The organism is Kribbella sp. VKM Ac-2569 (assembly GCF_004216905.1).
Taxonomy (GTDB): Bacteria; Actinomycetota; Actinomycetes; order Propionibacteriales; family Kribbellaceae; genus Kribbella.
On the sequence record NZ_SGXJ01000001.1, the window covers coordinates 1,711,077 to 1,937,487 of the forward strand.

General features: G+C 68.3%; 226 protein-coding genes and 1 other RNA gene (2 of these 227 only partly in view). 86 read left to right on the top strand and 141 right to left on the bottom strand.

Features of this window, described 5'->3' with window-relative positions; translation table 11 throughout:
• From EV649_RS07985 to EV649_RS07995, 3 genes are all read left to right on the top strand, one after another.
• Positions 1–1,277, top strand: the final stretch of a protein-coding gene (locus tag EV649_RS07985) for a hypothetical protein (RefSeq protein ID WP_130381974.1). 2,368 nt of this gene lie to the left of the window's left edge; the window shows 1,277 of its 3,645 coding nt (coding positions 2,369–3,645); its start codon lies off the left edge, out of view; its stop codon occupies positions 1,275–1,277.
• Positions 1,278–1,350: 73 nt separating this feature from the next.
• On the top strand, positions 1,351–2,130 hold the full coding sequence (locus tag EV649_RS07990; RefSeq protein ID WP_130381976.1) for an SDR family NAD(P)-dependent oxidoreductase: 780 nt from the start codon (positions 1,351–1,353) through the stop codon (positions 2,128–2,130).
• 65 nt (positions 2,131–2,195) lie between these two features.
• Positions 2,196–2,774 carry a nicotinamidase gene (locus EV649_RS07995; protein ID WP_130381978.1) on the top strand — a complete coding sequence of 193 codons (579 nt, stop codon included), beginning with the start codon at positions 2,196–2,198 and terminating at the stop codon, positions 2,772–2,774.
• 28 nt (positions 2,775–2,802) lie between these two features.
• Here EV649_RS07995 and EV649_RS08000 read toward each other — a convergent pair whose 3' ends face one another.
• Positions 2,803–3,483, bottom strand: coding sequence for an SDR family NAD(P)-dependent oxidoreductase (locus EV649_RS08000; protein WP_130381980.1), 681 nt, complete (start codon positions 3,481–3,483; stop codon positions 2,803–2,805).
• An 82-nt stretch (positions 3,484–3,565) separates the two neighbouring features.
• Between EV649_RS08000 and EV649_RS08005 the strand changes: the two genes are divergently transcribed.
• Positions 3,566–4,006 (top strand): helix-turn-helix domain-containing protein, encoded by a 441-nt coding sequence (locus EV649_RS08005; protein ID WP_130381982.1) that lies wholly within the window; start codon positions 3,566–3,568, stop codon positions 4,004–4,006.
• A 71-nt stretch (positions 4,007–4,077) separates the two neighbouring features.
• Here the strand turns inward: EV649_RS08005 and EV649_RS08010 are convergent, their stop codons facing one another.
• The 5 genes from EV649_RS08010 to EV649_RS08030 all read right to left on the bottom strand — a co-directional run bounded on the left by EV649_RS08010 (position 4,078) and on the right by EV649_RS08030 (position 10,039).
• Positions 4,078–5,610, bottom strand: coding sequence for an AbgT family transporter (locus EV649_RS08010; protein WP_130381983.1), 1,533 nt, complete (start codon positions 5,608–5,610; stop codon positions 4,078–4,080).
• A complete protein-coding gene (locus EV649_RS08015; RefSeq protein WP_130381985.1) occupies positions 5,607–6,542 on the bottom strand; it encodes a prolyl oligopeptidase family serine peptidase in 936 nt (311 codons plus the stop codon). The genes EV649_RS08010 and EV649_RS08015 overlap by 4 nt, the downstream gene beginning before the upstream one ends.
• A 105-nt stretch (positions 6,543–6,647) precedes the next feature.
• Entirely contained in the window at positions 6,648–7,376 is a 729-nt protein-coding gene (locus tag EV649_RS08020; protein ID WP_130381987.1) for a creatininase family protein, read from the bottom strand.
• Between the two features lie 11 nt (positions 7,377–7,387).
• A complete protein-coding gene (locus EV649_RS08025; RefSeq protein ID WP_241997839.1) occupies positions 7,388–8,077 on the bottom strand; it encodes a GntR family transcriptional regulator in 690 nt (229 codons plus the stop codon).
• 111 nt (positions 8,078–8,188) lie between these two features.
• Entirely contained in the window at positions 8,189–10,039 is a 1,851-nt protein-coding gene (locus EV649_RS08030) for a 5'-nucleotidase C-terminal domain-containing protein (protein ID WP_130381989.1), read from the bottom strand.
• 234 nt (positions 10,040–10,273) lie between these two features.
• Between EV649_RS08030 and EV649_RS08035 the strand changes: the two genes are divergently transcribed.
• Positions 10,274–11,065 (top strand): polysaccharide deacetylase family protein, encoded by a 792-nt coding sequence (locus EV649_RS08035; protein ID WP_241997842.1) that lies wholly within the window; start codon positions 10,274–10,276, stop codon positions 11,063–11,065.
• On the opposite strand, the gene EV649_RS08040 is transcribed toward EV649_RS08035, so the two are convergent.
• The 3 genes from EV649_RS08040 to EV649_RS08050 are packed head-to-tail and all read right to left on the bottom strand — an operon-like array spanning position 11,062 to position 13,608.
• Positions 11,062–11,667: a hypothetical protein gene (locus EV649_RS08040; protein ID WP_130381993.1), complete on the bottom strand. Its 606-nt coding sequence runs from the start codon at positions 11,665–11,667 to the stop codon at positions 11,062–11,064. The genes EV649_RS08035 and EV649_RS08040 overlap by 4 nt on opposite strands.
• Positions 11,668–11,692: 25 nt before the next feature.
• Positions 11,693–12,391 carry a hypothetical protein gene (locus tag EV649_RS08045; protein WP_241997852.1) on the bottom strand — a complete coding sequence of 233 codons (699 nt, stop codon included), beginning with the start codon at positions 12,389–12,391 and terminating at the stop codon, positions 11,693–11,695.
• A 23-nt stretch (positions 12,392–12,414) separates the two neighbouring features.
• On the bottom strand, positions 12,415–13,608 hold the full coding sequence (locus EV649_RS08050; RefSeq protein WP_130381995.1) for a homogentisate 1,2-dioxygenase domain-containing protein: 1,194 nt from the start codon (positions 13,606–13,608) through the stop codon (positions 12,415–12,417).
• A gap of 73 nt (positions 13,609–13,681) precedes the next feature.
• Here EV649_RS08050 and EV649_RS08055 point away from each other — a divergent pair, with 73 nt between their 5' ends.
• The 3 genes from EV649_RS08055 (at position 13,682) to EV649_RS08065 (ending at position 19,547) form a co-directional block, all read left to right on the top strand.
• Positions 13,682–14,533: a hypothetical protein gene (locus EV649_RS08055; RefSeq protein WP_130381997.1), complete on the top strand. Its 852-nt coding sequence runs from the start codon at positions 13,682–13,684 to the stop codon at positions 14,531–14,533.
• Positions 14,534–15,733, top strand: a complete 1,200-nt coding sequence (gene fahA / locus EV649_RS08060; RefSeq protein ID WP_130381999.1) for a fumarylacetoacetase — start codon at positions 14,534–14,536, stop codon at positions 15,731–15,733.
• A gap of 61 nt (positions 15,734–15,794) precedes the next feature.
• Positions 15,795–19,547, top strand: coding sequence for an endo-alpha-N-acetylgalactosaminidase family protein (locus tag EV649_RS08065; RefSeq protein WP_130382001.1), 3,753 nt, complete (start codon positions 15,795–15,797; stop codon positions 19,545–19,547).
• On the opposite strand, the gene EV649_RS08070 is transcribed toward EV649_RS08065, so the two are convergent.
• From EV649_RS08070 to hppD, 6 genes are all read right to left on the bottom strand, one after another.
• Positions 19,544–20,788: a HAMP domain-containing sensor histidine kinase gene (locus tag EV649_RS08070; protein WP_130382003.1), complete on the bottom strand. Its 1,245-nt coding sequence runs from the start codon at positions 20,786–20,788 to the stop codon at positions 19,544–19,546. The genes EV649_RS08065 and EV649_RS08070 overlap by 4 nt on opposite strands.
• 3 nt (positions 20,789–20,791) lie before the next feature.
• Positions 20,792–21,457, bottom strand: coding sequence for a two-component system response regulator CseB (cseB, locus tag EV649_RS08075; protein ID WP_198682356.1), 666 nt, complete (start codon positions 21,455–21,457; stop codon positions 20,792–20,794).
• Between the two features lie 47 nt (positions 21,458–21,504).
• Positions 21,505–22,104, bottom strand: a complete 600-nt coding sequence (locus EV649_RS08080; RefSeq protein WP_241997854.1) for a hypothetical protein — start codon at positions 22,102–22,104, stop codon at positions 21,505–21,507.
• 138 nt (positions 22,105–22,242) lie between these two features.
• Positions 22,243–23,619 (bottom strand): FAD-linked oxidase C-terminal domain-containing protein, encoded by a 1,377-nt coding sequence (locus tag EV649_RS08085; RefSeq protein ID WP_130382007.1) that lies wholly within the window; start codon positions 23,617–23,619, stop codon positions 22,243–22,245.
• A gap of 44 nt (positions 23,620–23,663) precedes the next feature.
• The gene (locus tag EV649_RS08090; protein WP_130382009.1) at positions 23,664–24,137 is read right to left on the bottom strand and encodes a DUF2690 domain-containing protein; all 474 of its coding nucleotides are present in this window, start codon (positions 24,135–24,137) and stop codon (positions 23,664–23,666) included.
• A gap of 161 nt (positions 24,138–24,298) precedes the next feature.
• Positions 24,299–25,501, bottom strand: a complete 1,203-nt coding sequence (gene hppD / locus EV649_RS08095; protein ID WP_130382011.1) for a 4-hydroxyphenylpyruvate dioxygenase — start codon at positions 25,499–25,501, stop codon at positions 24,299–24,301.
• 149 nt (positions 25,502–25,650) lie between these two features.
• Between hppD and EV649_RS08100 the strand changes: the two genes are divergently transcribed.
• Positions 25,651–26,118 carry an Lrp/AsnC family transcriptional regulator gene (locus EV649_RS08100; protein ID WP_130382013.1) on the top strand — a complete coding sequence of 156 codons (468 nt, stop codon included), beginning with the start codon at positions 25,651–25,653 and terminating at the stop codon, positions 26,116–26,118.
• On the opposite strand, the gene EV649_RS08105 is transcribed toward EV649_RS08100, so the two are convergent.
• Complete coding sequence (locus tag EV649_RS08105; protein ID WP_130382015.1) at positions 26,115–26,759, bottom strand: helix-turn-helix domain-containing protein; 645 nt, start codon at positions 26,757–26,759, stop codon at positions 26,115–26,117. The genes EV649_RS08100 and EV649_RS08105 overlap by 4 nt on opposite strands.
• A 55-nt stretch (positions 26,760–26,814) precedes the next feature.
• Here EV649_RS08105 and EV649_RS08110 point away from each other — a divergent pair, with 55 nt between their 5' ends.
• Positions 26,815–27,564, top strand: a complete 750-nt coding sequence (locus EV649_RS08110; protein ID WP_241997856.1) for a hypothetical protein — start codon at positions 26,815–26,817, stop codon at positions 27,562–27,564.
• Here the strand turns inward: EV649_RS08110 and EV649_RS08115 are convergent, their stop codons facing one another.
• Together EV649_RS08115 and EV649_RS08120 are read right to left on the bottom strand one after the other, a co-directional pair.
• Entirely contained in the window at positions 27,565–28,797 is a 1,233-nt protein-coding gene (locus EV649_RS08115; RefSeq protein ID WP_130382020.1) for an MFS transporter, read from the bottom strand. It lies immediately after the preceding gene.
• A 29-nt stretch (positions 28,798–28,826) separates the two neighbouring features.
• Positions 28,827–29,588 (bottom strand): phytanoyl-CoA dioxygenase family protein, encoded by a 762-nt coding sequence (locus EV649_RS08120; protein WP_130382022.1) that lies wholly within the window; start codon positions 29,586–29,588, stop codon positions 28,827–28,829.
• A gap of 119 nt (positions 29,589–29,707) precedes the next feature.
• On the opposite strand from EV649_RS08120, the gene EV649_RS08125 reads away from it, so the two are divergent.
• Both EV649_RS08125 and EV649_RS08130 read left to right on the top strand, forming a co-directional pair.
• Positions 29,708–30,349 carry an AraC family transcriptional regulator gene (locus EV649_RS08125; RefSeq protein ID WP_130382024.1) on the top strand — a complete coding sequence of 214 codons (642 nt, stop codon included), beginning with the start codon at positions 29,708–29,710 and terminating at the stop codon, positions 30,347–30,349.
• Positions 30,350–30,364: 15 nt separating this feature from the next.
• Complete coding sequence (locus tag EV649_RS08130) at positions 30,365–30,916, top strand: NUDIX hydrolase family protein (RefSeq protein WP_198682357.1); 552 nt, start codon at positions 30,365–30,367, stop codon at positions 30,914–30,916.
• A gap of 102 nt (positions 30,917–31,018) precedes the next feature.
• On the opposite strand, the gene EV649_RS08135 is transcribed toward EV649_RS08130, so the two are convergent.
• Positions 31,019–31,747 (bottom strand): SDR family oxidoreductase, encoded by a 729-nt coding sequence (locus tag EV649_RS08135; protein ID WP_130382028.1) that lies wholly within the window; start codon positions 31,745–31,747, stop codon positions 31,019–31,021.
• Between the two features lie 101 nt (positions 31,748–31,848).
• On the opposite strand from EV649_RS08135, the gene EV649_RS08140 reads away from it, so the two are divergent.
• Positions 31,849–32,691, top strand: coding sequence for a helix-turn-helix transcriptional regulator (locus tag EV649_RS08140; protein WP_130382030.1), 843 nt, complete (start codon positions 31,849–31,851; stop codon positions 32,689–32,691).
• Between the two features lie 47 nt (positions 32,692–32,738).
• Positions 32,739–32,978, top strand: coding sequence for a hypothetical protein (locus tag EV649_RS08145; RefSeq protein ID WP_198682358.1), 240 nt, complete (start codon positions 32,739–32,741; stop codon positions 32,976–32,978).
• 99 nt (positions 32,979–33,077) lie between these two features.
• Here the strand turns inward: EV649_RS08145 and EV649_RS08150 are convergent, their stop codons facing one another.
• The 4 genes from EV649_RS08150 to EV649_RS08165 all read right to left on the bottom strand — a co-directional run bounded on the left by EV649_RS08150 (position 33,078) and on the right by EV649_RS08165 (position 38,973).
• A complete protein-coding gene (locus tag EV649_RS08150; RefSeq protein WP_130382032.1) occupies positions 33,078–33,416 on the bottom strand; it encodes a hypothetical protein in 339 nt (112 codons plus the stop codon).
• Positions 33,417–33,435: 19 nt separating this feature from the next.
• A complete protein-coding gene (locus tag EV649_RS08155; RefSeq protein ID WP_130382034.1) occupies positions 33,436–36,768 on the bottom strand; it encodes a CARDB domain-containing protein in 3,333 nt (1,110 codons plus the stop codon).
• Positions 36,769–36,977: 209 nt separating this feature from the next.
• Complete coding sequence (locus tag EV649_RS08160) at positions 36,978–38,768, bottom strand: DEAD/DEAH box helicase (RefSeq protein ID WP_130382036.1); 1,791 nt, start codon at positions 38,766–38,768, stop codon at positions 36,978–36,980.
• A 58-nt stretch (positions 38,769–38,826) separates the two neighbouring features.
• Positions 38,827–38,973, bottom strand: a complete 147-nt coding sequence (locus tag EV649_RS08165; protein WP_241997858.1) for a hypothetical protein — start codon at positions 38,971–38,973, stop codon at positions 38,827–38,829.
• 99 nt (positions 38,974–39,072) lie between these two features.
• Between EV649_RS08165 and EV649_RS08170 the strand changes: the two genes are divergently transcribed.
• Entirely contained in the window at positions 39,073–39,339 is a 267-nt protein-coding gene (locus EV649_RS08170; RefSeq protein WP_130382038.1) for a DUF3039 domain-containing protein, read from the top strand.
• Positions 39,340–39,346: 7 nt separating this feature from the next.
• On the opposite strand, the gene EV649_RS08175 is transcribed toward EV649_RS08170, so the two are convergent.
• From EV649_RS08175 to EV649_RS08185, 3 genes are read right to left on the bottom strand one after another with little or no spacing between them, the layout of a single operon-like run.
• On the bottom strand, positions 39,347–39,904 hold the full coding sequence (locus EV649_RS08175; RefSeq protein WP_130382040.1) for a YqgE/AlgH family protein: 558 nt from the start codon (positions 39,902–39,904) through the stop codon (positions 39,347–39,349).
• Positions 39,905–39,911: 7 nt separating this feature from the next.
• Positions 39,912–40,301 carry a VanZ family protein gene (locus EV649_RS08180; RefSeq protein WP_241997859.1) on the bottom strand — a complete coding sequence of 130 codons (390 nt, stop codon included), beginning with the start codon at positions 40,299–40,301 and terminating at the stop codon, positions 39,912–39,914.
• A gap of 20 nt (positions 40,302–40,321) precedes the next feature.
• Positions 40,322–41,752: an NAD-dependent malic enzyme gene (locus EV649_RS08185; protein ID WP_130382042.1), complete on the bottom strand. Its 1,431-nt coding sequence runs from the start codon at positions 41,750–41,752 to the stop codon at positions 40,322–40,324.
• Positions 41,753–41,870: 118 nt separating this feature from the next.
• Here EV649_RS08185 and EV649_RS08190 point away from each other — a divergent pair, with 118 nt between their 5' ends.
• Positions 41,871–42,863, top strand: a complete 993-nt coding sequence (locus EV649_RS08190; protein ID WP_130382044.1) for a LacI family DNA-binding transcriptional regulator — start codon at positions 41,871–41,873, stop codon at positions 42,861–42,863.
• A 189-nt stretch (positions 42,864–43,052) separates the two neighbouring features.
• On the opposite strand, the gene EV649_RS08195 is transcribed toward EV649_RS08190, so the two are convergent.
• The 11 genes from EV649_RS08195 to EV649_RS08245 all read right to left on the bottom strand — a co-directional run bounded on the left by EV649_RS08195 (position 43,053) and on the right by EV649_RS08245 (position 54,106).
• Positions 43,053–44,060 carry a substrate-binding domain-containing protein gene (locus EV649_RS08195; RefSeq protein ID WP_130382046.1) on the bottom strand — a complete coding sequence of 336 codons (1,008 nt, stop codon included), beginning with the start codon at positions 44,058–44,060 and terminating at the stop codon, positions 43,053–43,055.
• Between the two features lie 13 nt (positions 44,061–44,073).
• Positions 44,074–45,090: an ABC transporter permease gene (locus EV649_RS08200; RefSeq protein ID WP_241997867.1), complete on the bottom strand. Its 1,017-nt coding sequence runs from the start codon at positions 45,088–45,090 to the stop codon at positions 44,074–44,076.
• Positions 45,090–46,616, bottom strand: a complete 1,527-nt coding sequence (locus EV649_RS08205; protein ID WP_241997868.1) for a sugar ABC transporter ATP-binding protein — start codon at positions 46,614–46,616, stop codon at positions 45,090–45,092. The genes EV649_RS08200 and EV649_RS08205 overlap by 1 nt, the downstream gene beginning before the upstream one ends.
• A gap of 172 nt (positions 46,617–46,788) precedes the next feature.
• On the bottom strand, positions 46,789–48,288 hold the full coding sequence (locus tag EV649_RS08210; RefSeq protein WP_130382050.1) for an ABC transporter substrate-binding protein: 1,500 nt from the start codon (positions 48,286–48,288) through the stop codon (positions 46,789–46,791).
• Between the two features lie 11 nt (positions 48,289–48,299).
• The gene (locus EV649_RS08215) at positions 48,300–49,061 is read right to left on the bottom strand and encodes an endonuclease/exonuclease/phosphatase family protein (protein WP_130382052.1); all 762 of its coding nucleotides are present in this window, start codon (positions 49,059–49,061) and stop codon (positions 48,300–48,302) included.
• Positions 49,058–49,660, bottom strand: coding sequence for a histidine phosphatase family protein (locus EV649_RS08220; RefSeq protein WP_130382054.1), 603 nt, complete (start codon positions 49,658–49,660; stop codon positions 49,058–49,060). Before EV649_RS08220 ends, EV649_RS08215 begins: the two co-directional genes overlap by 4 nt.
• On the bottom strand, positions 49,657–50,661 hold the full coding sequence (locus EV649_RS08225) for an oligopeptide/dipeptide ABC transporter ATP-binding protein (RefSeq protein ID WP_130382056.1): 1,005 nt from the start codon (positions 50,659–50,661) through the stop codon (positions 49,657–49,659). Before EV649_RS08225 ends, EV649_RS08220 begins: the two co-directional genes overlap by 4 nt.
• Complete coding sequence (locus tag EV649_RS08230) at positions 50,651–51,637, bottom strand: ABC transporter ATP-binding protein (RefSeq protein ID WP_130382058.1); 987 nt, start codon at positions 51,635–51,637, stop codon at positions 50,651–50,653. Before EV649_RS08230 ends, EV649_RS08225 begins: the two co-directional genes overlap by 11 nt.
• Positions 51,637–52,518: an ABC transporter permease gene (locus tag EV649_RS08235; RefSeq protein WP_198682359.1), complete on the bottom strand. Its 882-nt coding sequence runs from the start codon at positions 52,516–52,518 to the stop codon at positions 51,637–51,639. Before EV649_RS08235 ends, EV649_RS08230 begins: the two co-directional genes overlap by 1 nt.
• A 2-nt stretch (positions 52,519–52,520) precedes the next feature.
• The gene (nikB, locus tag EV649_RS08240) at positions 52,521–53,447 is read right to left on the bottom strand and encodes a nickel ABC transporter permease (protein WP_130382060.1); all 927 of its coding nucleotides are present in this window, start codon (positions 53,445–53,447) and stop codon (positions 52,521–52,523) included.
• Positions 53,447–54,106, bottom strand: coding sequence for a helix-turn-helix domain-containing protein (locus EV649_RS08245; protein ID WP_130382062.1), 660 nt, complete (start codon positions 54,104–54,106; stop codon positions 53,447–53,449). Before EV649_RS08245 ends, nikB begins: the two co-directional genes overlap by 1 nt.
• Positions 54,107–54,259: 153 nt before the next feature.
• Here EV649_RS08245 and EV649_RS08250 point away from each other — a divergent pair, with 153 nt between their 5' ends.
• The 3 genes from EV649_RS08250 to EV649_RS08260 are packed head-to-tail and all read left to right on the top strand — an operon-like array spanning position 54,260 to position 56,603.
• Positions 54,260–55,207 carry a DUF6772 family protein gene (locus EV649_RS08250; RefSeq protein WP_130382064.1) on the top strand — a complete coding sequence of 316 codons (948 nt, stop codon included), beginning with the start codon at positions 54,260–54,262 and terminating at the stop codon, positions 55,205–55,207.
• A 4-nt stretch (positions 55,208–55,211) separates the two neighbouring features.
• Positions 55,212–55,529, top strand: coding sequence for a hypothetical protein (locus tag EV649_RS08255; protein ID WP_130382066.1), 318 nt, complete (start codon positions 55,212–55,214; stop codon positions 55,527–55,529).
• 18 nt (positions 55,530–55,547) lie between these two features.
• Positions 55,548–56,603, top strand: coding sequence for a LacI family DNA-binding transcriptional regulator (locus tag EV649_RS08260; RefSeq protein WP_130382068.1), 1,056 nt, complete (start codon positions 55,548–55,550; stop codon positions 56,601–56,603).
• On the opposite strand, the gene EV649_RS08265 is transcribed toward EV649_RS08260, so the two are convergent.
• From EV649_RS08265 to EV649_RS08280, 4 genes are read right to left on the bottom strand one after another with little or no spacing between them, the layout of a single operon-like run.
• Positions 56,578–57,726: a CoA transferase gene (locus EV649_RS08265; protein ID WP_130382070.1), complete on the bottom strand. Its 1,149-nt coding sequence runs from the start codon at positions 57,724–57,726 to the stop codon at positions 56,578–56,580. The two genes, EV649_RS08260 and EV649_RS08265, sit on opposite strands and share 26 nt — an antisense overlap.
• Before the next feature lie 47 nt (positions 57,727–57,773).
• The gene (locus EV649_RS08270) at positions 57,774–58,373 is read right to left on the bottom strand and encodes a TetR family transcriptional regulator (RefSeq protein ID WP_130382072.1); all 600 of its coding nucleotides are present in this window, start codon (positions 58,371–58,373) and stop codon (positions 57,774–57,776) included.
• Positions 58,374–58,395: 22 nt separating this feature from the next.
• Positions 58,396–59,235 carry an NAD(P)-dependent oxidoreductase gene (locus EV649_RS08275; protein WP_130382074.1) on the bottom strand — a complete coding sequence of 280 codons (840 nt, stop codon included), beginning with the start codon at positions 59,233–59,235 and terminating at the stop codon, positions 58,396–58,398.
• A gap of 10 nt (positions 59,236–59,245) precedes the next feature.
• On the bottom strand, positions 59,246–59,953 hold the full coding sequence (locus EV649_RS08280) for an SDR family NAD(P)-dependent oxidoreductase (RefSeq protein WP_130382076.1): 708 nt from the start codon (positions 59,951–59,953) through the stop codon (positions 59,246–59,248).
• 176 nt (positions 59,954–60,129) lie between these two features.
• Between EV649_RS08280 and EV649_RS08285 the strand changes: the two genes are divergently transcribed.
• On the top strand, positions 60,130–60,543 hold the full coding sequence (locus EV649_RS08285) for a CHRD domain-containing protein (protein WP_157996204.1): 414 nt from the start codon (positions 60,130–60,132) through the stop codon (positions 60,541–60,543).
• Position 60,544: 1 nt separating this feature from the next.
• Here the strand turns inward: EV649_RS08285 and EV649_RS08290 are convergent, their stop codons facing one another.
• Both EV649_RS08290 and EV649_RS08295 read right to left on the bottom strand, forming a co-directional pair.
• The gene (locus EV649_RS08290) at positions 60,545–61,537 is read right to left on the bottom strand and encodes an alpha/beta hydrolase (protein ID WP_241997870.1); all 993 of its coding nucleotides are present in this window, start codon (positions 61,535–61,537) and stop codon (positions 60,545–60,547) included.
• Entirely contained in the window at positions 61,534–63,366 is a 1,833-nt protein-coding gene (locus EV649_RS08295; RefSeq protein WP_130382080.1) for a hypothetical protein, read from the bottom strand. Before EV649_RS08295 ends, EV649_RS08290 begins: the two co-directional genes overlap by 4 nt.
• Positions 63,367–63,471: 105 nt before the next feature.
• Here EV649_RS08295 and EV649_RS08300 point away from each other — a divergent pair, with 105 nt between their 5' ends.
• Positions 63,472–64,221, top strand: coding sequence for a MerR family transcriptional regulator (locus EV649_RS08300; protein ID WP_241997872.1), 750 nt, complete (start codon positions 63,472–63,474; stop codon positions 64,219–64,221).
• A gap of 113 nt (positions 64,222–64,334) precedes the next feature.
• Here EV649_RS08300 and EV649_RS40755 read toward each other — a convergent pair whose 3' ends face one another.
• The gene (locus tag EV649_RS40755; RefSeq protein WP_157996205.1) at positions 64,335–64,496 is read right to left on the bottom strand and encodes a hypothetical protein; all 162 of its coding nucleotides are present in this window, start codon (positions 64,494–64,496) and stop codon (positions 64,335–64,337) included.
• A 254-nt stretch (positions 64,497–64,750) separates the two neighbouring features.
• Between EV649_RS40755 and EV649_RS08305 the strand changes: the two genes are divergently transcribed.
• Complete coding sequence (locus tag EV649_RS08305; RefSeq protein WP_130382084.1) at positions 64,751–64,972, top strand: hypothetical protein; 222 nt, start codon at positions 64,751–64,753, stop codon at positions 64,970–64,972.
• Between the two features lie 53 nt (positions 64,973–65,025).
• Here the strand turns inward: EV649_RS08305 and EV649_RS08310 are convergent, their stop codons facing one another.
• Genes EV649_RS08310 through EV649_RS08320 form a run of 3 tightly spaced genes read right to left on the bottom strand, consistent with a single transcriptional unit; the run spans position 65,026 to position 68,006 of the window.
• A complete protein-coding gene (locus tag EV649_RS08310) occupies positions 65,026–65,205 on the bottom strand; it encodes a hypothetical protein (protein WP_130382086.1) in 180 nt (59 codons plus the stop codon).
• Entirely contained in the window at positions 65,202–66,497 is a 1,296-nt protein-coding gene (locus EV649_RS08315) for a hypothetical protein (protein ID WP_130382088.1), read from the bottom strand. The genes EV649_RS08310 and EV649_RS08315 overlap by 4 nt, the downstream gene beginning before the upstream one ends.
• Before the next feature lie 54 nt (positions 66,498–66,551).
• Entirely contained in the window at positions 66,552–68,006 is a 1,455-nt protein-coding gene (locus EV649_RS08320) for an NAD(P)/FAD-dependent oxidoreductase (RefSeq protein WP_130382090.1), read from the bottom strand.
• An 89-nt stretch (positions 68,007–68,095) separates the two neighbouring features.
• Here EV649_RS08320 and EV649_RS08325 point away from each other — a divergent pair, with 89 nt between their 5' ends.
• Both EV649_RS08325 and EV649_RS08330 read left to right on the top strand, forming a co-directional pair.
• Positions 68,096–68,728 carry a TetR/AcrR family transcriptional regulator gene (locus EV649_RS08325; RefSeq protein WP_130382092.1) on the top strand — a complete coding sequence of 211 codons (633 nt, stop codon included), beginning with the start codon at positions 68,096–68,098 and terminating at the stop codon, positions 68,726–68,728.
• Between the two features lie 136 nt (positions 68,729–68,864).
• Complete coding sequence (locus EV649_RS08330) at positions 68,865–69,440, top strand: dihydrofolate reductase family protein (protein WP_130382094.1); 576 nt, start codon at positions 68,865–68,867, stop codon at positions 69,438–69,440.
• 498 nt (positions 69,441–69,938) lie between these two features.
• On the opposite strand, the gene EV649_RS08335 is transcribed toward EV649_RS08330, so the two are convergent.
• Positions 69,939–71,852 (bottom strand): HNH endonuclease signature motif containing protein, encoded by a 1,914-nt coding sequence (locus EV649_RS08335; RefSeq protein WP_130382096.1) that lies wholly within the window; start codon positions 71,850–71,852, stop codon positions 69,939–69,941.
• A gap of 107 nt (positions 71,853–71,959) precedes the next feature.
• On the bottom strand, positions 71,960–72,871 hold the full coding sequence (locus EV649_RS08340; RefSeq protein WP_241997874.1) for an aminoglycoside phosphotransferase family protein: 912 nt from the start codon (positions 72,869–72,871) through the stop codon (positions 71,960–71,962).
• Between the two features lie 72 nt (positions 72,872–72,943).
• Here EV649_RS08340 and EV649_RS08345 point away from each other — a divergent pair, with 72 nt between their 5' ends.
• Positions 72,944–73,906 carry a hypothetical protein gene (locus EV649_RS08345; protein WP_130382100.1) on the top strand — a complete coding sequence of 321 codons (963 nt, stop codon included), beginning with the start codon at positions 72,944–72,946 and terminating at the stop codon, positions 73,904–73,906.
• 7 nt (positions 73,907–73,913) lie between these two features.
• Here the strand turns inward: EV649_RS08345 and EV649_RS08350 are convergent, their stop codons facing one another.
• The gene (locus EV649_RS08350) at positions 73,914–74,567 is read right to left on the bottom strand and encodes a DUF1269 domain-containing protein (protein WP_241997876.1); all 654 of its coding nucleotides are present in this window, start codon (positions 74,565–74,567) and stop codon (positions 73,914–73,916) included.
• 208 nt (positions 74,568–74,775) lie between these two features.
• Here EV649_RS08350 and EV649_RS08355 point away from each other — a divergent pair, with 208 nt between their 5' ends.
• The 6 genes from EV649_RS08355 (at position 74,776) to EV649_RS08380 (ending at position 79,691) form a co-directional block, all read left to right on the top strand.
• Positions 74,776–75,684, top strand: coding sequence for an ABC transporter ATP-binding protein (locus EV649_RS08355; RefSeq protein ID WP_130382102.1), 909 nt, complete (start codon positions 74,776–74,778; stop codon positions 75,682–75,684).
• A complete protein-coding gene (locus EV649_RS08360; protein ID WP_130382104.1) occupies positions 75,681–76,415 on the top strand; it encodes an ABC transporter permease in 735 nt (244 codons plus the stop codon). The genes EV649_RS08355 and EV649_RS08360 overlap by 4 nt, the downstream gene beginning before the upstream one ends.
• Before the next feature lie 78 nt (positions 76,416–76,493).
• Positions 76,494–77,627: a sensor histidine kinase gene (locus EV649_RS08365; protein ID WP_198682360.1), complete on the top strand. Its 1,134-nt coding sequence runs from the start codon at positions 76,494–76,496 to the stop codon at positions 77,625–77,627.
• A gap of 10 nt (positions 77,628–77,637) precedes the next feature.
• Entirely contained in the window at positions 77,638–78,246 is a 609-nt protein-coding gene (locus EV649_RS08370) for a response regulator transcription factor (RefSeq protein ID WP_130382106.1), read from the top strand.
• Positions 78,247–78,288: 42 nt separating this feature from the next.
• Complete coding sequence (locus EV649_RS08375; RefSeq protein ID WP_130382108.1) at positions 78,289–79,389, top strand: sulfite oxidase; 1,101 nt, start codon at positions 78,289–78,291, stop codon at positions 79,387–79,389.
• An 80-nt stretch (positions 79,390–79,469) separates the two neighbouring features.
• Positions 79,470–79,691 (top strand): hypothetical protein, encoded by a 222-nt coding sequence (locus EV649_RS08380; protein WP_130382110.1) that lies wholly within the window; start codon positions 79,470–79,472, stop codon positions 79,689–79,691.
• A gap of 2 nt (positions 79,692–79,693) precedes the next feature.
• Here EV649_RS08380 and EV649_RS08385 read toward each other — a convergent pair whose 3' ends face one another.
• The 8 genes from EV649_RS08385 to EV649_RS08420 form a co-directional block, all read right to left on the bottom strand.
• The gene (locus tag EV649_RS08385) at positions 79,694–80,461 is read right to left on the bottom strand and encodes a hypothetical protein (RefSeq protein WP_130382112.1); all 768 of its coding nucleotides are present in this window, start codon (positions 80,459–80,461) and stop codon (positions 79,694–79,696) included.
• A gap of 43 nt (positions 80,462–80,504) precedes the next feature.
• A complete protein-coding gene (locus EV649_RS08390) occupies positions 80,505–81,959 on the bottom strand; it encodes a multicopper oxidase family protein (RefSeq protein WP_241997878.1) in 1,455 nt (484 codons plus the stop codon).
• The gene (locus EV649_RS08395) at positions 81,952–82,365 is read right to left on the bottom strand and encodes a hypothetical protein (RefSeq protein WP_130382114.1); all 414 of its coding nucleotides are present in this window, start codon (positions 82,363–82,365) and stop codon (positions 81,952–81,954) included. Before EV649_RS08395 ends, EV649_RS08390 begins: the two co-directional genes overlap by 8 nt.
• Positions 82,362–82,850 (bottom strand): DUF1707 domain-containing protein, encoded by a 489-nt coding sequence (locus EV649_RS08400; protein WP_130382116.1) that lies wholly within the window; start codon positions 82,848–82,850, stop codon positions 82,362–82,364. The genes EV649_RS08395 and EV649_RS08400 overlap by 4 nt, the downstream gene beginning before the upstream one ends.
• Positions 82,851–83,020: 170 nt before the next feature.
• The gene (locus tag EV649_RS08405; protein WP_130382118.1) at positions 83,021–84,376 is read right to left on the bottom strand and encodes a sugar ABC transporter substrate-binding protein; all 1,356 of its coding nucleotides are present in this window, start codon (positions 84,374–84,376) and stop codon (positions 83,021–83,023) included.
• Positions 84,376–85,257, bottom strand: coding sequence for a carbohydrate ABC transporter permease (locus EV649_RS08410; protein ID WP_130382120.1), 882 nt, complete (start codon positions 85,255–85,257; stop codon positions 84,376–84,378). Before EV649_RS08410 ends, EV649_RS08405 begins: the two co-directional genes overlap by 1 nt.
• Positions 85,254–86,195: a sugar ABC transporter permease gene (locus tag EV649_RS08415; protein WP_130382122.1), complete on the bottom strand. Its 942-nt coding sequence runs from the start codon at positions 86,193–86,195 to the stop codon at positions 85,254–85,256. The genes EV649_RS08410 and EV649_RS08415 overlap by 4 nt, the downstream gene beginning before the upstream one ends.
• Positions 86,196–86,230: 35 nt before the next feature.
• A complete protein-coding gene (locus EV649_RS08420; protein ID WP_130382124.1) occupies positions 86,231–88,348 on the bottom strand; it encodes an alpha-galactosidase in 2,118 nt (705 codons plus the stop codon).
• Between the two features lie 316 nt (positions 88,349–88,664).
• On the opposite strand from EV649_RS08420, the gene EV649_RS08425 reads away from it, so the two are divergent.
• The 3 genes from EV649_RS08425 (at position 88,665) to EV649_RS08435 (ending at position 91,206) form a co-directional block, all read left to right on the top strand.
• Positions 88,665–89,234, top strand: a complete 570-nt coding sequence (locus EV649_RS08425; RefSeq protein WP_130382126.1) for a helix-turn-helix domain-containing protein — start codon at positions 88,665–88,667, stop codon at positions 89,232–89,234.
• Positions 89,231–89,887 carry a hypothetical protein gene (locus EV649_RS08430; protein WP_130382128.1) on the top strand — a complete coding sequence of 219 codons (657 nt, stop codon included), beginning with the start codon at positions 89,231–89,233 and terminating at the stop codon, positions 89,885–89,887. Before EV649_RS08425 ends, EV649_RS08430 begins: the two co-directional genes overlap by 4 nt.
• 140 nt (positions 89,888–90,027) lie before the next feature.
• Complete coding sequence (locus EV649_RS08435; protein WP_130382130.1) at positions 90,028–91,206, top strand: hypothetical protein; 1,179 nt, start codon at positions 90,028–90,030, stop codon at positions 91,204–91,206.
• Positions 91,207–91,268: 62 nt separating this feature from the next.
• On the opposite strand, the gene EV649_RS08440 is transcribed toward EV649_RS08435, so the two are convergent.
• Positions 91,269–93,578 carry a M4 family metallopeptidase gene (locus EV649_RS08440; protein WP_130382132.1) on the bottom strand — a complete coding sequence of 770 codons (2,310 nt, stop codon included), beginning with the start codon at positions 93,576–93,578 and terminating at the stop codon, positions 91,269–91,271.
• 436 nt (positions 93,579–94,014) lie between these two features.
• On the opposite strand from EV649_RS08440, the gene EV649_RS41980 reads away from it, so the two are divergent.
• The 4 genes from EV649_RS41980 (at position 94,015) to EV649_RS08460 (ending at position 98,292) form a co-directional block, all read left to right on the top strand.
• Positions 94,015–95,775, top strand: a complete 1,761-nt coding sequence (locus tag EV649_RS41980; protein ID WP_130382134.1) for an FHA domain-containing protein — start codon at positions 94,015–94,017, stop codon at positions 95,773–95,775.
• Between the two features lie 81 nt (positions 95,776–95,856).
• Positions 95,857–96,282: a MarR family transcriptional regulator gene (locus tag EV649_RS08450; RefSeq protein WP_130382136.1), complete on the top strand. Its 426-nt coding sequence runs from the start codon at positions 95,857–95,859 to the stop codon at positions 96,280–96,282.
• Entirely contained in the window at positions 96,279–97,469 is a 1,191-nt protein-coding gene (locus EV649_RS08455) for an epoxide hydrolase family protein (protein ID WP_130382138.1), read from the top strand. The genes EV649_RS08450 and EV649_RS08455 overlap by 4 nt, the downstream gene beginning before the upstream one ends.
• Positions 97,470–97,506: 37 nt before the next feature.
• Positions 97,507–98,292: an SDR family NAD(P)-dependent oxidoreductase gene (locus EV649_RS08460; RefSeq protein ID WP_241997880.1), complete on the top strand. Its 786-nt coding sequence runs from the start codon at positions 97,507–97,509 to the stop codon at positions 98,290–98,292.
• Between the two features lie 3 nt (positions 98,293–98,295).
• Here EV649_RS08460 and EV649_RS08465 read toward each other — a convergent pair whose 3' ends face one another.
• Positions 98,296–99,063 (bottom strand): helix-turn-helix transcriptional regulator, encoded by a 768-nt coding sequence (locus EV649_RS08465; RefSeq protein ID WP_241997882.1) that lies wholly within the window; start codon positions 99,061–99,063, stop codon positions 98,296–98,298.
• A gap of 78 nt (positions 99,064–99,141) precedes the next feature.
• Here EV649_RS08465 and EV649_RS08470 point away from each other — a divergent pair, with 78 nt between their 5' ends.
• On the top strand, positions 99,142–99,462 hold the full coding sequence (locus EV649_RS08470; RefSeq protein WP_130382142.1) for a nuclear transport factor 2 family protein: 321 nt from the start codon (positions 99,142–99,144) through the stop codon (positions 99,460–99,462).
• Between the two features lie 248 nt (positions 99,463–99,710).
• On the opposite strand, the gene ssrA is transcribed toward EV649_RS08470, so the two are convergent.
• The 8 genes from ssrA to EV649_RS08505 all read right to left on the bottom strand — a co-directional run bounded on the left by ssrA (position 99,711) and on the right by EV649_RS08505 (position 105,179).
• Positions 99,711–100,088: a transfer-messenger RNA gene (gene ssrA / locus EV649_RS08475) on the bottom strand.
• A gap of 84 nt (positions 100,089–100,172) precedes the next feature.
• Positions 100,173–100,733, bottom strand: coding sequence for a DUF1707 and DUF4870 domain-containing protein (locus EV649_RS08480; RefSeq protein ID WP_130382144.1), 561 nt, complete (start codon positions 100,731–100,733; stop codon positions 100,173–100,175).
• Positions 100,734–100,817: 84 nt separating this feature from the next.
• The gene (smpB, locus tag EV649_RS08485) at positions 100,818–101,291 is read right to left on the bottom strand and encodes an SsrA-binding protein SmpB (RefSeq protein WP_130382146.1); all 474 of its coding nucleotides are present in this window, start codon (positions 101,289–101,291) and stop codon (positions 100,818–100,820) included.
• Between the two features lie 21 nt (positions 101,292–101,312).
• On the bottom strand, positions 101,313–102,758 hold the full coding sequence (locus tag EV649_RS08490) for a M23 family metallopeptidase (RefSeq protein WP_130382148.1): 1,446 nt from the start codon (positions 102,756–102,758) through the stop codon (positions 101,313–101,315).
• Positions 102,759–102,842: 84 nt separating this feature from the next.
• A complete protein-coding gene (ftsX, locus tag EV649_RS08495) occupies positions 102,843–103,754 on the bottom strand; it encodes a permease-like cell division protein FtsX (protein WP_130382150.1) in 912 nt (303 codons plus the stop codon).
• 19 nt (positions 103,755–103,773) lie between these two features.
• Positions 103,774–104,463 carry a cell division ATP-binding protein FtsE gene (gene ftsE, locus EV649_RS08500; protein ID WP_130382152.1) on the bottom strand — a complete coding sequence of 230 codons (690 nt, stop codon included), beginning with the start codon at positions 104,461–104,463 and terminating at the stop codon, positions 103,774–103,776.
• A gap of 175 nt (positions 104,464–104,638) precedes the next feature.
• Positions 104,639–104,806, bottom strand: coding sequence for a hypothetical protein (locus EV649_RS40760; protein WP_157996207.1), 168 nt, complete (start codon positions 104,804–104,806; stop codon positions 104,639–104,641).
• Positions 104,799–105,179: a hypothetical protein gene (locus EV649_RS08505; RefSeq protein WP_241997884.1), complete on the bottom strand. Its 381-nt coding sequence runs from the start codon at positions 105,177–105,179 to the stop codon at positions 104,799–104,801. The genes EV649_RS40760 and EV649_RS08505 overlap by 8 nt, the downstream gene beginning before the upstream one ends.
• A gap of 120 nt (positions 105,180–105,299) precedes the next feature.
• Between EV649_RS08505 and EV649_RS08510 the strand changes: the two genes are divergently transcribed.
• Positions 105,300–106,349 (top strand): PfkB family carbohydrate kinase, encoded by a 1,050-nt coding sequence (locus EV649_RS08510; RefSeq protein ID WP_241997886.1) that lies wholly within the window; start codon positions 105,300–105,302, stop codon positions 106,347–106,349.
• On the opposite strand, the gene EV649_RS08515 is transcribed toward EV649_RS08510, so the two are convergent.
• Positions 106,317–107,507 (bottom strand): MFS transporter, encoded by a 1,191-nt coding sequence (locus tag EV649_RS08515; RefSeq protein ID WP_130382158.1) that lies wholly within the window; start codon positions 107,505–107,507, stop codon positions 106,317–106,319. The genes EV649_RS08510 and EV649_RS08515 overlap by 33 nt on opposite strands.
• A gap of 200 nt (positions 107,508–107,707) precedes the next feature.
• On the opposite strand from EV649_RS08515, the gene EV649_RS08520 reads away from it, so the two are divergent.
• Positions 107,708–108,976, top strand: coding sequence for a sugar ABC transporter substrate-binding protein (locus EV649_RS08520; RefSeq protein ID WP_130382160.1), 1,269 nt, complete (start codon positions 107,708–107,710; stop codon positions 108,974–108,976).
• A 57-nt stretch (positions 108,977–109,033) separates the two neighbouring features.
• On the opposite strand, the gene EV649_RS08525 is transcribed toward EV649_RS08520, so the two are convergent.
• Positions 109,034–109,237, bottom strand: a complete 204-nt coding sequence (locus EV649_RS08525) for a cold-shock protein (RefSeq protein WP_130382162.1) — start codon at positions 109,235–109,237, stop codon at positions 109,034–109,036.
• A 194-nt stretch (positions 109,238–109,431) separates the two neighbouring features.
• Between EV649_RS08525 and EV649_RS08530 the strand changes: the two genes are divergently transcribed.
• Entirely contained in the window at positions 109,432–109,839 is a 408-nt protein-coding gene (locus tag EV649_RS08530; protein ID WP_130382164.1) for a cytidine deaminase, read from the top strand.
• Here the strand turns inward: EV649_RS08530 and EV649_RS08535 are convergent.
• The 5 genes from EV649_RS08535 to EV649_RS08555 all read right to left on the bottom strand — a co-directional run bounded on the left by EV649_RS08535 (position 109,836) and on the right by EV649_RS08555 (position 114,047).
• Positions 109,836–110,828 (bottom strand): TIGR03842 family LLM class F420-dependent oxidoreductase, encoded by a 993-nt coding sequence (locus EV649_RS08535; protein ID WP_130382166.1) that lies wholly within the window; start codon positions 110,826–110,828, stop codon positions 109,836–109,838. The two genes, EV649_RS08530 and EV649_RS08535, sit on opposite strands and share 4 nt — an antisense overlap.
• A 9-nt stretch (positions 110,829–110,837) precedes the next feature.
• Positions 110,838–112,244, bottom strand: coding sequence for a dihydropyrimidinase (gene hydA, locus EV649_RS08540; RefSeq protein WP_130382168.1), 1,407 nt, complete (start codon positions 112,242–112,244; stop codon positions 110,838–110,840).
• Positions 112,245–112,257: 13 nt separating this feature from the next.
• Positions 112,258–113,100 carry a nitrilase-related carbon-nitrogen hydrolase gene (locus EV649_RS08545; protein WP_130382170.1) on the bottom strand — a complete coding sequence of 281 codons (843 nt, stop codon included), beginning with the start codon at positions 113,098–113,100 and terminating at the stop codon, positions 112,258–112,260.
• 73 nt (positions 113,101–113,173) lie between these two features.
• A complete protein-coding gene (locus tag EV649_RS08550) occupies positions 113,174–113,851 on the bottom strand; it encodes a PhzF family phenazine biosynthesis protein (protein ID WP_130382172.1) in 678 nt (225 codons plus the stop codon).
• Position 113,852: 1 nt separating this feature from the next.
• Positions 113,853–114,047, bottom strand: coding sequence for a hypothetical protein (locus EV649_RS08555; RefSeq protein ID WP_130382174.1), 195 nt, complete (start codon positions 114,045–114,047; stop codon positions 113,853–113,855).
• A gap of 84 nt (positions 114,048–114,131) precedes the next feature.
• On the opposite strand from EV649_RS08555, the gene EV649_RS08560 reads away from it, so the two are divergent.
• Together EV649_RS08560 and EV649_RS08565 are read left to right on the top strand one after the other, a co-directional pair.
• Entirely contained in the window at positions 114,132–114,563 is a 432-nt protein-coding gene (locus EV649_RS08560; protein ID WP_130382176.1) for an SRPBCC family protein, read from the top strand.
• Positions 114,538–115,086, top strand: coding sequence for a TetR family transcriptional regulator (locus EV649_RS08565; RefSeq protein WP_130382178.1), 549 nt, complete (start codon positions 114,538–114,540; stop codon positions 115,084–115,086). The genes EV649_RS08560 and EV649_RS08565 overlap by 26 nt, the downstream gene beginning before the upstream one ends.
• Here the strand turns inward: EV649_RS08565 and EV649_RS08570 are convergent.
• Positions 115,067–116,212 carry a serpin family protein gene (locus EV649_RS08570; RefSeq protein WP_130382180.1) on the bottom strand — a complete coding sequence of 382 codons (1,146 nt, stop codon included), beginning with the start codon at positions 116,210–116,212 and terminating at the stop codon, positions 115,067–115,069. The two genes, EV649_RS08565 and EV649_RS08570, sit on opposite strands and share 20 nt — an antisense overlap.
• Positions 116,213–116,320: 108 nt before the next feature.
• Here EV649_RS08570 and EV649_RS08575 point away from each other — a divergent pair, with 108 nt between their 5' ends.
• Positions 116,321–117,331 carry a permease gene (locus EV649_RS08575; RefSeq protein WP_241997888.1) on the top strand — a complete coding sequence of 337 codons (1,011 nt, stop codon included), beginning with the start codon at positions 116,321–116,323 and terminating at the stop codon, positions 117,329–117,331.
• Entirely contained in the window at positions 117,328–118,014 is a 687-nt protein-coding gene (locus EV649_RS08580; RefSeq protein ID WP_241997890.1) for a TIGR03943 family protein, read from the top strand. Before EV649_RS08575 ends, EV649_RS08580 begins: the two co-directional genes overlap by 4 nt.
• Here EV649_RS08580 and EV649_RS08585 read toward each other — a convergent pair.
• On the bottom strand, positions 118,005–119,048 hold the full coding sequence (locus tag EV649_RS08585; protein ID WP_241997892.1) for a serpin family protein: 1,044 nt from the start codon (positions 119,046–119,048) through the stop codon (positions 118,005–118,007). The genes EV649_RS08580 and EV649_RS08585 overlap by 10 nt on opposite strands.
• 33 nt (positions 119,049–119,081) lie before the next feature.
• Between EV649_RS08585 and EV649_RS08590 the strand changes: the two genes are divergently transcribed.
• Complete coding sequence (locus EV649_RS08590; protein ID WP_130382184.1) at positions 119,082–119,735, top strand: flavin reductase family protein; 654 nt, start codon at positions 119,082–119,084, stop codon at positions 119,733–119,735.
• Here EV649_RS08590 and EV649_RS08595 read toward each other — a convergent pair.
• Positions 119,701–120,600, bottom strand: a complete 900-nt coding sequence (locus tag EV649_RS08595; RefSeq protein WP_130382186.1) for an EamA family transporter — start codon at positions 120,598–120,600, stop codon at positions 119,701–119,703. The genes EV649_RS08590 and EV649_RS08595 overlap by 35 nt on opposite strands.
• 73 nt (positions 120,601–120,673) lie before the next feature.
• On the opposite strand from EV649_RS08595, the gene EV649_RS08600 reads away from it, so the two are divergent.
• Together EV649_RS08600 and EV649_RS08605 are read left to right on the top strand one after the other, a co-directional pair.
• The gene (locus EV649_RS08600; protein WP_130382188.1) at positions 120,674–121,582 is read left to right on the top strand and encodes a LysR family transcriptional regulator; all 909 of its coding nucleotides are present in this window, start codon (positions 120,674–120,676) and stop codon (positions 121,580–121,582) included.
• 141 nt (positions 121,583–121,723) lie between these two features.
• Positions 121,724–123,607, top strand: a complete 1,884-nt coding sequence (locus EV649_RS08605; RefSeq protein WP_130382190.1) for a cellulase family glycosylhydrolase — start codon at positions 121,724–121,726, stop codon at positions 123,605–123,607.
• On the opposite strand, the gene EV649_RS08610 is transcribed toward EV649_RS08605, so the two are convergent.
• A complete protein-coding gene (locus EV649_RS08610) occupies positions 123,600–124,472 on the bottom strand; it encodes a helix-turn-helix transcriptional regulator (RefSeq protein WP_130382192.1) in 873 nt (290 codons plus the stop codon). The genes EV649_RS08605 and EV649_RS08610 overlap by 8 nt on opposite strands.
• Before the next feature lie 101 nt (positions 124,473–124,573).
• Here EV649_RS08610 and EV649_RS08615 point away from each other — a divergent pair, with 101 nt between their 5' ends.
• Positions 124,574–126,022 carry an MFS transporter gene (locus EV649_RS08615; RefSeq protein ID WP_130382194.1) on the top strand — a complete coding sequence of 483 codons (1,449 nt, stop codon included), beginning with the start codon at positions 124,574–124,576 and terminating at the stop codon, positions 126,020–126,022.
• Here EV649_RS08615 and EV649_RS08620 read toward each other — a convergent pair.
• The 3 genes from EV649_RS08620 to EV649_RS08630 are packed head-to-tail and all read right to left on the bottom strand — an operon-like array spanning position 125,985 to position 128,482.
• Positions 125,985–126,749, bottom strand: coding sequence for a pentapeptide repeat-containing protein (locus tag EV649_RS08620; RefSeq protein WP_130382196.1), 765 nt, complete (start codon positions 126,747–126,749; stop codon positions 125,985–125,987). The genes EV649_RS08615 and EV649_RS08620 overlap by 38 nt on opposite strands.
• Positions 126,733–127,854: a peptide chain release factor 2 gene (gene prfB, locus EV649_RS08625; RefSeq protein WP_130382198.1), complete on the bottom strand. Its 1,122-nt coding sequence runs from the start codon at positions 127,852–127,854 to the stop codon at positions 126,733–126,735. Before prfB ends, EV649_RS08620 begins: the two co-directional genes overlap by 17 nt.
• A gap of 16 nt (positions 127,855–127,870) precedes the next feature.
• A complete protein-coding gene (locus EV649_RS08630; protein WP_130382200.1) occupies positions 127,871–128,482 on the bottom strand; it encodes a TetR/AcrR family transcriptional regulator in 612 nt (203 codons plus the stop codon).
• A gap of 69 nt (positions 128,483–128,551) precedes the next feature.
• Between EV649_RS08630 and EV649_RS08635 the strand changes: the two genes are divergently transcribed.
• Positions 128,552–129,352 (top strand): NAD(P)H-binding protein, encoded by an 801-nt coding sequence (locus EV649_RS08635; RefSeq protein WP_130382202.1) that lies wholly within the window; start codon positions 128,552–128,554, stop codon positions 129,350–129,352.
• A gap of 3 nt (positions 129,353–129,355) precedes the next feature.
• On the opposite strand, the gene EV649_RS08640 is transcribed toward EV649_RS08635, so the two are convergent.
• The 8 genes from EV649_RS08640 to EV649_RS08675 all read right to left on the bottom strand — a co-directional run bounded on the left by EV649_RS08640 (position 129,356) and on the right by EV649_RS08675 (position 134,839).
• Positions 129,356–129,754 (bottom strand): pilus assembly protein TadG-related protein, encoded by a 399-nt coding sequence (locus tag EV649_RS08640; RefSeq protein WP_130382204.1) that lies wholly within the window; start codon positions 129,752–129,754, stop codon positions 129,356–129,358.
• 29 nt (positions 129,755–129,783) lie between these two features.
• A complete protein-coding gene (locus EV649_RS08645; RefSeq protein ID WP_130382206.1) occupies positions 129,784–130,233 on the bottom strand; it encodes a hypothetical protein in 450 nt (149 codons plus the stop codon).
• A complete protein-coding gene (locus EV649_RS08650; RefSeq protein WP_130382208.1) occupies positions 130,230–130,613 on the bottom strand; it encodes a TadE/TadG family type IV pilus assembly protein in 384 nt (127 codons plus the stop codon). The genes EV649_RS08645 and EV649_RS08650 overlap by 4 nt, the downstream gene beginning before the upstream one ends.
• Positions 130,613–130,810, bottom strand: coding sequence for a hypothetical protein (locus EV649_RS08655; protein WP_130382210.1), 198 nt, complete (start codon positions 130,808–130,810; stop codon positions 130,613–130,615). Before EV649_RS08655 ends, EV649_RS08650 begins: the two co-directional genes overlap by 1 nt.
• 14 nt (positions 130,811–130,824) lie before the next feature.
• Complete coding sequence (locus tag EV649_RS08660; protein WP_130382212.1) at positions 130,825–131,763, bottom strand: type II secretion system F family protein; 939 nt, start codon at positions 131,761–131,763, stop codon at positions 130,825–130,827.
• The gene (locus tag EV649_RS08665) at positions 131,760–132,620 is read right to left on the bottom strand and encodes a type II secretion system F family protein (RefSeq protein ID WP_130382214.1); all 861 of its coding nucleotides are present in this window, start codon (positions 132,618–132,620) and stop codon (positions 131,760–131,762) included. Before EV649_RS08665 ends, EV649_RS08660 begins: the two co-directional genes overlap by 4 nt.
• Entirely contained in the window at positions 132,620–133,900 is a 1,281-nt protein-coding gene (locus EV649_RS08670) for an ATPase, T2SS/T4P/T4SS family (RefSeq protein ID WP_130382216.1), read from the bottom strand. The genes EV649_RS08665 and EV649_RS08670 overlap by 1 nt, the downstream gene beginning before the upstream one ends.
• 195 nt (positions 133,901–134,095) lie before the next feature.
• Positions 134,096–134,839, bottom strand: coding sequence for a GntR family transcriptional regulator (locus EV649_RS08675; protein WP_130382218.1), 744 nt, complete (start codon positions 134,837–134,839; stop codon positions 134,096–134,098).
• A 278-nt stretch (positions 134,840–135,117) separates the two neighbouring features.
• On the opposite strand from EV649_RS08675, the gene EV649_RS08680 reads away from it, so the two are divergent.
• Positions 135,118–136,119 (top strand): Gfo/Idh/MocA family oxidoreductase, encoded by a 1,002-nt coding sequence (locus tag EV649_RS08680; RefSeq protein ID WP_130382220.1) that lies wholly within the window; start codon positions 135,118–135,120, stop codon positions 136,117–136,119.
• Here EV649_RS08680 and EV649_RS08685 read toward each other — a convergent pair.
• The gene (locus tag EV649_RS08685; protein ID WP_130382222.1) at positions 136,074–136,817 is read right to left on the bottom strand and encodes a hypothetical protein; all 744 of its coding nucleotides are present in this window, start codon (positions 136,815–136,817) and stop codon (positions 136,074–136,076) included. The genes EV649_RS08680 and EV649_RS08685 overlap by 46 nt on opposite strands.
• A gap of 75 nt (positions 136,818–136,892) precedes the next feature.
• On the opposite strand from EV649_RS08685, the gene EV649_RS08690 reads away from it, so the two are divergent.
• Entirely contained in the window at positions 136,893–137,774 is an 882-nt protein-coding gene (locus EV649_RS08690; RefSeq protein WP_198682362.1) for a LysR family transcriptional regulator, read from the top strand.
• On the opposite strand, the gene EV649_RS08695 is transcribed toward EV649_RS08690, so the two are convergent.
• From EV649_RS08695 to EV649_RS08740, 10 genes are all read right to left on the bottom strand, one after another.
• Entirely contained in the window at positions 137,760–138,908 is a 1,149-nt protein-coding gene (locus EV649_RS08695; RefSeq protein WP_130382226.1) for a glyoxalase superfamily protein, read from the bottom strand. The two genes, EV649_RS08690 and EV649_RS08695, sit on opposite strands and share 15 nt — an antisense overlap.
• 431 nt (positions 138,909–139,339) lie before the next feature.
• Entirely contained in the window at positions 139,340–140,842 is a 1,503-nt protein-coding gene (locus EV649_RS08700; protein WP_130382228.1) for a CoA-acylating methylmalonate-semialdehyde dehydrogenase, read from the bottom strand.
• Positions 140,843–140,887: 45 nt separating this feature from the next.
• Positions 140,888–141,973, bottom strand: a complete 1,086-nt coding sequence (locus EV649_RS08705; protein ID WP_130382230.1) for a Gfo/Idh/MocA family oxidoreductase — start codon at positions 141,971–141,973, stop codon at positions 140,888–140,890.
• The gene (locus EV649_RS08710) at positions 141,970–142,830 is read right to left on the bottom strand and encodes an ATP-binding cassette domain-containing protein (RefSeq protein ID WP_130382232.1); all 861 of its coding nucleotides are present in this window, start codon (positions 142,828–142,830) and stop codon (positions 141,970–141,972) included. The genes EV649_RS08705 and EV649_RS08710 overlap by 4 nt, the downstream gene beginning before the upstream one ends.
• Positions 142,827–143,873 (bottom strand): ABC transporter permease, encoded by a 1,047-nt coding sequence (locus EV649_RS08715; protein WP_130382234.1) that lies wholly within the window; start codon positions 143,871–143,873, stop codon positions 142,827–142,829. Before EV649_RS08715 ends, EV649_RS08710 begins: the two co-directional genes overlap by 4 nt.
• Positions 143,874–143,882: 9 nt before the next feature.
• Positions 143,883–144,881 carry a sugar ABC transporter substrate-binding protein gene (locus EV649_RS08720; protein ID WP_130382236.1) on the bottom strand — a complete coding sequence of 333 codons (999 nt, stop codon included), beginning with the start codon at positions 144,879–144,881 and terminating at the stop codon, positions 143,883–143,885.
• Between the two features lie 81 nt (positions 144,882–144,962).
• Complete coding sequence (locus tag EV649_RS08725; RefSeq protein WP_130382238.1) at positions 144,963–145,856, bottom strand: TIM barrel protein; 894 nt, start codon at positions 145,854–145,856, stop codon at positions 144,963–144,965.
• The gene (gene iolD / locus EV649_RS08730) at positions 145,856–147,769 is read right to left on the bottom strand and encodes a 3D-(3,5/4)-trihydroxycyclohexane-1,2-dione acylhydrolase (decyclizing) (RefSeq protein ID WP_130382240.1); all 1,914 of its coding nucleotides are present in this window, start codon (positions 147,767–147,769) and stop codon (positions 145,856–145,858) included. The genes EV649_RS08725 and iolD overlap by 1 nt, the downstream gene beginning before the upstream one ends.
• Entirely contained in the window at positions 147,766–148,665 is a 900-nt protein-coding gene (iolB, locus tag EV649_RS08735) for a 5-deoxy-glucuronate isomerase (RefSeq protein ID WP_130382242.1), read from the bottom strand. The genes iolD and iolB overlap by 4 nt, the downstream gene beginning before the upstream one ends.
• 36 nt (positions 148,666–148,701) lie before the next feature.
• A complete protein-coding gene (locus EV649_RS08740; RefSeq protein ID WP_241998104.1) occupies positions 148,702–149,571 on the bottom strand; it encodes a deoxyribose-phosphate aldolase in 870 nt (289 codons plus the stop codon).
• Between EV649_RS08740 and EV649_RS41495 the strand changes: the two genes are divergently transcribed.
• The gene (locus EV649_RS41495) at positions 149,458–150,084 is read left to right on the top strand and encodes a hypothetical protein (RefSeq protein ID WP_241998123.1); all 627 of its coding nucleotides are present in this window, start codon (positions 149,458–149,460) and stop codon (positions 150,082–150,084) included. The genes EV649_RS08740 and EV649_RS41495 overlap by 114 nt on opposite strands.
• Positions 150,085–150,764: 680 nt before the next feature.
• On the opposite strand, the gene iolC is transcribed toward EV649_RS41495, so the two are convergent.
• From iolC to EV649_RS08755, 3 genes are read right to left on the bottom strand one after another with little or no spacing between them, the layout of a single operon-like run.
• Positions 150,765–151,706: a 5-dehydro-2-deoxygluconokinase gene (gene iolC, locus EV649_RS08745; RefSeq protein ID WP_130382244.1), complete on the bottom strand. Its 942-nt coding sequence runs from the start codon at positions 151,704–151,706 to the stop codon at positions 150,765–150,767.
• The gene (locus tag EV649_RS08750) at positions 151,706–152,617 is read right to left on the bottom strand and encodes a sugar phosphate isomerase/epimerase (protein WP_130382246.1); all 912 of its coding nucleotides are present in this window, start codon (positions 152,615–152,617) and stop codon (positions 151,706–151,708) included. The genes iolC and EV649_RS08750 overlap by 1 nt, the downstream gene beginning before the upstream one ends.
• 14 nt (positions 152,618–152,631) lie before the next feature.
• On the bottom strand, positions 152,632–153,618 hold the full coding sequence (locus EV649_RS08755; RefSeq protein ID WP_130382248.1) for a Gfo/Idh/MocA family oxidoreductase: 987 nt from the start codon (positions 153,616–153,618) through the stop codon (positions 152,632–152,634).
• Between the two features lie 143 nt (positions 153,619–153,761).
• Between EV649_RS08755 and EV649_RS08760 the strand changes: the two genes are divergently transcribed.
• The gene (locus tag EV649_RS08760) at positions 153,762–154,502 is read left to right on the top strand and encodes a GntR family transcriptional regulator (protein ID WP_130382250.1); all 741 of its coding nucleotides are present in this window, start codon (positions 153,762–153,764) and stop codon (positions 154,500–154,502) included.
• Here EV649_RS08760 and EV649_RS08765 read toward each other — a convergent pair.
• The 7 genes from EV649_RS08765 to EV649_RS08795 form a co-directional block, all read right to left on the bottom strand.
• Positions 154,499–159,361, bottom strand: coding sequence for an NAD-glutamate dehydrogenase (locus EV649_RS08765; protein ID WP_130382252.1), 4,863 nt, complete (start codon positions 159,359–159,361; stop codon positions 154,499–154,501). The genes EV649_RS08760 and EV649_RS08765 overlap by 4 nt on opposite strands.
• Positions 159,362–159,476: 115 nt before the next feature.
• Complete coding sequence (locus tag EV649_RS08770; RefSeq protein ID WP_130382254.1) at positions 159,477–159,674, bottom strand: ferredoxin; 198 nt, start codon at positions 159,672–159,674, stop codon at positions 159,477–159,479.
• A complete protein-coding gene (locus tag EV649_RS08775; RefSeq protein WP_130382256.1) occupies positions 159,671–160,867 on the bottom strand; it encodes an NADH-ubiquinone oxidoreductase-F iron-sulfur binding region domain-containing protein in 1,197 nt (398 codons plus the stop codon). The genes EV649_RS08770 and EV649_RS08775 overlap by 4 nt, the downstream gene beginning before the upstream one ends.
• Positions 160,864–161,442 carry a hypothetical protein gene (locus tag EV649_RS08780; protein ID WP_130382258.1) on the bottom strand — a complete coding sequence of 193 codons (579 nt, stop codon included), beginning with the start codon at positions 161,440–161,442 and terminating at the stop codon, positions 160,864–160,866. Before EV649_RS08780 ends, EV649_RS08775 begins: the two co-directional genes overlap by 4 nt.
• Positions 161,415–162,323 (bottom strand): FAD:protein FMN transferase, encoded by a 909-nt coding sequence (locus EV649_RS08785; protein WP_130382260.1) that lies wholly within the window; start codon positions 162,321–162,323, stop codon positions 161,415–161,417. Before EV649_RS08785 ends, EV649_RS08780 begins: the two co-directional genes overlap by 28 nt.
• Positions 162,320–162,598: a hypothetical protein gene (locus EV649_RS08790; protein ID WP_130382262.1), complete on the bottom strand. Its 279-nt coding sequence runs from the start codon at positions 162,596–162,598 to the stop codon at positions 162,320–162,322. The genes EV649_RS08785 and EV649_RS08790 overlap by 4 nt, the downstream gene beginning before the upstream one ends.
• Positions 162,599–162,689: 91 nt before the next feature.
• Entirely contained in the window at positions 162,690–163,175 is a 486-nt protein-coding gene (locus EV649_RS08795; protein WP_130382264.1) for a MarR family winged helix-turn-helix transcriptional regulator, read from the bottom strand.
• A gap of 95 nt (positions 163,176–163,270) precedes the next feature.
• On the opposite strand from EV649_RS08795, the gene EV649_RS08800 reads away from it, so the two are divergent.
• A complete protein-coding gene (locus EV649_RS08800; RefSeq protein WP_130382266.1) occupies positions 163,271–164,242 on the top strand; it encodes an NmrA/HSCARG family protein in 972 nt (323 codons plus the stop codon).
• Positions 164,243–164,251: 9 nt separating this feature from the next.
• Here the strand turns inward: EV649_RS08800 and EV649_RS08805 are convergent, their stop codons facing one another.
• Positions 164,252–165,127 carry an aminoglycoside phosphotransferase family protein gene (locus EV649_RS08805; protein ID WP_241997894.1) on the bottom strand — a complete coding sequence of 292 codons (876 nt, stop codon included), beginning with the start codon at positions 165,125–165,127 and terminating at the stop codon, positions 164,252–164,254.
• Between the two features lie 92 nt (positions 165,128–165,219).
• Between EV649_RS08805 and EV649_RS08810 the strand changes: the two genes are divergently transcribed.
• Positions 165,220–166,446, top strand: coding sequence for an MFS transporter (locus EV649_RS08810; RefSeq protein ID WP_130382270.1), 1,227 nt, complete (start codon positions 165,220–165,222; stop codon positions 166,444–166,446).
• Between the two features lie 7 nt (positions 166,447–166,453).
• Here EV649_RS08810 and EV649_RS08815 read toward each other — a convergent pair whose 3' ends face one another.
• Entirely contained in the window at positions 166,454–167,341 is an 888-nt protein-coding gene (locus tag EV649_RS08815) for a hypothetical protein (RefSeq protein ID WP_130382272.1), read from the bottom strand.
• Positions 167,338–167,832: a SigE family RNA polymerase sigma factor gene (locus EV649_RS08820; protein WP_130382274.1), complete on the bottom strand. Its 495-nt coding sequence runs from the start codon at positions 167,830–167,832 to the stop codon at positions 167,338–167,340. Before EV649_RS08820 ends, EV649_RS08815 begins: the two co-directional genes overlap by 4 nt.
• 97 nt (positions 167,833–167,929) lie before the next feature.
• On the opposite strand from EV649_RS08820, the gene EV649_RS08825 reads away from it, so the two are divergent.
• From EV649_RS08825 to EV649_RS08840, 4 genes are all read left to right on the top strand, one after another.
• Positions 167,930–169,366 carry a PASTA domain-containing protein gene (locus tag EV649_RS08825; protein WP_130382276.1) on the top strand — a complete coding sequence of 479 codons (1,437 nt, stop codon included), beginning with the start codon at positions 167,930–167,932 and terminating at the stop codon, positions 169,364–169,366.
• On the top strand, positions 169,353–169,946 hold the full coding sequence (locus EV649_RS08830; protein ID WP_130382278.1) for a hypothetical protein: 594 nt from the start codon (positions 169,353–169,355) through the stop codon (positions 169,944–169,946). The genes EV649_RS08825 and EV649_RS08830 overlap by 14 nt, the downstream gene beginning before the upstream one ends.
• 77 nt (positions 169,947–170,023) lie before the next feature.
• Positions 170,024–170,650, top strand: coding sequence for a sigma-70 family RNA polymerase sigma factor (locus EV649_RS08835; RefSeq protein ID WP_130382280.1), 627 nt, complete (start codon positions 170,024–170,026; stop codon positions 170,648–170,650).
• Positions 170,628–171,086, top strand: a complete 459-nt coding sequence (locus tag EV649_RS08840; RefSeq protein WP_130382282.1) for a hypothetical protein — start codon at positions 170,628–170,630, stop codon at positions 171,084–171,086. Before EV649_RS08835 ends, EV649_RS08840 begins: the two co-directional genes overlap by 23 nt.
• A gap of 1 nt (position 171,087) precedes the next feature.
• On the opposite strand, the gene EV649_RS08845 is transcribed toward EV649_RS08840, so the two are convergent.
• Positions 171,088–173,670, bottom strand: coding sequence for a CHAT domain-containing protein (locus EV649_RS08845; RefSeq protein ID WP_130382284.1), 2,583 nt, complete (start codon positions 173,668–173,670; stop codon positions 171,088–171,090).
• 89 nt (positions 173,671–173,759) lie between these two features.
• Here EV649_RS08845 and EV649_RS08850 point away from each other — a divergent pair, with 89 nt between their 5' ends.
• Together EV649_RS08850 and EV649_RS08855 are read left to right on the top strand one after the other, a co-directional pair.
• On the top strand, positions 173,760–175,223 hold the full coding sequence (locus EV649_RS08850) for a S8/S53 family peptidase (RefSeq protein ID WP_130382286.1): 1,464 nt from the start codon (positions 173,760–173,762) through the stop codon (positions 175,221–175,223).
• Positions 175,224–175,247: 24 nt separating this feature from the next.
• Positions 175,248–176,036 carry an alpha/beta hydrolase gene (locus EV649_RS08855; protein WP_130382288.1) on the top strand — a complete coding sequence of 263 codons (789 nt, stop codon included), beginning with the start codon at positions 175,248–175,250 and terminating at the stop codon, positions 176,034–176,036.
• On the opposite strand, the gene EV649_RS08860 is transcribed toward EV649_RS08855, so the two are convergent.
• Entirely contained in the window at positions 176,033–176,803 is a 771-nt protein-coding gene (locus tag EV649_RS08860) for a glucose 1-dehydrogenase (RefSeq protein WP_130382290.1), read from the bottom strand. The genes EV649_RS08855 and EV649_RS08860 overlap by 4 nt on opposite strands.
• Before the next feature lie 170 nt (positions 176,804–176,973).
• Here EV649_RS08860 and EV649_RS08865 point away from each other — a divergent pair, with 170 nt between their 5' ends.
• Positions 176,974–179,766, top strand: coding sequence for a LuxR family transcriptional regulator (locus EV649_RS08865; protein WP_198682364.1), 2,793 nt, complete (start codon positions 176,974–176,976; stop codon positions 179,764–179,766).
• Here the strand turns inward: EV649_RS08865 and EV649_RS08870 are convergent.
• Both EV649_RS08870 and EV649_RS08875 read right to left on the bottom strand, forming a co-directional pair.
• Positions 179,763–180,491 (bottom strand): SDR family oxidoreductase, encoded by a 729-nt coding sequence (locus EV649_RS08870; protein WP_130382292.1) that lies wholly within the window; start codon positions 180,489–180,491, stop codon positions 179,763–179,765. The two genes, EV649_RS08865 and EV649_RS08870, sit on opposite strands and share 4 nt — an antisense overlap.
• 21 nt (positions 180,492–180,512) lie before the next feature.
• Positions 180,513–181,985, bottom strand: coding sequence for an MFS transporter (locus tag EV649_RS08875; RefSeq protein WP_130382294.1), 1,473 nt, complete (start codon positions 181,983–181,985; stop codon positions 180,513–180,515).
• Positions 181,986–182,133: 148 nt separating this feature from the next.
• On the opposite strand from EV649_RS08875, the gene EV649_RS08880 reads away from it, so the two are divergent.
• The 4 genes from EV649_RS08880 to EV649_RS08895 all read left to right on the top strand — a co-directional run bounded on the left by EV649_RS08880 (position 182,134) and on the right by EV649_RS08895 (position 186,000).
• Entirely contained in the window at positions 182,134–183,489 is a 1,356-nt protein-coding gene (locus tag EV649_RS08880; protein ID WP_130382296.1) for an NAD(P)/FAD-dependent oxidoreductase, read from the top strand.
• Positions 183,490–183,657: 168 nt separating this feature from the next.
• Positions 183,658–184,452, top strand: coding sequence for a GAF and ANTAR domain-containing protein (locus EV649_RS08885; RefSeq protein WP_130382298.1), 795 nt, complete (start codon positions 183,658–183,660; stop codon positions 184,450–184,452).
• A 51-nt stretch (positions 184,453–184,503) separates the two neighbouring features.
• A complete protein-coding gene (locus EV649_RS08890; RefSeq protein WP_130382300.1) occupies positions 184,504–185,220 on the top strand; it encodes an ANTAR domain-containing protein in 717 nt (238 codons plus the stop codon).
• Between the two features lie 45 nt (positions 185,221–185,265).
• The gene (locus EV649_RS08895; protein WP_130382302.1) at positions 185,266–186,000 is read left to right on the top strand and encodes a GAF and ANTAR domain-containing protein; all 735 of its coding nucleotides are present in this window, start codon (positions 185,266–185,268) and stop codon (positions 185,998–186,000) included.
• Here EV649_RS08895 and EV649_RS08900 read toward each other — a convergent pair whose 3' ends face one another.
• The 4 genes from EV649_RS08900 to EV649_RS08915 all read right to left on the bottom strand — a co-directional run bounded on the left by EV649_RS08900 (position 186,001) and on the right by EV649_RS08915 (position 190,691).
• Complete coding sequence (locus EV649_RS08900; RefSeq protein WP_130382304.1) at positions 186,001–186,699, bottom strand: hypothetical protein; 699 nt, start codon at positions 186,697–186,699, stop codon at positions 186,001–186,003.
• Positions 186,700–186,883: 184 nt separating this feature from the next.
• Positions 186,884–187,846 (bottom strand): family 43 glycosylhydrolase, encoded by a 963-nt coding sequence (locus tag EV649_RS08905; RefSeq protein ID WP_130382306.1) that lies wholly within the window; start codon positions 187,844–187,846, stop codon positions 186,884–186,886.
• Positions 187,847–188,232: 386 nt separating this feature from the next.
• Complete coding sequence (locus EV649_RS08910; RefSeq protein ID WP_130382308.1) at positions 188,233–189,636, bottom strand: glycoside hydrolase family 32 protein; 1,404 nt, start codon at positions 189,634–189,636, stop codon at positions 188,233–188,235.
• Positions 189,633–190,691 carry a LacI family DNA-binding transcriptional regulator gene (locus EV649_RS08915; RefSeq protein WP_130382310.1) on the bottom strand — a complete coding sequence of 353 codons (1,059 nt, stop codon included), beginning with the start codon at positions 190,689–190,691 and terminating at the stop codon, positions 189,633–189,635. The genes EV649_RS08910 and EV649_RS08915 overlap by 4 nt, the downstream gene beginning before the upstream one ends.
• 160 nt (positions 190,692–190,851) lie before the next feature.
• On the opposite strand from EV649_RS08915, the gene EV649_RS08920 reads away from it, so the two are divergent.
• The 4 genes from EV649_RS08920 to EV649_RS41080 are packed head-to-tail and all read left to right on the top strand — an operon-like array spanning position 190,852 to position 195,354.
• Entirely contained in the window at positions 190,852–192,255 is a 1,404-nt protein-coding gene (locus EV649_RS08920) for a sugar ABC transporter substrate-binding protein (protein WP_130382312.1), read from the top strand.
• Positions 192,255–193,187 (top strand): sugar ABC transporter permease, encoded by a 933-nt coding sequence (locus EV649_RS08925; protein WP_241997896.1) that lies wholly within the window; start codon positions 192,255–192,257, stop codon positions 193,185–193,187. The genes EV649_RS08920 and EV649_RS08925 overlap by 1 nt, the downstream gene beginning before the upstream one ends.
• A complete protein-coding gene (locus EV649_RS08930; RefSeq protein WP_198682365.1) occupies positions 193,184–194,023 on the top strand; it encodes a carbohydrate ABC transporter permease in 840 nt (279 codons plus the stop codon). The genes EV649_RS08925 and EV649_RS08930 overlap by 4 nt, the downstream gene beginning before the upstream one ends.
• The gene (locus EV649_RS41080; RefSeq protein WP_198682366.1) at positions 194,020–195,354 is read left to right on the top strand and encodes a glycoside hydrolase family 32 protein; all 1,335 of its coding nucleotides are present in this window, start codon (positions 194,020–194,022) and stop codon (positions 195,352–195,354) included. The genes EV649_RS08930 and EV649_RS41080 overlap by 4 nt, the downstream gene beginning before the upstream one ends.
• Positions 195,355–195,402: 48 nt before the next feature.
• Here EV649_RS41080 and EV649_RS08940 read toward each other — a convergent pair whose 3' ends face one another.
• The 5 genes from EV649_RS08940 to EV649_RS08960 all read right to left on the bottom strand — a co-directional run bounded on the left by EV649_RS08940 (position 195,403) and on the right by EV649_RS08960 (position 199,487).
• Entirely contained in the window at positions 195,403–196,359 is a 957-nt protein-coding gene (locus EV649_RS08940; RefSeq protein WP_130382314.1) for a hypothetical protein, read from the bottom strand.
• A 297-nt stretch (positions 196,360–196,656) separates the two neighbouring features.
• Positions 196,657–197,022: a DUF2255 family protein gene (locus tag EV649_RS08945; protein WP_157996210.1), complete on the bottom strand. Its 366-nt coding sequence runs from the start codon at positions 197,020–197,022 to the stop codon at positions 196,657–196,659.
• A 92-nt stretch (positions 197,023–197,114) separates the two neighbouring features.
• Positions 197,115–197,525: a CoA-transferase gene (locus tag EV649_RS08950; RefSeq protein ID WP_130382318.1), complete on the bottom strand. Its 411-nt coding sequence runs from the start codon at positions 197,523–197,525 to the stop codon at positions 197,115–197,117.
• Position 197,526: 1 nt separating this feature from the next.
• Positions 197,527–198,291 carry a CoA transferase subunit A gene (locus tag EV649_RS08955; protein WP_130382320.1) on the bottom strand — a complete coding sequence of 255 codons (765 nt, stop codon included), beginning with the start codon at positions 198,289–198,291 and terminating at the stop codon, positions 197,527–197,529.
• Positions 198,288–199,487 (bottom strand): acetyl-CoA C-acetyltransferase, encoded by a 1,200-nt coding sequence (locus EV649_RS08960; RefSeq protein ID WP_130382322.1) that lies wholly within the window; start codon positions 199,485–199,487, stop codon positions 198,288–198,290. The genes EV649_RS08955 and EV649_RS08960 overlap by 4 nt, the downstream gene beginning before the upstream one ends.
• Before the next feature lie 79 nt (positions 199,488–199,566).
• Here EV649_RS08960 and EV649_RS08965 point away from each other — a divergent pair, with 79 nt between their 5' ends.
• Together EV649_RS08965 and EV649_RS08970 are read left to right on the top strand one after the other, a co-directional pair.
• Entirely contained in the window at positions 199,567–200,445 is an 879-nt protein-coding gene (locus EV649_RS08965) for a LysR family transcriptional regulator (RefSeq protein ID WP_130382324.1), read from the top strand.
• A 95-nt stretch (positions 200,446–200,540) separates the two neighbouring features.
• Positions 200,541–201,194, top strand: coding sequence for a hypothetical protein (locus EV649_RS08970; RefSeq protein ID WP_130382326.1), 654 nt, complete (start codon positions 200,541–200,543; stop codon positions 201,192–201,194).
• A gap of 1 nt (position 201,195) precedes the next feature.
• On the opposite strand, the gene EV649_RS08975 is transcribed toward EV649_RS08970, so the two are convergent.
• From EV649_RS08975 to EV649_RS08990, 4 genes are all read right to left on the bottom strand, one after another.
• Positions 201,196–202,509, bottom strand: coding sequence for a HAMP domain-containing sensor histidine kinase (locus EV649_RS08975; RefSeq protein ID WP_130382328.1), 1,314 nt, complete (start codon positions 202,507–202,509; stop codon positions 201,196–201,198).
• Positions 202,510–202,511: 2 nt separating this feature from the next.
• On the bottom strand, positions 202,512–203,195 hold the full coding sequence (locus EV649_RS08980) for a response regulator transcription factor (protein WP_130382330.1): 684 nt from the start codon (positions 203,193–203,195) through the stop codon (positions 202,512–202,514).
• A gap of 113 nt (positions 203,196–203,308) precedes the next feature.
• On the bottom strand, positions 203,309–203,950 hold the full coding sequence (locus tag EV649_RS08985; protein ID WP_130382332.1) for a hypothetical protein: 642 nt from the start codon (positions 203,948–203,950) through the stop codon (positions 203,309–203,311).
• A gap of 55 nt (positions 203,951–204,005) precedes the next feature.
• Entirely contained in the window at positions 204,006–204,827 is an 822-nt protein-coding gene (locus tag EV649_RS08990; protein WP_130382334.1) for a tryptophan 2,3-dioxygenase family protein, read from the bottom strand.
• Positions 204,828–205,027: 200 nt separating this feature from the next.
• On the opposite strand from EV649_RS08990, the gene EV649_RS08995 reads away from it, so the two are divergent.
• From EV649_RS08995 to EV649_RS09030, 8 genes are all read left to right on the top strand, one after another.
• On the top strand, positions 205,028–205,543 hold the full coding sequence (locus EV649_RS08995; protein WP_130382336.1) for a hypothetical protein: 516 nt from the start codon (positions 205,028–205,030) through the stop codon (positions 205,541–205,543).
• A gap of 75 nt (positions 205,544–205,618) precedes the next feature.
• Entirely contained in the window at positions 205,619–207,076 is a 1,458-nt protein-coding gene (locus EV649_RS09000; protein ID WP_130382338.1) for a glycoside hydrolase family 76 protein, read from the top strand.
• Positions 207,077–207,226: 150 nt separating this feature from the next.
• Positions 207,227–209,302 (top strand): hypothetical protein, encoded by a 2,076-nt coding sequence (locus EV649_RS09005; protein ID WP_130382340.1) that lies wholly within the window; start codon positions 207,227–207,229, stop codon positions 209,300–209,302.
• Positions 209,299–209,802: a hypothetical protein gene (locus tag EV649_RS09010; RefSeq protein ID WP_130382342.1), complete on the top strand. Its 504-nt coding sequence runs from the start codon at positions 209,299–209,301 to the stop codon at positions 209,800–209,802. The genes EV649_RS09005 and EV649_RS09010 overlap by 4 nt, the downstream gene beginning before the upstream one ends.
• Positions 209,795–212,269, top strand: coding sequence for an Hsp70 family protein (locus EV649_RS09015; protein WP_130382344.1), 2,475 nt, complete (start codon positions 209,795–209,797; stop codon positions 212,267–212,269). Before EV649_RS09010 ends, EV649_RS09015 begins: the two co-directional genes overlap by 8 nt.
• Entirely contained in the window at positions 212,266–213,183 is a 918-nt protein-coding gene (locus EV649_RS09020) for a hypothetical protein (RefSeq protein ID WP_130382346.1), read from the top strand. Before EV649_RS09015 ends, EV649_RS09020 begins: the two co-directional genes overlap by 4 nt.
• A gap of 17 nt (positions 213,184–213,200) precedes the next feature.
• Positions 213,201–213,692 (top strand): DUF2505 domain-containing protein, encoded by a 492-nt coding sequence (locus EV649_RS09025; RefSeq protein ID WP_130382348.1) that lies wholly within the window; start codon positions 213,201–213,203, stop codon positions 213,690–213,692.
• Positions 213,693–213,788: 96 nt separating this feature from the next.
• The gene (locus EV649_RS09030; protein WP_130382350.1) at positions 213,789–213,998 is read left to right on the top strand and encodes a hypothetical protein; all 210 of its coding nucleotides are present in this window, start codon (positions 213,789–213,791) and stop codon (positions 213,996–213,998) included.
• Between the two features lie 82 nt (positions 213,999–214,080).
• On the opposite strand, the gene EV649_RS09035 is transcribed toward EV649_RS09030, so the two are convergent.
• A complete protein-coding gene (locus tag EV649_RS09035) occupies positions 214,081–214,761 on the bottom strand; it encodes a hypothetical protein (protein ID WP_130382352.1) in 681 nt (226 codons plus the stop codon).
• Between the two features lie 47 nt (positions 214,762–214,808).
• Positions 214,809–215,690: an alpha/beta fold hydrolase gene (locus tag EV649_RS09040; protein ID WP_130382354.1), complete on the bottom strand. Its 882-nt coding sequence runs from the start codon at positions 215,688–215,690 to the stop codon at positions 214,809–214,811.
• Positions 215,691–215,829: 139 nt separating this feature from the next.
• On the opposite strand from EV649_RS09040, the gene EV649_RS09045 reads away from it, so the two are divergent.
• Positions 215,830–216,462, top strand: coding sequence for a TetR/AcrR family transcriptional regulator (locus EV649_RS09045; protein ID WP_130382356.1), 633 nt, complete (start codon positions 215,830–215,832; stop codon positions 216,460–216,462).
• A 3-nt stretch (positions 216,463–216,465) separates the two neighbouring features.
• Here the strand turns inward: EV649_RS09045 and EV649_RS09050 are convergent, their stop codons facing one another.
• From EV649_RS09050 to EV649_RS09060, 3 genes are all read right to left on the bottom strand, one after another.
• Positions 216,466–217,518, bottom strand: coding sequence for a hypothetical protein (locus EV649_RS09050; protein ID WP_130382358.1), 1,053 nt, complete (start codon positions 217,516–217,518; stop codon positions 216,466–216,468).
• 65 nt (positions 217,519–217,583) lie between these two features.
• Positions 217,584–219,212: an L-glutamate gamma-semialdehyde dehydrogenase gene (pruA, locus tag EV649_RS09055; protein WP_130382360.1), complete on the bottom strand. Its 1,629-nt coding sequence runs from the start codon at positions 219,210–219,212 to the stop codon at positions 217,584–217,586.
• A gap of 123 nt (positions 219,213–219,335) precedes the next feature.
• Positions 219,336–219,881 (bottom strand): TetR/AcrR family transcriptional regulator, encoded by a 546-nt coding sequence (locus EV649_RS09060; RefSeq protein ID WP_130382362.1) that lies wholly within the window; start codon positions 219,879–219,881, stop codon positions 219,336–219,338.
• Positions 219,882–219,930: 49 nt separating this feature from the next.
• Here EV649_RS09060 and EV649_RS09065 point away from each other — a divergent pair, with 49 nt between their 5' ends.
• Positions 219,931–220,320 (top strand): nuclear transport factor 2 family protein, encoded by a 390-nt coding sequence (locus EV649_RS09065; RefSeq protein ID WP_130382364.1) that lies wholly within the window; start codon positions 219,931–219,933, stop codon positions 220,318–220,320.
• Positions 220,321–220,339: 19 nt separating this feature from the next.
• Here EV649_RS09065 and EV649_RS09070 read toward each other — a convergent pair whose 3' ends face one another.
• From EV649_RS09070 to EV649_RS09085, 4 genes are read right to left on the bottom strand one after another with little or no spacing between them, the layout of a single operon-like run.
• Positions 220,340–220,792: a VOC family protein gene (locus EV649_RS09070; RefSeq protein WP_130382366.1), complete on the bottom strand. Its 453-nt coding sequence runs from the start codon at positions 220,790–220,792 to the stop codon at positions 220,340–220,342.
• A complete protein-coding gene (locus EV649_RS09075) occupies positions 220,789–221,715 on the bottom strand; it encodes a Ku protein (protein ID WP_130382368.1) in 927 nt (308 codons plus the stop codon). The genes EV649_RS09070 and EV649_RS09075 overlap by 4 nt, the downstream gene beginning before the upstream one ends.
• A 13-nt stretch (positions 221,716–221,728) precedes the next feature.
• Positions 221,729–222,253, bottom strand: a complete 525-nt coding sequence (locus EV649_RS09080; RefSeq protein WP_130382370.1) for a hypothetical protein — start codon at positions 222,251–222,253, stop codon at positions 221,729–221,731.
• The gene (locus EV649_RS09085; RefSeq protein ID WP_130382372.1) at positions 222,250–223,707 is read right to left on the bottom strand and encodes a wax ester/triacylglycerol synthase family O-acyltransferase; all 1,458 of its coding nucleotides are present in this window, start codon (positions 223,705–223,707) and stop codon (positions 222,250–222,252) included. The genes EV649_RS09080 and EV649_RS09085 overlap by 4 nt, the downstream gene beginning before the upstream one ends.
• 169 nt (positions 223,708–223,876) lie before the next feature.
• Between EV649_RS09085 and EV649_RS09090 the strand changes: the two genes are divergently transcribed.
• Together EV649_RS09090 and EV649_RS09095 are read left to right on the top strand one after the other, a co-directional pair.
• Entirely contained in the window at positions 223,877–224,362 is a 486-nt protein-coding gene (locus tag EV649_RS09090) for a cupredoxin domain-containing protein (protein ID WP_130382373.1), read from the top strand.
• Positions 224,362–225,678 carry a hypothetical protein gene (locus EV649_RS09095; RefSeq protein WP_130382375.1) on the top strand — a complete coding sequence of 439 codons (1,317 nt, stop codon included), beginning with the start codon at positions 224,362–224,364 and terminating at the stop codon, positions 225,676–225,678. The genes EV649_RS09090 and EV649_RS09095 overlap by 1 nt, the downstream gene beginning before the upstream one ends.
• On the opposite strand, the gene EV649_RS09100 is transcribed toward EV649_RS09095, so the two are convergent.
• Positions 225,639–226,411, bottom strand: the 3' portion of a protein-coding gene (locus EV649_RS09100) for a glycosyltransferase 87 family protein (protein ID WP_241997898.1). The gene runs 472 nt beyond the window's last position; only the last 773 of its 1,245 coding nucleotides appear in the window; the start codon falls outside the window, past its right edge; it ends in the stop codon at positions 225,639–225,641. The two genes, EV649_RS09095 and EV649_RS09100, sit on opposite strands and share 40 nt — an antisense overlap.

Here is a 226,411-nt window from a genome sequence, read left to right on the forward strand (position 1 = left end):
ACGTCACCCTGCCCAAGGGATCGACGGACATCCACCTGTTCACCGTGACCACGCTGTCCACGTCAGGCATCGAGTCGGCCTGGCCCGGCGGCGCGCCCGCTCACGCAAGCCTGCAGGCCGTCGCGGCACCGCGACTGCGTCGTCCCGCGGCACCTGTCGTCAGTTCGGTCATCGGAGTCGCGGGCACCGTCGCCCTGACCATGACCTCGGCGAGCCGAGTGCCGGTCCGCGAGTTCCGGCTGTTCCGGACGCGGTCCGAGGTCGCCGCGCGATCCTTCGAGTCGATGAGCCCAGCGTTCGCTGTCGTACCGGCTGTTCCGCCTGGCGCAGGGCAGCCACCCGACCCGGTCACCGGCGAGTTGACCTACACGGCCAACTGGACGGGTGCGTTCGGTCCGTCGTGGGACGACTGGTTCGTGCGGGCGGTCGCAGTACCGGTTGATGCCGTGCCGGTCGCGGCTGTGCGTGGTCTGCCGTCGACTGCCTGCGAACCAGTGGTCGTGACAGTCCTTCCAGGAACGGCGCCCGACCTGGCTCCGCTCGTCGCCACGCCGATCGGCACGGGCGAACTGATCCTGGTGACGACGTCGACCTCGGCACCTCCCCGAGAGGTTGCTCTGGGGAACCACCGCATCTCGGTCGAGGTACAGGGCGCTGCCGGGGTGGTCGACGTCGATCCGCTCCCACTTCAAGAGGTAGCGGAAGGGCCGGTCTCCGGACCGTCGCCGGCCAACGCCGACCCAGGTGCAGCCGCAGTCCGCGGACCGCGAGCGGCCGGCCGAACGCCACTCGGCGTATGGCTCACCCGGCCCGACAGCGGCCAGCCGGTCGACGTCTTCGTCCGGCTGGTCGATCCGCTCGGCCGGCTCGCCGAACAGCAAGTCACCGTACCGGCGTTCGTTGCCGAACCGCCCAGTCTCGATCTCATCGACATCTTCACGATCGTCGGCCGCGGTGTGGTGGCACGGCTCCGCTCGGATGCCGATGTCGCAGCTCAACCCCCTTACGTTCTTGGGGTTCAAGCCCAGCGGACCCGCCGTCCGTTCCCGATCGGTCCGCTACCACCACCGGTCCGGGCTCGCTTCGAGCTCGACGACATCCCGACCCGCCCGGGCCCCTTCCCGAGCGCCGATCCCATCCAAGCCGTCCGAGTGACCGACGACCCGCCGCACGAGTACCAGATCCTCATCCGGCTGACACCCCCGATGGTCGTCACCTTCGTACTGCGCGCCCCCAACGGCGCCCAGACCCAAGTAGTCGCCGAGGTGACCGCCTAAATCTTGCATCTGTTTTGTTAGTCGGCTAAGTTTTCTGATTAGCCGACTAACAATGTATGCAGGAGGACGGGTCATGGACCTGGGTTTGAAGGATGCCGCGGTGCTGGTGACGGGTGGGTCGTCGGGGATCGGGCGGGCGACCGCGATCGCGTACGGGCGGGAAGGTGCCCGGGTCGCGATCACCTACAACTCCCAGAAGGACGCGGCCGAGGCGGTCGCGGAGGAGATCGACGCGGCCGGCGGTACGGCGTACGTCGTCCAGCTGGACCTCGGTGCGCCCGAGACGATCGCGGCCGCCGTCGCGTCGACGGTCGAGCATTGGGGCGGGCTGGACGCCGTGGTCGCGAACGCGGTCAGCTGGGGAACTCTCGGGTACGACGACCGACCGGAGCGGATTGAGGACTCCCGGGTCGAGTGGTGGACCGAGATCATCCGCGCCAACCTCGAGGGCAACTTCCACCTTGTCCAGCAGGTCGCGCCGGCACTCCGCGCCTCCGAACACGGGCGGCTGGTGCTGATCTCGACGGACATCGCCGAGCGCGGCATGCGCGGCACCTGGGCGTACGGCGCAGCGAAGGCAGGACTGCACGGCCTGGCGGCGAGCCTGCAGCACGATCTCGGCGCGGACGGCGTACTGGTCAACGTCGTACTCCCGGGCATCACGCTGGAGAACGGGGCGCACCGGGTCATCCCCCGCCAGGCGCTGGACCGGATCGCGGCCGGATTCACCGCCCGGCACCTGCCGGACGCGTCCGAGCTCGCCGACGCGATCCTGTTCCTGACCTCGCCTCGGACCAAGGCGATCCAGGGCCAGCTGCTGCACGTGACCGGCGGCGATCTGATCCCTGCGTAATGCAGCCTTGACGGCGTCGGCGCTTGTACGGTGGGCTCAGAAGCACTCCGGAAAGGAGCGTCGCGATGGCCCGGGCACTGATCGTGGTTGATGTGCAGAACGACTTCTGCGAGGGCGGCAGCCTGGCCGTCGCCGGTGGCGCCGACGTCGCGTTCCGGATCGGCGAGCTACTGCACAAATGGCACGAGGCCGAGCCGGACGAGCGGCAGTACGCGTACGTCGTGGCCACCCGGGACCACCACATCGACCCGGGTGACCACTTCTCCAAGGAACCCGACTTCGTGCACTCCTGGCCGCGGCACTGCGTGGCCGGCACCGACGGCGTCAGCTTCCACCCGAACCTGGACCCGCAGCCGTTCGACGCGATCTTCGACAAGGGCGAGTACGCGGCCGCGTACTCCGGCTTCGAGGGCAAGTCGCACGAGGGCGGTCACACGCTCGCCGACTGGTTACGCGGTAAGGGCGTCACCGACGTCGACGTCTGCGGTATCGCGACCGACTACTGCGTCCGCGCGACCGCCCTCGACGCCCGCCAGGAAGGCTTCGGTACGACGGTTCTCACCGGCCTGACCGCAGGCGTCGCCGAGGCCAGCACCGACCAGGCCCTGACCGACCTCCGCAACGCAGGCGTAGCTCTCACCTGACCGCTTCGCGCTGAGGGGAAGCGTCCTGTTACAGGGCGACGTAGGGCTGCTCGGCTCCGTCGCGCTTGGTGTGGGTTGTCCAGTAGTGCTGAGCGATGGTGTCGGGCTGGGTTTCGGGCCCGCCGGCGCCGATCCAGGCGAAGAGCGGGACGTGCGCGACGTACACGCCGGTGTCCGCGGTCGCCTGGTGCAGCTTCAACGCGTAGCTGCGCAGCGCACCGCTGCCGATGGTGGTCGTGGTGAACTCGGCGGGCCCGGCCAGCGGGTCCTTGGAAGTGCCGCCGGTGGTGTAGAGGATGGTGCCGCTGCCGCGCTTGATCATGGTGGGCAGCACCTGCTCGGTGGCCGCGATCCCGCCGTAGAGGTAGTAGTCGATCTGCGGCTGGATGTTGGCTCTGCTCGCCTCCAGCGGGCCTGGGTTGCTCAGGCCGGGGACGTGGCTGTGCGGGGCAGGCGAGTACTCGAGGACGTCTACGTCTCCGAAGCGCTCCTTGATCCGGTCGAAGGCGACGGCGACCGACGCCGGGTCCATGACGTCGGCAGCGAAGCCGGCAGCCTCGATCCCGGCCTCCTTCAGCTCAGCGGCGAGGGTGTCGAGTTTCTCCTGGGTGCGCGCGACAAGCGCGACGGAGAATCCGTTGTCCCCGAAGGCCTTGGCGATGGACAGGCCGAGGCCGGATCCGGCTCCGACGATGGCGATGGTGGGCACGGTGAGTTTCCTTTCGGTGATGAATGGGACTGCTACTTACTGGTCGTGTGGTAACAGACTGAGAGGTCTGTATTGTGGTGAGATGGCGACACCGACGAGGATCAGCGGGCCGTGTCAGGCATGGCCCGAAGACAGCGCGTTCATCCGCGAGGTGCTCGACCGGATCGGCGACAAGTGGACCGTGCTGATCATCAGCACGCTCGGCGGAGGGCGGCTGCGCTACTCCGAACTACTGGCGAGCATTCCCGGGATCTCGCAGCGGATGCTGACCCAGACACTCAAGAACCTCGAGCGTGACGGTCTGATCACGCGGACCGCGTACGCCGAGGTCCCGCCGCGAGTGGAGTACGAGCTGACGGATCTCGGTCGATCCCTGATGAATGCGGTGATGGCGATGGCCGGCTGGGCCGCCACCCACCACAGCGAGATCGCCACCAACCGTGCGGCCAGCGAACTCACAGGAGTAGGCCGCGGCAAGACCCCGGTCAACAACCATCTTCCTCACCTCACTAGTAGTGCGTAACACCATCATGAGTGAGTAAGAGAGGGCTTACAAAAGGCACTTTGAAGTGCGTACAGCGGCGCGCAGTTCTCTTATCTGACGGGGGCTCCTGGGCCGAGGGGGATGCCGAGGGCCCACCAGGCGAGGAAGAGGAGGGTCCAGGCGATCGTCATCGAGACGGCGAGCGGAACCGTGTACGACGCGAGTGTGCCGACGCCGGCGTCCTTGCGGTAGCGCTGCAGGAAGCCGAGTGCCATCACGAAGTACGGGCTCATCGGCGTGATCGCCGTCGACCCCGAGTCCGCGATTCGGAACAGCGCCTGCGTGGTCTCGGCCGGAACGCTCAGCAGCAGCATCATCGGCACCAGGATCGGCGCGGTCAGCGACCACATCGCGGAGCCGCTCGTCACCAGCACGTTGATCACCGTCAGCAGCGCGAGGATGCCGAGGAAGATCACCACCTTCGGCGCCCCGAGATCACCGAGCACCCGGGCCGATTCCGCGGACAGCAGGTCCCCGATGTTGCTCCAGTCGAAGTACGCGAGGAACTGCGCGATCGCGAAGAACAGCACCAGCACCGGCGCCATCTGCTTGATACCCTCGGCCATCAGCTTCGGTACGTCGGCCGCGCGCTCGATCGCCTTCACAGTCACGCCGTACGTGATGCCGACCAGGCCGAAGAGGACGGCGACCACCAGCGCGATGCCGTCCAGGAACGGCGAGTCGACGATGCTGCCGTCCTTGCCGCGCAACGGCGAGCCGTGCGGCAGCAGCATCGCGACGATCGCCGCGGCCGCGACCAGGAACACGATCCCGGCCCGGCGCAGACCCTTGCGCTCGGCAACCGACACGGCCAGCTGATCCGCGTCGTCACCAGGCGCGTCCGGGTCGGCGTCGAGGTCGGTCCGCTTGCTCAGCACCAACCGGGTGACCAGCGTGATCACCAGCGCGAGCAGGACCGACGACGCGATGTTGAAGAACCAGTTCGACAGCACCGAGACATGGGCGTTCGGGTCGATCGTCTTGGCGGCCGCGGTGGTGATGCCGGCGAAGATCGCGTCGTTCGGGGTCGGGATCGGGCTGGCGTCGTACCCGGAGGCGATCGCGGTGTACGCGACCACGATGCCGAGGATGGGCGACCGGCCGACCGCGCGGAACGCGAGCCCGCCGAGCGGCACCAGGATGATGTACGCCGCGGCCGACGCGACATGCGCCATCGTGCCGGCGAACGCGACCGCGAACACCACCATCGACTGCGGCACCCGGGACACACTGACCCGCATCAGCACCTGCAGGAACCCGGTCCGCTCGGCCAGCGCGACGCCCATGATCACGACCACGATCGTGGCCATCGGCGGGAACTCGGCGAAGTTCGAGATCGCCGTCGACACCGCCATCTGCAGGCCGTCACCGGACAGCAGGTTCTGGACGGCGACCTCCTTGCCGTCCTTCGGCGAGAGTACGGAGACGTCCAGCGCGGACAGGATCGCGCTCACCACGGCCAGGATCGCCGACAGGATCCAGAACAGCCAGAACGGGTGCGGCAGCGCGTTCCCGATCCGCTCGATGACGGCCATCGCCCTGACCAGGCGCGGCAGCTCCCTCGTGTCGGTCGCCGTACTCATAATGTATGCGCCTCGAAGAACGCGCCGATCAGCTCGTGCGCTTCGAACGTCTGCGTCACGTAGCCCGGGCCGGACGTCGCATCCGATCCCGGCCAGCTGTGTCCGCCGTCGGTGACCGCGACGTGCACGACGTCGGCCTTGCAGCCCTTGTAGGTGAACTTCAGTACGTCGTCACCGATCCGGCTCGTCTTCGGATCCGGGTCGCAGTGGTCGCGGACGGTCCAGTCCCGGACCCACGTCTGTACGTCGGGCAGGTCGCGCTGACCGTCACCGCCGTACGGGATCGTGGTGTCGCCGGTGCCGTGGATGTCGAGCACCGGGACCGGGCGGCTCGGCGCGCAGTGCGTGCCCTCGATGTAGAACGCGCCGGAGACCGGGGCGATCGCCGCGATCCGATCGGCGAGCCGGCAGGCGAGGATCCCGGTGAAGCCGGCGCCGTTGGACTTGCCGGTCGCGTAGACGGCGTCCGTGTCGACGCAGTACGACGCCTCCAGCCGGTCGAGCAGATCCTCGGTGAACTTCACGTCGTCGACGCCCTCGGCGGAGTACGGCGCGCCCTGCCAGGCCTGCTTGTTCTCGTCACCGATCACACCGTTGGGGTAGGCAACGATCGCGTCGAGCTTCGACAGGTCGGAGAACGCCTCGGTCTGCGCGCCGGTCTTGCCGCGGCCGTGGTACACAAGGATGAGTCGCTTGGCCTTGGAGCTCTGGTAGTTGTCCGGCACGTGCAGGCGATAGGTGCGCGTGAGACCGCCGCTGGTGACGGTGTAGTCGCCGCTCGGTGCGGCCTGCTTGCCGCAACCGGCACTGTTGGTGCCGGCCGCAGTTGCCGTGGGCAACGTGGTGGCGGCGGTCACCAGAGCCGCCGCTCCTAGCAGCGCACCGACTCGGCGGGCGGTACGACGGGGGATTTTGGGGCGTGCGAGGTTCATCAGGGGCCTCCTCGGGGGCATGCGGCCTGCAGGCGGGCAGGCTCGCGCCTGGACCTCCCTGAGCGAAGGTCCAGTGTTCGGGGGTGCAGCGTCAGGCTCTCGCGATCAGGCTGAGAGCAAGTCGTCGGCGAAGGCGGCGATCCGGTCGGCGGCGGTCTCCACGAGGAGCCGGCCGTCCTCGGCTGTGGCGCGGCGGGGATCACCCAGCACGCCACGCTTGTGGTACGCGTCGAACCCGACGGACAGCCGCGGTCCGCGCGACTGCCGGGAGAGCCGGGCCGTGGTGTTCAGGTCGTCGAGCGTGGTGGCGCCGGGCTCCAGGCGGTCGGCCTGGACCAGGTCCGGTGCCAGGTACAGCATCTGCGCGGTCTCCGCCTCGCCGGCGTGACCGTGCACCTCGCTGACTCCTGTGATCAGGTCCGAAACGACGGACGTGACGGGGGTCCACGCGAACGTGAGCTCGCTGCGGACGTACTCCTGCGCGAGCACGGACAGGGCGGCGTTGTTCCCTCCGTGCCCGGTGATCACCAGGAACTGCCGCCAGCCGTGGTCGTGCAGGCTGGACACCAGGTCCCGGAGAACTTGCATGAACGTTGCCGGCGACAACGTCATCGTCCCGGCAAACGCCATGTGGTGCGGTGAGACGCCGTACGGGACTGCCGGGGCGATCACCGCGCGGCCGGCCAGCCGTTCCGCGACCCGCTCGGCGACGCCGACGGCGCGGACGGTGTCGGTGGACATCGCCATCCCGCCACCGTGCTGTTCCTGCGCGCCGACCGGAACGATCACCAGCGGGGACCGGCGTACGGCGGCCTGCGCTTCATCGGTCGTCATTTCGGCAAGTCTCACGACAGCTCCGGCGAGGACTCGACGGCGCGGCGGATGTTGTCGAGGTGTTCGCGGGTGAGGCGCTCGGCCTGTACGGCGTCCTGCGCGCGGACGGCCTCCACGATCGCCTGGTGCTCCTTGTGATCGCGTCCGCGGTTGTCGTACAGCGCGCGGATCTGCTGCTGCTCGCGGACCCGGACCTTCAGCAGCGAGGCCAGAACCTCTTGCAGCAAAGGGTTCCCGGAAGCGGCCGCGAGCTCGACGTGGAAGTTCAGCGCGAACGCCGGACCACCGGGCGGGACGAGCGCGTTGGTGACGGCGGCCTCCAGGCGCTCCAGGTTCTCGGCCCGGCGCGCCAGGGCCGACTGCGCCGCGACCGCCGGCTCGATCACCAGGCGCGCACTGATCAGCTGCAGCACCGAGTCCTTCGTGATCGGCGGCCGATGCGGATTCGCCAGTACGACGTTGTTGATCGTCGGACCGACGTACGTCCCGGAACCGTGCCGGAACTCGACCGCTCCGGTCGCCTCGAGCTTCCGCAGCGCCTCCCGAACCGTCGGCGTGGTGATCGCGAACCGCTTCGCCAGCTCCCGCGCCGACGGGATCGCGTCACCGGGCCGCAGCCCGCCGTCCCGGATGATCCCGAGAATCGACTCGGTCAACCGGTCGGACAGACTGGGCGGCACTTCCGCAGCTGAGTAACTCACAAACTGACTAAATCACTTAGCCACACCCCGGTCAAGACCTCGGTGAGCAGGCGGCCACCATTTGCCTGGCTGACCCAGGCAAATTGGTGGGTCTGCCAGGCAAATTTGGCGTTAGGTGGTGACGGTGATGGGGGTGCCGTTGGAGACCAGGGACCAGTCGCCGGTGTGGAAGGTGTTCGGGTCGACGGTGCCGGTGGCGGTGACGTAGTCGATCATCAGCTGGCGGATCTCGACCTGGCGGTTGTAGACGACCGGTGCGGTCTTGACGTGCGGGAAGTTGCCGCCGCCGGACTGGCGGTAGTTGTTGACCGCGACAACGAACTGCTGGTCGGCGGCCACCGCCGTGCCGTCGTACGCGAGGTCCGTGATCCGGGAGCCGGCCGCCTTGGCGATGTCGATCTTGTAGGTCAGGGGCTTCGACAGGCCGCCGAGGATGTCGTAGTTGTAGTCCGGCGTACCGTTCGGCGCAGTCGGGGTCGGGGCGTTCGTGACCTGGTCGGACGGGAACGGCCCGGTGCCGGTCACCTGCTTGAAGTACTGCGCGGAGAACTCCAGGTACTCCTTGATCTGCGTACCGCTCATCGTCACCGCGAGCAGCGTGTTGTCGAAGACGTAGAGCCCGGCGACGTCGCGGATCGAGACGTCGCCGGCCGGGATCGCGGCCGCCCGGTTGAACGGCGCCGCGATCGCGAGCACCGGCAGCGAGGCCTGCGGCGTACCGGCGAGGGCCTTCGAGACCGCGTCGGCCTGGATGAAGTTCACGAAGTCCAGCGCGGCGGTGTCCTCCCACGGCGCGGTCGCCGCGGACATCGCCTCGGTGCAGGTGCCGATCTTCGAGTTCACGTACTCGACGACCTTGTCGTGGTCCTTCTGCAGCAGCGCGACGACGTCCGGGTCGGCGTCGACGGTGTTCGCGTTCAGCACCTGGCTGTGCCGGCCGACGACGTTCCACTGCCCGTGGACCTTCTGCAGGTCGAGGTCGAACAGCGACAGCCGCATGCCCCACTTCAGCGGCTCGCTGAGCACCACCTGCTCGCCGCTGGTCTTGTTGGTGACGAGCCGCTCGGGGATCTCAAGGTGCGCGTGGCCGACCAGGACGGCGTCGATGCCCGGGACGGTCTCGGCCATCAGCACCGACGCGTTCTCCGGGTACGGCAGCGCGTCGCCGTACGACGAGGACAGGTCCATCCCCGAGTGCACGGAGGCGATCACGACGTCGGCGCCGGCCTTGCGGACCCGCGGCGCCCAGATCTTCGCGAGCTCGACGATGCCGCCGAACTTCAGCTTGTTCTCGACGTTCGCCTTGTCCCAGATCGCGATGCCCGGGTTGGTCAGGCCGAGGATGCCGACGGTGATCGGCTTCTCCCCCGGCACCTGCACCCGCTTCAGCGTGTACGGCGGGAACACCGGCAGGCCCGTGGTCCAGTCCTGGGCGTTCGCGCCGAGCAGCGGGAACCGCAGCTGCTGCTGGAACTTGCGGAGGATGTCGAGGCCGTAGTTGAACTCGTGGTTGCCGAGCGCGGCGGCGTCGTACCCGATCCGGTTCATCGCCGCGGCCATCGGGTGCGTGTGACCGCCGGTGATGGGCTCGATCTTCGCGAAGTAGTACGACAGCGGCGTGCCCTGGATGGTGTCGCCGGCGTCGAGCAGCAGCGGGCGCGGCGCGTGCCGGTCCGCGGCGATCCGGTCCCGGACCGCGCTGACCAGTGTGGAGATCTTGGCCAGGCCGATGTCGTTGTGCGCGCTGTCGTCGTACTCGGTGTTCTTGAAGTAGTCCCAGTTGAACACGTTGCCGTGCAGGTCGGTGGTGCCCATCACGGTCAGCCGGACGGTCTTCCCGGGCCCGCCGCGGTCGTCGTCCGCGTACGCCGGGACCGCCTGGAAACCGGCCGCGGCCAGCGCCGCCGCGCCGCCGATCACCGTGCGTCGTGTCATGCTCGTCCGCTCACCGCTGTCCGTCATCGGCCCGCCTCACAGGTCTTCCGGCCGGGATCTCCGGCCCCGTTGGCACACGATACGGCCGACACACCCCCACCCCGCGAACCCATGGCCCCAGGCTCGCGAGAAGATGCCCCTCATGACCGCCCTCATGCCACGCCTCCGGCGCGGCGGGTCACGGGGCTGGAACTCCCGCCCTTCCCTCGTCGCTCCGGTCGCTGCGCTCCCTCCGCTCCTCAGTCCAGGGCGGGAGGCCCCGTGACCAGGCCGCCCGGCAAACTGCTGCCGTTGGTCGCCGCCCTCCTCTGCGGTGCCGTCCTCGCCCAAGCCGCCACGCCCTCCGACCACTCCGTCACGTCCGCCGCCCCGCCCGTCTCCCCGACGACCGGCCACGGACTGCTGGGTACGCCGATCACGTCCAAGCGCGGTGAACCGTCGTCGACCAAACAACCCGCGCAGCCCGCCAAGCACCCGGTCGCCAAGCCGCCCGCCGACGACTGGAACCTGGCCGCTCACGGGAAGGTCCTCTACCTGACCTTCGACGACGGTCCCCAGCACGAGTGGACCCCGAAGGTCCTGCAGCTCCTGCGTAAGCACAAGGCGCAGGCGACGTTCTTCGTGCTCGGGATCCAGGTGGCGCAGTACCCGGAACTGATCGCCGCCGAGCGAGCCGCCGGGCACACCGTCGGCAACCACACCTGGGACCACAAGACGCTGACTCTGCTGCCGGACGCGAAGGTGCGGCAGGAGATCGCGACAGGCGTGAAGTCGAAGTGTCTGCGGCCGCCGACCGGCGCCACCAACGCGAAGATCCAGGCGATCGCCGCGTCGTACCACCAGCGGCAGGTGCTCTGGGACGTCGACACCAAGGACTGGGAGAAGCCCGGCGCCGCCAGCATCGAGCACGCGATCATGGCCGGGGCCCGTCCCGGCGCGATCATCCTGCTGCACGACGGCGGCGGCAACCGCTCCCAGACCGTCGCAGCGCTCGACCGAGCCCTGACCAAACTCACCAAGCTCGGCTACACGTACCGCTCGCTGCCCTGCTAACGGGCCACGGCCGCGACCCCGTTGGAGAAGTACCGCAGCGCCTGGTCGATGGCCTCAACGGGCTGGTCAAGAGACGCGACGCTGTAGACACCGGCAGTCTTGACCCGCCTGCTTCGCCGCAGCAGCGCCCGGACAACCGGCTGGTCAAGGCCGCTGACGCCCGGGCTGGCTGCGGTGACCCCGGGCTGTACGACGACCTGCAGGAGCGGCTGCCCGAGCTTCCGCTTCCGCCGGAAGCCCACCACCGCCGGCCACGGCAGCACGACCGGCGCCGGTGCGCCCTCCACGCCGAGTTCGAGTGCGGCGGCGGTCATCCGCAGGGCATACGGCGGGAGGTCCGTGCCGGCGTACCAGCGTTTCAGCTTGCCCCACTGGACGAAGGGGACGAGGCTGCTCCCGAAGAGGAACACCATGCAGGCGATCATCAGCATTCCCATGATCCACGAGCCGCCGAGCCGGAACGTGAGCCAGATCGACAGGGCCAGGCCGACCATCGAAATCAGCAGTGTGAATCCACCGCTGATCATCCGAACCCGGTGGACTCTGCTGCGCCGCCGCAGCATCTCGTCGCGCTTCAGGCCGACCACGAAGCTCTCGTTCATGCCTCGAGCCTTGCAGCTCGGCAGGTCAGCGTAGGACCCCGGCGGCGCCGCCGGAGAAGTGCTTGATGGCCTCGTCGATGACGTGCACCGGCTGGTCGAGCGCCTTGACCAGGAACATGCCGGTGGGGCGCAGCAGCGGGTTCGGTTTCACGACGCTGCGGACGGACGGCTGGTCCAGACCACGGACACCGGCCGTCGTCGCGCCGACGCCGCGGACCAGAGCCAGGTCGAGCATGTACTGGCCGAGCAGCTTGTGCTGTGTGAAGCCGCGGACGGTCGCCCACGGCAGCACCACGGGGAACGCCGCGCCGTCGCAGGCCAGTTCGAGGCCCTTGGCGGAGATCCGCATCGCCACGGGCGGCAGCTCGTTGGCGTCGTACCACTCCACCCGCTCGGCCTGTACGCGATACACCAGGACCGTGCTGAGCACCAGCGGGATCATTGCCACGATCAACAACAGCGCGAACGGCCACATCCCGGAGCCGCGGAAGGCGATCAGCGCGTAGATCGCGGCAACGATCCCGATCGCGCCGAGGGCCAGCGTCACCCACGCGCCGCGCCGCTCGACGGTCCGCACCACCTCACGCCGCCGCAGTACGGCGTCCCGGTCGACCCCGACCACGAACGGCTGCCCCGGATCCTGTGGCGGCACCTGCACCTCCGGCCCGACAACTGAAGTACTGGTCTCCGAAACCTGTGAAGCTACGTCCCCGTCCTCACTCACAGGGGACAGAATCCCACAGACCGCTACGACTTGCGGCGACCCGCCCAGGTCCAGGCGTAGACGCCGTCGTCGACCGCCTGGCCGCCCTCGCCGAGTTCGAGCGTGCGGAAGGTGTCGACCATGACGGCCAGTTCCTCGAAGCGCTCGGCGCCCAGCGAGGCCTCGATCGCCGACGGCTGCGGCCCGTGCGCGTACCCGCCGGGGTGCAGCGAGATCGACCCGAGCCCGATCCCGGAGCCCTTCCGCGCCTCGTAGTCGCCGCCGCAGTAGAACATCACCTCGTCGGAGTCGACGTTCGAGTGGTAGTACGGCACCGGCACCGACAACGGGTGGTAGTCGACCTTCCTCGGCACGAAGTTGCAGACCACGAAGTTGTACCCTTCGAACACCTGGTGCACGGGCGGCGGCTGGTGCACCCGCCCGGTGATCGGCTCGAAGTCGCTGACGTTGAACGTGTACGGATACAGGCAACCGTCCCAACCGACCACGTCGAACGGGTGCGTCGCGTACGTCATCCGGCTGCCGACGATCCCGCCGGCGCCGTTCCCGCGGTGCTTCACCAGAACCTCGACGTCGGTCCCCTCCACCACGAGCGGCTCGGCCGCCGGGTGCAGGTCGCGTTCGCAGTACGGCGAGTGCTCGAGGAACTGCCCGTACCGGGACAGGTAGCGCTTCGGCGGCGCGATGTGCGAGTTGCCCTCGATCGCGTACGCGTGCACGCCCTCCGGCCCGGGCAGCCAGCGGTGCGTGGTCGCGCGCGGGATGATCACGTAGTCGCCCGGGACCGCGTTCAGTACGCCGAACACGGTCTCCACGGTCGCCGAGCCCTTCTCGACGTACACGCACTCGTCGCCGATCGCGTTCCGGTAGTACGGCGACGGCTGCTCGGCCACGACGTACGAGATCCGGACGTCACCGTTGCCGAGTACGAGCCGCCGGTCCTCCACGGCGTTCGACTTGGACGTATCGGTGAACAGGTCGTGCAGCTTCAGGTGCCGCGGCGTGAGCGGGTGGTTCGGGACGGTGGCGAGATCCGGCAGGTCCCACACCTGGGAATCGACGATCGCGGACGGTACGCCGGCGTGGTACAGCAGCGACGAGTCCGACGAGAACCCCTCCTCCCCCATCAGCTCCTCGTAGTACAGCCCGCCGTCCGGTTTCCGGAACTGCGTGTGCCGCTTCGGTGGAACTTCCCCGACCTGCCGGTAGAACGCCATCTTTCCACTCCACGGTGTACGGTATCCGAACGCCTGCGTCCGCTTACCGAAAGCATCCGTTAGGCTTCGACCCATGTCAACCGTCCCTGCGCTGTACCGGCACCTGGTCGACGACGCCTCGATGTTCCCGCCGGGCGACCTGCCGCTGCCCGAGGCCGTCGCGGCCCACCACGTCCACCGCCGGTCGCCGTACGCCGACCTGGTCGGCACGTTCGTGTGCACCGACGACGACCTGATGAAGGTCGCCGCCGAAGCCGCCCGCACCGGCACGGCACCGCTCCGCGTGGCGGTGGTGATCTCCGGCGGCGCCGGCGGAATCGAGCCCGCCGTTCGCTGGGGCGACCGTTCGAAGGACGTCGAGGTGACCGCGGTCGAGGTCCGGCTGCGCGACGAGGACGACCTGTCCCGGAACGCGCTGCGCGTGGTCCGGGCGTGCGACGACTGCCTCGACGAGGAGACGGCGTACGTCGAGCTCGGACTGGACGGAGCGTGGGAGCGCGCCCTCGACGTGGTCGCCGACGCCGGGTACGCCGCGAAACTCCGCACCGGCGGCCTCGACGCCGCACTGTTCCCGTCGGCCGGCCAGGTGGCATCCTTCATCACCGCTTGCCTTGATCGCGAGGTGGCCTTCAAGTGCACAGCCGGTCTGCACAACGCGGTCCGGCACACCGCCGAAGACACCGGCTTCGAGCACCACGGGTTCCTCAACGTCCTGATCGCGACCCGGGCATCGCTCGACGGGGCCGCACACGACGAACTGGTCCAGCTCCTCGACCAGCGGGACGGTGAGGTCCTGGCGGCCCGGGCGCGCGAAATGTCCGACGATCAGGCGGCGAGCACGCGCCGGTGGTTCACGTCGTTCGGCTCCTGCAGCATCGACGAGCCACGCGCGGACCTGATCGCCTTGACCTTGATGGAGGGATGAATGAGCTGGATCGACATCCCGGACGGTTCGCCGTTCGGGCCGGAGAACCTGCCGCTCGGTGTGTTCCGGCACGGCGACGAGGAGCCGCGGGTGGGTGCGGCGATCGGCGACCAGATCATCGACCTCGCGCCGGTCGCGTCCGCGCAGATGCTGGACGGCGCGCAACTGTTCGCGGAGCCGACGCTGAACGCGTTCCTCGCGCTCGGCCGCCCGGCCTGGCGCGCGACCCGGAACTGGCTGCTCGATCTGGTCCGCAACGAGAACGACCGGGACGCCGTCGAGCCGCACCTGATCCCGCAGACCGCGGTGACGATGCAGTTGCCGTTCGAGGTCGGCGACTACGTCGACTTCTACGCCTCCGAGCAGCACGCGTCGAACCTCGGCCGCCTGTTCCGCCCGGACTCCGAGCCGCTGCTGCCGAACTGGAAGCACCTCCCGGTCGGCTACCACGGCCGCGCCGGCACAATCGTTGCCAGCGGCACCGACATCGTCCGCCCCTCCGGCCAGCGCAAGGCCCCGGACGCGACGGCGCCGACCTTCGGCCCGTCCCAGCGACTCGACATCGAGGTCGAGCTCGGCTACGTCGTCGGTACGCCGTCCAAGCTCGGAAAGCCTGTTCCTGTTGAGGATTTCGACGAGCACGTGTACGGCGTGGTGGTCGTCAACGACTGGTCCGCCCGCGACCTGCAGGCCTGGGAGTACGTGCCCCTCGGCCCGTTCCTCGGCAAGTCGTTCGCCACGTCGATCTCCCCCTGGGTTGTCTCGCTCGACGCACTCGCCGCCGCTGCGGTCCCGCTCCCGGCGCAGGACCCACCCGTCCTCCCGTACCTCAGCGGGAGCAGCCTGACGAACTTCGACATCACCTTCGAGGTCTACCTCAACGGCCACCTCGTCAGTAGTCCGCCGTACCGCGACATCTACTGGTCGCCCGCGCAGATGCTCGCCCACATGACCGTCAACGGCGCCAGCGTCCGCACCGGCGACTTCTACGCGTCCGGGACCGTGAGCGGGCCGGCCAAGGACCAGCGCGGCTCGTTCATCGAGCTCAGCTGGGGCGGTCGCGAGCCGCTGATCGTGGACGGGAAACAACACACGTTCCTCGAGGACGGCGACGAGGTCACGATCTCCGCGTGGGCGCAGGGCGCGGACGGCTCGCGGATCGGGCTCGGCGCGGTCACCGGAAAGATCATTCCTGGCTGATCTTGTTCATAACTGTTCGTTTCTCTTGACGAGTCAGCGCTTACGTGCGAACTTTTGGCGCATGAAACGTTCAGTGGGGTGTGGAGTACTGGCTGTAGCGTTGGCTGCCGGTGTGCTGAGCGTGCCATCAGGTGCGCATGCCGCGGGTGACCTCACGCTGCGGTCGGGGGAGTTGACGGTCACCGTCGGGGCGGACTTTCCCCGGGTGGTCAAGTACGTCGACAACGCCTCCGGGCAGGCCCTCGGGGGTCAGCCGGACGCGATCTCGACGGTCATGATCGACGGGGTGACCCGCACCGCGCATCTCGCCGCGTCGCCGACGGTCGACGGCGGACGAGCGTCGTACACGCTGGCCTTCGACGCCCTGCCCGGCGTCGAACTGGATGCGAGCCTGAGCGTGACGGGGCGGGTGACGAAGTTCGCGATCGACGCGGTGCGCGACACCGAGACGAGTCGCGTGCACACCATCGACATCCCCGACCACGACCTGGTCTCGGTGGCGAGCACGGACGCGGGCGCGACGACTGCGTTCACCACGCTGGATCCGGATTCGACGCGGACCGCAGACAAGATCACGCCGGTCACCGCGAGCACGCCGGGCGACACGGCCGCGACCGGAGCGGCGTACGCGTTCGTCAACACCAGCGGGCTCGCGGCGGGTATCGAGTCGAACTCGACGTACGACAAGCCGTCCGGGCCATCGGTCGACGACGGCGCCCGGTTCTGGCACCGCGCTCGCAAGGCCGCCGACGGCAGTACGCGCGTCGGCGTGTGGAGCGGCCAATGGACGTACCGTGCCGACACCTCGCCGTACACCGAACCGCTCCCCTGGGCGAAGGTCGTCGTCACGCCCGACGCGAACAACGACCAGACGGTCGACTGGGAGGACGGCGCGGTCGCGTTCCGCTCGATCATGACCGAGCCGAACGGCGGCGACCAGGTCAAGAACCGGGTGATCACACACATCCCGTTCAACTTCGCCAGCCAGGCCACGCACCCGTTCCTGCGGACGCTCGACGACGTCAAGCGGATCTCGCTGGCCACCGATGGCCTCGGCCAGATGGCGGTCCTCAAGGGGTACGGCGCTGAAGGCCACGACTCCGCCCACCCGGACTACGGCGGAAACTACAACAACCGCGCCGGCGGCCTGACCGACCTGAACACGCTGCTCAAGCAGGGCAAGACCTGGAACGCGGCATTCGGCGTCCACGTCAACGCAACCGAGTCCTACCCGGAGGCGAACGCGTTCAGCGAGGACCTGGTCGACAAGAACGCCAAGGGCTGGAACTGGCTGAACCAGAGCTACTACATCAAGCAGCGCCCGGATCTTGCCTCCGGCAACATCGTGAAGCGGTTCCAGCAGCTTCGCGACGAGACCGACAAGAACCTGCAGGAGCTCTACATCGACGTGTACTACCAGTCGGGCTGGCTCGCCGACGGCCTGTCCCGGCAGCTCGCCGGCCAGGGCTGGCAGATCGCCACCGAGTGGGCCGACCGGCACGAGCGGACGTCGCTGTGGTCGCACTGGGCCAACGACCTCGACTACGGCGGCGCCACCAACAAGGGCCTGAACTCGCAGATCATCCGGTTCGTCCGCAACCACGAGAAGGACGTCTGGAACAACGACCCGATCCTCGGCCAGACCGCGATCGTCGAGTTCGAGGGCTGGACCGGCGAGACCGACTGGAACGCGTTCTACACCAACGTCTGGCAGCGCAACCTGCCGGCGAAGTTCCTGCAGCAGCAGAAGATCCTGGACTGGAACAGCAGCGACATCACGTTCACCGGCGGCGTCCGCGGCGCGGTCGAGAACGGCAAGCGGACCGTGTACGTCGGGAACTCGAAGGTGCTCGACGGCGACAAGTACCTGCTGCCGTGGGACAACAACAAGAAGCTGTACCACTACAACCCGACGGGCGGCCACACCACCTGGCAGGTGCCCGCGGCGTTCGCCGGTACCCGGTCCTTCTCCGTCTACAAGCTGACCGACACCGGCCGGGTCAAGGTCGCCACCGCGCCCGTCCGCAACGGCAGCATCAGCCTCGACACGAAGGCCGGCCAGCCGTACGTCGTCTACCCGGACACGGCGCCGACGCCGCGGCCCGCGAACTGGGGCGAGAGCTCGCACGTCCAGGACCCCGGCTTCAACGCCGGCAACCTCGCGGCCTGGAACGTCACCGGTAATGCGACGATCAGCACCCTCGAGAACGGGCAGCACGTCGCCGAACTCGGTACGAAGGCGTCGTCTATCCGGCAGCAACTCACCGGCCTGACCCGCGGGCGCACGTACAGCGCCTCCGCCTGGATCGAGGTCGAACCGGGCAAGTCCCGCCCGACCACGGTGACCGTCGACGGCGCTCGCAACCAGGTCACCAGATCGACGGCGCAGAACATGGTTGCCTCCGACGACAAACACGAGGCGTACTACCAGCGCGCTCGTGTCGTGTTCCAGGCCAAGGGAAGCATGGCCGACCTGACCATCGGGGCAGGTGCGGGTGCGGCGCGGGTTCGTCTCGACGATGTGCGGGTGGTCGAGACGACGAGCCCCGCGGCCGGGCTGGTCGACGACTTCGAGCACGTGGACCAGGGCTGGGGCCCGTTCGTGAAGGGTGATGCCGGTGGTGTCACCGACCCGCGGACAGTGCTCGCTCCCAAGCATGCGCCGTACACGCAGGCAGGCTGGAACGGGAAGCTCGTCGATGACGTGCTCGACGGCAACTGGTCGCTCAAGTCGCACGAGGAGAACCAAGGGCTGGTCTACCGGACCGCGCCGTGGACGGTGAACTTCCAGCCGGGCCACAAGTACAAGGTCAGCTTCGACTACGAGAGCGGCCGCGCGGGGCAGTACGCGTGGGTCCAGGGTGTCGACCGGCCGGCGTCCGTCGAGGTCAAGGCGACGCCGATTGGCGAACAGCGGACGAAGGCGACGTTCAACCAGGAGTTCGTGGCCGGCTGCGGCGGCGACTACTGGGTCGGACTGCGCAAGCTCACCGACGGTGGCGACCAGAGCGACTTCATCATGGACAACTTCGCCGTGACGGATCTCGGTACGACGTCGCAGCCGGCGGACTGTACGTCGGTCGCGGTGTCGGGCCTGACCGGGCTTGTCTCCGGTGAAGCGAACACCGTCACCACCACATTCACCAACAACGATGTGGTAGCCGTCAGCAACATCACACTGAGCCTGACCGCACCGGACGGGTGGACCGTCACAGCTACCACGCCGGCGACCCACGCGACCGTTGCCGCAGGCACCAGTGCGACGACCACGTGGGACGTGACGCCCCCGGCCGGTACGCCGGAGGGCAAGTACCCGGTGACGGCGACGGGTGGTCAGGCAACGATCAGCGCGGAAGCGACCGTGCTGCCGCCGGGGATCGTTCCGCAGTCCCGGATCAAGGTGGCCGACGTGAGCAGTGAGGACGTCGCCACGGGTGGTGCCGCAACCTCGGCGCTGGACGGAAACCCCAGCACCCTTTGGCATTCCGCCTGGTCCGAGGTCAGTACGCCGGCTGGCTACCCGCACTACATGACACTCGATCTCGGGTCGACGTACCAGGTGAACGGGTTCGGCTACCTGCCGCGGCAGAGTGGCACGAACGGGATGTTCAAGGGGTACGAGATCTATGTGAGCGCGGACGGTCAGGACTGGGGTACGCCGGTTGCGACCGGGCAGTTCCCGAACTCCACCGCCGTACAGCGGGTCGACTTCACCGCCAAGCCCGGCCGGTACGTGAAGTTCGTCGGCACCAGTTCGCTCAACGGCGCGGTCTTCGGATCGGCCGCCGAGTTCAACGTCTACGGCATCCACTAGGCCGGTGTCTCTGGTCCGGCTGGGAGCACCAGCCGGGCCAGGGCGCCGCCGTCCGGTGCCTCGCCGAACGTCAGCTCGGCGCCGAGGACCTTGGCGTGCCCGACTGCGATGGTCAGGCCGAGGCCGTGCCCGGCGCCGCGTTCAGCCATCCCGGACCGGAACCGGCGCGGGCCCTCGGCAATCAGTTCCTCGGGGTAACCGTTGCCGTGGTCAACGACCTCGACCGTCCGGCCGCAGACCGTGACCTCGACCGGCGGCCGGCCGTGCCGCAACCCGTTGACGATCAGGTTCGCCAGGATCCGCTCGATCCGCCGCGAGTCGGTCGACACCGTCTCGTCCGGCCCGGTCTGGTGCACGATCACGCTGTCCGGCGCGAGCGACTGCTGCATCCGCAACCGCCCGACCGCCGAGCCCACGAACGCGCCGAGCCCGACCAGTTCCAGATCGGCCTGCTCGACACCCGAGTCGAACCGGGCGATCTCCAGGAGATCCTCGACCAGCCGCCGCAGCACCTTCGCCCGGTCGCGCACCAGTTCGCTGGGACGTCCCGGAGGCAATAGCTCGGCGGCGGTGGTCAGCCCGGTCACCGGCGTACGCAGATCGTGCGCGACGTCCGCCGTGAACCGGCGCTCTGCCTCGAGCTGACCGCGCAGCGAGCTCGCCATCGTGTCGAGCGCGGTCGCCAGCGACTGCACCTCGTCCTTGCCCTTGCCAACGGCCTCGGCGGCGGACGCGTCCAGGTCGCCCGCCGCGATTCGCCGAGCCGTACCCGCGACCGCGACGATCCGTTTGGACAGACTGCCGGCCAGGATCACGCTGACCAGTGCGACCAGCGCGACCGTGCCGATCCCGCCAAGGACCAGGGCCTGCTGCAACGCCTTCATCGAGTCGTCGGTGCTCTCGTAGTCCTGCTCGATCGAGAGCACCTTGCCGTCCTTGACCGCGACCGCCGCCCACATCTTCGCGTGCGGCGATCCGGTCTTGAACGTGGCCCGCTTGCCTTCGAGCACCGCCTCCCGCAACTGCGGCGGCAGGTCCGGATCGTCCAGCTTCGCCCCGAACACCGGTACGTCGTTGGTGTCGTAGCTCTGCGCTGCGAGCTGGATCCGCTCGTCGGCGAAGCTGCGCGTCCGGTCCAGCCGGGCCGACTGGGCCTGGGTGTAGACCGCGACGCACAGCACCAGGATCGCGAGCGCGGAGACCAGCAGGAAGATGAGACCGAGCTTGCCGCGCAGTCCCATCGACTATGCCCGCAGCTTGTACCCGAAGCCGCGGACGGTTTCGATGCGGTCGGCACCGATCTTGGTCCGAAGCCGCTGCAGGTGGACGTCGACCAGCCGGCCGTCGCCGCCCCACTCGTAGTCCCAGACCCGTTGCAGCAAGGTCGACCGGCTCAGCACCACACCGGGGTTGTTCGCGAACTCGATCAGGAGCTTGAGCTCGGTCGGCGTCAGCTGGACGGTCTGTCCGCTGCGCCGTACCTCCAGCGCCTCCCGATCCAGCTCGAGGTCGCCGAACGACTCGACGCCGGAGCCGACCGCCGGTGCCGGACGCTCCGGGTCGGAGACCGCGCGCCGCATCACCGCCCGCAGCCGTGCCACCAGCACCTGGGTGTCGAACGGTTTGGTCACGTAGTCGTCGGCGCCTGCTTCCAGGCCGAGTACGACGTCGAGCGCGTCTCCGCGCGCGGACACCATCACGATCGGGACCGTGCTGGTCTCGCGGATCCGTCGGCACACCGAGATTCCGTCCAGCCCGGGCAGCATGATGTCGAGCATCACGACGTCCGGATGGATCTTCTCGAATCGCTCGATCGCTTCCAGGCCGTCCTCGGCCGTGGTCACGTCGTAGCCGTGCCGCTCGAGGGTCAACTGGGTCGCCTCACGGATCACCGCGTCGTCCTCAACCATGAGAATGCGCGCTGCCGGTTCTTCCGGTACCACGAACTTGAGTCTCCCTACTGGTCCGTCGAGCTCACCTTGATCATCTGCCGACCGTTCCAACGGTAGACCTCGACCCGTCGGCCGGACGGGCAGCAGACCGGGTCGTCGATCGCGAAGATCTTCGACTCGACCACCAGGTCACCTTGCGGGCTGGCGTTCACGGTCGGTTGCTCGACATCCAGGTCCCAGATCGGTCGCGGGCCGGTTGGCTCGACGGCGATCAGGAAGATACCGAAGACGAACTTCTCCAGAGTATGGATCAGGACGATCTGCTGAGGTGTACCGCTGTGCAATACATCAACGGTCTTACCCCTGCTGAGGCAACGCGAAATCACGGTGCAATTCGAAAGGACTGTCCGCGAGTAGCTGGACAGGTGCCGATCGGCGAGCAGCCGGGACCGGACTTTGTACAGGTCGACGGCCACTTCGGGGGTGCGTTCGGGGCGCGGAGAGGCGCTGCCGGTGCCGAACGCGACCGACGGCGTCGGGGTCGTCGGAGGGGGCGATTCGGGGCCCTCCACCCGCAGACCTCCGCCGTTCCCGCAGGCGGCGAGCGTGATCGTCGCGGCCACCGCGGCGACGGCAGGCAGCACGGTACGGCGCCACAGACCCATCGGGCGCCTCCTACCCTGCATCAAGTCCCCCCGCGGATTCGTACACGTCCTCACTTCCATGGTGTCGGCCGGACGTCACATTCGACGGGCGTGGACGTCGAGTGGCCTCGACAGTTGCATTGCGGTTCCGTCACAGCGTCAGCCGGCAACGACCTTTCCCGGATTCAGCAGGTTCTTCGGGTCCAGGGCGGTCTTGATCGCCCGGTGCACGTCGAGCGCGACCGGACCGATCTCCTCGGCCAGCCAGGTGCGCTTCAGGACCCCGACGCCGTGCTCGCCGGTGATCGTGCCGCCGAGCTCCAGCCCGATCTCCATCACCCGGTCGAACGCGACCTGGGCCCGCTCGGCCTGCGCCGGATCGGTCTGGTCGAAGACGACCGTCGGGTGCATGTTGCCGTCGCCGGCGTGCCCGAGGACACCGATCGTGATGTCCAGCTCGGCCGACAGCGCCTCGATCCGGCCGATGAACTCGGCCAGCCGCGAGCGCGGTACGGCGACGTCGTCGATCATCGTCGTACCGAGTTCCTCCAGGGCGGTCAGCGCGGCACGGCGGCCCTCGAGCAGCAGCTCGCCCTCGGCGTCGTCCTCGGCCTCGATGCACTCCAGCGCGCCGTGGTCGCGGCACAGCTTGGCCACCGCGGCGACATCGGCCGCGCCCGCCTCGCCGCCCGCGTCGGACTGGGCGATCAGCATCGCGGCGGCCTCGTCGGGCAGGTCCATCCGCTTGTACTTGTTGACCGCGCGGATCGTGGTCCGGTCCATGATCTCCAGCAGGCTCAGCGAGACGCCGCTGCGGATGATCTCCAGGATCGCGTTCCCGGCCTCGACGCCGGAGCCGAACAGGGCGGCCATCGTCTTCGGCTTCGCGGCGGCCGGGCGCAGCGCCAGGGTCGCCTCGGTGATGATGCCGAGCGTGCCTTCGCTGCCGACGATCAGCTTCGCCAGGTCGTACCCGGCGACGCCCTTCACGGTCTTCCGCCCGGTCCGCAGGATCCGGCCGTCGGCGAGCACGACCTCCAGACCGAGCACGTAGTCCGTGGTCACGCCGTACTTCACGCAGCACAGGCCGCCCGAGTTCGTGGACAGATTGCCGCCGATCGAGCAGAACTCCCAGCTGGACGGGTCCGGCGGGTAGAACAGCCCGTGCTCGGCGACCGCGCGGGACAGGACCGCGTTGTAGACGCCCGGCTGCGTGACGACGTACCGGTCGATGGGCTCGATCGCCAGGATCCGGTCCATCTTCTCCAGCGAGATCACGATGCAGCCGTCGAGCGCGTTGGCGGCGCCGGACAGGCCGGACCGCGCGCCCTGCGGCACGATCGGTACGCCGGCCTCGGCCGCGACCCGCACCGCCGCCTGGACGTGCGCGGTCTCCCGGGCCAGGACGACGGCGAGCGGAACCCCGGCCGGGCAGAACATCGCCCGGTCGTACCGGTAGCTCTCCATCCGGTCCGGATCGGTCACCAGCGCCTCGGGCGGCAGTACCTGACGCAGCTGCTCGACAACCTCACTCATGAGTCGAGCCTAATGAATACTCCGCGGTACTGCGCGTCCGAGTTTCAGCGGGTGCGCTTGGTGATGTTCTCCGAGATCTCTTCGTAGCCGCCGCCGTAGTTGTGGTACTCGCGGCCGATCGCGGCGAACGTGATGCTTCCGGCGGTTGCCTTCACCTTCGGTGTCCGGCAGGTGCGCTGGCCCTGGATCACCGAGCCGTTGCCGCCGCTGCTGTCGCAGCTGAGCACCCGGCCGTTGTTGCCGCCGCCGTACTGCACCAGAAAGGCGTTGGCCTTCGCGTTGGCGACGAGCGGCGACGCCATGGTGATCTCGGCCCAGTACTGGTAGCAGCTGTCCCGGACGAGCCGGACCGTTCCCCAGCTGGGCGGCTGATGGTTACGCAGCATCGGCGCCGATGCGATGGACCTCGCGCCCGAGCAGCTGGCGGCCGTGGCCGCCTCGGCCGGTAGGGCGGACAACGCGATCGCGCCTACGCCGGCCAGGCCGGCGGTGCTGAGCAGAATGCTCAGTGTCTTCATGACGAAACCCTTCCTGAGTGCACGCCCCGACGCCCACTCAGGAAGGCACACTACGCGAACGGAGCCTGCCCGGACAGTCATTCCGGTAATCGGACGGCGACACGCCGTGTGCAGTTGCTACCGGCAAGGTTCTGGGCCTCGGTAACGCGTTTAACCAGGTCCTAGAGGTTGCCGCGGCGCTCTTGTTCGCGCTCGATGGCCTCGAAGAGGGCCTTGAAGTTGCCCTTACCGAAGCCGAGCGAGCCGTGCCGCTCGATCAGTTCGTAGAACACCGTCGGGCGGTCGCCGATCGGCGCGGTGAAGATCTGCAGCAGGTAGCCGTCCTCGTCGCGGTCGACCAGGATGCCGCGCGACTGCAGGTCCTCGATCGGCACCCGCACCTCGCCGATCCGGGCCCGCAGCTCCGGGTCCTCGTAGTAGGAGTCGGGGGTGTTCAGGAACTCGACGCCGTTGGCCCGCATGATGTCGACGGTGCGCAGGATGTCGTTGGTCGCCAGCGCGATGTGCTGCGCACCGGCGCCGTCGTAGAACTCCAGGAACTCGTCGATCTGCGACTTCTTCTTCGCGACCGCCGGCTCGTTCAGCGGGAACTTCACCCGGTGGTTGCCGTTGGCGACGACCTTGCTCATCAGCGCCGAGTAGTCGGTGGCGATGTCGTCGCCGATGAACTCCGCCATGTTCACGAAGCCCATCACCTTGTTGTAGAAGGCAACCCACTCGTCCATCTTGCCGAGCTCGACGTTGCCGACCACGTGGTCGACGGCCTGGAACAGCCGCTTCGGGTGGCCCTCGGGGCGGGTGACCTTGGTGGCCGCCGCGACGAAGCCGGGCAGGTACGGGCCGTCGTACTTGCTCCGGTCGATCAGCGTGTGGCGGGTGTCGCCGTACGCCGCGATCGCCGCACGGCGGATCGTGCCGTGTTCGTCGGTGACGTCGTTCGGCTCCTCGAGGACGACGGCGCCGACCTTGCGGGCGTGCGCGATGCACTTGTCGACGTCCGGGACCTCGAGGGCGAGGTCGGCGACGCCGTCACCGTGCTTGCGGTGGTGGTCGAGCAGCGTGCTCTTCGGGCTGACACCGCCGGAGATCACGAAACGGGCGGAGCCGGCCTTGAGGACGTACGCCTTGCTGTCCTTGGAGCCGGTCTCGGGGCCGGAGTACGCGACCAGGTCCATCCCGAACGCGAGCTGGTACCACTTCGCGGTCTGGGTGGCGTTGCCGACCACGAACACCACCGCGTCCATGGCGGTGACCGGGAACGGGTCGGTGCTCTCGTCGTACGGCACCAGGCCGACGAGCTGCTTCAGCTGGTCGAGGTCGAGATCGGCGTCGAGCTCTGCGGGCGTGAGATCGGTGCTGGTCATTAAGCCCTCCCGGGTCGGTTTCGTGCAGCTGAGCCTGGTGGGTTGGCGCAGGTTGCGCAACAGTTCCTGGTTTCGCTGGACAAGCTGTGCAGTATGCTGCGGATGCTGCTGGACTATTTGGTCAGTCTGACCATCGCGGGAGGTTGCCCATGACGGTCGATGCGCTGGACGCCCGGATCCTGGGGTTGTTCGCGGCCGAGCCGCGGGTCGGCGTACTGGAGGCGTCGCGCCGGCTGGGAGTCGCGCGCGGGACCGTGCAGGCGCGGCTGGACCGGCTGCAGCGCGACGGCGTGGTGCGCGGGTGGGGGCCGGACATCGACACGAGCGCGATCGGCTACCCGGTGACGGCGTTCGCGACGCTGCAGATCGAGCAGGGCTCAGGTCACACCACGGTCGCCGAGGCGCTCGCCCGCATCCCCGAGGTCCTCGAGGTCCACACCATCACCGGCGCCGAGGACCTCTGGTGCCGCATCGTCGCCCGCTCGAACGCCGACCTCCAACGCGTGATCGACCAGGTAGTCATTGTCCGAGGCATCCAAAGAGCCTCAACAGTCATCGCCCTCGCCGAACAGATCCCCCACCGAGTACTCCCCCTGGTCGAGGCTGCCAGCAGCTAGGCGAGGCGTTTGGCTACTTCTACTGCGGCTCGGGCCACGCGGGGGCCTACGAAGTCGCGGTCGAGTTTGCCGAGGACGACGACACCGATGGAGGCCTCGACGCCGGGGACGCCCAGAACGGGTGACGACACGCCTTGGGCGCCGGCCTGGAGTTCGCCGGAGGTGACGACGAAGGGGCGGCCGGCGGGGTCGGGTTTGCGGCGGCCGGCCAGGATCGCCTTGCCGGCGGCGCCCTGGTCGAGCGAGTGCCGGGAACCCATCCGGTAGGAGACGTGGTAGTCGGTCCAGCTCGGCTCGACGACCGCGATCGCGAGCGCCTCCTCACCGTCGGCAACCGTCAGGTGCGCGGTGGCGCCGGTGTCCTCGGCGAGCGAGCGCAGGACCGGGAGCGCGGCGTCACGCAGCGTCGGCTGCACGCGCCGGCTGTAGTGCAGTACGGCGAGACCGAGGCGGGCGCGCCCCTCGCTGTCACGACGTACGAGTCGATGCAGCTCGAGCGTGTTCACCAGGCGGTACACGACTGTCCGGCTGACGCCGAGCGCCGCGGCGAGCTCGGTGATGGACAGCCCGTCGGGGGCGTCCGCCAGCAACTCGAGGACAGTCAGCCCCCGGTCGAGCGTCTGCGAGGTCTCGGCTGGCACGCTGCCAGGGTATCCGTTATTCGGGCGCGGCCCGATGGCACCGTATCTTGCTGCCGTGCGAAATTACTGGTCGCTGCTCCCAGCTATCGTCGTGATCGTCGTTCTGATCCTGGTCTATGCCGTTCCGACCATCATCAATCCGCAATGGACGAGCTCGATCACGGCGATGTTCCGCACCACCTCGGTGCCGGCCGACGCCACCCCCGAGGAGGCCCGCCGGGCGGCCGGCATCCTCGGCCCGCAGCAGCTGAAGTCCCGCCGGATGCTCGCGATCGCGATGGTCGTCGGCGCGGTCGCGCTGATCGGCTTCAACATCTCGTTGAACCGCGAGGCGGTCGGCTGTTACAAGGCCGCCCGCGCGTTCGGGGCGGTCGACGGCCCGGACACCAAGGATCCGTGCATCGACATGATCTACGGCACGTTCATCGGCGACGGCTCGCGCGAACCCGACGAGAAGAGCCCGCAGCCGGTGAAGTACTACCAGCGGGTGGACGGGAAGAAGCCGAAGTACCTCAAGTGGATCCAGAACGCCCCCAAGTACGACGATGCGGACCTGCTGTTCGGCACCGTCGGCAAGTGCGCGTCGGACCTCAGCGTCCAGCAACTCGAGGACAAGATCATGGTGGTCGTCGACACCGACGCGCCCTGTCCGGAGGACAGCAACATGTCGGTCACCCCGATCAAGCTGAAGAAGCCGCTCGGCGACCGCAAGATCGTGACCGTCGACGACGCGCCGGTGAGCGAGATCAACCCGGACATGGACTCGTGGTTCACGGTCCTCAAGAAGCTGGCGACCGGCGGCTGATCAGCTGAGCGCGCGGGTCTGCGAGTCGTAGACCCGGAACGGACGGTTCCGCGCCAGCAGGATCAGCAGCCCGGTGACGCAGACCGCAGCGCCGCCGAGCAGTGCGACGGTCGGGGTGGTCAGCGACGCCGTCGTACCGGCGACGAAGTCACCGAGCCGCGGGCCACCGGCAACGACCACGATGAACACCCCCTGCAGCCGGCCGCGCATCGCGTCCGGCGCCGCGGACTGCAACACCGTGTTCCGGTACGCCGAACTCACCATGTCGGCCGCCCCGGACAGCGCGAGCAGCGCGACGCCCAGCCAGATCGTCCGGGACAGCCCGAACAGCCCCACAGCAGCGGCGTACGCCGTGATCGCCAGCACGATTGCCACGCCCTGACGGCGTACCCGGGTCACCCAGCCGGAGAAGATCACCCCGATCAGCGCCCCGATCGCCGGCGCGGCCTGCAGGAGACCGACGGTCCGTACGCCGCCGCCGAAGAACGCGCCCGCCACGGCCGGGAACAGCGCCCGGGGCTGTGCGAACACCATCGCGAGGATGTCCGCGAGGAACGTCGCCAGCAGCGCCGGCGCGGCGCGCAGGAACGTGAATCCCTCCAGCACCGAGCGCAGACCGGCCCTCCGGACGGCGCCTGTCGGAGGCACCGGTGGCAGCCGGAACAGTGCGTAAAGCGCCGCGGTGAACGTGATCACGTCGACCAGGTACGCCGCCGCGAACCCGTGCCAGGCGATCACCGCCGCACCGAGCAGCGGTCCGGCGGTGAAGCCCAGGTTGAACGCGGCCTGGCTGAGCGTGTTCGCGGCCGGCAACAGTTCGGGCCGGATCAGCCGCGGGATGATCGCGGACCGGGCCGGGTTGTTGACCGCGAAGCACGCCGACTGACAGGCCACCACGGCGTACAGCACCGAGACCTGTGCCCAGTCGAGGTGCGACTGCAGCACCAGGACCATCGAGAGCAGCCACAACCCCGTCGACGAGACGAGGGCGAGCGTACGGCGGTCGATCGCGTCGGCCATCGCACCGCCGTACAGCCCGAAGACGATCAGCGGGACCAGCGAGCACAGGCCGACCAGCCCGACCGCGAACGTCGAGTGCGTCAGCGCGTACACCTGGATCGAGACGGTCACCGCGGTCATCTGCTGACCGAGCTGCGACACCGTCGACCCGATCCACAACCTCCGGAAGTCGGCGGACTCACGCAGCGGGCGGAGGTCGGTGAGCAGACGCACCCTGACAACTTATGTCACAACGTGAAGAATTAAACAGTCGGGAAAAGTGGGTGGGCGAGCGGTTCGCCGGTGGTCAGGCCGAGGCCGTCGGTGACCACGTGACCGGCGCCGGTGTACGTCGCCTCGGCGTCGAAGTAGATGTTGACGTGCGCGATCCGCGGGTCGTCGGTGAGGTTCGGTGTCGCGGAGTGCGCCAGGTACGCGTTGTGGAAGGTGCAGTCGCCGGCCTGCAGCGGGATCGTCAGGCGCTCCTCCCAGCGCAGGTCGGGCGCGGCGCGGAACAGGTCGTCGCGGTCCGACAAGTCCTGACGGCGCAGGTCCTGGTGGTCCTGCGAGCCGGGGATGAACGTCATACAGCCACGCTCCACCGGTACGTCGACCAGAGCGATCCACGCGGATAGCGAGGCTCGCGAACCGGCGTGCGGCCAGTACGGCGCGTCCTGGTGGAATTCGGTCGCCGCGCCGTTGTGCGGTGGCTTGATCAGCAGCTGGTCGTGCCAGATCCGCAGCGGTACGCCGGCCAGCGCGGTCGCCGCCGCGGCGAGACGCGGGTCCAGGGTGAGCTCCCGCAGTACGTCGTTCTGCTGCCAGACGTTGACGTACTGGTTGAAGATCTTCGACTCCTTGAACAAGTCGTCGGCGCCCGCGGTCCACTCGGTCGCGGCGGCTGCGAACCGGGCTGCCTCGTCGCGGCCGATGATGTTCCGGATCCGGACGACGCCGTCGCGGCGGTAGGCGGAAATGGTCTCTTCGTCGACGGTCGCGGATGCCGTAGGGTCGGTCGTGGTCATCGGGTTCTCCTCGGATTCCGGTGGCCTGGAAGGTGTTTCCAGCGTCGCGGCTGCCGGGCTTCGAGGACAGGCGGTGGTTGACCAGGACTTGACCGATCTTGACCTCCTGGAGGTTGGGCATGCACAACATGTTGAGCAGCGAGGTCTTCCCGGACCCGCGGTTGCCGGTGGCCGGCGAGCGGCTCGAGGTGGTCGCGGACGTCGCACCGCACAGCCATGCGTTCTTCGAGATCGCCGTCGTGATGGCCGGGCGGGGCACGCACGTCTCGGCGGCCGGCGAGGTCGCGCTGGCGCCGGACTCGGTCGTCGTACTGCGGCCCGGTGAGTGGCACGGGTACGTCGACTGCGAGGACCTCGTGGTGCGGAACGCGTACCTCGGACCGGACGTCTTCGGCCTGCTGTCCGGCGCCCTCGTACCGGGATCTCTCGGAGCTCCGGCCCATCCGGCGGTGCAGCACGCGATGCGCCTGCTCGAGTCCGACCTGGCCGAACCCTGGACCCTCGACCAACTCGCGGCCCGCGTCAACCTCGCGCCCGGCTACCTGATCCGGCTCTTCGGCAAGTCCGTCGGCCTGTCCCCCATGGCCTACCTGAACCGCATCCGCGCCGAGCGCGCGGCCGGCCTCCTGATCGAGACCGAACTACCGATCAGCACGATCGGAACCACGGTCGGCTGGCACGACCCCAGCCACGCCACCCGAAGATTCCGCTCAGCATTCGGACTGAGTCCATCCCAGTACAGGTCCGCTTTCAGACCGTAAGCAAAGATGTCCTTCATGACGTCGTCTGTGCAAACGCCTGATCCGAATCCCGGCTGGTTGTCCGAGTTCGCGCTCGCGGAGACCCGGACGCGGGTACCGATCCTGTACGTCGAGGCCGTCCCGGTCCGCGTCGACACGCTCGGCCAGATCGAGCACATCGGGGTCCTGCTCCGCACGTCCCCCGCGAACGGCGAGATCACCCGCACGCTGGTCTCCGGGCGCGTGCTGCACAACGAGCCGATCCGCGACGCGCTGCAGCGCAACATCGAGAAGGACCTCGGATCGTCCGCCTTCCCGCGGCTCCCGGCCACGCTGGTCCCGGTCACCGTCGCGGAGTACTTCCCGTTCCCGGGCATGAGCCCGGCGCTGCACGACTCGCGCCAGCACGCGGTCGCCCTCGTGTACGTCGTGCCCGTCACCGGCGAGTGCAACCCGCGCCAGGACGCGCTCGAGCTGACCTGGCTGACGCCGGAGGAGGCACTGGCGCCGAGCCTGCTCAACGACATGGAGGGCGGCCGCGGCCAGCTGCTCAAGCAGGCCCTCGCCTGGTCAGGCGCCATCGTCTGACCAGCACTCAGGTGGGTTAGCCCACGAGATGCTGGGTTTGCGTTTGAGATCCGGTGGGCGAACCCTGCATCTGGTGGGTGGACCCACGAGAGGTTGTCGGGCTCACCAGGCCAGTCGGCCTTCCTCGGCGTACACGTGGCCGGTTGGTCCGTCGGGGCCGAGCGTCGCGAGCTTGACGGCGACCGCCGCGCCTTGGGCAGGGGTACGGGCGGCGGTCCAGCCGCCCATGTCGGTCGCGCAGTTGCCGGGGTCGGCGCCGTTCACCAGGATGCCGGTGTCGCGCAGTTCGTTGGCGAGCATGACCGTCACCATGTTCACCGCCGCCTTCGACGCGTTGTAGCCGACCGTCAGCACGGTCGACATCCGCGACTCCGGATCGCCGACCTGCGCGAACGACGCCAGCGACGTCGACAGGTTCACGATTCGCGCGGCGTCGGCGTTGCGGAGCAGCGGCAGGAACGCCTGCGTCACGCCCACCAGCCCGAGCACATTGGTCTCGAACGCAGACCGCAGTACGGCGGTCTCGATCCGCGACACCGCGTCGTCGCCCGCGGGGATGATCGCCGCGTTGTTGACCAGTACGTCGAGCCGCCCGTACTCCGCCTCGACCCGCTCGGCGGCCGCCCGCACCGACGCCTCGTCCGTCACCTCCAGCTGGATCCCGACCACATCGAGGCCCTCGGCAACCAGTTCCTTCACCGCCAGCTCGCCGCGGTGCAGGTCCCGCGCCCCGGCCAGCACGGTGAACCCAGCCCGTCCGAGCTGCCGTGCGATCTCCTTGCCGATGCCCTTGTTGGCGCCCGTCACGAGCGCGATCTTCGTCGTATTCATGCCCTCCACCCTCCGGTGATCCGGCGCGATCAGGCAGAGTCGGCTGAGGCTGGGATCGGCGGTCCCTGGCTGAGCCCGCCGGCGCCTGGGATCCTAGGACCATGGATCGCGACGGGCTGGCGGAGTTCCTGCGGGTACGGCGGGAAGCGCTGCAGCCGTCCGACGTAGGGCTCCCGGCCGGCCTGCGCCGTCGTACGCCCGGGCTCCGCCGGGAAGAGGTCGCGAGCCTCGCGACCATGTCGACGGACTACTACACCCGCCTCGAGCAGGGTCGTGGTCCACGCCCGTCCCGCCCGGTGCTGACCGGGCTCGCCCGCGCGCTGCGGTTGTCGGACGACGAGCGCGGCCATCTGTTCCGGCTCGCGGGCGAGCAGCCTGGTCCGCCATCCGGTCCGCCGGTGGAGGTGCGGACCGGCGTACTGCGGATGCTCGCGCGGCTCGACGTACCGGGTCTGGTCCTGGACGCGAAGTACGACGTACTCGCGTGGAATCCGCTGGCCGCGGCGCTGATCACGGACTTCTCCGCGCTCCCGCCGCGGGACCGGAACCTCCTCCGCCTGCGCTTCCTCACCGATCGGCAGACCGAACTGTTCGGCGAAGAGGCCACCCGGGAGTTCGCGCGCGACGCGGCCGCCGACCTGCGCGCGGCGACCAGCACCTACCCGAACGATCCGGCCCTCGCCCAGCTCGTCGACGACCTGCTGGCCGGCAGCCCGGAGTTCGCGGAGATCTGGGCGCGGCACGAAGTCGGGCGGCAGCAGACGCTGTGCCAGACGATCTTTCACCCGCAGGTCGGACGGATCGACGTGATCTGCGAGGTGCTCGTGGTGCCGGAGCGCGACCAGCGGGTGGTGCTCTACACGGCCGAGCCGGGATCGGCGTCCGAGCAGGCGATCCGGCTGCTGGACGTGATCGGCCTGCAGGAGTTGACAACTAGGCCCTAATCAAGCGACTGTTTGATCCGTTGGTTTCCGACGGAGAGGCTTGCCTGATGCGTAAGTTACTTACCGCGCTGGTCGTACTCGGGTTGCTCGTCGTACCGCTCCGGGCCGCGGACGCCGCTCCGGGGAATCTCGTGTTCGCGGACGAGTTCGACGGTACGGCGATCGACCGGACAAAGTGGGCCATCCACTCGAACGCGGAAGCCGACCAGTGCCTCGGGAACAAGGGCACCGGCGACGCCCTGAGATCCTGGACCTGTTCGTGTACGCGAAGATCCCACCCACCGTGACGTCCGAGTCGATGCAACTCGACTACGTCCGCGTGTACCGCCCGTAAGGCATGAGGCCCAGCACCCCAACAGGGTGCTGGGCCTCGGGGCACCAGCCAGCTAAGGACGCAGGAGCCCTTCCTGCGGGTCGTAACACACGAGCCCGAGCTTCCGCGCCATCCCAGCCGCGTAGGCCGCGACCACCTTCGCATGAACGGTCAGGACACTGAGCGGAAAGACGTCTCCGACTGCGTCGCTGAGCAACGGCTCGACGGCCCACGGACTGCCCTCACCCTCGGGCCAGCGCTCGAGGAGGGCTTCCGCGTACGCCACCAGCCGGGGATGAGGTGGAGTGTCGTCGTCGCGTTCGAGCCGCCGAATCATCCGCTCGTACTGCTTGTCAGCCGCCTTCGGGCTGGCCGGCCGACTACCCACCCAGACCACCAGGTCGTAACTCATGGGTCGATGATCGCACCGCCTACTGGCCGGTGAAGGTGAAGGTGCTGCCGGGTTCTTTGAGGATGTCGCCGTCTCGGGAGTTGGTGATGGTGACGTTCGACAGGTTGGCGTTGCCGCGGGCGCCGCCCATCGCGAGGATGCCGGAACCGTTGTTGGACTTGTCGATCCGAACGTTGGTCAGGGCAACGTTCGGCATCTCGCCGCCGCCGGTCTTGAACTGGATGCCGTCGTACGTCGAGTCGTGGATCTCGGTGTCCCGGATGGTGACGCCGGGGATCGGGAGGTTCGACGGGAACAGCGTGATCGCGCCGAACTCCTGGTCCTCGTTCCAGAACACCCCGCCGCAGCGGTAGAGCGCGTTGTTCGCGATCAGCGTCGTACCGGAGAACGGCAGCGGGTCGTGGTCGGTGGCGAGCATGATGCCGGGGTAGTTCATCGTGTCGTAGACCAGGTTGTTCTCGATCTTGTTGCCGTACCCGCCGTAGATCGCGATCCCGTTCGCCCGCCAGGGCAGCTGGACCGTGTTGTTGGTGAACGTGTTGTCGTGACCGACGTCCACCGCCTGGTCCTTCACGTACTTGTTCGCCCAGACCGCGAGCGCGTCGTCGCCGGTGGTGCGGAAGGACGAGTTGAACACCTTCGAGTTCCGCGTCCCGTTGGAGAGGTTGATGCCGTCGGCGTACGTGTCCCGGATCCGCATCCCGCTGAACTCGAGCCCGTCGGCCGGACCCCACAGCTCGGGGATGTTGTCGTAGTCGCGGCCGACCCAGACCCCGACGTTCGAGTGCTCGATCCAGACGTTGCTGATCTTCGTACCGGTCCCGAACCGGCCGTTCAGCCCGACCCCGCCCTCCGCGTTCCCGTCACCGCCGCGGATCCTCCCGGAGCCGAAGATCGCGATGTCGGACAGTTGCACGTTCTTGTCGATGTCGAACCCGAAGTTTCCTTCGTGCGGGTGGTTGATGCCGCCCGCGTTCTGCGGCTCGATCGTCGAGTACAGCTGCGAGTACCACATCCCGGCGCCGCGGATGGTGGCGTTGCTGATCCCGACCTGGTTGTACTGCCCGCGGTTCAGCGGGTCGTCGGTGAGGATCTTCTTCTCCTGCCGCCACTGCCCTTCCGGGATCCAGACACAGCTGATGACGCCGTTCTGATCGTCCGTCACGGCCCGCTGGATCGCGTCCGCGTCGTCGACCCCGTCGTTCGGCACCGCGCCGTACTGCGTGATCGACGTACACCCGGCCGGCTGGGACAGCGCCGGCGCGACCTGCTCGAGGTCGACCAGATCGATGATGTAGTACGACGCCGTGTCGCCGGAGTCCCTTTGCAGGCGGAACTTGGTGCCCGCTGGGTACGACGTGCCGAGCAGGGCATGTGACTCGTCGAAGAGGCGGCGTGCGTCGCCGCCTGGGGTATTGGTGAGTCCCTCGGGCTGGTCGGTGTTGCCGTAGAGCCAGCTGTTGCGGGAGGACAGCGTGAGCTTCTGCTTGAAGGTTCCGTTGACGTACAGGCTGATCGTTGCCTGGAGCCCCTGCCCGTCGGCGGAGTCCGGGATCGAGTTGCGGACCACGACCGAGTTGGTCGGCATGGTCGAGGTGAACTCGACGTACTGGCCGCTCGAGTTCAGCCGGACCGACGAACGGCCGGACGACTCGGTGGCGAAGTTCGTGTGCCCGAAGGTCCGCGTCGCGTCGGCGGTCAGCAGAGTCCCGATGTAGTCGCCCGCCTCGGCCTCGTACGACGTGTACGGTACGGCGGCACCGCGGCCGACCACGATCGACTTGGTGAAGGTGTTGTTGGTTTCGTTGGTCTCGTCAACGGTATTGCCCGCATCTGCTGTGGCGGTGACGGTTGCGCCGCCGTTGGTCGCCGTCCAGGTGCCGCTGATCGCCACGTTGGCGGTGGCTCCGGCGGCGATCGACGCGGTGCTGCCGTTGAGCGTGGTGGTGCCGGCGACCAACTTGGTGGTGCTGGCCGTGGAGGCCGACGCACCGCGGTTGTTGACCGCGACCGTGAAGGAGACCTGCATGCCGGGCGCCGGGTTGGCCGGGTTGGTGGTGATACCGGTGACCTGAAGGTCGGGTCCCGGGGCTTGGGCGATGGTCAGCTGGGTCGCTGCCTGGAGGGTGTTGTTGGTGTCGCTCTGCTCGACGACCGCATTGCTGGGGTCGGCGACCGCGGCGACGGTGTAGTTGCCTTGAGCATGAGTGCCGGCGTTGGCGGTGACGGTGGTGGAGGCACCGGCGGCAAGATCCTGGACGCTCGCCGTGCCGGCGACCGAGCCGCCGAGAAGGAAGTTCAGACTGCTGGCCGGACCGGGCGCGGAGCCGTTGTTCTTGACGGTCGCGGACAGGGTGATCGGCGTCGACTCGGACGGGCTGGCGGGCGACCAGTCGACGCTCGTCACCACGAGATCGGGGTTGGGTGCCGCCATACCGAAGACCTGGAGCTCGGCGACCTGGCCGCCCGGCGCGCCGCTGTTGCTGAAGACTTGCAGGCGAACGTCGGCGTACCGGCCGGTGACCGGGATGGTCACGGTGTTCTGATTGGCGGACGGATCGAACTGGTAGTCGGTCCTGGCGACCGCCGAGGTGAACGTGGTCGCGGACTGTTCACGGCCGAGGACTTCGACGCTCTGGGTGCGTGCTCCCCAGGCCGAGTCCGGATTGAGCTTGACGACGACTGAGCTGACGTCGGCGTTCGAGCCGAGCTTGACGGTCAGGGTCGACGGGAAACCGTTCGACTCCCAGTAGGTGCCGGCGTTGCCGTCGTTGGCGTTGGACGCGACGAAACCGAAGACCGAGCTCGACGCCTCGATCGGCTTGCCGGCGGCGAGATCGGTGCCGGTCGGAGGTTCGACCGGCCCGCCACCAGGCCCGGCCAGTTCGAACTCCGACAGTTGCGCGGCCGGCCAGCCGGTGTTCGCGGTGAACGTCAGCCGGACGTAGCGCACCGAGGTGTTGCTGAAGGCGATCGTGACGACGTTGGTGCCGCTGAAGTTGTAGGCCGTACTGCTGACGATCGTGGTGAACGCCGAGCCATTCGCGCTGCCCTGGACCGTGATGGTCTGGATTCGCGCACCCCAGGAGGACGGGAGTTTGAGCGTCACCTGGTTGACGTCCTTGGTGGCGCCCAGGTCTGCCTGAAGCCACTGCGGGAAGGCGTTGTTTCCGCTCTCCCAGTAGGTGTTCGCGTTGCCGTCGGCGGCGTTGCCACTCGGGTACTCGCCGAGTGAGCTGCTGGCGGTGAGTGTCTTGGTGAGGTCGGCGGCCATCGCGGTCGGGACGGACAGCAGGCCGGCGGCGACGAGCAGGGCGGCCAGCAAGAGCCGCAGAAGAGTCTTCCGATGCATCGGGGTCCTCCATCGGGGGCGGTGGGAGGTTCTCCGCGCTACGGAAATTGCGTGAGTCTGGTGATTTCTTGCAGCACGGGTATCCGAAGCTTGCAGCACCGGTCGCAGCACGTCAACACCTCGCCACCGACGGAAACGCCCCCGCTCTGGAGGTCCAGGACGGGGCGTTCGGCGCTGCAGCTCAGGCGCGAAGGTTCAGGCGCGAAGGTTCAGGCGCGGCGTTGGGTGGCCCAGTCGCGGATCAGCTCGATCCGCTCCTTCAGCTGGACGGACGAGGCGTGGGCGGCGGCCGGCCCGCCGAGTTTGCGGCGGAGGTCGTTGTGGATGACGCCGTGCGGCTGGCCGGTGCGGTGATGCCAGGCGGCGACCAGACCGTTCAGCTCGCGGCGGAGGAGCCCGATCTGCTCGTGGGTGGCCAGCTCCGTAGGCGTGGGGTCCTCACGGTCGCTGGTGGACCGCTGAGACTTCTTCTGTGCCGCCAGCGATTTCTGCTGGCGTTTGTGCAGCAGCTCCCGCACCTGGTCCGGCTCCAGCAGGCCCGGCAACCCGAGGAAGTCCAGCTCCTCGTCGGACGCGTTGTCGCCGCCGGTGCCGTAGTCACCGCCGTCGAACACCACCCGGTCGAAGCTCGCGTCCGACCCGAGCGCCTCGAAGTTCCCCTCGAGCTCGTCGCTCGCGCCCTCGGTCTGGTTCGCCTGCTTCAGCAGGTCGTCCTCGAGCGCGAAGATGTCGCCGTCCTCGTTGCTGTTCTTGCGGCCCAGGACGTGGTCGCGCTCGACCTCCATCTCGGCCGCGAACCCGAGCAGCCGGGTCACCGACGGAACGAACACCGACGCCGTCTCACCCCGCTTCCGGGCCCGCACGAACCGCCCGACCGCCTGCGCGAAGAACAACGGCGTCGACGTCGGCGTCGCGTAGACACCCACCGCCAGCCGCGGTACGTCGACGCCCTCCGACACCATCCGCACGGCGACCATCCACCGGGACTCGTCCTCGGAGAATTTCTGGATCTTCTTGCTCGCCGCCTTCTCGTCCGACAGCACGACGGTCGGCGACTCGCCGGTGAGCTCGCGCAGCGTCTTCGCGTAGGCGCGGGCCGTGTTCTGGTCACCCGAGATCACCAGCGCACCGGCGTCCGGCATGTGCCGCCGTACCTCGGTCAGCCGCTTGTCCGCGGCCGCCAGCACCGCGCCCATCCACTCGCCGGCCGGGTCCAGCGCGGTCCGCAGCGCCTGGGCGGTCAGGTCCTTGGTGAGCGGCTCGCCCAGCCGGGCGGCGACCTCGTCACCGGCCTTGGTCCGCCAGCGCATCTCGCCCGAGTACGACATGAAGATCACCGGACGTACGACGTGGTCGCGCAGCGCGTGCCCGTACCCGTACGTGTAGTCCGCCTTGCTCCGGGCGACGCCGTCGTGGCCCTCTTCGTACGTCACGAACGGGATCGGGTTGTCGTCGCTGCGGAACGGCGTACCGGTCAGGCACAGGCGGCGGGCCGCGGGCTCGAACGCCTCGCGGACGCCCTCACCCCAGCTGAGCGCGTCACCGCCGTGGTGCACCTCGTCCAGGATCACCAGGGTCTTGAACCGCTCGGTCCGGACCCGGAACGCGAGCGGGTTCACCGCGATCCCGGCGTACGTCACCGCGACGCCCTGGTAGTCCTTGTTCGTCTTCCCGCGCCGACCGGCGAACGCGGGGTCGATCGCGATCCCGGCCTTGTCGGCGGCGTCGGCCCACTGGACCTTGAGGTGCTCTGTCGGCGTGACCACGGTGATCCGCTCGATCTGCCGCCGGTGCAGCAATTCGGCGGCCACGGTCAGCGCGAACGTCGTCTTACCGGCGCCCGGTGTCGCCACCGCCAGGAAGTCCCGCGGGTTGTTGTCGAGATAGAGCTGGAGCGCCTCGGCCTGCCAGGCTCGCAGCTTGCTCGCGGTACCCCACGCGGCCCGGTCCGGATAGGCCGGTGGCAGGACAGCAGGGTTGGCCGGCACGTGCGAATCCACAGACAGCTACTCCCCCGAAGTCGACAGTGTGCCGGGCAGGAAGGTTACCCGAGATCTGTTACGAGATCAGATCGGCCGGCACCACCGTCACGTCGTACGGACTCGTCAACCGCGCCGATTCCTCGCCGGTGACCTTCGCGACCTGCACATATGCCCCGTCCCGCAACTCCCAGGCAATCAAACTCGGCGTGTCGGGATCCACCACCCAGTACGCCTGACACCCGGCGGCCCCGGGTTGCCCCGGGAATCCTCGGGCTGTGGAAAAGTTCCGGCTTGGCTGGTGACACGTCCTACACTCGGGGGTATGAGTACTCAGCTGACCCCCGGTGCGGAGACGGTTGTCGACGAGCGGACCAACACGTCACCGGCAGAGCCGGGCGATCACGAGCGGTTCTCGCACTACGTGCCGAAGGACAAGCTGACCGAGGCGATGGTGATGGGCACACCGGTGGTCGCGCTGTGCGGCAAGGTGTGGGTCCCGAGCCGCGACCCGCAGCGGTTCCCGGTCTGCCCGGAGTGCAAGGAGATCTGGGACTCGCTGAACCCAGGTGACGAGGGCGGCGACGAGTAGCTGCGCTCTAGTTCTGGGTCGGGTCGTCCGGGTATGTCGCCAGGTACGCCATCTGGTCGGTCTGGCGGCGCAGGACCCGGCGCCACAGCGTGTCCGGGTCGTGGCCGAACACGTCCTCCGGCACGGACTCGACGACGTACCACGCGCCCTCGGCGATCTCGCCCTCGAGCTGGCCACTGGACCAGCCGGCGTACCCGGCGAAGATCCGCATCCGGGTGATCGCGCCTTCCAGCAGTGCCGGCGGTACGTCGAGGTCGACCAGACCGATCCGCCCGAAGCACTCGCGCCAGCCGGGCGGGTCCGTGGACTCGGCCACCTCGGCGACCGCGAGCGCGCTGTCGGTGCCGACAGGGCCGCCCATGAACAGCACCCCGGGCTCGTCGACCGCGGACGACCAGTTCGGCAGCACCTGCCCCACGGACAGGTCGGCGGCGCGGTTCACCACCACCCCGAGCGCGCCGTCGTCGTCGTGATCCAGCAGGAGGATCACCGACCGGCGGAAGGGCGGCTCGTCCAGCAACGGCGTGGCCACCAGCAGCGAACCGGTCAGGGTCGAGACCGTCATACCCCCATCATGGCGTACGACGGGGCACCCGGCTCGGCCCGTACCTGGCCAGCCAAGCACCCAGCGCGACCCCGGCCAGGTCGGCGAGCGCGTCGAACGGATCCCCGTCGCGCTGCGGCAGCAGCCAATGCTGCACCAGTTCGCTGACCACCGCGTTCGCGACCAGGGCCCCGAGCAACCAGCGGACCGGCAGCCCGACCTTCGTCCCGGTGAACGCAACCGCCGCGAACAGGAAGCAGTGCGCGACCTTGTCGATCTGCGGAATCCCCACGTGCGGACCCGCCTCGCGCGGCGCGTAGACGCCGTACAGCTGCAACGCCACCGCCGCGACGAACGCGATCCGCCAGACCCAGACGCGCACCCGCGAGCCGGTATCCGCCGAAACCGTTCCAGTCACCGTGTCAGTCACCGGGCCAGTCACAGCGACGGGGAGTCGTCCGGGAAGCTCTCGTGCGCGGGGGCCTTGCCGCCGGCCGCGTCGCGGACCGCGTGCGCGACCCGCGTGTGCACCTCCGGGTGGAAGACGCTCGGAACGATGTAGTCCGCGTTCAGCTCGTCGTCGGTGACGACACCGGCCAGGGCCTTCGCCGCGGCCAGCTCCATGTCGATCGACACCTTGGACGACTGCGCGTCGAGCAGACCGCGGAAGACACCCGGGAAAACCAGCACGTTGTTGATCTGGTTCGGGAAGTCGCTGCGTCCGGTCGCCACCACGGCCGCGTGCTCGTGCGCCGCGGCCGGGTCGACCTCCGGGTCCGGGTTGGCCAGCGCGAAGACGATCGCGTCCTTGTTCATGGTGGCGATGTCGGCGCCGTTCAGGATGTTCGGCGCGGAGACGCCGATGAACACGTCCGCCCCGCTCAGCGCACCCTTCAGGTCACCGCTGTACTTCGCCGCGTTGGTGTTCTCCGCGATCCAGCGCAGCTCCGGCGACAGCCCGTCGCGTTCGGTGTGGATGACGCCCGCGATGTCGGCGACGATCGTGTCCTTCACGCCGGCCTTGAGCAGCAGCTTCAGGATCGCGGTACCGGCCGCACCCGCGCCGGACAGCACCACGCGAATCTCGCTGATGTCCTTGCCGACCACTCGCAGCGCGTTGAAGAGCGCCGCCAGTACGACGACCGCCGTACCGTGCTGGTCGTCGTGGAAGACCGGGATGTCGAGCTCCTCGCGCAGCCGGGCCTCGATCTCGAAGCAGCGCGGCGCGGAGATGTCCTCCAGGTTGATCCCGGCGAAGCCCGGCGCGATCGCCTTCACGATCTTGACGATCTCGTCCGGGTCCTGGGTGTCCAGGCACAGCGGCCAGGCGTCGATCCCGGCGAACCGCTTGAACAGCGCGGCCTTGCCCTCCATCACCGGCAGCGCGGCCTTCGGGCCGATGTTGCCGAGGCCCAGTACGGCGGAACCGTCGGTGACGACCGCGACGCTGTTGCGCTTGATTGTCAGCCGGCGCGCATCCTCCGGGTTGGCCGCGATCGCCAGGCAGACCCGCGCGACACCCGGCGTGTAGATCATCGACAGGTCGTCACGGTTGCGGATCGGGTGCTTGGCCTCCATCGAGATCTTGCCGCCGAGGTGCATCAGGAAGGTCCGGTCCGACACCCGGCCGATCTCGACGCCCGGTACGGCGCGCATCGCCTCGACCAGGCGGCCGGCGTGCTCGGTGTCGGCCGCGGCGCAGGTCACGTCGATCCGCAGCCGCTCGTGGCCGGACGCGGTCACGTCGAGCGCGGTGACCAGACCGCCGGCCTGCTCGACCGCGGTCGTCAGCTTGCTCACCGTCGAGCCACCCGCGGGCACCTCGAGGCGAACGGTGATGGAGTACGAAACACTCGGCAAGGCAGTCACGCGGGTGATCCTCTCATGTCACTGGTAATGCCTGGAGGTTCCGTAAGTAAAGTGCATGACAGACCTCTGGGTAATCCATTACTCGACCGGTTACTGTTCCGTCAGGAAGGGAGCCAGAGTGCCGACTGTCAGCGACGTGGCCGCGCGCGCCGGGGTGTCGACGGCGACCGTGTCGCGGGCGCTGAACGGGAAGCCGACGGTCGACCCGGACCTCGCCGCCCGGGTGCGGCAGGCGGCGGACGACCTCGGGTACCAGCCGAACGGCCCGGCGCGGAACCTGCGCCGCCAGGAGGCCGCGGTGGTGGCGCTGATCATCTCGGATGTGGAGAACCCGTTCTTCACCGCGATCGCGCGCGGGGTCGAGGACGTCGCGCACGAGGTCGGGTACTCCGTCGTGCTCTGCAACTCCGACGAGAGCGTGGAGAAGGAGAACCGCTACCTCGACATCGCCATCCAGGAACGGGTCGCGGGCGTCATCCTGTCCCCGAGCGGCCCGACGTCCACGGTCGCGAAACTGGCGTCGCGTGGTACGGCGTACGTCGCGGTGGACCGTCCGCTGCCCGGGCAGGACAGCGACGTCGTCCTGGTCGACACCCGGCTCGCCGCCCGCGAGGCGACCGCCCATTTGATTGCCCAAGGCTACGAACGGGTGGGCTGCATCACCGGACCGGCCGGCGTCCGCACGGCCGACGATCGCCTCGCCGGGTACCGCGACGCGCTCAAGGCTGCGCGTCGCCGTACGCCGAAGCTCGTCAGGCGGACCGAGTACAAGGCCGCTGGTGCGCACCGGGCCGCGCTCGACCTGCTCGCGCAGCCCGAGTCGCCGGACGCTCTCCTGATCGCGAACAGCGTGATGGCGGTCGGTGTGCTGCAAGCCCTGCAGGAGCAGGGTGTGCGCGCCGGGCGGGACGTCGGCCTCGTCACGTTCGACGATGCGCCGTGGGCCGCGCTCGTCGACCCACCACTGTCCGTGGTCGCACAACCGGCGTACGAGATCGGCGCCGTCGCCGCCCGCCTCCTCCTCGCCCGCATCGCCGACGCCACCCGCCCACCAACCGCAACCACCCTCGGCGCCCGCCTCACCAAACGAGCCAGCTCCCGCCGCCACTAACCCTCCCCAAACCAGTTCGGGGCGGCCAACCGCCCGATCTGGGCGGGTAAACCTCCCCAAACCAGTTTGGGGCCGCGAACCGCCCGATTTGGGTTGGCAAACCTCCCCAAACCAGTTTGGGGCGGCCAACCGCCCGATTTGGGTTGGCAAACCTCCCCAAACTGGTTTGGGGAGGTTGTCGAGGGTGGGTCAGCCCGTCGGGTTTTCCTCGGCGTAGATCTTGGCTGCGTTGGAGGCGTCGATGAGGCGCGTGGGGAGGGTCTGGGTCTTTTCGATGGTGCCGCAGTCGACCAGGATCTTCTTCGCGGCGGCGATCGCTTCCTTGCCGTTGGTCGGGTACGTGAAGGTGGCGGACAGGCGGCCCTGCTCGACGGCCTTGATACCGCCGGACGGGATCGGCAACGCGTCGATGCCGGTGAACTTCATCTCCTTCTCGCGGCCGACCGCCTTCGCGGCCAGGTACGCGCCCTCGGCCATCGGGTCGTTGTGCGAGTACACGACGTCGATCTTCGGGTTCGCCTTCAGCAGCGCGTCCATCTGCGACTGCCCCTTCTCCCGCAGCCAGTCACCGCTCGCGGCCGCGATCACCTTGACCTTCGGGTTGCCCTTGATCCCCTCGACGAACCCCTCGTGCCGCTCGGCCTGCGGCGTCGCGCCGGCCAGTCCCTTGAGCTCGACCACGTTCCCGCCCTGCGGCAGCAGCTTCTCGGCGATGTACTTCCCGGCCTCGCGACCGATCTGCACGTTGTCGCCGCCGATGAACCCGGTGTACGCGTCGCCCTCGACCTTCCGGTCCAGCACGATCACCGGGATGCCCTTGTCGTAGGCCTTCTTCACCACAGAGGTGAGCGGCTTCGCCTCGTTCGGGCTGATGATCAGCAGGTCGATCTGCTGGGTGATGTAGTTCTCCACGTCCGCGACCTGCTTGGCGTTGTCCTGCGCCGCGTCCGCGAACTTCACGTCGAACTGCGGCACGTCCTTGGCGGCGGCCTTGATGTCGTCGTCCATCCGCTGCCGGTACGGCTCGGCGACGTTCGCCTGGCTCATCCCGATCGTGTACTTGCCGTCGGTGCCCTTGCAGGACTTGGACGCCCCGGGCGACGCACCACCCGACGCCCGTTCGTTGGTGGTCCCGCAACCGGCCAGAACGAGTGCGGCAACAGCCGCGGCGGCCAGGGAGATTCGTACAGAACGCATGACGGAGCCTTCCTTACGAGGTGGGGCGGAGTCGCTGCAGCGCGGCGGCGGCAACGATCACCAGTCCCTTGATCAGGAGCTGGATGTTGGAGTCGATGTTGTTCAGGGCAAGGATGTTGTTCAGCACGCCAAGCAGCAGCGCACCCGCCACCGTCCCGGCGACCGAACCACGGCCGCCCGCCAGGCTGGTACCGCCGATCACCACCGCGGCGATCGCGTCCAGCTCGTAGCCGATGCCGTCGTTCGGGCTGCCCTGGTTGAGCTGGACGGCGTGCACGATGCCGGCCAGCGAGGCGAGCAGTCCGCAGATCGCGAACACCGCGATCTTGACCCGGACCACGGGTACGCCGGACAACCGCGCAGCCTTCTCGTTGCCGCCGACGGCGTACAGGTGCCGGGAGAACGCGCTGACCCGGAGGAACACGACCGCGGCGATCGCGACCACCGCGAAGATGATCACCGGGATCGGTACCAGGCCGCCGAAGGTGCGTTCACCGAGCAGCGCGAACGAGGTCGGCGCCTCCTTCGGACCATCGCCGTACGCGATCGCGACGCCCTGGCCGCCGGACCAGATCCGGGCCAGGCCACGCGCTATCTGCAGGCCCGCGAGCGTGACGATGAACGACTGGATCCCGATCATCGCGGTCGCGACGCCCTGCAGGGCACCGAAGACCAGGCCGATCGCCAGCACGAGAACGACCGACGGCAGGAAACCCCAGTCGTTCTCGACCATGAGGACCGCGGATCCGACCGCGGCGAGCCCGAGCACGGCGCCGACCGAGAGGTCGATGCCGCCGATCAGGATCACGAACGTCATCCCGACCGCGATGATCCCGATCTCGGACACCGCACGAACCACGTTCGCCAGGTTGTCCGCGCTGACGAAGAGGATCGCGCCGTTCTTGCGCGGCGAGAAGATGATCGCCGCGACGAACACCGCGATCAGCCCGAACACGCTCTGGAACCGGAACAGCGTCGCGGCCACGGACATCTTGTCCGTCGTCACCACCTTGTCCTGTACGTCGGTCACTACACCCCTCCGACCTCGTCGAACATTTCCCCGTGTCCCATCGCCGCCGCGAGCAGGTCTCCTTCGCCGGAGTCCGCCGTACTGAACGAGGCGACGTCGCGGCCGTCCCGCAGTACGACGACGCGGTCGCAGACCCCCACCAGTTCGGGAAGCTCCGACGACGCCAGCAGTACGCCGAGGCCCTGCGCCGCGAGTTCACCGAGCAACCGGTAGATCTCGGCCTTCGCGCCGACGTCGACACCGCGCGTGGGCTCGTCGAGGAGCAGCAACTTCGGCTCGGTGAGCAGCATCCGGCCGAACACGACCTTCTGCTGGTTCCCGCCGGACAGCGTGCCGACCTCGTCTTGCAGGCGGCCGAACTTCAGCCGCAGCCGATCGGCCATCCGCACCGACGCGGTCCGTTCCATCCGGCGCGCGATCACCCCGAGCCGGCCGTACGACGGGAGACTCGAGACGACCGTGTTGGCGAGGATGGAGTGGAAGAGCACGAGCCCCGACGCGCGCCGGTCCTCCGGGACGAATCCGATGCCCTGCGCCAGCACCTGACGTGGTCCGCGGGGCCGGATCGGCCTGCCCTGCAGGAGAATCCGGCCCGTTCGGATGCCTCCGGGTGCGACGCCGTACAGGGTCTCGAGGAGTTCGGTACGGCCCGCGCCGAGCAGGCCGGCGAGACCGACGATCTCGCCGGAGCGGACGGTCAGCGAGATGCCGTCCGGGTCGCGGCGGCCGGGACGTGGGCGGCGGGCCTTCAGCTTCAGGTTCTCGACCCGCAGCAGCTCGTCGCCGGTATCGGAGTCGGGGGTCGTGAACATGGTCTGCACCGGACGACCGACCATTGCCTCGACGACTTCCGCCGTACTGAGTTTGCGCGGGTCGAAGCTCGTGACGATCTTGCCGTTGCGGAGGACGGTCGCACGGTCGGCAACCTTGGCGATCTCCTCCATCCGGTGCGAGATGTAGACGATGCCGACGCCGCTGTTCCGGAGCTCGCGGATCACGTCGAAGAGCCGCTCGACCTCGGAGCTGGTGAGCGCGGAGGTCGGCTCGTCCATGATCAGCACCCGGGCGTCGAGCGAGATCGCCTTCGCGATCGTGACGAGTTGCTGCTCGCCGACGCGGAGCTCACCGACCGGGCGGCGCGGGTCGAGGCCGACACCGCTGCGGTCGAGGAGTTCGCGAGCCTCGCGTTCCATCCGGCGGCGGTCGACCGTGCGCACCGTCGTACGCAGTTCGCGGCCGAGGAAGATGTTGTCCGCGACCGACAGGCCGGGGACCAGGTCGAGTTCCTGGTGGATCATCGCGATCCCCGCGGCCTGGGCGTCGGTCGGGCCGCTGAACCGCACCGGCGTGCCGTTGATCGCGATGCTGCCCGCGTACTCCGTGATGTCGCCGGAGAGGATCTTCATCAGCGTGCTCTTGCCGGCCCCGTTCTCGCCGAGCAGGGCATGCACCTCCCCGGCGCCGAGCACGAAGTCCACCTCGTGACACGCCTGCACCCCGCCGTACCGCTTCCCGATCGCAGCCATCCTGACAAGGTCGGCCATCACATCTCCGATCGGGCGAGTAATCGATTTCCCGGACGCTAGACCGCACCCCTCCGACCCGTCAACCCCTCACCGGGTCAACGGCAAGATCCGTGACCCAGCTTCGGTGCCGAACGGGTGGGAGGGGCAGCTGTTCGATCTGGATGGAAAGGTGTCAGCTTCCGGAGACAGTCACCTTCGCGAAGAGCGGGCGGCCGCTCGGGGGCATCACGAAGCCCTGGACGCGGGAGCGGACGGCGGAGTTGGAGGCGAGCTCGGCGGGGAAGATTCCGACGGCGTCGTCCCAGATCGTCTGGCCGGCCTGCTGGTAGAGCTTGGGGCGTGCGGCCTGGTCGACCGACGAGCGGGCGTCGAGGAGGAGCTTGTCGAGCGCGGGGTTGCAGTACCCGTTGCGCTTGGCGGTGCACACGTACAGGCGGGCCAGTGTGTAGTCGGCGTCACCAGTGCCGGTCACGTTGGTCTGCAGGTTCATGTCCCAGTTGAGCTTGCCGAAGTCCTCCAGCCACTGCGCGCGTTCCTTCTCCAGCGGCTTGACCGTGACGCCGATCTTCGCCCAGTCCGAGATCATCGCCTGCGCCAGCGCCCGGATGTTCGGCCCGCCTTCGAGCGGCCACTGCATCGACGTGGTGAACCCGTTCGGGTAACCGGCTTCGGTCAGCAACTGCTTCGCCTTCGCCGGGTCATAGGTGTACGGCGAGAGCTTCGGCGCACCGATCACACCCTGGGCCAGCGGCGCCTGCGCGACGGACGCGAGATCGCCGAAGAGGTCCTTCACGGTGCCTTCGAGGTTGAGCGCGTGCCACATCGCCTGCCGGACCCGCTTGTCGTTGAACGGCTTCCGGTTGGAGTTGAACCAGTCGAAGTAGTACGTCCAGCTCGGCGTCGTCTCGTACTTGATCTGGTCGCTGCCCTTGACCGAGCCGACCTGATCCGGTGGGATCTGCGTCAGTACGTCGACCTCGCCGTTCTCCAGCCCCGTGATCCGCCCGGCGACCTCCGGGATGTTCACGAACTCCAGCTTGTTGAGCTTCGGAGCGCCGTCCCAGTACGTCGGGTTCGCGGCCAGCTCGAGCTTCTCGTCGGGCTTGAACGAGGAGACCGTGAACGGCCCGGTCCCGATCGGCTTGTTGAAGAACCCTTCGGTGTTGATCTTGTCGGCCGGCCCGATGAACAGCAGCGTCAGCGAGCTCAGCAACGTACCGAGCGGCTTGCTGGTCTTCACCGTCACGGTCTGGTCGTCGGTGGCCGCGAACGACGTCACCGTCGAGTAGAGCGGTACGAGTGGGCCGTCCAGCTTCTTGTGCCGTTCGTACGACGCCACCACGTCCTTGGCGGTGAACGGCGTACCGTCGGAGAACTTCACGCCGGAGCGCAGCTTGAACACCCACGTGTTCGGGTCCGGGTTCTCCCACGCGGTGGCCAGGACCGGCACGATCTTGCCGCCGTCGACGCGGACCAGCGGTTCCATGATCTGCTGGATCGCGGTCTGCACGGCCTCCTCACCGGCGTACTTGTGGGTGTCCAGCGACACCGGGAACATCGCCGGCGCGTACCGCAGGACCTGTTCGCCGCTGCTCGGTTCACTGGCCGGCGAGCACCCGGCCACACCTAGGGTGACGGCGACCAGCGCCGCCACGAATCGCTTCCTCAGCACAGGGGTTCTCCTCAAAGCGTGTAGGTGGCGACGACCGGGTAGTGGTCGGAGGGGGCGCGGCCGTCGTGGAAGAAGTCGACGACCTCGCTGGACCGGGCGGCGAGCGGGCCGCGGGCGAAGATCCAGTCGATCGCCTTGGGTGGTGAGGCGAGCGGTGACAACCGGGTCCCGATCGGACCGGTCGCGACCGTCGGCACGACCGGATGGGTCACCGGTGAATGCCGGCCGAGGGCGGTGAAGCTGTCCAGGAACCCGGCGTTCCCGAGCTCCCACTGCGGTGGGCCGATGTCGTTGATGTCGACCGTGAACAGGCAGGCGCCGTCGCCGGCCAGGCGTTCGAGCGCTTCCCCGATCGCGCGGGCCTGGGCGATCCGGCGGTTGACGTGGTCGGTCCGCTCGTCGGAGTGGCCGGGCCAGGTGAGGTGCGCCGTACTGAAGATCAGCTCGGTGCCGTCGGGGGTGCGTAGCCGGACCCAGAACAGGCGCGCGTCGGGCGAGAGGATGCCGACGTCCTCGGCCCCGTGCTCGACGTACGTGAACAGGTCGCGTCGCCACCACAGGTTGCTCTGGGTCTCCCAGCCCGCGGTCCCATCGATGCGGTCGTGGTCGGGCAGGACGTCGTCGAGCAGCTTGCGGGTGGCGGGCCGGAGCTCCTGTACGGCGAGCAGGTCGGGCGGACGCGTCGTGAACAGGCTCGCGATCGCGTCCCGGCGCTGGTCGAGGTAGAACTCGGACCACAGGTTGTAGGTCATCGCCACGAAGGTGAAAGTCATCGGTCCATCCCGGTAGGCACGTTGTACGACGTGAGTCCGTCGAGCCGGAGCGTGGTGAGCGAGCAGTTCCCCGGCGGATCCAACAACATCTCGTCGCCCGCCGGCAGCCCGAGCGCCGATGCCGCCGCGACGCGAATCGGCCCGCCGTGAGTCACGACCAGCACTCGCCGTACGCCGGATCGCGTGATGTCGTGCGCCGCCTCCCACACACGTGCCCGCAACTGTCGGAAGGTCTCGCCACCTCCGCGAGCAACGTCTTCGCCACGAGCGAAGGCCTCGACGACGTCCGGCTCCTCGGCAGCGACGTTCGCGATCATCCGCCCGCCCCACGTCCCGACGTCGATCTCCCGCCACCGCTTGTCGACGCGGACCTCAAGGTGATCCTGGCTGTCCAGATAGGGCTGCAAGGTCTCCGTCACCCGTTGCAGGTCGCTCGCGACGATCCCGTCGAACTCGAGCGACTGCAAGTACTCCGCGGCCTGCTTCGCCTGCTGCCGGCCGCGGGCGCTCAGCCCCGTACCTTGCTGGCCTTGGTACCGGCGCTCGGCGTTCCACACGGATTCGCCGTGGCGGAGGAGGACCAGTTCGGTGCCACTCATCGGGCGGCTCCAGCGAGTTCGGTGGCGAAGTGGCAGGCGGCGGGGTGCAGCTCGAGCCGGGTCGTGAGTTCAGGTACGTCGTGCGCGCAGGTCTCCTCCGCCTTCCAGCAGCGGGTCCGGAAACCGCACCCGGACGGCGGATCCGCAGGCGACGGCACATCGCCGCCGATGATGATCTGCTCGCGCGCCGGCTTGTCCCACGGCTTCGGATCCGGCACAGCGGACAACAGCGCCTGCGTGTACGGGTGCAACGGCCGTGTGAACAGCTCGTCCTGGGACGCGGTCTCGACGATCCGCCCGAGGTACATCACCGCGACCCGGTCGGAGATGTGCCGTACGACGGACAGGTCGTGGGCGATGAACAGGTACGCGAGCCCGAGGTCGCGGCGCAGATCGTCCAGCAGATTGATCACCTGTGCCTGCACCGAGACATCCAATGCGGAGACCGCTTCGTCGCAGATCACCAGCTTCGGGCGGAGGGCGAGCGCGCGGGCGATGCCGATGCGCTGCCGTTGCCCGCCGGAGAACTGGTGCGGGTACCGCTCCGCGTGGTCCGGGTTGAGACCGACCCGCTCGAGCAGGTCGCGGACCTCGGCGCGGTGCCGGTTCCGGGGTACGACGTCGGGGTGGATCTGCCAGGCCTCGGCGATGATCTGCTCGACGGTCGCGCGCGGGTTGAGGGACGCGTACGGGTCCTGGAAGATCATCTGCAGCTGCCGGCGGACCCGGCGCATGGATGCCTTGGGCAACGAGGTCAGCTCGTCACCGTCGAAGACGATGCTCCCCGAGCGCGCCTTCTCGAGCCCGATGATGGTCCGCGCGACGGTCGACTTCCCCGAGCCCGACTCCCCTACCAGTCCCAGCGTCCCACCGGCCGGGATGTCGAAGGAGACGCCTGCGACAGCTTGAATCTGACCGACGGTACGCCGGAGCACGGGCGACCGCATCGGGAACGAGGTCTGCAGGTCGCGCACCGAAAGCAAGGGAGACTCAGTGGACATCGGTCAGGACTCCTTCCGGGTGGTGGCAGGCGGCCTGGTGGGTGCTGGCGCGGTCCGGGAGCTGACGGAGTACCGGCTCGACCTCGGCGCATTGTTCGTCGGCGTACTGGCAGCGAGGGCGGAAGGAGCAGCCGGAGGGCAGGTCCAGCAGGTCGGGTGGCGAACCCTGGATGGGCACGAGGCGGTCGCGCGGGCCTTCGAGAGCAGGGATCGACGCCATCAGGCCGGAGGTGTACGGGTGGCCGCTGTGTTCGTAGACCTCCCGGAGCGGGCCGGTCTCGACGACGCGTCCGGCGTACATCAGGATCACCCTGTCGGCCACACCGGCGACGACGCCGAGGTCGTGGGTGATCAGGACGAGGGACATGCCCTCCTCGGCCTGCAGCCGGGTGAGCAGGTCCATGATCTGCGCCTGGACCGTGACGTCCAACGCGGTCGTCGGCTCGTCCGCGATCAGCAGCCGCGGCGACAGGGCGAGCGCCATCGCGATCATCACTCGCTGCCGCATTCCGCCGGAGAACTGGTGCGGGTAGTCGTCGAGACGTTTGGAGGCGGCCGGGATACCGACCCGCTTCATCAGGTCCAGCGCGGCCGCGCGCGCCTCCCGGCGCGACGCGCCGCGGTGCCGGCGGAACATCTCGCCGATCTGCGCACCGACGCGGAACACCGGGTTCAGCGAGCTCAACGGGTCCTGGAAGACCATCGCGATCTCCCGCCCTCGCAGGCCTTTCGCGACACCTGGTGCGAGCAAGTCCTTGCTGTCATAGGAGATGCTGCCGCTTGGGATCCGGCCGGCCGGCTTCGGCACGATCCCCATCACGGCCTGCGCGGTGACGCTCTTGCCGCTGCCCGATTCGCCCAGCAGGGCAACGGTTTCACCCGCACCGACATCGAACGACGCCCCGTCGACGGCGGTCACCACTCCACCAGAAGTGGCGAACTCGACCCGCAGGTCGCGCACACTCAGCAGTGCCATCAGAGACTCCTCAGCCGTGGGTCGTAGCGGTCGCGGAGGGCGTCGCCGAGTACGCCGAGCGAGATCACCAGGAACGCCAGCGCGATTCCTGGGATCGTCGAGATCCACCACGCGTCCGCGAGGTAGTTGCGTCCGTTCGCGATCGTCACACCCCAACTGGGCGTCGAAGCCGGCGTCCCGAGACCGAGGAAGCTGAGCGACGCCTCGGCCAGGATCACGTGACCGATCTCGACCGTCGCCACGACCAGCACCGGCGCGACACAGGCCGGCAGCACGCAGCGGGTGATCAGCCGCCAGGTCCCGGCGCCCAGCGTCCGCGACGCGTCGACGAACTCCCGCCGCCGCGTCGCCAGCGCCTGCCCGCGAGCGACCCGGGCGAACGTCACCCAGTTCGCCACCGCGAGCACGATCACCACGTTCACCACCGACGGACCGAGCAGCGCCGCGATGAAGATCGCCAGCAGGATCGAGGGAAACGCCAGCTGGATATCCGCGAGCCGCATCAGTACGCCGTCCAGCCAGCCGCCGAAGTACCCGGCGGCAAGGCCGATGGTCACGCCAATGGTCCCGGCCAGCACCAGCGTCGCCAGCCCGACCGCGATCGAGATCCTTGCCCCTTGCAACATCTGCGCGAAGAGGTCCTGCCCGACCTGGTCGGTGCCGAAGATCGCGAACGACCCGTCGGACAGCCGGGTGAACGGCGGCTTCAGCCGGTCCGCGGTCCGGGTGTCGACCGGGTTGTACCGGAACAGCCACGGTCCGATCGCCGCGGCCACGACGTACACCGCGATCACCGCGAACCCGAACCGGATCCGGGCCGACCCCGCCCTGGTACGACGGCGCGCGGTCACCGGCGCCGCGACGGAAAGCTCGACAGTCAAGGTCAGTCACCAGCCAGACGGACCCGTGGGTCCAAGAAGCCGTACAGGAGGTCGACGAGCAGATTGATCAGCACGAAGATCGTTGCCACCAGCAAGATCGAGGCCTGGACGACGCCGTAGTCGCGGCGCCCGATCGAGTCGATCAGCAACCGTCCGACCCCCGGCCAGGCGAACACCGTCTCGACGATCACCGTGCCGCCGAGCAACGCGCCGAACTGCAGGCCGACGACAGTCACGATCGGGATCAGCGCGTTCCGCATCGCGTGGACGAGGACGACGATCCCCTCGCCGAGCCCCTTCGCCCGCGCGGTGTGCACGTAGCCCTCATGTACGACCTCGAGCAGTCCGCTGCGCGTCAGCCGCACCAGGATCGCCAGGAACGGCAACGCCAGCGTGATCGTCGGCAGCACCAGATGCGCCCACGACCCCGAGCCGGCACTGGGCAGCACCTTCAGCCCGCGCGCGAACACCAGGATCAGCACGATCCCCAGCCAGAACGACGGCGTCGACTGGCCCATCAGCGAGAACACCGAGATCGCCCGGTCCACCCAGCTGTGCGCTCGCAACGCCGCGATCACGCCGAGCGGCAGACCGATCAACAACGACAGCAGCAACGCGGTCGTCGCGAGCTGGATGGTGGCCGGAACCCTTTGCAGCACAAGGCTCATCGAGTCCGCGTTCAGCCGGAAGGACTCGCCGAAGTCCAGGTGCACGACGTTCGCCAGGTACGTCGCGTACTGCTGGATCAGGGACTGGTCGAGCCCGAGTTGCGCCCGCAACGCGGCCACCTGTGCCTGGTCCGCATCGGGCCCGAGCATGATGTACGCCGGGTCGCCGGGTACGAGCCGCAGTACGACGAAGATGATCGTGACCGCGCCCCACAGCACGAAGAGCGAGAAGAACAACCGCCGGACGACGTACGCCCCCATCAGACGCCGCTCCGCAGTACGGAGACCACGCGCCGGACCTCGTCGACCGACCCCGGCTGGATCAGCTCCGCACCGAGCGCACCTGCGCAGGTACCGTCACTCGCCCGCACCGGCACGGCGACCATCCGCGGCAACGACGCGACCGGCCGCGCGTTGTGCGCGAACCCGGACATCCGGATGCGCTGCAGCGTATCGAGGAGATCGGGTGTGCCGGTCACTTCGCCGGTTGGAAGGGCGGACAGGTACGCACGACCGAGCGCGCTCTGGCGCAACGAGACTGCATGACCTGGTTGCACCGACGAACCACCCGCTACGGCCGCGACTTGCAGGACGGTTCCGGTCGTCTTGGGCAGCGGTTTCGCGAGGACGACCAGACGGCCGAGGCGGTCGCCGAGGACGGTCAGCGTGTGCTCGGGACCGGCGCGGCGTTGCGTCGTACGGCGAAGTGTCGTTGGGCGAAGGGCCGCCAGACCGTCCTGAGCCGTGTAGCGGTGGTCGTCGACGCGGGCGGCCAGGCCGTGGGCGCAGAACGTGGCGAGAATGCGGTGCACGGTGCTCTTGTGCAGGCCGACGGTGACGGCCAACTCGGTCACGCCGTACGCGCGGTCCTCATGGTTGAGCTCGGCCAGGACGGTGAGGGCACGGCTCAGCGACTGCATGGTGCCTCCCAGCAAAAGATGGACGCCGCCGTGAACGTTAACGGTAGCGTTAATGCACCGTAGAAGTGTGTGATTTACGTGTCAATAGACCACCGTTGCCGTGGGTGAAACGGCCTGTTGACGGCAATTTCCCGTTAACGTTAACTTCACTGGGTGACGACGACATCCGATCTACGCACCGCGTTACTGTCCGCCGATCCCCGGCTGTCCAAGTTCTCGCCGTTGCCGCGCATCCTGGCCTTCGACGAGTTCGACCGTGGGACGCACGGCTGGACCGAGCTGCTCGGCAACTACAACGGCCGCGGCGACCTCAGCACGGTCGACGACCACATGCGCGACTTCCGGCCGCCGCAACTGTCGGCCTGCAACTTCTTCGACATCGGTACGCACGGAGCACTCAGCGGCACGTACGCGCTCAAGCTCGCGACCCGCCCGCACAAGGGCCACACCGCGGTCGCGATCCGCCGGCTCACGATGAGCGGCCGCGGCCTCGTCCAGCTCGAGACGTACTTCGCCTTCAAGTCGGAAGCGACCCTCGGCGGAGGTGCCGAGCTGGACAACTTCGGCGACGTCCAGTGGGACGGCAACACGCACCCGTCCGAGGCGCAGTTCGGCGCGTTCACGGTTGCCACCGATCTGTGCGGTGACGGCGGGCTGCGCTACCACACGGTCGCGCGCTACCAGAACACCGATCTCGACAACCACTTCACCCGGCGGTGGATGGCGCCGACCGTCCCCGAGCCGACGCCGCGCGAACACTTCGAGGGCAAGGTGAAGCTGGAGTACGCCGCCGACTTCACTGCGCCGAACCCGGAGGACTGGCAGGCGTTCGGCGAGCCGCAGGAGCTCTGCTACAACGAGGTCCCGACCAAGGTGAACTGGCACTACCTGCGCTGGCTGATCGACACCGACAAGCGGCGCAACGTCGAGCTGCAGGTCAACGACCGGGTGATGGACATGCGCGACGTACCGGTTCCGCCGTACGAGGAACGCTACGAGACGCTGGAGAACCTGCTGAACTTCTACTTCTCGGTCCGCACCCACAGCTCGGTTCGCAACTTTCTCTTCCTCGACTCCGTCCTCATCTCGGTTGATTGGTAGGCCCATGCGACAGTCCATGACGGCGGTGCTGGAACGCGACACTACGTTCGACACCCGCTTCGCGACCGAGCCCTACGAGGTCGCCTGGGCCGGTGAGGCGCGCTGGTTCGTGCAGCACGTCGGCGGCGACGGTACGGCGACGTACGTCACCCAGGTCTCCCCCGACGGCATCACCTGGTGCGACCTCGACGACGTCGAGCACATCGTCGAACCTGGCAAGCTGGTGAGCTGGCCGGCCGCGGGGTTCGGCCACTGGCTGCGGTTGCGAGCTAAGGTCGAGGGCTCGGTCCAGGTACGCATCCACCTGGCCGTGAAGGCTTAGCCTCGAGGGGGAGGTCGTATGACGGAGGCCCAGGGCCCACGACCGCGGCCGACGTTGCGGGACATCGCGACCGCGCTCGGCCTGTCGGTGAACACCGTGTCGCGCGCGCTCGGCGACAAGGACAGCGTCAGCGCGAGCACGCGGGCCGCCGTCCAGGCCGAGGCCGCGCGGATCGGGTACGTCCCGAACACGCTCGCGCGGTCGCTGGTGCTCGGCTCCGCGATGACACTGGGCCTCGTCATCACCAACCCCTCGAACCCGTTCTACGCGCAGCTGATCAGCAGCATCGAGCTCCGGGTCCGCGCTCAGGGGTACTCGTTGCTGCTGCTCGTCACCGACGAGAGCGTGGAGAACGAGCAGCGCGCCACCGAGGCGTTGCTGCGCTCCGCGGTCGACGGCGCTGTGGTCGTACCGGTGCAAGCCGAGTGGGACCATTGGCGCCGTGTCCGGGACAGCGGGATCCCGCTGGTGTTCGTCAACCGTGACGTGCCCGAGCTCGACTGCGACATGGTCGGGGTCGACTACGAACGCGGGTCGTACGAGGCCACCAGCCACCTGATCGCGGGAGGTGCGCGCCGGCTGCTCCTGCTGGAAGAAGACCTGCCGATCACCACCACGGCGGACCGGATCGCCGGATTCCGCCGGGCGATGGCCGACGGCGGGCTCGACGTCTCTGACGACCTGATCCGCACGGTCCCGACGCGACGGTACGACTCGTTGGCGCTGCCCTGGCAGCCGGAGGAGGCGTACCGCTTCGCGCAGACGCTGGCCCTGCCGGACGCGATCGTCACCGGCAACGACTACTTCGCGCTCGGCCTGCTCCGGATCCTCGCCGAACGCGGTCTCCAGGTCCCGCGCGACCTGGCGATCACCGGGTACGGCGACCACCCCTACGCGGCGTACCTGCAGACGCCCCTCACCAGTGTCCGGCTGCCGGCCGCCGAGGTCGGTACGACGGCAGTTGACATGCTCCTGCAACGACTCAAGCGGGACGCGAGCGAGCGGCCCCGCAAGACGCTGATCCGTCCCGAACTCGTGGTTCGCGCGTCTACTCGGAGTCCAGCCAGGCTCTGACCGACTCGTCGTGCTCGCCGAGCCGCGGCGGCGGGAGATTGGTCTCGCGCGCACCGGCGTACTGGTTGTCGTCGAACCGCAACGGCGGGCCGGGGAGCTGGATGGTGCCGAGGGTCGGGTGCTCGACGTCGATCAGCAGGCCTTGGGATCGGGTCTGCTCCCAGTCGTACACCTGCTGGAAGTCACGGACCTTGCCCGCCGGAATCCCCTTGTCCGCAAGGCGTTGCAGCCACACGTCGGCCTGATCGGTGGCGAACGCGCCCTCGATCGCCGCCGTCAGTTCGTCGCGGTGTGCGACCCGCTGGGAATTCGTGGCGAAGCGCTCGTCGGCCGGGTCGAGTCCCACGATCGGCGCGAACAACCGCCAGAGGCCTTCGCTGCCGATCGCGACCTGCACGATGTCGTCCTGGGTGCGATAGAGCCCGTACGGCGCGATCTGCGCGTGATGGTTGCCGACACGTTCGGGGAGCTCGTGCGCGACCGTCCACTTCGTGCCGTGGAACGCGTGCACGCCGACGACCGAGGCGAGCAGGCTGGTCCGGACGACCCGGCCCTTGCCGGTGATCGATCGCTCGTGGAGCGCGGCGAGGGCGCCGTACGCGCCGTACATGCCGGCAAGCAGGTCCGCGATCGGGGCGCCGACCTTCGTCGGCTCGCTCTCGCCGGTGATGCTCATCAGGCCGCCCTCGCCCTGCGCGATCTGGTCGTACCCGGCGCGGCCGCCCTCGGGGCCGTCGTGCCCGAAACCGGTGATCGACAGGATCACCAGGCCGGGGTTGAGTTCGTGCAGGCGGTCAACCGGGAACCCGAGCCGGTCCAGCACACCCGGCCGGAAGTTCTCGATCAGTACGTCGGCCTTCCGGACCAGCTTGGTCAGGAACTCCTTGCCCTCGTCCGACTTCAGGTCGGCGGTCACCGACTCCTTGTTGCGGTTCGCCGAGAGGTAGTACGTCGACTCGCCGTCCACGAACGGCGGGCCCCAGCCGCGGCTGTCGTCGCCGCCGTGCGGCGTCTCGACCTTGATCACCCGCGCCCCGAGATCGCCCAGCATCATCGCCGCATGCGGCCCGGCCAGCGCGCGGGTCAGATCCACGACCACGACATCGGAGAGAAGGTTCTGCACGAGGTCGAGCGTAGGCGAGATCCCGCACGGCGACCGTGACGCTGTTCTCACCTGTGCGGCTCGACAACGCTGCGTACGGCGGCCAGCAGAGCCGCTCGATGTTCGCTCAGGCGTTGGCTGGACGAGGCTTCGTCCTCGACCGCGGCACGCAGCCCCGGCGGCGCACTCAACCAGCTCTCGGTCATCCGCAGCACGATCGCGAACAGGTCCGGGGCAGGGATGTCGGCGCGCAGCCTGCCGTCCCGCTGCGCCGCGGCGACCACGTCGAGACGTTCGCGATAACTGGCCAGCTCCGCGTCGGTCGGTTCGACGCGTTCGAACGCGCGCCAAATGGCGATCCGCCTGGCTTCCGGATTGGCCAGCACGTAGTCGAACCGGCTCGCGGCGAACTGCGTGAGGTCGCCGTCCTCGAGCGGTACGGCCTTGACGACCGCCTGCGCCTGATCGTCCACGACCGCGTCGAACAGGGCGTCCTTGTCGCCGAAGTACACGTAGATCAGGCGCTTGTTGACACCCGCGCGGTCGGCGATCCGGTCGATCCGGGCACCCGCGAGCCCGTACTCCGCGAACTCCTCCGTCGCGGCGCGCAACAGCAACGCCTTGGTGGCCGCTGCATCGCGCGGGCGCCGGGTGCTGCGGTCGGACATGTAGCTCACCCTCTCATCCAGGTCAGGCACCGACGACGGCGGTCAACTCGTCCAGCCGCCGGGCGCCGTCGATCGCGCGTTCGACGACGGTGTGCGCCTGGTTACCGAGGGCATCGACGGCACCGCTGAACAGCTGCATGTCAAGGAGTTCGAGCGGTTGCAGGTGGTGCACGTTCTCCGAGGTGATCGAGGGGCCGATGGCTTGCAGGGCGAAGCTGCTCGCCGATCCAGAGCGCAGTACGTCGAGCAGCGGCCGGACCGGCAACTCGAGGGACCGCGCCAGGTCGAGCACCTCGATGACGTTTTGGTGGTTCATCATCATCAGGGCGTTGTTGAACAGCTTGCCGTACTGCCCCGAGCCGGCCGGGCCGACGTGGATGACCTCCTTGGAGAAGGTCCGGAAGACCGGAGTCAAGCGCTCGACGACCTGCGTCCGGCCGCCGACGATCGTGGTGAGCTGCCGCGCCAAGGCGACGGCGCGGCCGCCGCTGACCGGGGCATCCAGCACGTCGACGCCGTACGGTTCGGCGAGCCGGACGAGCTCGCGCGCTGCTTGCGGCAGACCGGTGCCGTGATTGACCAGGACAGCGCCGCGACGCATGTTCTCCAGCAGGCGACCCTCGACCGCGACCTGGAGGTTGTCGGAGTCCTCGCGGAGGCACAGCCCGACGATGTCGCTGACCGCCGCCAGCTCGGAAACGCTCGAGTGGGTTGTGAAAGCGTGGCCCTCCAAAGCCATCAGCGACTCGGGGCGCCGCGCCCAGACGTGCAGCGGATAGCCGCCGTCGGCGATCGCCTGCGCGATCGGGGCGCCCTGGTCGCCGAAGCCGATGAAGCCGACCGTGGGCTTGTTGTCAGACATTGCAGATCCCCTACCACGCCAGCTTGCCGGCGGCGTCGAATAACTCGCCGCTCGGTCCGTCCGGAGCGACCTGCGCCAGTCTGACGATGACCTCGGCGCCTTGCTCGACGGTCTGAGTCCCGGCGTGGTGGTTCAGGTCGGTGGCAGTGAAGCCTGGGTCGGCGGCGTTGATCCGGACGCCTGGGAACGCCTTCGCGTACTGCACCGTGACCATGTTGACAGCGGCCTTCGAGGCCGGGTACTCGACACCCGGGTAGAAGTGCGACGGCGACTGCTGGTCCACGAGGTCGCGCACCAGGGAGAGGCCACTGCTGACGTTGACGACGACGGGAGCCGCGGAGCGCTGCAGCAGCGGCAGAAAGGCGTGCAGCGTCCGGACCTGACCGAACACGTTGGTCTCGAACACGCTGTGCATGCTGTCGGCTGTTACGTCGCCGACGGCGAGGAAACCGCCGTCGTCCGCGCGCGGCTCGATGCCGGCGTTGTTGACCAGCACATCGAGACCTCCGTCGGCCTCGATGGACTTGGCCGCGGCCTCGACGGACGCGTCGTCGGTCACGTCGATCTGGACGAACCGGGCCCCGAGGGCTTCGGCGGCGGAGCGGCCGCGCTCGGCGTCGCGGGCGCCGACGTACACGGTGTGGCCGGCGGCGATCAACCGGCGGGCCGTCTCGAAGCCGATGCCCTTGTTCGCGCCGGTGATCAGGATGGTGGACATGATCTACTCCGTTCGATGAAGTAACTAACTGGATATATATAGCATGCCTGGCGAACGGAAGTAAGTCAACAGTTAGTTATATGTGCGAGCTGGCGCTGCTTGATCGAACCACTCACGGTTTCCGGACGTGTCCCGACCAGGGGGACGACCGAGCACCCCATGGACCAGGAGGAATCATGTCCGTACGCACCAGCATCGCCGCCATAGCCACCGTCCTTGCGGCCACCGCACTCGGCCTGCCGGCCGCGAGCGCCGAACCAGCCATCCCGATGAGCGGCGGGCAGGAGGCCGCGGCCGCCGACCCTGACGGCCACGGGTTCTTCACCTACACCATCGAGGGCACCACGTTCTGCTGGACGCTGAGCTGGCAGGACATCGAGACCGCCACGGCCGCGCACGTCCACCTCGCCCCGCGGCACGTCGCCGGACCGGTCGTCATCCCGCTGTCCGTGGCCGCGAACCCTGGATCGGGTTGCACCACGATCAGCACCGACCTCGCCGCCGGCATCACCGCCGACCCGACGGCGTACTACGTCAACATCCACAACGCGACGTTCCCGGCAGGTGCCATCCGCGGCCAGCTGAAGTAGCTCAGCTCACCTTGCGGGCCAGGGACGCGAGCCGATGGGTGACGTCCCTGGGCCGCTCCTGCATGAGCATGTGACCGGCGCCCGGGTAGATCCACAAGCGCGCGCTCGGGAGTTGGGCGGCGATCCGGTTCGCGTGCCGCGGTGGGAGGAGGCGGTCGCGGGTCCCGTGCATGATCTCCACCGGCAACTCGTCGAGCACCTTCAGCGCGTCACCGCGGTCGTGCTCCAGCATCGTCTCGAAGAACCCGCCGTACGACGCACCGGGCACCACGGCCAAGTCCGCCATGAACAGCTCGACTTCGGCCGGATCCGGCTTCCTCCCGAAAACCACCCGCCGCAGAGCGGGCCGTTGCAGGCCTGCGGCGAGAACTGCGGCCCGGTGCGCGGCGCCGCGCCCTTGAGCGGCCGTCTCCGCCGCACGGGCTTCCGCCTCGGCCGCACGGGCTTGGGCTCGGCGCGCGTCGCGGCGGTCGATTCTTCTGCCGACCGCGTTCAGCACGCGTGGTGCGATCCGGGTGGCGGCGGGGTCGAACCTCGTGGGGAGGCCGAGGGCGCCTTCGGTCAGGCGGCCCGAGGTGGTGCTGACGAGGGCTGCCGCGCGGATGCGGGAGCCGAACAGTTCCGGGTACCGGTCGGCGGCCGCCATCAGGGTCATGCCGCCCATCGAGTGGCCGGCGTACACGACCGGGCCGTCGCCGACGACCTCGTCGAGGACCGTGACCAGGTCGTCCGCCAGCTGATCGAGCCGCGTCGTACCCGCAGGCGCCGCGGCCGACCGACCATGTCCGCGGTGGTCGTACGTGACGACCCGCACGGCATCCGGTCCGAGGATCTGCGGCAGCCCCTCCACCTGGTTGTGCCAGGAGCGCGTCGAGCACGTCCACCCGTGCACGAGCAGCACCGTCACCGGCGCGTCCGCCGGCCCGGCCACCTCGACGTTCAGCCGTACTCCGTCCGCGGCCGTCACCCCGGACCGCTCCAACTGGATCGTCACGCAGTCTCCCGTTCCCGTTCGCCGGCGGCCAGGTGGGCCGCCCGCATCCGCCCGCCGCGGGCACCACGCCCGACCAGCCAGGCGATCCCGATCACCTCGAGCAGCCCGACGACCGCGAGCAGTGCGTAACCGGCGTTCCACATCCATCGTGGCACGTCGGTCCGTTCCTCGCGGCGCAGCGTCTGTTGCTCGTTCACGAACTCGACCGTCTGCCCGTTGGACACCTGGATCGCGGGCTTCGCGATCGCCGGGTCCTCCGGCGCGTACACCCAGCTCGCCACCAGGTCTCGCGGCCCCTGGTGCAGCCGGATCATCGACTTCCACTTCCCGTACATCGGCAGCGGGCCGGCCGACCGATACGTGCCGTCGGCAACCTTCTCCATCGGGTGGAACACCAGCCCGCCGCCCTGCCAGGCAAGCGCCTCGAACCACCGCGCGCCGTCGACATGGGCGGCCGCGTCTGCCGGAGACATCGTGATCGTGACGTACGCCGTCGGCTCGGCCCCCGTGGCCACCCGCTCCAACGACACGACCCCGGACACGCCCGTATCCGCTGTCCGCGGCACGCAGAAGAACACCGTCGCCACAACCGCGACCAGTCCGACCGCACCCAGTTGATGAGTACGCCGGACCGCGACCGGCCGGATGTACTTGATCCCGATCGCGCGCTCCTCGCCGGCCACCTCGGCGTACCGGGTCGCGAGCCACGCCCCGACCAGGCCGGCGCCGGCTCCGACGATCACGCCGTACCCGATCGCGGCCGGCAGCATCGACGACGGCCACGCGATCGGCATCCAGACCTGGCTCCAGGCGTACTCCGCGACCACGCCGACGGTCCCGATCAGCAGACCGGAGACGAGCCCCAGCCGGAAGCGGTTCTTGTTGCCGAGGGTAAACGCCACGACCTCGACCAGCAGCGCCTCGACGATCAGCAACGGGAAGTGCCCGACGATCTCGCCGAGCGGCTCGGCCACCGCCCACGCGATCCCGCCGCGGATCAGCAGGTACACGGCCAGTGCGGCGAACGTCGTCCCCGGCCCGCGGCGCGCCCGCAGGATCGTGAACGCCATCGCCGAGCCGAACACGATCAGCAGCGGCTGCAGGATCAACGGGAACTGCGGTACGCCGTAGTTGAACTCGGTGCTGAACAGGTCCCACGCGATCAGCAGCGCACCCACCGACACGAGCTCCTGGAACAGCCGCCGTTTGTTGACGCCCATCAGTTGCTCGACCTCGGCGATCGCCAGCAGCCGCGCGAAGATCGAGAAGACCACGCCGCCGATCATCAGCAGGTGCGTCGGCCCCCAGAGCGTGACGTCCTCGCCGAATAGGCGGTGCCAGACATCGTCGAGCGGGAACCCGACCAGCGCGAACGTGCCGCAGACCGTGATCAGCGCGGCACTGCACGGGACCCGCCAGCCCTTGGCCAGCTTGATCGTCCTGGCCGGCAGTGGCTTCCGTGCGAGCGCGATCGGCAGTACGCCGGAGACGATCACGCCGAGGATCCCGAAGAAGATCGGGTAGTGCGCCGGCGTCCCGAACGGACCGGTGTCGCGGCCCTTGTCGATGTGCACCGCAATGTCCCACCAGACCCCGAATGCGCAGGCGAGCAGCGAGATGGCATGCAGGTACGGCGTGAGCGCGGCCCATCGGGGGACTCCGTCCAGTCTCCCGATGGTGTCCGCGAACCTACCTACCAGCGTGACGCGGCCGGTACGTTCGCGCCACAGCAGCACGGCGAGTGCGACGTACAGCAGCCCGACCACGCCGGTGACGATCGCGATCTGATCGAACGTCGCCGTACCGGTGGTCGCGAGCGGGATCGCCATCGGGTGCTCCTTCATCAGACAGCGTGGGTTTGGTGCGACAGGAGGCATGCGCCATGGCTGATGTTACATCTACTATGTAACGTGGAGTCTGGAAGACTGTCAAGGGTGGACGCACAGGACGAGGAACTCACCGTCGACCAGCTCGCCGCCAAGGTGGGCATGACGGTGCGGAACGTACGCGCGTACGCCGGGCGCGGCCTGATCCCACCGCCGCGGCTGGTCGGCCGGACCGGGTATTACGGCCAGGATCACGTGGCCCGTCTGACGCTGGTCCGCGAGCTGCTCGCCAAGGGCTACACGCTGGCCGCGGTCGAGCGAATGCTGGGCGAACTGCCCGACGGCGCGATGGCGCTCGGCGTCTTCGAGACCCTGGTGAACCCGTGGACCCCGGCCGAGCCCGAGGAGCTCGACGAATTCCAGCTGGCGGAGCGGGCCGGCGTACCGCACGATCCCGCGGTGATCGAGCGGTTGGTCGAGCTCGGGATCGCCGAGCGGCTGGACGACGGCCGGCTCCGGATCGCGAACTCGGACCTGCTGCGCACCGGCCTCGAGGTGATCAAGCTCGGCGTCCCGATGCAGGCGATCTTCGAGATGCTGCCCAAGCTGTTCGCGCAGGCGGACGCGGTCGCCAAGACGTACGTCGAGCTGTTCCGCAGCACGGTCTGGCGCGACTTCACCAACGCCGGCATGCCGACGGAGGGCTGGCCAGAGATCCAGCGCACGCTGGAGGGCATCATCCCGCTGGCCGGGCAGGCGCTGGTCGCGGCGTTCCGGGAGGCGATGGCCCGCGAGATCGAGATCGTCGCTTACGAGGAGCTGGGACTCGACCCGAAGGCACTGCCTTCTACGGGCTAGATGGGACCGGCGACCCGCCGAAGGCGTTCCACTCGGTCGGCGACTGAGCTCGCCACGTATCGCGGTTTCTCCGTCAGCGGGCACGGGCACCGGTGCGGCGAAGGACAGTCCACTCAAGCCCGCAGTACTGCATGCTCGTACGACGGAGTGATCGCATTGCGATGAATGCGCAGGACGAACTCGTCACCGACGTAGTAGCCGGTGTTGTTCGTACCTTCGGTGAGCGGGCGTACGTCGTACCTCTGAAGTCCCCAGCGCTTCAGCAGACTGTCCACCCCTACATCCTCCCTGAGAGAAGCTCAGTCTCTCTGAGGGAAGGCCAAGGGGCAGATAGGTAATCCTCCGCATGTGTGAACCGGTCCTCATGCGCGAGCGTATAGCTACCAGAACAGACCAAGGCAGGAGGAAGAGGATGCGCCAGATCCAGATTCGTCGGCGGCCCCGCACCATCACGACCCGCCGGCAGACTCAGACCCTCGACCTCCGGACCCCGTCCGGGCGCCCCCTGCCGTTCTGAAAGCTGACTCTGATGAAACTCCGACTGCATGTCCACCGCGTCCGCTCCGGCGGCTGGTGTGCCGACATCGACGACGACAACGACCGGCAGCCCGACGACCCGTACTGGTGCGTCGACGAGTGGCCGACCCTCGAATCCGCCCTCACCGCCGGCTGCGCCCGCCTCGCCGAACTGGCCCGCACGACCACCCCGTCCCGCGTCAGCGGGTACTACGAACCGGCCCTGGCCGCCTGAACCAACGGGGACCCAGAGGCCCGGCGAACCGCAGGGGGTTTGCCGGGCCTCACTTATTTCTTGGTGAGGTCGCGTCGATCGGGAAGATCACCTAGATCGGCGTTCCAGTCGTCTTCGTCGTCCGGGAGGTTCGCTTCGTTGCGGCGGGCGATGCGGACGAAGGCGACGATCAGCAGGATCGGGCCGAGCACCATTGCGGTCTCGGGGATCCCGCCCAGGTGCAGCGGGATCATGAGGCCGTCACCAGAGCGATTCCGCCGGCTGTCAACGCGACCATCGCGGCCAGCATCGGGTACTGCGCTCTCCGCAACTGGCGGCGCCGGAACAGGTCGGTAGCGCGATCGTGCGCGGACACGACCCCAAGTACGTGTCCGAGCACGATCGCACCGATCTGGACCCCCGCGATCAGCCCGGTCCCGAGGAACGCGTAGTCGATCCGCGTCCCGCTCGTCCCGAGCAGGTCCCAGCCGCGCCCGAACGGGTCGGTCGCGAGCAGCCAGCCCTCCTGACCCTGGAACATCGCGAACGAGAAGTAGTGCGCGACGGCGTACCCGATCGCGATCGGCACCAGCGAATGCACGAACGCGCCCGGCAACCCGGCGGCCCCGACCGCCCCCGGCCGGATCTGCGCCGGGCCGGTTGTCCGCGCGGCGAGCAGGAACAGGGCCGTGACGATCGCGACCGCGGCGATCAACCCCAATGTGTAAACAGGGATGTGGCCCAGCCCACCCGTCAGCCGCGTCCACGCTGACCAGCGGGAGATTCCATCGAAGGCGGTCGACCCGAGCAGCAGACACAGCAGTCCGACGATTCCCGGCTGCTGCGGCATGGTCGCCAGTCCGGCGAGCGGGTTCCGCAGTTCGAGCCGGGCGTGCGCGCCGCGGCCGAGAGGGCTCAGTCGGCCGAGCGTCTCGGCGTACACCTCGAAGCTGTCCCCGATCGCGAACCAGGACGGGCCGTAAACGATGCCTGCGGCAACATTCACGACGGCGTACGTCGTGGTGAAGATCGCGACCACGCGCGGGTCGGAGCCTTCTGGGTACACCAATTCGAGCCAGAGGAAGCCGGCCAGACCGGCCACCGCGGGCCAGTACGCGATCCCGTCCGGGAGGGGTCGGTACGACGTACGCCGTACCAGGCCCGCGATCGTCCGCAACGGGTTCGCCAGCCGCCAGATCGGTCCGAAGAGCAGCGAGAGCGGGATGATGCCGACCCAGATCCACACGTACAGCCAGGTCGGCGCCGGATTCAGGGACGGCTCGGGGTTACCGAACCACGCGGCCCCGAGCAGGAGTGCGGGCGCTGCTAGCCCGGCCAGCTTCAGTACGGCGCGGGTCACCGGGTGATCGACGATCCGGGTCAGCGCCTCGAGCGGTCGGCCCACGGTCCCCTCGAACCGCGGGCGCGACCAGAACGCGGCGAGCGCGAAGAACGACACCGCGACCGCGGCGCCGGCGGAGTAGATCGCCAGCCACAACGGCACCGGCAGGTCCCCTCGACCGCCGATCCCATGCAGTGGCAGCACCGCGCGCTCCGATCCACCGGACTATCCGACCGATCGAATGTAACACGACCGATGTCACATAGCGAGGGTCTGATATTCGTCGGGATCGAAGCGCCGGGTCAGCTGCCGGAACCGGAACGTGAACGACGGCCAGAGGGTCGTGTTGCGTCCCTCCGAGTCCAGGTACCAGCTGGTGCAGCCGCCGCGGGTCCAGATCGTGTTCCGCATCGACGAGCGGACCCCGTCGACGAACGCGCGCTGCACGTCCGGCCGCACCTCGACCTCTCGCAGACCCTGGGCATCCATGGTCTTCAGCGCGTCGAGGATGTACGCGATCTGGGACTCGATCATGAACACCATCGAGCTGTGCCCGAGGCCGGTGTTCGGGCCGATCAGCATGAAGAAGTTCGGGAAGCCGGCGATCGCCGTACCGAGATGGGCCTCCATCCCGTCGCCCCAGGCCTCGCGCAGCGCGACGCCGTCGCGGCCGTGCACCATGTCCATCACCGGCAGGTCAGTGACCTTGAAGCCGGTGCCGTAGACGATGGTGTCGACCTCGTGCTTCACGCCCTCGGTGGTGACGATGCCGGTCGGCGTCACCTCGGCGATCCCGTCGGTGACCACCTCGACGTTCGGCCGGGCGAGCGCCGGGTAGTAGTCGTCGGAGATCAGCACACGCTTGCAGCCGAGAGTGAAGTCCGGCGTCAGCTTGGCCCGCAGCAGCGGTTCGCGGACCTGGTGCGCGAGGTGCTTCTCGGCGACCTTCTGCGCCTGCTTCATGATCGCGGGCAGCTTCGCGAATCCGAGCACCATCGACTCGCGACCCCAGTAGATCCCGGCCCGGACTGCCTTCTGCACCAGCGGGAAGCGCCGGAAGATCGCCTTCTCCGCCGCGGTGATCTTGCGGTCGGGCCGCGGCATCACCCACGGCGGCGTCCGCTGGAACAGGTGCAGTTCCTCGACCTCGGGCTGGATCGCCGGCACGAACTGGATCGCCGACGCGCCGGTTCCGATCACGGCGACCTTGCGACCACTGAGGTCCAGGTCGTGGTTCCAGCGCGCCGAGTGGAAGACCTCGCCCTCGAAGTCCTCGATTCCGGGAAGCTTCGGGTACGACGGTTCCGCCAGCGGACCCATCCCGGAAAGCACGACATCCGCGGTGAACGTCTGCTGGTTCGTGGTGATCTGCCAGGTGCCGTCCACCCAGCGCGCCGACTCGACCGTGTTGCCGAAGCGGATGTGCGGGCGAACGCCGTAGGACTCGGTGACCTTGCGCAGGTAGTCCTCGATCTCGGGCTGCGGCGAGAAGGTCGACGACCAGTCGGGATTCGGGGCGAACGAGAACGAGTACAGATGCGACGGCACGTCACACCTGCAGCCCGGGTACGTGTTGTCCCGCCAGGTGCCGCCGACGTCCTCGGCGCGCTCCAGTACGACGAAGTCGTCGTACCCGGCCTGCTTCAGCCGAACCGCCATCCCGATGCCCGCGAACCCGGTGCCGATCACCACGATCCGATGCCGCTCGCCCATGAGGTTCTCCAGCCCGTTCGTCGTCGTCGGTAGTTACTCGTGCGGAACTTACTCGCAGTAAGTTACTCGGAGTCAGTTAGACTGCGCAAGTGACCTCGACCACGGTTCCCCAGGGCCCGCCGAAGCGCCGACGCGACCGGGCCGCGCGGGAACGGGAGATCCTCGAGGCGGCCGAGCGGATCTTCGGTGAGCGCGGGTACCAGGGCACGTCCATGGACGACGTCGCCGCACAGGTCGGGGTGTCGAAACCGCTGATCTACCAGTACTACGGCTCGAAGGACGGCCTGTTCCTCGCCTGCCTCGCCCGGCTCCGCGGCCAACTGCTGGACACCGTCGCCGACGCCGTGATGGCCGCTCCCGACGCCGAAGACGCCCTGTACGTCGGCTTTCTGGCCTGGTTCCGTTTCCTCGACGAGCACCCGCAGGCCTGGTCCGTCCTGGTCGACGAGGGCATGCTGAGCGCCGGCCCCGCCGCGGAGGCCACCGACGAGGTACGCGCGGCCTTCATCGAACTGATCGCCACGATGGTCCGGATGAACCTCCCCGCCGGTCGCCCCGTCGACGACGACGAGGTCCAGATCGTTGCCCAGAGCATCTCCGGCGCCACCGAACGCCTCGCCATCTGGCGCACCCGCGCCGCCACGCCCCCCACGCCCGAAAAGGTGGCCCGCACCCTCCAAGACCTCCTCTGGCAGGGCCTCCACACCCTCAAAACCACCTGATCACCCGTCGCCGAAGTACGCTCCTCGCACCCAGCTGACGATGTTTGGTCTGGGAGGGATGTCGGATCGGGGCCGACATGGTCGTAGTAGTGGTGAGGGCACCGAAGAGGCGCCCACCAAACCAGGGGAGAACATCATGACCGCCAGCTACACCTTCGACATCTTCTCGAGCTTCGACGGTTACTCGAACAGCCGGTCCTTCGGTGGCTACTTCGGGAAGCAAGGTCCGGAGTTTCTCGAACACCGCCTCGCTCAGTTCAACGAAGAGCAGCGGCTGGCCCTCGGGGCCAACACCTTTCGGGGGATGGCGGCGATGCTGGCCGCAAGCTCCGAAGGGTCCGAGACACGGGACCCGTGGGTCACCCGGATGCGGAACCTGCCGACGACGGTGGTGTCGAACACCCTCGAAGGAACCCTCGACTGGCCGGACGCCACCGTCCTGAACGGCGACCCCGTCGAAGCCATCGCCCGCCTCAAGAAGGAGTCGGACATCCCGCTGCGCTCGCACGGCAGCCTCACCCTGAACCGCGCACTGCTGGCCGCCGGCCTGGTCGACCGCGTCCAGGTGACGATCTTCCCGGTGATCACGGGCAAGGGCGGGCTGGGCCGGATCTTCGAGGACGCAACCGAACTCGACCTGGAACTGATCGAGAGCCAAACCCTCGACGGCCACACCCAGGAGCTCATCTACCGCCCCACCCTCCACACCTGACCGCCCCAACCCGAGCCCGCCCAGCCCGCCGGTGGTCACTCCACTCCTTCCGCGGTGACCCAGCAGCCACGAACCTCGCCAACCGCCCACCACCCACCAACGGCCGCAGACGGCGGGTTCATGAAGGTAGACACGGGCGACCACCGCACCGGCTGCGGCAGACGGTGGTTCGCAAAGTCGAGCACGCGACCAAACACACCGGCCGCCCCGACGGTGATAGCCGGTGGCGGGTGACCACCGGCAAGGGCTGCGACGCGTCATCCGCCCGCAGATGTGGCCAACTCACCCGAACCCCACGGGCGTCACACGAGCAAGCCGTGCCGCGCGGCCGGGCCGGCGCCGCATGTACCGCATCTACCGCATATACCGGCTGACAGCCAGCGGCTAGCTGAAGCCCGCCATCCAGGGATTCTGCTGGTTCAGCGTCAGGTGCGGTCGATGCTTGCTAGCGGCAACGTGCTTGCGGCCACCGTTACGGCGCATCGGGCCAGCCGTGGCTCAGGCGACTTCGACGGTCTCGCCCCATGGGTCGAGCGGTGTCCTGTCCGAGCCTCGACGCGCCGACTCCGCCCTACGGTCGATTGGAGGGCCGTCGCCCCAGATCGCCAGGTACGTCGCGTCGCGCGAGCCGTTGGCCGATGAGTCGCAGGCCTCTGACTCGCTGACCTGTGACTCGCTGGCCGATGAGGACCCGGCCCGCGAGTGGTTGACCCGAGACTCGCCAGGCGGTGACGGATCGGCTCGCGACCCCTCGGGCAATAGGCGATCGGCCCCGGAGTCGCCGGGCGGTGAGTGGTCCGCTCGTGAGTCGCCAGCCCATGGGTCCTCCGGCGCTGAGTGATCAGCCCGCAAGTGATTGGCCCGCGAGCCCTCGGACAGTGCGTCGTCGGGCAAGAGGTCATCAGCCGGTGACTCGCCGGGCGGTGAACTGCCAGGCGGTGAGTGATCGGCCCGTGATTCGTTCGCCCGTGAGTCGCTGGCTCGCGGGTGGGTTGCCTGTGGTGGTGGCGGTGTGGTTGTTGGTGGGTTTGGGCGATGTTGGCGAGTGGTTGCCGGGTCGGCCCAGGTGGGTCTGGTGACGTGGACTTGGCCGTTGGCGATGGTGATGGTCCAGTGGCCGTGGTGCAGGTCGGTGTGGTGGCGGCGACAGACCAGGGCGAGGTTCTCGACCTTGGTGTCGCCGCCGTCGATCCAGGAGATCAGATGATGCGCGTCGCACATGACGGGCGGTGCATTGCAGATCACGCAGCCGCGGTCGCGGGTGTTCAGGGCGCGGCGGATCGCCTTGGTGACGAGGCGTTCGCAGCGGCCGACGTCGAGGGGTTCGGAGTTGGAGCCGAGCACGATCGGGATGACCTTGGCGTCGCAGGCGAGGCGGCGGATGGTGGCCGCGGACAGTCCGTTGCTGTAGACGGTCTGCCCGATCGCGTCCGCGGTCGCCGCCTTCAGGTCCTGGAAGTCGATGGTCACGGTGAGGTTCGCCTTCGCCCCGAACCCAGGCACCGTGTCCACGACCCCACCGCGCGAACCACCCACGCCACCACAAGCCTGGCCAGCCACCGCGCCGCCGTCCGCGCCGTTGTCCGGATCGTTGTCCGGTTCGCTCTGTGTCTGCGCCGTTGAGGTATCTGAGTCGCCGGCGTCCGGCGTGGTGGGGCGGGGGATGGTGGGTGAGGGGGTGCCGGCGTCGAGCGCGGTGGCGGCCAGCGTCAACGTGGTGCTGAGGGCGTCGGCCTGGCGCTTCTCGCGGGAGCGGGGGTCGCGTTCGCCGTCGATGGTCTTGTGGGGGCGGGCGCCGGTGACGATCAGGGTGCGGAGGAGCTCGGCGTTCTCGTTGGCCAGGTAGCCGGTGAACTTCACGCCCCGGTCCGCGGTCTTGAGGGTGAGGGTCTCGCGGGCGGCGGCCTTGTCCTCTTCGGGTTCGGGGCCGTCGGTGTCCAGGATGTCGCGGGACTGCTCGGCGGCCTGACGCAGATCGGCCGGGCACAGGTGCCGGGCGAGGCGGACTAGTTCCTGTTCGGCGAACTCGAGATCGGCGACCGGGACGGTTGTCGGGACCTTTTCCAGGGCGGTCACGATTGCTTCGGCCTGGGCTGGCCGCAACAGCACCGCAGGAATCTCCCCGTCCTCCACAACCGAGTCGGGGTCGGGCAGCGCGGCGACGACCGCCGCATACTTGGGCAGGACACGGGCCAGGCGGACGTCGCGGAAGGCGCGGGCGTGGTCGAGGCGGTAGCGGAACTCCACGTACTGGACCATGTCCCGGGCACCGACCCGCTCGGCGTACCCGGACTTGTCCATCGCCGCGATGATCCGCAGCCGGCGGGTTTCGATCCGGGTCAGGTCGGCGTCGGCCTGGTCGAGAGCGCGCTCCAGCTCCGCATCGCTCATCAACTCAGGCGGCTTGTCCATGCATCAAAGCCTAGCCACCCCCACCGACAGTTTTCAAAGCCAGATCCCCTTATTTTCAAGGGATTCTGTTATCCACAGATCTCCACAGCCCCTTGCGCAAGCGGCGACTAGTGTGCAGTGAAGTCGGTGAGGATGTCGGCTACCGAGGCTTGGCCGTTGGGGAGGGTGTCGGGGAAACGGCCCATGTAGTAAGGGATTGCGATGATCACCAGGGACAGGGCCCAGCCGCGGGCGCGGAGCCAGGTGGTGTTGCCGACCTCTAACGCTTCGCGGTAAGCCTTCCTGGACTCGCCTTCGAAGATCCACCATGCGGGCAGTACATCGCCTGCCGGGTCGGCGGCGCGCGCCGTGGCGAAGTCGATCACCGCCGAAAGCTTGCCATTAGCAACCAGTATGTTGCCCGACATGAGGTCGCCGTGGATCCACCGCCGCGTACCGTCCCAGGTGCCGGCCGCCAAGGACTCCTCCCAGGCTGCCAGCACGCGCCCGGTGTCGAAGTGTTCCCGCAGCTCGTCCAGCGCCTCGCGGAACATCTCGTCCCGCGGTGCCAGCGGCGTACCGCGGCTGAACGGATCGTCGTCCGGAACGGGTGCGCCGGTCGTGTCGACTTCTCGCAGGGTGCGCACGAAACCGGCGAGGTCACGAGCTGCCTGGGTGGCGTCGACGGTCTCCGGCGACAACGGTGCTCCAGGCAACCAGCGGTAGACGCCCCAGGTGAAGGGATAGACCTCGGCCGGCTGCCCGAGTTCCAGTGGTTCCGGGATCGGGAGCGAGACGTACGGCGCCAGGCGCGGCATCCACGTCAGGTCGTTCTCGACCTGTCCCTGGTTCCGCGACGTCCGCGGCAAGCGAACCGATAGGTCGTCGCCCACGCGGAACGTCACGTTGTCGGTCCCCGACCGTTCGACCACCCGCACCGACAGCCCCGCCCAGCGCGGGAACTGCTCCGCGAGCAATCGCTCCACCACCGTGGAGTCGATTTCCACCTCGTCGTCGTGCAGCTTCGGAACACCCGTCACGGCGCGACCCTCACACCCAGACGACGTACGGTCAACCGATTTCGAGCAGCGTGCATGCGCGAGACTGACTCCATGATGGATTCACCGCTCCCTGAGGCGTGGCAGCGGGCTGAGGTTCCTCGGCTGCCGGCTATCGGATCTGATGTTGTCGACGAGTTCGCCCGGACGATCTACGGTCGTACGCCGGAAGGTGGGCGGTTGACCGAGGTGGTACTGCGTTCGCGGGACAACGGCGTCCTCGACGGGGCAGCCGACCGCTTGCGGCATCGCGCCGTGATCGCCTGCCCACTGGGCAACCTCGAGCTCGACATCATCACTCACCTGCCGGCCGGAGCGAGCGCCGAACACCCCGTTCCGGTCGTCGTCGCCCTCAACTTCAAGAGCAACGAGGAGCCTTCCGCGAAGGTGATGGCGGCCGGGTACGCCGTACTCGCGGTGGACTACCAACAGATCGAGCCCGACGACCCGGCCCCCGCCACACCCGGCGTACGCGCGCTGTTCCCGACCGAGTCGTGGGGAGCGGTCGCTGCCTGGGCTTGGGGACTGTCCCGCCTCCTCGACATCGCCGGCGGCATCGACGGCGTCGATCCGGCGAACGCGGTCGTGCTCGGGCACTCCCGGCTGGGCAAGGCCGCGCTGTGGGCAGGTGCGCAGGACGAGCGGTTCGCGGTCACGGTCTCCAACGGGTCCGGTTGTTGCGGCGCATCACTGTTCCGTCATCCGGGTGGTGAGGACATCGCCGCGATCACCACGAAGTTCCCGCACTGGTTCGTCCCGTCGTTCTCGACGTACGCCGGTAACGAGAGCAGCCTGCCCGTCGACCAGCACCAGCTCCTCGCGAGCATCGCCCCGCGCCGCGTGTACGTCGCCAGCGCCGAGGACGACGCCTGGGCCGACCCGATCGGCGAGTACCTGTCCGTCGTCGCCGCCATGCCCGCCTTCGCCCCGAACGGCATCGGATACCACGTCCGCCCCGGCACCCACGACCTCCTCGAAGAGGACTGGCTGCACGCTCTGGCCTTCGCGAAACGGTGACTGCCCGTCAGTTCCCGAACAGCTCGTGGATGGCAGCTTCCTGATCGTCGGTCAGGTCGGTGTGGATGAGCTTGGCCCGGAGGCCGGTCCTCCGGAAGGTTTCGCGGACCTTGTCCGCCACCTCGTCGCTGGACAGCAGGAACAGCGCCGACGTCCCCGGCGTGACCTGGGCGCGTACCTCCTTGATGAAGTCGTCGTCGATCCCGACGTCGATCAGGGAGCCCGCCACAGCTCCGGCCGCCGCGCCGATCGCAGCTCCCGCCCAGGGCATCAGGAAGATCGTTCCGAACAGCATCCCCCAGAACATCCCACCGACCGCTCCCGGACCTGTCATGTTCCGCACCTGCCTGGTCCGCGGCCGCCGCTTCTCCGGCTGCCACGACACCGAGGCCGCGTCATGGATCCGGATCAGCTTCTGCTTCGCCAGACTCTCCAACGTCCCGATCGCCTGGTTGGCCCCGTCCCAGGTCTCGAACTTCCACACCGTCAACGTCGCCATCGCACCGCTCTCCTCGCGCCCATCCGCCGACTCCCGCGCAGCGCGTGCGTGGTGGGGTACGCCGACCCGCACCCGCACCCCCGCCGCCAGTCCACCCCGCGTCCGCCGCACACCCACCCTGCCGTGCACGATTCCCGCCGCACCGCGCGCTCCAGTACCCACTTCACCCACCCCGATCGCAATCCCTGCATCAACACTTCACTGGACGCTCCCTCTCACCCATCAGTTGCCGACTTTCTCCCCAGATCACGAGTCCACCACCGCAAGCCACCCGGTGCCAGGTCTCACCCGCACCCGGCTGACGGATGTCATGGGTGGGTCGTGACGAGCGATCCAGGGGTGCGGCGGCCCACTCCAGCAGGCTTCAGGTATGACGACAACGACTGCGGTCAGCCTGCGGGGTGTGACCAAGAGGTATGCGGATGTGCAGGCCGTCGCCGGGGTGGATCTGACCATCCGGGCCGGCGAGGTGGTGGCGTTGCTGGGGCCGAACGGCGCCGGTAAGTCGACCACGATCGAGATGCTGCTCGGCCTGGTGAAGCCGGACCAGGGCACGGTGCAGGTGTACGGCGGTACGCCGACCGACGCGATCGCCAAGGGTCAGGTCGGCGTGATGCTGCAGAGCGGCGGGATCATCGAGGACGCCAAGGTCGGCGAACTCCTGAACCTGGTGGCCGGCCTGCACAACGACCCGATGCCCGTCGAGGAGGCACTCGAGCGGGCCGGGATCGCGGACCTCACCAAGCGGACCATGAAGGGCCTGTCCGGCGGCCAGAAGCAGCGAGTGCGGTTCGCGATGGCGATCATCCCGCAGCCCGACCTCATCGTGCTGGACGAGCCGACGACCGGCATGGACGTCGAGTCCCGCCGCGACTTCTGGGCGTCGATGCATGCCGAGACCGCCCGCGGCCGCACGGTGCTGTTCGCGACCCATTACCTCGAAGAGGCGGACGCGTACGCCGACCGCGTGGTGCTGATGCGCAACGGCAAGATCGTTGCCGACGGCACCGCCGCACAGATCAAGGCGAGCGTCTCCGGCCGGACCATCCGCGCCACGATCCCCGGCGCCGATCTCGCCGCGCTCGCGTCGCTGCCCGGCGTACGGAATGTCGAGACCCGCGGCGACGTGGTCCTGCTGCAGTGCGCCGACTCCGACAACACGCTGCGGCATCTGCTGGGCAACACATCAGCCCACGACATCGAGGTCACCTCGGCCGACCTCGAGGACGCCGTCCTCGCGATCGCCGACCAGAACAAGGCACAGGAGACTCTGGCATGAACCGCGACTATCTGATCTTCGACATCCGCCGCACGCTGCGGAACCGGCGGGTGCTGATCTTCTCGATCCTGATGCCGCTGGTGCTGTTCCTGATCTTCGGCCTGACGATCCCGCAGGACGCCAACGAGGCCGGGATCTCCGCGATCGCGTACGTGATGGTCAGTATGGCGATGTTCGGCTCGATGTCCGCGGCGATGAGCAGCGGCGGCGTGATCGCGGCCGAACGCGACGGCGGCTGGAACCGGACGCTGCGACTCACCCCGCTGAAGCCGCAGGCGTACGTCGTGAACAAGGTCATTCTGAGCCTGCTACTGGCGGTCCCGCCGCTCATCGTGGTGTTCCTGTGCGGCATGATCTTCGGGCACGTGCACCTGAGCGCCACGCAGTGGCTGACGGTCGCGCTGGTGTCGTGGCTCGGTGCGCTGCCGTTCGCGGCGATCGGCCTGGTCATCGGGTACATCGCGAAGCCGGACAGCGTGCAGCCGATCACCGGCCTGAGCACGATGCTGATCGCGGCCTTCGGCGGCCTGTGGCTGCCGGTCGACCAGATGCCGTCGATCATGAAGCACATCGCCCAGCTCACGCCGGCGTACTGGACCGGCCAGACCTCGCGGAGTGCGCTGACGGAGAGCGGTGTGGACACCCACGCGCTGCTGGTGGTGATCGGCTGGACCGTCGTCCTCGGGCTCATCGGACTCCGCCGCTTCCGCGCCGACACCGCCCGCGCCTGAAACGTCCGAGACCGATCCCCTGTGACTGAAACAGCTGAAACATCCGTCCCTGAAGATCCGGGCGATAGCGTGACCAGCGTGAAGACTTCGCCGACCCTGATGGACGCGCTCGCCGAGCGCGGAGGCCGCCCAGGACCTGGGCGGTGGGGTTGGCTGGCCGCCGGGGTCTGGCTGTTCTACCTGAACCAGCCGTTCGAGGAGATCATCCACCGGGAGGGGACGACCCGGGTCCTCGGGCTGGTCACGCTCGCTCTCTTCGGGCTCTCGTACCTCGGATTCTTCGGGTGGGTCCGCTGGGTCGGCATCGGCCCCCGCGGTATGCCGACCTGGCAGCGCCTGGTGTACCTCGGCGGGATGCTCGCCCTGAGCCTCCTGCTGCTGCCTTCGGCGGGTCAGCAGGCACTCACCTGCCTGGTGTACATCTCCGCGGTCGCGATGATGGCCCTCGATCTCCGGATCGCGGTCGGCGTCGTCGCGCTGCTGCTCGGCGGTGTCGAGCTGGCGATGCGGGTGGTGCCGGGCTGGACCGACAACGGCAGCTTCGGCTTCGCGATCTTCCTCGGCGCGCTGGCCGTGTTCGGGATGCGGCGGGCGATCCAGCGCAGTATCGAGCTGAATGCGGCCCGCAAGGACATGGCCGAGCTGGCCGTGCAAGAGGAGCGGAACCGGTTCGCCCGCGATCTCCACGACATCCTCGGCCACTCGCTCACCGTCATCACGGTGAAGGCGGAGTTGGCCGGCAAGCTGATCGCGGCGAACCCGGAGCGGGCGGCCGCGGAGGTCGCGGACGTCGAGAGCCTGGCGCGGGCCGCGCTGGCCGACGTACGGGCAGCTGTCGCCGGGTACCGCGAGCTGAGCCTGGCCGGTGAGCTCGTCTCGGCGCGGGCCGCGCTGCAGGCCGCCGAGATCAAGGCGGATCTGCCGACCACGGTCGACGAAGTACCGGAGGAGAACCGCGAACTGTTCGCCTGGGTGGTGCGGGAAGGCGTCACGAACGTCGTACGGCACTCCGGCGCGAAGCGCTGCACGATCCGGATCACGGCGGCGCAGATCGAAGTACTCGACGACGGCAAGGGGCCTACGCCGGGCGGGGACGGGTCGGGCCACGGGCTGATCGGGCTCCGGGAACGGGCGGACCAGGCCGACGCGACTGTGCAGGTCGGCGAGGCGCCCGGCGGCGGGTTCCGGCTGGCCGTCAAGGTCGGCCTGTGAGGATGGGGCTGTGAGCATCCGACTGCTGATCGCCGACGACCAGGCGCTGGTGCGCGGCGCCCTCGCCGCCCTGCTCGACCTCGAGCCCGACCTGGAGGTGGTGTCCGAGGTCGGCCGCGGCGACGAGGTGATCGAGGCCGCGAAGAACGCCCGGCCCGATGTCGCGCTCCTCGACGTGGAGATGCCCGGGCTGGACGGCATCGAGGCGGCCGCCGCGCTGCGGACCGCCGTACCAGGGGTGCGGGTGCTGATGGTGACCACGTTCGGCCGGCCCGGGTACCTGCGCCGCGCTATGGAGGCTGGCGCGGCCGGGTTCGTCGTCAAGGACACGCCCGCGACGCAACTGGCGGACGCGGTACGGCGGGTGCATCAGGGGCTCCGTGTAGTCGACCCGTCGCTCGCAGCCGAGACTCTGGTGGCCGGGACCAGCCCGTTGACGGGCCGCGAGTCCGACGTACTGCGCGCCGCCCGGGAGGGAGGCACCGTCGCCGACATCGCCAAGGAACTGCACCTGTCCGAAGGCACCGTGCGCAACCACCTCTCCGCCGCCATCGGCAAGACCGGCGCCCGGACCCGGGCCGAAGCCGCGCGCATCGCCCTCGACAACGGGTGGTTGTAGCCGGTCTCTACCCCTAGGGTTACCCCAGGGGAGGGATCTGCGATGTCGATCGAGAATTTCAGTGTGCGGGGGCGGTTGGCGGACACGGGCGAGGGGATCACGGCCGACGAGCTGCAGCTGGCGGCGCGGAACCACGGGATGCCGCTGGAGGGCCTGCGGTACGACGTGACGCCACCGGGACTGCACTACGTGCTGGTGCATTACGACATCCCGGCAACGAATGCGGGCGACTGGCTGCTGAGCGTGGACGGGTGCGTCGAGCAACCGTTGGCGTTCGGGCTGACCGAGTTGCGCGCGATGGGACGCCGTACCGTCCGTGTCACGTTGGAGTGCGCCGGCAACGGCCGGGCGACGCTGCAGCCGCGGCCGATCAGTCAACCGTGGTTGTCGGAGGCGGTCGGTACGGCGGAGTGGACGGGCGTGCTGTTGTCCGATCTGCTGCGGCTGGCCGGGCTGCGCTCCGACGCCGTGGATGTGGTGTTCACCGGCGCGGACCATGGTGTGGAGCGCGGAGTCGAGCAGGACTACCAGCGTGGGTTGTCGGTGGAGGAGGCGATCGACTCCGGCGCGCTCGTCGCGTGGGAGATGAACGGTGCGCCGTTGCCGCCGCAGCACGGGTACCCGTTGCGCCTCGTCGTACCCGGTTGGTACGGGATGGCGAGCGTGAAGTGGCTGCGGTCGATCGAGGTGATCGACCACGCGTTCGAGGGGTTCCAGAACGCGGTGGCGTACCGGATCCGGGCCGACGCGGACGACCCGGGCCGCGCAGTGACGCGGATCGAGCCGCGGGCGTTGCTGGTCCCGCCGGGGTTCCCGGACTTCATGAGCCGGCACCGGTTCGTTGCCGCTGGCACCGTTCCGTTGTTCGGCCGGGCCTGGTCCGGGTGGGCGCCGATCGAGCGGGTCGAGGTCAGCACCGACGCCGGCGTGAACTGGCACGAGGCCACGTTGGGTGCCACTGGCAACGAAGACGAGCTGGCCTGGCGCGGCTTCGCCTACGACTGGGAGGCAACACCCGGCGAGCACGTCCTCACGGTCCGCGCGTACGACGCGAGCGGCCGCGAACAACCCATCGAAGCGGAGTGGAACCGCGGCGGCTTCAGCAACAACACCGCCCAGCGCATCACAGTCCTCGTCACCTGATCCTGCGTGTCGTTCGGCCGTTCCGCGCGGAAACAGTTTCATCCTGGAGATGTACACGGTCTCACTCCAGGAGTGGTGCGGTGAACGAGCTGGGAACAGAGATCCACCTGCACGCGCGGGTGTTCCGTGCGGCCGGCGAGTGGTACGCCGACGTCGGCGACGAACGCGATCCACAGCCGGACAACCCGCTCTGGTGGGGCTCGTACGACTCCCAACGAGCCGCCATCACCGCCGCCTGCGAACGCATCGCCGCCCTGCACCGCGCGCACGTGCTGCACCTCGACGACCAAGAGGCGTCCTGAGATCACCCGAACGCGATCGCCAGGCCCATGCCCAGACACAGCAGGGTGATGACGATTCCGAGCGGCCAAACCCACCAGGGCGTCGACCAGTCGACGGCCGCGGCGACCACGTACTCCGGGTTCTCCGGGTCGTCGACCACGCCGATCCGGTCTCCGACCGCGGGCACCGGATCCAGTTCGTTACCGCCGTCCACCTCGACCGGCCGGCCATCGCCGGGATGTGCCACCTTCACCGTCACGTCGTCGTACTTGGACCACTTGTCTTCCTCGACCGAGACGACCACCGCCTGCAGCACCGGGCCGTCGGCGACCAACCGCTGGTTGTAGTGGCCTGCCGCGATCCCTAGCGGCAGGATCGCGAGCGACCCCAGCGCGATCGGCACGCCGACGAGCACCCGGCCGGTCCTGATCAGCACCCCGACGAGCCCGATCCGTCGACGCCCCATGCGCCGATGCCTGCCCTCCCCGGTCTGAGACCGGCGAAGAGCGGCCGCCTCCCGGGCTTCGGCCAGCTCGCGTTGGCGGGCACCCTCGCGCCGGGCCTGCGTGCGCCTGCTGGGTTGTGCGAGGCCCTTCCACCATGGGAACAGCTCGGCGAGCCAGCGGGCGGGGAAGCAAGCCCCGCCCGCGATGGCGGCGCAGACGAGCGGGTTGTCGTAGAGGAAGCTCGGGCGGGTGAGCCACCCGACGAAGTACAGTCCGCCGCCGACCGTGACGAAGAATGCGAGCAACAGCACCTGCTGACGGCCGTGGAGGTCGTCGTCGCTCATCGGAACATCATGAGGGATGGACGTGCCCCGACGGTCAGCGGTTTCATTCCGGTTCGTTGTGGGAGTCGCCGCCTACTCGGTACGGCGTGGTGACGCCTTCGTACATGAGGTGGGTCATCAGGCCTTCGGAGGCGTGGGGGAGGTTGTGGCAGTGGTCCATCCAGAGGCCGGGGTTGTCGGCGACGAAGGCGATCTCGTAGGTCTCCTTGTTGCCGACCTCTACGGTGTCGACCCACCACGGTGAACCCGTCGCCGCGACGCCGTTGCGGGAGAGGACGACGGCGTGGTGGCCGTGCAGGTGCATGGGGTGGGCCTGGCCGCTGGTGTTGGAGATCTTCATCCGGACCACGTCTCCCTCGGCGACCATGAACATCGGTACGTCGGGGAACTTGTGGCCGTTGATCGTCCACCACAACCCCGGCACACCGTCCAGGAACCCGGGCCGCCGCCCGATCCGGTACTCGAAGTTCCGCTCCGCCTTCGCCGGATCGAACCCGATCGGCGCCGACGTCCCGTACTTCAGCAGATCCACCGTCTCCCCCGGCAGGTCAGCCTTCGGAGCGTCGACCGACCCGATCCCGAGCGACAACGCCGACGTACCCGCCACCAGCCGCATCCCACCGGCCGGCACCACCGCCTCGAGATCCACCCGTCCGCCAGCAGGCAGCGGATAGGCAGCCGTCACCGGCGTCGGCCCGTGGATGTCGCGACCGTCGACCGCGACCACCTTGTACGGCGTCCCGATCAACCCGACCCGGAGGATCGCGTTGTCGGTGTTGATCACCCGCACGCGCGCCGTCGTACCGGCCGGCAGTTCCACCCGCCCGGTCCCGGTGCGCCCGTTGATCGTCCGCTTCCCGTCGTACGTGTGGATCGTCGCGACAACCTCACCAGGAACTGCCGGCGCGATCACGATCGGGCCGAACAGACCGCCCTTGACCTCGTCGCTCGACACCTGATGCGAGTGGTACCAGTACGTCCCCGCCTGCGAAGCCTTGAACCGGTACACGTGCTTCCCACCCACCGGTACGGCGTCCTGCGTCACCCCGGCGACCCCGTCCTCGGCGTTCGGTACGTCGATCCCGTGCCAGTGCAACGTCGCGCCGTCCTTCACGGACTCGTTCACAAACGTGACCTGTACCAGATCGCCCACCCGCGCACGGATCAGCGGTCCCGGCGACGTCCCGTTCACCGTGTACCCGTCGATCGTCTCCCCCGACGCGAGCTGGAACCTCTGCTTCCGCGCCACGAGCGTCACGTCGACGTTCGGCGTACCCGTCTTGGGCCCCGTCAACTCCGCGACGCTCATGCCGCTCATCGCGTGGTGCTCATGGTCCATCGACGGTCCGCCGCCGTAGTCGGCGTACCCCATCTCCGCCGGGTTGTACTCCCCGGGGACCAGGCTGGTCGCCCAGAGGTACCCGAGCGGTACGAGTACCGCCAGGGTCACCCCCAGAGCAACCAGCCGGCCCCACCGGCGGTTCTTGACGTCAGCCACTGGTCACAGGCTGATTCGGTACGGCGGCCCGCCGCGCGCCCGCGCTCGCCACACCGGCGATCACGAGCCCGTTGATGCCGTGCAGCAGCCCGAGCGCCGGCACCCCGAAGGACACCACCGCGAGCAGGAACTGCACGACCACCAGACCGACCACGATCCCGGCCATCACCCGGCCCCGCGGTACGTCGGTCAGGAACGACACGATCAGGAACACCAGCGCGAGCAGCGCGATCACCGAACCGGCGATGCTGTGGTAGCTCTGCCCGAAGTTGCTGTAGTCGGCGCCGATCGAGGTGCCGTCGTCGGCGTCCTTCGCGATCGTGAACCCGGCCAGCGCGATCGAGGCGACCTGCAGCACGACCGCGATCGCGATCAGCATCCCCACGACCCGGTACACGTTCCTCATGCTCGCCGCTCCATCCGGCGCTTCCGCACCACGAACACGGCCGCCACGATCAGCGCGAGCGGCAGGATCGGCGGATGCCCGCCACCCACCACACACCCGATCGTGGCCAGTACGCCGAACACGCCGAGCAGGATCAGCAACGGGAAGGGCACCCTGCCCAAGAACCCCCGCGCCGCCCACGCCGGCCGCCCCGGCCCACTGGCTCCGGCAGAGGTCTCCGGTGCAGTCCACGGCTGTTTGCGCCAACCCCACGGACCGGCCCAGCCGTCACCACCGTCACCATCAGCCTGGTGGGCCTTCGGCAGGTCGGCGAACAGCCCGTCCAAGTCCGCGCTCGTCCGCGCCTTCAGCGCCTGCTCGACGCGCTCGGAGTGTTCGTCCGCGCTCAGCCGGCCGGCTTCGTAATGCTCGCCCAGACGCCTGACGGCATCCTCACGCTCACTGTCGCCGATACGGATCGATCCGCCCGGCCTCTCGTCGTTCATGACACTCCTCGATGCTCGTTGTTCTTCCAACGACACCAAGACTGTCTTTCAAACCGCTTCCACCGCGTCGCCTCAGCGGCGGCACCTCCCCTACCCCCGGAGGAGCACACTGCACCGCTGGACGCAGTACGACGTACTCCCCCGGGCGTAGTGCGCCCCAGGGTGAACCCTCAGGCGTTTGCTGACAGGATCTTGTTCACATCTCTGTTCGCCTTCGCCAGCGACCCCGGCTCGGCCTCGAAGGACATCACCGCGTCCATAGCCGGTGTCATCACCGCCGTCACGTCCGCCGCGTTCGGGTTGGCCGGATACGGGAAGACGTCACCGGCCTCGACCGGCTCGAGGAACGGTGTGACGTCCCACCCGCTCTTCGCGAACGCCGCCTTCGCTGCCGGCATGCTCGCCGCCACCGCCGGGAACACAACCCCGGCCTTGGCGACGATGTCCTGGGCGGTCTGCGAGCCGAGGAACTTCACCCAGGCCCACGAGGCGTCCCGCCGCGTGGTGCCGGCCCAGATGGTGTCCGCGAGCCCGTTCATCATCGACATCCGCTTCCCGACCGGTCCGATCGGCAGCCGTGCGAGCTTCGTCTTCACCTGCTTCAGCTCCCCGTAGGTCCCGAGCATCCAGGACCCGTTCGGGGTGATCGCGTACTTCCCCGCACCGAACGAGGTCGTCACGTCAACCCCGGACTTCGCCTGCGCGTACGTCGGCATGTACCCCTTGGTGATGAGCCCACGCCACCACCCGATCGTCTCGGTGAACTTCGGGTCGCCGTAGAAGAACTTCGTCCCCCACGGTTCTCCCTCGGAGTACTTCCAGCCGTTGCTCGCGGCGTACCAGCTCCAACTCGTCTGCCCGTCGCCACCACCGGCGTCGGCGTACCCGAGCCCGTAGACCTTGACGTTGCTCTTGTCGAACCCGGGTTGGTCGCCGCGACGACCCTTGGAGTCGACCGTGAGTCGCTGGACGATCTGCTCGAACGTGCCGCCGTCCTTCGGATTCCACGTCATCGAGTTGAGCTGCTCGGTACTGATCCCGGCCGCCTCGGTGAGCGCGCTGTTGTAGAAGTAGACCTCGGTGTCCCAGTCCTTCGGCAGGCCGTACCGCTTGCCGTCGGCCCCGATCCAGCGGTCCGCCAGCCCCTTCTGGTAGATGCTCAGATCGACGTTGTCCTTGGCAACGTAGTCGTCGATCGGCAGCACCTGCCCCTTGTCCGCGAACAGCGGGTACTTCGACGAGTGCCCGGTGAACACGTCCGGCGCGGTGTCCGAGATGAACCCGGTGACGAGTTTCGACCAGTAGTCGTTCCACCCGTACTGCTCGATCTTCACCGTGTACTGCGGATTCTGCTCGTGGAACACCTTCGCGCACTCGGTGTACATCGGCAGCTGCGCGGAGTCCCACAGCCAGTAGATGATCTCGCCGTCGCCACGCGCCGCCGCACCGTTGTTGCATGCGGCAACAGCCGGTACGGCGAGCGCGCCCAGTCCTGCCTTCAGCAGGGTCCTTCGTGAGAGGTTCATCATTTGATCCCGGAGAAGCCGATGGAATTGGTGATCCGCTTGGCGAACGCGAGGAACAGGATGATCATCGGCAGCGCCGCGATCAGCGTCGCCGCCATCAGCCCGGCCCAGTCCGGACCGCCTTGCGGCGTCTGCGACCGGAACACGCCCAGCGCGACCGTCAGCACCCGCACGTTCTCCTGCTGCCCGACGAGCAACGGCCAGAAGTAGTCGTTCCACGAGTTGATGTAGGTCAGGATCGCCAGCGTCGCGATCGGCGCGGCGCTCAGCGGGATGATCATCCCGAAGAAGATCCTGCGGTGCCCGGCGCCGTCGATCATCGCCGCCTCCTCGAGCTCTCGGCTGATGCCGAGGAAGAACTGCCGCAGGAAGAAGATCGCGAACGGTGTCATGAACGCGCCCGGCAGGATGATGCCGGCGAAGCTGTTCAGCAGCCCGAGGTTCTTGATCAGCACGAAGTTCGGCAGTGTGGTGAAGATCGGCGGCACCATCAGCGCGGCCAGGAACAACGCGAACACCTTGTCCCGTCCGGGCCAGCGCAGCCGGGCGAAGGCGTACGCCGCCATCGCGCTGAAGAACACCTGGCACACCGTCGTGATGGTTGCCACCACCAACGAGTTGCGCAGGTACAGCCAGAAGTTCACGGCCGCGCCGGAACCGCCCTGCGCCTGCGCCTCCTCGATCGACGCCAGTCCGAGCACCCGCTTGAACGCGCCGAGCGTGGTCTCCACGGGCAGCAGCGAATCCGGGTGACCGGGCAGCTGCGTGTTGTCGGAGAACGCCGTACGCAACATCCAGTAGAACGGGAACAGCGTGACGATCAGCAGGACGAACAACAAGATCCACGCGACCGTACGCCCGACACTCACCTGCCGCGTCATGCGAGATCACTCTCCTTCGCCCGCAGCAACCGCAGCTGGAGCAGCGACACGACCGCGAGGATCGCGAACAGCACCAGCGCCATCGCCGACGCGTACCCGAAGTCGAACCGGGTGAACGCCCGTTCGTAGATGTAGTAGTAGATGACCCGGGTCGCGTTGATCGGACCGCCCTGCGTGGTCACGGCGACCGTGTCGAAGATCTGGAACGACCCGATCATGGTGACCACCAGGACCATCACCAGAACAGGCCGCAGCAGCGGCAACGTGATCCGCCAGAACGTCTTCCACTCGGTCGACCCGTCCACCTCGGCGGCCTCGTAGACGTACTTCGGGATCGTCTGCAGCCCCGCGAACACGAGCAGCGCGGTGTACCCCATGTGCCGCCAGACGTTGATCCCCGCGACCGTCGGGATCGCCCAGTGCGAGTCACCGAAGAACGCCACCGGATCGATCCCGACCCAGCCCAGGAACGTTTGCACGACGCCGACCTGCACGTCGAGCATCCAGTACCAGACCAGCGCGACGACGACGTTTGCGACCAGGTACGGCGCGAGGATGACCGCGCGGACCGTGATCGACTTCGTCAGCCGGTACATCAGCATCGCGATCCCGACCGCCAGCACGGTCTGCACCCCGATGTTGATCACGACGTACTCGACCGTGACGCCGAGCGCGTTCCAGAAGAAGCTGTCCTGGACCATCCGCTCGTAGTTGGCCAGCCCGTTGAACTTCGGCGCCGAGAGCAGGCTGTACTCGGTGAAGCTCAGGTACGCGCCGCGCAGCGTCGGCCAGATGTAGAACACGACGAACCCCAGGGTCGCCGGGGCGATGAAGATCATCGCGACCTTCAGGTCCCCGAGGTTTCGCCGTTTCCTCGGTGGCGCTGCGGAGTCCCCGTGACTTCGTTTCCTGGTAGGTGGTGCGTTGGTCGTGGTCACGGGGGATCTCCTTCTCTGTTTGGCGGCAGGCGGGCTTACCCCACCGCTGTCACGTCCAGCAAGATCGCGCTCTCGGGCCATTGCACGGGCATGAGTACTCCGGCCGAGGCGAGGGCGGCGCCGTTCAGTTCCACGCTTCCACCGTCGGCCGACCAGGCCGCGGACCGCGACTCGGGTCCGGGTGTCGCGACCTTGCTGATCCGGTACGTCCGCTGCGGGTCCAGTCCGGGCAGCCGGACCCGGCCGACGGCCGAGGTCACCGACTGCGCGACCTGTACGACGCTGAACACGCCACGGGACCCGTCCTGGGCCACGACGCCGTGGACGAGCACGTCCTCGGGCCCGCGGTCGGCGCGAACGACCGACCCGGTGTGCAGCAGCGGTCGCAGTTCCTTGTGCAGGGCGACCCAGCCTTTGAGTTCCTGGCGTTCCTCGGGGCTCGCCGAGGCGATGTCCCACTCGATGCCGAAGTGGCCGAACAGCGCGGTGATCGCGCGGAACGACAGCGTCTGCGTCCGGCCGGTGGTGTGCGCCCGCGGCGGGCCGACGTGGCAGCCGATCAGCTCCGGCGGCAGCAGGAGCTGCGTGTAGCGCTGGATGGTCTGCCGCTCGAGCGCGTCGTTGCTGTCGCTGCCCCAGATCCGGTCCGTGCGCTCCAGGATGCCGAGGTCGACCCGCGCGCCGCCGGACGAGCAGGACTCGATCTCGAGCCCCGGGTGCCGGCGCTTCAGCTCGTCGATCAGCCGGTACACCGCCAGGGTCTGCTCGTGAATGCCCGCCGTACCCGTGTGCTGGTTGCCGCCGTCGACGAAGTCGCGGTTGTGGTCCCACTTCAGGTACGCGATGTCGTACTCGCTGAGGATGCTGTCCAGCCGCTCGAGGATGTAGTCGTACGCCGCCGGGACGCCGAGGTTCAGGCCCTGCTGGTGGCGTGCGGTCGGCGGCATCCGGTCGCCGGTGGCGAGGATCCAGTCCGGGTGCTCGCGCGCCAGGTCCGAGTCCGGGTTCACCATCTCCGGCTCGACCCACAGGCCGAACTGCAGGCCGAGACCCTTCACGTGATCGACCAGCGGGTGCAGGCCCTTCGGCCAGATTCCCTCGTCGACGTACCAGTCACCGAGGCCGGCGTGGTCGTCGCGGCGTCCGCGGAACCAGCCGTCGTCCAGTACGAACCGCTCGGCCCCGACCGCGGCGGCCGCGTCCGCGAGCGCCTTCAGCTTGTCCAGGTCGAGGTTGAAGTACACGGCCTCCCAGGTGTTCAGTACGACGGGACGCTCGGTCCGCGGGTGGTTGGAGCGCGCGCGAAGGAAGTCGTGGAAGCGGTGCGAGACCTGGTCGAGCCCGACGCCGTACGAGCCGTAGATCCACGGGGTGCTGTAGGTGCCGGCGGGCTCGAGGCGGCCTTCGCCCGGGAGGAGCAGTTCGCCGCCGCCGATCACGCCGTACCCGCTCATGCCGCGCTCGGCATACGTTCGGTGGTTGCCGCTCCAGGCGGTGTGCACGGCCCAGATCTCGCCGGCGCGGAAGCCGAAGCCTGGGGTGCCGGCCAGCAGCAACAGCGTGGCGTCGGCGCCGGTGCGGCCGCGGCGGTTGTCGCGGATGTGGGCGCCCTGCGTGAACGCGTGCCGCTGCGGGTGCCGCTCGCCGATGTGCCGGCCCGTCATGTCGAGCAGTTCGGTCGCCTCGGTCGGCACCGGCAGCGCGAGGTACAGCCCGTCGACCGTGTACGGCGTCTCGCCGGTGTTGGTCAGGTCGGCCTTGCTCCGCACCAGACCCGAGTCCGTCAGCTCGACGGTGAGCCTCAGCTCGAGCCCGGCGTCGGCGGCGTCGATCTGCACGGTGTTGTCGGTCTGGGCGACGCTGTTCAGGGTGAAGCTCGCCGAGAAGTCCTGACCGTCGCGGTGGCCGTTCAGGCCGGGCAGGCCGAACCAGCCGGCCGAGTACTCCGGCACGATCGCGATCGGACGGTTCTCGTCCAGGCCGTTGCCTTCCTGGACCGCACCCGCGCCGCGGCGCAGTTCCAGCAGAGCGTTGTCGGCCAACTCGCCCAGATCCGCACCCCAGTGCAGGACGGACGGAAGGGCCGGACCGGAGCAATCGAGCACCAGGCTGACGCCACCGGCGCGGAGCTGCAGAATCTCGATGTTCGACACTGTTGATTCACTCTGCTTTCTGATTGATTTCAGGACGGAACTATTTACCCCGCCAGCCCCGTTGTCAATGCTTCACGAAGTTAAGTAAATACCCTAGAGCTCTACAACGAGGGAAAAGGCGCGTGATCAGCGACTGACGCTCCGCTTTCGCACCGACCGGAGCCAGGTGTCGACGGGCCACGGCCCGACGCCCGGGCCATCACAACTGCGCCCCCGAGCCGATCCCCGCGTAGCGACCCCGGCTACGGCCAATTGTGATGGCGTGGGCGTTGGGCACTCTCTTGACAAATTTTCCTGTCAAGTGGAGATTGAGGGGATGCTGCGGTATCTCGAGGAGCCCGAGAAGGTGCGGTTGGCGTTGTCGCCGATCCGGCGGCGGCTGCTCGAACTGCTGCGGGAGGCGTCATCGGCGACCCAGCTCGCGGCCGCGCTCGACCTGCCCCGCCAGCGGGTGAACTACCACCTGCGCGAGCTGGAGAAGGCCGGCCTGGTCGAGCTCGTCGAGGAGCGACGGCGGCGCGGGTTCACCGAGCGGATACTACGCGCGTCGGCCGATCTGGTCGTCGATCCGGGCGTCATGGGACGTGCGTTCACGCAGATCCAGGACCAGTACGCCGCAGAGCATCTGGTCGAGGTCGCCGCGGGGACGGTGCGGGACGTCGCGCGGATGCAGACCGCGGCCGACGCGGACGGGAAGCGGCTGCTGACGTTCACGCTCGAGACCGAGGTGCGGTTCGCGGACCCGAGCGACGTACACCGGTTCACCGACGCGTTGACCGCCGCGATGCAGCAGGTGGTCGAGGAGTTCGACAGCGAGGGCGGGCGGCCGTACCGGCTGATCGCGGGCGGACATCCCGCGCCCCGCCGTACCGAGGGAGAGACATGAAGATCGTGGTGACGGTGGCCGCCCCGGTGGAGACAGTGTGGGACGCGCTGCGGAACAAGGAGAAGATCCGGCACTGGCACGGCTGGGAGTACGAAGGCGGTCTCGACGAAGAGATCGACCTGATCTACTTCACCGAGACCGTCGAGGACGGTACGACGCTGCGGCTCGGGAACGGTGACGAGTTCGCGGTCGAGGCGGTCGTGGGCGGATCCCGGATCACGCTGACGCGCGCGCCGCTGGGCGCCAACCCCGAATGGGACGCGTACTACGACGACGTCACCGAGGGCTGGATCACGTTCCTCCACCAGCTCCGCTTCGCCGTCGAACGGCATCCGGACGATCCCCGCCGTACCTTGTTCTACTCGGGCACCGGCGCCGTCTCCCCCATCGACGAACTGCAGATTCCGGCCGGCGACGCGTTCGACCTCGACCTGATCGGCGAGAGCGTCAAGTGCGAGGTCTGGTACCGCTCCGACCACCAGCTCGGCCTCACGGTAGATGCCTGGGGCAACGGTTTGCTGGTGCTCAGCCACGTCCCGCCCGGCGACCGGAAGCCGGAGGGCGCCACGATGGCGATCCTGTCGGTGTACGGCGACACCGACCGCGAGGACCTGCACGCTCGCTGGCAGGCGTGGTGGAGCGAGCGACACTGACACGACGGTGACAGGGCGCAAACGTGCCACCACGCTGAGTCTGCGAAGGGTTGTTACCGGGAAGTATCTCGTCGGTGATCAAACGATCATTGAACTCCGGCGAGAGAGGCCTTCCGGTGAGAACAACCAGAAGTCGTCGAGTGTCCGCAGCAATCCTTCTACTCTCCTTGACCGGCCTAGGCCTGGTCGCTCCCCCGGCGCATGCCGACGGTCCCGGATCGGGAACGCCGTACGTCGTCACCGTTGGGGACTCCTACATCTCGGGTGAGGCCGGCCGGTGGGCCGGGAGCTCGAACGACTCCGAGGCACCGGCCGACGCGCTCGGTGCACACGCCTACCACGACAACGCGACGCATACCGCCGAACTGATCCCGAAGTGCCACCGCAGCCTGTCCGCCGAGGCGTACGTCGGCGGCGGGGTCGGCGGACTGAACCTGGCCTGCTCGGGCGCTCGCACCACAACCGGCACCGGCACCGACTTCAAGCCGGGCATCGACTTCTACGACGACGGCGCCGGCAAGCAGGGGCAGGCGAAGATGCTGCAGGTCTTCGCCGCGACCCACAACGTCAAGCAAGTGGTCGTCTCGATCGGCGGCAACGACTTCAACTTCGCGTCGATCGTCACCCAGTGCGTGCAGGACTTCCTGCTCTCGCCGTCCTGGGACCCCGACTACTGCCGCGACGACTCGTCCGTCGTCGCCAACTTCACCACCGCCAACATCACCGCGGTTCAAGGCAAGATCGCGACGGCGTTCCAGAACGTCCGTACGGCGATGCGGAACGCCGGGTACGGCGACAGCGCGTGGAATCTCGTCGTACAGACGTATCCGTCACCGATCCCGGCCGCCAGCGGGTTCCGGTACGGGCAGAGCGGTTACACCCGGCAGAGCGTCGGCGGATGCGGGTTCTGGAACGCGGACGCCGACTGGGCGAACGGCACCGCGCTCCTCACGATCAACAACACGGTCCGCGCCGCGATCGGCCAGTCCGGCCTGTCCAACGCCCGCCTGCTCGAACTCCAGTCCGCGTTCAACGGCCGCCGGCTCTGCGAGAAGACCGTCGGCCTGTACGAAGAGGTCGGCCTCAGTTCGTGGACCCAGCCCACTGCCGTCGACAAGACCGAGTGGATCAACCAGATCCGGACGGTGACAACAGTCGGCTCGAACTACTTCATCCAGGAATCCCTGCACCCGAACTACTGGGCCCAGCTGGCGCTCCGCTCCTGCGTCCGCCAGACCTACACCCAGAACCGCGGCGGCACCTGCACCATCGCCGGCACCGGCCTGGTGAACGGCGAACCGCGTATGACCCTGAACTGACGCAAGACAAAGGCCGGCCGCCGCACCCCCGAAGGTGCGGCGGCCGGGTTCTGTTTACTGCGTCAGCTCAGGTTCAGGCCTGTGTCGTCGATGACGAACGAGGTCTGGAGGGAGCTGTCCTCGGTGCCGGTGAAGCTGATCGACACCGTCTGGCCGGCGAACGACGAGACGTTGAACGACTTGAGCGAGTAGCCGCTCGCCTTGTTCAGGTTCGAGTACGTCGCCAGCGTGGTCGAGCCCGCCTTCACCGTGAGCTTGTCGTACTGCGTCGACGTGGTGGTCTCCGCAGAATCGATGTGCAGGTAGAAGGAGAGCGTTGCCGAGCATCCGGCCGGGATCGCGACCGACTGGCTCAGCGTGTCGGTGTGGGTCGAGCCGTAGCCGTCCAGCCACGCCTTCCAGGTGCCGTTGCGCGCGGGCTGGGAGGTGCTGTTGTCGATCACTCCGGCCGAGGCCGACCACGGCGCCGCCGTACCGGTCTCGAAGCCCGGGTTGCCGAGCTTCTGGCCGGAGCAGCCGCCGGTGCCGCCGATGGTGAAGGTGAACGACGTGCTGCCCGAACCGCCGGCACTCGCGGTCGCCGTCGCGGTGACGTTGAACGTGCCGCTCGCGGTCGGCGTACCGGACACGGTGCCGGTCGACGAGCCGATGGTGACGCCCGCCGGCAGACCGGACGCGGACCAGGTGTACGGCGCGGTGCCGCCGGACGCGGTGAGCGTGAACGACGAGATCGCCGTACCGACCGTGCCGGTCTTGTTGCCCGGGTTCGTGACCGTGACGCCACCCGACGTGGAGCAGGTCGGGTCGGCCGTCTGAGCCGGCACGCTGACCGCGTCCCAGGCCGCCTTCACGGTGTTGAACTCGGTGCAGCTGCCCGGGTACAGGTTCTTGGCCGCGGTCAGCGTCCAGGTCCGGTACTTCAGGTACGAGCTGCTGCTGGTCTTCATCAGCATCGCGTTGTACATGATCCGGAGGGCCTTCTGGACCCCGATGCCGGTCACGGACGAGCTGTTGCAGGTCGGGCTGGTGGGCTGCCCGTTGGTCGGGTTGGTGCCCTCGGCAAGCAGGTAGAACCAGTGGTTGCCGGGGCCTGCTGCCGCGTGCACCTCGGTGCCCGGGATCGAGCTCGAGTAGCAGTTCGGGTCGCCGACCGCCGACGGGTTGTACATGTTCCGGATCGGGCCCTGACCGACCAGGTTGATCTCCTCGCCGACCAGGAAGTCCGGCGGGTCGTACGCCGAGGCCTGGTTGCTGTACCACTCGGTGCTCGCGCCGAACACGTCCGCGACGAACTCCTGGGTGCCGCTGCCGGAGATGCCACCCGGCGTGTGGTCATCGATGCCGTGACCCATTTCGTGAGCCACTACGTCGATCGAGCTGATCCACTGGTTGGCGTTGTTGTGACCGATCTGCACCTGGGTGCCGTCGTAGTAGGCGTTCACGTCGTTCAGGCCGACGCGGATCGGCCAGGCGCCGCCGTTGCCGTCCATCCCGTTGCGACCGAGCCAGTCGGTCAGCATGTGCTTCTCGGTCTCCGCAGAGAACAGTGCGTCGACGCAGCCGGTCTCCTTGTTGGTCGCCGTACCGTTGCCCCAGTTGTCGTCCGGACCGGAGAACGTGGTGTTGTTCGCCGCGTCCTGGCAGGACAGGTTGGTGGTGTTGGGGTCCTTCATCGAGTACGTGCTGCCGGACAGGGTGGTGTCCAGGTGGACCGGGTTCGGGCCGCTGTACGCCGCCGTACCGTTGCCGGCCATCACGTGTTCCTTGGTACCGAGCACCTTGCCGCTCTGCGCGTCGACGTACACCGACAGGCTCGACGGGTCGTGGCCGTTGTTGCCGCTGACCCGCGACTGCCACACGAGCTTCGGGGTGCCGTTCAGGGCGTAGACCGCGAGCGTCGGAGTAGTCGACGAGTCGACCTTCTTGAGCTGCGTCCTGGCGGTCTTCTGCGCGGCCGCGGGGGTCACCTTCGCGGTCGTCGACAGCTCCGGTACGGCGGTGGTCTGGGCGATCGAGGTGTACTTCACGGCACCCTTCGCGTCGGTGACCACGACGAAGTCACCACCGACGACCGGGAGACCCTTGTACGAACGCTCGTACGGGACGTACTGCAGACCGGACTGCTCCGAGATCACCGGTTTCGCGGTGAACTTGTCGTCCTTCGAGGCGTGCAGGGCGCTCGGCCGCCCCGCCACGAGAGAGGAGGCGGAGTCGGCGGCGAACGCCTTCGACTGCGCCTGTGAGGGCCGCGGCGGAGGTGCCGCACTCGTCGCCGCACCGGCCGACGTACCGAGCCCGGCGAGTGCTGCCGCAGCGAGGCTGGTCACCCCGAGAACGACAGCAACTTTGCGGGAACGCTGAAACAAGACCATGGATGTGGTCCCTTCGCGATGTGGTGCTTGGGCGGGTTGCGCCTCGCCGGACTGGAGGCGGTGCACCACTCCGCCTGGAACCTCCGGCCTACCCATCGGCCTGGCTGTCCGGAAGACCCCTTTCCATCCAGCCCCGATAGATCGCGCGGACGGACACTATGTCTCACCTCACACCCGGGCAAGGCGCTGTCGTGCCGTTGGCACCCCGATGACAACTGATCGCGTTGTCATCGCTACCAAGCGCTGACAAACCCCCACCGAACAGCCGCCGTGGAGCTGCGTGACGGGCTCGTTGCGGACGGTGGTGGGGTGGATCTGCTGGTGGTCTGCGGCTGGTGTGGATGGCAGAATCGCGCAGACGGGTTGGCTGCTGCGGGGTGTGGAACCCCGGCGGCGGGACCGGATCGCGATCAGGACGACGCCGGCTGGGGTGTGAGTGGAAACCGAATTCGTGCTGTCGCTCGGCGAACAGCAGTGGACGCTGCAGGCCGGGACCGACACGATCACCATCGGCCGCGCCTCCAACGCCGACATCCGGCTGCAGGCGGACGACCAGATCTCCCGTATTCACGCCCGCCTGAACCGCGACGGCGACACCTGGACCCTGCACGACGAGTCCCGCAACGGCACCGGCCTCAACGGCCGCCGCATCACCGCCCCCACCCCCCTCACCACCGGCGACCGAATCCACATCGGCCGCTCGGTCCTCACCTTCCACAAATCCACCACCACCCCGCCGGCACCTGAGGTGCCGCACGCCGAACCTGACAGCCAGAACGAACCAAACCCGATCGCCCCACCCAACGAATTACCCGCGGCCAGCACCCCCTCCGCACAACCAGACCAACCACCCGCCGCCAGCCAGCTCCCCCAAGCAGATCCGGCACCCGATCCAAGCCCGATCGCGCAGGACGAGCAGGAGCGCGCCGCCGCGTCGTTCGCGCATTCTGACCAGCCTGTCGCTGCCAGCCCGTTCGCGGACGGCGAGCAAGTGCCCGGTGGCGGCGGCCCGTTTGCGCCGGGCGAGGGTGCGGCGAATCCGTTTGTGTCGGCACCGCCTGCTGACCGGCCGGATGAGCCAGCCGCCTACGACCCGGAGAGCAGGCAGGACGCGGACGCCGGTGGGTACGAGGCTGGCGCGGAGAATGGTCGGTCTGGGGCTGCGGGGGTGGTTCCTGGGTTCGAGGCCGGGGACGGGGGGACGTGGGCGTCGTATCCGTCGGCGGACAATCCGGAGCCGGTGCGGTCGCCGTGGGAGATCTCCGCGCAGATCGACCAGTCGGAACCGAACTGGAACGCCTCCGCCGGTTGGCCCGACCCGACCGCAGCCGGCGTCGACCAGCGGACGGGTGGTGACCCACGGGCGGGCGAGCGGCGGTCGGTTGGGCGGGATCGACGTACGGCGGGAACCGATCGGCGGCCGTCGACTGCGGATCAGTTGCCCGGCGCGGATGATCGGCTCCCGAGTTCGGAGCGGTTGCCTGGAGCGGAGCGCCGTACAGCCGACGGGGATGACGCCGTGGGGACGGTGCGGTTGTCGCGGGTACTGATTGTGGCCGGGGCGGTGATCGTGCTCGGGATCGTCGTGAACCTGCTCGTCACCTTCCTCGCCGACGGGCCCGGTAGCGCGCTCAGGTGGCTGGTGCCGCCGGTTATCGCGCTCGTGGTCGCGATGGTCCTCGCGCTCGTTGATGCGGCGGTTCCGAAGCAACATCGGCCGAGCCGTCTAACTGTGTCGGTTCTCGTCGCGGTCGCCGTGGTGCTTGTCGGCGTCGGGGTCGGTGGGTTCGCGCTGACTGCGGGCGCGCAGTACGTCGGCGGCTACCTGACCGGCAACGAGACCGGCGAGGATCGCCTGATCAAACCGGTCTCGAAGCCCGGCACCGGTGTCACGATGACCGTCGAGAACGTCACGTACACGAGCCATTTCACGCGCGTCGAGGTCAAGCTGGTCAACACCGCCAAGCAGGCGATCACGGTCCCGATCGACGGTACGACGTTCACCGCCGCCGACGGCACCACCCTGCGCGCCGACCCCGGCCGCAGCGCCTGGCCGAGCCGGATCGCGGCCGGCGGCACCGAACACGGCACGCTCACGTTCAAGGGTCACCTGCCTGACAGCGCCACCACAGCGGTGCTCACGTTCAAGTCCGGCAGTACGAGCTTCGCCATCTCCAAGATCCCCCTCAGCAACTGAGCACCCTCCGGCCGACTTACATCGAAAATTGATATAGTCACCTCACCCCACCGCCGCGGTGGGCAAGGAGGGAGCGTCGGCATGCTGGACGTCGACCGGTTGACCACGGTCATCGAGGACTTCAACACGATCTTCATCCGCCTCCCGTCGGTACGGCGGCTCAACTTCTCGGCGCTCTCGGTCCTGCACACGCTCAACCGGCGCGGACCGTTGCGCCTCACCGACCTGCTGGCGACCGAGCAGCTGAAGCAACCCGCCCTGACCAGCCTGGTCGCGAAACTCGAGCAGGACGGTCTCGTCCAGCGCCGCCCCGACCCCGCCGACGGCCGCGCCAGCCTGCTCTCACTCACCCGCACTGGCCAAGAGCTCGTCCGATCCCGGCACACGAACCGTGTCGCGAAGCTGACCGCGCTCGTCGAGCAGCTCACCCCCGACGAGCAAGCAGTACTCGCAGGCTCGATCGACGTACTCCACCGTCTGACCGCACTCGCTGAGGACACCCCATGATCCCCACCCCCATCGACGTACCCGACGAGGTTCTCGACGACCTCCGCCGCCGCCTGCGCACGACGAAATGGCCGCGCGACGCCGGCAACGACGACGGTTTCTACGGCGTACGTCGTACCCGCTTGCAACCGCTCGTCGAATACTGGGCGGACGGTTTCGACTGGCGGGCGGCCGAGCGGGCGATCAACGCATACGACCACTACCGTGTCGATGTCGGCGACGTACCGGTGCACTTCCTGCGCCGGCCGGGCGTCGGCCCGCGGCCGATCCCGTTGATCCTGAGTCACGGCTGGCCGTGGACGTTCTGGCACTGGTCGAAGGTGATCGACCGGCTCGCGGACCCCGCGTCGTACGGCGGTGATCCGGCGGATGCGTTCGACGTGATCGTCCCGTCCCTGCCCGGGTTCGGCTTCTCGACGCCGACCCGTGTGGACATGAACTTCTGGAAGATCGCCGACGTCTGGCACGAGCTGATGACGGGCGTCCTCGGGTTCCCGAAGTACGCCGCGGCCGGCTGTGACGTCGGCGCGCTGGTGACGGGGCAGCTCGGGCACAAGTACGCCGATGAGCTCTACGGGATCCACATCGGGTCGGCGCTGAAACTCACGTTCTTCAACGGCGACCGCGGCTGGGACCTGAGCGGCGGCAACCCGATCCCGGAAGGGCTGCCGCCAGCGGTCCACGCCCGCATCATCGAGCTCGAACGCCGCTTCGCCGCGCACCTCGCCACGCACGTCCTGGACCCGAGCACCCTCGGCTTCGGCCTCGCCGACTCCCCCGCCGGAATGCTCGCGTGGATCCTGGAACGCTGGCAGAGCTGGTCGGAGGGCGACAAGGCGTTCACCGACGACGATCTGCTCACGCACGCGACGATCTACTGGGCGGGCAACGCGATCGACACCTCGATCCGCACGTACGCCAACAACAACCGCTACCCGTGGACACCGTCGCACGACCGTACGCCGGCGATCGAGGCCCCGACCGGCATCACGTTCGTCGGCCACGAGGACCCGCCCGGCGTCCACACCCCCGAGGAACGCGTACAGAACTTCCTCGCCAGCGACCGCGCCGCCTGGTACAACCACACCAACATCACCGCCCACCCCAACGGCGGCCACTTCATCCCGTGGGAGGTCCCCACCGAGTGGACCGATGACCTTCGACGAACGTTCCGTCCCTTGCGCTGATCCGACTCGGGCTTGACCGCGACGTACGGTGGAAATTGTGCAGACGATTCTGATCACCGGTGGGACAGACGGCCTGGGGCGCGAACTGGCACTCCGATTGGGGACGGCGGGAGCTCGCGTACTGATCCACGGACGAGACGCGGCCCGCGCCGATCGGGTGCGGGCCGACATCCGCGCCGCGGGCGGTCCCGAACCAGAGATACTGCTGGCCGATCTCGCCGATCTCCAGCAGGTCGACACGCTTGCCGACAGCATCGACAGCGAGCTCGACGTACTGGTCAACAACGCGGGCATCGGCGGCGGCAGGCCTGGTACGGCACGCGAGCTGAGTGCCGACGGCATCGAACTACGGTTCGCGGTCAACTACCTCGCCGGCTACCACCTGACACGGCGCCTGCTACCGCGGCTGGCGCCAACAGGCCGGATCGTCAACGTGGCCTCGGCCGGTCAGCAGGCGATCGATTTCGAGGATCCGATGATGGCGCGCGGCTGGGACGGGTTCTCGGCGTACCAGCGGAGCAAGCTGGCGCAGATCATGTTCACCATCGACCTCGCCGCGGAACAGTCGATCGCGGTGAATTCGTTGCACCCAGCAACATTCATGGATACCACGATGGTGACCGAGAGCGGCGTCAGCCCGATCAGCAGCGTCGCCGAGGGCGCCGACGCGACGATGCGCCTGATCACCGCACCGGACGTGCCGACCGGACGCTACTTCAACGGCCTCCGCGAGGCCCGCGCCAACCAGCAGGCGTACGACGCTGGCGCCCGCGAACGACTACGCACCCTCTCGGACAACCTGATCACGACCGCTCTCCGGTAAGCGTCAGCGCCGGAAGAATTCGGCGGTCGCGGGATCGGCCGGGAGGTACGTCTCGACGGCGATCTCCTCGAGGGTGATGTCGAACGCGGCGCCGAACGTGGTGATGGTGCTGAGGAACGCGAGGTCGGTGCCGCGGTACTGAATGTGGATCGGGAGGGCGATGTCGGCGGGGTCCGGCGGCGTGGTGTCGACGGGGCCGTGCGCAACGAGCTCGTCGTACAGCTGATGGAGCTCGGGGTCGCCGGAGGCCGCGGCCTGGCGGGCGAGGCGGGGCAGGAGGTACCCGCGAACCTGCTCCAGGTTGCGGATCCGGGATGCCAAACCGTCGGGGTGCAGGCCGAGGCGCATCAGGTTGATCGGGGCTGTGAGCAACTTCTTGTCGACGCCGGCCAAGAACACGTTGAAGGAGTCGTTCGCGAGCAATAGGTTCCATCGGCGGTCGACGGCGACGGCCGGGTACGGCGCGTGTGCCCGGACGAACTGTTCGAGGGCCGCGCGAACCCGCGTCATGTCCGGGTCGTCCAGCGGCGTCTGCCGGTAGACGGGGGCATGACCGGCCGCGACCAGCAGGCGGTTGCGCTCGCGGAGCGGTACCTCGAGTTGCTCGGCGAGGTGCAACACCATCGCACTGCTCGGAATCGTCCGCCCGGTCTCGACGAAACTCACGTGCCGCGACGACACGTCCGCCTGGATCGCGAGATCGAGCTGACTCAACTTCCTCCGCCGCCGCCACTCCCGCAACAGCTCGCCCACCGGCCTGTCATCACTCACATCTCCGAGTATCCAGGGCGGCGCCATGACAAGTCAGGTAATCGACAGCACCGCAGCGGCGAGCGCACCGTCGTACGCATGACGATCAAGCAGCTGACCCTGCACGCCTTCCAGGAATTCGCCAACGGCAACCTCGAACCGCTCCGCCCGCTCCTGCACGAGAACTTCATCGAACACAGCCCCGGCAACCCCTCGGGCCGCGACGCCTTCATCGAGTTCATCGCCCAGTCCCCCGTCGCCGGCGCCAAGCTGGACCTGCACCGCGTCATCGCCGACGACACCCACGTAGTCGTCCACTACCTCATGACCACCCCCGATGCCACCCAATCCGTAGTCGACATCTGGCGCTACGACAACAACCAGATCGTCGAACACTGGGACGTCGTACAGCCTGGTTGAGGACGCCCAGGCCATCACAACTGGCCAGCCGCGCGAACCCCACGCTCAGACGGGCCGGCGGCACGCAATTGTGATGGCCTGGAGATCCCGGTCAGCGGATGACGGTGGCTTGTCCTTGGTAGGCGCGGGGCCCTGCTGCTCTCGTCGGGTCTATATAACCACTGGCGTACATAACCGTCGAGGTACATAACGCGGAGCATCAACGAAAAACGCGCAGATCAGCCGGGGCTGACCTGCGCGTTCTCTAGGGGTGGAGGTGGCGGGAATCGAACCCGCGTCCTTCGGCGTCGCTTCAAGACTTCTCCGGGCGCAGTCTGAATAGCGCTTTTCTCGGCCCCAGCGTTTGTACAGACATCTCGCTGACAGGCTCAGTCACTGTAAATGTCCCGTGCTAACCCCGTGACCGGGCTAGCAAAGCAAGCTCTCTAAATGAGGCCAGGAACCGGGGCGAGAGCATCCCCGGGCTGACCACCTCTTTAGGTGCTCAGGCCGTCAGGCGGCGAGAGCGAGGTCAGTGCGCTTAGTATCGGCACTTGTTGGTTTCCAGAGATCGTTTACGAGATAACCCTGGATCCTCGGCCCGCTTCTCTTGCAACGTACGTCCAAAGTCGAAACCGTTCACCCCCTGTTGAGTTGTCAAACTCCCACCCGTACCGCGGTGGAAGGTCCACACTACCAAGTCCAACAACCCGCCCGCACCTGACATTCCTCTACTTGATCAGCCGCAGGGTGAACGGGTAGCGGAACTTGTTGCCGGCCGCGGTGGCCAGGCCGCCGAGCCCGGTCAGCAGGAACCAGAGGATCCCGAGCACCGGGAACAGGAACGACACGAAACCGTCGGTGACGCCGGTCGCGACCCCCAGCAACGCGAACGCCCCGAAAGCGGTCAGCTGGAAGTTCAGCGCCTCGACAGCATGCCGGCGTACGGCGGGATTCTTCTGGCCGGCGGTCGCGACGACCAGTGCCGGGCCGACGAACGACGTCGGGTACCCGAGCCAGTGCGCGATCGTCCCCATCCCGCGTCCGTCGCCGCGGTACGTCTGCAGCGGCGCCGGCCGGGTGAAGGCGGCCGGGGCGAATGTCGGGACCGGCCGGGAGACCAGCCCGTCGAAGGAGCTGTTCAGCTCGGCCCGGGTGCGAGCCTTCAGGGCCTTGTCGAGCCGGAGGTCGAACTCCATGTGGTCCAGCCGACCGTCGGCGTACATTTCTTTCAGGATCTCGACAGCCCGGTCCCGTTGGGCCGGCGTCACCAGCAGCTCTGATGTGGACATGCTTCCACTGTGCGCGCCGACGCCCGCTCACCCCATCGGGTTCGCCCCGGAGGCACCCCTGACCGAACCCGGAAGGACCGGACGCTACTGGCGTCTGCGGTCTGAGAGGGCGCGTTGGGCCTCGCGGTTGGCCTGGCGTTCGGCGAGGGCGTGGCGCTTGTCGTAGTCCTTCTTACCGCGGCCGGTGGCGAGCTCGACCTTCGCGTAGCCGTCCTTGAAGTACAGCGACAGCGGGATCAGCGACACCCCTTGCTGCTCGACCTCGCGGATCAGTTTCTGTACTTCGTCCTTGTGCAGCAGCAGCTTCCGGGTACGGCGGGGCTCGTGGTTCGTCCACGTGCCGTGCTTGTACTCCGGGATGTGCATGCCCTGTAGCCAGAGCTCGTTCCCGCGGACGGCGGCGAACGCGTCGACGAGGGAGGCCCGGCCCTGCCGGAGGGACTTGACCTCGGTCCCCGTCAGCACCAGCCCGGCCTCCACCACGTCTTCGATGTGGTAGTCGTGTCGCGCCTTACGGTTCTGCGCGATCGGCTTCTCCCGGCCGGACTGTTTCACCATCCGACCAGTATCTCAGACCACTCAGAGCCACTTCATCGGATTAACCACGCGGCCGTCCTGGTAGACCATGAAGTGCAGGTGGCAGCCGGTGGAGTAGCCCGTGGTCCCGGCGTACCCGATGATCTCGCCCTTCTGGACGCGTTCACCGACCCCGGCCTTGTATCGCGACAAGTGGTTGTAAACGGTGGTGATCGAGGACCCGCCCATCACACCGTGTGAAACGAACAGACGGTTTCCGTAGCCACCGTTGTAGTACTTGTCCGTCACCTTCCCGTCGGCCGCGGCGCGGATCGGCGTACCGCAGGGAGCGCGGAAGTCGGTGCCGTCGTGCAGCTTCCAGTAGTGCAGGACCGGGTGAAAACGCATTCCGTACGGCGACGTGATGTAGCTGCTGACCGGGTATGCCAGCCGCCCGCCACCGGAGGACGGCGGATCGTCCGGAATGTCCCGCGGTTTCCGGTTCTCCTTGCGTGCCTTCGCCCGCTCAGCCTTCTCGGCTGCCGCCTTCCGGCGAGCGGCGGCTGCCTTCTCCGCCTTCGCCCGCGCGATCAGGAGCTGTTCGACCCGGTTCCGCTCACGCAGCAGCGAGTTGTACTGCGCCAGCTCGGTGTTCTTCTCCTTCTCGGCGGCCTTGAACGCGGTCAGCTTGCCCTTCGCGATCGCCGCGGCCTCGGCGCGGTCGGCCGCGACCTGCTTGGTCAGCTCGGTGACCCGCTTGACCGTTGCGGCGGCCTCGGCGCGAGCAGCCTCGGACTCCTTCTCCGCGGCCGCGACCTTGACCCGCTTGCTGGCGAGCTGCGCCTGCGCGTTGTTCAGGTTGGTGATCGCGTTGCTCTGGATGCCGAACACGTTCCGCTGGACCTGCATCCCGGTCGCGATATCGGCCGGCGCGGCACCTCGCAGCGCGATCGACAGGCCCACCAGGCCGTTCTGCTGCTGGTACGCCGACCGTACGGCGCGACCCGCGACGGACCGCTTCTCCGCGATCAGCTTCTCGCCGGCCTCGACGTCGGAAACCGCCGTACGCAACGCAGCCTCGGCCGCGGCGAGCTTCCCCGCGGCAACCGCATCGGCGGCCTTCGCGGCGGCGAGCTGCCCCTGCGCGGCGGCGTACCGGACCTGGACGGCCTGGTACTTCACGACGGCTTGGTTGTACGCGGCAACGGACTTGCCGAGCTGGTCGGACGCGTCGTCGAGATCAGCCTTCTGCTGACCGAGCTGCGCGTCGAGTTGCTTCTTCTTGGCGGCTGGATCCGGCGGTTTCGCCTCCGCGGACGGAGTGGACGGAACCGCCGCCAGGACGCCGGCGGACAGGGACAGGACAAGGCAGCAAGCGGCAACCGCCGTCTGCCGGCCCGGCGGTCGCTTGCGTGATCGCTGGTACGGCGCGGTGGAGGTGCCGGTGCTGTCGTCTCGCTTGATGCTCCCCCGCTCGCGCGGGTTCGCACCGGGGAAGTGCGGGACCACAGGTCGACCCCTTGCTCTGGATGAAGTTGTGCGGTACAGGAGTTACTGCTGTGACTCCTGATACTGCACGATAGGTCACCCGGGTCAGACTTTGAGGTATTTCCGCGTTGTCAGGAATGTCGGGATCACGGCCAGGACCAGGCCGACGACGACCATGATCAGCGTGGCGCGGAAGGTTTCGGTCGCGCCGACCCACTGCCACACGCGGAACGTCTCCTGGGCCCGCTGCATGACCACGAAGTACACGCCGACCCACAAGGTGCCGCAGGCGAAGACCGCGCCGATCAGCGCCGCCAGCACCGCTTCCAGGAGGAACGGCAGCTGGATATAGAAGTTCGAGGCGCCCACCAGGCGCATGATGCCTATCTCCCGTCTCCGGGCGTACGCCGCCAGCCGGATCGTGTTGGAGATCTGCATCAGGGCCGCGACCAGCAGCAAGCCGGCCGAGATCAGCGCGCCGACTTGCAAGCCGTTGAGGGCCTTGAACAGCGGATCGAGGTACTGGCGCAGGTCCTGGACGGTGTCGACGCCGGGGAGACCGGCGACGGCGCTGACCAGGTTCTGATATCGCGTCGGATCTCGCAGCTTGACCCGGAAGGACTCCTGCATCTGGTCCTCGGTGACCGTGCTGACGATCGGCGAGTCCTTGTACAGCTTCTTGAACGACTCGAACGCTTCCTTCTTCGACTCCGAGAACACGCCGTCGGGCGCGGTGTCCGGGTTCGTCTGGATGACCTGCTGGATCCGGTTCTTCTGCTCCTGCGTCACCTCGGCGCCGGAGCAGCCGCGGCCGCCGGAGTCCTTGGTGCACAGGAACACCGAGATCTGGATCTTGTCGTACCAGTTCCCCTTCATCAGGTCGACCTGCTCGCGGGCGAGCAGCGCGCTGCCGAACAGCGACAGCGAGACCCAGATGGTGACGACGACCGCGATCGTCATCGAGAGGTTCCGCTTCAGGCCGATGCCGAGGTCGGAGAGGATGTAGTTCAAGCGCATCAGTCAGTCAGTCCCCTGGTCAGTGCTGGTAGCCGTAGACGCCGCGCGACTCGTCGCGGACGACATGGCCGTTCTCCAGCTCGATCACGCGCTTGCGCATCTGGTCGACGATCGAGACGTCGTGGGTGGCCATCACCACGGTCGTCCCGGTCCGGTTGATCCGGTCGAGCAGCTTCATGATGCCGACCGACGTACCGGGGTCGAGGTTTCCGGTGGGCTCGTCGGCGATCAGGATCATCGGCCGGTTCACGAACGCGCGGGCGATCGCGACGCGCTGCTGCTCACCGCCGGACAGCTCGTCCGGCATCCGGTCCTCCTTGCCGTCCAGACCGACCAGCTCGAGGACCTCGGGCACCGTCTTGCGGATGTGCGCGCGGGGCTTGCCGATCACCTGCAGCGCGAACGCCACGTTCTCGGCGACGGTCTTGTTCGGCAGCAGCCGGAAGTCCTGGAACACGGTGCCGATCTGGCGCCGCATCTGCGGGATCCGCCAGCTGGCCAGCCGGTTCAGGTCCTTGCCGGCGACCATGATGTGACCTCTGGTCGTGCGGTGCTCACGCAGGACCAGACGAAGGAACGTCGACTTGCCGGACCCGGAGGTTCCGACCAGGAAGACGAACTCGCCCTTCTCGATCTCGACGTTGACGTTCAGCAGAGCGGCCTTGGACTGGCCCTCGTACGTCTTGGACACATTCTCGAAGCGGATCACGGGTTCATCCGGCCGTGGTCGGGAACAGGGAGCGACGCGACGGTAACCACGAAGTGCACCGTACGCCACCGGAGCGGCCGGCGATCAGTCTAGGCGCTCCACGGCGTGCCGCCGACCAGGCGTGCCGGTCCGTACACCCGCGTCCGATACCCGGTGCGTTTGAAACAGCTGTATGTCAGGCGGGGGCCGGCGAAGGGGTGCCGTTGCCGTTGTCCGGGCGGGCGCCGGCGATCCGGGCGACGCCGGCGTCGGGTTTGCGGCCGGCTCGACGGGCGGCTTCGACGTGCAACCGGGCCAGCTCGACAGCCTGGCGGGAGACCTTCACGGTCTTCTTCTCAGCCATGGTCACTGTCTCCCTCGACGACCTCGATGTCGGTGTCCGCGATATCAGCGTACGCGGACGCGCCGATGCGGTCGATCGCTACGGCGGCGGTCAGCGCGGCGACCAGATCGTAGTCCTCGGGTTGTAACAACTCCGACCTCATGAGTGAACGCAGCGTCACCACACCGGCGTCCGTCCCGGCGTCCTCACCCTCGAGAATCTGCTCCACCGCCCATCGGACCATCCGCATGGTCTCCTCGCGGTGCCGCCAGGTGTCGAGCTCGCGATCGGACTTCCGCGTCAGGTAAGACCCCAGGAACACGCCACCGAGCGCGAGCAGCGGACTCAGGAACGTCATCACGACCCCGACGATCGAGATCCAGGTAGGGATCACGGACACACCTCAGCACTCATTCGTGTCCTCCCAATTCCGTGGTCTTGACCGGTCGATGATGCTACGAAGGAGCATTCCACTCGCCACCGACAAACCAGGATGACAAGGAGTCAGGTCACCGTGACGGACGAGCAGGACCGCTACGACGTGTTCGTGCAGGGGACGGTGTTCCTCGACATCGTCATGACCGGTCTGGCGTCCGCCCCGACCACCGGTACGGAGATCTTCGCCGAGGGCATGGGGTCGTGCCCGGGTGGTGTCGCGAACTTCGCGATCGCGGCCGCGCGGCTCGGTCTGCGGACCGGGCTCGCCTCGGTGTTCGGTGACGACGCGTACGCCGACTTCTGCTGGCGGACCCTCGCTGACCAGGAGGGCGTGGACCTGTCGCACTCGCGGCGGATCGGCCACTGGCACTCGCCGGTCACGGTGTCGATGTCGATCGACCGTGACCGGGCGATGGTCACGCACGCGCACGAGGCGCCGGGCGATCCGAGCAAGCTGGTGGGGCCGGGGCTGAAGACGCGGTCGGCGATCGTTCCGGTGGCGGAGGAACTGCCGGGCTGGACGGTCGAGGCGCGGCAGTCCGGTGCGCTGTTGTTCGGTGACGTCGGCTGGGATCCGACCGACGAGTGGTCGCCGGCCGTGCTCGACGTACTCGAAGGGTTCCACGCCTTCACGCCGAACGCGGGTGAGGCGATGGCCTACACCCGCACCGACACCCCGAAGGCTGCGCTGCACAAGTTGGCCGACCGCGTACCGCTCGCGGTGGTGACGAACGGCGCGGACGGCGTACTGGCGATCGACTCGGAGACCGGTGAGGAGGAGCAGGTGCCGGCGCTGCCGGTGCGTTCGTACGACCCGACCGGCGCCGGCGACGTGTTCCTCGCCTCACTCGTGCTGGGCACCCTCCGCGGCTGGCCGCTCGCCCACCGCCTGGCCTTCAGCAACCTGTGCGCCGGCCTCTCGGTCCAGCACTTCGGCGGCTCCCTCGCGGCGCCCGGCTGGGGCGACATCATCGACTGGGTGCGCGACCACAGCCGTCACCGCCCCGGCGATGTCGACCCCGCCGTACTCGAGCACTACGCCTTCATCGGCGACGTTCTCCCGGCCGGTCCCGTCCCGATCGTCCGTCGCGCCTCAGCCACGATTGCGCGCCTGTCGGACGCCTGACGCGCCCACCGTCAGCGCGACCAGGACGAGCAGTACGCCGCCGCCCAGGAAGCCCCAGGACGGCGCCGCGTGCTCGAGCACCAGCCCGGCGGTCGCCGACCCGGCGGCGGAGCCGAGGTTGTTGGCCGTGTTGATCCACGTACTCGCCTCAGTCCGTTGGTGCGGCGGCGTGACATCGTCGGCGGCCAGGTACGAGACCACGAACAGCGGGGCGACCGCGGCACCGGCGATGGCCAGCACGCCCCCGAGCACGACCAGGTCGGTCACGAACGACGCCGCGAGCAGTCCGGCGGCCAGTACGGCGATCAGCCCGCCGAGATGGGTCGACCAGGACCGGGTATGACGCCGGCGCGCCCAGAGCATCCCGCCGACCACACTGCCCGCCGCGATCACCGCCTCGACGTACCCGGCCGCTCCGGGGCGTCCTGCGTGCTGCGCGACGCCCGCCACGCAGACGTACGCCGCGCTGATCCCGGACGCGGTGATCATGATGACGAGCAGGATCCGTCGCAGACCGGGGATCACCAACGGCCCCAACGGATGCCGGGTCGGTGCCGACGCTGACGTCGACGTCGTCACCGGGCTCGTCACCATTGCGATCGTGCCGACAACCATCAAGGCGGCCGAGCAGCCGAGCGCGGCCGGTGCGGACACGAGGCTGATCAGGGTGCCGGCGATCAGCGGCCCGCCGAGGAACAAGCACTCCTCGGAGACCGCGTCGAGGGCGTACGCGCGTTCCTTCAGCACGGAGCCCCCGGTGAGCAATCGCCAGTTCGACCGCATCGACGGCCCCAAAGGCGGCGCGAGCAACCCGGTCGCGCCGACGAGGAGCAGTACGGCGGCATCCGACGTACCGAATGCTGCGATGGCAACCAGGCCGGCGGATGCACCTAGTGCGAGGGGCGGCAGGACGCGGCGCTGGCTGTAACGGTCGACGAGCCGCGCTTTGTACGGCATCGACAACGACGCGAACCCGAACACCGCGACCGCGGCACCGGCCGTCGCGAAGGAATTGGTGGACTGCTGGACGGTGAAGAGCAGAGACAACGGGAGCAGGCCGTACGACAGCCGGCCGAGCAACGCAGGCACGAACGTGCGCAGCGCCGACGGCAACAGCAGGACGTCACGGTAGCTCCCGGCACGAGTTGTGCCGGACACGAGAACGCTCCTAGAGAGACGGAATGAGGCTCGAACCACGCGAGGCGTGGGAGCCGTCTCTAGTCACGGGGCGAGAACATGCGGGCCAGCCTACAGGTCGTTCTCGGCGGCTGGAAATGTCCACGTACTGGGCTTCGCCGGTCGTAGGGTCTGAGGTGGTGCGCGGGCTGTGGGACCGCGCTGGACGAGAGGTGCAGGCGATGACGATCAGTCGGCGGCAGGTACTCGGGCTCGGAACTGGGTTGGCCGCGATGGCCGTGGCGGGATGCGGGTCGAACTCCGGGCGACCGTCGTCCGGGGGGTCGGACGGGTCGAAGCCGGCGCTCCAGCAGTGGTACCACCAGTACGGCGAGGCGGGCACGCAGCAGGCGGTGGAAAAGTACGCGAAGGCGTACCCGGATGCGACCGTGACGATCCAGTGGTCGCCGGGTGACTACGAGAAGAAGGCCGCGACGGCGCTGCTCACCGACCAGGGCCCGGACGTGTTCGAGTACCCGAACGGGCCGACGATCGACATGATCAAGGGCAATCAGGTCGTCGAGCTGACCGATCTGCTGGGCGACGCGAAGAGCGACTTCAACGCTGCGCTGCTCGAGCGGATGTCGTACCAGGGCAAGCTGTACGCGATCCCACAGGTGATCGATATGCAGCTGCTTGTGTACCGCAAGAGTCTGCTGAGCGCGGCCGGCGTACAACCGCCGCAGACCGTCGACGAACTGCTGGCCGCCGCGAAGAAGCTCACCAACAACAAGACCAAGGGCCTGTTCGTCGGCAACGACGGCGGCGTCGGCGTGCTCGGCGGGCCGGCACTCTGGTCGGCCGGTGTCGACTACCTGACCAAGGACAACCAGTTCGGTTTCGACGACCCGGCCGCGTTCGAGTCGCTGCGCAAACTGCGGGAGTTCTGGGCGTCGAAGGTGTTGTTGCTCGGGGCACCGACCGACTGGTCCGACCCGGCCGCATTCACGCAGGGCCTGACCGCGATGCAGTTCACCGGCCTGTGGACGCTCCCGGTGATCGAGAAGGCGCTCCCCGGCGACTACGGCGTACTTCCCTGGCCGAAGCTGAACGCCACCACCGGCGCACCGAGTGTCCCGGTCGGGGCGTTCGGCGCGTGCGTGAACGCGAAGTCGAAGAACCTCGACGCCGCGAAGAAGTTCATCAAGTGGCTGTGGGTGGATCAGACCGACGACCAGCTCGACTTCGCGCAGTCGTACGGCTTCCACGTGCCGGCCCGCAAGAGCCTGTCGGAGAAGGCGGACAAGCTGAAGTCCGGCCCGGCCGCGGACGCGGTCAAGCTGCTGAACGAGAACGGCCGCCCGCAGAACCCGATGCTCTGGTCACCGAAGGCCAGCTCGGCGTACTCCGACGCGCTGAACAAGATCATCCGCAGCGGCGCCGACCCGGCGGCCGAGATCAAGACCGTCAAGTCGGTGACCGAGGCCGAACTCAAGCGGATCACCGGTTGACAACCGGACGCGGCCCCCCACCGTCAGGTGAGGGGCCGCGTCCGTGCCGAGCTGGTGTCAGACGACGTTGACGTTCTCCGCCTGCTGACCCTTCGGGCCCTGGACGACGTCGAACTCGACGCGCTGGTTCTCGTCGAGGCTACGGAAGCCGTCGGTCTGGATGGTGGAGTAGTGGACGAACACGTCCGCTCCGCCGCCGTCGACGGTGATGAAGCCGAAACCCTTCTCGGCGTTGAACCATTTCACAGTTCCCTGTGCCATGTTGTTGCTCCTTCGTGGAGATGGGGCGCACCGCGGTCGCGGTAGACCCGGCCGTTGTCGCACCGGCGGCACACCATCTCTCACAAGGAAAGATCGGGATAAACCACAGCTACTGAAAATCGACCTACCCCATCCAACCACGAATCCGCACAATTCATTCCCATCGGCCGCGCCGGGCGTGGCAGGGTAGGCGCATGCTGAGCCTGCAACCGCTGACCGACGACGACCGCGAGCTGATCGAGCTGGCCCGCCGTACGGTCGATGCGAACACCGACGGACCCGACGGTGTCTACACGATGGGCGCCGCGGTCCGCGGGGCGGACGGCCGGATGTACGCCGGTATCAACCTGTACCACTTCACCGGCGGCCCCTGCGCCGAACTGGTCGCCCTCGGCCGCGCCCGCGCCGAAGGGGCCCGCGAGCTCACCACGATCGTAGCCGTAGGCAACGAAGGTCGTGGCGTGGTCGGCCCGTGCGGTCGCGACCGCCAGGTCTTCGTCGACTACCACCCCACGATCCGCGTCATCCTGCCGACCGAGAACGGCCCCGCCTCGGTCCTGGCCACCGACCTCCTGCCCGGCGCCTACCGCTGGACCCCTTAGACCGCTGGGATGATGTCCTTGCCGTAGGCCGCGAGGGTCTCCTCCTTGGCGTCGTGCTGGAGGTAGACGGCGAACTGGTCGACGCCGAGTTCCTTGAGTTCGGCCAGTCGCGCGAGGTGGTTCTCGACCGGGCCGAGGATGCAGAAGCGGTCCACGACCTCGTCCGGCACGAAGTCGGTGTGCGTGTTCCCGGCGCGCCCGTGCTCGGCGTAGTCGTACCCCTTGCGCCCCTCGATGTAGTCGGTCAGCGCCTGCGGCACGGCCCCTGACGTCCCGTACCGCGCGACGATGTCCGCGACATGGTTCCCGACCATCCCGCCGAACCAGCGGGTCTGTTCACGCTGGTGATCCAGGTCGTCCCCGACGTACGCCGGTGCCGCGACGCAGAACTTGATCGCCATCGGATCGCGGCCGGCCTGCTCCGCCGACCGACGTACCGCGGTGATCATCCACTCCGCGATGTCCGGATCCGCCAGCTGCAGGATGTACCCGTCGCCGACCTCGCCGGTCGCCTTGAGCGCGCGGGGGCCGTACGCCGCGACCCACACGTCGAGCGCGCCGTTCTCGACCCACGCGAGCTTCAGCTCCTGCCCGCGGTGCTTGACGGTCTCGCCACGCGCGAGCGACCGCACCACTTCGACGCACTGCTTCATCTCCTCAATCGTCCCCGGCTGCGCGCCGAGCGTCCGCAGCGCCGAGTCGCCGCGCCCGATCCCGCAGATCGTCCGGTTGCCGAACATCTCGTTCAAGGTGGCGAACTGGGACGCGATCACCGTCCAGTCCCGCGTGCCCGGATTCGTCACCATCGGCCCGACGATCACGCGGCGCGTGGCCGCGAGGATCTGGCTGTAGATCACGAACGGCTCCTGCCAGAGCAGGTGCGAGTCGAACGTCCACACGTACGAGAACCCGGCGTCCTCCGCCTTCCGGGCCAGCTCCACGACCGTGGACGCGGGCGGATCACACTGGAACACCACACCGAAGTCCACGACATCCCCCTACATCAGATAAGACGACAGGCCGCGCTTCAGGAACTTCCCCCGGCCCTTCCGGCCATGGTAGTTGCCGTCAGCCACGATCACCTCGCCGCGCGACACGACGGTGCCCACCCGGCCCTTGATCTCGACCCCTTCGTACGCCGAGTGGTCCATGTTCATGTGGTGCGTCTCGACGCCGATCCGCGTCGTACCGTTCGGGTCGTAGATCACCAGGTCGGCGTCCGATCCGGGCTGCACGATCCCCTTCTGCGGATACAGCCCGAACATGCGGGCCGGCGTGGTCGCGATCGTCTCCACCCAGCGCTCCAGCGACAGCTTCCCGTCCACCACACCCTGGAAGACCAGGTCGACGCGGTGCTCGACGCCGCCGATCCCGTTCGGGATCTTCGAGAAGTCGCCGAGGCCGAGCTCCTTCTGGTCCTTCATGCAGAACGGGCAGTGGTCGGTCGACACGATCGCCAGCTCGTTGTTCCGCAGGCCCTTCCACAGGTCCCGCTGGTGCGACTCGTGCTTGCTGCGCAGCGGCGTCGAGCAGACCCACTTCGCGCCCTCGAACCCGGGCGCGCCGAGCTGGTCCTCGAGCGTCAGATACAGGTACTGCGGGCAGGTCTCGGCGAACACGTTGCGACCCGCGTGCCGCGCCTCGGCGACCTTTTCGAGCGCCTGACTCGCGGACAGGTGGACGATGTACAGCGGGCAGTCCTGCGCGACCTCGGCGAGCGCGATCGCGCGGTTCGTCGCCTCCGCCTCGAGCGCGGCCGGGCGGGTGATGCCGTGGTAGATCGGGTCGGTCTGGCCCTTGGCGATCGCCTGCTGCACGAGGACGTCGATCGCGATGCCGTTCTCCGCGTGCATCATGATCATCGCGCCGTTCTCACGCGCGGTCTGCATCGCGCGGAGGATCTGCCCATCGTCGGAGTAGAAGACGCCCGGGTAGGCCATGAACAGCTTGAAACTCGTGATGCCCTCGTCGGCGACCAACTGGTCCATCGCCTTCAGCGCGTCGGCGTCGACACCGCCGAGAATCATGTGGAACGCGTAGTCGACGTGGCACTCGCCCTCGGCCTTCGCGTGCCACGCGGCGAGCCCGTCCTGCACGACCTCGCCGGTGCGTTGCACGGCGAAGTCGATGATCGTCGTGGTTCCGCCGTACGCCGCCGCACGCGTGCCGGTGTCGAACGTGTCGCTGGCCGCGGTACCGCCGAACGGCAGCTGCATGTGCGTGTGCGCGTCGATCCCGCCCGGGATCACGTACTTGCCGGAGGCATCGAGTACTTCGTCGACCGCGATCGTCGGGCTGAACGACGGGTCGAGGACCGCGACGATCTTCTCGCCCTCGATCAGCACGTCCGCGACCCGGGCCCCGGTCGGTCCGACGACGGTTCCACCCTTGACGAGCAAAGACATCGGAGTTCCCCTTCTACGGTTTCGTCAGGTCTCCGTACGCGTCGGGGCGGCGGTCGCGGTAGAACTGCCAGCGGTCCCGGACGGTGTCCAGCAGGCCGAGATCCAGATCGCGGACGATCAGTTCCGGATCGTGGTCGTGCCCGACGTCGCCGACGAACTTCCCCTCCGGGTCGACGAAGTACGACGTGCCGTAGAAGTCGTTGTCGCCGAACTCGGACTCGATGCCGACCCGGTTGATGGCGCCGATGAAGTACTCGTTCGCGACCGCGGAGGCCGGCTGCTCGAGCTTCCACAGGTACGCCGACAGTCCGCGGCTGGTCGCCGACGGGTTGAAGACGATCTTCGCGCCGGCCAGGCCGAGCGCCCGCCAGCCCTCGGGGAAGTGCCGGTCGTAGCAGATGTAGACGCCGATCCGGCCGACCGCGGTGTCGAAGATCGGGTACCCGAGGTTGCCCGGCCGGAAGTAGAACTTCTCCCAGAAGCCCTTCACCTGCGGGATGTGGTTCTTCCGGTACTTGCCCAGATAGGTGCCGTCGGCATCGACGACCGCGGCGGTGTTGTACAGCACGCCCGGCTGCTCCTGCTCGTACATCGGCAGCACCATCACCATCCCGAGCTCCTGCGCCAGCGCGGCGAACCGCTCGGTGGTGGGTCCTGGCACGGATTCGGCGTACTCGTAGTACTCGGCGTCCTGTTTCTGGCAGAAGTACGGCCCGTAGAACAGTTCCTGGAAGCAGATCACCTTCGCACCCGCAGCGGCAGCCTGCCGCGCGTAGTCCTCGTGCGCCTTGATCATGGACTCCTTGTCACCCGTCCACGACGTCTGAACAAGCGCAGCCCTGACAACGTCCGCCACAAGACCTCCCCAAGTAGAGGTCCCATGCTCTATCCCTTCCCCACCAACCGTCAACGGATGCCGGAGATCGCGGTCAGAACGTGAACGTGCGCGGCGGGGCGGGGAGGACGTGGCCGCCTACGGTGGCGTGGGTTGGGGGATCGTAGGTCGCGTAGAGGTGGGAGCCGGTGCCTTGGATGACCAGGAGGTCTCGGGTCAGTTGGGCGGTTAGTTGGGTTACGGCGGAGCCGGTGGCTTCGTCTTCCTCGACGTTCATGGCGGGGGCGAAGGCTCGGGCTCGGATGATGCCGGCGGGCTCGTCCTGCCAGGACCAGAGGAAGGTGTGGCCGGCGGTGTACGTCGTGGGGTCGGCGGCCAGGACCTCCTCGGGTGAGGAGAGTTGGCGCCAGTCCCAGGGGCTGCCCCAGGCCGTGTCGGCTCGGACGGCGAAGAGGTCGCCGGAGCGGGTGACGGGGATCGGGCCGGCGGGGACGTGCAGGGTGTCGACCGGGTGGCCGTGGGTGTGGAGCCAGGCGGCGGCGCCGACTGTCGGGTGGCCGGCGAAAGCCATCTCGCCGGTGGCGGTGTAGATACGGAGCGTGCCGGTGGCAGCGTCGTCGACGTACACGGTCTCGCTGTAGCCGAGTTCGGCGGCCACGCGCTGCCGGTCGCTCTCACCGACGAGGCGGCCGTCGACGATGCCCAGTGGGTTGCCGAACCGGCCGTCCGGGTCGGTGAAAACCCTGACGACCTCGACCCGGAGGTCCGTCAACTCAGAGAACGACGATCGCGGCAACGATCGCGATCAGCAGCACCGCGCCGCCGACGATCGCGAGGACCCGGCCGTTGACCTTCGGTTCGCTGGTGGCCTCGGCCTGGCCTTCGTTGACGAAGGCGCGGAACATCTGCGTGTTCGCGCCCGGGTCCTGCTCGTTCTCCACGTTCTGCGGGGCGTTCTGGTCAGCCATGGCCCAAGACCCTACCTGCCACCGGTGGCGGGCCAGCAGACCGCCCGCCGAAGCCTCACACAGACCTGATGTACCATTTGGTACATGCGCTTCGATCATTCCAGCACGATCCAGGCCCCGGCCGACCGGGTCTGGGAGGTTTTCAGCGACGTCGAGCGGTGGCCCGACTGGACCCCGACCGTCGATTCCGTCGAGCGGCTGGACGCGGGCCGGATCCACGTCGGCTCCCGCACCCGGATCCGCCAGCCCAAGCTCCCGGTCGCCGTCTGGGAGGTGACAGAGCTCAAGGAGGGCGAGTACTTCGAGTGGGTCTCGAAGGCCCCCGGGATCAAGACCACCGGCGGCCACCGCGTGATCAGCACGCCGGAGGGCACTGTCGCGACCGCGACCATCGTCCAGGAGGGCCCGCTCGGCTGGCTCTTCGGCAGGCTGTACGCCAAGCTCACCCGGGACTACATCGCCACCGAGACCGCGAAACTGAAGGAAGTCAGTGAGTCGAGCAAGCCTGCTGGGTGAGGCCGTCGAGCATTTCGCGAAGAACGGGATCGGGGACGCGAGTCTGCGCAGTATCGCGACCTCGATCGGCACCAGTCACCGGATGCTGATCTACCACTTCGGCTCCCGCGAGGGACTGCTCGCCGAGGTGGTCCGCACGGTCGAGCAGCAGCAACGCGATCTCCTCGCCGACCTGAGCGAGTCGCAGCGACCGATCGCGGAGCAGGCCGAGGAGTTCTGGCGCCGTGTCACCGAGGCCGCGCTCGTCTACGGCCCGCTGTTCTTCGAGCTCAGCGCGCACGCGATGCAGGACCTGCCCCACACCGAGTCCCTCAAGGCGGACCTGATCAACGTCTGGCTGCCGCCGCTGATCGAGCTCTGCGTACGCGCGGGCCTCCCGCCGGCGGAGGCCCCGGCGTACGCGCGCCTCGGTCTGGCCGCCTCGCGTGGCCTGCTCTTCGACTTGCTGCTGACCGGCGATCGCGCGGGCGTCGACGAGGCGTCCGCGCTGCTCAACCGGCTGTTCAGGCTCCCGGTTCAGTAGGCCTTTCGACCCGGCCCGCCACGATCGGCAGCCGCGAGTCCCGCAGTACGGCGGTGAACGCGAACGGCCTGTCCAGCGTGAGCTCCAGGCGACGCTCCTGCCGGGTGACCATCGCGGCCCGTGTCATCGCGACCGCGGTCACCGCCGCGGCCTCGAACCCGGTCGCGAAGAACCGCGCGAGCACCTTCTGCTTCGCCTGCCCGACCTGGAGCGGCGTCGGGCTGAGCGCGCTGAAGTGCCCGTGCGCCCCCGGATCCGACGTGACCGCGGTCAACCCGAACAGCTCCCGAGACGCGAGCAGATCGTGCTCGACCTCGATGCTGAACGACGGCAACGACACCTTCACATCCGGCCGCGACGCCGTGTTCCGCCCGATCCGCAACCCCGGCCCGGGATCGTCCTCGGCAATCAACTGACTTCCAGGTACGCCGTCCGTCGGGCGAGCCGCCGCGTCCAACAGCCGCGGGAGTACGTCGTCACCGTCGCCGATTCCCAGCAGTACGTCGACATCCGCGTCGCCTCGCACCGTGACCACGGTGAGGTCGTCGTACCGCCGTACCGAATCCAGGTCGAAGTCCGTGCGCTCGAGCCAGTGCCATGAACCGGCCCACGGGCCTGCGGCGACCCGACGGATCTGTTCGGTGAACGGGCGGACCCAGGTGGTGCGGAGCAGCAGCGCCGAGGCGAGGACGAGCATCACGTCGCCGTCGAGGTCGACCGGCATCTCGCGGATCAGGTCGTCGGTGTGGTCGGCGGCCCAGGCGTCGAGTTTCGCCTTGTCCACGGTCGGGTTGCCGGTCAGCAGGCCGACGAGCGGCGCGGGCATCACGCCGTCGAACGATTCGGCGAGCTTGAGCTGCTCGCTGACCCACACGCCGAGCGCGGCGTTCAGATCGGCGGAGGCTTCGATCGTCTCGATCAGGCGGATCGCGTCGGTCGACCCGGTCGCCGGGTCCACCCCAGCGGCCGCGGCGAGTTCGGTGCGTCCGGGCTCGTCGGCACCGGTCGCGAGGATCGCCAGCAACGGCCAGAGGCCGAGGCCGGCCACCACCGTGTTCTCCGCCGGCAGCGTCCGGGCCCAGCGGGTGGTGAGGTCGTTGACTGCGCGCACCACGTCGGCATCCATATCCCCAGCCTGCCACACGCGAGTATTTGCCGGAATGACGCTGATTTTCATTTCAGAGGTGCTGTGGGTGGTCGTCCGGCCGCACTCTGTTGTGTCAGTATGCGCACCGTGAGTACGCCAACCGAGGTCGAGGAAAAGCCCGAGACGACGGAGAAAGAGCCGTCTGGGTCCTCGATCGCGTTCACCGCAACGCTCGTGCTGCTGGTAGGACTCGCGCTGTTCGGGCGGCGGTTGTTCAACGGGTGGTTCACCGACGACGGGATCCGCACCTGGGCGACGATGTTCGTCGGCGTGACCGTGCAGGCGCTGCCGTTCCTGGTGCTCGGCGTACTGCTCTCGGCCGCCCTCACTGCCTTCGTCCCGGCGTCGTTCTTCGCGAAGGCACTCCCGAAGCATCCAGCCCTCGCCGTACCGGTGGCCAGCGCGTCCGGGGTCGTACTCCCGGGCTGCGAGTGCGCGTCGGTCCCGGTGTCGGCGGCGTTGATGAATCGTGGCGTCACCCCGGCCGCGGCGATCGCGTTTCTGTTGTCCGCGCCGGCGATCAACCCGGTAGTACTGGCGTCGACCGCGGTGGCGTTCCCGGGCCAGCCGAAGGTCGTGGTCGCCCGCGCAGTGACCTCGCTCGCGGTGTCGATGATCCTCGGCTGGTTGTGGTTGCTGACCGGCAAGGGCGGGTCGTGGCTGAAGATGCCGAAGAACCGGCACGCGCACGACGACTCCAAGTTCGACGTGTTCCGGTCCGCGATGCTGCACGACTTCCTGCACGCCGGCGGGTTCCTGGTGGTCGGCGCGGCCGCCGCGGCCACGTTGAACGTCGTCGTCCCGCGGGCCTGGCTCGACCACGTCGCGGGGAATCTCCTGCTGTCGGTGCTGATCCTCGGGCTGCTCGCCGTACTGCTGGCGATCTGTTCCGAGGCGGACGCGTTCGTGGCGGCCAGCCTCTCGCAGTTCTCGCTGACCGCGCGGCTCGCGTTCATGGTGGTCGGCCCGATCGTCGACGTGAAGCTGATCGCCTTGCAGACCGGAACGTTCGGCCCGAAGTTCGCCGTACGGTTCGCACCGGCCACCTTCGTGGTCGCGATCCTGACCAGTCTCCTCGTGGGGTGGTGGTTGCTGTGAAGCGCAACGTTGCCGGGTTGGTGATCGTGTTCGTCGGGGCTGCGATGGTGCAGCTCGCGACGTCCGGGGTTTACCTGCGGTACGTGAAGCCCGGGATGCGGTGGATGCTGCTCGCGGCCGGTGTCGTGCTGATCGCGCTCGCGGTGACCGACGTGGTCGTGCGGTCCCGCCAGACCCATGACCACGGTCTGCCGCGCGCCGCCTGGCTGCTCCTGATCCCGGTCTTCGCGCTGCTCGTCGTGGATCCGCCCGCGCTCGGCGCAGACGCTGCGCAACGGCAGTCACCGGTCGCCGCGAAACCAGCGAAACCCGTCGATCCGCAGGGCAATGCGTACTGGGGCGACGAGTCGCACGGCCCCAAGCCAATGACGGTTCGCGACTACTCGGTCTGGGCGGTGTGGGAGAAGGAGACGATGCAGGGCCGCTCGTTCCAGCTCACCGGTTTCGTCACCCCGGCGAAGAACGGCGTCTGGTACGTGACCCGCATCGGCCTGACCTGCTGCGTCGCGGACGGTACGGCGTTCATGGTCGAGGCCCGCGGTCAGGCCGCGCCGGCGAAGAACCAATGGATCACGGTGACCGGCAAGTGGGCCGAGCCGACGAAGCGCGTCGACGGCGACGTCGCCGCACTCACGGTCGAGACCGTCAAGCCGGTCGCCGCTCCGGCCAACCCCTACGAGTAGTTCACCCAGCCGGCCACGACGGGAACTCCGGTCGGTCGATGTACGGCGATGAACCCGAACGGCCGCTCAAGGTTCACGTATAGGGCCTTCGCGCTCAACGCAGCGCCCGCGGCCATGGCCATCGCGGTGACCGCGGCCGCTTCGAACCCGGTCGCGGAGAACCGCGCCATCACGGCCTGCCGCGCCTGGCCTAGTGCCAACGGCTGCGGGCTCAGCCCCGGGAAATGCCCGCTGCCCGCGTCCGATGCGGACACCAGCCCGAACACTTCGGGATGCTGCAGCAGATCATGCTCCGCCTCGATCTCGAAGTACGGCATCGACAGTACGACGGTCGGCTGCATGGACTCGATGACCTCCACGCCAGGCGCCGACCGCTCCGCGGCGAGAACCTCGGACCCGCTCACCCCGTCCCCGTCGAGCTCTAGCGCCGCGGACAGTACGGCCGCACGCCCACCATCACCGACCACAAGCCGTACGTCGACCTCGCCGGTTCCCTGCACCGTCACCACGGTCAACGGACCCGCCGCACTGTCGTACACCCGCAAGCTGTCGAGGTCCGTATCCGCCCGGCTCAACCACCGTCGATCGTTCCGCGGGTACTCGTCGAACGGCAGCGCCCACTCCGTCTTCAGCACCAACGCCGACGCGAGCACCAGCAACACCTCAGGCGTGAGCTGGACTGGCATCCGCTGCAGCAATCCGTCCGTCTGCTCGACCACCCACGCGTCGAGTGCGGCGCGATCGGTCAGCGTCCCACGCACCTCCTGCGGCAGGAACCGGTCCACGCCCGGCTGCAGCTCGATCTCCGGTCGCGTCCACAGTCCCAACGCCATCCGCAACTCGGGAGCCTGCAGCAGACCGCCGTACCGTCCGCCCGCGGCCTCGGCCAGCTCCGTATGGGCAGGCTCGTCCGCGACCTCGGCCAGCATCGCGAGCAACGGCTGTACGCCGAGACCGGAGATCACGGTGCTGTCCTCGCCGGGCAGTTCGGCGATCCATCGAGCGGTCAGGCGACCGACTTGAGATGCGTCCACTCACACATCCTGACGCATCACCGTTGCATTCGCATGAAGCGCACAGTCGAGCCCAAGGTCCTGTACTTCGGTACGCCGGTAGTCCTGATCAGCTCCTCCAACCCCGACGGCACCACGAACCTCGCCCCGATGTCGTCCGCCTGGTGGCTCGGATACACCGCGATGCTCGGGATGGGGACGAGCGCCCAGACCGTGAAGAATCTCGTCGAGCGGCCGGAGATTGTGCTGAACCTGGTCGACCCCGACATGGTCGCCGCCCTCGACCGGATCGCCCTGCTGACCGGGTCGGAGGAGATGTCCGAGTCGAAGCGGGCACGCGGGTACCGGTACGTGCCGGACAAGTTCGCCGCCGGCGGCCTGACCCGCGAGCCGAGCGAGCTGTCGAGCCTGGATTCCGTCCAGGAGAGCCCGATCAACCTCGAAGGCCGGATCGAGGCGATCCGGGAGATCGGCGGGCCGGGTTCGCACCTGTGCACGTTGGAGATGAAGGTCGAGCGGGTCCGGGTTCGCGAGGACCTGCTGATGAGCAACGAACGCTACATCGACCCGCTGCGCTGGGATCCGCTGATCATGAAGTTCACGGAGTACTTCGCGGGCGGCGCTCCGGCGTACCCCTCATCACTCGCGCGCGGATGGCAGATGCCCCTGATGGTCAGCCTGACTTCACCAGGACCCGGGACTCCGTAGTCAGCGGGGTCCTGCGCCGCTTGATGATCGTGCAGGCCATGCCCCCGATCACCAGCGCCGCCGCGATCGCCTGCTGCAGGCCGACCGCCTCACCGCGCAGGACCCACGCGGCGGACATGCCGACGACCGGCACCAGCAGCGAGAACGGCGCGACCGTGCTGGCGTCGTACTGCCGGAGCAGGTAGCCCCAGACGCCGAACCCGAACAGGGTCGCCACGAAGGCGAGGTAGGCGATCGCGCCGATGCCGCTCAGGTCGATCGCGCGGATCGCGTCGACGTCTGCCTTCGGCCCTTCGGTGAGGAGGGAAAGGATCAGCAGCGGTACGACGGCGACGGCGCTGACCCAGACCATGAAACGCAGCGTGTCCGGCGGCTTCGCGTGCCGGGTGATCGTGTTGGCCACACCCCAGAACCCGGCCGCGACGATCACGAGCACCAGCGCTGGCAGCGGCGCCGACAGCTTGCGGTCGAGGACGATCAGCAGGATCCCGACGCACGCGATGACGATGCCGATGATCTGCGTGGGCCGCGGCCGCTCCCGCAGTACGGCGATCGCGAACAGGACCGTGAAGATCACCTGACTCTGCAGGACGAGCGACGACAGACCGGCCGGTACGCCGTGATCCATCGCGATGAACAGCAACCCGAACTTCGCGACGCCGAGTGCGAGTCCGACGCCCACGACGTACCGCCAGGCGACGCGTGGTTTGCCGAGCAGGAAGATCGCGGGGACGGCCGCGAAGAAGAACCGCAGCGCAGAGAGGAGGAGCGGCGGCATGCCTTCGAGACCGACCTCGATCACGACGAAATTGATGCCCCAGACAACAACGACGGCGAGGGCGAGGAGCAGGTCACGAGGCTTCATACGGTCCAGTGTTGGTCGGAGTACACTTAAGGACCAGCACCGATTGCTACCGCTAACGATGTAGGAGTGCTTCATGATCGATCTCGGACGGCTCAAGGCACTGCACGCGGTGGCGCAGTACGGATCGGTCAATCGGGCGGCCGAGGTGCTCGGCTACACGCCGTCCGCGGTGTCGCAGCAGCTGGCGAAGCTGGAGCGGGAGACCAGGACGACGCTGATCGAGCGGCAGGGGCGCGGGGTCGTGCTGACCGACGCGGCCCAGCAGTTGGCGTCGACGGCGGCACGGATTCTCGAGCTGGTCGAGGACGCCGAACTGACACTGGAAGAGCAACGTGGTCAGGCGATCGGGACGCTCAGCATCGCCGCGTTCCCGACCGCGGCGCGCGGGCTGTTGCCGCCTGCTCTCGCGCGGCTGGTCCACGATCACCATCAACTGGATGTCCGGGTGCTGGAGACGGACCCGTTCGAGGCGGTGGCCGCCGTCAACCGCGGCGAGATCGACGTCGCGATCGTTCACGACTGGCACAACACCCCACTCGGTCTACCCGAGGGCTTGTCGCGGGCGAAGCTCGGCAGCGATCCCGCCGACGTACTGGTCCCGGCGACGCATCGCCTGGCGGGCAAGGAGTTCGTGCGCGCGGAGGATCTCGTCGGCGAGCGGTGGATCTGCCAGCCGGTCGGGTCGATCTGCCACGAGTGGCTGATCCGGACGATGCGCCGCGCGGGCGTCGAGCCGGAGGTCGCGTACTCCGTCGCGGAGTACCAGACCCAGCTCGCGATGCTCGCCCGCGGCCTAGGCATCGGCCTGCTCCCCCGGCTCGGCCGCGGCCCGGTCCCTGACGGAGTGGTCGTCGTACCGCTGCAACCCGCGCCGAGTCGCCGCCTGTACGCCGTTTGGCGCACGACCACGTCGCGTCGCCCGGCGATCAGCGTCACGCTCGCGACCCTCAAAGCAGCCTGGCCGGACAGAGACACGGCTTGATCGCTTGTGATCGCTATCCACCTTCGGAAATGATCACCTTGCGCGACTGGTTGACAGCGTTCCGCGCCTGCCGTTAGGTTCACCTGAACTGTTAGGAAACCTTCCTAATCATCCTCCCCGACGCCCCCTCGGAGGAAGTTCATGATCCGTTCGGTCCTGGCCGGCGTACTGCTGGCCGCATCAACCCTGCTGCCCACCCCGGCCGAGGCTGCCGCCGACGACACCCCGGTCGGCCGCAACGGCCAGTTGCATGTCTGCGGCACCAAGCTCTGCAACGAGCGCAACGAGCCCGTCCAGTTGCGCGGCATGAGCACGCACGGCCTGCAGTGGTACGCCAACTGCGTCAAGACCGCCTCGCTGGACGCCCTGGCGAACGACTGGAAAGCCGACATCCTGCGGATCTCGATGTACGTGCAGGAGGACGGTTACGAGACCGATCCGGAGAAGTTCACCAACCTGGTGAACGACTACATCGAAGAGGCGACCAAGCGCGCCCTGTACGCGCTGGTCGACTGGCACCAGCTCGACCCGGGCGACCCGAACGCGAACCTCGGCCTGGCGAAAACGTTCTTCACCGAGATCGCCGAACGGCACAAGGACAAGAAGAACATCATCTACGACATCGCCAACGAGCCGAACGGCGTCAGCTGGGCCGGCATCAAGTCGTACGCCGAGCAGATGGTGCCGGTGATCCGGGCCAAGGACCCCGACGGCGTGATCTTCGTCGGCACCCACGGCTGGGCGTCGCTCGGCGTCTCCGACGGCGGCAGCGAGGCCGACGTCATCAACAACCCGGTGAACGCGACGAACCTGATGTACACGTTCCACTTCTACGCCGCGTCTCACAAGCAGGAGTACTTCGACGCCCTGTCACGCGCCGCGGACCGGATCCCCTTGTTCGTCACGGAGTTCGGCACTCAGACGTACACCGGTGACGGCGGCAACGACTTCACCTGGTCGCAGAAGTACCTGGACTTCCTGGAGAGCAAGCAGATCGGCTGGACGAACTGGAACTTCTCCGACGACTTCCGCTCCGGCGCGGTCTTCAAGGAAGGCACCTGCGCCGGCGACGACTTCACCGGTACGTCGATGCTCAAACCGGCCGGCGTGTGGATCCGCGACCACATCCGCAACCGCACCGCCTCCACGGTCACCACCGACGTCAGCACCGCCGCCGAGCTCAAGGCAGCGCTGACCGACGCCAAGCCCGGTGACACGATCAAGCTTGCCGACGGCACCTACACGGGCAACTTCAAGACCACAGTCGACGGCACGTCCTCGGCGCCGATCACGCTGACCGGTTCGTCGAACGCCGTACTGCAGGCCGGCGGCGGTTACGGTCTGCATCTCGACGGTGCGTCGTACTGGAACGTCAAGGGCATCACGGTGACCGGCGGCCAGAAGGGCATCATGATCGACACCGCCACGCACGTCACGATCGACGGCGTGACCGTGCACGGGCTGGACATGGAGGGCGTGCACTTCCGCAACAGCTCGACGTACGGCGTGATCAAGAACTCGCGCATCTACGACACCGGCAACGACGGCCGCGGGATGGGCGAGGGCGTGTACGTCGGCAGTGCGGGCGGAACCTCGGACAAGTCCGACCACGTGCAGATCCTCGGCAACACGATCGGCCCGGACGTCGGCGGCGAGGCGGTCGACCTCAAGGAAGGGACGACCGGCGGGCTCGTGTCCGGGAACAGCTTCGACGGCCGCGGTCTGACGGGCGCGAACTACGACGACAGCTGGATCGATGTCAAGGGCAACAACTACGTGATCGAGAACAACACCGGGAAGAACACCACGAACAACGGGTACGAGACGCACACCCAGCAGTCCGGATGGGGGTGCGGGACGGTGTTCCGCGGCAACGAGTCCGATCTGACCGGTGCGACCGGGAGCGGCCGGTACGCGTTCAACATCACCAACTACAACGCCTCGAGCTGCAAGGTCACCATCGACCGCAGCAACACGATGACCGGCGGGAAGGCACTGACCAACCCAGGCATCCCGGTCACCTGACAAGCTCCCCGGCCGGCGCGTCGACGAGGAGCCGGAGTTTGCCTTCGGTCTCCTCGTCGGCCGCGGTGTACACGGTCGCCCGGGTCGGCCCGAGTTGCGACAGCCACAGGTTGACCGGCTCGATCCGGAGGATGCCGTACCCGTCGATCTCCAGCATCTTCGTCCGCGTGCTCGGCGCCGCCACGTCGTACCGCTCCCAGAGCTCCGCGAAGTACGGCGAGCTGTTGAGCAGGCCTTGGATCAGGTCCTGCCAGAGCGCTTCGCCGACGTGCTCCGCGGACGCTGCGCGGAACGCCGCGACCATGTGGTGCTTGGTCATCTCCGCATCGACGAAGCTGCACATCCAGTCGTCGGAGACGAAATTCAGCCAGAGCAGATTCCGCTCCTCGACCGGCACTTCGTTGAGGTCGAGGACCACTTTGCAGTACGCGTCGTTGAACGCGAGGACGTCGTACCGCGTGTTCAGCACCAGCGCCGGGTACGGCGAGACCGCGTCGAGCGTCTTCTGGACCGACGAGGGCAGCGCCGTACACACGCCCGGCGACGGGCCGAGCCGGAGCCCGGCCAGCCGGTACAGGTGGTTGCGCTCCTGCCGGTCGAACCGCAGCGCCGTCGCGATCGCGTCGAGAACCTGGGCGGACACGTTGATGTCGCGGCCTTGCTCGAGCCACGTGTACCAGGTGACGCCGACTCCCGCGAGCAGCGCGACCTCCTCGCGCCGCAGTCCCGGCGTACGGCGGCGGCCGCCCGGGGCGAACCCGACCTCGTCGGGCCGGATGCGCTCCCGCCGGCTGCGCAGGAACACCCCGAGCTCCCGCCGCTGCGCCGTGACGGTTCTGTCGGTGGCTACTGGGACAGTGGTCATGGTTCAATCATGGACACTGGCGCAACCTGGTGCCAGGTGGTGCGAGTAATAGGATAAGCAGGCTCTCACCACCAGGCTCCGAGCGCGCGCAGGCTGGACCTATGACAGACCAGCTCCAGGCTGCCACCACTCCGGTCCCCGCTCGGCCGCCGGCCGCTGCGGTGCCGCTGAAGCCGGTGGCGCTCACGACACTCATCTTCGGCGCCTTCCTGCCGATGCTCTCCTTCTTCGTCATCAACGTCGCCCTGCCCGCGATCGGCTCCGATCTGCACGCCACCTCCGGCGAGCTCCAGCTCGTCGTCGGCAGCTACGGGATCGCCGTGGCGACCTTGCTCGTGGTCGGTGGTCGCCTCGGTGACACGTTCGGCCGCAAGCGCCTCTTCATGATCGGCCTGATCGGCTTCACCGTCATGTCGCTCATCTGTGCCATCGCCCCGAGCATCGGCGTACTGCTCGTCGCACGGGTCGTCCAAGGCGCCGCAGGTGCTGCTGTCACCCCACAGGTGCTGGCAACGATCACCAGCCTGCTGACCGGCCAGCACCGCGCTCGCGCGATGGCCATGTACGGCGTGGCAGGCGGTGCTGCGGCTGCGTTCGGTCAGATCCTCGGTGGCGTTCTCGTCGAGGCAAACGTGTTCGACCTGGGCTGGCGGGCGGTGTTCCTCGTCAACGTGCCGGTGGGCATCGTGGGCGTGGCTGCGGCGATCCGGCTGATCCCGGAAACCAAGGCAGACAAGGCACAGCGCGTGGACCTCGTAGGGGCCGCGCTGCTCGCGCTGACTCTGGTCCTCCTGCTCCTGCCGCTCACCGAGGGTCGCCCGCTCGGCTGGCCGCTCTGGACGTGGCTCTGCCTCGCAGCAACGATTCCGGCCGTGGTGCTCCTCGGTGTGCACCAGCATCGGTCTGAGCGGTCCGGTGCGGCTCCACTGATCCCACCTACCGTGCTGCGGCTGAAGGCGATGCGGATCGGCCTCCTGCTGGCAGTGGCGTTCTTCACCACGTTCGGCGGCTTCATGTTCGTGTTCGCGCTTGCCACCCAGGGCGAGGCACACATGTCTCCGCTGGAAGGCGGTCTGAGCCTGCTGCCGATGGCTGTCGGCTTCCTGATCACCTCGATCTACGGCCCGCGACTACAGGTGAGGTACGGCGCGGGCCTGATCGTCCGCGGCTGGATCATCCAGGGCGTCGGGTACGCCGTACTCGCGGTGGTCGCCCTCACCCTGTGGCCGCACGTCAGCCCGTTGAAGCTCGCCGTACCCATGCTGATCGCCGGCTTCGGCTCCGGCCTGGTCATGGTCCCGCTGATGGGTGTGGTCCTCAGTCAGGTCCCGCCAGCGCAGGCCGGCCTAGGCAGCGGCATCCTGCTCACCAGCCAGCAGACCTGCCTGGCACTGGGAGCCGCCACGGTCGGTACGGCGTACCTAGCCCTAGCCGGCACCTCCTGGGACCAGGGCGGCGCACTAGCCGCAGTAGCCCTGGCAATCACCGCAATCTCGCTGCTGATGACGCCGGTCACGCACCAGTTGCGGACCAGTGGGAAGGGCGCGTAACCGCCTTCGGAAGTCTCGTGGTGTGGTCGCCTCGGGCGGCGTTGATCTGGGACTGGGTGAGGAACAGGGCACCCGTCAGGTCAGCGCCGCTTAAGTCGGCGTCACGGAGGTCGGCGCCGATCAGGTCCGCTTGGCGCAGGTCGGCTGCGCGCAGGTCAGCGCCGATCAGGTAGGCGCCGCGGAGGTTGGCTTTCGCGAGGTCGGCGCCGCGGAGGCGGGCCCCGATGAGGTCCGCGCCGCGGCGTTCCTTCTTCTTGCTCTGCTTGCCGCGGACGAGCCGGCTGGTCTCGAGTAACACCTCGTTGACGATGGCCCGCTCCGCCGCCACGTCGACGGCCGTGAGGTCCGCCGTACGGCTCACGGCCTCCACTCGGTCGATTGCCGGCTGCAGATTCTTGTTGTATTCAAGGGCTTCTGTCAGATACCAGAGCAGCTCGTGCAGCTGGCGGAGGATGGAGAGCGCGGCGAACATCTCCGGCCCGGGCTTTCCCATCCGCTGCGAGATCGCCTGGCCGGCGCCGAAGCAGTCGTAGACCGTGCAGCCCGCGAAACCCTTGGCCCGCAAGGTGCTGTGGATCGTGCAGCGGTAGTCGTCGCTCAGGTTCGGGCAGGCCTCACCGGCGGACTTGTCGATGGCGAAGTCCGCCGACTTGCTGAACGTCAGCGCGATGCAGCAGAGCCCGAAGCAACTACCGCAGTCGGCCTGCAGATCAGTTTTGTTCGGCAACCGTATGGCCGGTGCGGCGCCAGCGGATGCCGGCCTCGATGAAGTCGTCGATCTCGCCGTCGAAGACGCCGGAGGTGTTGCCGGACTCGTACTGCGTCCGCAGGTCCTTCACCATCTGGTACGGGTGCAGGACGTACGACCGCATCTGGTCGCCCCACGAGCCCTGCACGTCACCGCGCAGCGCATCGATCTCGGCCCGCTCCTCGGCCTTCTTCAGCGCGAGCAGCTTGGCCTTCAGGATGACCATCGCACTGGCCTTGTTCTGCAGCTGCGACTTCTCGTTCTGGCAGGAGACCACGGTGCCGGTCGGGATGTGCGTGATCCGGACCGCGGAGTCGGTGGTGTTGACGCTCTGACCACCCGGACCCGACGACCGGTACACGTCGATCCGCAGCTCTTCTTCCGGTACGTCGATCTCGTCGGTCTGCTCGAGCACCGGGACCACCTCGACCGCGGCGAACGAGGTCTGCCGGCGGCCCTGGTTGTCGAACGGCGAGATCCGCACCAGCCGGTGCGTCCCGGTCTCGACACTCAGCGTGCCGTACGCGTACGGCGCCTTGACCCCGAACGTGGTCGACTTGAGCCCGGCCTCTTCGGCGTACGACGTGTCGTAGACCTCGGTCGGGTACCCGTGCCGCTCGGCGTACCGCAGGTACATCCGCTGCAGCATCTCGGCGAAGTCCGCGGCGTCCACACCGCCCGCGCCGGAGCGGATCGTCACCAGCGCCTCGCGCTCGTCGTACTCACCGGACAGCAGCGTGCGGACCTCGAGGGACTGGATCGCCTTGGCGACCGAGCCCAGCTCCTTCTCGGCCTCGGTCAGGCTGTCCGCGTCGTTTTCCTCGCGGCCCAGCTCGACCAGCGCGCCGATATCGTCGAGCCGGCCGCGCAGGTTGGTCACCCGCTCGACGTCGGACTGCAGGCTGGACAGCCGCGACGTGACCTTCTGCGCGTTCGCCTGGTCGTCCCAGAGATCGGGCGCAGCGACCTGCTCGCCGAGCTCGTCGATCTCCTTGCGCAACGCAGGAAGATCGAGCACTTTCTCGATCGAGGTCATCGTCGCGTCGAGCTGCTTCAGCTCCGCGTCAAAATCCAGTCCAGCCACAACTATGCAGCTTAGCTCAGGCGAGACCTCGACGAAGAACGGCGAAGATCTGGGCGATCGCGTTCTCCAGCGCCGTCTGTGCCCGGTCGAGCTCTTCGGGTGACGCGTCGTCGGGCAGCGTGCGCATCAACTGTTCCTCGAGGACCTTCTGTGCGGCGGCGTACAGGGCCGCGATCAGCCGGTTGCGCAGGTGGTCCGGCGACCGCTCGTCGAGGGCCTGCGTGAGCGACGTCTCCAGCTCGTCGGCGGCCAGCCGGCGCCGGGCGAGCAGTGCAGGGCTGCTCTCGATCGTGCGCACGAACTGCTTCCAGGTGGCCAAATGACCGACCTCGAGGCGATCACGCGTGCCCGCCAGGTACTGCGCCTCCAGCACGTCCACCGGATCCGCTTCCGGCGGCGCCTCGCGGATCGCCCGCGCCGGCCGCGTCCACCACCCCGGCTCGTCGAAGAACAGATCCTCCTTCGCCGGGAAGTGGTTGAACACCGTCTGTACGGCGACATCCGCGGCCCGCGCCACCTCGGCGACGGTGACCGCGTCGAAGCCGCGCTCGAGGAACAGCGTGGTGGCCACGTCCGAGATGGCCTGCCGCGTCTGCTGCTTCTTGCGTTCCCGCCGCCCGAGCTCCATTGCACGACCCTAGCGGATCTGCTTTACTGATTCCATTGTTGTAGTCACTCTATTTTTGGAGCACAACCAATGACTGTTCTCGTCACCGGAGGCCGCGGCGCGATCGCCCGCGCCGTCACCGCCGGCCTGATCGCGGCCGGACAGGACGTCCGCGTCGCCAGCCGCGAACCCTCCGCTCTCCCGTCGGCCGTCGCCTACGACCCGGCCGACCCGTCCCCCGCGCTTCGCGACATCAGCCAGGTCTTCCTGTACTCCTCCCCCTCCACAGCGCCTGCTTTCGTGGCCGCAGCCGAGGCCGCCGGCGTGAAGCAGGTCGTCCTGCTCTCGTCCCTGTCGTCGCTCGGCGGTCCCGAGGATCCACATGCGAAGACCGAGCACGTGATCGCCAACGCGTCGTACGCGACCACCCGGCTGCAGCCCGGCGCGTTCATGAGCAACGCGAAGTACTGGGCGCACCAGGTCCGCGCGACCGGTCAGATCCGGCTGCCCTACCTGGAGGCCGAGGAAGCGCCGATCCACGAGCAGGACATCGCCGACGCGGCGGTGCGCGTACTGCTCGACGGACCGGGCAACGGGCACGACGGTCGCGGGTACCCGATGACCGGGCCGGAGTCGATGACGCGCCGGACCCAGATCGGGCTCGTCACCGAGGTCACCGGCGTACCGATCGAGGCCGTCGACCTCACCCCTGACGAGGCTCGTGCCGAGATGGGGATGCGCGACGAAGGCCAGCGCGAGACTCTGCTGGCCTACTGGGCGTCCCGCGTCGGCACTCCGGCCACCATCGAGCCCGGCGTCGAACTCCTCACCGGCCGCACCGGCCGAACCTTCACCACCTGGCTCACCGACAACCCCGGCCTCTTCGGCTGACGTTCAGCGGATCGGGACGATGGCGGCGGCCTCGGACGCGACGTCGGCCGTGCCCGGAAAGCCGGGCGGCTGGAACGGGAGGTCGGCGGTGGAGGTGAGCCGCACCGTCACCGTCGTACCCTCGACGTCCACGGACCAGTCGAGGTTGTCGAACCTGTTGCCCGCGGCAACGTCGTCGAGGTAGTCCGCGGTCAGCCGGCGCGCCTGATCGGGGTCGATCGCGGCGTTGCCGCCCGCACCGGGCTGGGCGTAGACCGCGGCGAGGCCGTTCGCGGCCGCGAGGACAGCGCCGTCCGCGGTGGCATCGAGGTCACGGCGGACCAGGAACGCCTTCGAGATATCGGTGACCACGACAACCATCAGCAGGATCACCACGGTGAACCCGACGATCAGCACGGTCATCTGCCCCTCTTCGCCCCGCCTCCGCCGGGTCATCCGGTGCCCTTTGCTTGGCGGTAGTCACCGAATGCCTCGGTGTGCGAGGAGCTGATCCGGATCGCCGGCGGCTCACCGCCGAGCGCATCCGGGATCAGGGGCAACCGGACCTTGGTCTCCAGGGTGACCGTGACGGTCGAGCCCGGCTGCAGACAGGCCGGACTGCAACTGATCGTGAGCTCGTCCGAGCTGAGCTCCATCCCCTGGTCCTTCATCGCCAACTCCGCGGCGTCGAACGCGCGCGCCCGTGCCTCGTCCTCGGACACCCCGTCCGGCACGATCACGAACGCCCGCCCGGCAGCGCGGGTCGCCGCGGTCGCGCCGTACGACGCTCGCTGTACGTCGAACACGCCGAGCATCATGTACACCAGCGGGACCATCAGCAGGATCGCCAACCAGGAGAACTCCACGACGGCGCTCCCGCGTTCGTCCCGGTGGCGCCTCACTCGCCTGTCTCCTTCACGGCATGTCCCTCGACGGTGAACGAGATCCCCGGTCCCCACAGCCCGAGCGGCGGCATGTGCGCGTGGACGGACACCTCGACGCCGGGCTGCCCGTTGATGTCGGTCTCCTCCGCGGACACCGAGTCGATCAGCCCGTCCGTCACCACGCCGCTGATCAGCTCCCGGGTGCGTGCCGCACCGTCGGCCGGCGCCCGGTTGAGCACGGCCGCGTAGTGCGCACCTTCGGAGGCCGCGGCCGTCACCGTGTTGCGCACGTACAGGAACAGGCCCACCTGGAGGATGCCGAGGAACAACGGCACCAGGATCGTCGAGACCAGCACGAAGTCGACGACCGCCGACCCCCGCTCACCGCGCGCACGCATCACTTGTTGGAAACGGAGTCCAACGCGTTCTGCAGCATGTCAGCCAGTTGCTTGCCGGCCAGTTTCCAGATCGCGACGACCAGGCCGGCCGTCATCACGGTGATCAGCACCCAGCCGGGTACGTCGCCGCGCTCCGTCCGCGCCGGACGTGGCTTCAGCAGCAACGTCAGGAACAGCCTCGTCAGGTATAGGGACATGACCTCTCCTCAGTTCATCCGGCGATCAGCCGGATTCCGACAGCGCCCGGGTAGAAGGCGAACGCGATGGTCACCGGAAGGACCAGGAAGACGACCGGGACCATCATCGCGACCTCGCGCCGGGCGCCGGACTCGATCAGTTCGCGGCGTCCGGCTTCCCGGATGTCACCGGCCTGCGCCCGCAGTACGTCGGCCAGCGGCGTGCCGCGCTCGAGCGCCACCGCCAGCCCGTCCGCGAAGCGCGAGAGTGCCAGCAACCCGGTGCGGTCCGCGAGCGCGTCGAGCGCGCGGACCAATGTCTCTCCCGCCCTGGTCTCCGCCAGGACGCGCTTCAGTTCGTTGGCCAGCTCACCCCGGGACGACCGCGCGACGCGGTCGAGGGCAGCGGCCGGACCTTCACCGGCTGCGACCGACAACGCGAGCAGCTCGGCCACGGTCGGCAACTCGGCCAGCAGGCGCCGCTCACGCCGCCGTACCTGTGAGGTCAGATACGTGTCGCGACCGAGGATCGCGGTGATCCCGAGCACCAGACAGAACACCAGCAGCGCCACCGGGTCCCCGAGGCCGACCATGGCGGCGACGACCGAGATCACCAGACCGGCACCGAAGGCGATCGCTCCCCAGAGCAACTGCTCGATCCGGAACTCCTCGACCGTCCGGTCCAGCCCGGCCCGCTGCAAGCGCCGGCGGATCGTGTTCGCGCCACCGAGGATCCGCTCCAGCCGTTGCGCCGCGGACCGCAGCGACGGACCGAACAACCGCAGGATCGCGTAGAACGGCGACCGCGAGTCGATCACGCCGACGAAGACGTCGGGCGCACCGAGGTCCCGCAGGTACGGCGAGATCCGCTCGTCCACCGTGGGTTTGCGCAGGAACGGCAACCGCAGTACGACGATGAGCAGCCCGGCGCCGAGCACCGCGCCGAGGAAACCGCCGAGCAGCATCGGGCTCATCGCAGCACCCGCTCAGGCTCGGGCAGCCGGCCGATCCGCAGCATCACCCGGTACGCGATCACACAGATCACGGCGCCCACGGCAATGATCAGCGCGCCGACCGGCGAGTTGTACCGCTGGATGACGTCGCCCTGGAAGGACAGCAACAGCAGCACCAGCCACGGCGCCGCGACCGCGACCCGTGCGCCGTTGACCGACCACGACTGCCGGGACTCGAGCTCGGACCGGGTCCGCGCGTCGTCGCGCAGGAACGACGACAGCGACCGCAGTAACCGGCCGAGGTCGCCACCACCGACCTCGCGCGCGATCCGCAGCGCTTCGACGACGCGGTCCCCGACCGGGTCGGCCAGCCGCGCCTTCAAGCGGTCCAGCGACTCGGCGAACCGGCCGGTCGAGGCGTAGTCCGCACCGAACCGCCGGAACGGCTCGCGCAACTGCAACGGCCCGCGCTCGCCCACCTGAGCCAGCGCCTCCGACAACGACAGCCCTGCGCGGACCGCCGAAGCGATGTTGTCCACCACGTCCGGCCACAGTTCGCGGAACTCGGCCAGCCGCTTCCGCGCCCGCGACCGCACCAGTGCGATCGGCAGCCAGCCGGCCATCAGCCCGAACACCACACCAATGGGCAGCGTCTTGGACACCGCGAACATCAGCAGGAACGCGACCAGGGCCATGATCACGCACGCGCCGATGAACGCACCCGGCGTCAAACCTTCGACCCCTGCACTCGCGAGCAGGTCCCGGCTCTTGCCGCGCAACCGCCCGTCCGAACCGGGCACGGCCTCGAGCGGCGCCACGAACGCCGCGATGATCAGCAGCAGGCCGACGCCGAAGAACAGCCCGATCACGAGCCCCATCAGCTCGCCTGCCCGCGCGGCAACTCGGTGAGCAGCCCGGCCACGTTGTACCCGGCCTGCTGGAACCGCTCCGGATGCGGCAGTTGCCCCTCGGCGCGACGCAGGTACCCGTCGCGGGTACTGAACAGCGTCTCGGTCTCGATCGCCTGCTCCTCCAGCCGCCCGGTGACGGCAACGATCTCGCGCACCCGCCGGCGCCCGTCCGCCGCGATCCCGAGATGTACGACGATATCGACGCAGCCGGCCACCGTCGGCAGCACGAACCGGGAGCCGATGTTCTCGCCGGCCAGCAGCGGCAGCGTGCACATCTTGGTCAGCGCCTCACGCGCCGAGTTCGCATGGATCGTGCACATGCCAGGGAGGCCGCTGTTCAGCGCGAGCAGCAGATCGAGGCATTCCTCGCCGCGCACCTCGCCGACGATCACCCGGGACGGCCGCATCCGCAGCGACTCCTTCACCAGGTCGCGCAGCCGCACCTCACCGGTGCCTTCGAGACCCGCCTGCCGGGTCTGCATCGACACCCAGTCGGGGATCGGCAGCTTGATCTCGAAGACCTCCTCGCAGCTGATCACCCGCTCGCTGCCGGGGATCGAACCGGCCAGCGCGTTCAGCATCGTGGTCTTGCCGGCCTGCGTACCGCCGGAGACCAGCACATTGAGGCCGACGGCAACGGACGCCTCCAGCACCGCCGCCGCGTGCGGCGTCAGCGAACCGAGCTGGACCAGGTCGGTCAGCCGGGTCGCGCGGACGGTGAACTTGCGGATGTTGATCGCCGCATACCGCTGAGTGATGCCGCCGAGGACGATGTGGACGCGGCTTCCGTCCGGCAGCCGGGCGTCGGTGAACGGCTGCGAGACGTCGATCCGGCGGCCGGTGGTCTTCAGCATCCGCTCGACCAGGTCGCTGACCTCTTCCTCGGTCAGCACGGTGGTGGTCAGCTCGTGCCGGCCCTCGCGGGCGATGAAGACCCGGCTGGGCTCGTTGATCCAGATCTCCTCGACGGACGGGTCGTCCAGGTAGCGCTGCAGCGGCCCGAAGCCCGCGACCCGGTCGTGAACCTCACGGCTGACCGCCTCCAGGTCGCCGATCGGCGGCACCACACCGCTCAGACTGCGCTCGTCGTACTCCCGGACGACGGTGGCGACGATCGAGTTCACCGCGCCCGGGTCGCGGAGCGGGTCGATGCCTTCGCGGCGCACCACGTCGCGCACCTGGGCGTCGATCAACTCGATGGCACCGTTCCAGCTCGAGCGGTGCGCGTCGAGCCTGTCCGCAGTCATCGATCTCCCCGTGTGAGTCCCGTCTGGCGACCACGCTCGGTCACCATGCGGGACCATCCTTTCAACCGTGGGGCGTTCGGCGCCACCCGCGTCTGCTGCCCTGTGGACAACCGTGACACGCCGCAGGCTCACTCACCGTATCGATCAGGTCACGGCCGGGTCCAGAAAATTGCAGCTTGTTGCAATTCCGGCGTGTTAGCGGTGTACGAGCGTGTGCTCGAAGGAGTAGCGGCTGGCGCGGTACAGGTGGGAGCCGTACTCGACCGGCTGGCCGTGATCGTCGTACGTGATCCGCGTGGTCGCCAGCAGCGGTGAGCCAGGCTCCTCCGACAGCAGCTTCGCCTGCTCGGGTGTTGCCGGTATGGCGGAGATGGTCTGGTGCGCCACCTTCAGCCGGACCCCCTCAGCGCGCAGCAGCTGGTAGAGACCACGCTCGGCCAGTGTGGCCGGGTCGGTCTCCAGGATCTCCGGCGGCAGCCAGTTGCGCATCAGAGCGAGCGGTTCGCCGTCTGCCCGCCGCAGTCGCTCCAGCCGCAGTACACGGTCGCCCACCTCGCATTGCAGTGCAGTGGCAACCTCTGCGGTCGCAGGTGAGATTCCGAAGCGCAGTACGTCCGTTTCGGGCTTACGGTGCGCTGAGGTGAGGTCGTCGTACAGGCTGGTCAGTTCGAGCGAACGACGTACCTGTCCGGAGTTGCCGACTACCTGGGTGCCGACACCGCGTTTGCGGACCAGGAGGCCCTGGTCGACCAGACGGGCGATCGCCTGGCGGACGGTCGGCCGGCTCAGTCCGTAGGCCTCGGCCAGGTCCACCTCGTTGCTCAGCCGGGACCCGACGGGCAGTTCACCGCCCTGGATGGCCGCCTCCAGCTGCTGCGCCAGCTGCACGTGCAACGGCGTACGGCTGTTCCGATCGACCTGGACCTGGACGGTACTCATGGGCTCATCCTGAAGGCTGGACCGGAATCCGTCGAGCCACCACCCGAATTTGATCAGACCCGCCTCCCGTAGCGGCGGACGCTGAACACGGGCCCGACGCCGGGTGAACTTTGTGATCCCCACGGTCCGGATCGCGGTCACCGGGTTTGGAGCCGTGGTGTGGTGGGGCAGGATGACGGCTTGGTCTGCTCGGTGAGCCGTGTCGTGAGGAACCAAGGTTCGCCGCTCTCGAGGACCCGCCCCCCGCCGCCCTGATGGCTGTCAGCAAGGGAGAACGCATGGAACCGCTTCGCATCGGCATCCTCGGTGCCGCTCGGATCGCCGGCCGGGCCATCGTCGAGCCGGCCAAGCTGACCGGCGCGCGGCTGGTCGCGGTCGCCGCACGCGACACCGGCCGGGCCGAAGCCTTCGCCGCCGAACACGGCGTCGAGCGTGTCCATGCGTCGTACCAGCAACTGCTGGACGATCCCGAGATCGAAGCGATCTACAACCCACTGGCGAACGGGCTGCACGGGCCGTGGAACCTGCGGGCCCTTGCCGCAGGCAAGCATGTGCTGACCGAGAAACCGTCGACCAGCAACGCCAGCGAGGCTCTCGAGGTCCGGGACGCCGTCTATTCCTCCGGTCTCGTGTTCATGGAGGCGTTCCACTACGCGTACCACCCGGTGATGCGTCGGCTGCAGGAGCTGGTCTCCAAGGGCGAGCTCGGCGACCTGCAGACGGTCGAGGCGACGATGGTGATGCCCCCGCCGCCGGACGACGACCCACGCTGGTCGCTGCCTCTCGCCGGCGGTGCCGTGATGGACGTCGGCTGCTACGCGCTGCACGCGCAACGGATGTTCGCGCCGTACGCCGGTGGTGAGCCGAAGCTGATCAGCGCACGCGCCGGCGAGCGCAAGCGGCTGCCTGGCGTGGACGAGTGGCTGAACGCGGACCTGGAGTTCCCGAACGGCGCGACCGGTGTGGTGCGGACCAGTATGGCGGCCGAGAACGTCGAGTTCAGTCTCAAGGTCGTCGGCAGCCGTGGTGAGGCGTTCGCCCCGTTCTACGTGCTTCCGCAGAACGACGACCGGGTGATCGTGACGACCAAGGAAGACACGTGGGTCGAGCACCTCGGCACGCGGACGTCGTACACGTACCAGCTGGAGGCGTTCGCCGGGGCGATCCGCAACGGCGCTCCGCTCCTCACCGACGCCGACGACGCACTGGCCACGATGGAGCTCATCGACGCCTGCTACGTCGCCGCAGGTATGGCCCCGCGACCGGTCTCCGCGATCTGATCGCTGCGGCCGGCGACCGCGTGCGCGAACGCCTGGATGAACGGGTGTGGGCGTCTGCCGTCGCCGGCCAGCTCCGGCTGGAACAGGCTGGCCAGGTAGAACGGGTGTCCCGGCAGCTCCGCGATGCGCGGTTCACCTGCGTCGTCGTACCCGCTGAAGACCATGCCGTGCTCGCGCAGTAGGTCGAGTTTGCTGCTGTCCAGACCGTAGGAGCAGTGGTACCGCTCCATAGAGCGCTCTACACCGAGTAACTCGGCCGCACGGGTTCCTGGTCGCACCTGTACTCCGCCCTCGTGTCCGTCGAGCGAACACTGCAACGGCACGATCAGGAGCTCGTCAGCGTCCGGCGTGCTCTCACCATGCTGTACGGCGGTTGCGCCGCAGACGTTGCGCGCGAACTCGAGCATCGCGTGCTGGAACCCGCCACACGTACCGAGGAACGGGATCCCATGCTCGCGGGCGATCCGGACCGCGGTGACCGCACCGGCCTCGCTCCGGTAAGGACTGCCCGGCAGCAGCCAGATCCCGTCGAAGCCTTCGAGCGCATCGTCCACGTCGTCGCTCGGGACCCAGTAGACGTCGAGGTCCAGGTGATCGCGCTCTTCGAGTTCCTTGAGCAGACCGGGTATGCGGGCGTGCGAACGGACGTGTGGTGAGCGGTCCCCGACCAGGGCGAGGCGTCCGGAGTAGGCGTTCATGGGTCCATCCTCGGTCGCGGTGAGCATCAGCGCCAACGATGATCTCTGCATGGTCGATCAGCGATACTGATGCACGTGGATCCTCATCTGCTGCGGACGTTCGTCACCGTCGCCGAATGCGGATCGTTCTCCGCGGCCGCCTCGCGACTCGGCTACACCCAGTCCGCGGTGTCCCAGCACATCGCCACCCTGGAGAGCGACCTCGGTACGCCGTTGCTCCGCCGACGACCCGTCGTACCGACACCAGCGGGCGAGCGCCTGCTCGAACACGCCGGTCCGATCCTGCTCCGGCTGGACGCGGCCCGCGCCGACGTACGCCGTACCGTCGCGGACCCGCCCAGCACCCTCACGCTCGCCGCGTCTCCCCTGGCTGCCCGGTCACTCGCGACGGCGTTGGCCGAGGTACGGCGTACCTACCCCGGCACCGAGACCTCGCTGACTGTCTGCGGGCGCGATCAGGTCGTCGCGGGTATCGCCGCCGGCACCTTCACGCTCGGTCTCGTGGACGGCATCGCCACCCCTAGCGACCCCCTCAACCTGACCAACGCCGTACAGCTCCGCACGACCTCGGTAGCCCACGACAGCCTGGTCGTAGCCCTCCCCACAACCCACCCGCTGGCCCGGCCTGGTCGTGGTCTCTCGCTGAGCGATCTGGCAGACGCGCGGTGGATCGACGCCCCCGACCTCGCCGCTCCACTGGCGACGTTGCGCGCCGCCGCCGGCTCCGACGCGCTACGCCCGGCCTTCACCTACAACGGCACCGACCTCCACACGCTCCTCACCCTGATCGACTCCGGCCACGGCCTAGCGGTACTCCCGCGCTCAGCGCTCACACCGAACGTCGCAGCCGTCCCACTCACCACGCCACGCCTCGTCCACCGCACCGAGCTCCTGCACGGCCACCTTTCCGACCCAGCAGCCGAAGCCGTGGCCACTGCCCTGTCAGACCACGAGTAGTTGCTCCAGGCCACTACGCGTCATCGGTCGATCAAGCACCCCGACAGCCTCCCGCTCGGCAAAGACCGCGTGGTCGGCGTCCTCCGGGTTGATCGCCTCGCAGATCGAGTTGTACGTCCAGTTGAGCCAGCCAGTGATCGCGACCGCGAACGAATCCAGCCCGAGCTTCGGCCACTCCCGCACCTCGCCGTACCCGTCCCGGAACGCCAACAGCCCACACTGGTTGACTTCCGGCCGCATCAGCCAGTGCGTCAGCACCGAGCCGAGCTCGAGCTCGGGGCTGAGCGATCCGGCGAAATCCCACTCCATCACGGTGAGCTCTCCGTCGCGTCCCTGGCGGACATTCTCCGGGTTCAGATTCCGGTTGCAGAGCATCAGTTCGTCGGGTGCGTCGAGCTCGATCGCCTGCAGTTCGCGGATCGCCGGCAGGCGTGCGTCGAGTTGCTCGGCCCACGGTTTGCCGGCCGCACGCGCACGACCGAGCAGGTGTTGCCAATCGTCCTCTGGACGGCGGAAGGCCAGGTAGCCGTGAATCGGCTCGTCGCTCGGGATCGCCAACGCGTGCAACGTCCCGAACAAGGCACCCGCTCGACGAGCCAGCGCCGTCGACACCGGCAGCATTGGAGCCGGGCCGACCTCGAGCCACTCGTGCACGCGCCAGTTCTCGCCTCGCACCTTCTCGATCAGACGTCCGTGCGGGCTGATCGCCGCGGCCGGCGCGGCTACTCCAGCCGCGACAGCAGCCTCACGGAGCCGGGCGCCGAGCTCGGCCTGCTCGTTCGTGATCCAGTCGTAGACCGTGACGGCCATCCATCGGCCGCGGTCGGTCGTGAGGTCCCAGCAGCGCCCCATCGCGGTGAACAACACGGGTTTCGCCGGCCCGGTCAACGTCCCCAGGTCAAACGCTTCGGCAAGCTCCTCGGCCAGTCCGGCGGGAGCCGTCGGCGTGTCCGCGACCCGGCGCTCGACCTCGGCCTTCAGCGCCGGCCAGTCGCGTACGCCGTACTCCGCGGCCAGCGCGCGTTGCGCTTCCGCGAGCGAGGCGTCCGGCTTGGATTCCCGTAGTGCCGCGAGGAGATCCTTGGCTTCCTTGCGCAGGTACTCGATGCTGGGCCGATCAGGCAGCAGTCTCACAATGCGTCCTCTCGCACCCGGACTCGCACGGGTCTCAAGAGAGCGTCATCGACCGCACTCAGCTTCGGAAATCGAGGTGGCTTCCAGCCTTCCGGCGAGTCTCGACGCGCCCTCGAACGCATCTGCGAGGCTACCCAGCCCCGACCCGCCGGTCAACGGCTACCTGCGCGGCCCGCCCCGGGACCGCAGTCCCCGGGGAACTGCGGTCCGGACGCTACTTCCGCCCTTGTTTGGTGGGCGGGATGATCGAGCTGTCGCTCGGATTGGGTTTCGGCCGTTTGGGTTGCTTGGGTTTGCGGACTTCACGCCCGCCTTTGTTCTTCGACATGACGCACTCCGAGGCTTGCTGATGGCGGGCCGACGGCCCTGCGTACGCCGCGGTACTCCTCATGCCCCGGGGGTCACCTTCGACGCTACACCTAAAGGCCCAATCAGTCGTGGGTCGGGAAGCCGAGGTTGATCCCGCCGTGGGACGGGTCCAGCCACCGCGACGTGACCACCTTGCCCCGGGTGAAGAAGTGCACGCCTTCGGTCCCGTGGGCGTGGGTGTCGCCGAACAGCGAGTTCTTCCAGCCGCCGAACGAGTAGTACGCCATCGGCACCGGGATCGGGACGTTGATCCCGACCATGCCGACCTCCACCTCGTTCTGGAACCGGCGCGCCGCTCCGCCGTCGTTGGTGAAGATCGCCGTCCCGTTCCCGTACGGGTTCGAGTTCACCAGCTCGAGCGCCTCGTCGTACGACGGCGTACGCAGCACCGAGAGCACCGGACCGAAGATCTCGTCGGTGTAGATCGACATCTCCGGCGTCACCTTGTCGAACAGCGTCGGACCGAGCCAGAAGCCGTCGGCCGCACCGTCGAAGTCACCCGCGCGCCCGTCGACCACCAGCTCCGCGCCGGCCTCGACCCCGGCCGCGACGTACCCGGCGACCTTGTCCCGGTGCTCGCCGGTCACCAACGGGCCCATGTCGCAGGCGCGGGTCCCGTCGCCGGTCTTCAGCTTGCCCATCCGCTCCTTGATCTTGCCGATCAGCTCGTCCGCGATCGGCTCGACCGCGACCAGCGCGGAGATCGCCATGCACCGCTCGCCCGCCGACCCGAACCCGGCGTTCACGGCCGCGTCCGCCGCGAGGTCCAGGTCCGCGTCCGGGAGCACGATCATGTGGTTCTTCGCGCCGCCGAGGGCCTGCACGCGCTTGCCGTTGCGGGTGCCGTTCTCGTAGACGTACTTCGCGATCGGCGTGGAACCGACGAACGACACCGACTTGATGTCCGGGTGCTCGAGCAGTCGATCGACCGCCTCCTTGTCACCGTGCACGACGTTCACCACGCCGTCCGGCAGGCCGGCCTCCTTCCACAGCTCGGCCATCGCGTTCGCCGCGGAGGGGTCCTTCTCGGACGGCTTGATCACCACACTGTTGCCACAGGCAACCGCGATCGGGACGAACCACATCGGCACCATGGCCGGGAAGTTGAACGGCGAGATCACGGCGCTGACGCCGAGCGGCTGCCGGATCGAGTACACGTCGACCTTGGTCGAGACGCCCTCGCTGTACCCGCCCTTGAGCAGGTGCGGGATCCCGCAGGCGAACTCGATCACCTCGAGGCCGCGGGTCACCTCGCCGAGCGCGTCGGACAGCACCTTGCCGTGCTCGGCAGTGATCAGCTGCGCGATCCGCTCCTTGTCGCGGTTCACCAGCTCGCGGTACGCGAACAGGACCTGGGCGCGCTTGGTGAGCGAGGTCTGTGCCCAGGTCTTCGACGCCTCGTGAGCGACCTTGACGACCTCGTCGACCGTGGCCGCCGACGCCAGGTCCAGCTCGCCCGTGACCTGACCGGTCGCGGGGTTGTAGACCTTGCTGGTCCGCTCGGCCACGCCGGTCCACGAGCTGCCGCCGACGAGGTGGGTGATGCGCTTGCTGTCAGTACTCACGATGTTTCCTCACTGCTGGTGGTGTTTCCGAAATGCTGCTGGCGGTCATCCCAGTACCTTGCTCCGATCGGCCAGGGCGACGTCGACGGGCTTGCCGGTGCTCAACGACTCCAGCCCGGCCTCGCAGACGGCCGCCGCCGCGTAGCCGTCCCAGGCGCTCGGCCCGTCGATCTCACCGCGCACGGTGGCGTCGACCCAGCGCTGCACCTCGATGTCGTACGCCTGCTCGAACCGGACCCGGAAGTCGGCCGGCATCGTGCCGCCCCACTGCTCGCCGGCCCGGGTGAAGACGCCGGACCCGAGGCCGATCGTCGCGCTCCCGCGCTCGGCCACCGCCTCACACCGGACCTCGTACCCGACCTGGAAGTTCACGAACACCTCCACGTTGGCCATCGCCCCGTTCGCCAGCTCGAACACGGCCAGCTGCGGATCGAGTACGCCGTCACCAACGAGACTCGTCGGCGCCGGGGTGTGCACGGTGATCCGGGTGATCTCCTCGCCGAACAGCCACCGGGCGACGTCGACCTCGTGCACCATCGAGTCCCGGACGATCATCTCGCTCCGGAACGTCGGCGGGGCCGACTTGTTCCGGTGGACGTTGTGCAGGAGCAGCGTCCGCCCGAGGTCACCCGAGTCGAGCAGTTGCTTCAAAGCGGCGTACTCCGGGTCGAACCGCCGCATGAACCCGACCTGGATCAGCTGCCGTCCGAGCTTGTGTTCGGCCTCGACCACGCGCAACGCCGACGCCGCGTCCATCGTCAACGGCTTCTCGCAGAGCACCGGCTTCCCGTGCTCCAAGCACGCGAACAGCTGCTCCGCATGCACGGACCCCGGCGACGCCAGGATCACCGCGTCGACGTCGTCGGCCGCGATCAGATCCAGCGGATCCTCGACCACACGAACAGTCTCCGCGTACGCCGTACCGCCCGAGTGTCTCGCCGTACTGACGGAGCCGCCAGCTGACCTGTCCGCCGACCTTTCCGACAGCCTGCCGGCGAGCGCCTCGGCCCGGCCCGCATCCGCATCGGAGACGGCGACCAGGCGTGCACCCACTGTTTTCCGCACAACGCGTTCGGCGTGGTCGGCGCCCATCACTCCGACGCCGACGATCCCGACCCGCAGCTCGGTCATGTGCCCTCCTGCCCCTTCTGCACATCATCCACGACCACCTCGGGATTGATCTCCCGCAGCTCGTGGCTCAGCGCTTCCAGCTCGGAACCGCCGGCCATCTCGGTCGTCAGCTCCTCCAGCGTGATCTCCGACCGGTGCGTGTCGAGCGCCACCCGACCGAGCTTCAGCACGACGAAGTGATTACCGACCAGGTACGCGTGATGCGGGTTGTGGGTGATGAAGATGACCCCGATCCCGGCGTCGCGCGCCTTCACGACGTACTTCAGCACCACCCCCGACTGGTTCACGCCGAGCGCAGCGGTCGGCTCGTCGAGGATCAGCACCTTGGCCCCGAAGTGGATCGCCCGCGCGATCGCGACACATTGCCGCTGACCACCCGACAGCTTGCCGACCGGCTGCTCGAGATCGGGGATCGAGATCCCCATCTTGGTCAGCTCCTCCTGCGCGATCCGCTTCATCTTCGCCGCGTCCAACTGCCGGAACGGTCCCTTGGTGAGCTCGTTGCCGAGGAAGAAGTTCCGCCAGACCGACATCAACGGCGCCAGCGCCAGGTCCTGGTAAACGGTCGCGATACCGCTGTCGAGCGACTCGCGCGGCGAACCGAAGTGCCGCTCCTCGCCGTTCACCGACATCCGGCCGGACGTGTAGTCGTGCAGTCCGGCGATGATCTTGATCAGCGTGGACTTGCCCGCGCCGTTGTCGCCGAGCACGCAGGTGATCTCGCCCTGCCGGACGGACAGCGACACCCCGCGCAGCGCCTGGATGTTGCCGTAGCTCTTGCCGACGTCCTCGAGCAGCACGATCGGCGTGTTCGGACTGGTCGTCGCGTCGTCCGCGAACGACTTCGTGGTGGTCATCGTGCCTCCGCCCTGTTCTTGACGACGAGATTGACGATGGTGGCCAGCAGCAACATCGCGCCGAGGAACGCCTTGAACCAGTCCGGGTTCCAGCCGGCGTACACGACACCCAGCTGGACCATTCCGAAGATCAGCGCGCCGACCGCGCCGCCCACGACGGACCCGTAGCCGCCGGTGAGCAGGCAGCCGCCGACGACCGCCGCGATGATGTAGAGGAACTCCTTGCCGACACCTTCACCGGACTGCACCACGCCGTTCTGCACGAACAGCAGCTGCATGCCGGTGAACCAGGCGAAGAACCCGACCGCCATGAACAGGCCGATCTTGACCTTCTTCACCGGTACGCCGACGGCCCGCGCGGCCGCCGCGTCACCGCCGACCGCGAAGATCCAGTTGCCGATCTGCGTCTTCAGCAGCACCCAGGCGGCGATCGCGACGAACACGATCCACCAGACGATGATGATCTTGATCGTCACGCCGCCGAGCTTGAACTCCGACGCGAACACCGCCTTCGCCGCGCCGAACCCGTCCATGTCGCTGATCGAGTTCGACGCGACGGCGCCGGAGGCGAGCCGCGTGACCGCGATGTTCAGGCCTTGCAGGATGAAGAACGTACCCAGCGTCACCAGGAAGCTGGGCAGGCCCGTCCGCATCAGCAGCCAGCCGTTGAAGGCGCCGATCGCCAGTGAGAGTGCCAGCGCGACGATCACGCCGAGCCAGACGTTCAGGCTGAACTGGTAGGCGAAGAGGCCCGCGGTCAGGCCCGAGGTCGTCACCGCGACACCGGCCGACAGGTCGAACTCGCCGCCGATCATGAGCAGCGACACCGGCACGGCCATCACACCGATCAGCGCAGCCTGGTACAGGATCGTGCCGGTGTTGTTGATGTCGCGGAACGGCGGGGCTGCGATCACGAAGAACACCAGGATCACGGCCGCGCCGACGAGCGACCCGATCTCCGGCCGGCTGAGCAGCCGGGCGCCGAGGGACCGGGCGGAGACGCGGTCGTCCGCCGACGCGGGTGAGGTGATGGTCGATGCCATGGCGCTACCTCAGCGCGTCCCGGCTTCGGCGTACTTCTGGACCGCGGCGATGTTCGACTTGTCGATGAAGGCCGGCCCGGTCAGAGTCGCCTCGCCGCCGCCGATGGTGTCGCCGTTGGTCTTGTAGAGCCAGATCGCGTCGATCGAGAGGTAGCCCTGCAGGTACGGCTGCTGATCGACGGCGAACTGCACGGTGCCGTCCGCGACCGCCTTGGCCATCTCCTTGCTCATGTCGAAGCTACCGATCTTCGCCGACGATCCGGCGTCCTTGGCCGCCTGGACAGCGGTCAGCGCGATCCCCGCGTTGAGCGCGACCACGTAGTCGGCGCTCTTGTCCGCCTGCAGCTTCGAGGTCAGGGTCGCCTGCGTCCCGGGCTGGTCGGTACCGTTGACGTTGACGTTCTGGACGCCGTCGCCGAGTTTGTCCTTGATGCCCTGGCAGCGGGCCTCGAGGCTGACGTTGCCCTGCTCGTGGATGACGCACAGCACGTTCTTCGCGCCGAGTTGCTTGAGCTTGTCACCGGTCGCCTGGCCGGCGATCCGCTCGTCCTGGCCGAAGTACCCGAGGGCGCCGGTCGTCTTCCACTGGTCGAGGCCACCGTTGAGGATGGTCACCGGGATACCGGCCGCGATCGCCTTCTTGACGTTCGGGATCACCGCGTCCGGCTTGTTCAGCGTGATCGCGATGCCGCCGACCTTCGAGTCGATCGCGGTCTGCACGAGGTTCGCCTGGGCCGCGCCGTCCGGGTCGGCGGAGTACTGCAGCTCGATGTTGTCCTTCTTCGCGGCCGCCTCGGCCCCACGCCGCACGATGTCCCAGAAGGTGTCGCCGGGACCCGAGTGGGTGATCATGGCAACCTTCATCCGCGGCGTGTCCGCGACGTTGCCGCCGCTGTCGCCGGAGCTCTCCTCCTTCTGCTTGCCGCCGGAGGAGCTGCACGCGGCCAGAGCCACCGCGAGCACGCCAGCCGCGACCGCGGCCCCCGTCTTCTTCTGCCACCGAACCATGACTTGCTACCTGCCTTTCAGGTGGTCCGCGGCGCTCCGCGGACTTGCGTGGGACCCGAGAGTTTCACACTCCCGTGGCCGTCATCTCGATGAAGCACCCCCAGAAGCAGTGAGATACGCCAACGTCCGCGCCGCGATCGGCAGCGGTACGTCGGGCGCACACGGGTACATGTCCTGCTCGACGATCGCGAACAGGTCGGCGTCGAGCCCGGCCAGCGCGTCGAGGACCGGCGGCAGCTCGGGCACCCCGTTGGGCGGCTCGCACATCACGCCCCGCCGTACCGCCTCGTCCATGCTCAGGCCCTCGGCCTCGACCTCCGCGAGGATCGTCGGATCGACCTGTTTGAGGTGGACGTAACCGATCCGGTCCGGGTACTTCCGGATCAGCTCGAGGTTGTCGCCACCGCAGTAGCTGATGTGACCGGTGTCGAGGCACAGGTTCACGAAGGCGCTGTCGGTCTCCTCGAGGAAGCGCTCGACGGTGTCCTGCGTGTCGACATGTCCATCCGCATGCGGGTGGTACTGCGTCAGCAGCCCGAACTCCTCCGCCAGGCGTCGACCCAGCTCGGTCACCGCCTGCCCATGTCTGGCCTGACCCTCGTGGTCCAGTCTCTCCTCGACGATCTCGCCGTTGTCACCGCGCCACATCGACGGCATCACGACCAGGTGCTTCGCGCCCATCGCGGCCGTCAGCTCGGCCGTCTTGGCGACATCGCGCCAGGTCGCCTCCCACCCTTCGGGGCGATGCAACTGCTCGAACGTCGTACCGGCGGTCATCGTCAGACCGCGCTGGTCAAGCTCGTCCTTCAACCTCACCGGGTCGGTCGGAAGGTACCCGTACGGACCGAGCTCGATCCGCGTGTACCCGGCCGCGACCACCTCGTCCAGGAACCGCGTCCACGGCGTCTGCTGCGCGTCGTCGGCGAACCAGACTCCCCACGAGTCCGGCGCCGTACCGATGTCGACACTGCCCATCAGCGATCCCCTTCGACCGGAGTCAGGTACGGACGCTGGGCCTTCTTGCTCTCCTCGTACGTCGCTGCCGCGGCCTGTGTGGACTGCAGCTCCGACACCTCGCTGACCGGGACGTCCCACCAGGAGTCGCTGTCCGGACCGCCGACCAACGGGTCGGTCGTGACATGGATCGCGATCGGCCCGGTGGCTGCCTTCGCGCTCTGGATCGCCTTCTCCAGCTCGGGCCGGCTGTGGACGTCGATCACGTCGACGCCGAAGCTGCGCACGTTCGCCGCGAGGTCGATCGGCAGGTAGTCACCGTCGAGCCGGCCGTCACCGGTGCGCTTGCGGTACGCCGTCCCGAACCGCTGGGAACCGAGCGATTCCGAGAGCGCGCCGATCGACGCGAAGCCGTGGTTCTGCACCAGGACCACGATGATCTTGATGTTTTCCTGGACCGCGGTGGCCAGCTCGCTGGACATCATCAGGTACGACCCGTCGCCGACCATGACGAACACGTCGCGATCCGGTGCGCCGAGCCGGACACCGAGTCCGCCGGCGATCTCGTATCCCATGCAGGAGAAGCCATATTCGACGTGGTATCCCTTCGGGTCGCGCGGCCGCCACAGTTTGTGGAGGTCACCCGGCATCGAGCCGGCTGCGCAGACAACCACATCAGACGCCGCCGACAATTCGTTGACGGCGCCGATCACCTCGCCCTGGGTGAGCAGTCCTTCGGCCAGTTTCGCGGTCACGTCGGCGGAGGGCCGGAAAACTGCGTCCACAGTTCCGTTCCAGGTCCTTGTGAGTTCCTGGGCCTCGGCTGTGTACTTGTCGTCCACGGACCACTCGCCGAGCGCGGATCCCAACGAAACAAGGGCTTCCCGCGCATCGGCCACCACTGGGAGGCCGGCATGCTTACCACTGTCGAAACGCGCCACGTTGATGTTCAGGAACCGGACCTGCGGATTCTGGAACGCGGTCCGCGATGCCGTCGTGAAGTCGCTGTAGCGGGTGCCGATCCCGATCACCAGGTCCGCGTCACGGGCCAGCGCGTTGGCTGCCGTGGTCCCGGTCGACCCGACCGCGCCCACCGCCTGCGGGTGATCATAGGCCAGGGATCCCTTACCTGCTTGGGTTTCCGACACCGGTACGCCGGTTCGCTCGGCGAACTCGCGCAGCGCGTCCTCTGCTCCCGAGTAGTGCACACCGCCACCGGCAACGATCAGCGGGCGTTGCGCGGACCGTAGGAGATCTGCCGCCTTGTCGACCATTGATTCCTCCGGCAAGGGACGTGCGACATACCAGATCCGCTCGACGAAGAGCTCCTCCGGCCAGTCGTACGCCTCTGCCTGGACGTCCTGCGGCAAGGCCAGTGTCACCGCGCCGGTCTCGACCGGATCGGTCAGCACGCGCATCGCGTTCATCAGTGCCGAGGGCAACTGTTCGGGCCGCCAGATGCGGTCGAAGTACTTCGACACCGGGCGGAAGGCGTCGTTGACCGAGACGTCCCCGGCGCCGAAGCTCTCCAGCTCCTGCAGCACGGGTGTTGCCACCCGGGTCGCGAACACATCCGAAGGGAGGATCAGCACCGGCAACCGGTTGATCGTCGCGAGGGCCGCACCGGTCACCATGTTGGTCGAGCCCGGGCCGACGCTTGCCGTGCAGGCGTAGGTCTGGAGCCGGTCACGGGTCCGGGCGAAGGCCGCCGCGGTGTGCACCATGGCCTGCTCGTTGCGGGCCAGGATGTACGGCAACGCCTTCGGGTCCTCGAGCTCGGACTGCAGCAGCGCCTGGCCGATCCCGGCGACGTTGCCGTGGCCGAAGATGCCCAGTGACCCGGCGATCAGCCGCTGCCGAAGCCCGTCACGCTCCGAGTACTGGACGCTCAGGAATCGCACCAGGGCCTGCGCGACCGTGAGACGCACCGTCATGACTCATCTCCTGTTCGTCCGAAAGGTAGGCGCGGATCAAGATGTTGGGAGTTCCACAGGTCGCGCACCCAGGCGTGCTGCGGATCGTCGGTGATCAGCCACTGGCGCTCGGTGCCGGGGCCGGCCATCACATTGAGGTAGTACATGTCGTAGCCGGGCGGCGCCATCGCCGGGCCGTGCCAACCGTGCGGGACGAGCACCACGTCACCGCTACGAACCTCCGCCAGTACGTCGATCGGGCGTTCCTCGGTTCCGTAGACCCGCTGGTAGCCGATCGGATCGTTGCCCTTGACACCTTCCGGGACGTCGTCGGACAGCTGCAGCTCGAAGTAGTAGATCTCCTCGAGCTCGCTCTCCTTCCCCGGTCTGTGCTCGTCGTGCTTGTGCGGCGGGTAGGACGACCAGTTGCCGGCCGGCGTGATCACCTCGCACGCAATGATCGAGTCCGCCTCGAGAACTCCCGGCGTACCGAAGTTGCGGACCTGGCGGGACGCGACACCGGCACCCCGGAGCTCGGTCTCGACCTCGTCGGCGCGGATCCGCCGGAACGGATGGTCCGTCGCGGCCTTGGCGTGCGGGAACGCGATCCGCGCGCCACCGGCACTGACCACTGCGAAAGTCGAGTTCCGGGACACGTACGCCAGATCGGTCGGCCCTGCGAACACATCCGCCCGTCCGCCGAGCGGGACAGCTTCACCGTCGACGATCACCTCGGCCGATCCACTCAACGGAAGGACGATGTACTCACAGTCCCCGGTATCGATCTCCACCGACTGCCCAGGAAGCAGGGTCCGAACCAGCAAGCCACTGTGATGCCACTCCGCCTCACCCGGCCGCACCGCGAGTTCGAACCCATCGCTCGCCGCGGTCCCGGCCGGCCGAACCCATTCAGTCATCCCAACTGTCCTTCCTCAGAACCTCAGCGGTCCGGGTCATACGGTCTCGCCGTGGACGAGGGCCGCGGCGCGGTCGACAGCCGCTGCCACGTCGCCGTCGGGTGGGAACAGCAGCGCCCGGCCGACCACAAGTCCGCGTACCGAGGGCAGCTCGAGCGCCTTGCCCCACGACGCGTAGGTCGCTTCCGGCTCCGCGGTCGGATCGCCGCCGAGCAAGAGTGTCGGCAGGGTCGTTGCCTCCATCACCCGATCGAGCTCATCCACGACCGGCAGCTTGAGCCACGTGTACGCACTCGTCGCGCCGAGACCGGACGCGATCTGGATCGACTTGATGACCGAGTCGGGATCGAGCAGGTTCGCGACCCGCCCGTCCTCGCCGCGCGTCGACCAGAACGGCTCCACCATCGCCATCAGCTTGTGCTCAGCCAACCCGGTCACCGCCGCGGCACTGCTCTCCAACGTCGCCACGGTCCCCGGGTCGCCGAGGTCGATCCGCGTCAGCATCTTCCCGCCGTCGAGCCGCCGCGCAGCGATCTCGTCAGCAGTCCGGTACGCCGTGAACCGGTCGTCCAGCTCGAACGCCGCTCCTTGCAACCCGCCCCGGTTCATCGATCCGATGACGACCTTGCCTTCCAACGCACCGAGCAGCAGCAGATCCTCCAACACGTCCGGAGTGGCCAGTACACCGTCCACACCAGGCCGCTGCAACGCGATCATCAACCGGGCAATCAGATCAGCCCGGCTCCCCATCGCCATCCGATTGCCCCGCACGCCCAACGCACCACGCGCCGGATGATCAGCAGCCACGATCAACAGCCGCCCGTCATCCCCCACCAACGCCCGAGTACGCCGCTGCAACCACCCCTCAGCCACCCGCTCCGGATGCCGAACCCGAACCTCGGTCAACTCCCCCAACCGCTCAGCAACCCCCCGAACCAGCCCCACCTGCTCCGCGCCCTGACCACCGTGCGCCAGCCGAGCACCATCGGGTGGTCCACCAACCGGCTCTCCCAGCTCCGATCCCCACCCATCCCCCTGCTCGCCCACACCACCAGCCAAGGCACCACCAACAGCCCCGACATCCCCCGCTCCGATACCAGCACCAGAAACACCTCCGGCGCCTGCGCCGACTACAGCTCCAGGTTCTGCACCAGCCCGGGGTTCTGCACCTGCACCTACTCCAGTTGCAGCTTCGGCTCCAGCTCCCGCACCGGCGCCAATGGCAGCTCCAGCGCCAGCGGTAGCCCCGGTAGCCAAAGCACCTGCGGCGCCAATCGCGGCAACGCCCAGCACACCCGACTGCTGGTCACCGGCAGACTCCTGCCTACTGACCGGCTGTTGATCACCTGGCGACGGTTGCTCAGCGAGCGGCTGATGTTCACCGGGCGACTGCTGCTCAGCGGGCGCCTGCTCAGTTGAGCTCGGCGTACCGCTTGATTGGGTCTCGGCGAGGGGCGGTTCCATGCCTGCTTCTGCGGCCTGCTCTGTTCGCGGACCGTTGGTCTGCTGATCCGCCGGAGCTACGGGCAAGGTCGCTCGCTGCTCTCCACGGACCGTTTGTCCGCTCACCTGATGCCCCGGCGAAGCCTCCGTCCTGCCCGGCCGCTGCTCACGCCCAGCCTGCTCACCCGCTGCCTGCTGGGGTGTGGGGTGTTCGGGGGCGAGGTTCAGGTTTCCGATGACGGTTGTTTGGCCGTCGGGGGTTGCGGGAGGCGTCTCCTGGGAGGCGTCCATCATCACCGTCACGTCGTCGGGGCCTGGTGTGTCCGGGCGGCGCGCAGCAACCGTCGGGTCATTGAGACCTGCGGTCGGGGCGTCCGGGTCGGCGTACGGTCGTCCGGCCTCGGTGGGCGCAGTCGGCCTGTTCGAGTCCGACGGCTGCGAGATGACCGTCGGGTCGTCGGGCGCGGCATACGGAGATCGTTGGGCGGCCGGCGCGGCGGGAGGGGTCGGCGGTTGGGGGTGAGGCGGGGTGATGCGGGCGATGACTGTTGGGTCGTTGGGGCCTGGGGTGAGGGTGGTGGGGTCTGGGTCTTCGTGGGGACGGTGGATGGGGATGGGACGGGCGTGTTCGGAGTACTGGTCTTCGTCGTGGGGGGTCATGATTCGGCTCCCAGGTGGGCGAGGACCTCTTCGGTGGTGGGCATGGCGGTGGAGCATTCGAGGCGGGAGGCGACGATCGCGCCGGCGGTGTTGGCGAACCGGATGATCTTCTCGAGCGGCCAGCCGGACAGGAGCCCGTGGCACAGCGCTCCGCCGAAGCCGTCGCCGGCGCCGAGGCCGTTGACCACCTCGACCGGGTACGGCGGGACCTCGACGCGTTCGTCCCGGGTCCGGGCGAGTGTGCCGCGGGGGCCTTGCTTGACGACGGCCAGGTCGAGGCCGCGGTCGAGGAGGGCCTGGGCGGCCTTGTCGGGATCGGTCTCGCCGACGGCCACCTCGCACTCCTCACGGTTGCCGACAGCAACCGTGCAGTACTCGAGCGCGCGCGACACCTGCGAGTGCGCCTCGCTCGGATCGGCCCAGAACATCGGCCGGTAGTCCAGGTCGAGCACCGTGATCGGACGCCGCCCGCGTGCCTCCCAGGCGGCGAAATGCGCGGACCGCGACGGTTCGGCGGACAGGCCGGTCACCGTGGACCAGTAGATGCGCGCGTCGCGGATCGCGTCCAGGTCGAGTTCCGACGGGTTGATGACCAGGTCGGGTGCTTTCGGGAAGCGGTAGAAGTAGAGCGGGAAGCTGTCCGGCGGGAAGATCTCGCAGAACGTGATGGGCGTCGGCAGGCCGTCGACTCCGGAGACGAAACGGTCGTCGACCCCGAGTTCGCCGAGCGTGCGGTGGATGAACACGCCGAACGGGTCGTTCCCGGTCCGGCTGATCACCGCCGACTTGCGCCCGTGCCGCGCCGCCGCCACCGCCACGTTCGTCGCGCTCCCGCCGAGGAACTTGCCGAACGAGGTGACATCCTCCAGATGCGTCCCGATCTGCAGCGGATACAGGTCGACCCCGATGCGCCCGATCGTCAGTACGTCGTCCACCATCAGACCTTCCCATCCGTACGGGTCCCCGAGGCGAGCCCCGCAGCGATCGACTGCAGGTGCCCGATACTCGCCCGTACGTCGGCCACGGGCCCGTCGTCCGCCGGGCGCGCACGCAGGATCGTGTCCTGTTCGAGGACGTACCACCCGTCGTACCCGGACTTCTCGAGCGTGCTGACGATCGTGGTGATGTCGATGTCGCCGGCGCCCAACCGGCGATACATCCCGGAGCGTACGGCGTCCGTGTACCCGACCTCACCGGACTGCACGCGCGCGGCCCACGCGGCATCGACGTCCTTCAGGTGGGTGTGGCGGATGCGGGACGTGTGCTCGACCGCCAGCGCCACCGGGTCGACCCCGCCGATCAGCAGGTGACCGGTGTCGAGCGTGAGGCCGATCGACGACCCGTTCACAACCTGCGCGACGTCGTCAGCGTTCTCGACCATCGTGCCGACATGCGGGTGGACGGTCGCCAGCACGCCCCGGGAGGCCGCCAGCGCGGACAGCTTGTCCAGGTTGGCGAGCAAGGTGCTCCAATCAGCGGCATCCAGCGCCGGGCGGTCGTCGTACCCGTCCTGGCCGGTCGCCGCGGCGAGAACCAGGGTCCCGGCGCCGGCCGCGACGAAGCCCTCGAGGGCGGCGGCAACCTCCGGAGCGGGATCGTGCGACGGGTCGTGCAGGACGACCGGCACGAATCCGCCGACGGCCCGAAGACCGACGTCGGCCAGGGTTTTCGCCTTGTCCGCGGGGTCGTCGGGCAGGAACCCGTCCGGGCCGAACTCGGTCGCCGCCAGCCCGACCGCGCGCATCTCGGCGAGCACCGTCGCGGCGTCGTACTGCCAACCCCAGCCCGGCACCTCGCTCACGCCCCACGAGATCGGGGCACCGGCGATACGGGTAGCAATGTCAGTCATATGCGTAGCTCTCCTCAGAGCGTGACGATGCGATTCTCGTGGCGGGACAGTTCGCAGGCGTCGGCGATCCGGAATGCCGCGAGCGCGTCCCGGACCGTGCACGGCACCTCGCGGGTCCCGGCGACGACCTCGGTGAAGGCGGTCAGTTCAGCGACGTACGCGGGCTGGAAGCGGTCCATGAACGTCATGTGCGGCGGTCCCTCCGGGAAGCTGACGCCCGGCTCGGCCGACCGGAGCGCGGTGTGCGAGTCGAGGCCGACCGCGATCGAGCCGAGGCTGCCGTGCAGTTCCATCCGTACGTCGTGCCCAGCGCCGTTGTACCGCGTCCCGCTGACGGCGACGAACGTGCCGTCGTCGAGCGTGAGTAGCGCGGCCGCCGAGTCCACGTCGCCGTACTCACCGAAGAAGGTCTCGCCGCGGTTCGCCCCGGTCGCGTAGACGCTGACGACCTCGCGGCCGGTGACGTAGCGAATGATGTCGAAATCGTGCACCGTGCAGTCGCGGAAGAACCCGCCACTCTGCGGGATGTACTCGCGGTGCGGCGGGAACGCGTCGTTCGTGTTCGCCCGGATGTGGTGCACGAACCCGAGCTCGCCGGTCTCCACAGCCGCCCGCGCCGCCTGGTACCCGGCGTCGAACCGGCGCTGGAAACCGATATGTACCGGGACGGTCGCCGCCTCCGCCAACGCCAGTACCCGCTCGGTCTCCGCCAGATCGAGCGCGACCGGCTTCTCACAGAACGTCGGTACGCCGGCCGCGAGCCCTGCCTCGATCAACGAAGCGTGCGCGGACGTCGCCGCCGCGATGACGAAACCGTCCAGGCCGGACGCGAGCAGCGCCGGTACGTCGGGGACCGACGAGACGCCCAGCTCCTTCGCGACCGCCTGGGCCCGGGCGGGGTCCGCGTCGGCGACGACCACCTGATCCACCGCCGGCAACTCCTTCAGCGTCGCGGCGTGGAACGCCCCGATCCGCCCGACCCCGACCAACCCGATCCGCATCCGCGCTGCCCTTCTCGAAGAACGGGCGCGCCACAGCCTCTGTGGCGCGCTGGTTGCCCGTCAGCTTTCCGGGCCCGTGCCAGCAGTGTCAATACTTTGTTAACACATTCTCACGTACGCACATGACCGGGTAACATCCGCCTATGAATGCTGCCCTGCCGATCCAGCTCGATCGGAGCAGCCCGGTACCGCTGTACCACCAGCTGGCCGAGCAGCTGACTGCCGCCATCACGGACGGCCGGCTGCGTCCGGGCGACCCGTTCGAGAACGAGATCGGCATGTCCGACCGGCTGAATCTGTCCCGCCCGACGGTCCGGCGGGCGATCTCCGAGCTGGTCAACCAGGGCCTGCTGGTCCGCCGCCGCGGCATCGGCACCACGGTCGCGAACCAGATGGTGCACCGTAAGGCCGAGCTGACCAGCCTGTACGACGACCTCGCCCGCGAGGGCCGGACGCCGCGGACCGAGGTGCTCGCGCTGGACTGCGCGGCGCAGGACGACCGCGCCGCCGCCGTACTCGAGGTCCCGTCCGGCACCCCGCTGGTCTCGATCGTCCGGCTCCGGTACGCCGACGACCTGCCGCTCGCGATCATGCGCAACTGGCTGCCGCCGGCCCTCAACGACCTCACCCTGGACGAGCTCACGAGCGACGGCCTGTACGCCGTCCTCCGGGCCCGCGGTATCCGGCCGACGGTCGCGCGGCAGCGCATCGGCGCCCGCAACGCGACCGCCGAGGAACGCCGTACCTTGCACATGTCGAAGGCGGAGCCGCTCATCACCATGACCCGCTCCGCCTACGCCGCCGACGGCTCGCCCGTCGAATACGGAAACCACTGCTACCGCGCCGACCAGTACTCCGTCGACGTTGTTGTGTCCGAACGTTAAGCCTGGTTGGCGATCAGGGTTCGGACCAGGCGGAGGCCTACGGAGAGGTGGGCCAGTTCGGGGCCTTCGGTTTCGACGATCTCCTCCAGCATGGTGGCGGCTCGGGCCAGCGCCGTCGCGTTCTGGTCCTGCCAGGTGATGACGCGCTGCTCGGGATCGACCGACGGGTCGGTGGTGGCGAGGACCTGACGGGTGAGGCGGGCGTGCACCGCGTGCAGGTCGTCGCGCAGGGCCGCGCGGGCCATGGTCTGCCAGCGGTCGGTGCGCGGCAGGCCGATGATCCGCTCCAGGAAGCGGCCCAGCTGCAGCCGCTCGCCGAGGGCGAAGTGCACCTTGGCGACCTCGAAGATGTCGATGTCCTCGCGTGACGCGGTCTCCACGATCCCGAGCCCGCCGTACGCCGGCGGCAGCACCGCGATCCGGGTCGCGAAGTCCTCCGAGACCCCCTTCTGCACAAGGGCTTCCCGGCGCTGCTCGAACAGCGCCAGCTCACGACCGCGCAGTACGTCGGGCAACGCCGCCGTCAGCTTCGCGATCCCCGGCCCGAAGAACTCGATGAGCTCCTCGATGTCGACCGGAGGCCGTCGGGTGCTGACGAGCCAGCGCGTCGCGCGCTCGACCAGCGTCCGCGTCTCGAGCCGCATGTGCGTCTGCGTCGCGGCGTCGACCACGTTGTCGAGCTCGGCGTTGCTCGCCAGCAACTCGGGCTGCGAGAAGATCCGCGACGCGGCCAGGTTCGCCCGCACAACGTCCTCGATGGTCCCGCCTGTCTCCAGCGAGAGCCGGTGGTACGCCGTGATGCCCGACGTGTTCACGAATTCGTTGACCACCTGCGTCGTGATGATCTCGCGGCGCAGCTGGTGACTCTGGATCTGGTCGGTGAACCGCTCCTGGATCGCCTTCGGGAAGTAGCTGGCGAGCTTGTGCGCCAGGTATGGGTCGTCCGGCAGCGACGTCTTCAGCAGCTCGGCGTCGAGCACGATCTTGGTGTACGCGATCAGCACCGACAACTCCGGAGACGTCAGCCCACGCCCGTCCGCCTTGCGCTTCTTGAACTCGGTGACGCTCGGCAGGAACTCCAACTGCCGGTCCAGCAGCCCTTCCTTCTCGAGCCGCCGTACCCAGTCCTGGTGGACGTGCATCAGCGCCGGCGCCTGCTCGGCCGCGTTCGCCAGGGCGATGTTCTGCCGGTAGTTGCTCTTCAGCACCAGAGCGCCGACCTCGTCGGTCATCGACGCGATGATGTCGTTGCGCTGCTTCTCGGTCAGGTCGCCGTCCGCGACCACCGTGTCCAGCAGGATCTTGATGTTCACCTCGTGGTCCGAGGTGTCCACACCGGCCACGTTGTCGATGAAGTCGGTGTTGATCCGGCCGCCGGCCGCGGCGTACTCGATCCGGCCGAGCTGGGTGAAGCCGAGGTTGCCGCCCTCGCCGACCGCGCGGGCGCGCAGCTCGGACCCGTCGATCCGGATCGCGTCGTTCGCCTTGTCGCCGACGTCCGCGTTCGACTCGGCGGACGACTTCACGTAGGTGCCGATGCCGCCGTTCCAGAACAGGTCGACCGGCGCCTTCAGGATCGCGTTCATCAACTCGGCCGGCGTCAGCGTCGCCGGACTACCTTCGAGACCGAGGACCTCGCGCACCTCCGCCGAGACCGGGATCGCCTTGTCGGTCCGCGGGAACACCCCGCCGCCGGCGGAGATCAGGGACCTGTCGTAGTCCGCCCACGACGACCGCGGCAGCTCGAACAGCCGCCGCCGTTCCGCGAACGACGAGGCCGCGTCGGGTGCCGGGTCGAGGAAGATGTGCCGGTGGTCGAACGCGGCGACCAGCCGGATGTGCTCGGACAGCAGCATCCCGTTGCCGAACACGTCACCGGACATGTCGCCGACACCGACGACCGTGAAGTCCTCGCTCTGGCAGTCGTGACCCATCTCGCGGAAGTGCCGCTTGACCGACTCCCACGCGCCGCGGGCGGTGATGCCCATCGCCTTGTGGTCGTACCCGACCGAGCCGCCGGACGCGAACGCGTCACCGAGCCAGAACCCGTACTCCTTGGCGACACCGTTCGCGATGTCCGAGAACGTCGCCGTACCCTTGTCCGCGGCAACGACCAGGTAGGCGTCGTCACCGTCGTAGCGCACCACCTGGTCGGGCGGAACGATGTCACCGGCAACGATGTTGTCGGTGATGTCGAGCAGCCCGGAGATGAAGGTCTTGTACGACGCGATGCCTTCGGCCAGCCAGGCGTCCCGATCCGCGGCCGGGTCGGGCAGCTGCTTGGCGTAGAACCCGCCCTTCGCGCCGACCGGCACGATCACCGAGTTCTTCACCATCTGCGCCTTCACCAGGCCGAGCACCTCGGTGCGGAAGTCCTCCCGCCGGTCCGACCAGCGCAGACCGCCACGCGCGACCGCGCCGAACCGCAGGTGCACACCTTCGACCTGCGGCGAGTACACGAAAATCTCGTACTTCGGCCGCGGCTGCGGCAGCTCCGGGATCGCCTTCGGCTCCAGCTTCAGCGAGATGTACGTCCGCGGCTTCCCGTCGGCGCCCGGCTGGAAGTAGTTGGTCCGCAGCGTCGCCTTCATGACAGTCAGGTACGAACGCAGGATGCGGTCCTCGTCCAGGCTCTGCACCGTGTCCAGCGCGGCCAGGATCTCCTTCTCCAGCTGGTCCGTGCGCATCGTCCGGTCCGGATCGTCCGCCGGTCCACGCGCCGGGTCGAAGCTGGTCTCGAACAGCTGCACCAGTAGGCCCGCGACGTCCACGTGGTTCAGGAAGGTGTTCTCGATGTAGTCCTGGCTGAACGGCGTACCACCCTGGCGGATGTAGCGCTGGTACGCGCGCAGAATCGACACCTGCCGCCAGCTGAGGCTGCCGCGCAGTACCAGCGCGTTCAGCCTGTCCGACTCGGCCCGGCCCTCCCAGACCGCCTGGAACGTGTCGGAGAACAGGGTGCGCAGTTCCTCGCGCTCCTCGGTGTCCTCCGGTGCCCGCAGGCCGAAGTCGTAGATGTAGGCCATCGTGCCGTCGTCGCAGCGGATCTCGTACGGGCGCTCGTCGACGACCTCCACGCCCATCGCGCTCAGGTGCGGCAGCACCTGGGACAGCGACAGCGACGACCCGGTGCGGAACACCTTGAAGCGCCGTTCGCCCTCCCACTCCTCGTCGAGCGGGGTGTAGAGCGACATGGCCAGCCCGTTCTCGGACGGCAGCCCCTCCAGAACGTGTACGTCGTTGACCGCGACGCGCGCGTCGAAGTCCTCCTTGTACGCCTCCGGGAACGCGTTGGCGTACCGGCGCGCCAGCTTGGTGACCGCACCGTCGCCGCCCTTGGCGTGCAGCGCCGCGGTGAAGTCGTCCTGCCACGCCCGGGTCGCCTCGATGACCTGCTGCTCCAGCAGATCCGGGTCGTACTCGCCGACCGTCTCGCCCTGCTTCATCCGCACCACGAAGTGCACGCGAGCCAGCACGGACTCGGTGACGTAGGCGGCGTACGTGACGGTCTCGGCGCCGATCGCGTCCTTCAGGATCTGCTGCATCTTCAGCCGGACCGCAGTGGTGTAGCGGTCACGCGGCAGGTACACCAGGCAGGACAGGTACCGGTTGTAGACGTCACGCCGTACGAACAGCTTGACCGCGCGCCGCTCCTGCAGGTGCAGCACTGACTGCACGATCGGCAGGAGGTCCTCCACAGGCGCCTGCAGCAGCTCGTCGCGCGGGTAGGTCTCCAGTACGTCGAGCAGACCCTTGCCGCTGTGGCTGTTCGGGTCGAAGCCGGTCAGGCGGAACAGCTCCAGCGCCTTGCGTCGCAGCACCGGCACCTGCATGACGCTCTCGGTGTACGCCGTCGACGACAGCAGACCGATGAACCGGCACTCGCGGACCGGGTTACCGCTCTCGTCGAACTGCTTGATGCCGACGTAGTCCAGGAACGTCGACCTGTGCACCGTGGAGCGGGAGTTGGCCTTGGTGAGGATCAGCAGCTTCCGCTCCTGCGCCTTGGCGCTCACCTCCGGCGGCAGCTTGCCGGAACCCGGCTTCGGGTCCGGCCGGAGGATGCCCAGGCCGGTGCCCGCGCGGCCGCGCAGGATGCCCTGCGCGCCCTCCATGGTGAAGTCGTACTCGCGGTAGCCCAGGAAGGTGAAGTGCTCGTCGGCCAGCCATTCCAGCAGCTCGCGTGCCTCCTCGACCTCGCTCTCGGAGACCGGCAGGTCGGCGGCGTTCAGGCCGGCGGCGATGGTGACCGCCTTCTCGTGCATCTTCGGCCAGTCCTCGACCGACTCGCGGACGTCGTTCAGCACCTTCTGCAGGTCCCGCTCGAGCGCGCGGTGCTCGGCGACGTCCGCGATCCGCTCGATCTCCAGGTGCATCCAGCTCTCGCGGACCAGGTCGTGCCCGTCCGCGGTCGCGCTGTCGTCGAGGACCTCCTGCAGCGTGCCGGCGACGTCGCGCCGGACCACGAACTGCGGGTGGATCAGGAGCTGGAGCTCGAGGTTGCGTTCGGTGATCGCCATCGAGGCGCTGTCCACCAGGAACGGCATGTCGTCGATGACGATCTCGACCACGGTCCGGCCGCTCGCGGACCAGCCGTGCTCCTCCAGCGTCGGCGTGAAGACGTGCACCTTCGCCGTACCCTGCGGGCGGGACACCGCGGACTTGTAGTGGTGCCGCGCGGCGCCCAGGCAGTCGTTCGGCTGGCGCTCGGCGACGTCCTCGGCGGCGACGTGCCGGTAGTACTGCTCGAGGAACGTCTTCAGCTTGCCCGGGTCGGTCGACTTGTCGTGACCATGTGTTCCCGCGGCCACCGCCTTGGCGAGCACATCCGCCTTCTGGACGTCCAGCTTGCTCTGCATTCCCCACCGTCTCCACACGTGACTTCGGCGTCGTCCGCGCCGGACCGCACGACGTTGTGCGGTCACTCAGAGATTAGTCCACCTTTGTCACTGGTGTGGTGTCGGGACGGGCCTGTCATCGACTACTGAGGCGTAGTGCAAGAGCTGGACAGGCGAGGATTGCGCGGCGCGCGTCCGGGAGCTCACCGGCGGTGATTTCGCGGCCGCGGAGGACCGGGAACCCCCACTCGTCGAGGAGGACGTCATCAGGCATCAGACCGGCACACAAGCCGTGCCCGTCGCACCGGGTCCAGTCGATCTCCAGCTTGTTCATCGGGCACCTCCAAGAACTCCCAGAACCGGTCGCCCACACCCCTGACCAGACAGGTGCAGCTGTACGTCGTCGTCGAACACCTCGAGCGCCGATGTGAGGAACCTCGCAACTCCGTCCGGGTGCGCACAGGCTCCTCGCCCCGGAACCAGGCCGAGGTGCCGATGTGCGTCGTGCCACCCCTGCGGGTCGCCGATGGTCAGCCGGGCGAAGTCGTCGACGAGTGAGGCGAGTCCGAAGACACAGGGCCCGCACTGACCGGCCGACTGACTCCTCAGCCATTCAGCGACTCTGGTGACCTCACCGAGCGGACAGGTTCCGGAGCCGAGCGCCAGGATGATCCCGGCGGACACCTCTGGTCGCTGCAGCATGACGCCGTCGGTCCGCGGCAGCCAGCGCCCGTGGTACCCGCCCAGCAGGACAGGTCCCGGTTCGGCACCGGCGTACTGCAGGACAGTGTTCAGTGGGACACCGGTCGGTGTCTCGATCACACCAGGCCGTTGGACCGCCCCGTCGATCGTCAGCAGCTGCGTACCCGGCTCGCTGATCAGACCGGTGCTGCTGAACCCACGCGACCCGAGCCGCGCGAGTACGGCGAGCTGCGCGAACGTCTCCACGTTCGACAGGAACGTCGGCCGCCGGTGGTACCCCCTCCGCGTCGGCAGCACCCGCCGCCCCGGTGGCACCGCAGTACCGCCTTCGAGAGCGCTCAGCACCGCACGGGCCTCACCTGCGACGAACCGACCCGGGGTGTCACGCACCTCGATCGCCAGCTGGTCGTCACGCTCCATCAGCGCCTCCCGGAGGGAGGTGGCCGCGGCGGTGTCGTGTACGGCGATCAGCACGTGCGGTGCCCGGAGTGCGTGCGCGAGACCGACTGCGCCGTCCAGAACGAGGTGTGGCGCCCGGGTGAGGAGCAGACGGTCCTTCCGGCTCGCGGGCTCGCTCTCCGAGCCGTTGACCACCACAGCCTCCACACCGCGAGCTGGGAGGTCCTGCAGCTTCACTGCGACCGGAAATGCCGCACCACCGCGTCCCCTGAGTCCTACGGCTTCACAGAGCTGCACGTAGTCCTCACGGGTCAGCTCGGGTAGCGGACCGTGGGTCAAAAGGTGCTGCTGGAGGTCCTGGTCGAGTCCGGCCAGCAACCTGGCCTCACCGATGACCCTGTGCCGCTCCCTTTCGATGGTGGTCATTGGGTCCTCCAGGCACGGGTGGGTTTAGGAGCCGCGTTGAGGCGATACGCCCCGGCGGTGGCCACTGCGGCCAGGCAGCCGAGCGTGATGCCGAGCATCCACGGCGTACTGCGGTCGGTACCTGCCAGCAATGCGTGGCCAATGGACAGCAGCCACCCAACCGACGCGGCGATGTGCAGCTTGCGCCAGTGCTTCGTGAACGACTGAGACACGGCCAGTCGGCCACGTGCCGCTCCGACGAGCGACGCCAGTGCCAGGCTGTAGAGAGCGAGCACACCGACGACCATGGCGAACGGCCGGTAGCCGGAGCCGAACGGCCACACCAGAACCGTCGGACTGATGTCCACATAGCTGTCGGCGATCACGGCAACCACATGTGTCGCCAGCAGGACCAGTCCGGTCACAGCTGCCGAGCGGTGCACGTACTGGAGCCAGAACCGCCGCTCCGGTCGACGTACGCCCGGCATGACCATTCCGAGCACCGCGGACAGCGTGAACATGATCATCGTGACCACGCCGGCCGCACGGGCCAGGTACCACAGGGTCATCAGGCAGCCCTGCTCGCTGTCGGCCACCCGCACAGCTCGGTAGCCTCACCGTCGTCGGCAATCAGCCGCGCCGGGTGACCGGACAGCTTCAGCCGCCCAACAGCTGCCTCACCAGTGGCGATGAGCGCAGTACTGAAGGTGTTCGCCCGTACGGCGGTCGGCGCCCAGACGGAAGCAGTCCGGTACGGACCCTCCGCGGGACGGCCCGTGCGCGGGTCGATGACGTGGTGCCCGTAGCCGGTCGGTGTCTGCCAACGCCGTACTGTCCGGGTCGACGTGGTCAGACCGCCGTGGGCAAGCGTCACGAGGACACCCTGGTCGCCGGCGCGCTCCGCGACGGTGATGACCCACGGCTTCTTCGGCGTACCCGCTGCCCGCAGGTCGCCGCCGATCTCGACGAGGACCGCGCAGCCGTAGCGCTTGCTGATCACGTTGGCAGCCCGGTCCGCAGTCCAGGCCTTGGCGGTGGCGCCGAGGTCGAGAGCGCAGTCCTTCGGTACCCCTAGCAGCGCTAGCTTCCGGTTGAGGCGGACCTCCTGCCAGCCAGCGATCTGCGTCGGGTCCTCGGGGGCCTGCGGGAAGCGCCGCCGTACCGCTTCGATGTCGGCGTCGTACCCGGCAGCGATCACCGCCGGACCGACAGTCGGGTCGACCGCCCCGCCACTCATCTGGGCCGCGACCAGGCTGACGTCGACCAGGTCGACGAGCAGCCGGGACACCGGTACGAGTGCACCGGCCCTGGTGTTGACGATCGACAGCTCGGAGTCCGGGCGAAACCGGCTCGCGGCCTTGTCGACGCGGTCCATCAGCGCCTTGAGCTCACCGCACGCCGCCCCCAGTACGGCAGGGTCGTCGACGGTCAGCCGGACCGTGCAACTCCACGCGTTCCACGTGCGGGAGGCGGTCATGACCCGTTGCTCCCGCCCTGCGAGGTGGAGCCGGAATCGGCCGAGCCGACCCCGCTCGAGCTGCTGCCGTCGTCCGAGCTCGAACCAGACGAGGAATCCGAACTGCTGGGCGTCGCCGTCGTACCGGCGCCGGTGCCGTTCGAGTGCTTCGACGACACGACCGCGACCGAGATCCCGGTCGCGCCGACGCCGAGGACGGCAGTGGCTATCGCGGCCGCGGACGCTCGGTGCAGCCAGCGCCGGCGGTTGGGTTGGGATTCGTCTGTGGTGACCATGCCGTAAGCCTCGTTCGAGGCCCGTCAGCCGCACTCCAAGAGAAGATCAAGCCACCGTCAAGTTCTGCTGAAAGCTCTCTGAGAACAGCTCTCAGGAGCGGGCCTCCAGCGGGCAGTCGGTGTCGCAGTGCTTGCCGATCGTGCCGACGATCTCGTCGGCGACCTCACCGAGCACGGCGAGGCGATCGGGGCCGAACACGTCGACGAAGAACTCCCGCACCCGCGCGGCGTGCGCCGGGGCGCACTCCTTGATCGCGGCCAGGCCTTCCTCGGTGATCACGATCTCCGGATACCGCGAGTCGCAGGCCTCCTTGCGGATCAGGCCGCGCTTCTCCATCCGGGTCAGGTGATGCGACAGCCGGCTCTTCTCCCACTGCGTCGCGCGACCGATCTCGAACGCCCGCATCCGGCCGGACTCCGACTCGGACAGGTTCACCAGGATCTCGAAGTCCGACTTGGACAGGCCGAAGTCGCGCTGGAGGTGCCGCTCCAGGTGCGTCTCCAGCGTGCGGTTCATCAGCAGGTAGCTGCGCCACGCCTTCTGCTCGTCGTCGTCGAGCCACGGTCCCTTGCTCACGAGAGCCATCCTACCCGTTCGGGTTGACACATCAACCAATCGCGCTACGATCAGTTGAGTTGACACATCAACCTAACTCTTGGGAGTGAACGGATATGAGCAAGCTGATCGCCGTCGTCGGAGCCACCGGAGCACAGGGCGGCGCGCTGGTCCGCGCGATTCTGGCCGATCCGTCCGGCGAGTTCGCCGTACGGGCGCTGACCCGGAACCCGGACTCCGCCGCGGCGAAGGACCTCGCCGTCGCGGGCGCCGAGGTGGTCTCCGCCGATCTCGACGACGAGGCGAGCATCCGGGCCGCGTTCGACGGCGCGTACGGCGCTTTCGTGGTGACGAACTACTGGGCGCCGCTGACCGCGGACGAGGAGGCGGTGCGGACCCGCGCCGAGATGGAGCTCGACCAGGCCGAGATCGCCGCGCGGGCCGCCCGCGACGCCGGCGTACAGCATCTGATCTGGTCGACGCTCGAGGACACCCGCCAGTTCTTCGGCGAGCGCGACGACGTACCGAGCCTGGACGACGGGCGCTACAAGGTCCCGCACTTCGACGCGAAGGGCGAGGCCGACGAGCTGTTCACGAAGTACGGCGTACCGACGACGTACCTGCGGACCACGTTCTACTTCGACGCGTTCGTCACCGCCATGCCGCCGACCCGCAACGCCGACGGCACACTGACGATCACGCTCCCGATGGGCGACCAGCGCCTGTCCGGCATCGCCACCGACGACATCGGCCGCAGCGCCTTCGCAATCCTCAAGCGCCCCGACCTGATCGGCCAGACCGTCAGCATCGCCGGCGACCACCTCACCGGCCACGAGTACGCCGCAGCCCTGACCAAAGCCCTAGGCGAGCAGGTCACCTACTACTCCCCCACCCTGGAGGAGTACCGCGAATACCCGTTCCCCATGGCCGTCGAGATGGCCAACATGTTCCAGTTCTACGCCGAGAACCACAACGAGTTCACCGACAACCGCGACCTGGCAAAGGTCCGCGAATTGAACCCGGCTCTGGAATCCTTCGACACCTGGCTTGAGCTGCACAAAGCCGACCTACAGGCAGCCACCAGGTAATCCACGACGTCAGTCCGTCGAGTGCAGGATGCGGTCGAGTGTGCGGCGGCCCATTCTGCTCATCGTCGGGTTGGTTTCGACGTAGTACCAGACGACACCCATCGCCTGTTCGAACGCCCAGGCCTTGCCGCGCTCCCACTCCAGATCGTCGCAGGCCAGTGTCCGCCGGAGAACCTCCCGCGGGCCTGGCCGCAACAGGTGCCAGGCACTGACCAGATCCAGTGCGGGGTCGGCCGGGCCGAAGCCGCCGGTGTCGAGTACGCCGCTGAGCCGGTCTCCCGCGACCAGTACGTTGCCGGGAATCAAGTCACCGTGGCTCATCACGTCTGCACCCGTGCGCGGCAACTCCCGAAAATGGCTCCACATCTGGCGTAGCCGCGGTACGTCGAGCAGCCCCTTGCTCTCCTCGAAGCACTTCGCCATCCAGTTGTCGTGGTGAGCGAGAACGCCGCCACGACCTTCGCCGCTGAAAAGCCGGCCCCGAGTCTCGGCGTCCCGCAGGGCTGCGATGAAGGCCGCAAGGTCCTCGGCAAAAGCGTCCGACGCACTCGGGTCGGTATCAAAGGCGATTGTTCCCGGCAACCATGTCTGGACGGACCACGGCATGGGGTAGCCCGCTCCAGGCTTTCCGAAGGCGACGGGTTCCGGGGCAGGGAACCGAGACACCTGTGCCAGCTCAGCGCTCGCCTGGGCTTCCTGTTCCAGAACCGCCAGCGCCTCGGCAGCATCGGTCAGACGCAGCGGGAAACGCGCAGAGAGGTCGTTCCCGACGCGGAAGATGGCGTTGACGGTCCCGGTCGAGGGCACGCGTCGGATCGCCTGGCCGCTCCACTGAGGGAACTGATCCTGGATCAAGGCCGCAACGATTTCGGTGGTCACGTCCACTTGGTCATCGTGCACCGGCCCATACCTACACGACAGTCACCACAACCAACACTCATTTTGACTCTGCAAGTGATGGGTACCAAAGCAGGACGATGAGCGAAGCTGCGGCCCGCACTGGGGCATCGGTACAAAACGGGCATGTTCTGCGCACGGTCGTGCCTGGTGTCGCGATGATCGCGGTCACGTTCGGGTTCGCGCGCTACGGATACGGGCTGCTGCTGCCGCAGATGCAGGCCGACCTGGGCATCACACCGCGCGCCGCCGGGCTGATCGCTTCGGCTGGGTACGTGTCGTACCTCATCGCGAACCTGTCCGTGATCTGGATGACCGTCAAGCTGGGCCCGCGATGGCCGATCGGGCTCGCGGCGGTACTCGCGGCCACCGGGATGACGATCGTCGCGACAGCCGGCACCTCGTTCGCCGCACAGGTCGGCGTGGTCGTCGCCGGCACCGCGGCCGGTCTGGCATTCCCGCCGTACGCCGACATCGTGGCTCAGCACGTGCCGGAGGCCCGGCGTGCCCTGGTGTGGTCGACGATCAGTTCAGGAACCGGATGGGGAGTCGCGATCGGAGGACCGGTCGCGATCGGCTTCGGAGACGACTGGCGGTTCGCCTGGCTGGTATTCGTCGTGCTGGCGGTCGGCGCGGGAATCCTCGCGACGGTGTGCGCGCCATCGCGAGGTCGAGACTCGCGCCGACCTCGGCTGCCACAGCTGAGTTGGACCTGGTTCGTCTGCCCGAAGTCTCGCCCGTTACTGCTCTCCTCCGTCCTCATCGGGGCCGGCAGCGCTGTGTGGTGGACCTTCAGTGTCGAGGCCCTGCACGCGGCCGGACTTGCAGCAGGACAGGCCAAGAGTGCCTACGCGGTGTGCGGTGCCGCCAGCCTCCTCGCCTCGCTGAGCGGATCGGTCGTCAACCGCATCGGCCTGCGGAACAGCTACCTCGGCGCCTGCGCACTACTCACCACAGCACTGGTCCTGATCGGCGTCGGAGCCCGCCAGTTCATCCTCGTCCTGCTGGCCGCGGTGTTGTTCGGAACCTTCTACAGTGCACTGATTGCGACCCAGGGCATCTGGAGTGCCGAGGTCTTCGTCTCACGCCCCTCAGCCGGGCTCGCCGCCATCAACACCGCACTCACCATCGGCACCATCGCCGGTCCAGCCGCGGCCGGACTCCTGATCAACCGATCCGGCTACCCCACCACGCTGCTCGCGGCGGCCTCAGTGGTCGCAATCTCCATCCTCTTCTGCCCACCATCCGCACGCCGCCGCGAGATCCTCGCAGCGCACCGATGCCGAGCCACACCGGTCCACGACTGACAAATCGTCAGGTGCTGATCTTGAACTTCGGCGACGTCACCAGCTCGGCCAGTTGGCGGGCGGTGAACACCGGTTGGGTCAGCGGGGATCGGCCCGTGCGATCGCTCTTCTTGGCCTGTGCGAAGTACACGACGGTGCCGTCGTCGTACCGGTAGGCGGCCCACTGGTCGTAGTCGCTGCCGGCCTTGGCGGTCAGTACGCCGACCTTCTTGCCGGCGACGTCCACGACGGCGCAGGTGCCGGTTCCGCCCCAGAAACCCTTTGCCAGCGTGCATGGGTCGGTCGCCGGTTTGCCGTTGGGCGTGGTCGACATTGCGAGCAACTTGCCGACCCGGTTGTCTTTCTGCACCGGGATGGAGGCTGAGTACTCCCAGTAGTCCGGTTCCCCGTCATTGGACGCGTACTGGCTCTGCGGCCATCTCATCGGGCCGCCTTCCGGGTACTTGAGGTCCGGCGAGGTGAACCCGGCCGGTAGTGACGAGGTCAGGTCGTTCATCAGCTTGACGGCCCGATCGGCGCGAGGCCCCGCGCTCGCCGTACGGTCCACCTGGCCCTCCGGCCACGGGTCACCAGTCTTCCGGGTCTTCGGCGCATTCGTCGGCGCCACAGTGGAGACCGGCGGCGGTGTGGATGCCGACGGCCATGCCGACGGTGTGGCCGGGCCGCCCGCCACCATCTGGCCCACCGACCGGTCACCGGTGAGGTTCGCGACCAGTGCGGGACCGGCCGCGACGCCAACCACCAGCGGTACGACGGCGAGCCCGGCCCACGTCGCCCTGCGCCGCTTGCGCGCCCGGCGGGCCTGCTCGAGAGCGTGCGCAGGATCCATCGACGGCGGTGCACTGCTGCGCACCATCACGTCGTGCAGTGCCTCGTTGAGATCCTCTTCGTTCATCGAACCTTCTCCTCTTCCAGCAGACCGCGCAGCGTCGCCAACCCGCGTGCGGCCTGGCTCTTGACATTTCCGGCCGAGCATTCGAGCAGCGCAGCCGTCTGCTCGACGGACTGGTCCTCCCAGTACCGCAGGACCAGTACGGCGCGTTGCCGCGGCGGCACCTTCACCAGTGCCTCCAGCAACACGAGCCGTTCGTCGGCGAGGTCGGCCGACGGCGCCGCCCGATCGGTCGCCTCGGACGCGACCGACTCGTGCCGGAACCACCCCCGGCGCCGCTCGGACAGGAACGTACGTATGAGTGTCTGCCTGGTGTAGCTGTCCATCGCCTCGTGCCGCTGGATCCGGCGCCACACCAGGTAGATCTTCGTGAAGGTCTGCTGCACCAGGTCTTCCGCGCGATGCCAGTCGCCACACAGCAGGTACGCCGTGCCGCGCATGGCGTCGGAACGTGCCGCGAAGTACGCCTCGAACGCCGCGTCCCGATCACTCATCTGATCTCCCATCCTTGATACCGGGTTAGACACGCCTCCGAGGCCGAAGTTGGTTGCATCCGGGTATCAACCGGGCCGATGGCTCGGTCAGGGGAGTGTGAGTATCCATCGCGCCAAGTACCTGATCGCCGCGGCAGCCCTTTCGGTCGCGACGCTGCTGCTGGCCGGAACCACGGCCGCAGCCGTTTCACAAGAGACCTGCACCGGCCATTGGCTCCCCTCGCCGTCAGATCCTCCTCCCGGTGTCCTTGGCCAGTCAGCCGAAAAAGCAGCGGAGAGTCTCCGAGACGACGGCTACGACTGCAAGGTCGTGAACGACAAGCCCGCCGACGTCGATGAGCAGACCGTCGTCGTCGCCGCGCAGAACACCCGCACCGAGAACGACCCCGACGGCGGCACCACTTCGCTCGTTCATCTCTCGCTCGGCGTGGCGATGCCCGACCTCGTCGGGAAGACCCTCCGTCTCGCCGGACAGACCGTGACGCGACTCGGCCTCGCCGTACGAACGTCGCCGTCGGACGGAGCTGCCGACTGGATAGTCCGCCTGCAGCGTCCCGGTGCCGGCGACTATGTGGTGTTCGAGCGAGCAGTCACGTTGATCCTCGAGAAGCCCGTCCAGCCGGTGCTTGTGCCGGTGCCAGATCTGATCGAGCGCACCGAGGACGAGGCCGCGGCCCTGGTCAAGGACGCCGGACTCAAATACAAGGAGCGGATCCTCAAGGACGGTCAGCAGCCCGGTCGGGTGGTCAGCCAGCAACCGCAACCAGGCGAGCTGGTCGAACGCACCACGACCGTGACAGCCGACGTACGCCGGGTGCCCGCACCACCACCAACCACCGTCGTCCCGACACCGCCCCTGCCACCGCCAGTCGTGGTCCGCACAGTTGTGCCGGATCTCGTCGGCCGGCTCGAATCCACCGCAAAGCAGGCGGTCGGGGTGGCTCGGCTGAAGTTCCAGTCTCGAGTGGTCCGTCCCGGCAGCGCCCCGGGAATCGTCCTGAACCAGCGTCCGCGAGCCGGCTCCGAGGTCGACGTCGGCACCGTCGTTGCCGTCGACGTCACCCGTGCGCCGAAGCCGAAACTCGTACCGGTTCCGGACCTGCTCAACCGCAGTGAGGACGAGGCCCGTGGCGCAGTCGAGGGCGTCGAGCTGATCTTCGATCTGATCGGTGGACGTGATGCTTCAGGTCGCGATCGACAGGTCATCAGCCAACAGCCGCGCGCCGGGGAGCTCGTCCCAACGGGAGCGACCGTGACGGTGGAGTTCGCCGCCGACGAGTCGAACTGGCCGTCGTGGCTGGTGCCGCTGCTGCTCGGGACGGCCGTCCTGGCAGCCGGGACCATCAGCCGTATCAGGCACCGACCGGGCAGGGACCCGAAGCCGAAACCAGTGCCTCAAATCCACGTAGCCGAGCGGCTGACTCTGGGGATCCCGCAGCTCCACGAGTCCGGCCCGGCACACCGAATCCGCATCAATGCTCGCCTTGAGCGCGGGCGCCAGTCCCTGCAGGAGAAATCCGATGAACACCAGTAGCAGCCACCAGATCACCATCGCCTCGCACTTCAACCAGACCAGCCCGGATACCTCCGCCGAGCTGAAGGGCCTGATCACCAGGAGCAAAGTACTCGAACGGGCGCCGCACCTCGGTCCAGTCGCCTGGCTGGTGTCGGCTCCGGTGACCCACGCACTCACCGCGACCTTCGATCGCGACCTGGGTGAGCCGATCCTGTGGGCCTGGCGGACGCATCGTGAGCTCCAGGAGGCGGCGAACGCGACGGTCGCGGGCGCCGGGTCGCCCGAGTACGTCACGTTGGCCAAGCACGAGATCTCGTCGATCCATCACCCAGAGGTGGACGTCACCGTCGACCAGCAGCCCCCGGTCACGCTCACCTTCGATCTCACGTTGCTCTTCACGCTGGAGAGCCTCCGGCTGACCGTCCAGGGCGGCCTGCTCGTCGGGCTGAGTCCAGGCGCTTGCTCCGCCGAGGTGACCCTCGGCGCACACGGCTTCGATTTCAAACGTTCGGCGACGTACGCGCTTCAGGAGTTGGTGAAGCTGCACACCGGCCTGCGGCTCCTGCCGGCATCGGCCTACGCAGCGCAACCGGTCTGAAGCTGGATTGGCATGTATCTGGAAGTACTCCGGCGCGGTCCGTCCAGTAGGGACACGACATCAAGGGGGGCGGCGGAGTGGAAGACGAAATTTCACCGGTCACCGCTCTGGTGGCCGCCGCAGCCGAGGGCGATCAACAGGCGTGGAGCGAACTCGTGAGCAGGTACGCGCCGTTGCTCGTGTCCGTCATCCGGCGGTTCCGGCTGACACCGAGCGAGACCGAGGACGTTGCGCAGACCGTGTGGCTACGGCTCGTCGGGCATCTGGACCGCCTGCAGGAACCGCGAGCCATGCCGGGGTGGATCGTCACGACCGCCCGCCGCGAGGCGCTGCGGTACCTGTCGTCCGGGCGCCGGCTGGAGCCCAACGACCCGCTGGATCCGGGCTTCCAGGCGATCGCTGCCGACCTCGAGGAACCCGACGAAGGTCTGTTCCGGGCCGAGCGGCACGAGGTGCTGCTGGCCGGGCTGGCCGAGCTGCCACGCCGGCAGCGCGACCTGCTGTTGCTGCTGCTCGAGGACCCGCGACCGTCGTACGTCGAGATCACCGAGCGCACCGGGATACCGGCAGGCAGCATCGGCCCCACCCGCTCACGCGCACTCGAACGGCTCCGCAGATCTCCGCGGGTCCGGGCGTACGTCGAATCCGCCGAGCGATCTGAGTTGTCCGGAGGTGATCAGCATGACGCGGCGACTCTGGGATGACGACGAGCGCCTCCTCGAGGATCTCGCCGAGGCTGTCCGCGGTACGCAACCGTTGGCAGACACGATCGCCGCGCAGGCCGAGGGCGTGCTGTCCTGGCGGACGATCGACGAGGACCTCCTGCAGGCGAGCCTGACGTTCGACTCGTCGCTCGAGGCAGTGGCGGCGACCCGGGCCGACCCCGGGCAGACTCGATTGTTGGTGTTCACCTCCGCTCCGCTGTCGATGGAGCTGGAGGTGAACCAGGACGAAGTGGTCGGCCAGATCCTGCCGCCCGGCCCTGGCGAGATCCACGTCGAGACCCCGGACGGCACGGAGTACTCCGTCAGCGCCGACGAGTCCGGCTTCTTCGAACTGCCGTCGTTGCCTGCCGATGCGATCCGGTTGCGCTGCGACACGGCGACCGGTCGAGTGGTCACCGACTGGGTGCGGCTATGACTCAAGCCCCCAGTGCGATGAAGGACTGCCCAGCCGTGCGCGCCGGCCGGTCGTCGCCGGCCGACACCCGTGCCTGGGCAAGTGCTTCGGCAAGATCGTCACCGGCCCGCAGCCTGCCGTGCAGGCCGAGCATCAGCGGCACCGTCGCCGGGTCGTTCACCGGTACGACGCTCGCCACAACGCCGGACGACCCGAGCGCCACCAGCGCACTGACCAGACCGAGCAACTCGTCCGCACCACTGGGTCCGCCGAGCGCGGAGCTGCAGCTCGACAGCACCACTCGGTACGGCGCGCGATCCAGCCGTTCGAGGTCGTACACCGTCAGCGGCCCGTCATCCAATTGGAGCGCCGAGAACAGCGGACTGTCCGCGCGGAACGTGCCGTGTGCGGCGACATGCACCAAGGACGCCCCGTCCATCGCTTCCAGGACTGATTCCGCCGTCGCATCGCCCTCGGTGAGTACCACCGCATCCGGATACAGCTCGGAGAGTCGCCGTACCTCCTCCGGTCCGGTCGACAACTGCGGACCGCCGATCAGCACCACTCGCTCGGTCGCCGGCGGTACGGCGCTCTGTGCGCGCAACCACGCGGCCGCCGACGGGGCCACCGAGGTCGGCCGATGCCGCAACGACGGCAGCAGGCTCCACGGAACCGCGTGCAGCCGGCCAGTCGGTACGACGACCACCGGGCCGTCGGCCAAGTGCTTGGCCACGTCGCCCAGGAGCGCCGTCTCCAGGCGGTCTCCGATGGCGTCCAGGTCGAGCCGGTCCTCGCCGCGTCCGGTCGACTCACGTCGCAGCGCGAACAACGCGTGCGACAACCGACGAGTCGCCTCTTGGGTGGGACCGATCAACTCGAGGTGGACCCGGCCGCGCGCCGCCAGCATCGCGTACAACTGGTCGTCGACGTCGGTGAGCTCGACCAGACTGCGGTCGCCGAGATGAGTCAGCAGGTCGGCACTGCGGAACTGGTCGGGCCGGTCGCCCGTGATGCCGGGCGTTACCAGAACTCTGCGTCGTACTGCGGATTCGAGGCGCCGGCGTTCGCGATGCAGCGGAGCCGGTCCGAGTCGTTGGTCGTGGCTGGTCTCCAGCCGGTAGGTCAGGCTGCGCAGCGCGGTGAGGTCCGCGACCAGGCCGTCGTCCTGCTGCGGCCGGACCGGCGGGATCGCGAGCACCGTGGCGCGCCAGCGTTCGCTCCACTCGAGGACTTGGCGGGCGTTTCCGCGCTGGACGGCGTACCGGAGCGCGATCGCGGCGAGTTCGGCGCCCTGAGCAGTGGCGAGGACGCGAAGCTCGGTGGCGCCGAGGGTGTGCACGTAGACCTCGATCAGGTTCAGGCCCTGCCGGCAGGCGGCCAGCATCGCACGCGCCCGGCCGTCGCCTTGGTGGAGCGTGGCTTGGGCGAGCCAGCCGGCGCCACGCGCTCGAAGGCCGCGGTTCCGCGCGCCGGCCGCGATGCTCAGGTGGTGTCTGGCCTCGGCCGACTCGGAACGCGCGAGAGCGAGCCTGCCCGTCAGCAGATGCGCCTCGACCGCGAGGTCCGCATCGAGTCCGTCGAGTTCGCCGCTGAGTCGTTGGCCGGTGCGCAGCAATCTCGCCGTACGGTCACCACCCGCGTAGCGGGATTGAAGCAACGCAAGCTCTGCACGAGCCGCCCACCACGGACGCTGCTGGCGGCGGAACAGCTTCATGGCGGCGCGGCTGCGGCTCTCGGCCAGCTCCAGAGCACCGGCGGCGTGCGCTGCCAGGCCGGCGCAGTACAACAACTCCGCGCGTCGAGCCGTGGAGCCGCGCTGGTGCTCGAACCGCTCCAGAGCACTGTTGATCTCGGTGAGTGCGTCACGCGTCAGACCGGCTGCCAGCAGCACCACGCACTTGTTGACGAGCAGATCTGGCTCGAAGACCCCGAGCTCGTCGACCACCCGTTGTGCGTCGTCGAGGTACAGCAGTGCCGTCGGCAGGTCACCGCGGGCGAAGGCTGCGGCACCACGCGCCTGCCGGGTGTCGGCGTACTCGGCCTGTTGACCGCACTTCGCGAACAGCTGCTCGCTGCGGGCGTAGTCCAGATCGGCGCGCTCGATCGCGCCCATCGCGAGCAGCACCATCGCCCGGTGGGTCAGCGCGCGCGCCTCCCAGATCAGGTCACCGGTGTCGCTCAGCAGTTCGACCGCCTCTTCGGCGTCGGCCAGCGCTTCGGCGTACCTGCCGAGCAGCGCCCCGCGCACCCAGACCCGGCGGACCAGGATGCGGCCGGCGAGCACACCGGTCCGGCCGGGGACGATCGAGTCGAGTACGGCCAGGCCACGTCCGGTCTGCCCGGCCATGACCAGAGCCACGCCGAGGCTCGCCAGGATGTCCGCCTCGCGGTCGGGATCCGCAGCCTTGCGAGCATGCCGGTACGCCGCCTTGAGTTCGGTCACCGCCTCACCGATGTCACCGAAGTCGCGATGGACGACACCCGCCGCTTTGTGTGCTGCCGCGGCATCCGCGTCGGACGGGGAGTTCGCGAGAACCTGGCGGGCGAGCTTCAGGGCGTCAGCAGGCCGCGACAGTGCGAGCGCATGCAGTTCGTCGGCGTCCACAGCCCCGCCCCCTCACCCAGCCATGTTCCGATCGTAGTACGCCGCACCACCTTGTTTTTGGAAGGTTTCTGACCAACTAGGGGGACGAAATGCCAGCAGACCAACGCCTCAAAGACGCCCTGCACCTCATCCTGGACGACCCCGAAGAAGGTGGAGAGGAGCGATGGCACGGTACGACGGCCGCGTACCCGGCCAACTGGGAGGAGGTCGGGTACGTCAAGTACTTCTACCGCCGGGACACGATCCTCGTCCGCGCGGCCGACACCGATCTGGTGATCAGGACACTGCGCGACACGGTGACGCCCAGCGAGGAACGCAGTCCGATCATTCCCGACGACGTCGTCATCGACCTGCTGCCGGTGATCGACGGCGTGACGAGCCTGGTCTGGCGCTACGGCAGGACCTACCGTGCGGTGAGCGAGGCGCGGCAGGCGGCCGACGGTGACTCCGGCTTCGGCGGCGACTACGACGGGCAATACAACGACGACGATCCACTGTCGGTGCCGAACGTACTGGCCGAGCTGGACCGGCGGGCCGGCCCCGGCGGGTGGTCACCGAACCACGCGCTCCCGTACTGCGGCAACGGTCACCCCTGCCCGGCCACCGAGCCAGACTGCGTGCCCGGCAAGGCGGCGTGCCCAGAGCCGCCGGTGAGTGACGGGATCTGTTGCGGGACACGCGGATGGGACGGCCGTGATGTGTTCGTAGGTGTCGTCGACGGCGGTCTGGTCGACGGTGTGCAGGTGTGGCCGTGGATGGCGGGCGTCACCGGCGAAGCCGAGGATCCCTTCATGGCTCCGGGCAGCACGCGCATCCGGCCGTACGCGTGCCACGGGACGTTTGTTGCCGGATGTGTGCGCTGCGTGGCGCCGAAAGCGAAGGTCCATGTCAAGAAGGCCGAATACATCCCCTGTCGGCCGGACTCGGGGATGGCCTACGAGGACGAGATCATCCAGAAGATGAACGAACTGATGGACTGCGGTGCGGAGGTCATCGTCTGCGAGTTCGATGGCTTCACCCGGTTCCATCGGCCGTTGCTCACCTTCAACACCTTCTACGACACGCGTTTGCGCCACCTGAACGTCGTCATCGTCGCGCCGGCCGGCAACGACACGACGTACGAGCCGACGTTCCCCGCGGCGTACTCGTGGGTGATCGGCGTCGGAGCGCTCTCCGCCGACGGCAACTGCCGAGCGTCGTTCTCCAACTACGGCGGTTGGGTCGATGTCTACGCACCCGGCGAAGACTTGGTCAACGCCTTCGCAGTCGGCGACTACGAGTGTTTCGAAGATGAGGTTCCCCATGAACAGCGCCATTTCGAAGGGCTGGCCAGCTGGAGCGGTACGTCGTTCTCCGCACCCCTGGTCGCCGGGATGATCGCCGCACGCATGTCCGGAACCGGCGAAAACGCTCCCCTCGCCGCAGAATCCTTGTTATGCCTCGCCCGTAGCCAAGCGGCCTCAGGCGTCGGTCCGGTCCTCCACCCACACCAGGTCTGCGCCACGCCCCGCAAGCCCTGCCACCCGACCTGCGATTGCGCCTGCACCCACTAAGTGTTTGCGCTAGGGTCCACAACCATGTTCGGTGTGCGAGGCAGGACAGGTCATCTGGCGTGGTACCGGACCGATGAGGCGGCGGCAGAGGTCGCCTTCCTGCACGGCTTCTCCGACTCGGCGCAGTGCTGGGAGCCGGTGATCCGCGGGATGCCTGGGATTCGGGCGCTCGCGATCGATGCGCGTGGGCACGGTGAGTCCGGGCTTCCGGACGAGCCTATTCGCTATGAGGCACACCGCGACGATGCCGCCCTCGTGCTGTCGAGCCAGCCCCATGAGGGCGGGATCGTCGTGGTCGGCCACTCGATGGGTGCGATGGCGGCCGCCCACCTGGCCGCGTCGCGGCCGGACCTGGTCCGTGCGGTCGTACTGGAAGACCCGCCGACCGGAACGCCTGGCGACCGGCACGACGAACCGTGGTCCGAGCCGCCTTGGCTCGCTGACGTCCGAGCACTCGATCTGCCGTCACGGATCGCCCAGGGCCGATCCAACGACCCCGACTGGCCTGACGACGAACTCGAGCCCTGGGCCGTGTCGAAGGCGCAGGTCAACCCGCAACTGTTCGATCTGACGTTTCGCGACGCAGGCCCGCTGACCGACCTGCTGGCCGAGATCACGTGCCCGGTACTGCTGATCCACGGCGACACCAAACGCGGCTCACTGATCTCCACCGAGTACGCCGAGCGCTGCGCTCAAGCAGCAGCCGGCGAGTTCCGCGCCGTACACATCGCCGGCACCGGCCACTCGGTACGCCGCGACAACCGCCAGCAGTACCTCGCAGAACTCACACCATTCCTCGACCGATACCGCTAGTGCAGGGTGTAGCCGCCGTCGATCACCACAACTGAGCCGGTCATGAAGCTGGAGGCCGGCGAGGCCAGGAAGACGACGGTGGGGGCTATCTCCTCGGGTACGGCGTACCGCTGCATCGGGACGTCGTCGATCCAGCGGGCCTTGAACTGTGGCTCGTCGACCGGTGCCATCTCGGTCTTCACGTAGCCGGGGGCAACGGCATTCACGCGGATGTTCAACGGGGCCCACTCCGCGGCCAGGGACTTGGTGAGCTGATGGACTGCGGCCTTGGAGGCGTTGTACGCCGGTTGCCACTGTGGACGGTTCACGATCTGCGCCGAGATCGACCCGATGTTGACGATGGTGCCACCGCCGACCGTCGTGAAGTGCCGGGCGGCCTCCTGGCTGAGCTTCCACAGGCCGTCGACGTTCGTGGCGAACACGGTGTCCCATTCGTCGTCGGGTACGTCGAGGGCCGGCCGGTGAACGCACGCTCCGGCGTTGTTGACCAGGATGTCGAACCGCCCGGTCGCGTCCAACGCCGCGTGGATCGCCGCCCGGCCGGAGGCCCGGTCATTGACGTCGAGGCCGACGCCGATCACCGTCCGTCCCGTCTCCCGCGCCAGCGCCTCAGCCGCCTCCTGCGACGCCGCGGCGTCGCGCGCTCCGATCACCACGTCCGCACCGGCCTCGGCCAACCCGGTCGCGAAGGCCCGACCGAGCCCGCGATACCCACCCGTCACCAAAGCCGTCCGCCCGGCCAGCGAGAACTTCTCGAGAACACCCATCACCGAGTCACCGCTTCGATAGCCATCGCACCATTGTCACCGGTCGCCGCAGCCGACGATGGCACATCTCGAGCCTCCTTCCGGTACTGCGTCCGTGGTCCTAGGCTGTAGCGGGTCGGGGAGACTGCGATGGGTCTGAGGTAGGCACACCGCTGGGAAGGCGGCGGACTGTGGAACGTGGAGACGGGGTCCGCGGCCAGGAGCCGGAGCGAACCCGAACTGCAAGACTGCTCGGCCGGCGGGCGGAACGGGCGGTCCTCGACCGCCTGCTCGCCGAGGTACGCAACGGCACCAGCCGGGTTCTCGTCGTCCGGGGCGAGGCCGGCGTCGGGAAGACCGCGTTGCTGACCTACGCGACCGACTCCGCAGCGGACCTCACCACGCTGCGGGCGGCAGGCGTCCAGTCGGAGATGGAGCTGGCGTTCGCGGCGCTCCATCAGTTGTGCGCACCGCTGCTTGATCGCCTGCACCGGATTCCCGCACCGCAGCGCCGGGCGCTCGCGACGGTGTTCGGGCTGGCGCCCGGTCCCGCTCCGGACCGCTTCATGGTCGGACTCGCCGTACTGAGCCTGATCTCCGACCTGGCCGGGGAACAACCGGTGCTGGTCGTCGTCGACGACGCGCAATGGCTCGACACGGCGACGGCGCAGACGCTCGGCTTCGTCGCCCGCAGGATCGGCGCCGAATCGGTCGGGTTGTTGTTCGGCGCCCGCGAGATCGGCGTGGACCTCCACGGTCTCCCCGAGCTCCAGGTCGACGGATTGCCTGCCGACGAGGCACAGGCGCTGCTGGGATCGGCCGTCGAGTTCCTGCTCGACGAACCCGTCCGCGAGCGGATCGTGGCCGAGACCGGCGGCAACCCGCTGGCCTTGCTCGAACTGCCCCGGGGCCTGACGGCCACTCAGCTCGCGGCAGGGTTCGGTCTACTCGGTGGACGGGGGCTGCCCGGGCGCATCGAGCAAAGTTTTCTGCGGCAAGCCGATGCCCTGCCCGCATCGACCCGGCAGCTGCTTCTGGTCGCGGCGGCCGAGCCGATCGGCGACCCGGTCCTCGTCCGGCGGGCGGCCGACCAACTCGGGATCGACGCAGCCTTCGCCGAGATCGACGGCTTGCTGAGCCTGGGCGAGCGGGTGACGTTCCGCCACCCGCTGGTCCGGTCGGCACTGTACGGATCGGCCTCCGAGACGGAGCGCCGCGCGGTGCACCTGGCGCTGGCCGGAGCAACAGACTCGGCAGCCGACCCCGACAGGCGAGCTTGGCATCTGGCCGCGGCCGCGCCGGGACCTGACGAGGACGTCGCCTTCGAGCTCGAGCGGTCCGCCGACCGCGCTCAGGCCCGGGGCGGATTCGCTGCTGCGGCTGCCTTCCTGCAGCGCGCGGTAGCCCTGACCCGCGATCCGGTCCGGCGGACCGAACGCGCGCTGGCCGGCGCGCACGCCAGTCTGCAGGCCGGCGCGTTCGAGACCGCCTGGGCGCTGCTGGCGACGGCAGAGGCCGGGAAGCTCGACGACCTCGGGCGGGCCCGCATCGACCTGCTCCGCGCCGAGGCTGCGTACGCGCAGCAGCGCGGCCGGGACGCGCCCGGCCTGCTCCTGCGCGCCGCGAAAACCCTTGAAACGCTCGACGTACAACTCGCTCGCGACACCTACCTCGATGCCTGGAGCGCCGCCCTGTTCGCAGGTCAGCTGGCCGCGGGCACCGGTCTGCGCGAGGTGTCGCTGGCCGCCGAGGCAGCGCCGCGGTCCGAGAGCTCCACGCGAAGTTCCGATGTCCTGCTGGACGGGTTCGCGTTGCTGTTCGCCGAGGGCCGGGCGCGCGCGGTGCCGCTTCTGAAGCAAGCAGCGATCGCGTTCGGCGAGCAGGAAGCCTCGACCGAGGAGGTTCTGCGCTGGGGATGGATGGCCACCGCGGCGGCCGCGACCGCGTGGGACTTCGAAGCATGCCGGTCCACCGCCACCCGGCAGGTGGAGGTGGCACGTGCCGCCGGCGCGCTGGCGGTCCTGGCTGTCGGCGTCAATGTGCTCGGCCAGGTCGTTGCGCTGGCCGGCGAATTCGCCGAAGCTAGCTCGCTCTGGGCCGAGGCCGACGCGGTCCGAGAGGCCACCGGTACGCACGTGCTGCCGTACGGCGGCCTGGTGCTGGCAGCGCTGCGCGGACGCCCGGACGAGGCGTTCCCGTTGATCGACGAGACCATCGCGAGCGCGACCGCCGAAGGGCAGGGTACGGCGGCGCAGTACGCGCGCTGGGCGAGGTCCGTCGTACTCAACGGTCTCGGCCGCCACGACGAGGCGTTGCCGTGGGCGATCTCGGCGAGCGAGGACACACCGGAGCTGTTCGTGTCCTCGTGGGCGCTCAGCGAGCAGATCGAGGCGGCCGCACGCAGCGGACGTCAGCGCGAGGCCGCCGCAGCACTCGAGCAACTACAGGCGAAGACGCTGGACACCGACGAGTGCTGGGGCCGCGGCATCGAGGCCCGCGCCCGGGGCTTGCTGGACGACGGCAAGACCGCAGAAGGTGCGTACCTCGAGGCGATCGAGCAACTGACCGGCACCCGGCTGCGCCCTGACCTGGCACGGGCGCACCTGCTGTACGGCGAGTGGCTGCGTCGTCGTACTCGCCGAGGGGAGGCACGAGCGGAGCTGCGCAGCGCGTACGACCTGTTCACATCGATCGGCATGGCTGCGTTCGGCGAGCGGGCACGTCGCGAGTTGCAGGCGACCGGAGAGACGGTACGCCGACGAGCGAGCGGACCGACCGCGGGTGGCGAGCTCACTCCGCAGGAATTCCAGATCGCCTCGCTGGTCCGTGACGGGCTGTCGAACCCCGAAGTGGGTGCCCGGCTCTTCCTCAGTCCTCGCACTGTCGAGTGGCACCTCCGCAAGATCTTCGACAAGCTCTCGATCAGCTCGCGCAGACAGCTGCGCGAGGCCCTGCCTCAGACCGGTCACGAGGCGACTGTTTAGCTCCGGAGCAGCTGCTGGCCGCCGTCGACGTCGTACGTCGCACCGGTGAGGGCTGTGTTCGTCATCAGGTGGATGATCAGCGCGGCCACGTCGTCCGGGCCGACCACACGCCGGATCGGAAGCGTTTCGCGCAGCTCGGCCCGCCGCTCCTCGAGCTGATCGCCGAGCAGCCGCGCCGACAACGGCGTATCGACGAAGCCGGCCGCGACGGCGTTCACCCGGATCGGGGTGAGTTCCAGAGCGGCGTTCGCGGCGATCGCCTGCAGCCCGACGGTTCCGATCGCGGCAAGACTCAGGCCGACGCCGGGCCGGCGGGCGCCGGTACCGCTGATGAGCGTGAGGGAGCCGCCAGGACGAACCCGTCCGATGCACAGGCGGGCGATCCGCAGCGCTCCGAGCAGATCCTCGTCGAGGAGGCGCTGCGCCTGCTCGAAGTCCAGCTCGGCGATCGGTGCGTAGAACGGCCCGCCGCCGCTCACCAGGACATGGTCGAGCTCCGCGGGCAGGTCGGCGAAGACCTGCTCGAGACGGTCCGGATCCCCCAGGTCCAGGGTCGGCGCGCTTTCGGCGTCGACCTCGGCGGCGGCCTTGGCGAGTCGCTCGGGATCGCGGCCGGTGACAACGATCCGGGCGCCGGCCGCGTGGGCCTGGTGGGCCGTGGCCAGCCCGATCCCAGAACTTCCGCCGATCACGACCACGAGCTGTCCGTCGAGTCTGTCGCTCATCGTGTTCTCCAGTTCATCCGGTCAGTTGGACACCGGTACCGCGCAGCCGTGAACGCGCGGCGTCGCCGGCAGTTGGGTGGCGGGTGGGCGGCCACGTGCGACGTACAGGAAGGTGATCAGCGCGGCGACGACGCTCAGGCCCGCCATCACGAGCATCGCCGTCTGGTACCGGTGCGCGAGTGGCTGGACGAGGTCGTCCGAGCCGCCGACGCCGAGCAGGGCGGGGACGAGCGCGATCAGGACCACGCCGCCGACGCGGGACGCGGCGTCGTTGATCGCCGATGCCTCGCCCAGATCCGCGTCGTCGACAGCAGCCAGTACGCCGGCCGTGAGCGGTGCGACGGTCAGACCGATGCCGAGTCCCCACAACAGTGCGCCCGGCAGAATCGCGCGCAGGTAGCTCTCGCCTGGGCTCGCCGACGACAACCACGCGAATCCACCGGCCACGATCAGGATGCCGACAGCCATCGGCCCGCGCACGCCCACGCGGACCACGAGGCCACCAACGAACGGCGAGACGAGCAGGAAGACGGCTGACTCCGGGATCAGCGCCGCACCTGCCTCGGTAGCGCTGTACCCCAGCTGAAGTTGGCACTGCAGGACGACCAGATAGCTCGCCGCGGACAGGGCTCCGTAGAAGAGGATTGTCGCGGCATTGATCGCGACGAACTGCTTGATCCGGAAGAGCGCCGTACGGACCATGGACGCCGGTCGCCGTCGCTCCACCGGAATCAGTACGACGAGGCAGACCACCCCGACAACAGCTGGCACGAGCACCTTGGCGCTGCCCCATCCGGCGGCTGGACCTGCTGTCAGCGCGTAAATCACTCCGCCCAGGCCGAGGATGGTCAGCAGGGCTCCCATCACGTCGACCGAGAGTTCCCGGCGTGCGCGGCTGACTTCCGGTACGCCGTGAAGTACCCACAACGCTGCCGCGATCAGCGGAGCATTCAGCAGGAACACGTACCGCCAGGAGCCGTGGTCGATCAGCCAGCCGCCGCCGTACGGACCGAGCGTCGTACCGAGGGTCGACAGACCCGCCCAGATGCCGATCCCCTTGGCGCGGTCCGCCGGTCGCAAGGTGCCGTTGAGCAAGGCCAGGCTGCTCGGCACGACCATCGCTCCGCCGGCTCCTTGTACGACCCGAGCCGCGATCAGCGCCGCGGTGTTCGGGGCAGCCGCGCAGCACAGCGACCCGATCAGCATCACGACGAGACCGGCGATCAGGATCCGGCGCCAGCCGAAGTGATCGGCGAGCGCGCCGGCGAGCAGGAGCAGCGCGGCGACGGTCACTAAATACCCCGTCAGCACCCACTGCAGCCCACTCACGCCGGTCCCGAGGTCGCGACCGATCGCCGGGATCGCAACGTTGACCATGTAGGCATCGATGAACCCGACCATCGAGGCGAGCACCGTCGCCGCGATCAGCAGTGCCCCCGCCCGCCCACGCACCGCAACCCCTGAGTACGCCGCACGCTCGTCCCTCGTTGTCATCTCACTCCTCCCTTTCACGTCCACGATCTGCCTTTGCGAGGCGGGATGACCCCCGGGACTGTCCCTGGTTGCCGGGGACCAGGGACATTCACTGGCCCGACGGGCGCGTGGGGCGGGTGAACCTGAACCCGAGCGAAAGGAGTCCGCGATGGACAGGAAGCACGAGTACGACGTGATCGTGCTCGGGGCCGGTGCCCCTGGAGAACACTGCGCCGCGACGTTGGCCAAGGGCGGTGCGCGCGTCGCCGTCGTCGAGCGGGAGTTGCTCGGTGGCGAGTGCTCGTACTGGGCCTGCATCCCGTCGAAGACCCTGCTGCGCCCGGGCGAGGCGCTCGCCGAGGCCCTCGACACGCCCGGCGCCAGGGAGGCCGTCACCGGTTCCCTCGACGTAGCCGCGGCTCTGGCGTGGCGTGACTTCATGGTCTCGGGCTACGACGACTCCGGTCAGGTCTCGTGGGCCAAGGGCGCCGGAATCGAGGTACTACGCGGTTACGGCCGGCTCGCCGGCCCGCACACGATCGCGGTGGACGACCGGACCTTCACTGCCGACGCGATCGTGGTCGCGACCGGCGCCGATCCGATGATTCCGCCGGTACCCGGGCTCTCGGATCTGCCCGGCGTGTGGACGAACCGCGACGTCACCGGGATGGTCGACGTACCGGACCGGCTCCTCGTCCTCGGCGGCGGCGCGACCGGCGTCGAGATGAGTCAGGCGCTGGCCCGGATGGGCACGGCCGTGACGCTCCTCGAGCGCGGCGAGCACCTGCTGCCCCGCGAGCCGCGGGCGGTCGGCGAGGCGATCGCGACCGCGCTCGCCGCGGACAACGTCGACGTCCGGGTCGGCACCGGCGTGGAGCGGGCCGCGCTCGCCGGATCGACGTACGTCGTCGACCTCAGTGACGGAACCCAGCTGACGGGTGATCGGATCCTGGTCGCGACCGGTCGCCGGCCGCGCGTCGAGGGCATCGGGCTGGACACCGTCGGCATCGATCCCGACCCACGAGGCATCCCGGTCGACGACACACTCCAGGCAGCTCCCGGCATCTGGGCGATCGGCGACGTCACAGGACTCTGGCAACTGACGCACGTCGGCGAGTACCAAGGACGCGTTGCCGCGAGCAACATCCTCGGCGTCCCCCGTGCGGCGGACTACGAAGCGGTGCCGCGGGTCGTGTACACCTATCCGCAGGCCGCGTCCGTCGGCGCCGCGAACGGAGCGTTCGTGGCGACGATCCAGCTGTCCGGGGTGCCGCGGACGTCGACGTACCTGCGCTCGTACGACACCCAACCGGGCTTCCTTACGCTCGTCTCCGACGGAACCGTGATCACCGGCGCGTACGCCGTCGGCCCGGAAGCCGGCGAATGGCTGCAACAAGCGACCCTCGCCATCCGCGCGAAGGTCCCGCTCCCCGTCCTCCTCGACGTCATCCAGCCGTTCCCGACCTTCTCAGAAGCCTTCCTGCACGCCCTCCGCGACCTCGAAGCCCAGATCGCCACCCGCTGAGTACCCGGGTTCTCTTCGCGATCGTTGACATCACTTGGGACTTCAGCGGCACGGTGGGTGCGAATCGGCCGTATAGTTCGGAGTGTCAGGAACGCCGACTCGAACGGCGTGTCCGGCTGCCCCAGACCCGGCGGTGCTCCAATGGCGTGTTTGGACGGAGTCGGGTCGATGTCTGTCATCCGCACTGAAATCTCCCGGCCACCAGCACCCGGCGGCTTCCGCGATGATTCCGGCGGCGCCGGAACAGACGTATTGCTGGCCGGTGGTCTGGCCCAATTGGCGGTGGAGTTGTACGACGTCGCCGGCATCGAGGAAGCCGTGGGCCTGGTGCTGGCGTACGCGCGGCGCACCACCACGTGCGACTGCGCCGGAGTCGTCCTTGTCGACCGACGGAAGGGTCTGAAGACAGGCGGCGCCACGGATCGGCGAGTGGAGCAGGCCGACCAGCTCCAACTGGAGTACGGCGAGGGGCCTTGTGTGCCCGTGAGCCGGGAGCAACCAAGCGTTCTGGTCAGCGACACCATCGTCGACCCGCGGTGGCCGCGGTGGAGCCCACGCGTGGCCGAGCTCGGTCTTCGCAGCGTGCTCACAGTACGGCTGTGCACTGCCCGGTCGAACCTGGGCGCGCTGAGCCTCTATGCGATCCACCCTGGCCGGTTCACGGCCATCGACGAGACGACCGCGCGGTTGCTGGCCCGGCACGCCGCCGTCGCTATCGCCACCGTCCTGGACGCGTCGACTTTGAGGCAGGCGATCGAGACCGCCACGCTGATCGGCCAGGCTCAGGGCGTCTTGATGGAACGCTTCACCATCGACGCCGATCAGGCGTTCGCAGTGCTCGGTCGCTACTCGCAGGACAACAACATCAAGCTCCGCATCGTGGCGGCCGAGTTGATCAGCACCCGGCGGCTCTCCACCAGATCACCGGTGGCCGCCGCCGACCGATCACCGGCAATCGGCTGATCGGCGGGTTGGCCCTGGTGGGCGAGACGGAATGGGAGGCGGTGTGGTCAAGTGTCATCGTCACGAGTTCGGCAGATCCTGGCCGAGGTCATGGCCGAGGCGGGAGACGGGCTCCCGGAGAAGCTGTGCCGCACCTGTGCGGTGGCGTTGTCGGTCAGCGGTGTGGGGTTGGCATTGATGACCTCCGCAGGTCACGGCGGCACCATCACGGCCACAGACGGGCCGGCTTCGATGATGGAAGACCTCCAGGCCACCCTCGGCGAGGGCCCGTGCCTGGACGCGTCGAACGACGGGCAGCCGGTGTTGCAGTCCGACCTGGCCGCGACGGGACCGGCGCGGTGGCCGGGATTCACTGCTGCCGCTCTCGACGCGGGTCTGGCTGCCGTGTTCGCCTTCCCACTGCAGGTCGGTGCGATTCGGCTCGGCGTGCTCGGCCTGTATCGCGACACGGCCGGTTCGCTGGACCGGCCCCAGTTGGCCGAGGCACTGGCGTTCGCGGAGGCTGCCACCACGATCTTGCTGTCCTTGCAGGACAAGGCCACACCGGGCGAGCCGCTGCATCCGCAGTTGGCCGAGGCCGTCGAGAGCCGCCGCGAGATTCATCAGGCGACCGGGATGATCTCGGTGCAGGCCGGCGTCGGCATGACCGACGCGCTGCTGCGGCTACGCGCCCACGCCTTCAGCAGTGAACGTTCTCTGATCGAGGTGGCCAAGGAGGTAGTCGACAGGCGGCTGCGCTTCACGCCCGAAGACGATCATCATGAATAGACACCACGGGTCCCGGGAACATCATCACGTCGGAAGGAGAGCGCCATGAGCAGGGAGCGGCGACTGGCCAGCGTGTTCGTCGAGCTCGCGGACACCCTTGTCGCAGGTTTCGACGTCATCGACTTCCTGCACACGCTCACCGAACGCAGCGTCGAACTCCTGCAGGCTGACGCAGCCGGTCTGATTCTGGTTGATCCACAAGGACAGTTGCACGTGCTGGCCTCCACTACCGACGAGGCCCGACTGCTGGAGCTCTTCGAGCTGCAGAACTCCGAAGGACCCTGCCTGGAATGCTTCACCGCCGGACAGCCGGTGGTGAATATCGACCTGGCCGAGGTCCAGGCCCGGTGGCCGCGGTTCCAGGCGGCGACCACCGCGGCCGGCTACCGTTCCGTGCATGCCCTGCCGCTGCGGCTGCGCGGTCAGGTCATCGGAGCCATGAACCTGTTCTGCCGGGACCGTTCCAGTCTCAGCGACGACGACATCGCGGTCGGTCAGGCGCTGGCGGACGTCGCCACCATCGGTCTGCTGCAGGAACGCACCGTTCGCCACGGCGAGATCGTCGCCGAACAACTCCAGGGTGCGCTGAACAGCCGCGTCCTGATCGAACAGGCCAAAGGAGTACTGGCCGAGCGAGCCGGTCTCGGCGTGGACGCGGCCTTCGCCGTACTGCGCACCTACGCGCGCCGCAACGGGCGCCACCTCAGCGAGGTCGCCGCCGCCGTGATCGACGGTTCGCTGGACTTGACGACGTCGCCCTCCAACCAGCAGAGCAGGTAGTCACCGACCGAGGAGTCCGACGGCGAAGGAGACGACCAGGACCGAGAGCATCAGCGCCGAGACCGATTCGACCGCCATCAGGAGCTTGGCCCGAACGGTCAGCGGCATGGTGTCGGTGGGGCTGAAAGCCGAGGAGTTGGTGACGGACACGAACAGGTAGTCTATGAATCCCGGCGCCCAGCCGGACCTGGCCGAGGACCGCTGCGCCACCTCACTGATCGCGTCGTGGTCCTCGTCCTGCGGAAATCGGAAGTCGGCAGCGGGCAATCCCGGCCGATCGACCCGGAAGCGCGTGACCGGACCGCCCCGATCAAGCTCCCAGTACGCGAGCGCGAACACGAGAACGTTCGTCAGCCACACCTGGCCGGCGGCTGCCAGCAACTGACCACCCGCCGTCGCCTCTCCGGCTACCAGCGACCGGATCAGTAGCACGAGGGCAGTCGTGTTCGACAACGCGATCAGCAGCACGAGTCCGATCGACAGCCGTCGCAGGAAGCGATTCTCCTTGCTCATCCGGCGTGGGTTGGCCAGGACCAAGGGAACGAACAACAACAGTTCCAGCGCCGGGATCACGAACCGTGGCCCGATCTGCAGAGCGCCGGGCAGGACGGCGTACAACCCGATCGCCGCCATCACCCCGACAGCAGCCGGCAACCGGGGCTCAGCCGGACGGGTCTGCCGCGTCCGTTCATCATCCATGCGAGTCACCCTGGCATATGAGTCGGGGGACGCCCCGCAGGCGGCGTCCTCCAATCTCTACACGTGCGTGAGGGTCGGCAGCCCGCGGTTGCCGTCCGGGGCGATGGGAATGAGCTCGAAGGTTCGTCCCCAGGTGAGGTCGACCGATTCGGCGAAGAAGGCGACGCGGTGGACGCGGCCCAGGTCAGGCCAGGTACGGCCGGCCGCTGCCGTCCCACTTGAGGACACCGGTGTACGTCTGGCGCTTGCTGGAGTCCTTCACGCCGTTGTGGTTCGCGTCGACGTACGCGTGGAAGGCGATCCGGGTGGTCTTGCCGACGTTGATGACGGTCGCGCCGCCCGGTCCGCAGAGCCGGGTCGACTTGGTGGTCATCAGGGTCTTGACGCGGGTGAAGCGACCGCCCCAGAAGGTGCTCGCGGACCACACGTCGGTGTTGTAGGAGCAGTTGATGTAGTCGCCCCGGGAAGCGAACAGCCACACCTTGCCGCCGTGCGCGATCACCGACGGGCCCTCGATCCTGGTCGAGCTGACGATCTTGGCGATGCTCTTGCCGACCACGCGTGTCCCGGTCTGCGTGTCCATCTGGACCGCGCGGATCTGGAAGCCGTACGCGTTGCGGTAGTCGCTCTTGTAGATCAGGTACCGCTTTCCGTCCTTGGCCCGGTACGCCGCCGGGTCGATCGCCTCGTACCCGCGCGAAACCCACGGCGAGCAGACGACCGGCTTGGAGCCCGGGGTGTAGTTCCCCGCCGGATGACGGGAGGTCGCGACACCGATGCAGTGCACGTGCCGTGACGCGGACTCGCCGGTGAAGTACATGACGTACAACGCGCCGCGGCTGTCGGAGCTCTGGAAAACCTCGGGCGCCCACAGCAGCGGCTTGCTGTGGTCGACCCAGGCCGGGATCGCCGCCATCGACTTGTGAATCGCCGACCACCCACCGCTCGTCGTCCAGCGCGTGCCGTATCCCGCGCCGGTCCGGAACAGGTAGTACTTCGAACCGAGATGCGCGAACCCGGGATCGGCGAAGTCCTCAGTCCCAACCCGCCGAACACTGCTAGGCCCCGCAGCAGCCTCCGCACTCCCCGGCTGCACAACAACCAGCCCCACGAGAGCCATCACAACAGCCAGCACAACACGACGCATGAGAACCTCCACAAACCCTGGGCGGACGAGGCTCTCGCAATCTAACCCGCCCACCAGGCCACCAGCTCTCGTGACACATGTGCGGGTACGTTGGGCCGATCGATCCGGCGGCTCCTCGCGCGAAGGCGGCGTGACCTGTCGCGGCGGGAAAGAAATCTTCGCTATATGCAACTTTGTTTCCCCCGCTCGTCGGCCGAGGGTGTGCACGGTCGACAGGTAGAGCACCAGCGAGACACCGTACGCACAACCACAATCACGCTCAGGTGCACTACCCAACCACCCGACACCTCCTGTCGAGAATGCACGCGCCGCCACTTCAACCACCCAGATTGACCGGCCCTGGTAGGGCCAGTGTGCGAAGGCAGGAGACCGGCTCGACGAAGGCGCTAGCTTGAGATCGTGAGTTCTACGAGGTCTACGGCGCCGTCGGTGGTGAAGAGGCCGAGGTGGCCTGGGCCTAGGTCGTAGCGGCGGAAGGTTAGGGCTACTTGGTTGTTGACGACGATCTGGCCGGTGGTGCCGTCCAGGAGGACCTGCACGGTGTGGCGGCCGGGTGGGAGTGGGCAGTGGCGTTCTAGTTCTACGAGGTGTGGGATGTCGCCGTCGACCTGCCATTGGGCTGAGCCGGTGCGGCCGCGGGGCCAGCGGTCTAGGACGATGCGGTTGCGCTGCGGTTCGAGTCGTACGACGGTGGCGTGCTCGCCGTCCGGGCTTGCGTGCAACAACAGCCCGAACGCCTGCGTGCCGGCCGCAACGTCAACGGTCAGCGTGATCAGGCACCGGTCCGGCGCGACCTCCCCGACCCACGCGGCGTACCGATCAAGGGCCGGCTCGACGTCGAGCTTTACCTGCTGTACATCGGAGTACGCCGCCACAACCTCCGCGGGGAGACCGAACGCCAACGTCCCGTCGTCCTCCTGATGTGCTTCGAGTACGGCGAGATCGCCGGCCCACTGCCACCGGCCGGCATCGGAATCCCCTTGTTTTGTGGGGATCCAACCGATGATGAACCGACGCCCCTCGTGCTCGACCGACTTCGCCGCATAGAACGCCCGCCCGTCGACGGTGTCACGCCCCGGCGCGAGCCACGGACCGTCCGGCCCACGCGCGATCCGATAACGCGTCTGGAACGCGTCGGTGAACTCGGAGTACACCAAGTACCACCAATCGCCCCACTGGAACACGTCCGGGCACTCCTGCGTGATGAACCGGTGCGGCTCCCACAACGGCTCCACAATCGTCCACCGCGCCAGGTCGGTCGACGTCAATCGCGCGACGACGCCACACCGACGATCCGGCCCATCGACGTACCGCGCCGCCAAAACCATCTGCCACGGCTGATCGGCTGCGGTCCGGTAGACGAACGGATCCCGCCAGTCCTGGGGCACGTACCCCGGCGGTGCACCAAAAGATTCCGAGGCGAGCTTGGTCCAACGCGTCGGATCGCCGTCGCTGACCGCGTGGCACACCACCTGGAAGTCACCGTCCGCGTCCCCGCGCCGCGGATTGTGCCCGGTGTAGAAGAGATGCAGCTGAGAACCATCGGCAATCACACTGCCCGTGTAGCAGTCGAAATCGACCGCATCCCGATCCCCCGCCGGCAGTACGACGCCGTGGTCCGTGTACTGCACGAAGTCCGTGGTGGACACCAACGCCCACGGCATCCCACTCGCACCGGCGGTCGGGTCCTCGGGACGCTCGTCCAGCAGGTAGAACAGCCAGATCCGGCCGGCATGACTGAACGGAATCACATCACCGACGAAGCCCGACGACGGGCGCCAATGGATCATTTCGCAGTAACTCGTGGTCGCCGGCGTGGCGGATCACCGACCGAGTCCCGCTCGATCAGCGGGCAGTCGATGATCACCCGCTCGGGCGCATCGTCCGGGCCGGCCACCAGGAGCTCGCCGGCCCGTCGGCCCAGCATCAGGTGCGGCAGCTCGGCGGTCGTGAGACCCGGCCGGACCTGGTCCGCGACATCGGGCTGATTGTCGAAGCCGACGATGCTGACGTCCCGCGGGCACTCCAGCCCGAGCGCGTGCAGGGCGAGCAGCGCGCCGATCGCCATCCGGTCGTTCCCGCAGACCAGAGCCGTCGGGGCGTGCTCGGTGATCACCTCGGTCGCCAGGTCGTACCCGTTCCCGATCTGGTAGGTGCCGTACCGATGTACGAGATCGGCCGGTCGCAGACCGGCCGCCCGGGCGGCGTCGTCGAATCCGCGCCGACGTTCCTTGCAGGCGTAGTCGTTCCGCATGCCGCCGAGGAACGCGACCTCGCGATGCCCGCGTTCGAACACGGACGCCGCCGCCGCACGCCCACCGGCGTACTCATCGGCCAGCAGGACCGTGTCGGCGTGGCCCTCCTCGGGCCAGCAGTTGACGAAGATCGTCCGGATCCCGTCGAGGCGCGGGCTGCGGTGCAGCGGCTTGGGCGAGAGCGATGCGTACACGATCGCGGCGACGCCTTGGCCGACCAGGCTCGCCACCGCGTCGTCGCCCTGGCCCGGATCGTCGGTCGTGTCGACGACCATGCACACGTAGCCCGCCGGCTGGACGACCTGTTGCAGGCCGAGCACGATCAGGCCGGCGTACGGCTGGGAGACGATCCCACTGGTCACGACGCCGACGGTGAACGACTTGTTCGACCGCAGCAGCTGGGCCGCCCGGTTCGGGACGAAGTCGAGCTCGGCCGCGGCTTGGAGCACACGCCGCCTGGTCTCCTCGGCGACCGCGACGTCGCGGCGGTCGTTGAGCACGAACGAGACGGTCGGCTGGGACACCCCCGCGCGCCGGGCGACGTCGGTCATCGTGACGCGTTTCGGCCGGCCGTCCGCCTGCTTCGCCATGGTTCCCCTTAACGGTCCGCGGCCTCCGAGCCGCAGCCAATTTACTATCACAGCTCGACCCAATACGTATTGCGCACCACCGTACACCGCTGCTACCGTCCCGGGTCAATACGTATTGGGCGGCGCGCCGGGCCGCCCGATCGGTCAAGGAGGAACCCTCATGACAGGTATTCATCCGCCCGGAAACTCCCTCGCCCGCCGTACGCTGCTGAAGGCCGGAGCCGGTGGGCTCGGGCTGGCCGCGCTGGCCGACCTGGCCGCCTGCAGCAAGGACGGCGGCGGCTCGTCGAAGTCGCTGAAGATGCTGTACTTCGGTGAGCAGGCGCAGGCGACCCAGCTGCAGAACCGGTTGCAGCCGCAGATCGCCAAGCTCGACGCGACCATCAAGTTCGAGATCTCCGCCATCAACGGCACCGACTGGAACGACTTCCTGGCCAAGGTGCTGACCCAGATCGCCGCCGGGACCCCGCCGGACATCATCAGCGTCGCCACCGAGGGCCTGCAGCTGATGGCGTCGAAGGAACTGGCGGTCCCGCTCGACGACTACGTCACCAAGGACCTGGGCGCGCTGAAGGAGTACTTCGCCGACATCCACCCGGCCCTGGTCGAGTCGATGATGTACCAGGGCCACCTGTGGGAGCTCCCGGACAGCTTCAACGCCGGGAACATGTTCTACAGCACGGAGCTCTTCCAGCGCGCCGGCGTCGTACCGCCGAGCGCGGACTGGACCCTCGACGACTTCGAGACCGCGGCCACCAAGATCGCCAAGTTCAAGGGCATCAACGCCTTCGGCTGGGTGGTCCGGCTGTGGGGCAGCTGGACGTCGTTCATGTACGCGAACAACGCCAACCTGCTCGAGGAGAGCAAGTACGACGGCGGCGACTGGCTGTGGAACAAGGCGTACGCCGGTGACGCTGCCGCCGCGGGCCGCAAGGGTGGCTGGAAGTGGGGCGCACCGACCGCGAACTCCGACGCGACCGTCGAGGCGCTGAACTACATGATCGAGCTGACCAAGAAGGGCCTGTCACCGTCGCCCGATGTCGGCGGTGGCGGCACGCTGCAGGGTCTGTTCGCGTCGAACCGGATCGGGATGTCGATCGGCGGCGGGTTCTGGGCCGGCGGCCTCACCAACGCCGGGATGAAGAACGGCAGCTTCGACGTCACGATGTTCCCGAAGTGGAAGAGTCAGCGGCACCTGTTCGGCGCCGGCGGGTACGCGATCTTCAAGTCGTCGAAGAAGAAGGACCTGGCCTGGGAGGTCCTGAAGCTGCTGGTGAAGCCGGAGACCTTCGACCTGGTCTTCCCGGGCAACGTGACCACCCCCGGCCGCAAGTCCCTGGTGACGGCCGCGCGGTACGCCAAGACTGGTCCGAAGCACTGGTCGGTCTTCTACGACACGCTGACCAAGCACCCGGACACGGCCCCGATCCCGGCCCCGCCGTACTACAACGCGCTCGCGACCGCGCTGAACCAGCGCACCACCCAGGCGATCTCGTCCGGTAACGCGAAGGCGGCCCTGGACGGACTGCAGTCCGACCTCGAGAAGGCGGCAGGAGCGAGCTGATGTCTGCCGTCACCGCGGAGGTGCGCGAAGCCGTCGTGAAGCGGCGCGGTCATCCGTCCTCGCACGGAGAGGCGCGGTTCGGGTTCGCGATGATCGGGCTGTCGGTGCTGTTCGTCGCGATCTTCACCGCGATCCCGATCGTCGCGTCGCTGGGATTGTCGTTCTTCTCCTGGGACGTCATCTCGACACCGGAGTACGTCGGGCTGGAGAACTACCGGCGGCTGTTCACCGACGGGCCAGTGCTCAAGTCGTTCGGCGTGACGCTGGGGATGGCGCTCGCGATCGTCGTACTGCAGCTGACCATCGGGCTCGGGCTCGCCGTCCTGGTCAACCAGCGCAAGCTGGTCTGGGTACGGACGTTGTTCCGTACGGCGTTCTACCTGCCGCTGCTCGCGTCGACGGCGGCCGTGTCGATCTTCATGGGCTACCTGTTCGACTACAAGTTCGGGGTCGTGAACTACTACCTCAGCCTGCTCGGGATCTCGAACGTGCCGTGGCTGACGAGTGGTTTCGGGGCGGCCGCGACGATCGTGCTGATCGCGGTGTGGCAGCAGATCGGGTTCACGTTCGTCCTGTTCGTCGCGTCGCTGATGTCGGTCCCCACCGACGTACTGGAGGCCGCGCAGATCGACGGCGCCGGGGCGTTCCGGACGCTGTTCCGGATCAAGATCCCGTTGATCAGCCCAACGATCCTCTTCGCCGCGGTCGTTGCCCTGATCAACGCGATGCAGCTGTTCGACCAGCCGTACATCATGACCAAGGGCGGCCCGGGGTCTGCGACCACGACGGTGACGATCCAGATGTACCAGAAAGGCTTCCAGAACCTGCAGTTCGGGTACGGCTCGGCGATCGCGATCGTGCTGCTGGTGGCGATCCTGGTCATCACCGGGCTGCAGTTCCTCGCGGCACGAAAGCTGGTGTTCTACCAATGACAGAATCGACCGGAATGCTTGCCCGGATCGGCCGGATCAGCGGGATCGCCATCTTGGTGATCGCTGCGATGATTGCCCTCGGCCCGTTGTTGTGGACCGTCACCACGTCGCTGCGGACACCGGCCGAGGCGTTCAGCAACCCGCCGCAGTGGATCCCGTCGCACCCGGACTTCTCCAACTACGCCGCGGTCTTCGACCGGATCCCGATCGGCCGGTTCTTCTTCAACAGCGTGATCGTCACCGGGCTGATCGTGGTCGGCCAGACCATCACCTGCACGCTGTCCGGGTACGCGTTCGCGATGATCAGCTTCCCGGGGCGCTCGGTGATCTTCGGGATCTTCCTGGCCACCATGATGGTGCCGCTGCAGACGATCATCATCCCGGTGTTCGTGATCATCCGGTACCTCGGACTCGCCGACAGCCCGTTGTCACTGGTGGTCTCCGCACTCGGCAGCGCGTTCGGCACCTTCCTGATGCGGCAGTACTTCATGCAGATGCCTCGCGAACTGGGCGAGGCGGCAAGGATCGACGGCGCCGGTCACTTCCAGACGTTCCTGATGATCTACGCCAAGATGGCCGGTCCGGCGATCGCCACCCTCGCGATCCTGAACTTCTCCGGCTTCTGGGCGGAGTTCTACCGGCCGCTGATCTTCCTGCAGTCGCAGGACAACTTCACCCTTCCCCTCGGGCTGGTCGGTCTGCAGGGGAACCTCGGCACGGGTTCGATCTCGGTCGTGCTGGCCGGCGTCGTACTGGCGATCCTGCCGAGCGTGCTGCTCTTCATCTTCGCCCAGAGGTACTTCATCGCAGGCATCACGGCAGGAGCATCACGGTGACCCAGACCCAGTCCGCAGCTCGATCGGCCGAAGCGGTGGCGCACCTCCGCCCCGCGTTCCACATCCGGCCGCCGCGCGGATACCTCAACGACCCGAACGGGCCGATCGAAGTGGGCGACGACGTACACCTGTACTTCCAGTCGCGGCCCACGCTCGACCACCACGTACCGGTCGAGTGGGGGCACGCGACGTCGCCCGACTACGTGCGCTGGACGGTGCACCGGCCCGCGATGGCACCGCGGCCGGGCGGGCCGGACACCGACGGCTGCTGGTCCGGCAACACGGTCCTGGACGACGGACGGGTCCGCGCGTTCTATTCGGGCCGCATCGAGGGACGCCCGTACCAGTCGGTGCTCACCGCCGTGTCCGACGACGGCGGGCGGTCGTTCGGGCCGCCGTACCAGGTGGTTCCTGACCCGTCCGACGACGCGATCATGTTCCGCGATCCCTTTGTCTGGCAGGAGAACGGCAGTTGGTGGATGGTCGTCGGCGCTGGGTACGTCGACCGCGGGGCGAGTATCCCGTCGTACCGCTCGACCGACCTCGAGAACTGGACGTACGCCGGTCCGCTCGCCGAACTGCCCCGCGGCGTCGTGGACGGCCACGACACCGGCGCCGCATGGGAATGCCCGCAGATGCTCACGATCGACGGCCGCCGGATCGCGGTAGTCGCGTCGTGGTCACCGGAAGGTGGTCCCGACGAGGTGCTGTCGTTCGATGTCGACGTACCGGTGGTTCCGCGGCGCGTCGATCACGGGACTAACTTCTACGCGCCATCGGCCTTGCGGGACAGCCGGTTCGGGCCGCTGCTGTTCGGGTGGCTGACCGAGGGACGGGACCGTCCCGGCTGGACCGACCACTGGGCGGGAGTCATCTCGCTGCCACGGGTCGTCTGGCTCGGGCCGGATTCGTCGCTCCGCTGCGCACCGGTGCCGACGGTCGACACCCTCCGCGTCGGAGACGGCTCACCCGCCGACGGCGCGTCGACGGGTGCCCAGTGCGAGATCGTCGTACCGGAAGGTTCCGGGCAGGTCGTCATCCACTTCAGCGAGCAGGAACGCCTCGTGATCGAACTGGACGCCGACACCCTGACAATCGACCGCACCCAAGCCAGCCTCAACCACCACGCCCACGGCGGCCGCATGCAGGCCACGGACGCCTTCGACCCCTCCTCCCATCGCCCAGCCGCCCGAATCATCCTCGACGGCTCAACCCTCGAAGTCTTCACCAGCGCAGGCCGCGTCCTCAGCACCCGCGTCTACCCCACTACCCCACCCACGTGGACAGTAGAAGCCCCAACCAACGCCCGCCACTGGCCGCTCGCCCGCTGACCAACGAGAACTGGCCGAGGCCTCGGTGCCTCGGCCAGTTCGACGTAACTACTCGCCGAACAGTTGGTCGTAGTGGGTGGTGAGGGAGACGTGGGTGACGCCGTTGAAGACGCCGGGAATCTTGCCGTACGACGTGACTGCGGTTGCTCGGCCGTTCGCGTGGCTCATGGCGAACTGGTAAGCGGACTGGGTGTTGTGGTCGACGGCGACGAGCAGCGTGCCGCCGCGGGTGCCGCAGCTCTGGGCGACCAGGGACTCGTACGGTGCCCAGCCGCCGGTGCGGATCAGCTTCAGGACCGGCTTGGCGCCGGCGGCGATCGGGATGTGCACGGTGTAGAGCGCCCCGGCGTTCGTTGTCATCAGCAACGTGTCGTACGTCGCGGTCTCGCTGATCACCGTCATCGCCCTGAAGCCGCGGAAGCCCGGGAGCGGGCCGAGCGCCCGGAAGCCGGTGCCGACGATCTGGTACCGGTACAGGCTGCCGTTGGTGTTCAGGCCGTACAGGTACGCGTGCCGCGGCTGGGCGACGCTGTAGTTCGACGTGGCGATCGACTTGAAGCTCGTCCAGCCCGATCCGACCTTCTTGAAGGTCGGCACCGGCGGCTTCGTCTCGTCAGCCGGAATGTACGTCGTGTGCCGGTACAGGTTGCCCGCCTGCAGCAGCAGGCCGTAGTAGAAGTACTGGGTCTGCGAGGCGTTGGTCGCGAAGTACCAGGTCGCGTCCGCGCGGGTGCTGACGAACGGGAACGACTGGTAGGTGACGGACCGCGGCGGCGTCGCCGGCGTCGCGGCGATCTCCTGCATGGTGCCCGCCACGGTCGGCACACCGACCGCGCTGAGGCACGGCTCGGCAGCCGCGGCCTTCGCGGACAGCGGCTGGGCGGTCTGTTCCGGGAAGTACGGCATCGGGTCGGCTTGGCCGGTGGCGGCTGCCGGGGCCGAAACGGCGGCGGCGACGAGCAGGCCGGCCCCCGCCAACGCGAGCGCGAAGCGCTGCAGTTTCATAGGAGTCCCCCTCCAAGAATGTCTCGAAGTTCGAGATGGCGCCGACTATAGCCGGGTCCACGGACGTTTAACGACAAAGTTGCAGCAAGCTGCAGCCGCGGGGCTTGACAGCGACCGAGCTGGTGTTATCGGTCAGGCCCGAATCTGGCTCGCCTGGTGAAATGACTGATGCCGCGCCGGAGAACCGGCGCGGCGGTCGCGGTCCCGTTGGCCTTGCTCATGGCGTACTGGTAGCCGGTCTGGTGTCGCGCTCGACCGCGACGACGGTCTTGCAGCTTGTTGCAAGGCGGAACGGGGCTACCGTGGCTCGACGCGGAGTGTGGTGGCCTTCGCGGTGGAGTTGGTGATCGCGCGGGTCGGCCCTCCGTTGCCGTACTTGTCGAAGTAGGCCGCGTCGATCCGGTCGTCGGCCGTGTGGTCCGGGACGTACGTGACCTCGCGGGTCGTCGAGTTCCACGAGATCGCGCCTTCGTGGTGCCGAGCGACGCCCTTGTACCAGGCGCCCTCGGCACCGCGCACCGACCGCACGTACAGCTTCCCGTCGACGACGACCTGCCACACGATCGTCAGCGTCCGCAGCGACCCGTCCCGGCGGCGCCCGGCGATGCGGATCTCCTGGAGCCGGTCCAGGGTGTGCAGCTCTTCAGCAGTCCAGCTATTCACGTTCTCCGCCTCCACGGTCCGGGGTGGCCTGCATGCCTTTCACGCTACGTCGTTGTCGCGCAGGTACCAGACCAGACCCTGTCAGTACCCCCTCACCAGGTGACGGTGGCGGCGGTGGAGGCTTGGACTTCTGTGCGGGTTACGTCGGGCGCGAGTTCTACCAGCGTGAACGTGCCGTCGGTGATGTCCAGGACGGCCAGGTCGGTGATGACTCGTTGGACCACCCCGCGGCCGGTCAGCGGAAGGGTGCAGGTGGAGAGGAGTTTGGGGGCGCCCTGACGGGTGCGGTGTTCCATCAGGACGATAACGCGGCGGGCACCGTTGTCGTCGTACGGGAACGGGCCGACGCCGAGAATCCCGTTCTCTGCGTGCAGCGTGACCGACGATCCGGGCGGCAGATGGTTGGGGACGAGGGTCGGCAGGCCGATGCCGAGGTTCACGTACTGGCCGTCGGTCAGCTCCGCGGCCGCCCGCGCGGCCATCTCGTCACGCGTCCAGGGCATCTCACATCTCCCGGGTGGTGCGCTTCTCGATCCGCTTCTGCGCGGCCTGCTCCGGCGTCAGCGGTACGACGCGCCGTACGAACACGCCCGGCAAGTGGATCGCGTCCGGCGCGAGCTCGCCCACGTCCACGACCCGCTCGGCCTCCACGATCGTGAGCCGACCGGCCATCGCGGCGACCGGGTTGAAGTTCCGGGCGGCCGCATGGAAAACACAATTGCCAGCCCGATCCGCGACCGCGGCGCGCACCAGCGCGACATCGGTGACGATCGCCTCCTCCAGCACCATGTCCCGGCCCTGGATCGTCCGAACCTCCTTGGCCGGCGACGCGACCGCGACCGTACCGTCGGGCGCGTACCGCCACGGCAGCCCGCCTTCCGAGACCAGCGTCCCGACACCGGTCGGAGTGAAGAACGCTCCGATCCCGGAGCCGCCCGCCCGCAAGCGCTCGGCGAGCGTGCCCTGCGGTGTCAGCTCGACCGTCAACTCCCCCGCGAGGTACTGCCGCGCGAACTCCTTGTTCTCCCCGACGTACGACGCGATCACCCGGCTGATCCGCCCGCGTTCGAGCAGCAGACCGAGTCCCGCACCGTCGACGCCGCAGTTGTTCGACACCACGGTCAGATCGCTCGCGCCCTGCTCGAGCAACGCCTCGATCAGGAACCACGGGATCCCGGCCAGCCCGAACCCGCCGACCGCGAGACTCGAACCGTCCGCGATGTCAGCGACCGCCGCAGCCGGCGTGGCGACGACCTTGTCGAGACTCATGAACGGACGGCCTCGAAGATCGCGGCGATGCCCTGGCCGCCGCCGATGCAGAGGGTTTCCAGGCCGTAGCGGCCTTCGCGCCGGTGCAGCTCGCGGGACAGGGTGGCCAGGATCCGTGCGCCGGTCGCGCCGACCGGGTGGCCGAGGGAGATCCCGGAGCCGTTCGGGTTCAACCGGTCGTCGAGCGGGTCGATCTTCCATTCGCGCAGGCAGGCGAGGACCTGGGCGGCGAAGGCTTCGTTGAGTTCGATCAGGTCGAGGTCGTCGAGGGTCAGGTCGGCGCGGGCGAGCGCGGCGGCAACGGCCGGGACCGGGCCGATCCCCATCACCTCGGGCCCGACCCCGGCGACGGCCCAGGACTTCAGCCTCACCAGCGGGCGCAGGCCGCGGCGTTCGGCCTCGTCGCGGGTGGTGACGACGCAGACCGCGGCGCCGTCGTTCTGCCCGCTCGCGTTGCCGGCGGTCACGGTCGCCGCCGGGTCCTCCTTGAGCATGACGGGCCGAAGCGCGGCGAGGCCCTCGAGCGAGGTGTCGGGGCGGGGATGCTCGTCCGCGGTGATCAGGCCGCGCTTGGGGACCTCCACCGGAATCAGTTCGTCCGCGAAGCGGCCCTCGGTTTGCGCAGCGACGGCCCGCTGGTGCGAGCGGAGCGCGAACTCGTCCTGCTCCTGCCGTGAGATGCCGTACTCCCGCCGTACGTTCTCGGCGGTCTCCAGCATCCCGCCCGGCACCGGGTGATACTTCCCGCCGGCGGTCTCGCGAGCCCGGATCAGGCGGTCGTTCAGTTCGACGTTGCCGCGGACGCCCGTGCGCAGACCGAGGGCGTAGTGCTCGACCTGCGACATCGATTCGGTGCCTCCGGCAACCACCACGCGGGCAGCGCCGGTGGCGACCATGCCCGCGGCGTACAGCACGGCCTGCAGGCCCGAGCCGCACCGGCGGTCCACCTGGACACCCGGTACGCCGACGCCGAGGCCCGCGTCGAGGGCGGCGATCCGGCCGACCGCGGGCGCCTCGCCGTTCGGATAGCACTGACCGAGAACGACGTCGTCGACATCACCTTCGCCCAGACCGGTTCGGCGTACCAGCTCGGTGAGAGCGACGGTGGCGAGGTCAGCCGCGGACAGCGCGGACAGGGCGCCGCCGAAGCGGCCCACCGGGGTACGGATCGGTTCGCAGATCACCACGTCGCTCATGCCTCGACGTTAGGCCGCTGGAACCAATATGGAGAAATACTCATTTACGCTCGATAGAGACTCTGCGAGTATTAATCGCGTGGAGCTCCGTCACCTGCGGTACTTCGTCGCCGTCGCCGAGGAACGGCACTTCGGTCGCGCCGCGGCCCGCCTGCACATGGCACAGCCGCCGTTGTCGCAGCAGATCCGCCAACTGGAGAGCGAGCTTGGCCTGCAGTTGCTTCGCCGTACGACGCGACGCGTGGAGCTCACGCCCGCGGGCGAGTCCTACCTGGTTCGGGCGCGGCAGATCATCGCGGCGGTCTCGTCCGCGGCAGGTGAGGCGCAGCGGGTCGCGGCCGGGCTGCAGGGGCGGTTGGTGATCGGGTGCGTCGGCTCGGCGACGTACAGCCTGCTGCCGCAGCTGGTCCGGACGTTGCGCGAGGAGCTTCCCGATCTCGAGGTCGCCGTACAGGGCGAGATGCTCGCGCCCGACCAGGCGCAGGCGCTCGCGGACGGGCGGATCGATCTCGGCCTGCTGCGTCCGCCCGTCGAGGACGAGTCACTACTGGTCGAAGTACTGCGCGCCGATCCGCTGATCGTCGCCGTACCCGACGGCCATCGGCTGGCCGGCAGGCGCCGGGTGCGGCTGGAGGAACTGGCGGACGAGGACTTCGTGATCCACGCGGGCGGCGGGCGGTCGGTCATGCACGACACCGTGCTCGCCCGCTGCCGAGAGGCCGGCTTCGAGCCGCGCGTCCGGCACGAGGTAGCGGAAACGTCGACGCTGGTCACGTTCGTCGCAGCCGGCCTGGGCATCGCAATCGTGCCCGCCCCCGTCGCCGAACTCCTGGTCCCAGGCGTCACCTACCGCCCACTCACCGGCTCACCAACCATCGAACTAGCAGCCGCCACCCGAACAACCGACGAAGCACCCCACTTAAAGCGCGCACTATCCGTCCTCAAAGGTCTGATTTAGTTACTCTCAGCTATGGACGCCCGGTCCGAGATAGCTCATCGTGGACCAATCGTCGGCAGGCCACCCGAGGCCCGCCGCGTGTGGGGGGACCACGAATGAGCAGTACGACAACGGGCCAGCAGAAGAACGACCGGGACTACGCATGGCATCGCCATCCGGCCCTGCTGGCCGGGATTCCGGCGGTTGCGGCGATCGGCGGCGCCGTCCTGACCGTAGTCCTCGGTCAGGCCGGGGCGTTACCGCAAGCCATCAACCCGGCACCACCGACAACCACCGTGACAAGCACGGTCCTGGGTACGACGACCGTGACCGCGAGCGCCACCAGCACCGATTCACCGTCGAGTGATCCGGTGGCGGGTGGCGCAGGCACGCTTGTCTGGAAGGAGAAGGTGAATATCCCGGTCGGCGACGGCATCGACATCGATCAGCCCGGTCCGGTCGTGAATCTGGATTGGGGGGCGATCGAGGTGTACGGCTTCGACCTGACTGGAGGCGTGCCGTACGCGCGTACCTGGGGCCGCGCCGCGGCGGGCGGCCTAGACCCCGCGACACCGGCTACCTATGACGGATGCACGACTGCGCTGGCCACGAACGCCGAGCACGAGAGGTTCCGGGCCGCGAAAGGTACGGCGTTCTGCGTGCGCTCAGGCCTCTCGGAGAATCCGCATCTCGCGCTGTTCCAGGTCCAGGGGGTGAACACGAGCACGAACAAAGCTGAGCTTGAGGTGACGGTCTGGTCGATCAGCTGATCTACAGAGCAGCCAGGGTCAGGACGACCTCGTTGCGGTGGAGGGTTAGGGTGCCGCCGGCGGCTTCGGCGCAGCGGCGGGCTATGTCCAGGCCTAGGCCGGTGGAGCCTCGGTCGCTGCGGCCGCGTTCGCCGGCGCCCAGGGGGATGCCGGGACCGTTGTCGGCGACAACTATCCGTACGACGCCGTCCGCGCGGGTGAGGGTGATCCGCGCGGGCGTCCCGTCGGGGGTGTGCGCTACGACGTTCTCCACGAGTGCGTCGAGTGCCACACCGAGGTCCTCGCCGGAGGAACGCACCGTCGCGGGCGCGTTCGGCAGGTCCAGCGCGAGCTCGCGGCCCTGGTCCTCGAACAACGGCTCCCAGAACGCGGCCCGCTGACGCGTCACCTCGACTGCATCCGAGTGCGGAACGCGGCCCTCGCGCTGCGGTCGCCGAGCAGCACTGATCACCGCGGTCAGTGTCCGTTCGAGACTGTTGACCTGGGTGTTCAGCTCCTCGGCGCTCTCCCGGTCCGGCAGCGCCTCGACCTGCAGGCGCAGCGCGGTCAACGGCGTACGCAGGCGGTGCGACAGGTCCGCGACTGCCTCGCGTTCGACCGCGATCACCTCGTCGATCCGGTCCGCGAGACCGTTCAGCGCGGACCCGACCTTCGCGACCTCGGCCGGTCCGGTCGTCGGGGCGCGGGCGTCCATGTCGCCGCGGGCCAGACGTTCCGCCGTACTCGCCGTCTCCTCCAACGGGCGCGCGAGGCGCCGGGACACCAGTTCGGCGCCGATGATGCTGAGCAACAGCACCACCAGGCTCCCGCCGACGAGGATCAGGATCCGCGGCACCACGCCGTCGTACAGCTCGTCGCCGGTCAGGTAGAGGCAGACGGAGGCCGTGCCGTTCGGCGTACCGACGCCGACGTCCACCGCGAGACCGCCGCCGACGTCGCGGTAGTCCGCGTCGCCGATCTTCGGCGGGCCCTTGTCGTCCCCATCACCATCGCCGCCACCGTCGCCGTACCCGGCCGGCACGTTCTTCGGCGTCGGCACCCCACCGGGCGGCGGATCGCCCAGCGTCGTACCGTCCGGCATCCGCACCGAGATCCGGCCCGGATGGTCCGTCAGGCCGTCGAGGTACGCCGTGATGTCGTCGTTCGTGTGGTCCTTGTCGCCGACGTAGTACGCGACGCTCTCCGCCAGGTACCGCGCTTTGTCCTTGGACTCGTTGGCCGTCGTACTGCGGAGCAGAATCACCAGCGGTACGGCGAAAGCGAGCACGACCAACGTGGTCATGCCCACCGACAGCAGCAGGATCCGACGGCGCATGCTCAGCCGTCCACCGCGAGCTTGATCCCGACGCCGCGAACACTGTGCAGGAACCGCGGCGCGGCAGCCGTCTCGCCGAGCTTCCGGCGCAACCACGACAGGTGTACGTCGACGGTCCGGTCACCACCGCCCCACGGCAGCCCCCAGACCTCCGCGAGCAGTTCCCGCTTCGTCACCACGGCTCCGGGTCGACGCGACAACGCCAGCAGCAGGTCGAACTCCTTCCGGGTCAGGTCGACCGCCGCACCGTCGACGGTCACCTCCCGGCTCCGCGGATCGATCCGCAACCCGCCGACCTCGACAGTCGACTCCTCCTGCGGGTCCTGCCCGAGCCGCCGCAGTACGGCGCGAATCCGCGCATCCATCTGCGCCGCGCTGAACGGCTTGATCACGTAGTCGTCCGCGCCCGCATCGAGCAGCCGTACGACGCTCGCGTCGTCGTCCCGCGCCGTCGCCACGATCACCGGCACGTCACTGACTGCCCGCACCATCGCGAGCACGTCCCGCCCGTCGAGATCGGGGAGCCCGAGATCGAGCAGCAAGACCTCCGGCCGCTCCCGTGCGACCGCGGCGACCCCGTCGGCGCCGGCCGCGACCGCCGAGACCACATGTCCGGCCGCCGTCAGGGACTTCCCCAACGACAACCGAATCGCATCATCGTCCTCGACCAGCAGCACCCGCGCCATGCCGTCGAGCGTAGCCGCCGACCCTGCCCGCGAGCCTCAAGCCGGTGTTAAGCGAACGTCAGCCACTCACCAACCCCGCGTCGGCCTCGTCGGCCACGCTCAGCGGGCCGGGTTCACGGGGTGTCGGAGGAGGTTACTGAGTGCTGGAGATCCGGGGGCGGCTTCAGACCAGTGCGGCGGAGTTCGAGGGTGGCGAGGGCGGTGACGACCTCGCGGTCGCCGTCGCGCCAGGCGGCGACCGGGTCGGCGGAGATCTTCGCGAGCTTGTGCATCGGCTGGTTCGCCATCGCCCGCAGCGCGAACAAGTCCAGGTCCGCCGCGTTGTCGATGAACCGCTGCGCCGCGGTCGCCCGCCGCGAGAAGCGGATCCGTCGCGGTACCCAGATCAGTACGGCGAACAGCACCGGCAACCCGATCGTCACGGCCGCGAGCACGTACGCCAACTGCTCCACCGCATGCGCCTGGTCCCGCCCCGCCTGCGCCAGCTTCCCCGCGGCACCGGCCGCTCCGTCGATCGGCGACCGTAGTTGATCCCCCACCGCCGGCACCTTTCCGATCGGCTCGGACAGTCGCCGCAGATCCCCCGCGAGCCCATCGCCGGCTTCGGCCGCCTTGCGTCCCGGGGCCCCGAGCGCGTCCGTCACCCTGTAGACGAGTAACCCCAATTCCACACAGGCCCAGACCCATCCCGCCAGCATCAGATCGCCGACAACCTGCCCGAACCGCTGAACACCCACGTCGGAGTAGAGCTTCACCACTTGGCTCCCATCTCCCGGTGCTCGCCGGTCGGCGATTTGTTTCCGGAGAGGGTCAGAGGTTACTGCGAAGGTTCCAGAGGAGGGGGTAGTAGCGGAGGTCGAGGCGGCTGCGGAGGTAGGTGGCGCCGGACGAGCCTCCGGTTCCCGGTTTGGTGCCGATCATGCGCTCGACCATGACCACGTGCCGGGCGCGCCACGCCGCGGCCAGTTCGTCGTGCTGGACCAGGGCCTCCGCGAGTTCCCAGATGGCGGCGTAGTGCGAGCGGTCGCCGGCGATCTTGCGGAGGGCGTCGCGGATTGCGTCCTCGGAGTCGGTCTCGAAGCCGCCCTTGCGCAGTACGTCGAGGTACGCATCCCAGAGCGTCGGCTCCTCCAGCCGGCGCCGCAACCGATCCTGCTCGACCGAGGTCAGCCCGCGGAAACGCCGTACGAAGGACGGATCCTTCGCGCCGGACAGGAACTCGATCTCCCGGAACTGCACGGACTGGAACCCGGACGCCGGCGACAACCGGTGCCGGAACTCACCGAAGTCCTGCGGCGTCATCGTCTCGAGGATGTCCACCTGTTGGGTCAGCACGCGCTCGATCGTGTGCACCCGCCGCAGCAGGTGCTCGGCCAGCCAGTGCTCACCGGCGAGCATCGCGTCCCGGGACGCGGTCAGCTCGTGCAGGACCTGCTTGAACCACAGCTCGTACACCTGGTGGATCGTGATGAACAGCAACTCGTCGTGCGCCGGCGGGTCCGACTCCAGCCGCTGCTGGTCGAGCAGGTCGGCGAGCCGCAGGTAGCTGCCGTAGGTCAGCCGCCCGCCCTCCTCACCGAAGTGCACGTCGACTCCACCCCACTGTCCAGCAACCCCGTCACCAGTGCTCATGTGACGGAGACTAGCCGACCGTTCCGTGACCGGTCAGTGATTCGTTCGTTGGACCGGTCATGGGGCCTCCCGGTCTGGACTGAGGAGCGCAGGGAGCGAAGCGACCGGAGCGACGAGGGAAGACCGGGAGTTACAGCCCCATGCCCCGCCGCGACGGAGTCGCGGCATGTGCGCAGCGGTACGCCGAGTTGAGGAGTTGCATGTCCGCCACGGTCGAGAGCCCGATCGTCCCGGGACCGGTTCAGGGTCCCACCAGGGAAGAGCCGCTGATCGAGGCGTTGCTGCTCGACGACTACCGGTCGCTCGTCCACCTCGCTTATCTGATCCTCCCGCCTGCGATCAGCCGGGCGAGGCGGGTGGCGGCGGCCCATGCCGTCGTCCAGCGGGCGCTCCCGCCGGGGCTCGCGCTCCCGACCGACCTCGTGCTCCCGTCGAGCCTCACTGTGCCGCCGGACGTCAGGGTCCCGGCGACCAGGCACCGGGAGTTCATGCGCCGCCGGGTCGTCGAGGAGGCGACCCGGCAGGCGGAGCGCCGGTCGTTCCTCGCCCGCCTCGGCAGCGCACTCGCACCGGCCGACGAGCTCGGTTTCGAGCCGTGCGCCACCCGCCCCGACCGCTCCTCGATCACCCGTCGCCGCGCCCGCGGCCGCCGGTTCGCGATCGCCACCGTCCTCGTCCTCACCGCCGGGATCCTCGCAGCGCTGCTGACTTCGTGACGTCTTGACGTAGGGTCGCCGCCCGCTTACCTTCGGTGGCACCGCATTCTTCCTACCGCCCCAGGGAGATCTGTGATGTACGTTGGAATCGTTTCCAGCCTGTCCCTGCTGATCGCTCCCCTCGGCGCGCCACCACCGCCGCCGGCTGAGACCCCACAGGTGAACATGTCGACCCAGGCAACGATCTGCAACAAGTACTGCGACGCCCGCGACCCCGCCCTCGCGCCGAACGACCGGGCTCCCGTCTCCACCAGCCTCTTCGGCCGCACGATCACCCTGCACTTCGACGACGACGACGCGATGGGCTGGGCCTCGATCGAGAACGGCAACCCCGGCGACGAGGTCTGGCTGGACCGCTCGATGGACGGCGGCCGCACCTGGTCCGGCGGCAGCCGCCTCGGCAACACCGCGATCCCGAGCGGCCAAAGCGGCTGGCGCACCCAGATGTACAACATCGACGACTGGAACAACCTCGGTGTCGGAGCGCTCCGTGCCTGCGGCAAGGCCGGAGACCGCGCCGACATCGCCTGCACACCATGGGCCCGTACGACGTGGAACGCGTGGGACCGTCGTACGGCGGCCGCGACCGCGTTGATGCAGAACTACAACCTGGCCAGCGGACTGTTCGACACCACGGGCTGGTGGAACTCGGCCAACGCGCTGAACGCGTTGATCGACAACGCCCGGGTCAGCGGGATGCAGAGCTACGAGTACGCGATCGGCAAGACGTACGACCTGAACCTGAACAAGTTCGAGGGCCAGTTCCGCAACGACTACATCGACGACACCGGGTGGTGGGGGCTCGCGTGGGTTGCGGCGTACGACCTCACCGGCGAGGCCCGCTACCTGCAGACGGCGCGCGTGGACGCCGATCACATGGCGGCGTACTGGGACAGCACCTGCGGTGGCGGCGTCTGGTGGAGCGAGGCGAAGACGTACAAGAACGCGATCTCGAACTCGCTCTACATCCAGCTGAACGCGCAGCTGCACAGTCGGATCACCGGCGACACGACGTACCTGCAACGCGCGCAGGCCGGCTGGACGTGGTTCCAGCAGACCGGGATGATCAACGGCTCGAACCTGGTGAACGACGGGATCGACCGGTCCACGTGCAAGAACAACGGCGACACCGCGTGGACGTACAACCAGGGCGTGCTGATCGGCGCGCTCACCGAGTTGTCCAAGGCAACGAACAACTCGGCGTACCTGACGTCGGCCCGCCAGCTCGCCGACGCATCGACCACCGCGTCGTCGCTGCACACCGCCGACGGCATCCTGCGCGAACCGTGCGAGGACGGCGACTGCGGCGGCGACGGCCCGTCGTTCAAGGGCGCCCACGTCCGCGGCCTCGGCAAGCTGAACGCGGCACTGTCCGACCACCCGTACACGTCCTACCTGCAACGCCAGGCCGACCGCGCCTTCGCGGCCGACCGGACGCCGATGGATCAGTACGGCCTGCGCTGGTACGGCCCGGTCGACAAACTCGACGCGGCTCGCCAGCAATCCGCCCTCGATCTACTGAACACGGTCTGAAAATGCAGGTTCGGTCCAAGGTGCGTCCACGGGTGATCCAGGCGAGGTCCAGACCGGTCTGAATGCGCCTCAAAGGGTCCGTTTCCGGTGCCAAGGTGAAGTGACGGGCCGGCAGCACGGTCGGCTCGGCACAACCCTGGGGGTGAGCCGGTGGCGGATCCGATCGTCGACGAGTTGCGCAGACTGGCCGGGCCGGACCTGTACCGGCGGAACGCCTTCCGGATCAGCGGTCTGCTCGCGGATGCGAACGCACGCACCGCCCGGCAGGTCGCGCAGCGGTTGCGCGCGGCGCTCGAGGTGGGCGCCGACATCGACCTCGGTACGGCGACCTCTCGCGACCCGCACGAGATCCAGGCCGCCTGCGACCTGATCCTCGGCGACCCGCGCCGCCGGCTGGTCCACGAGGTGTTCGCGCCTTGGGGCGACGACGTCTCCGCCTGCGGCTGCCATCCGCAGGTACACCAGGACCACGATGCCGCGATCGCAGCCCACAACGACTCGATCAGCCAGGAGCAGAGCCGCGGTACGCCGGATGTCGAGTGGAGCCGCGCCTCGCAGTCCTGGTCGAAGGTCACCGGCGCGCTGACGAACCACCTGGAGTACCGGGTCCGCGAGCTCGACGACCGGCAGCTCGACGACTCGGCCGTTGCCGGGATCGAGCGGGAACTGCCGCGGACCCTCGTCCAGCCGGCCGTCGATCTCGCGGTCGCCGGCCCACTTGGACGAACGGGCACGCTCGTCAAGGCGGCGCGGAGGTTCCCGAAGGCGGAGACCGTGCACCGCAGGCTGATCGAGGCCGCGGCCGCGCCGTTGTACGAGGACCTGGAGGAACGCCGTACCCAGGTCGCCCGGCGGATCGGCGAGGAGCCGGTCGATCCGATCGTCGCCGAGATCGAGCGTGACCTGCTGCCGCAACTGCAACGGCTGGACGCCCTGCTGCCATCGAAGGACAACCACCGGACCTCCGCGCTCCACGACCAGCTCGCGATCCTGCTCAACAACTGCGCGGTCGACCTGATGAACCGCGGCGAGGGCGGGGACGGCCGCGCCGAACGCTGGCTGGACCGCGCGGGGAAGCTGGTGATCGACCAGCGCGACCGCGACCTGATCGAAGAGAACCGCGAGGCGATGCTCGAGAACCAGCGGGCGATGCGGGAGTTCCGCGAGCAGGTCGACTATCTGTTCCGGATGCGCGGCAAGTACGCCGCACAACGCCTGCTCCGGCAGGCGCGGGCGCAAACCAGCTCGCCGTCGGTCCGTGCCGAGATCGACCATATGCTCGCCGACATCTCGGCCGGCACGTTCAACACGTCCTACTCTCCTTCGCCACAGGTGAAGCGGCCGCCGGATTCCACGAAGCGCCGGCGTCGTCGCCGGCTGCTGGCCTGGCTGCTCGTCCTCGCACTGATCGGACTCGGCGTGTGGCACTGGTGGCCGCAGAAGCTGAGCATCTCCAACGACAAGATCTCCGACAACGCACCGGCCGGGACCTGCCTCGACGAGCAACCGGACGGCTCGCTGACAGATCTCCGCGGCAGCGACTGCGACTCGCCGCACTGGGGCGAGATCATCGGGTACGTCGCGATCACCAAGGTGCCCGCGACGTACCCGGGCGACATCCAGGCGGACGCGCTCGGCCAGTTCCTGTGCGGCGAGAAGATGGTCCAGCAGCGTCTGAACGAGGACGTGTACGACGTGACCACGCTCCATGCGCCCGCACAACGCTGGAACAACGGCAAGAACTCCAGCAAGTACGAGAATTACGCGGCCTGTGTGGTTCATCGGCACGACGGTCTCGAGATCGAGAGCGGTGTGACACCGACCGCCGAGCTGAAGGATTCGAAGCCGGTCGCGATGGACCTGCTCGCCCCGAAGGTGGCTGACAACGCGCCGGTCGGGACCTGTGTCCAGGACCGGATCGACGGCCAGGTCACCGACGGAGCACTCACCGACAAGGTCAAGATCGTCCGCTGCAACGAGTGGCACTGGGGACAGATCTTCGGCTACCCGACGCTCTACGAGGCCGGTCAGTCCTTCCCTGGCGACAGCGAGGTCAGCGCCCTGTCCCGGCACGCCTGCGCGAACAGGATCCCCAGCCTGCCGGGCTTCGCGACCTGGGTAGTGCCGCCGTCGTACCCGTCGTGGAGCGACTTGAAGCAGGTCAAGTACGCCGTGTGCCTGGTGCACCGGGCCGACAACAAGCCGTTCAAGGGAGCAGCCAAATGACCTGGGCCGGATTCCGCCAGTGGCGGCAGCACAAGGCGTTCCGGATCGCGGCACCGAGCTGGTCCGGTTCGGCGTACGACGACCTGGATCGCTACCTCGCCGAGCTCGGGGAGACCGCCGCTCAACCCGTTGAGGACGCGGACGACGACGCGCTCGCCGAGGCCGCGACCAATCTGTGGCGGGCTCGCCGCAAGCTTGCCCAGGGCAACGACGGTCAAGGGAAGCAGGCAGCGCGTTATCTGCGGACCTGTGCCGGTGCGCTGGCGGCCGCGGGGCTCACCGTTCAGGACCATGACGGGGAGCCGTTCCACGCCGGTCGTTCCGTCGACGTGCTGCTCTACTCCGACGATCCCGCGGTGACGGTGGAGACCGTTGTCGAGACCGTGCGGCCGGCCGTGTACCACCACGATCGGCGGATCCAGACCGCTCAGGTGATCGTCGCCGTACCCACCGGCTCCAAGAACTCGAACAGCTCCGACAGCGAGGACAGCCATGCGTGACACCATCGATATCGGGATCGATCTCGGCACCACCAACAGCGCGATCGCCCTGGCCGAGGGCGACACGGTCACGGTGATCAAGAACATCGAGAGCCAGGACACGACACCGTCGGCGGTCTGGATGCCGCGCGCGGGCGAGGTGCGGGTCGGCGCGAAGGCCCGCACGCGGGTGGAGTCGGATCCGGAGAACACCGCGTCCGAGTTCAAGCTCGAGATGGGTCTGGCCGATGTGGCCCGGAAGTTCGCGAGGGCCGGCGTTCAGCTCACGCCGCCGCAGCTGTCGGCGGAAGTCCTGAAGACGTTGCGCAATGACGCGACCCGGTTCCTGAACGATGTTCCGACCGCGGCCGTCATCACTGTCCCGGCGGCGTTCGCCCTGAACCAGAACAAGGCGACCGTCGAGGCAGCCACCTTGGCCGGATTCGTGCCCGGTTCGCCACTGCTGCAGGAGCCGACTGCGGCCGCGTTCGCCTACGGGCTGCAGGACACCAGCGACCGGGCCTACTGGATGGTGTTCGACTTCGGCGGCGGGACCTTCGACGCCGCGGTGGTGAACAAGCGCGACGGCGAACTGCGCGTGCTGCACCACGCCGGCGACCCGTACCTGGGCGGCAAGCTGATCGACTGGGCACTCGTCGAGCGAGTGCTCGCACCGGCTGCCGCCTCGGAGTTCGGGCTGTCCGACTTCCAACGCGACAACCCGCATCACGCACGAAACTTCGCCAGGCTGAAGGCGGCGGCAGAGGAAGCGAAGATCGCGCTCTCCGGCATCGAGTCGACCTCCGTCCTGGTCGAGCTGGACACCCCGGGCGGCGACAGCGAGACGTTCGACTTCACCCTCACCCGCGGCGCCCTCGACCGCGTCGCCGAGCCGTACTACGTGCGCGCGATCAACCTCTGCCGCGAGGCGATACGGGAGAACGGCCTGTCGGCGGACGCGATCGACAAGCTGCTCCTGGTCGGCGGTGTCACGCTCTCCCCTGGCCTGCGCGAACGGCTCGCCGACCCGGCCGACGGGATCGGGATCTCATTGGAGACCCGGTTGGACCCGTCGACGGTGGTGGCCCGCGGCGCCGCGTTGTTCGCGAGCACCATCCGGCATCCCGCGCCACTGGCCGCGGCCCCGGCAGCGGGCGAGTTCGCCGTCGAACTCTCGTACGAACCGGCTGTCACCACGACCACGACGACCGTGGCGGGGCGGCTGCGCGCCGGGCGGGACCTGGATTGGACCGGCTATTCCGTCGTACTCGCGAACCCCGAAGGCCGGCCGCCGTTCCGGACCGCGAACATCGCGCTCAACCGGGTCGGTGCGTTCGCGACCGAGGTCGACGTGGACGAGCGCCGTACGTCGCGATTCACCGTCGAGCTGATCGACCCGGCCGGCGCGCCGCAGAAGCTGGTCCCGAACACATTGTCGATCACCCACCGGACCGAGACGTTCGGCGGTGCGCGGCTCGCGCATTCGCTCGGAATCCAGCTGGCCGACAAGACGTTCTCACCGCTGCTGCGCAAGGGCGCCGGGGTGCCGACGACGGCCCACGGGAAGTTCCGTACGTCGTACACGCTGCTCCGGCGCGACGACGAGGCGATGATCCGGATCCCTGTTGTGCAAGGAGAACGGGTACGCGCGAACCGGAACCGGCCGGTCGGGCTGTTGACGATCAAGCCGGTCGACCTGCGAATGGATCTGCCGGTCGGGACCGAGGTCGAGGTCACGTTCGAGGTGGACGCGTCGAACCTGGTGACGGTGGTCGCCGACGTACCGCTGATCGGGGCGCAGTTCGAGGCCGAGATCGACCTCGGGTCGGTGCGGACGCCGTCGGCCGACGTACTGACGCAGCAACTGGCGGAGGCCGAGGACCGGTACGACGTGTTGCAGCGGTCGGCGGATCTGCCGGATGTTGACGAGCGGTTGCGACGGCTGGAGGCGGAGGGCACGTTGCCGACCGTTCGGGAGCAGGTACGGGCGTCTGCGACGGATGCCGGTGCGGCGGCGACGGCCGAGGACCGACTGCGGGACTTCCAGGCGGAGCTGGACGATATCGACGATCTGGCTGCGTTGCCGCGTCGTACTCGGGGGTTGCTCGATCTGCTGGCGGAGGCTGGTGAGTTGGTTCAGCAGGCGGGTGCGGTACGGGATGAGCAGGAGCTGACCGCGCTGCGGGAGGCGGCACAGCAGGCGATCGACGACCGCGATCTGAAGGCGATCGACGCGGCGACGGAGCGGACCGAGATCTTCATGGCGCGGCTCTACCGGAGGCAGCCGGGGTGGTACGAGGCTGTGTACTGGGAGGTCGTCCGGTCGCCTGGGATGCTGCCGCCGACTGCTGAGGCGGACCGGCTGGTTGCGGAGGGCCGGGATGCGATCAATCGGCGCGACGAGCGGTCGCTGGAACATGTCGTACAGCAGATGATCCGGCTGCTTCCGCGTGACGAGCGGGAGATCATCATCGGGCTCACGCAATGACCGCGTTCCGCCAGCAGGTAGCCCTGGCCCGAGCGGCCGACCTTGCCCGCCACGGGGACCTGCGCGGCGCCGCCACCTTGCTCACCGACCTTGAAGACCCGTCGGTCGAGGTGCTCGACCTACTGGCCCGAGTCCGAGCCCAGCAAAAGAGATGGGCCGAGGCCGACGCTCTCTGGGCGGAGGTGGAGAAGGCTGGAGCAGGTGGGTTGGTGGCTGGGGCCGTGGCGGGGCGGCGGGTGGTTGCGGGTATTCGCGGGCATCGGCGGGCGTCGCGGCCTGTTCTTCCGGTTGTCGTGGCGGTGGTGCTGGTGGGTGCGGTGGTTGCTGGAGGCGCGGTTGCGTTGGGTGGTCGTGCTGATGAGCCTGTGGCGCAACCGACTCAGGTGCAGACGACGCCGGCTCCTACGCCGAGTGTCGACACCGGTGCCGAGGAGCGGGCGGCTGCGTTGGCTCGGCGGTTGGCGGCGTTGGAGGCGCAGCGCCGGGCCGAAGCAGCTGCAACCGCAGGCGAGCTGGATGTGATCGCGCGGCGCGTTGCGGGTGCAGGTGTGCTGGTGCAGCGCGAGAAAGGCGCGGTGCGCGTCGTATTCACAGAGGGGGTCTTCGCAGCCGGCACCGACCTCAGTACATCCGGCGAGCGCGCACTCGACGTACTCGGAAAACGGCTCCCCGGGGTCAAGGCAACGATCACCGTGACCGGCTACTCGGTCGTCGTACCAGGCGGAACCAACTCCGGCGGCTCACGCACCGCACTCCTACGAGCCCGCGTCGCGACCCAGCAGCTCAGCACCGCGTCCGGTCTCCCGTTGACCGCGTTCACGATGCAGTCCGGCGACCAGGCACACCCGCCGTACCGCACCGACGCCCAGAACCGCACCGTCACGGTCACGTTGACGCCGGGTGCCACGCCCTAGATGCCATGATGACGGGCATGGAGCTGAAGATGTCGGCGTCGTACGACGCCACCCCCGAGGAAGTGTTCGCGATCGTGACGGACACCGCCTTCCGCGAGCAGGCCTGCGAGAAGACCAAGGCGCTGTCGTACGACGTCACGGTCAGCACGTCAGGTACCGACACGGTCGTCCGGGTCTCCCGCCAGATGGAGTCCACCGACATCCCCGACATGGCGCGGAAGTTTGTCGGCGACACCCTGACCGTCGTGCAGACCGAGACCTGGCACGCCGCCGCGGCCGACGGTACGCGGACCGCAGACGTGTCCGGCGAGATCGCCAACACTCCGGTGACCCTGAAGGGCACCGCCCGGATCGCCCAGGACGGTGCTCAGACCGTCCAGGCCATTGACCTCGACGTCAAGGTCGCCGTACCCCTGATCGGCAAGAAGCTGGAGCCGTTCGTCGTAGACGCCATCCGCTCGGGCCTCCAAAAAGAACACGACCTCGGCCACGACTGGTCCGGCAAGTAACCTCGCCCATCCTCGTCCAGGCCGTGTCGTTGCGCTGACTGCGTCGCCTCCGGTGGCAACCTGAGAAGAAGTGTTGCACCGGAGGTGACCCGTCTGATGCGAAGTTCCCTGCGAAAGAAGCACGATCGGACCCTGTCGACGACCGACACGGCCCAGTACTGCGCTTTCTGCGCCACCGTGATGCCCTTCGAACGCATCGAACCCTCGGACTACCTGGTCGACGAGCCCGACGAGTGGATCTGCGTCAAATGCGGCTCCGCCCTCCTGGTAGACCCACCCACCCAACAACTCCACCAATCCGCCTAAGTGTGAAGAAGCCCCGGGGACTGGGGACAGGCTATTTCCTGTCCCACGACCCCAGCGGCTATCCCCAGTTCCCGACGCGTCCTCACAGCCGCTGGGTGTGGGTGTCGGCGGTGGTGAGGTTTTTGCGCATGGTTTCGCGTACTTCGGGGGGCCAGGGGCCGGTGTTGGTGAGGGGGATTTCGGTCATGAAGCGGCGTTCGGGCTCGGGGATGGTGGTTACCACGAGATGCGGATCGTCGACGACTGCCGCGTAGAGCCTCGGGCCGTCGGCGCCGAAGAGGTCCGCGGCGACCAGGCGGCCGTCCGCGTTGCGCATGATGTTGTCCGGGTTGTCGTCCAGCTTCGGCGCGAACCACGGCGACTCCCGGAGCCCTCGCTCTTGCACCCGCCGTACGACATCCGCAAGCTCCGCGACCTCCGGCTCCCGTGCGGCCAGCGCCCGGTGGAACTCAGCCGCCTCGTCCGCATCGACCGGTTCGAGCCACTCCATGATCTGCAGGTCCCCGCCACCCACCAGCCGACGATGCGCGAACAGCCGCGGTACCTGACGGGTGTGCGCCGCCTCCCGATACAACGCCACCGTGTACGGCGCAGTCGGATCGAACGGACTGATCCGCGCAGCCGCGCGACCATCCGGAGCCCGCAACGCAATCGCCCAGTCCCCCGCCCCACAAGGAGTCCACCCGGCGTCCCGCAGTGCCCGCTCCGTGTCCCGGTGGTCGGCTTCACGCCCCAGCAACCTGAGTGCCTCGTCGGGTGTCACGTTGGCGAGGATAGGCAACCGCGTGTGTCGCCGCCTCCGAATAAGATCTACAGCGGCGGGCCGAAGGCGCAGGTCACCCGGGTTGCACGCGTGGGGTCGAGAGCGTTGACCACCAGTTGGGCGACGGTCGGGTCGAAGGCGAGGCCGACGTGGCCGACCGGATCCAGCGGGCAGGTTTCCTGGACGTACTCGTTCGTCACGCCGGGCTCGCGGATGAACGAGGTCTCGTGCGGTGTCACCAGGGCGTCGAAGCGGGAGGCGATCACGGTGTACCTCACGCCTGGCTGCGCGATCGGGCCCGCGGTCACCTTTGCGACGGCCGATCCGCCGACGATGAGCTCGTCGCACGCCGGGCAGCCGAACTGCCGCAGAACCTGGTCGACGAGCGGGCTGAGGCCGAGGTAGTCACCGACGCTGACCAGCCCGCCGAACGTCGTACCGTGCGTCGGCGGCGCCAGTGCGATCACCTTGCCGACCTGGTCGGCGTACCCGAGGACCTTCGGTCCGTAGATGGACTGGAATCCACCCTCGGAGTGCCCCACGATGTCGACCTTCGCCGCGCCGGTCGCCTGGCGGACTCGCTGGACGAATGACGCGATCTCCGCGGACGATTGCGCGATCGAGACCGTGCCGCCGACCGGGATCGCCGGGGTTGCCTGGCCGTAGGTGAGGGTGAAGGCGCAGTAGCCCTTCGCGGCCAGGAACGGGCCGAGGTACGAGTAGTTGCCGGGGCCGTTGCCGCCGAGGCCGTGCAGCAGGACGAGCGGATTCGGATGCGCGGCCGACGGTTTGCACGTCCAGTCGTCGAACCCCGACGACACCGCACCAGCCGTGGTCGCGGTGGCAGTCGCGGTGCCGGAGGTGACGGCTCCGGTCAGGAGGACGGCGGCGAGCAGGCCGGCGGCGGTTCGGCGGAGGCGGTAGCGCATGACAACTCCCCGTGACAGTATCGATGAGTGATCAGTAGATCACGGGTAGTGGAGCATGTCGGCAGGTTATAAACAAGAGCTCGTGTTCATAACAAGACCTGTCGGTTACGGATCCGCCACTCGGGGTAGTGTCCAGCGCATGAGTCGCACGATACGGGGACTGGACGCCGGGCAACGCCGGGCCGAACGACGCGAGCAGTTGCTGGACGCGGCGCTGAAGCTGTTCGCCGACAACGGATATCTCGGTACGTCGATCGAGCAGATCTGCAGTACGGCGTACATCGGGACGAAGAGTTTCTACGAGCTGTTCACCAGCCGCGAGGAGTGCTATCTGGCGCTGCTCCGGCGGACCTCCGAACGCCTCGAGGAGCGCATGGAAGGCGCCGCCGCGCAGGCGACCGGCAACGAGCGGCAGGAGGCGCCGCGGCTGCTCGCGATCTTCGTGCATGCACTGGTCGACGATCCGCGGATCACCAAGGTCACGTTCGGCATGGCGTCCGGCATCTCGGAAGCGGTCGAACGGCAGCGCCGTACCAACCGGCGGTGGGCGGCCGGTTTCCTCATCCAGCTCTGGGACCGGTACGACGGACCGCAGCCCGAGGAGCAACGCACGGCACGGCACAGCGTGGCGATCGGGCTGATCGGCGGCATGTTCGACCTGGTCTCCGACTGGCTGCTGGACGCGGATCTCACCGCTCCGCCGCAGGTCGAGGCGCTGATCGACGACCTGACCACCTTCTACATCACGGTACGCCGGGGCCTCGCGACCTGAACCTCAATCGAAGACGAGCGTGCGAAGGGCGACATGTCCTTCCTCGTCGATGACGTAGTGGGCGTGGCCCTCGTCGTCGACCGCGACGCCCTCGACCCGGCGTACATCGCCGAAGTGGTGGATCACCTTGCTACCAACAACCCCGCCGGCCTCGGGCGGTAGTTCGAAGCGGATGTGTTCGGAGTCCGCGAGAGCACCTTCCGGGTGGTCCGCGAGTACCGTGGCCGACTTGCCCGACGCATCAAGGTCGCCCACAACAGCGTCGAACACGTCGCCGCCCCTCGTATCGAGCGCCCGCAGCCCCACCGGCGCCTCCACGCTGCCTGCATCGCCAAGGATCCAGACGTTGCCACAACGCGGTACGGCGTCCGGATCGTCGAACAGCTCGCCGACGTTCTCGAGCTCCACCAGCACCGGATGCCCGTCGGCAGTCACCGGGTACCGCAGCCCCAGCAAAAGGTTGCCGTTGGCACGGAACTCGGCCGCCTCGACGTTGATCGGGTGATCAGCCGGGCGAATCGTCCCGTCCCAGCTCTTGGCCTTCAACTGTCCACGAGCGATCGTCGCCTCGACGTATGTCTGCCGTCCGAGCCGCCCGACAGGCAGCAGGTCGACGTCCGCGAGCGCGTCGTTCACCGCCCGATGCAAACCGAACCGGAACCGCACGATCTCCATCGAGACGGACTCGTCGCCGGCGATCGACTGCTCCGCGACCCGGGCGATCCAGGACCGCTTGGCCGACAGCGGCCCCGCCTTCTTCCCGAACTGCGAACCGAGCAGGTACACGTACCCGTCGCGCGCAGCGCACGCCTCGGCATCCTCGGTCTTACCCGCGCTCAGGCCTGCGTCGGCGTGGATCCGCCGGGCCGACCAGCCCTCGTCGAGTGCCGCTCCGGCGTCGTGCACGAGCAACGCGAGCGCGTCCTCCGCGGTCGTCTCGTCCAGGACGGTGACGAATGCCCGGTCCCATCCGTGCCGCGCCAGGACGTCAGGCGTGAAGACGCGGCACAGATCGGAGGCTTCGTTCGGCTCGAGGTGCAGATCAGTCGCATGCATACCCGGGGAACGACGGGCCCGGCGGAAGTGCTCCCACCGGCCGCCGATTCCCGGGTAATCCCCGATCAACCCTGATGCGGGTAGCGGTAGTCCGTCGGCGGGGCGAAGGTCTCCTTCATCGACCGCGGCGAGGCCCAGCGGATCAGGTTCCACATCGAGCCGGCCTTGTCGTTGGTGCCGGACGCCCGCGCGCCGCCGAACGGCTGCTGCCCGACGACCGCACCGGTCGGCTTGTCGTTGACGTAGAAGTTCCCGGCCGCGAACCGCAGGTACTCCGCCGCCTCCGCGACCGCATGCCGGTCCTGCGCGATGACCGCACCGGTCAGCCCGTACGGCGCCGAGTGCTCCATGCCCTGCATCACGCTCGCGTAGTCCGCGTCGTCGTACACGTGCACGCCCAGGATCGGGCCGAAGTACTCAGTCGTGAAGATCTCGTCGGTCGGGTCGTCGGACACCAGCAGCGTCGGGCGGACGAAGTACCCCTCGCTGTCGTCGTAGGTGCCGCCAGCAACGACCTCGATCGAGTCCGTCGCCCGGGCCCGGTCCAGCGCCGCCTTGTGCTTGGCGAACGCGCGGTCGTCGATCACGGCGCCGATGAAGTTCGACAGGTCGGTGACATCGCCCATCGTGATCGCCTCGGTCTCCGCGACGATGTCGTCCCGGATCCGGTCCCACACCGAGCGCGCGACGTACGCCCGGGAAGCCGCGGAGCACTTCTGCCCCTGGTACTCGAACGCGCCGCGCATCATCGCGGTCTTCACCACCGCCGGGTCCGCGGACGGGTGCGCCAGGATGAAGTCCTTGCCGCCGGTCTCCCCGACCAGCCGCGGATAGGTCTTGTACGACGCGATGTTCGTGCCGACCGTGCCCCACAGGGACTGGAACGTCTTCGTGGAGCCGGTGAAGTGGATGCCAGCCAGATCCGGGTGGGTCAGCGCCGCCTTGCTGACGTCGATGCCGTCACCGGTGACCAGGTTGATCACGCCGGCCGGCAGGCCCGCGGCCTCGAACAGCCGCATCGTCCAGTGCGCCGCGAACTGCTGCGTCGGCGACGGCTTCCACACCACGGTGTTGCCCATCAGCGCCGGCGCGGTCGGCAGGTTGCCGGCGATCGCGGTGAAGTTGAACGGCGTGATCGCGTAGACGAAGCCCTCAAGCGGCCGGTAGTCGACCCGGTTCCACACGCCCGGGGACGAGATCGGTTGGTCGCTGACGATCTGCCGCGCGAACGCCACGTTGAACCGGAGGAAGTCGATCAGCTCGCAGGCAGCGTCGATCTCGGCCTGCTGCACGGTCTTGGACTGGCCGAGCATGGTGGCCGCGTTCAGGGTGTCGCGCCACGGGCCGGCCAGCAGGTCGGCGGCCTTCAGGAAGATCGCCGCACGGTCGTCGAAGGACAGCGAGCGCCAGGCCGGAGCGGCCGCCAGGGCCGCGCCGACGGCGGCCTTGCCGTCCGCCTCGGTCGCGTTGCCGAGCGTGCCGAGCACGTGCGCGTGCTTGTGCGGTTGCACCACCTGGATCGGCGTACCGCCACCCAGCTTCTGCTCGCCGCCGATCGTGCAGGTCAGGTCGATCGCACCCGCCGCGGTGAACTCCTTGAGCTTGGCCTCGAGACTCGCGCGCTCCCCGGAACCAGGCGCGTACCCCTTGACGGGCTCGTTGGCAGGCGTCGGAACAGCGGTAACCGCATCCATCGTGCAAGCTCCTCTACTGGGTGGGGGCCGGTGTGGGTGGGCGGCCTTGCCCGTTGATGACACAAGCATGGTGCCATGACTCACCACGGGAAACGAACCTGACCACAAAACCGACCACAAGACCTACTGGTCCGGTCGAAAAGCACCCACTCCACGCCGCACTATTCGCAGCATACGTTCCACTCGAGCCGGCTCCGCAGCAGCCATTCCGGCGGCGATCTGCAGCAGGTCGATCGGGTCGACGTCCGCCCTCAGCAACCCCGCCCGCTGCGCCCGATCGACGAGCCGGCCGACCGTCTCGGACATCGCCGCATGCCACTCCTCGTGCAAGCCGGACCGCCGCGCCGACGGCTCGAGACTGCGGGCCAGATCGCCCTTCTCCGTCACATGGCGGACGAACGCGTCCAACCAGTCAAACAGCCCGTCGAGCGGGTCATCCGCCTCGGGGACCTCGCACAGCTCCGCGACTTCCTCCGCATACACGGCGACGATCAGGTCGTCCCGGGTCGGGAAGTGCCGGTACAGCGTCGCGTTGCCGATCCGGGCGCGCCGCGCGATCTCGTCCAGCGGCGCCTGGGTGCCGAACTCGGCGAACACCGCCCGTGCGGTGCCGATCAGCTGGTCGCGGTTCCGCCGGGCATCGGCCCGTAGCGGCTTAAGTGGGGACATCCCTGGTTACACTAGCACTAATCGGGGACTTCCCCAGTTAGGAGCAACGATGGACGCGACCGACCGGATCGCCATTACCGAGCTGATCAATCTGCACGGGCATCTCGTCGACAGCGGGGAGCGGTACGACGGGTTGTTCACGCCGGACGTGGAGTACGACGTGTCGGATCTCGGGGGTGGGGTGATCACCGGGCGCGCGGCGCTGTGGGAGGCGGGGCTGGCAATGGGCGAGAACAATCCGGTGGGGCATCACGTGACCAACATCGTGCTGACCGAGGTCGGGCCGGACGAGGTGACCGCTCGGTCGAAAGCCATCGGGATCATGGCCAACGGGAGTTGCGCGAGCCTCGTCTACGAGGATGTCGTGGTGCGGATGCCGGACGGCTGGCTGATCAGTCGGCGGAAAGTGGTTCCGAGGCGCCGGCCCTTGGGGCGGTAGTTCGCGGGCCGGCTGACCTCTAGCGGCGCCAGGGCATGTGTTGGAGGGCCCATGTGTTGCCGTCCGGGTCCTTGAACCAGGCGTAGTACACACCGCCGAGGTCCTCGGTTTCGCCGACCTCGACACCGCGCCCGATGAGTTGCTGACGCGCGGCCTCGATGTCCTTCACGACCAGATGCAGAGCGCGCATTGACCCTGGCTCCATGTCCGCCATCGGCAGACCCCGGAGCAGGCTGATCGAGCAGTACGAGCCCGGCGGCGTCAGCTGTACGACGCGGACACCGTCGGCCGGCGACACGTCCACGTCGACGTTGAACCCGCACTGCTCGGAGTAGAACCGCTTCGCCCGGTCGATGTCGGACACCGGCACCGGGATCAGCTCGAGCAGGAACGCCCCGGGCTCGACCACCGGTGCACCGGGGTCGTCGGGAATCTCCGAAGCATCCTTCGGGATGTCTGTTCGCTCGCTCATGCGGACTTCTTCGTAGCCTTCTTGGCAGCCTTCTTCGCCGGCGCCTTCTTGGCGGCAGCCGCCTTCTTGGCCGGTGCCTTCTTCGCCGCGGCCTTCTTGGCGGGTGCCTTCTTGGCCTCGGCCTCGCCGGACCCACCACCCGCGCGACGCGCCTTTGCCGCCTCGACCGAGGCACGCAGCGCGGCGACCAGGTCGACGACCTCGGCGCCCTCTGTCTCCTCTTCCTCGGACTCCGGCAGCGGCACGCCCTCGGCCTTCGCCTGGACGACCCTCTCCAGCGCGTGCCGGTACTCGTCGTGGTACTGGTCCGGGTCGAACTCACCGCGCAGCGTGTCGATGTACGACGACGCCATCGCCTTCTCCTGCGACCGGATCTCCACGTCCTCCGGCGGTGCCGCGAACGCCTTGTCCCGGATCTCGTCCGGCCACAGCATCACCTGCAGCACCAGGACGTCGTCGACCGTCCGCAACAGCCCCAGGCTCTCCCGCGACCGCAGCGCGACCTTGACCAGTGCATACAGCTCGGAGCCCTCGAGCGCGTCCCGGAGCAGTACGTACGGTTTGGCACCAGGTCCGCCGTCGGCGGCCAGGTAGTACGACTTTCCCAGGTACAGCGGGTCGACCTGGTCGGCCGGCACGAACTCCAGCACGTCGATGACCTTCTTGCTGGACAGCGGCAGGTCGGCGAAGTCGTCCGAGTCCAGCACCACCATCCGGCCGTCCGCCATCTCGTACCCCTTGCCGATGTCGGAGTACGGCACCTCTTCGCCGTCGATCGAGCAGATCCGCTTGTACTTGATCCGGCCCCCGTCGGCGACGTGCACCTGACGGAACGAGATGTCCTTCTCCTCGGTCGCGGAGAACACCTTGATCGGGATCGTCACCATCCCGAACGAGATGGCCCCCTTCCAGATCGCCTGCATCGCCATCAGCTCCCTAAGTGCGCTGTCCGCCGCGCGGCCCCTCCGCCGCGAGCAGATCGGGGATCTCCTGTGTCGCGTACCACATCAGGTCTTCAGCCTCGCACGAATCCAGGGCGAACACCGCGTTGTCGTCACCGCTCTGTGCCGCCTCCCAGAGGTCCGCGGCCTTGCCGATCACCGTGGTCGCCTGCGCCGCGTCGATATGCACGGACGCCACCGACCGCCACGGAATCACCACGTGCAGCTCCAGCCGGGCGTCACCGAGCTCCACGGACCCGTCGGCGGGCGGTACGGCGCTGACCTCGGCCGCGATCACCACCCGTCTCCGAGTGGTACCCGGATCGGCGGCCAGCAGTCCTACCGAGGCGCGGGCCGCCTGCGCCATCGCGGCGTACTCCAGCTCCTCGTCGTCGCCTTCGACGTACCACTCGCGCAGCGCCGGTGTCACGCCGTACGCCGTCAGCGGCGCCGGGCCGACCTCGCCGGCATTGCACGCCGCGCCCAGCAACGGGAGCGTGGATGGGACGTAGACCCTCATGAGCCCGCCTTCTTGGTCTGTTTCTTCCGGCCCCGGGAAGCCCGGTTCCGGCTGCCCTTGGTGGTGTCCAGCAACTCGTCCAGCGCATCGGTCACACATTGGGCGAAAACAGCGAGGTCCGGCATGGCAGTGCGGTCCGCGTTCAGACCGTAGTACACCTTCCCGTCGTACGACGTGACGCCGACCGACAGGCCCTGACCGGGCATCAACGGAACCACCGGGTACGACGCGAGCATCGGGGCACCCTGCGCGTACAGCGGGAACTGCGGACCCGGCACGTTGGTGATCACCACGTCGTCGATCGGCCGGACCGTGGCGGTCGCGACCCGGGCGGCGAGCGCATGCAGCGTCGTCGGGGCGAACCCGGCGATCCCGACCAGCGAGCGGGCGCTGACCGCGCGACCGGTGTCCTTGTGCACCTTGGTCTGGTACGAGATCTGGTGCAGCCGCATGACCGGGGAGTTCTCGCCGACCGGCAGGTTCACGCTCGAGGCGATCACCCGGGAGCCGAGCGAGGTGGGCTCGTCGTCCTCGTCGTCGCGGATGCTGACCGGGACCACGGCGCGCACGCTCCGCGTCGGCCCGACGCCCTCGCCGCGGGTCATCATCCAGGCCCGGAACGCGCCCGCGACCACGGCGAGGATCACGTCGTTGACCGTGCCGCCGTGGGCTGCGCGGATGGTCCGGTAGTCCTCCAGGTCGGTCTGCACGGTGGTGAACCGCCGCTGACCCGATGTCTTCACATGCAGTGAGCTCTCCTGCGCATGCCGCTGCGCGACGAGGGAACCGACCACGTCGCCGAGCACCTCACGAACCGAGGTCGAGCCGGTCAGGCTGGCCATCTCCGCGCGGGCCAGCTCCAGGACCGCGCTGGGGTGCTTGGTGGCGTCGGCGAACACCCCGGCGAGCAGCTCCAGCGCGGACGGCGGGTGCTCCGGCTGCCAGGTGTCCGTCGGCGTGTCCTTGGGCTGCGCCGTCGAGTCCAGCACCACCTGGCCGATGTCGACCGTGCTGTTGCCGTCGACAAGCGCTTGATGGGACTTCGCGATGATCGCGAACCGGTCGCCCTGCAGGCCCTCGACCAGGTACATCTCCCACAGCGGGCGGGCCCGGTCGAGCCGCCGGGACATGATCCGGGCGACCAGCTCCAGCAGCTGCGCGTGTGTGCCGGGGCGCGGCAGGGCGGAGCGCCGTACATGGAAGGTGATGTCGAACTCTTCGTCGTCCACCCACACCGGCCCGGCGAACCGGCCGGGCACGTGCTGGACCCGCTGCCGGTACTTCGGCACGAACGTGATCCGGTCCCGGATCAGCGCCACCAGGCTCTCGTAGTCGAACCCCTCGTCACCGTGCACCGGCGGCTCGAAGATGTCGACCGTCCCGACGTGCATCGGGGTGGCCGGCGACTCGGCCTTGAGAAAGGTGAGGTCGAGCGACGTCAACCGGTCGGGCACGGCGGTCACCTTCCTCTCAGTTCGACGGATTCTCACCCTAGCGGGCCCCACGGACAGTGGGCTGCGACACTGCTTGTACGGGAACACTGAGCTATCCGTGTTCGTCAGGCAAGAGGGTGCGTCTCGCACCTCGATATGTCACATGACCCCTCGAAAGGCTCCTGGACCGATGCGTTCGACGCTCACTCGCGGTGCCGCCACCGCTCTTCTGCCCGCCCTCGGCATGCTGGTCCTGGCCGGCTGCGGCGGAGACAGCACCGGCGGCACGACCACCCCCTCGCCGAGCGCCCCGGCCAGTACGCCGACATCGACCCTCCCGACCAGCACCCCGACCCCGGGCAAGCCGAACACGAGCTCGCCGTCGAACACCGCCGACCCGTCCGGTGAGCAGGCGGACGTCACCGTCGACGTCACCGTTGCCAACGGCAAGGTCAACCCGAGCGGCGCGACGATCAAGGTGAAGGCCGGCCAGACCGTGCTGGTCAAGGCGGTCAGCGACTCCGCCGAGGAGCTGCACATCCACGGGTACGACAAGGAGCTGGAGCTCACCCCGGGCAAGCCCGCCTCGGTCAAGTTCACCGCGAACATGAAGGGCACCTTCGAGGTCGAGACCCACAAGAGCGGCAAGCTCGTCGCCAAACTTGTCGTCTCGTGATGTTGCCCCTTCATGGGATCGGTGGTCGTCAGGACCTGCCGGTTCCGTTCGGGCTGGCGGTCGGTGGGGCCGCGGTCGCGGTCGCGCTGTCGTTCGTCGTACTCGGGCTGGCCTGGCGTAATCCGAAGTACCGCGGTGACGCGTCCGGCGTACCGTTGCCGACCGCAATCACCCGGACCGTCGACGCCGGCTGGTTCCGGTGGGCGGTCCGGCTGCTCGGGCTGGCGACCTTCCTGTACGCGATGGTCTCGCTGGTGTTCGGCGTCGACCGGCTGACGAACCCGATCTTCGGCTTCATCTACATCCTGGTGTGGGTCGGGCTGGTGCCGATCTCACTGGTCTTCGGCCCGGTCTGGCGGACGCTGAACCCGCTGCGCACCCTCCACCTGCTGCTGTCGAAGCTGCTCCGCCAGCCGCCGTCCAAGGGCCTGCTCGAGCTCCCGGCCTGGGTGGGTCTGTGGCCGGCCACGCTGGGCATCTTCGCGTTCACCTGGCTGGAACTGGTCGCGCCGGACCGCGCCACGATCCCGGTGCTGCAGGCGTGGATCGCGCTGTACGTCGTGATCACGATGTTCGGAGCGGTCATGTTCGGGGACCGCTGGTTCGCGCAGGGCGATCCGTTCGAGGTGTACGCGACCCTGATGTCGCGCCTGTCGCCGTGGGGTCGCCGTACCGACGGACTGCTGGTGCTCCGCCGGCCGCTGGAGAACCTCGACGGCCTTCGCGCGCAGCCCGGACTGGTGGGGATGGTGGCGGCGCTGCTCGGCTCGACGGCGTACGACGGGTTCTCGAACTCGTCGTCGTGGATCGGCTGGGCGCAGAACCAGGACATCTCGATGACCTGGCTCGGCACCGGCGCGCTGATCGTCTTCATCCTGTTCGTGCTGATCACGTACTCCGGTGCGACGGTCCTGGCCGGCCGGCTCTCCGACAGCTCGCGGACTTCGCTACCGGGCCTGTTCGCGCACTCCGTCGTACCGATCGCCTTCGGGTACGTCGTCGCGCACTACCTGACCCTGTTCATCCTGGAGGGGCAGCGGACGCTGATCTACCTGAGCGACCCGCTGAGCAACGGCGCCAACATCTTCGGCACCGGCCTCCTCGCGGTGAACACCGGCATCACCAACCACAGCACGGCAATCTCGGTCATCCAGGTCCTCGCCGTGGTCTGCGGTCACCTGCTCGGAGTCACCTCGGCCCACGACCGCGCGGTCGCCCTGTTCCCCCGCGCAAAGGCCCTGGCCGGCCAGCTCCCCCTACTGGTCGTCATGGTCGGCTACACCTGCGGCGGCCTACTACTGCTCTTCTCTTCTTGAGCCTTCGGTAGGCCGCGGCTCGTGATCACCAGCAGGATGAAGGCGATCATTCCGACGATCAGGTGGGAGTTGCCGGGGATCGACTGCCAGAAGGTCCAGTCGAGCTCGCGGTCGTCGCGGAACGGGACCCACCAGATCGAGCGCAGGACGAACAGGCCGTAGAACAGTACGCCGGTGACGACCGCCGGGTTGAGGCCCCAGACGCGGTTGACGCCGCGGATCAGGCTCACGCCGAGCGGGATGATCCACACCCAGTGGTGGCTCCACGAGATCGGCGACGCGTACAGGACCGCGAGCGCCATCACGGAGATCGCGGTGACGCGCTCGCCGGCGAGCCAGTACTTCCGGGCCAGCCACAGCACCGCCAGCCCGAACGCGGCCGACAGCACGAACCAGGTCGGCTGCACCCAGCTCGCCTCGTCACCGATCCGGTGCAGGAACCCGTTGAACGACTGGTTGCCGGTGTAGGCGAGCCCGCCGACCCGGTTGGCGTCCAGGATCACGTCGGTCCAGTACCGCCACGATTGGTGCGGCACGATCGCGAACCCGATCGCCATCGTCGCCAGCAACCCGAGTACAGCGTTGCGCAGCGCCCGCCACTGCTTCGTGACCACCAGCAGCGCGAGGATCGGCAGCGGGGTGAGCTTGATTCCGATCGTCACGCCGAGCCAGAACCCGCGCAGGCGCGCGTCGTTCGGCCGGATCAGGTCCAGCAGGATCATTGCGGTCAGCA

Coding starts and splice junctions, on each gene's coding strand:
- EV649_RS07990 (WP_130381976.1), top strand. CDS start 1,351: ATGGACCTGGGTTTGAAGGATGCCGCGGTGCTGGTGACGGGTGGGTCG.
- EV649_RS07995 (WP_130381978.1), top strand. CDS start 2,196: ATGGCCCGGGCACTGATCGTGGTTGATGTGCAGAACGACTTCTGCGAG.
- EV649_RS08005 (WP_130381982.1), top strand. CDS start 3,566: ATGGCGACACCGACGAGGATCAGCGGGCCGTGTCAGGCATGGCCCGAA.
- EV649_RS08010 (WP_130381983.1), bottom strand. CDS start 5,610: ATGAGTACGGCGACCGACACGAGGGAGCTGCCGCGCCTGGTCAGGGCG.
- EV649_RS08015 (WP_130381985.1), bottom strand. CDS start 6,542: ATGAACCTCGCACGCCCCAAAATCCCCCGTCGTACCGCCCGCCGAGTC.
- EV649_RS08020 (WP_130381987.1), bottom strand. CDS start 7,376: ATGACGACCGATGAAGCGCAGGCCGCCGTACGCCGGTCCCCGCTGGTG.
- EV649_RS08030 (WP_130381989.1), bottom strand. CDS start 10,039: ATGACGGACAGCGGTGAGCGGACGAGCATGACACGACGCACGGTGATC.
- EV649_RS08040 (WP_130381993.1), bottom strand. CDS start 11,667: ATGAACGAGAGCTTCGTGGTCGGCCTGAAGCGCGACGAGATGCTGCGG.
- EV649_RS08050 (WP_130381995.1), bottom strand. CDS start 13,608: ATGGCGTTCTACCGGCAGGTCGGGGAAGTTCCACCGAAGCGGCACACG.
- EV649_RS08055 (WP_130381997.1), top strand. CDS start 13,682: ATGTCAACCGTCCCTGCGCTGTACCGGCACCTGGTCGACGACGCCTCG.
- fahA (WP_130381999.1), top strand. CDS start 14,534: ATGAGCTGGATCGACATCCCGGACGGTTCGCCGTTCGGGCCGGAGAAC.
- EV649_RS08065 (WP_130382001.1), top strand. CDS start 15,795: ATGAAACGTTCAGTGGGGTGTGGAGTACTGGCTGTAGCGTTGGCTGCC.
- EV649_RS08070 (WP_130382003.1), bottom strand. CDS start 20,788: ATGGGACTGCGCGGCAAGCTCGGTCTCATCTTCCTGCTGGTCTCCGCG.
- cseB (WP_198682356.1), bottom strand. CDS start 21,457: ATGGTTGAGGACGACGCGGTGATCCGTGAGGCGACCCAGTTGACCCTC.
- EV649_RS08080 (WP_241997854.1), bottom strand. CDS start 22,104: ATGGGTCTGTGGCGCCGTACCGTGCTGCCTGCCGTCGCCGCGGTGGCC.
- EV649_RS08085 (WP_130382007.1), bottom strand. CDS start 23,619: ATGAGTGAGGTTGTCGAGCAGCTGCGTCAGGTACTGCCGCCCGAGGCG.
- EV649_RS08090 (WP_130382009.1), bottom strand. CDS start 24,137: ATGAAGACACTGAGCATTCTGCTCAGCACCGCCGGCCTGGCCGGCGTA.
- hppD (WP_130382011.1), bottom strand. CDS start 25,501: ATGACCAGCACCGATCTCACGCCCGCAGAGCTCGACGCCGATCTCGAC.
- EV649_RS08100 (WP_130382013.1), top strand. CDS start 25,651: ATGACGGTCGATGCGCTGGACGCCCGGATCCTGGGGTTGTTCGCGGCC.
- EV649_RS08120 (WP_130382022.1), bottom strand. CDS start 29,588: ATGACCACGACCGACCCTACGGCATCCGCGACCGTCGACGAAGAGACC.
- EV649_RS08125 (WP_130382024.1), top strand. CDS start 29,708: ATGCACAACATGTTGAGCAGCGAGGTCTTCCCGGACCCGCGGTTGCCG.
- EV649_RS08130 (WP_198682357.1), top strand. CDS start 30,365: ATGACGTCGTCTGTGCAAACGCCTGATCCGAATCCCGGCTGGTTGTCC.
- EV649_RS08135 (WP_130382028.1), bottom strand. CDS start 31,747: ATGAATACGACGAAGATCGCGCTCGTGACGGGCGCCAACAAGGGCATC.
- EV649_RS08140 (WP_130382030.1), top strand. CDS start 31,849: ATGGATCGCGACGGGCTGGCGGAGTTCCTGCGGGTACGGCGGGAAGCG.
- EV649_RS08145 (WP_198682358.1), top strand. CDS start 32,739: ATGCGTAAGTTACTTACCGCGCTGGTCGTACTCGGGTTGCTCGTCGTA.
- EV649_RS08150 (WP_130382032.1), bottom strand. CDS start 33,416: ATGAGTTACGACCTGGTGGTCTGGGTGGGTAGTCGGCCGGCCAGCCCG.
- EV649_RS08155 (WP_130382034.1), bottom strand. CDS start 36,768: ATGCATCGGAAGACTCTTCTGCGGCTCTTGCTGGCCGCCCTGCTCGTC.
- EV649_RS08170 (WP_130382038.1), top strand. CDS start 39,073: ATGAGTACTCAGCTGACCCCCGGTGCGGAGACGGTTGTCGACGAGCGG.
- EV649_RS08175 (WP_130382040.1), bottom strand. CDS start 39,904: ATGACGGTCTCGACCCTGACCGGTTCGCTGCTGGTGGCCACGCCGTTG.
- EV649_RS08195 (WP_130382046.1), bottom strand. CDS start 44,060: ATGCGTTCTGTACGAATCTCCCTGGCCGCCGCGGCTGTTGCCGCACTC.
- EV649_RS08205 (WP_241997868.1), bottom strand. CDS start 46,616: ATGGCTGCGATCGGGAAGCGGTACGGCGGGGTGCAGGCGTGTCACGAG.
- EV649_RS08215 (WP_130382052.1), bottom strand. CDS start 49,061: ATGACTTTCACCTTCGTGGCGATGACCTACAACCTGTGGTCCGAGTTC.
- EV649_RS08220 (WP_130382054.1), bottom strand. CDS start 49,660: ATGAGTGGCACCGAACTGGTCCTCCTCCGCCACGGCGAATCCGTGTGG.
- EV649_RS08225 (WP_130382056.1), bottom strand. CDS start 50,661: ATGTCCACTGAGTCTCCCTTGCTTTCGGTGCGCGACCTGCAGACCTCG.
- EV649_RS08230 (WP_130382058.1), bottom strand. CDS start 51,637: ATGGCACTGCTGAGTGTGCGCGACCTGCGGGTCGAGTTCGCCACTTCT.
- nikB (WP_130382060.1), bottom strand. CDS start 53,447: ATGGGGGCGTACGTCGTCCGGCGGTTGTTCTTCTCGCTCTTCGTGCTG.
- EV649_RS08245 (WP_130382062.1), bottom strand. CDS start 54,106: ATGCAGTCGCTGAGCCGTGCCCTCACCGTCCTGGCCGAGCTCAACCAT.
- EV649_RS08255 (WP_130382066.1), top strand. CDS start 55,212: ATGCGACAGTCCATGACGGCGGTGCTGGAACGCGACACTACGTTCGAC.
- EV649_RS08260 (WP_130382068.1), top strand. CDS start 55,548: ATGACGGAGGCCCAGGGCCCACGACCGCGGCCGACGTTGCGGGACATC.
- EV649_RS08270 (WP_130382072.1), bottom strand. CDS start 58,373: ATGTCCGACCGCAGCACCCGGCGCCCGCGCGATGCAGCGGCCACCAAG.
- EV649_RS08275 (WP_130382074.1), bottom strand. CDS start 59,235: ATGTCTGACAACAAGCCCACGGTCGGCTTCATCGGCTTCGGCGACCAG.
- EV649_RS08280 (WP_130382076.1), bottom strand. CDS start 59,953: ATGTCCACCATCCTGATCACCGGCGCGAACAAGGGCATCGGCTTCGAG.
- EV649_RS08285 (WP_157996204.1), top strand. CDS start 60,130: ATGTCCGTACGCACCAGCATCGCCGCCATAGCCACCGTCCTTGCGGCC.
- EV649_RS08295 (WP_130382080.1), bottom strand. CDS start 63,366: ATGGCGATCCCGCTCGCGACCACCGGTACGGCGACGTTCGATCAGATC.
- EV649_RS08305 (WP_130382084.1), top strand. CDS start 64,751: ATGAAACTCCGACTGCATGTCCACCGCGTCCGCTCCGGCGGCTGGTGT.
- EV649_RS08310 (WP_130382086.1), bottom strand. CDS start 65,205: ATGATCCCGCTGCACCTGGGCGGGATCCCCGAGACCGCAATGGTGCTC.
- EV649_RS08320 (WP_130382090.1), bottom strand. CDS start 68,006: ATGGGCGAGCGGCATCGGATCGTGGTGATCGGCACCGGGTTCGCGGGC.
- EV649_RS08330 (WP_130382094.1), top strand. CDS start 68,865: ATGACCGCCAGCTACACCTTCGACATCTTCTCGAGCTTCGACGGTTAC.
- EV649_RS08335 (WP_130382096.1), bottom strand. CDS start 71,852: ATGGACAAGCCGCCTGAGTTGATGAGCGATGCGGAGCTGGAGCGCGCT.
- EV649_RS08345 (WP_130382100.1), top strand. CDS start 72,944: ATGATGGATTCACCGCTCCCTGAGGCGTGGCAGCGGGCTGAGGTTCCT.
- EV649_RS08355 (WP_130382102.1), top strand. CDS start 74,776: ATGACGACAACGACTGCGGTCAGCCTGCGGGGTGTGACCAAGAGGTAT.
- EV649_RS08360 (WP_130382104.1), top strand. CDS start 75,681: ATGAACCGCGACTATCTGATCTTCGACATCCGCCGCACGCTGCGGAAC.
- EV649_RS08375 (WP_130382108.1), top strand. CDS start 78,289: ATGTCGATCGAGAATTTCAGTGTGCGGGGGCGGTTGGCGGACACGGGC.
- EV649_RS08385 (WP_130382112.1), bottom strand. CDS start 80,461: ATGAGCGACGACGACCTCCACGGCCGTCAGCAGGTGCTGTTGCTCGCA.
- EV649_RS08395 (WP_130382114.1), bottom strand. CDS start 82,365: ATGAGGAACGTGTACCGGGTCGTGGGGATGCTGATCGCGATCGCGGTC.
- EV649_RS08400 (WP_130382116.1), bottom strand. CDS start 82,850: ATGAACGACGAGAGGCCGGGCGGATCGATCCGTATCGGCGACAGTGAG.
- EV649_RS08405 (WP_130382118.1), bottom strand. CDS start 84,376: ATGAACCTCTCACGAAGGACCCTGCTGAAGGCAGGACTGGGCGCGCTC.
- EV649_RS08410 (WP_130382120.1), bottom strand. CDS start 85,257: ATGACGCGGCAGGTGAGTGTCGGGCGTACGGTCGCGTGGATCTTGTTG.
- EV649_RS08425 (WP_130382126.1), top strand. CDS start 88,665: ATGCTGCGGTATCTCGAGGAGCCCGAGAAGGTGCGGTTGGCGTTGTCG.
- EV649_RS08430 (WP_130382128.1), top strand. CDS start 89,231: ATGAAGATCGTGGTGACGGTGGCCGCCCCGGTGGAGACAGTGTGGGAC.
- EV649_RS08440 (WP_130382132.1), bottom strand. CDS start 93,578: ATGGTCTTGTTTCAGCGTTCCCGCAAAGTTGCTGTCGTTCTCGGGGTG.
- EV649_RS08450 (WP_130382136.1), top strand. CDS start 95,857: ATGCTGGACGTCGACCGGTTGACCACGGTCATCGAGGACTTCAACACG.
- EV649_RS08455 (WP_130382138.1), top strand. CDS start 96,279: ATGATCCCCACCCCCATCGACGTACCCGACGAGGTTCTCGACGACCTC.
- EV649_RS08470 (WP_130382142.1), top strand. CDS start 99,142: ATGACGATCAAGCAGCTGACCCTGCACGCCTTCCAGGAATTCGCCAAC.
- EV649_RS08480 (WP_130382144.1), bottom strand. CDS start 100,733: ATGTCCACATCAGAGCTGCTGGTGACGCCGGCCCAACGGGACCGGGCT.
- smpB (WP_130382146.1), bottom strand. CDS start 101,291: ATGGTGAAACAGTCCGGCCGGGAGAAGCCGATCGCGCAGAACCGTAAG.
- ftsX (WP_130382150.1), bottom strand. CDS start 103,754: ATGCGCTTGAACTACATCCTCTCCGACCTCGGCATCGGCCTGAAGCGG.
- EV649_RS40760 (WP_157996207.1), bottom strand. CDS start 104,806: ATGGCTGAGAAGAAGACCGTGAAGGTCTCCCGCCAGGCTGTCGAGCTG.
- EV649_RS08520 (WP_130382160.1), top strand. CDS start 107,708: ATGACGATCAGTCGGCGGCAGGTACTCGGGCTCGGAACTGGGTTGGCC.
- EV649_RS08525 (WP_130382162.1), bottom strand. CDS start 109,237: ATGGCACAGGGAACTGTGAAATGGTTCAACGCCGAGAAGGGTTTCGGC.
- EV649_RS08530 (WP_130382164.1), top strand. CDS start 109,432: ATGCTGAGCCTGCAACCGCTGACCGACGACGACCGCGAGCTGATCGAG.
- hydA (WP_130382168.1), bottom strand. CDS start 112,244: ATGTCTTTGCTCGTCAAGGGTGGAACCGTCGTCGGACCGACCGGGGCC.
- EV649_RS08555 (WP_130382174.1), bottom strand. CDS start 114,047: ATGGCTGACCAGAACGCCCCGCAGAACGTGGAGAACGAGCAGGACCCG.
- EV649_RS08560 (WP_130382176.1), top strand. CDS start 114,132: ATGCGCTTCGATCATTCCAGCACGATCCAGGCCCCGGCCGACCGGGTC.
- EV649_RS08570 (WP_130382180.1), bottom strand. CDS start 116,212: ATGGATGCCGACGTGGTGCGCGCAGTCAACGACCTCACCACCCGCTGG.
- EV649_RS08590 (WP_130382184.1), top strand. CDS start 119,082: ATGAAGCGCACAGTCGAGCCCAAGGTCCTGTACTTCGGTACGCCGGTA.
- EV649_RS08595 (WP_130382186.1), bottom strand. CDS start 120,600: ATGAAGCCTCGTGACCTGCTCCTCGCCCTCGCCGTCGTTGTTGTCTGG.
- EV649_RS08600 (WP_130382188.1), top strand. CDS start 120,674: ATGATCGATCTCGGACGGCTCAAGGCACTGCACGCGGTGGCGCAGTAC.
- EV649_RS08605 (WP_130382190.1), top strand. CDS start 121,724: ATGATCCGTTCGGTCCTGGCCGGCGTACTGCTGGCCGCATCAACCCTG.
- EV649_RS08610 (WP_130382192.1), bottom strand. CDS start 124,472: ATGACCACTGTCCCAGTAGCCACCGACAGAACCGTCACGGCGCAGCGG.
- EV649_RS08615 (WP_130382194.1), top strand. CDS start 124,574: ATGACAGACCAGCTCCAGGCTGCCACCACTCCGGTCCCCGCTCGGCCG.
- EV649_RS08630 (WP_130382200.1), bottom strand. CDS start 128,482: ATGGAGCTCGGGCGGCGGGAACGCAAGAAGCAGCAGACGCGGCAGGCC.
- EV649_RS08635 (WP_130382202.1), top strand. CDS start 128,552: ATGACTGTTCTCGTCACCGGAGGCCGCGGCGCGATCGCCCGCGCCGTC.
- EV649_RS08640 (WP_130382204.1), bottom strand. CDS start 129,754: ATGACCGTGCTGATCGTCGGGTTCACCGTGGTGATCCTGCTGATGGTT.
- EV649_RS08650 (WP_130382208.1), bottom strand. CDS start 130,613: ATGCGTGCGCGCGGTGAGCGGGGGTCGGCGGTCGTCGACTTCGTGCTG.
- EV649_RS08655 (WP_130382210.1), bottom strand. CDS start 130,810: ATGTCCCTATACCTGACGAGGCTGTTCCTGACGTTGCTGCTGAAGCCA.
- EV649_RS08660 (WP_130382212.1), bottom strand. CDS start 131,763: ATGAGCCCGATGCTGCTCGGCGGTTTCCTCGGCGCGGTGCTCGGCGCC.
- EV649_RS08665 (WP_130382214.1), bottom strand. CDS start 132,620: ATGGGGCTCGTGATCGGGCTGTTCTTCGGCGTCGGCCTGCTGCTGATC.
- EV649_RS08670 (WP_130382216.1), bottom strand. CDS start 133,900: ATGACTGCGGACAGGCTCGACGCGCACCGCTCGAGCTGGAACGGTGCC.
- EV649_RS08675 (WP_130382218.1), bottom strand. CDS start 134,839: ATGAGTACCGTCCAGGTCCAGGTCGATCGGAACAGCCGTACGCCGTTG.
- EV649_RS08680 (WP_130382220.1), top strand. CDS start 135,118: ATGGAACCGCTTCGCATCGGCATCCTCGGTGCCGCTCGGATCGCCGGC.
- EV649_RS08685 (WP_130382222.1), bottom strand. CDS start 136,817: ATGAACGCCTACTCCGGACGCCTCGCCCTGGTCGGGGACCGCTCACCA.
- EV649_RS08705 (WP_130382230.1), bottom strand. CDS start 141,973: ATGACCGAGCTGCGGGTCGGGATCGTCGGCGTCGGAGTGATGGGCGCC.
- EV649_RS08710 (WP_130382232.1), bottom strand. CDS start 142,830: ATGACCACCACGAAGTCGTTCGCGGACGACGCGACGACCAGTCCGAAC.
- EV649_RS08715 (WP_130382234.1), bottom strand. CDS start 143,873: ATGGCATCGACCATCACCTCACCCGCGTCGGCGGACGACCGCGTCTCC.
- EV649_RS08720 (WP_130382236.1), bottom strand. CDS start 144,881: ATGGTTCGGTGGCAGAAGAAGACGGGGGCCGCGGTCGCGGCTGGCGTG.
- EV649_RS08725 (WP_130382238.1), bottom strand. CDS start 145,856: ATGGGCAGTGTCGACATCGGTACGGCGCCGGACTCGTGGGGAGTCTGG.
- iolD (WP_130382240.1), bottom strand. CDS start 147,769: ATGACGGTGCGTCTCACGGTCGCGCAGGCCCTGGTGCGATTCCTGAGC.
- iolB (WP_130382242.1), bottom strand. CDS start 148,665: ATGACTGAATGGGTTCGGCCGGCCGGGACCGCGGCGAGCGATGGGTTC.
- EV649_RS41495 (WP_241998123.1), top strand. CDS start 149,458: ATGATCAGCAGCCACGATCAACAGCCGCCCGTCATCCCCCACCAACGC.
- iolC (WP_130382244.1), bottom strand. CDS start 151,706: ATGGTGGACGACGTACTGACGATCGGGCGCATCGGGGTCGACCTGTAT.
- EV649_RS08750 (WP_130382246.1), bottom strand. CDS start 152,617: ATGACTGACATTGCTACCCGTATCGCCGGTGCCCCGATCTCGTGGGGC.
- EV649_RS08755 (WP_130382248.1), bottom strand. CDS start 153,618: ATGCGGATCGGGTTGGTCGGGGTCGGGCGGATCGGGGCGTTCCACGCC.
- EV649_RS08760 (WP_130382250.1), top strand. CDS start 153,762: ATGAATGCTGCCCTGCCGATCCAGCTCGATCGGAGCAGCCCGGTACCG.
- EV649_RS08765 (WP_130382252.1), bottom strand. CDS start 159,361: ATGCAGAGCAAGCTGGACGTCCAGAAGGCGGATGTGCTCGCCAAGGCG.
- EV649_RS08770 (WP_130382254.1), bottom strand. CDS start 159,674: ATGAACAAGCTGGAGATCGACTGGACCCGGTGCGACGGGCACGGCTTG.
- EV649_RS08775 (WP_130382256.1), bottom strand. CDS start 160,867: ATGACCACCATCGAAAGGGAGCGGCACAGGGTCATCGGTGAGGCCAGG.
- EV649_RS08785 (WP_130382260.1), bottom strand. CDS start 162,323: ATGACCGCCTCCCGCACGTGGAACGCGTGGAGTTGCACGGTCCGGCTG.
- EV649_RS08790 (WP_130382262.1), bottom strand. CDS start 162,598: ATGGTCACCACAGACGAATCCCAACCCAACCGCCGGCGCTGGCTGCAC.
- EV649_RS08800 (WP_130382266.1), top strand. CDS start 163,271: ATGAGCAAGCTGATCGCCGTCGTCGGAGCCACCGGAGCACAGGGCGGC.
- EV649_RS08810 (WP_130382270.1), top strand. CDS start 165,220: ATGAGCGAAGCTGCGGCCCGCACTGGGGCATCGGTACAAAACGGGCAT.
- EV649_RS08815 (WP_130382272.1), bottom strand. CDS start 167,341: ATGAACGAAGAGGATCTCAACGAGGCACTGCACGACGTGATGGTGCGC.
- EV649_RS08820 (WP_130382274.1), bottom strand. CDS start 167,832: ATGAGTGATCGGGACGCGGCGTTCGAGGCGTACTTCGCGGCACGTTCC.
- EV649_RS08830 (WP_130382278.1), top strand. CDS start 169,353: ATGAACACCAGTAGCAGCCACCAGATCACCATCGCCTCGCACTTCAAC.
- EV649_RS08840 (WP_130382282.1), top strand. CDS start 170,628: ATGACGCGGCGACTCTGGGATGACGACGAGCGCCTCCTCGAGGATCTC.
- EV649_RS08850 (WP_130382286.1), top strand. CDS start 173,760: ATGCCAGCAGACCAACGCCTCAAAGACGCCCTGCACCTCATCCTGGAC.
- EV649_RS08855 (WP_130382288.1), top strand. CDS start 175,248: ATGTTCGGTGTGCGAGGCAGGACAGGTCATCTGGCGTGGTACCGGACC.
- EV649_RS08860 (WP_130382290.1), bottom strand. CDS start 176,803: ATGGGTGTTCTCGAGAAGTTCTCGCTGGCCGGGCGGACGGCTTTGGTG.
- EV649_RS08870 (WP_130382292.1), bottom strand. CDS start 180,491: ATGAGCGACAGACTCGACGGACAGCTCGTGGTCGTGATCGGCGGAAGT.
- EV649_RS08875 (WP_130382294.1), bottom strand. CDS start 181,985: ATGACAACGAGGGACGAGCGTGCGGCGTACTCAGGGGTTGCGGTGCGT.
- EV649_RS08880 (WP_130382296.1), top strand. CDS start 182,134: ATGGACAGGAAGCACGAGTACGACGTGATCGTGCTCGGGGCCGGTGCC.
- EV649_RS08885 (WP_130382298.1), top strand. CDS start 183,658: ATGTCTGTCATCCGCACTGAAATCTCCCGGCCACCAGCACCCGGCGGC.
- EV649_RS08895 (WP_130382302.1), top strand. CDS start 185,266: ATGAGCAGGGAGCGGCGACTGGCCAGCGTGTTCGTCGAGCTCGCGGAC.
- EV649_RS08900 (WP_130382304.1), bottom strand. CDS start 186,699: ATGGATGATGAACGGACGCGGCAGACCCGTCCGGCTGAGCCCCGGTTG.
- EV649_RS08905 (WP_130382306.1), bottom strand. CDS start 187,846: ATGCGTCGTGTTGTGCTGGCTGTTGTGATGGCTCTCGTGGGGCTGGTT.
- EV649_RS08910 (WP_130382308.1), bottom strand. CDS start 189,636: ATGATCCATTGGCGCCCGTCGTCGGGCTTCGTCGGTGATGTGATTCCG.
- EV649_RS08915 (WP_130382310.1), bottom strand. CDS start 190,691: ATGGCGAAGCAGGCGGACGGCCGGCCGAAACGCGTCACGATGACCGAC.
- EV649_RS08920 (WP_130382312.1), top strand. CDS start 190,852: ATGACAGGTATTCATCCGCCCGGAAACTCCCTCGCCCGCCGTACGCTG.
- EV649_RS08925 (WP_241997896.1), top strand. CDS start 192,255: ATGTCTGCCGTCACCGCGGAGGTGCGCGAAGCCGTCGTGAAGCGGCGC.
- EV649_RS08930 (WP_198682365.1), top strand. CDS start 193,184: ATGACAGAATCGACCGGAATGCTTGCCCGGATCGGCCGGATCAGCGGG.
- EV649_RS08940 (WP_130382314.1), bottom strand. CDS start 196,359: ATGAAACTGCAGCGCTTCGCGCTCGCGTTGGCGGGGGCCGGCCTGCTC.
- EV649_RS08950 (WP_130382318.1), bottom strand. CDS start 197,525: ATGCCCTGGACGCGTGACGAGATGGCCGCGCGGGCGGCCGCGGAGCTG.
- EV649_RS08955 (WP_130382320.1), bottom strand. CDS start 198,291: ATGAGTCTCGACAAGGTCGTCGCCACGCCGGCTGCGGCGGTCGCTGAC.
- EV649_RS08960 (WP_130382322.1), bottom strand. CDS start 199,487: ATGAGCGACGTGGTGATCTGCGAACCGATCCGTACCCCGGTGGGCCGC.
- EV649_RS08970 (WP_130382326.1), top strand. CDS start 200,541: ATGAGCAGTACGACAACGGGCCAGCAGAAGAACGACCGGGACTACGCA.
- EV649_RS08975 (WP_130382328.1), bottom strand. CDS start 202,509: ATGCGCCGTCGGATCCTGCTGCTGTCGGTGGGCATGACCACGTTGGTC.
- EV649_RS08980 (WP_130382330.1), bottom strand. CDS start 203,195: ATGGCGCGGGTGCTGCTGGTCGAGGACGATGATGCGATTCGGTTGTCG.
- EV649_RS08990 (WP_130382334.1), bottom strand. CDS start 204,827: ATGAGCACTGGTGACGGGGTTGCTGGACAGTGGGGTGGAGTCGACGTG.
- EV649_RS08995 (WP_130382336.1), top strand. CDS start 205,028: ATGTCCGCCACGGTCGAGAGCCCGATCGTCCCGGGACCGGTTCAGGGT.
- EV649_RS09000 (WP_130382338.1), top strand. CDS start 205,619: ATGTACGTTGGAATCGTTTCCAGCCTGTCCCTGCTGATCGCTCCCCTC.
- EV649_RS09010 (WP_130382342.1), top strand. CDS start 209,299: ATGACCTGGGCCGGATTCCGCCAGTGGCGGCAGCACAAGGCGTTCCGG.
- EV649_RS09015 (WP_130382344.1), top strand. CDS start 209,795: ATGCGTGACACCATCGATATCGGGATCGATCTCGGCACCACCAACAGC.
- EV649_RS09020 (WP_130382346.1), top strand. CDS start 212,266: ATGACCGCGTTCCGCCAGCAGGTAGCCCTGGCCCGAGCGGCCGACCTT.
- EV649_RS09025 (WP_130382348.1), top strand. CDS start 213,201: ATGGAGCTGAAGATGTCGGCGTCGTACGACGCCACCCCCGAGGAAGTG.
- EV649_RS09030 (WP_130382350.1), top strand. CDS start 213,789: ATGCGAAGTTCCCTGCGAAAGAAGCACGATCGGACCCTGTCGACGACC.
- EV649_RS09040 (WP_130382354.1), bottom strand. CDS start 215,690: ATGCGCTACCGCCTCCGCCGAACCGCCGCCGGCCTGCTCGCCGCCGTC.
- EV649_RS09045 (WP_130382356.1), top strand. CDS start 215,830: ATGAGTCGCACGATACGGGGACTGGACGCCGGGCAACGCCGGGCCGAA.
- EV649_RS09050 (WP_130382358.1), bottom strand. CDS start 217,518: ATGCATGCGACTGATCTGCACCTCGAGCCGAACGAAGCCTCCGATCTG.
- pruA (WP_130382360.1), bottom strand. CDS start 219,212: ATGGATGCGGTTACCGCTGTTCCGACGCCTGCCAACGAGCCCGTCAAG.
- EV649_RS09060 (WP_130382362.1), bottom strand. CDS start 219,881: ATGTCCCCACTTAAGCCGCTACGGGCCGATGCCCGGCGGAACCGCGAC.
- EV649_RS09065 (WP_130382364.1), top strand. CDS start 219,931: ATGGACGCGACCGACCGGATCGCCATTACCGAGCTGATCAATCTGCAC.
- EV649_RS09070 (WP_130382366.1), bottom strand. CDS start 220,792: ATGAGCGAGCGAACAGACATCCCGAAGGATGCTTCGGAGATTCCCGAC.
- EV649_RS09075 (WP_130382368.1), bottom strand. CDS start 221,715: ATGCAGGCGATCTGGAAGGGGGCCATCTCGTTCGGGATGGTGACGATC.
- EV649_RS09080 (WP_130382370.1), bottom strand. CDS start 222,253: ATGAGGGTCTACGTCCCATCCACGCTCCCGTTGCTGGGCGCGGCGTGC.
- EV649_RS09090 (WP_130382373.1), top strand. CDS start 223,877: ATGCGTTCGACGCTCACTCGCGGTGCCGCCACCGCTCTTCTGCCCGCC.
- EV649_RS09095 (WP_130382375.1), top strand. CDS start 224,362: ATGTTGCCCCTTCATGGGATCGGTGGTCGTCAGGACCTGCCGGTTCCG.